Below are 230,686 nucleotides of genomic sequence, written 5' to 3'. Positions count from 1 at the left end.
GAAAAATGCAATTTACATGAAAGAAGACTTTAGTGATGAAGATGGCATGCGTGCTGCAGAACTTGAAGGTGAGTTCGCTGAGCTAAACGGTTGGGAAGCTGAGTCAGAAGCTGCAATCCTTCTAAAAGGGTTAGGTATTGGTGAAGATATTCATGATAAAAAGATGTCTGAATTAACAGGGGCAGAGAAAGTAAAAGTATTACTTGCTCAAGCTTTATTCGGTCAACCTGACATTCTATTACTAGATGAGCCTACCAACCATTTGGACTTAAAAGCGATTCAATGGTTAGAAAACTTCTTAATGAACTTTGAAAATACAGTTATCGTTGTATCCCATGACCGTCACTTCTTAAATAAAGTATGTACGCACATGGCTGACCTTGATTTCGGTAAAATTCAATTATACGTTGGTAACTATGACTTCTGGTATGAATCAAGCCAATTAGCATTAAAACTAACGCAAGATTCTAACAAGAAAAAAGAAGAAAAAGTAAAAGAGTTACAAAACTTTATTGCACGCTTTAGCTCAAATGCATCTAAAGCGAAACAGGCAACTTCTCGTAAAAAATTGTTAGATAAAATTACATTAGATGATATTAGACCATCATCACGTCGTTATCCGTTCGTTGGTTTCACACCAGAACGTGAAGTAGGAAATGACCTATTAACAGTTGAAGGTATTTCGAAAACGATTGATGGCGAAAAAATATTAGATAATGTGAACTTCACTTTAAATAAAGGTGATAAAGTTGCATTTATCGGACGTAACGATATCGCGATGACAACATTATTTAAAATTCTTATGGGTGAAATGGAGCCAGATAGCGGTTCATTCAAATGGGGTGTAACAACATCTCAAGCTCATTTCCCAAGAGATAACTCTGAGTACTTCGAGAACAGTGATTACACTTTAATTGATTGGTTACGTCAGTTCTCTCCACAAGATGAGTCAGAAAGTTTCTTACGTGGTTTCTTAGGCCGTATGCTATTCTCTGGTGAAGAAGTAAAGAAAAATGTTTCTGTTTTATCTGGAGGAGAAAAAGTTCGTTGTATGTTATCTAAAATGATGTTAAGCGGTGCAAACGTATTAACACTTGATGATCCGACGAACCATTTAGACCTTGAGTCTATTACAGCATTAAACAACGGTTTAATCACATTTAAAGGAACATTACTATTCACTTCTCATGACCATCAGTTCGTACAAACAATTGCAAACCGTATTATCGAAGTAACGCCAAACGGTGTAGTTGATAAGGTAGCAACGTATGATGAGTTCTTAGAAAGTCAAGAACTTCAAAAACAAGTTGATGCAATGTACAAAGGTCAATAATAATTGATTAAAACCCTCGCTTTCTATTATGAGAGCGGGGGTTTTTTTAAGTAAACAAATATTCGTTTTAATATAAAGTGGGGGGAGGATTAAAATGGATAATTATTCAAAAATAACATTAGCGATGGTAAGAAATTTTTGAAGCGTGGATAAACCCTGAAATGATGAAGAAATGGTTTTTTACATTGGAAGGGACGGATAAAGTAACGGGAAATACTCCTGAAGGATGGCTCTGAGCATGGTTGGAATGTAATATTCATGGGACTGAAAGAATTGGTTAAAAGAAGAGGGAATAGCTACAAAGGATGATAAACGGTAGTCGAAAAAGTGTAGTTTGAGCAAATTGCCCAAACTACACTTTTTATTTTATGAAATTGGGTAGTTTACATGAATGTACCAAAATTGGAGATAGGTTAGTTTGCAAATGAGGAAATAAAGGATTATAGTTTGTGGAGTCATAATTAGTGGATGGGCCTTGGGAGAAAACAGGAAATGTTACAAATGTATTTTGTTAAATAGAAACCAAGGTCAAAATGTTTAAAAAGAAATAGTTGAATAAATAAAAGCTACAAATTATAATTACTAATATTCTTCATATAGTTAAACAAATAAAATCTATTTGAAGAAGAGAAATTGAATAGAGAGACAGACTTATATAAAATAAGCCTTGGATGATCAAAAGAGGTGGAGAGATGCAACAATTTTTATTGAAGAGTAAACGAGTATTAAGTAATCATTTTGGATTTTTCGTATTTGCTGTTATTTTACTTTGGTTAAAAACATATGCCGCATATGTGACAGAATTTAATTTAGGGATATCGAACACAATCCAAAAGTTCTTACTGTTTTTCAACCCGTTAAGCTCAGCAGTTCTGTTTTTAGGGCTCGCATTATTCGCAAAAGGGAAACGAGCTTACATTTGGTTAATTATTATTAATTTGCTAATGTCTATACTTTTATACGCAAACGTAGTATATTATCGCTTTTTCAGCGACTTTATTACGTTCCCGACATTAACACAAACGAATAACTTTGGAGATTTAGGTGGTAGTATTTTTGCATTGCTACACTTATATGATCCACTATATTTCTTAGATACAATCATTTTAATTGTTTTAGTAGCAACGAAATTTGTAAATCCTAAACCAATTCGTGTTGCGAAGCATAAATTATCTCTAGTATTTGTAGCAGGTATTTTATTCTTTAGCGTTAACTTAGGTCTGGCAGAATCTGACCGTCCTGAGTTATTAACTAGAACATTTGACCGCAATTATATCGTGAAATATTTAGGGGCGTACAACTTTACGATTTATGATGGTATTCAAAGTGCGAAAGCATCAACAGAACGAGCATTAGCGGATGGAGATAATATGACAGAAGTTAGAAACTATCTTACATCAACTTATGCAAGTCCAAATCCTGAGTATTTCGGTAAAGGAAAAGGAATGAACGTAATTTATATTCATTTAGAGTCATTCCAAAACTTTTTAATTGATTATAAATTAAATGGGCAAGAAGTTACACCGTTCTTAAACTCATTTACAAAAGATGCGAATACGTTATACTTTGATAACTTCTTCCATCAAACAGGACAGGGGAAAACATCTGATGCGGAGTTCATGTTAGAGAACTCAATGTTTGGATTACCACAAGGATCTGTTTTTACAAATAAAGCTCATAACACGTATCAATCAGCACCAGCTATTTTAGGTCAACAAGGATACACATCAGCAGTGTTCCACGGTAACTATAAAACGTTCTGGAACCGTGATGATATTTATAAATCATTTGGTTTTAATAAATTCTTTGATGCGTCATACTACGATATGAATGAAAAAGATGTAGTAAACTATGGCTTAAAAGATAAACCGTTCTTTAATGAATCAATTCCGTTATTACAAACGTTGAAACAACCGTTCTATACGAAGTTCATTACGTTATCGAACCATTTCCCTTATCCGATTGATAAAGCGGAAGCAACGATTGAACCAGCTAAAACAGGTGATTCATCAGTAGATACGTACTTCCAAACAGCACGCTATTTAGATGAATCTGTAAAAGGATTCATTGATTACTTGAAACAATCTGGTTTATACGATAACTCAATTATCGTTATGTACGGTGATCATTACGGTATTTCAGATAATCATAGTGCAGCAATGTCTCAAATAATGGGTAAAGAAATGAACGCATTTGAAAATGCTCAATTACAACGTGTACCATTAATCATTCGCGTACCAGGAATGGAAGGCGGCGTACAACATCAATACGGCGGAGAAATTGACGTTCTTCCAACGTTATTACACTTACTAGGTACAGATACGAAAAATTATGTCCAATTCGGATCAGATTTATTATCACCAGAGCATAAACAAGTCGTTCCGTTCCGTAACGGTAACTACGTAAGCCCAACAGTTACTGCACTTAACGGCAAATACTATGATACAGCGACTGGGAAACCTGTAGAATTTACAGATGAAATAAAACAAAATGAGCAAATGGTTCAAAAATCACTAAAATACTCCGACCAAGTTGTTAACGGTGACTTATTACGATTCTACACACCAGAAGGATTTACACCAGTAGAACCTTCTAAATATAACTATAACAATCGTGATAAAGATAAAACGAAGGTGAAGACGACTGAAGACGGGGAAACGAAATAAATAATAAAAAATCCTACTCGTATAGAAAACGAGTAGGATTTTTTGTTTTAAGATTTACTTTCGGATTTTTGGAGTGCTACTTTTTTAGGCATAAAACATGCAATAATCAAAGCTACAAAGGATAAGACTAACATAAATACGTACGCATCACTTGAGCTGAAGATAGAAGCTAATTTCGTTACTTGCATAGCTGATATGCTTCCGTTCTCACTAGATAACTGTGAAGTATGTGAAGTGGATTGAATTGTATACACAGTAATAATGACTGCTGTTCCTATAGCACCTGCTAATTGACGTACGGTATTATTCACTGCGGAACCATGTGAACCCAGTTCTCTTGGTAAAGCGTTTAAACCTGCTGTATTTAAAGGCATCGAAATGAAACTTAGTCCAATGCGTAGAATAATGGTACGAACCATTAAATACATATAAGTGGTGGATTCGGTCAAATCAATTACACCCCACATCGATATAATGATACATATTAAACCTATAATAAAGAGTGGTTTTGCCCCATATTTATCAAACATTTTACCCGTGATAGGTGATAAGAATGCATTAATTACAGCTCCAGGTAATAGAAGTAAACCTGATTCAAAAGCAGTAAAACCTCGTCCGTTTTGCAAGTAAATCGGTAAAAGAATTAAATCAGCATACATAATCATCGTAATGAGTATGTTAATGACTGATGTAAGAGTGAAAATTTTATACTTAAATACGGATAAATTTAATAGTGGATCGCTAGACTTTATTTGACGTAAACAGAATAGAGTTGTAACAATTATTCCGATGATAATTGTAGTAATAACAATTGGATGATCCCATCCTTTACTTCCTGCACTACTAAATCCGAATATAATACAACCAAAGCCAATCGTTGATAAAATGACACTTACGATATCTAATTTTGCTTTTGTTGTCTCAGCAACATTCATTAAATATTTTAGCGCGAGAATAATAACGATTAATACAAATGGAGCGAATCCAATAAATAACCATCTCCATGATACATATTCAATAATAAAGCCAGATAATGTTGGAGCGATGGCTGGCGCAAAAATTATGGCAAAACCGATGGTTCCCATAATACTGCCACGTTTTTCACTAGGGTATAAATATAAAATAACTGTCATCATTAGTGGCATAATAATTCCTGCTCCAACTGCTTGAATCATTCTTCCTGTTAACAAAATGCCAAAATTCATGGCGCATGCACAAAGAACAGTCCCGATAAACAAAGAGAGCATCGAGCTAATAAACAGCTGCCTTGTTGTAAATCGTTTCATTAAAAATGCAGTAATTGGCACTAGAACGCCATTTATGAGCATAAAGCCTGTTGATAGCCATTGTACGGTTGCAGCTGTAACATCAAATACTTCCATTAAATTACTCATCGCTACATTTAATAGCGTCTGATTTAATGTTGATAAAAAACAACCGGAAATGAGCACAATTAATATAATTTTTTTATTTCTTTCTGATATTTCCTTTTGCATTGGTAAACTCCTTCATTGTCGTCTTGATTTATCGACATTGTGTCGATAAAATTAATGGTAACAAAATAAATTTTCTTTGACCATGAACAGTTTTGTTGAAAATGTTCACTACTCGACATAGAAGGTATGCACTGTCGAGTAAGTAAAGAGAAAATCTATAAAGGAGTTTCAAAATGTCTACACCTAAAAAAGAAGATCCTCGTACAGTTCGTTCAAGAGAAATGTTTAAAAATGCTGTTTTTTCTCTCCTATGTGAGAATCCTAGTATTTCAAGTTTAACGGTTCAGAAAGTCGCAACAAAAGCAGGATTAAACCGAACAACCTTTTACTTACATTATCAAGATATTCAAGATTTACTAGACCAAATCACGAATGAGATTTCAAATGAACTTTCAAATAAAATAGCTGATTTAATACATGCAAAAGATTTATCAGAAAAACAAAAGCTAACACAATTACTTGATTATTTATATATCCATCGAAATTATTTATTTATATTATTTAAAATGAATCAATTTGAGGAGCAACTATTTTTATTTTTAAAAGAGTTAATAGAAACGAGAAGAGAGAATACGAAAAAGGATCTGCCTGATGATTATGTTGCGGTTGATATTAAAACAGCTTCATTGGTAGGTATTATCATGTGGTGGATAAGGAATGGACTTCACTTTAGTTCAGATTATATCGCAAATCAAATTTATTTCATGTACAGAGGGTAATGAGTTAAAAATATTTTATGTATCGATACATTGTATTATTAAGTGCGACACCTAAAGAAAAAAGCCCATATCGCTTCGTATAAAGTAGAAGTTATCACATCACTTACTTCATACAGAAAACTGCCCATGAAGGGTTTCAGGAAGAACTGTCGCACTTAGATTGACAAATTGTCTTTAAAATAAAAAATCGTATTGTATAATTTCATATGCCGCATGTATATAGTAAAATTTTTAAATGAAAGTACAATCATTGCACTGTGCATAAACAAGAATTTGGACTTAATTTTAGAAGAGATACAAGATAAGATATTAATAGAAAGCGATTTCAAACTCTAATTTTGCAAAATTAGTATCTATACTTGCAATTCTATTTAAGAACAAGTATAGAAAGGGTGTATATCATATATGATATTAGATAATCGAAGTATAAGTATTTTACAGCAAATTATTCAAGCGGATAGCTATGTTTCTGTATCTCAATTAATGGAAGTCATACAAGTTTCAAAGCGAACAATTTATTATGATATGAAGAAAATAGAAGATTGGTTAGTTGCAGAGGATTTAAATTCATATGAATATATTCGCCCTTTAGGCTACTGTTTTGATAATGAAACGAAGCAAAGAGTGATAAAAAAGTTAAATGGATTTACAACAAGCCAATATGAATATTCTCCACATGAACGAAAAATATTGCTGGTTCTTTATATACTAACAATGGAGAAAAGGATTCTATTAGAAGACTTAATAGAACTTGTGCAAGTCAGTCGTAATACTGCTCTTGCTGACTTGAAAAAAATAAAAGCAGAGTTAGTGAAGTTTAAGCTCGCATTAAACTTTAATCGTAAACATGGCTACAATATTATAGGGAATGAACATGGAAAACGAAATATATTAATCTTAAATCTTTCACAAATAATTTCAAAGCATGGATGGGAATATTTAATATCGCATGTGAAATATATTACGAATGATAATAAAAATGTAAAAGGTAATAAAGATCACGAGGAACTTCTTATAATAAAAAATATTTTATCAAATTGTGAAGAGCTTTTAGGGGTCCAGTACACAGATGAGGTACTTGAAAGTTTAAGCGTTTACATGTATTTATTCCGCAATCGTATTGTAAATGGAAAATGTGTTGAGATGGAAGATGCTGAAAAGGATGTACTAAGAGAAACAAAACAATTTGAAGCAGCAAAATATATTGCAAAACAGTTTGAAAGAGTATTTTTCGTGGATTTTCCAATAGATGAAATTTATTATATTACGACTCATTTGTTAGGAGCAAAAGTAAATGCTCAACAAAAAGACTTTGAAAAAAGTGAGATTGATGGAATACATTCAATGGTCGGATATATGATAAAGGATTTTCAACATTATGCTTGTGTTATATTTCAAGATTTTAAAGGACTTGCTTCAGACCTATATCTGCATATGAAACCGGCATATTATCGTGTAAAGTACGGGATTGAAATAGAAAATCCATTACTTTATACAATCCAGCAAAATTATGAAGAAGTATATACTCTTACAAAAAAAGTAATTCATCATTTTGAAGAATATGTTGGAAAAATAGTTTCAGATGATGAAATGGCATATATTACTATGCACTTTGGTGCTTGGATGAGGAAAGAGGGAATCGTTCCCAGCCCAAGAAAAACCGCGCTACTTGTTTGTCCAAATGGTATTGGTACATCACGTATGTTGCAGTACCAATTAGAGCAAGTGTTTTCAAGTGTAGATATTTTAAAAGCCATTTCAAAGCGGGAATATGAATCAAATACATTTGATGTAGATTGTATTATTACTACAACTGAACTGGAGAAGGGGAAAATTCCTATCTTTATGGTAAATCCAATTTTGACCGATTCCGAAAAAGCATCGTTATTACGAAAAATCAATGTAGCTTTATATGGCGAAGATCAAAATGATTCAGTTGATATGATGATGGGTATTATCCAAAAATACACAGACATTTTAGATGAAAAATCTTTAAAAAATGAATTGAGAGAGTTTATGAGTGGTCCGGTACATATTGATAAGGAGGAGAAATATAAGCCTATGTTAAACGAGCTATTAACTAGAGAATTTATAGAGCTTGAGAATCACGTTGAGACGTGGGAGGAAGCAATTCGTGTTGCGTCGGAACCTTTATTACAAAGTGGACATATTTCTGAAGAATATATTTCTGAAATGATTGCGAATGTAAAGAAGTTAGGCCCGTATATTGTAATTGCACCTAAAATCGCTATACCTCATGCTCGTCCAGAAGCAGGTGTCAAAAAATTAGGGATGAGTTTATTACAACTAAAAGAGGGTGTGTTATTTTCAGAAAAACAAGAGCATGCTGTAAATTTAATTATTGTATTAGCAGCTATAGATAACGAGACACATTTGAAGGCATTGGCACAATTAAGTGAGATGTTATCTGAACCAACGAACATAGAAATGTTAATGCATTCAAATTCAAAAGATAAAATGCTAGAAATGATAGCTAAATATTCTAATTAAAGGGGAGATTGAAATGAAAAAAGTATTAGTTGTATGTGGAAATGGATTAGGAAGTAGTTTTATTATAGAAATGAATGTAAAGAAAATATTAACTGAACTTGGTATGCAAGCTGAAGTTTCTCATACGGATTTAGCATCAAGTAAATCAGAACAAGCAGATCTATATTTAGGTGCGAAAGATATCATTTGCAACCTTGAAGATGGTACTCGCACAGTTGCTGGATTAACAAACATTCTAGATTTAAATGAAATTAAAGAAGCATTACAAAAACACCTGATGTAGAAACGGTGAAAGGGGAGTAGTGCTATGTTTGATTTAATAATGAAAGATATTTTGGGACAGCCTGCAATATTAGTTGGATTGTTTGCTATGTGTGGTTTACTATTGCAAAAAAAGAATTTTGCAGATACAGTTTCAGGAACATTAAAAACAATTATGGGCTTCGTCGTTTTAGGAGGCGGAGCCACTATATTAATAGGGGCTTTAGATGTTTTTGGTAAAATATTTGATAAAGCATTTCATATTAAAGGGATTATTCCAAATAACGAAGCTGTTGTTGCGATAGCACAGCAAACTTTAGGAACAGAAACGGCATTAATTATGGTATTTGGGATGATTGCTAATTTACTAATTGCACGATTTACAAGATTTAAATATGTATTTTTAACTGGTCATCATACCTTATTCATGGCATGTTTAATTTCAGCTGTATTTTCAACTACAGGGATGAAAGGCGCTTCACTAGTTATTAGTGGGTCTATTATTTTAGGATTACTTATGGTCATTTTTCCAGCTCTACTTCAACCGTATGTTAGAAAAATTACGGGAATGGATGATATCGCAATTGGCCATTTCGGTTCAGTTGGGTATTTAGCAGCAGGATTTGTTGGTAGTAAATTTGGAAATAAGGAAAAATCTACAGAACAAATTAAAGTACCGAAGTCATTAGGGTTTTTACGTGATACATCAGTTTCTATGTCATTAACAATGGCTGTGTTATTCTTTATTGTTGCACCATTTGCTGGGAAAAACTTTATCGAAACAGAATTAAGTAACGGACAAAATTATCTCGTGTATTCATTCATGCAAGCAATTACATTCGCTGCGGGTGTATATATTATTCTAGCTGGTGTCCGTATGTTGATTGCAGAAATTGTCCCTGCATTTAAAGGGATAGCAGATAAACTTGTACCAAATGCCAAACCAGCATTAGATTGTCCAACAATCTTCCCATTCGCGCCAAATGCGGTTATTATTGGCTTTTTAACAAGTTTTATTGCTGGATTACTATCTATGTTTATTCTTCCGTTTATCGGATTAAGTGTAATAGTGCCAGGATTAATCCCTCATTTCTTCACAGGGGCAACAGCTGCTGTATTTGGAAATGCAACTGGAGGAAGACGAGGAGCAATACTTGGAGCTTTTGTAAATGGATTATTAATCTCATTCCTACCAGCTATATTACTACCTATATTAGGTGGATTAGGATTTGAAAATACAACATTCGGTGATTCCGACTTTGCTGTTGTTGGTATTTTAATTAGTGAAATTGCGAAATTGCTAGGGAATGTTTTCTAAATAATAGAGCATAAAAAGACTTGAATTCTAATTATGAATTCAAGTCTTTTTATTTAAATATTAAAGTGTAAGAAAGTGAGGGAATTTGAATAAAAGAAATAGGGATTGGTTTGAAAAAAATGTGTTATGATTGTTTGTAAAATCTTTTGATTTTCCTTGAGGATCAATATTGAAACAGAAAAGTATATTTTCAAAATAGGGTAAAATAAAAGGAGTCTATGCATGAATTTTCAAAATGAAAAAATATCATTACATTTAGAGGTTGTAAATTACCAATATGCAGATGCAAAAGACGAGTGTGATAGAAATTGGTTAAGAGTAAAAGCGAAACTATCAGAAGAAAATAAAGTTTTTGAAACGATGGATCCTTTTTTACAAACATACGATTTACAGTACATGATAAAATGGTTTGAATCTTTACCAAACCCTAAATATAACGAACTAGATTTCATAGAACCAAATTTAGCGTTTGAATTTATGGGGGGAAAAGCAGGGGAGTTTAACATTGTTATTCGCTTATCGCTGGAACTTAACCCCACATGGTGTAAGGAAGAAGAATACGAATTTTCTATCGGTATAACTCAAGAGGATAGGGAGAATATTATTCGTTCTATTGAAGAGCAACAAAGGAAATTCCCAAAACGATAAAAAAAGACTTGATAACCTACAAGAGGGAATCAAGTCTTTTTATTACATACGATTATCATGCCAGAAGTTTAATGGGAAGTGTTCGTTCTCATTATAGGCTTCTAATTCATATCCTCTTTCTTTCAGCCCTTTAATAATACCAGGTACTGCTTTAACTGATTGTGGATGAATATCATGCATTAGAATAACTTCTGTTGGGTTTGTAGCACCATGTAGAACGTTTTCTACGATTTTAGCAGATGCAGCGTCTACTTGCATTTTGTTGTATTTCCAGTCTAATGAATCAATTGTCCAATCCCAAACTTTTAAACCATTTTCAACAACTTTGTTGCGAAGAGCTTCATTTAACCCTGGCATTGAGCCGTAAGATGGACGAGTTAATACTGGAGATTTTCCTAGAACGCCAGCGATTAAGCCTTGGTCTTCTTTCATTTCATCAACGTAATGACCTTCTGTGTAAAGTTTCTTGTAGTTATGAGTCATACTGTGCATCCCAACATAGTGGCCTTCAGCATCTTCACGTTTTACAAGATCAGGGAAAGCTTTTACGTTTGAACCAATTAGGAAGAATGTTGCTTTTGCATTTTCACTCTTTAACATATCTAAAAGCTCAGCTGTGTATTTTCCAGGACCATCGTCAAATGTTAAGTAAGCGACTTTTCTAACTTGCCCGTTATAGTGCTTTGGAGCTTCTTTCGGAGCAAGGGACGTTTGAATTTCACTTACAAGTTGAACAGATTTCGCTTCATCCTCTGTACTTGCTAGAGCGATATGTGTTGATCCGTAAGCAGCTTCGTATGTAAATAATACCCCAGCGCAAATCAACAGAGCCCTTTTCACTAAAGTTGTCATCCGAATTCCATTGTGCATAATTTTCCTACTCTCTATAAAAGTTCTACTCTACTATATTAGCAATTTTAGAGGGGGAAATGCAAAAAAACTTTTTTACAAGCGCAAAAAAGTTTGTTAAAAAGCATGTAAGATTTCACTGTTTTGCAGGTTTGAAAAAATGAAACAAGAATTAAATGAATGGAACTGCATGTAATAATGGTTCATTCACGTTTTTTGTTTTAGAAAGGGAGGAAAAGTATGAAAAAATTAGCTTGTTTACATGCTCATCATTCAAATATTGAATACATTGACCGAGCATTGCAATCTTTTGGAATCGAAATACTCCATTTTGTAGATCCCATCTTATCACGCATATTAAAAAAAGATTGCGATTTTGAAAAAGAACAAGCACGGAGTAATTTAAAAGATATTATAAAGTATATAGCCAAAAGTGATATAGATACACTTTTATTAACTTGTACAGATTATATTACGCTATTAGATGAGAATTTCAAAATAGACATACCTATATTGAAAATTGATGAGCCATTTTTTGAAATGATTTGTCATATTGAAGAGCCACAAACAATACTTTTTACAAATAATCGTACGGTTTCAGGAACGATGGAACGTTTAAAACAATACGCTCGGCAGAATAATAAATCCATACATGTAAAAGTAGAAGTGATAGAAGGGATATTTGAGTTAATTATGCAAGGTCGTAAAGAAGAGCATGATGCTAAATTAGAAAAGTATTTATATGAAATTATGAAAGATAGAAATGAAATGTTTTTAGTTGCACAATTATCTATGGTAGACGCTACTACAAGGGTAGAAAATATAATAGGAAGGAACATAATAAATCCGTTGAATGCGCTTGTGGAGTATTGTATACAGAGTGTGAATGAACAACCGTGTGAAAAATAAGGAAGAGGATGTTTTTTATTTTAAAGAACATCAATAAAATTTCACATACCGTATTTAAAAAATAAATATAGGAAAACCAAAAAATAATGTAGAATATATCGTACATACATATATGAAGTGAACATAAAACATAAAAGAGGTGGGCATATGTTACTTGAAGAAGTAATGCAGCAACTAGAAGAATATGGAACAGAACAAAACCGTAAAATCTTTAAAAATCATGGGGCAAAAGAGCCGTTATTTGGAGTTAGTTTTGCAAATTTAAAATTGTTGAAAAAGAGGATAAAAAAGGATCATGATTTAGCAATCTCATTATGGGAAACGAAAAATATGGATGCAATGACTTTAGCAACGATAATTTTAGATCCGAAGAAACTAACGTCAGAACAACTAAATAGATGGGTTCAGGATGTTGATTACTATTGTTTAATGGACGTTCTTATGACAGCTATATGTACGTCACCAATCGCGATAGAAAGAATGGAAGAATGGACGAAGTCTGATGATGAATGGATTGGAAGAGCAGGTTGGTCTTTATTAGCAAATATAGCGATTAAAAATAAAACGTTACATGATGAATTCTTCACTCCGTATCTAGAAGAAATTAAAGCAAATATACATAATGAAAAAAATAGAAAAAAAGAAGCGATGAATAGTGCTTTAATCGCGATAGGGATTCGAAATGAAGCTTTAGAGCAACAAGCAATTGAAATTGCACGTGAAATTGGAAAAGTAGAAGTTGATCATGGTGCAACGTCATGCAAAACACCAGACGCAGAACCGTATATAAAAAAAGCGAGAGAAAGAGCTGAAAAAAAGAAAGTGAAATAAGAAAAGGGGAACGGTTATGAAACCAATGGAAGCGGCACAAAGCATAATTACATCACAATTTTCGAATTGTGATGTTGCTTTACTAGGGGGAAGTGTTGCTAGAGGAGAGGCTACAAAAACATCTGACCTTGATATTGTAATATTTGACCAAAGTTTGTCATCTTGTTATAGAGAATCTTTCTATAGTAATGGCTGGCCTGTTGAAGTATTCGTACATAATTTTGAAACGTATAAAACCTTTTTTAAAAGTGATTGTAAGCGCGGGAGACCTTCATTACCTCAATTAGTTTCAGAAGGGATTGTGCTAAAAGGAAAAGATGAAATTGTAGAGATACTTAAAAGAGAAGCGAATGATTTATTAAATAAAGGACCAAAAAAATGGACAGAAGAAACGATGAAGCAGAAGCGTTATTTTATTACGGATACTTTGGATGACTTCATTGGTGCAACAAAGAGAGAAGAAGAATTGTTCATTGCCAATTTATTAGCTGATTTAGTACATGAATATGTTTTAAGAGTAAATGGTCAATGGCTTGGAAATTCAAAATGGTTTATTAGAGTGTTAAGAAGGTATGACGAGCAATATGCAGAACATTTTGTAGCGGCTTTTGATCATTTTTATAAAACAGAGGAGAAAAATGAATTAATTACTTTTGTAGAAAACACGCTAGATCAATACGGAGGAAGAATGTTCGAAGGATTTTCTATAGGGAAATGAAAAGGGGATAGCAAAGTGAATGTACCATTCGTTCAATTAAGAGAACTGACAATAGATGATGTAGAAGATCGATATCAATGGTCATTAGATACAGAAGTAACAAAGCATTTAGTTGTACCAGATCAATATCCACCGTTCACTCGTGAAGATACGAGAAGGTGGATTGAAGCATGCATAAGTCGAGGGAATGGTTATGAACAACGAGCTATCGTTACAAAGGAAGGTATACACATTGGATGGATAGACCTAAAAAACTTTGATAATACAAATAAAAATGCTGAACTAGGGGTTGCCATTGGAAATAAAGAATATTGGGGTAAAGGATATGGAATGGCAGCACTATACAGTATGTTACAAATTGGCTTTTCTGTATTCGAATTAGAAAAAATATGGCTACGAGTAGACGAAGATAATTTACAAGCTAGAAAGAGTTATGAAAAAGCAGGATTTGTTTGTGAAGGAATAATGAGAAATGATCGATTACGTCAAGGTAAGTTCATTCATCGCTATCGTTATAGTATGTTAAAAGAAGAATATCAATCTTTATTTAATAGCCTATAAAAATGTTATGTAAACTAAAAGGGGATGAGGAAAATGATTCGATTACTTACGAAAGAAGATGCGGAAAAATATTGGGACTTACGTTTACAAGCTTTACAAGTAAATCCAGAGGCATTTGTAACAACTTATGAAGAGGCGATTCGCCAGGAAAATCCTATTAAGCGAGTGGAAAGTAATTTAACAGCTACTACTAGTTGTACATTTGGTGCATTTAACGAAGAAAATCATTTAGTTGGAGTTGTCACTTTACTAACAGAAGAGAGAGAGGCGTATAAACATAAAGGTCATATCGTTGCGATGTATGTAGATGCACAAAACAGGCGGAACGGATTGGCACGTGAGTTAATAACAAATGCCATTCAAAGAGCGCGAGATATAAAACTAGAGCAATTGACATTAGGTGTTGTATCTACAAACGAACCAGCAAAAAAATTGTATGAATCAATGGGCTTTAAAACGTATGGAATTGAAAAAAGAGCTATAAAGGTGAATGGTGTGTATAGTGATGATGAAAATATGGTGTTGTTTCTTTAAAGGAAGGATATTATCATGAAAGATCTCCATTTAGAAAAAGATATGAACCCCAACGTGGCAATTTTGTATGCAACGGTTACTGATACATTTAAACGATTGCAAAGGTTAGTCGAAGGTATTGAAAAGAACGAACTATCCTATAAAGGGTCTGAAAATAATGAAAATAACATTGGACAGCTACTTCAGCATTTAGCAGTAGTCGATTTACACTGGGTGTACCGTTTAAAAGGAGAGGGAGTTCCGCCTGCACTTGAAAATAAATATGGACCAATGTTGAATGAAATGGGAAAATTGCCTAGTTTAAGAAAGTACAAATTACAAGAATTAATGCAAGATTATGAAGCTGTGCAACATATGTTTTATGAGGAATGTATGAAACTAACAGAAAATGATTTAACACGAGAAGTTTTTTATGAAAAGGGAGAAAATGCGACTATAAGGTGGGGAATATGGCATATAGCCGATCATAATCGGTACCATCAAGCTCATATTAGTCGATTACGAAAGTTATATAGAAGTAGACCGCATGTATGATTAAATTTTTGAATATTAATTATATTCATTTTGTTATATAGTAGAAAAAGAAACTATATAAGGGGTTTTATAATGAAAGCTATTGCAGTAGGGATATTGGCATCGTTTTTCTTTGCCTTTACCTTTGTGTTAAACCGGTCGATGGATTTAGGGGGCGGGAGTTGGATTTGGAGTGCATCACTACGGTATTACTTTATGGTTCCAATGCTACTACTTATTGTCATGTATAGAGGGAATTTAAAACAACTCTTGCAATATATGAAAAACAATCCGAAAGAGTGGTTGTTATGGAGTATTGTAGGGTTTGGTCTCTTTTATGCACCGCTTAGTTTCGCGGGTGCGTTTGGACCGGGGTGGCTTGTCGCTTCGACTTGGCAAATTACAATAGTTGCAGGGATTTTGTTAACACCATTTTTTGCGGTAGACCCATTACATAAAAAACTTCCAATGAAAGAATTAGTAATGTCAGGCATTATTTTATTCGGTGTTGTTCTTATGCAAGTAGAACACGCTTCTTCTTTAGGGATTCGTGAAACCATTTTATGTGTGGTTCCTGTACTCATTGCTGCGTTTGCATATCCACTTGGAAATAGAAAAATGATGCAAGTATGTAAGGGCGAATTAGATGTCTTCCAACGAGTTCTCGGTATGACATTAGCAAGTTTACCATTTTGGTTTTTACTATCTGGTTATGAAGTATCAACAGGCGGACTACCGTCAAGTAGTCAAGTTTTCCAATGTTTTATTGTAGCAGTTAGTTCAGGGTTAATCGCAACGGTATTATTCTTCTTTGCGACAGATCTTGTAAAAGATGATCCGCAAAAATTAGCAACAGTCGAGGCGACACAGTCTGGTGAAGTTTTATTTGCATTAGTAGGAGAGCTGCTCTGGTTATCGGCTCCAATTCCGTCTTCTTTATCGTGGGTTGGAATGAGTCTTGTAATTGTCGGAATGATACTTCATAGTTATGTAGCTGTAGTTGTGAAAAAAGAAGAGAAAATAACGGCATAAAAAGATTAGCTCTTTTTCAATAAAGAGCTAATCTTTTTTCATGAGAAAGGATGGAGATAGGATGTTACAACGTGTTGAGCATTTAGAAATAGATCCCATTAAAAAAGTATTAAAGCATGCGACCGGTCCGAGTGAAGCAAGCTTATTTAAAGCAGTTTCAATGTATAAAAATGATCAGGCAGTGCTATATAAATATGGGAATAAGGGTTGCATAGGTATAGTGCTAATTCATACAAATAGAGCGAGAATGTGTCACATAGCTGTTGATGAAAAATATCGTAATCAAGGAATTGCACTTCAAATGATTAAAGAAATAATTAGGGAATATGAGTTAACATATATTGAGGCTGAGACAGATACAGAGGCAGTCGGATTTTACAAGAAATGTAACTTTAAGATTGAAAGCTTGGGAGAGAAATATCTGGGGGTAGAGAGGTTTTATTGTTATTTAGAGAATGAATAAAATAAATAGCTCATCATTTGTGATGGGCTATTTCATATTAGTATAAATTAAGATTGCTAGATTGAAAGTTTTTGATTGTGTTCACCTTTCTATATTAATTTTAAATAAATACACCATAATTTAACTGTTTCCGATATGATAAAAACGACAGAGGTATAGTAATTGAAATGATTAAGTTAAAAATTAAGAAAAATATGATAATATATGTATGTATTAGTTTAAAGCAAAATGGGGGAACAATCGTGAAAATGAATGACATAGTGGCGAATACACAATTTCCAAATACAATCGAAACAATTACAAATGATTTAAAAGCATTAGGGATAGAAAAGGGAATGACAGTTATTGTACATTCTTCATTAAGTTCAATCGGTTGGATATCAGGCGGTGCAGTTGCCGTAGTAGAAGCGTTAATGAAAGTTGTTACAGAAGAAGGAACGATAATTATGCCGACGCAATCTTCGGATTTATCCGATCCAAAACATTGGTCAAGACCACCTGTACCAGAAGAATGGTGGCAAATTATTCGGGATAACGTCCCAGCATTTGATCCACGTATAACACCAACAAGGGCAATGGGAGAAGTAGTTGAATGTTTTCGTACATATCCGAATGTATTGCGCAGTAATCATCCACTCAGTAGTTTTGCAGCATGGGGGCAACACGCAGAAGAAATTACAGCGAATCATTCACTTTCCATAAGTTTTGGTGAAGAATCGCCATTACGAAAAATATACGATTTAGATGGATACATATTATTACTTGGTGTTGGTTATGACTCTAATACGTCTATACATTTATCTGAGGTACGTACAGGTGCACGCGAGTTAATAAAGGTAGGAGCACCTATTATAGAAGAAGGTGTAAGAGTATGGAAAGAATTCGTTGAAATGGATTACGATTCTGATACGTTTGTAGAAATCGGAGTTGAATATGAGCTTAAAGGAACAGTTACGCGTGGGAAGATAGGGAATGCGACGTGCCGTTTTATGAGGCAGCGTGATGCAGTTGACTTTGGAACAGAGTGGTTTCGTGCGAAAAATCAGTAAGGGATGGTTATTATGCAGGAGAAAAAAGTATTAATTACGAGCGGCGGCTGCCTAGAAAAATGGGATCAAGTACGTGGACATACAAATTTAGCAAAAGGTACGATTGGAAGAATTATTGCGGAAGAGCTAATGACAAAGGGCGCACATGTAATATATTTGCATGGCTATTTCGCTGAGAAGCCAATGGATGTAAATAACCAATTAGAATTGCACCCATTTGAGGGGATTATTGATTTACAAGATAAGATGAAAAGTATTATTACACATGAAAAAGTAGATGCAGTTATTATGGCTGCTGCTGGCTCAGATTGGGTTGTCGAAAAGATTTGTGATCAAGATGGAAATGTTCTTAATATGAACGGAAAGATTTCAAGTGACATCGCTCCAATTATTCATTTTCAAAAAGCGCCAAAAGTATTAAAACAAATAAAGAGTTGGGATCCAGAAACGATACTCGTTGGCTTTAAACTTGAAAGTGACGTAAATGAAGCAGAACTTATTGAAAGAGCAAGTAAAAGAATGGAAGATGCAAAAGCAAGTGTAATGGTAGCAAACTCACCGCATTCTTTATATTCTCGCGGTGCTGTGCATCACGTTATTGGACAAGACGGTAATGTGAAGTTATGTAATGGGAAAGATGAAACTGCAAAAGAAATTGTCAATATGTTAGAGCATTTATGTAATCGTATCACTGCGATGTAAATTTAAGCTTTTAGAAAGAGATGCAGTCGCATAGTATGTAATGGAGTTAATATTAAATTAGTGGGGGAACTTAGCCCTCACTAATTATTAAATTGAGTCAATGGAATAAATAGGCCATTAGCTGCTCGTAAATGTGTAATACATGATATATGCATAATGAACATTTTGTGAGGAGTGGATTGTATGGAACATTTATTAAAGCAAGCTATTAAACTTAGAAATGAAAAGAAATATGCGCAGTCTAGAGAGATACTTATAGGATTAACAAACTTTACGAGGGATGCAGAAGTACTATATCAATGTGCTTGGATACATGATGTAATGGGTCTTGAAACGGAGGCGGTTCCGTATTATGAACAGGCAATTGCGAACGGACTTGATGGTGAATCCCTTTGCGGTGCGTATATCGGTCTTGGCAGTACGTATCGTTGTATAGGGGAATATGATAAAGCGATTACTTTATTAGAAGCAGGGATAAAGAAGTTCCCGGAAAATGACGTGATGAAAGTGTTTTTATCATTAGCAAAATATAACGTAAACGAACATGAAGAAGCGATGAAATTACTGTTAGAGACAGTTGTGAAAGTAGATGAGATAAAAGAATTTGAACGTGCTATTTCATTTTATAAAGACCATTTAAATGAGGTTTTTGAATAGAGGAGAGAAGGAATGAATCCATCAATTTCAAGAAGGAAAAAAGGCATTTGGATTGGACTCGTATCTTTAATTATGTTATCAAACTATTTAGTGTATGCCCTGCCAATAGTGCCAGCTGCCCCGAAAGAAGTAGTCCTCGGTTCATTATTAGATTTTATGTTTGTAATTCCAGTCATCACATATTTCTTTATTATACGGAAAAGATATTCGTTAACGTATATGTTTCCTGTAGTTATAGCTGGATATGTATTCGCAAGATTTATAATTCCTAGTGATTATTTACAAGCTTTTTCATTTGTTTCGTATGTAATAGTTGCTGGAGAAATTGTGTTCGTATGTTTTGAACTGTTTCTTATATATAAAATTATAAGAGTACTTCCTAAAATAATAAAACGATATAAAGAATATAGAAGTGAGTATTCTTCATTTTCTTATGCGATTGATGCAGCGTTTGATGCTACTATGAAAAGAAGTAAGGCTGTAAGTATCATTCTTACTGAGTGTAAATTAATCTATTATGCATTTTTATCGTGGCGTGAAAAAGTACCAGATGGTGAATGCACATATTCCTATCACAAAAAGACCGGCGCTATAGGTGTTTATATTATGATTATTCACGCAACAGTAATTGAAAGTATCGGTTTTCACTATTTACTTCATCAATGGAATCCAGTAATAGCTTGGATTTTACTCATACTAAACGTATATGCGATGATTTATTTTTTAGCTGAAATACAAGCGATGCGTAAAAATCCAATTGTCGTAACAGAAGAACAAGTTATCATTCAAATTGGATTAGGAAAGAAAGTTGTATTGCCATTTACACAAATTGATAATATTGCATTCTACAAGGGGGAACCCCTAACAGCAAAAGAAGAAAAAGAGGTGCTGGATGCAACTGTTATGGAGTTCATAAAAGAACCTGCTACTTTTGAAATAACGCTAAAAGAGCCAGTGAAAGTGCAGTTGTTGTATGGATTTACTAAAACAGTAAGTCGTGTTCACTTAAATGTTGATGAGAAACGAAAATTTTATGATGCGGTTACTGAAAGGTTAAAACATATGAATGGTGGATAGTGAAAAACTCCTTCTAAATAAGAAGGAGTTTTATTGTGTAATTGTAGACTGTACACTTCTTTATCGCTATATAAACGGATATAATTAAGACTAGAAATAGCATAAGGGGAAACAAAAAAATGAATAAATTACGAACACCTAAAAGTGAAATTATAGAAAGAAAAATCCGATATGACTCGACAATAGTAGATCACAATTGCTTAATACTTGAAAAGAAATCGCAAAGTATCGTGTTATTTTATGAGGTTCAGTATTCATTTACGATGAATACAAATGATTCGAGTTTAACAATCCCAAAAGGAAGTTACACCATTGCATACTACTGGGAAAATCGTCCGTACAATTTATACATATGGAGAGATAAGAACGGAATGTATTTAGGCGCTTATTTTAATGTTGTAAAAAATACGCAAATAACAGACGAACTAGTGTCATTTGAAGACTTAATTATTGATATTATGGTAATGCCAAGTGGAGAATGTTTTATTTTAGATGAGGATGAGTTACCTGAGCCCTTAGAGAGTTTTGAAGGTGGCTATGTGGATGAAGCTCTTTATGTATTAAAGGAAATAATTCAAAAGTCGCTTCCTCAAATGATTGTAGAGACAGAAATGGTGCGGCTAAAATAAAGTTTAATCGATTTGAAAAGAGAATACGTGTTTAATGAAAATGAGTAGTCTCAAGTTATATGATCTAACTTTTTTGATAAATCTAAGGTTAGAAGCATATTTCTTGGGATTACTCTTTTTTTGTAGGAATTTTGTTGCTTAGTTTCTAAATTGATTTTTAAATTTATCAAATAAGATTGACTGAATCAAGTTCAGTCGTTTATGATTGAATCAGATTCAGTCGTGGAAAAACATAGTAGGAGATGACGTATGAAAAGAATATCAAAAGAACCCGATATAAGACGCCAAGAGTTAATGGATATTGGTTTTGAACTATATATGAAAAATGGTATGGGAGGATTTAGCATAAAAGATGTTGTTAGTCGGGCTGGTGTAGCAACAGGGTTGTTTTACTATTACTTTAAATCTAAAGAAGATTTTGTTGATGAGACTTTAAATAGCTTCATTGTGAAAAATATGGAGTTAATTGAAGAAATACTTATTTCAAATGAACGGTCTGTAATGCAGAAGATGAAAGATTCTCTAGATATATTTTGGACATTTATTGAAAAATTAGCACCCTATAAAAATGTGAGTTCGTTTCAGACGGAACAACATTTTCAACTGGAACAGAAATTATTCACACGAATTCAACCATTAATTCGACAAGTAATTGAAGAAGGAGTGAAAACGGGGATTTTTTATACTGACAACTCCTCATTAGCTTCTGGATTTATTTTATACGGTCTTAGCAGTATTGCTCATTCAGAAGTAAAGTTGAATCTAGATACGAAGCAAGAAATGGTTAATTTAGTATTAACTACACTACGATACGATCAAAAAGAAGGTGAATGTATATGAAGATTATTATCGATGGAAACAATATTTCGCAAGAGCAACTTACAAAATGGAAAAGAGAACGTATTAAAAAAGCATTAAATACATTAGGACATAAAGGGCCTGAAATAAATGATACAGACGTCATGATAAAAAAGCTAACGGAAGTAAAGTTGAAATATTCATATAATGAAATGTATGATAAACTGAAATCAAAACTTAGATTAAGTGGAATAGGTATGCGTATCTGTACTGTTTTATCTGGTGATAGACGAAAATTTTCAAAAACAAGCATCTATTTAGATGGGATTACAGCAGAAGAAGCTATAAATGGAATTGATAGTTTTATGCTTGAACAATCACGTGAAAATAATCAAGTGAATTTATCGGCTTGTCCTGATCACTATGTACTAAGCCCCTTTGGGGAAAATGAATTAGAGGTTATCGAAACTACAGGTAATTCTCCGTTCCCAGTTCAATTTTTCATTGTTTTTGGTGACGAAACGGGATTGAAAACACCTAGAGATAAGTCTTACCAATACCAATCAACAGGTGTTGCACGTATGAAAGATGGTACTATTATTGGTGGAGTTCGGCATCAATTTAAAGATATTGATACTGGGATAGAAGTAAGTCTAGTTGTTGAGTTCCCAGCACTTTGTCCTAATAGTCTTATTAAATCACATCAAATGCATTTAGCATGTGAGTTTTCTTATTGGTTACAGCGGATTAAGGACCATAAAAAATAGTAAGTGAAAAATACCTTTCAAATAAAGAAATATACAATTTTTATGAATATAAATCGAACTGTATTTCAAACAAACAGTAACGATGTTCAAACGAATCATATGTGTCTTTAAATAAAGACTAGTTAACTTATAGGAAATGTTTTTATAATATGTAGTTAATTCTATAACGTATCGCTGATTGGAAAAACCGAATCCATTCATTTATATGAATCAGTTCAAGGAGGGGGAAGAAGTGGCAGAACTGTTATTCCCTTTATTAAAAGACGAGAAGCAACAAGAAAATAAAATCGTTGGTGAAATGATAGCTGATGCATATGCTTTAAAAAAATAGTGAGAAATAAAAAACTCGCAAGTTTTTAAGCTTGCGGGTTTTCATCGTAAACAATTAATAAATATGATAAAATTAAGAGGTAACTTATGGTACGGTTGGTTGTTCAATTATCACTTCTCCAAAGTAGGAGGGGGGTGATAATTCGTGAGTGAAATTGCGTTGTTATTGCAAGGTGGACTGTTTCTCATTGCATTGTTAACGTTTATTGTCGTCTTAATTGACAAGCTCAAAAAATAACAACCCACCTATGCCTATAGAAAGTGGGTTGTTGTGTTTGTACGAAACAAATAGGATAAATGAACAATCCAATCTGCTAAGTTACGTGGACTAGTGTGTAGCCGCACACTAGTCTTTTTTATTTATATACAGGTTTTAATTGTTTTATGTGATTGTATTGTTCTTTTCACACTTATTATAACACAGTGTCTTTTCATGAAGAAAGGAGACCGTATGTTCCTATATGGATTAAATAGAACGTGTAGTTTCTTTAAATAGCCCATCCATATACTGTTTTAAACTTTCCACAAAAAATCCTTTTTTGTCTACATTATTTACGCCGACAATTGGTGATGGAAGATTGTATCTTTTTTCTGATAAATGAACAACAACATCAAAAATATCAAATAGGCGAATGAAGCAGAATAGACCGTCTTTATCACTAAGTAAAATAAAGTAATGGTTTTCGCTCGTTGTATTTAATGTATTCCATAAAGAGCTTTTGCTTAAGTCACGAACGATACTCTTTTCCTTTAATTCCATGAAATCGGCATTTAATAGAATGGTAGAAATATCAATCGCATCTGGATCGTCAAAGTAGCCATCAATTGTTTGTACAGCAAAAGTATAAGCCATTTTTAATACACTCATTTTATATTTACGGTTATCTAAAAGCAATTCACGTTGAATAGAACTAGCTACTTTTGTTACGCGCTCTTCTTTCCAAATTTCATTATGTAATGAAATATCGTGCTTTTTACATAGTTTCATAATTAATGCATTGGAATAAAGTATCTCATCACTTACTTCGACTACATCTGTCTCAGCGGCTGCTAGCTCCTCACCATGTTCATTCGTATAGAGAGGGGAATCGATTTGTTTTTTCATTTGCTCAATCTTATATTGACTTAATTTATGTCTAATTAAAGGACGATCAATATTTGTTGTCATATGTTCATGACATGAATCACAAATTGAATTTATGAAATAATATCCACATAATATCTCTGGAATGACATATTGTTCACTAAGTTCTTTCGTATCTTTTCTGCAAATGATGCATTGTGTCATATTTATCACCTTTACCTGCAAATTTGTCTGTAATCTCATTGTAGTGTATTTAATGGGATTTTGGAATATTGTAAAGGAAAATATTATGTGAAATCTAAGTTTAATTTGGTACAATGAAGAGAAGTGCTAGTTTAAAGGAGGACGTTTTTTTGAAATCGAAAGTGCACTTTTGGACATTAGAAGTGCTGATGGTTGTAGGAATTATATTTATTTGCACAAAAATATCGTTTCTATTTCAACCGATTGGTATCTTCATATCAACATTATTTTTCCCAATTTTAATCGCGTTATTTTTATACTTCATATTTAACCCATTGTTAGTCTTTTTGGAGAATAAAAAAGTACCTAGAGGTTTAGCGATTTTACTACTGTATCTTTTTATCATCACATTAACTGGAGTTGCTATTGGAGTAGTTGTTCCAACCATCTCACAACAGTTAATGGATTTAGTAAAAAATATGCCGACTTACATAAAAGAGGGAAAAGTATACATACAAGATCTATCCCATCATAGATTATTTGAATGGCTATCTACACAAAACTACGTTTCCATTGAGACAATTGAGAAAAATGCAATTGAATACTTAAAGGAAATACCAAACACACTTACGTCGAGTGCAACGGCTTTATTTGGTATTATCACGAACGTGGCGTTAGTTATCTTTACAGTACCGTTCATTTTATTTTATATGTTTAAAGATGGACATGCATTTCCAGGAAAAGCTGTTAGTGTATTACCAGAGTCTTACCGTGAAGAAGGACTTCGTATCATAAAGGAAACGAACGAAACATTATCTGCATATATTCAAGGTCAAGCGCTCGTTTGTATGTTTATTGGTGCCTTTACATTTACTGGTTATTTAATCATCGGTTTACCGTATGCTTTCGTTTTAGGAATTATCGCAGCATTTACAAATATAATTCCGAACTTAGGTCCATTTATCGGAGCAGCACCAGCTGTCATTATAGGTCTGTTCGTATCTCCGATGCAAGCTCTGTACGTAATTATTATAGTAACAATCGTACAACAGTTTGAAAGTAACATCATTTCACCGCGTATTATGAGTTCAAAATTAAATATCCATCCGTTGACAATTATCATCCTTATTTTAGGGGTAGGTAATTTCGCGGGAATTATCGGAATGATTTTAGCAGTACCAGCTTATGCGGTAACAAAAACAGTTGTTTCGAACTTAGTGAGATTGTTTAAGACGAAACGAAGTAAACGGAAATAGAATATGTTGAGAAAGATACACCGCTTAATAAAAAGGGGTGTATCTTTTATTTTTTAGTGTATGAAATACTTATTATTGTATATTTTTTACACATCAAATCAGGCGGTGAATTTTTGTTAAATGAACTATGTGGAATCCCTCTGAACTATCCAAATCATTTCTTTACACCGCGTTATTAACATCATAATCGACTCCTTTCATTTCTAATATAAGTTCAAACAATTATAGGTGAGTGTAGTACTTGCTTCTACGATCACGAATTTCATCTATAATCTTTTTATACTGTTCCTCTTGTTTTACTTCATTTGCAGATATAGTTTCTTTTTGAATCGTAATGGTTAAAAAGAAAAGGTGAAACTTCATACATGAATTCCTCCTTTCGAATAGGAATTACAGGTGACTACAATAATGACTTTGTCGTTCTTTTACGTTGTACATAGCCTGCTCAATTTGTCGGTCATGAAGCATATCAGACTCAGACAGTTTGTTTTTTTGAATGGTAATTGTTAAAAATAATACTCTGAATTTCATTGGATATTACCCCTTTATAATTTATTTAGTAAAGACGATTGTAATAAGAGGACTGACGCTCTTTCACATCATCCATAGTATTTTTAATTTGTTGTTCACGAGAAATTTCATCTTTTGAAAGTTTACGCTTTTGAATGGTAATCGTTAAAAAGAAAGCTTTAAATTTCATTAGGATATTACCCCTTTATAATTTATTTAGTAAAGACGATTGTAATAAGAGGACTGGCGCTCTTTCACATCATCCATAATGTTTTTTATTTGTTGTTCACGAGAAATTTCATCTTTTGAAAGTTTGTGTTTTTGAATGGTAATCGTTAAAAAGAAAGCCTTAAATTTCATTAGGAAATTACCCCTTTATAATTTATTTAGTAAAGGCGATTGTAATAAGAGGACTGACGCTCTTTTACTTCGTCCATAATAATTTTAATTTGTTGTTCACGTAAGATTTCAGCTTTTGAAGATTTACGTTTTTGAATGGTGATAGTTAAAAAGAAAGCTTTAAATTTCATTAGGATATTGCCCCTTTAAAAAAATTTTAATACATTTGTGTATAATACGAACTTTTAATGTCCGTTATTTTATCCATAGTTTGTTTTAATTGTTGTTTACGAAAGATTTCAGCTTCAGATAACGTTTTTTTCTGAAGTGCTGTCGTAAAAAAGAAAATATGAAAAGTCATGGACGAATTCCTCCTTTCGAAAAGGAATTACAGGTGATCGCAATAAAGCACTTGGCGCTCCTTAACATCATTCATAGCTTTTGTAATTTGCTCATTATGAAGAATTTCAGCTTTGGAAAGTGTATTTCTTTGAATCGTAATACTTAAAAACAATACGCTAATAGTCATCGAATGTTGCTCCTTTCTTTAAAAAATAATGTATGAGACTAAAAAATCGCACGAAAAAGCCACAGGAAGATATCGTTTTCCTATGGCTGGGCGTGAAAAAGCCACAGGAAAGTATACGACCTCCTGTGGCGAATTTATGAATTAATAGAAATAAAGTACGATTTTCAATTCTCCGTTAGGGTGGTCGAATTCATATTTAATTGTCCGAAAAACACAGGTGCAGTTAACGCTAAAGTTAAAGCATGTAATTGTAATTTCATCATTTCCTTCGACCTCCTTTTAGAATATTTTTCTTACGTTAGTAATTATATACAATTAATGGATAATTGTAAACGTAAAAAGTGAAAATTTTTAATTTTGATTAAAATGCGTATATTTAAAAGGGCTTTTTAAAGGATACATTGTATGGATTGGATAATAAATAGAACGTGGGGGTGTCTAATGAAGTATATGAATAGAATAGCAGGTGTTATGCTAACAATTTTATTAGTTGTTACTGCTTGTTCTAATGGGGAGCAAATAAAAGAAATATCACATATTGAACCTGGGGCTTTTAAAAAATATATGGGGACATACGTTGGAAATAATTCCGATGTGTTTGCGATTGTTACAAACTTACCTGGTGGTGAAACAGTTCAAAGTATAAATTTGAAAAATGAGAAGATCGCGGTGAAATACGGTGAGAAAAAGAACGGTAACTTAACAGAAGATATCATTGAGACGTATTGGTTTGACGAAAAGGATACGATGAAAAAGAACTTTCTCTTTAATGCTAGTTATCTTGCAGTTTTAGTACCGAATGCGAAAGGGTATGAGTTTCAGATTGAAAATCAAAGTTTTGCATTAAAAAGAGAAGAACTTTTACCCATACTGTATAAAGAATTTAATGATTTGCCAAAGGATGATCTTATATGGAATAAGGGAATCGTAATGAATTTCTTTTACGGTAATCAAGAAAAAATAGAAAAGCTAGTTAATAATAAAGATTTTCGAAAGCAATTTTTTAATGAACATCCTGTGCGGAAATCTAAGTGATATGGAGGAAGATGTGGTTATTTTATGATTGAAAATACGGACATTTTTTTAAGGGAGTCATTCAGTATTGAATGATTCTTTTTTTGATGAAAATTATGGAAAAAAATATAACGTTGTGCTATGGTTAATTACATAAGTAATGAACCTATGAACCTAAGGTGGTGAAATCGTGAAACCTACTCTAGAACAAAATAAGTTAATATACATACAAATTGCAGAAACAATTGAATCTGATATTTTAAAAGACATATTACTTGAAGAAGAACAAGCTCCGTCGACAAATCAATTTGCGAAGATGTTACAAATTAATCCGGCTACAGCTGCAAAAGGAGTAAATCTACTAGTAGATGAGGGGATTTTATATAAAAAGAGAGGGATCGGGATGTTTGTTACAAAGGGAGCAAAAGAAGTCGTACTAAAAAAAAGACAGCATGTTTTTATGACCGAGTATTTACCTAAAGTGTGGGAAGAAGCAAAAGTACTAGAAATATCAAAAGACGAATTGATGGACATGATACACAAAATTACGAAGGAGGGGAAAGAGGGATGATTGCACTTGAAACGAAAAACTTGTCTAAAAAATATAAAAAGAAATTAGCTGTTAACGAAGTAACTATTTCATTGGAAGAGCATAAAATATATGGTTTGCTTGGAAGAAACGGAGCGGGGAAAACGACATTATTAAACATACTTGCTGGTCAAATTATTTCAAGTAGTGGAAGTGTAGCTGTATTTGGTGAAATTGTTTTTGAAAATAGTAAAGCGATGCAAAATATTTGTTTCGTAAAGGTGAAAGAAAACATTAATTTAAGTAGTAAGGTAAAAGATGTTTTTTATTTGTGTAACATGTTTTATGAAAATTGGGATCAAGAATATGCTGAGGAACTTATTAAAAAATTTCAATTGAATGCAAAAGAAAAGTATTATGATTTATCCCATGGTATGCAAACAATTGTTGGTATTATTAAAGGTTTAGCTAGTAGAGCACCAATTACTATTTTTGATGAGCCGACTACCGGTTTAGATGCAGCACATCGAGAGTTGTTTTACGAATTACTATTGGAAGATTATAGTGAATATCCACGAACAATCATCTTATCAACACATTTAGTTGAGGAAGTGTCCCATGTTATAGAAAATGTAATCATATTAAAAGAAGGATCATTAGCTGTTCAATCCTCTGTGGAAGATTTTTTAGAAAAAGGACACATAATATCAGGACATAAAGATAAAGTGACAAATTTTTTAATGGGGAAAAATGTTGTAAAACAAGAGTTGTATGGGAATAAAGAGATTTCTGCGATATGGGGAGATCTTTCTGCTAGAGATTATGAGCTGATAGAAACTGAAGGGTTAGAAATAGACAGAGTAACACTGCAAAAACTATTTATTTATCTAACAGATAATGAGGTGAAATGAAAATGCTTTTAAAACAATTAAAGTTACATATGAAATTTCATTATAAGGCTATTCTTATCTTTTGGTGTGTGGCATTACTTATAAAATGGACAACAACTGCAACTGATATAAAGGGACTAAAGGTAGCATTTTTACATGATATCTTCAATAATTCATCTATTGCAATTGCAATATTTATTGTGGCAAGTGTTTTTCTTGTTCAAGATGACATATTTCGTACAGTTGTCTCATTTGGCGTTACTAGATTACAATTCTTTATTGGTTCAGTATGTTTTATCATATTACAATCAGTAATTTTTTCATTTCTTCAGGTTTTGCTTTTACAAGGTACATTTTATGAAACGAAACATATAAATTTAGGAGCACATACAATCGAACAATTCTTTGCACAGTTCGTGTTCTATCTTTTATTAGCTAGCTTATTTCAATTAACAACTATTTTTCAGAAAAGATTTAATTGGATAGGCTTTGCTTTTAGTGTGATTTTTTTCTTGGGGTTGACGAGTACAATTTATGGTAAGGTAGGTTTGAAAGAATTGGTATTTATTGATAGTAAATCGTTACTTGATATACCTAATTTTATATCAATTTCGATAGTGCTTATTTTAATATACTTTATAATTGGCGCTCTATTTATTCGTAAAGTTTCTTTTGAGGATACGATTTAAGCACAATTACTTGAAGAGAGAAGGAAGACTGTATGGGAGATACTTCTTCACTAATAACCGTCTTTTTATGCGTAGCACTGCTAATTTTTTGGCGCCGTTATCGTTCTATGTATAAGCCGATAAAGGGAACGGGAAAACGTATTTTGTGGCCATTACTATTTTTAACACCGGGCATTTTATTGTTTTTTGGTCCAGTACATCCAGCTATAGTACAAGTGACTATAGCAGCATCCATTGGGGTGATTTTCGCAATCCCACTTATATTTCTAACAAACTATGAGCGAAGAGAAGACAGAAACATTTATACGAAAAAAAGTGCTGCCTTTTTAATTACTTTTATCGGAATTGTTATTTTAAGATATGGTTCAAGACAATATATTGTTGACTTAGATCAGCAAACAATAGGTTTATTATTTTACGTAGTTGCAGTATCGTATATTATTCCGTGGAGAATTGCTTGTTATATAAAGTTTAGGAAAGTTTGGCGAGAAAATAATAACCATGCTATATGAAAACTTCTCAAATGAGAAGTTTTTTATTTTTATATGCAAGCAAAATAATTTGTTGAGGTTCACGCTACCATACAATATGATAAATATAAAAAAATTGAGGGGAAGTAGGGGATATAAAAGTGCGTACAATTCTACTGTTTTTACATAATATGCCCATAGATGAAATAGAGAGTATGAGAGAAAAGCATGATCCTTTATTTGAATTAATTTCTCCTCATATAACAATTGTATTCCCGTTTGAAAGTTCCATTTCAAATGATGAGCTGGAATTACATATTTTGAAAGTGGCGAAAGGGGTTCATCCGATTGAAATTGAGTTTGCTAACCGGATAAGTAGCAAGGGAGAGTATCTATTTTTGGAAGTTGAAAGAGGGAAAGAAAAAATAGAAGAATTGCACGATAGATTGTATACAGGTCCTTTACTACAATTTTTTAGAACGGATATTCCATACATACCACATGTAACAGTTGGGAGAAAAGATAGCGCGGAGTTAGCGGCTGAAATAGCGAAGGATATTCCTAGTTTTCATGAGAAGTTAAATTGTGTAATTGATAAAATTAGTGTGGAACGAATTGGTGAGAATGGAGAATCAATTATTGAATTTGAAGTACCATTGCAAAAAAGCTGACAAAGGTCAGCTTTTTTATTTCGAACTATGAAGTAAAGCACCAATTGCACCACTATAACCGCCGTCTTGTAAAAAGACTGGTATTTTGTTTTGATATTCTGTATAGCTACTAATAATATTTTGAAGATGTACGTTATTACATAGAGTAGAACCGATGTAAATGATATGGTCAATATTTTTTGCTTCGGCGAATTGAAGACTTAATGCTGTGACGACTTCACCGACAAGTCCTTGAACGGTAGCTAGTATATCTGAACTACTATAATTTGAGTCTGTAATGGTCGCTTTTCCGAAATTGCTAGCAGTTAAGTTATTATCAAGAGGGGAGAGAATCCCGCCATAAATATCTCCAACTGTAATATCTAGACTGTTTCTTGAACCAATTTTCGTAAGCGGAATCACGGCTTCAAAATGATCTATATTTGTTAATAGTTTTGAAAGACCCATAATAGTACCACCGCCAACTCCAGTTCCACCAGCGCGAACATATTGCTTGTCGTGAACATAGTGAATGGAAGTACCTGTACCGATATTTGTTAATACAAAGCTGTTTATAGCACGTTTTTCTTCTTTTAGTATGTATCGTACTCCTGCTAAAGTAGCTTCAAACTCGTTTAATTCTACTATTTTATATGAACTTGAAAGGAGTTGTTCTAACTGTGTAGCTTTACCACCTGTAATGCATAATTGTGTAATTGAATTATTATTATGAAGCCATTCTTTAATTCTTTCATGTTCATATGAATAAAATTTTTCAAAAACTAATTTGTTCATTTCGTTAAAGTAAGCAATTTTTGTTAATGTTCCCCCAGCATCAATACCAACAACATTCCGCATTTCCCTACCCCTTACTATGTAATCTGTTTAATCAGCTTGATATATTAATAGCTTTTCAATGGTAACGATTGATTGACCGTTTACAGAGGCAATTCCTTTCCCAAGAACAAAACCTCGTCTGTTACGTGTTAATTCATAATGTAAGTCAAGTTTATCACCGGGATACGCATTTTCATGAAATTCCACCCCATCTAAAGAGGAGAGGAAACCAAGTCCTTCAGATTCACCTGTACTTACAAAAGCACTAAGTTGAGCCAGTGCTTCTACAATTAGCATATGAGGCATATAGTTTTGATTTTCATTAATAAACCACTCGTTATTTGTGATCAGTTTGTATCCTGTAGCTGATTGAGATTCTTTAACGTTTGTAATTTTATCAATCATTAAAAATGGATAGCGATGGGGAAGAGTATCTTTAATATTCATATCGTACCTCCAGGAATAATAATACCCCTGCTAAAGTTAAGCAGGGGAGTTATTATTAATTCTTAACTAATTCTTCTATTTTTTCAATAGAGAAAATACCGCTATTTTTAATGTTTTCAACTGCTTCTTGTAATACTACTTTATCTTGAACAAGTGCAATACGTACAAAACCTTCGCCATGAGGACCAAATGCATGGCCTGGTGTGACAACGACATTTGCACGATCCATAAGTGCATAAGCGAACTCTAGCGAAGTCCATCCTTTCGGAATTTCAGCCCAAACGAACATACTTCCAGCTGGTTTATTGACATTCCAACCGAATTTGCGGAATCCGTCCACTAAAGTATCTCTACGTTCTTGGTAAATTCCACGGTTTTTTTCACAAAATGCAGCGCCGTGTCGTAATGCAGCGGATGCAGCTTTTTGAATTGGTAAAAACACACCGTAATCTGTATTAGACTTAAATTGCGTAAGCGCGCTGACAATTTCTTCGTTACCAATCATATAACCAATACGGCTACCAGCTAAACTATAACTTTTAGATAAAGAATTAATTTCAACGCCAACTTCTTTTGCACCAGGTACAGATAAGAAGCTAATTGGCTTTTGACCATCAAAATAAAATTCAGCATAAGCAAAATCATGGACAACGATAATATTATGTTTTTTCGCGAATGCGATTACATCTTTAAAGAAATCTTCATGTGCCATTGCTGGAACTGGATTTCCTGGGAAGTTCAAAATCATCATCTTTGCTTTATTGGCGATTTCTTCAGGGATAACTTCTAAGTTAGGTAAGAAATCATTTTCTTTTTTTAATGGCATGTAGTAAGATGTTGCACCGGCCATTTGAATTCCTGTTTCATAAGCTGTATATCCTGGATCAGGAACTAGTATTATATCTCCCGGATTTGCAAAAACCATAGGTAAATGAACGAGTCCGTCTTGTGAACCCATTAATAATAAAACTTCTTTTTCAGCATTTAATATAACGTTATGAATGTTGTTGTAATATTCAGTTACAGCTTCGTGAAATTCTTGAATACCAGATAATGTATATCCGTAACTTTCTTTTGCACTTGCTGTATGTACCATTTCTTCTCTCACAAAATCAGCAGGAGGCATATCAGGATTCCCGATACTTAAATCGATCATTTTATGACCTGCTGCAATTTTCTCTTTTTTATAGGCCCCTAATTCACTAAATATAGAAGATTGGAATGCTTTCATTCTAGTTGCTAAAGTGTAAGTCATCAAAACCCCTCCTAAAAACAGTGTTTTCTTTCTGTATTTTTAATTATTCTGAAAACACATGTTTACATTTTATCATTTTTTTATGAAAATTAAAACGATTGACAAATTTAGAGGGAGGATAATAAGGGGAAATATAAAAATAACGTAGAAAATATTTTCTACGTTATAAATGAAGATTAATTGTTTGTTTTTTTATATGTACATGTGTTTTCAGTTGTAAAAAAGTATACATTTAATTCATTATCGACAACTTTTAAAGATTGATCCGATGTAAACGAGTTACCATAATCAATACGATACACGTTAGAATTTTTAACAAACGATCCTTTAAATAAATCCTCTTTTTTATTTGTTGTTTGCATTTCCACTAAATTGTGAACAACCTTTTCTTTCTTTTCTTCTTTCACAACTGTTTCAAATTTATAATATACAGGGCATTCACCTTTTTTATTATCAATGACTTCCCAAGAGCCGTATATATCATTATTGCTACATCCACTAAGTAGAACGATTAATATAGGGAAAATAAATAGAAACTTTTTCATTGTGTACTCCTTTCTTATTCGTTTTTATAAACGTGCGAATACGATAGGAATATTGTAAAAAATAAAGTTTAAATTTTCATAAAGAATTTTTAAATTTCACATAAAAATTTGGAGAAAGGTGAGATTTTTAAAATGAAAAGGCATGAATCTAGTGTAATGCTAGATTCATGCCTAGTACTCTATCTTATGTTATGTTTTTTGAGGATAAATGAAGCGGAAAGAAGAATGACAATTCCATTTACAATATATACATTTAAAATAACGAAGACTAGGTTAGCTACTCCCAAACCACCTTTATCGAATATAGATGTGAGTGCTGTAGTAGTCAAAAAGATAATGGGAGTTAACAATAAAAATAGGAAACCTGCAACAATCCTTCTTTTAAAGTTATTTTGAGATAAGGAAATGGCTAAAAAATTAAGGACGCCAAACATGACCAATGAAAAAAGAAGGATAATTAATAATTGGATGCCATAAGACATTTCCACAGCTCCTTTTTGAAAAATCTATAATTTATTTTATTCGAAAGTAGTAGGGGATACTCCTTTAAATATTTGAACTACATAAAGAAAATAGATTTTAATCCTTGAAATTCAAAAAGAATGGACCCAGTAAAATACGGGATCCATTCTTAAGAAGTATTAGTTTTATATATTCGCAGATTGTGACGTTTGTTTTTTAAATTGTTTCTGCTTAGATAAGGAAATAAAAATAATCAACAACGAAATAACTCCGAAGATGAGAACCATATATTGTAACCCAATCGTATCTAAGAAGAAGCCAGTTCCAAGTAAGACAATTTGGAACATAACTCTTTCAAACATATTACGGAATGAGAAGAGACGTCCGTGATAGCTTTTTTCGACTTTCGTTTGGAAAATTGTCGACATAATAGGGAAGAAGCAGCCTACACTAAATCCAAACAAACCAAATGAGGCAAGTGCCATCCATTTAATATCGCTGAAGAACAACGAAAGGTGTGCAAAAGCGGTACAAATTGCGAAGAAGTATAGTAACTTTTCAGGTTTGAAATGATCAGATAAACGTTTAATAACGAAGGCACCTAACATAAATGCTACACCTTCAATTGTATATATGAATCCTTTAATCGTTGGGTCATGTTGCATTTCGCTAATGTTAATAACCATTAAATTGAATCCAGCTATAAATAATAGAGGGATAATACTTAATATAAGTGCTGTAAAAGCAATAGGAATTCCTTTTAAAATACGAAATACTTCCATAAAACTATTATCTTTAGCTGATTGTTTACTTGATGTAGCGGATTTTTTATCTTCAAATTGTAGGAAGAAAGTTGAGAGGAATAATAAAGCGTATGCTGCCATTGAGAAGGCATACATATACTGTAAACTCATTACAACTAAAAGAATGCCACCTAGTGAAGTACCTGCAATACGAGCGATTGTACCGATATTCATATGAACACCGTTCATTTGTAATAGCTCATGTTCATTAACGATGAGTGGAATTACAGATTGTAATGCAGGGAAATAAAATGCCGCGGAAATTTGAAGTGCAATCATAAATGCAATCATGAAAGCGATACTTTCATATTGAATAGCGAAAAACATGAAAATAACACTAATAACACGACCAAATCCAGCGTAAAGAAGAACTTTCTTTTTTTCATATTGATCAATGACACGCCCAGCCATTGGACCGACTAGAACACCAGCTAACAGTCCGATAAATAATATAACGGATTTCATAAAATCAGAAGGGACGTATTTTTGCATAAATTCAAGATTACCAAGAATACCAAGCCATAACCCTAGACCAGCAATAAACTCCCCAATTAATACGATCCAAACATTTTTATTACGCCACATAATTTAAACCTCTCAGTCTTTTAAAATTAACAACTCGTATATAAAACCTCCTAATTTATTCATTATTTTTTAACGCGCTTTTTTTAGAGTCAGAGTCTATATTACGTGTTTCATTAGTGAATTTCAATCTTTTTGATTTGTTGAAAATTTGATTAATTATATGATGAAATAAGTAATTCAAAATGTGAAAAACTCTTGATTAAATACAAATTGAAAATAAAGAAAAACATAGAGAAAATAAAAAAGTGAGAACGTAGTTACTACGTCTCACTTTTCTCAAATGCAACATCAAACAATAGATTCCTTTAGCAACACTTATGATCTTGTCCAATAGCTAAACCACTAAAAGATAGAGGGCCAACAACGTCTGCACTTGCAGCATTTGTTAGATTTTCCACAGTTAATGAATATTCGTGAGTCCCGCAGCTTACATCTTTATCAATAGCTTGAAATGTTTGAGCGTAGAATTGCTCTGAATCTGTAGATTCAATACCTACTTGCGTGTTGAAAATTTCAGTGTTGTCACGGAAAATTCTAAATAATATTTGTGATATATCAGTTATACCTTTAACTCCAACTGTAGCGATTAATTCTACCCGATTATTACGTGAATCGCTTCTTGAAATTTTTAATTTAATATTTGCTAGAATTGCTTTGTTTGGGGAATGAGGAATTACAAAAGTTGTTTCACCTGTTTTATTTATTGGTTGAGTAGCTTGGTAATCAATGATATGAGTCATGTTCGTCACCTCCTCATATACTAAAATATGAAAGGACATATACTATAAGATTTTAAGAGAATTGAGGAGTAATGTTGAATAAAGGGAGATAATATAAAAGCATCAAGAAAAAACCCAATTATGAGAGTCATTTTTTGATGCTTTTCATACTTTAGGCAGAATATTCTTCTTTACGTACTTCGAAGAATTCATTCCGGCGTAAGTAATTAAAAATTTTTTCCGAAACCTCTTCTTCATGAGACACTAAGAATCGTTGATCAAAAGCATAGAAAGATTGACCTTTAATTAGTTTTACGTAGTATATTTTACACGCCTCCTTTAAATTAGGATTTTTAAATACTTTATATTATGATGACCTATCTGGTTGTTAATAATACTTAAAGTTTCAAAGGGGAGAAGTATAAATTCAAAAAAACATTGAAATAGCTTACAAATCTGTAATGTTTTTGTCACCTTTGCCGATAGTTAAAATTAACCAGTATCTTCTATACTACAAATAGGTTCCATAAAACAAGGGGGTAGAAAGATGGAGGAAATAATTGGAGAAGTTGTAGCAGGGATTTGTGAATTTGTAGTTGAAGTTACGGTGGATGTTTTAGGAGATTTAGTTTCCGGAAATGATGAAGAGAAAGAAACATTATAAAATTTGTAAAAAGGTTTAAAGATAAACAATGTGTAAAAGCTGATTTCTAAAGGGAAGTCAGCTTTTATATTTTTTACATTATATTAATAATATCTAAATATTAACCTGTTACGATATTAATGAAATCAATAAAGGAGCTGACCGATATGAATATGCCGAATTCTAGATGTGATGTACCTGATTCTAATACGATTGTAGCGAATATAAATGAAAAAGAATATCACTTTATAGTTCGTATACATCCACTTGCAGGAAAGATGATAGCGCTATTTGAAAATGGGAAAGAATATGGCTTGCTTGATAAGGAAATCGCTAGTAGGGATAAATTTATTAGGTCAGAGCTTACTAAGTTGAAGCATTTCAACATAGATATTCTTTATGATAGTCCTGGGTGGATATGGATTGGCATGGACCAATATGGATTGCATGCAAGAGAGGCTACTAATAGCGAAGTAGAAGTTATTGTGAAGTTACAGGGGGATTAAACGTGTAAGAAGATCCTCAAATATAAGAGATACTTTGTGTGGGTGTGGGATAATTCCCCATAACCTTTTTTGTTTTGTGCTTAAAAATAAAAGAGTTAAATTTTTTTGATAGAAGGTCTCTAATACAAGAGACGAGACTAAAAGAGGATTTGAAATTATATAAAGAGAACTTATAAATTAAATATAATACTTTATAGAAAGAAGATGATAAAAATGAGTAAAGAAGAACTTGTGAAACAACAATTTGGTAGTAATGCAGAGAAGTATGTAAAAAGTAAAATTCATGCAAAAGGACTGGATTTACAATATGTAGTTAAGCAAGTTGAAACTCGTCATAATACTCGTCTTCTTGATATTGCTACTGGTGGTGGACATGTTGCTAATTTGTTAGCCCCAATGTTCAAAGAGGTAGTCGCTCTTGATTTAACAGAAAAAATGTTAGAAAAAGCAAAAGGTTTTATAGAAGGGAACGGACATGAAAATGTATCATTTGTAGCAGGACATGCAGAAAGGTTACCATTTGCTGATGAATCCTTTGATACAATTACATGCCGAATTGCAGCACATCACTTTGTTGATCCTTTGCAATTTATTTTTGAAGTAAATCGAACGTTAGAAGATAATGGGTTATTTATATTAATTGATAACGTTTCACCAGAAAATAATGAGTTTGATACATTTTATAACTTTATCGAAAAGAAGAGAGATCCAAGCCATGAACGAGCTTTGAAAAAAACAGAATGGATTACTTTATTAGAAAAACATGGTTTGCAAATGCAGTCATGTCATACTTTTGACAAGAAGTTCGATTTTGATTGGTGGTGCGATATGATGGATGTTCCTATGCAAAAACGTGTAAAGTTAACAGAGTGTATGATGAAAACATCAAATGAAATGCAAGAATTTTTCAAAATTCAATTTGAAAACAATAAAATAGAATCGTTTTATACTGAAATGGCACTGTTCGTATGTAAAAAAAGTTCAACATTAAAAAGATAAATTTCTTGCAGTCTTTCTGATGTACGATATACTTAGTACAGAGAAAATGAGAATTGAGGAATAGTAATAATGATTCGTGTACGTATTGAGGGAACTGAGGAAGAGATGCTTGAATTTTTAGAGAAAATGCCTGACATTCCTGGGTTTGAAAAAACACATATGAGAGAACCGAGAAAAGGGAATAATCCGAAATATGATTCAAGCAAAAGTATACTAGCATATTTATCTTATAAAAAGATTGAAGTCGCCAATAAATAGGCGGCTTTTTTAATTATCTCCGTTTCACCACCTTGTCTTTTTCGCATAATAATGATAGTAGATTATGCTGGAGAGGGGTGAGGAATGTTAATAAAAAAATAATCTTTTTCGGAGATTTTGGTATTGATGATGCAGTAACCTTAATTTATGCGAATAAAACATGCAAATTAGATATTATCGGTATCGTTGCAGAGTATGGAAATGTGTCAAGAGAAATTGTAACGGAAAATGTTTATTTTTTAGAAAGATACTATGCTACAAAAGTGAAGATTATTGAAGGTGCCAGTAGACCGATGACAGCTGAAGAACCTTTGTTTTTCCCTGAAATTCATGGGGATCACGGTTTAGGTCCAATTATTCCACCGAAAATGAGAATTTGTGACAGAGAAAATTTTTGTGAATTGATTAAATTAATTGAGCCTTGTCCAGAAGATATTATTATAGTCGCGACGGGACGATTAACAACACTTGCAACATTATTTTTATTGTACCCCAATTTAATGAATCGAGTATGTTCTTATTATATAATGGGCGGTGTTTTTCTATTTCCGGGAAACGTTACACCTGTATCAGAAGCTAATTTTTACGGTGATCCAATTGCCGCGAATATCGTTATGAAATATGCGCAGAATGCTACAATATATCCGTTAAATGTAACGCAGCGTGCTCTTATCACCCCTGAAATGGTCGATATTATTGATAAAGAAGGAACAGGGCAGGCGAAACTCATAAAGCCAATGATCGATTTTTATTACGAGAACTTTTACAAAAAAGAATATCCAGGTATTGCTGGGAGTCCGATTCACGATTTACTTCCGTTCATTTCATTTATAAATGATGATATTTTTGAATATAAAAAATCAGCAGTTTGGATTAGTACGACGAATGATGTAACGAGAGGTCAAAGTGTTGCCGATTTTAGAAAAATAGCTGAGCCAACGACGTTTGATAATCGTCCTATACAAAAAATTGCCGTTGAATTTAATTATCAAGCGTTTAAAGATGAATTTATGAGAACAATATTGAAGCCAGATTGTCCTTAAAAGGGTGAGCAGATTTGAATGATTTTCATAAGACGAATAACTTACGAAAAATGTAACATAACTAATGGTAAGCAATTGTTTCTGATTATAATTTTTATTGGTCAATTATAAAGGAGGAAATGATATGATTTGGTCTTTAATCGTTGGTGGTATATTAGGATGGTTTGCAAGTTTAATTACTGGGAAGGATGTACCTGGCGGTGTAATCGGTAATATTATTGCAGGTATTGTCGGTTCTTGGCTTGGTACAGCGTTACTTGGTAAATTCGGACCTGTTATAGACGGATATGCGATTGTTCCGGCTTTAATAGGCGCGATTGTTTTGATTTTCATCGTAAGCTTTATATTCCGTGCAATGCGGAAATGAATACAGGGGACTGTTTACATTTGTAAGCAGTCCCTTTGTATTATGTTGTCTAATCTGTTATGCTACTGTTATACAATCAGGAGGTGTCAGCATTGAAATCATTTACAGTAAATTTTCATCAAGAGGATAATGCAAAGGCAACAACAGTACATAAATTAAGTGAAGAGGACTTCGAGAAAGCAACAGAAAAAGGTACTCGTCATCTATTTGATTTAGATACAAACGTTGGTTTCTTCGTATTCTTTGATGCTGAAGATACAGAAGGAAACGAGCAATACTTAATGTTACAATATGAAGGAGATCATGAAGAACCAAGTGCTTGCTACGGATTTGATTTGAAATTGTTCTATCAATTTTTAGCACTATACTTAAATGATCTTGAATTCCAAGGTGAGACAAATGAAGAAGAGGAAGAAAATGGTCCAATTCATCATTTAGCGCACTTACTTTACCATATCGTTGAAGACGGTAAATCTATCGAAGTATAAAATACATAATTGAGGCTGTCCTTTAATAGGACAGCTTTTTTAATTATATAAATAGTTAATCTTAATGAATTTCTGATCATGACAAATGATTTGAATAAGATTCAGAAGGAACAAAACATTAAACCAGCAGAGAATGAGTATTCACTTTCTGCTGGTTTTTTTGCATTTAAAGGAGATTTTGTAGCAGTTTAATTCAAGTTACAAAAAGGATATAGCGAGTATGGAGAGAAGGTGTATACAAGGAGATGAATAAGATGATTAACAATACAATTCCAAGCTTTTTGAAGCTTTTGGAAAGCGATGATATAGGATTACATGACTTGGACAAATATTATGATATGTATCCAGAAGCATTTGAAGAGTATTTTAATTATCATTGTCCTAAGACGGAAGAACGTCTTTCTAGTGCAATTAAAAAATATCCTGAAAAACTAAAAGACATCCGTATTATTTCGGAAACTTTACCATCTATTATTCAAGAAATTAGTGAGGAGTATCACATTCAATTTGGTTTTAATATAGATTTGACTTTTCATCTATTTGTAGGTGGGTTTGGCTCCAATGCATTTGTAGAAAGAGATATTATTGGGGATATATTTCTTTCGGCAGAAAAATTATCTCCTGAAAGGGAGCATCTTCGTGTTATCGTTGCTCATGAAATTGGTCATATATATCATAATTTCGTATTGCAAGAGAGTGGAATGGATTGGACTAAAGCACAATGGACTGATGCAGCGGTTAGTTTATATCGTGAGGGAGTCGCGACATATTTATCGCAAAGAATAGCTAAAGGATTAAGTAAATCAGTCTATTATTCATATGATAATGATGGTGACGATTGGTTGTATTGCTATGAAGAACATAAAGATCATATTAAGAAACATTTTTTACAAGATTATGTTAAAGGGTGGACAGATGAAAAAGAGAAAGAATGGTTCCGTTTATCAGGAGGGACTTATTTCGGATGCAACCGACTCGGTTATTTTTTAGGAACATCGTATATGGAGTATATTGTGAATACTTTCGGGGAAAGCGAAGCACTTACTTTTTGGACTAAAAATAATTTAAAGAGTAGTGTAATGGAATGGTTACAAAAGTGAATATGTTGAAGAGGGAGGCTGAAAATGATGAAAGTATATATGAAAGTACTTATATTTTTTCTAACTTTAACGTGTGTAGCGGCTTTAACTGCATGTACTAACGCTGAGGAAAAGAAGCAAACTAATTCAACATCAGAAAATAGTACGGAAAAAAAGAGCGATACGTCAGAAAAGAGTAAAAAGAATGAAGAGACTGCTCCCAAAAAAGAGAAAGAACCTGTGGAAAAACCAAAAGGTCAAGAATCGGTAAAACCTTCAACGAAGTCTAATACGAAAAATACAGTGCTTAATCAAAAATCAATTAACCATGTAAAAGATTTATTTGAGCAAGCGAAAGAAGGTAAAGTACCTAACGTACCATATGCAGCGCATACAGGAGATATTGAAGAAATAGAGAAGGCATGGGGAAAGGCAGATAAGACTGAGCAAGCAGGAAACGGGATGTATGCAACTTTTACAAGTAAAAATGTAGCATTTGGCTTTAATAAAGGATCACAAGTCTTTGACGTACGCTCTTACCATTCAGAGCTCAAATCGATTACGTTACAAGAAATCGAAAAGGCTTTAGGAAAACCAGCGTCTGTTAAAGAAAATGGTAATGATAAAATTTATGTTTATAAAGTAAATGACCAGTTTGAATTGAAATTCGTAATTCCAAAATCGACTGGTAAAGTACATCATATTTCTGTGTTCTCACCGGAGGATAGTATTAATAAAATGGCAGGTTAAATGAAGAGCTGTTCCTATAGGGACAGCTCTTTTGTTTTGTTTCTTTCTAACGATTGAACAAAAAAAGCTTGAATGATACCACCGATTATTAATACGAAGGCACAAATATAAAATAGAGTACTACCGCTTAATTTACTTAATAACAATGCACCTACAAAAGGCCCACAAGTTCTTGAAATATCCCAATGTATACCGTATATAGAAAAATATAATCCGCGTCTATGACTTGGAGCGATTTGTGAAACGAATCGTAGTAAGTGATTCAAAGCTATACTTTGCCCAATTACTAAAAAGAGCAATGTGAAGAATAATGACCATATTGTTGTGGAATAACCGTAGCCAATCGCAGCTAACGTAAAGCAAGTATAGGAAATAACAATGATTTTAGGCATAGAAAACTGTTCAGACCATTTCACAAGGGAAATTTGGAGAATCACTTCCATGACAGCTTTACAAGTTGAGATAAACACGAGTACAAATAGAAAATTTGGGAATACACTTTCGGCGAATATACGATAATTTGATTCGGTTTGGGCGTAGAAAAAACTAATCGGTAGCGTAGAAACCATAAGTCCAAACACAGCGTAATGCTTTGAAATAAATTGTTTTGGCGAATATACTTCTTTAGTTTTATTAACGTTTTTCATGAGTGGAGCTGTTTCAGGAAGCTGCGTCCAAACGAGAATAGCATATAGCGTAAGGGCTACACCTTGCAAAATAAATAAATACTCAGGGTGACTAGTATAGAAAAAGGCGCCGATTAATGGGCCAATTACAGAGCCGATTGCTCCCGTAGTATGCAGAACAGCAAATATTTCTGCCTGTTGTTCTTCCTTCGTTAAGTCAGCGATTTGTGCTCGCTGTGCCGGAATATATAAAGAGCGTCCAATACCATTTACTACATACAATAAGGCGAAAAAGGCGAACGATTCAGCAAAAACGAATCCGCTTACGGCAAAAGCTTGTAAAAGTAATCCGAGTAACATTATTTTCTTTCGGCCGTATTTATCTGTTACACCCCCAGCGATTAATGTAAACACAATATCAGCGAGAGGCTGTAATCCGAAAAGAAGCATTGTAACGATGACATTACCATTTAACGCTTTATTAACGTGAACAATAAAAATGATAGCTAACATCGCTTCAGTCGTTCGGACTAACAATTCACCGAACAATCGAATGAGAATAGGCTTATTATAACGTTTTAAAAGATACTTCATTTTTATTTCCTCCTTTCTATATTGAAATGATAAGATGGAAGCCAGAAATGAAAAAGGGTAGAATGAAAGAGGAAGATTTTTCATCTTTTAGGGGGCGTTTTATGATTATTTTGGAGCAATATATGCACCTGTGGCTCCAGTATGGAAATGGGAGAGCAGAGGGAGAACAATTAGAAATAACAATACAAAATATATCTGAAACTTTATTTTGTACAGAGCGAAATAGTAAATTAATCATAAAAAAATTAGAAGAATTTAATTGGATTATGTGGTTTCCAGGCCGAGGGAGAGGAAATCGTTCAAAGTTGTTATTTCAAAAACATCCACTTTCTTTAATTTTAGAAAGAGGAAAAGAAATAACGAAACAAGGGGATGTAAAAAACGGGAGTGCATTTATTGAAAGGTATAGCTCATATTTTCCATCGCTTCAAACTCAATTTCAAACTTGGATAGATTCGATATTCGGGTATCAAGTCGAAAGGACATCTAAAGGGAGAAGAGATGTACTACGTTTGCAAGTCCAAATGAATCTAGATATTGCATTAGATCCTGTATACGCTACGATGCGTTCGGAATGTCATATGGTAAAACATATATACGACACGTTAGTGTATATAGACGGAAATACAAACAGTGTAGAGCCAAGACTTGCGTTTTATTGGGAATATGATGACCAGAAATATATATGGACCTTCTACTTACGAAAAGGTGTTCAGTTTCATAACAGGAAAGAATTTACTGCTTATGACGTTGTACATACATTTAAACGATTCTTGAAAGCGAAAAATAATCCGCATGCGTGGATGTTACAGCACGTTGAAAGTTTACATATTCTTGATGACTACATTGTGCAGATTCGTTTATCTACAGATAATAAGCTGTTTTTACATGCTTTAAGTACAGAACAGTGTTCTATTGTAAATGAAGATGGAGATGGAAGGTTAATCGGTACTGGACCGTTTCGATTATGTGAAAAGAATGAGGATGTATTCGTATTAGAAGCAAATGATTTATATTTTCGCGAGCGACCATTTCTCGATCGAATTGAATTATGGAATGTAGAGCACAGCGTAAATACGTGCGATATTTTAGCGAAAGCACACTATAACAATATAGAAAAGCATCATAAAGAACTAACTAGACTTGAGTCGAATGTAACATACATTACATTAAATACCGCAAAAGAAGGACCTATGCAAAACACGATGTTTCGGAAAGCTCTATATAAAATCATTCATAGCAATGCGCTTATCAAGGAATTGCAAGGAGCGCGCGGAGAAATAGCAGAAGAATTGGTTCTAACAAAGGGTGGCACTATACATATAAATGAGGAGATATATACGCTTATTAAAGAGAGCTCTTACCGTAATGAAACACTGCGACTATATACATTTACAGAACAAGATCATGTTGAAGACTCATATTGGATACAAAAAGAGTGTGCGAAGTATGGCGTCACTATTGAAGTGATTTTTCTTGAAACAAAAGAGTTATTGCAAACAAGTACGATACAAAAGGCTGATATAATACATGATAGTGCGACAATTAGTGAGCGTATTGAAGAAAGTTTACTATATATGTTTCTTACAAAAAACAGCTTTATTCATCAACATAGCAATATAAAATTTAACGAAGTATTGCAGTCTTATTTTATAGAGAATCAATTAGAGAAACGGATGACACTGTTACACGATATTGAAGACACATTGTTACGTCAAATTCATATTATTCCTTTATATCGTAACAAACAGCAAGTAAGTTCACACGAAAAAGTGCAAAATATAATGATCAATCCACAAGGTTGGATTGATTTTTATCAAATATGGTTTAAGGCTTGATATATAAAGGTTTTTATGCATTTTTGTAAGATGTGTAAGAACCTTTTTTGTATGGAAATGAAGTTTGTTTTGCACATTGTTACGCTACATGTTATAAAAGTTCATTTACAGCGTAACAGTGTTATGTTACATTGTTATTAGAAAGGAGTGATATACAGTTGATTACAAATTTAATTTCAAAAAAAGATTTATTAGAGTTAACTGGTATTTCATACGGACAGTTATATAGGTGGAAGAGAAAAAATTTAATACCGGAAGATTGGTTTGTACGGAAGTCAACGTTCACAGGTCAGGAAACATTTTTTCCGAAAGAAAAGATATTAGAGCGTATTGATAAAATTCAAACGATGAAAGAGGATCTATCGCTTGATGAATTGGCAAATATGTTTTCACCAAGCGTAACAGAGATTCTTTTAGCAAAGGAAGATCTCATTCGTAAAGAAATTACATCAGAACCTGTTTTACAATTTTTCATGGAGCAAACGAACAAAACGGAAGATTTTCAATTTGCAGAGATTCTTTATGTATACGTGTTAGAAGAACTTCTTCAATCAGGAGACGTTAGCTTAGAAGAAGGGAAAATGGTTTTACAAGTTTTACGTGAAAATTATGAAGCGATTAAACATAAAAATTGTGACTTAGTTATTATTCGGAAGTTAGGGATTTCTACATGCTTCTTAGTATCAAGCGTTGAGGATTTAATTTTTGAAAAGGGAACAAAGATTGTTTTACGTATAGCAATTATGAAATTTACCGAAGCATTAAAAACTAAACTGTTGTAGTGGAGGAGAAATAATGCGTACAGAAAATTTAATTATAAACGGATATGGTTCATCAAACGGTGGAGAGTTTCATAAAGTGCAACTAAATGGAAAAGGAACTGTTAATGGAAACGTTGAATGTGAGCAATTTGAATGTAATGGTTACGGTGCAGTTACTGGTGATTTGAAAAGTAGTAATGCAAGAATTAGCGGATCGGGTAAAGTTGATGGTACAGTTAGCACAGAAATGATGCGAATCGATGGGAAAGGGACAATTACACAAGATGTAAAGGCGACCACTTTAAAAATTGCAGGAAAAGGTACGATAGGTGGAAATGTCACCGGTGAAGAATTTAAAATCAATGGCCAAGCGACGATTGATGGTAATTGCGAGGTTGATGTTTTTTCTTCAGAGGGACAGTTTACGGTAGGTGGTTTATTAAGCGCAGATGAAATTAATATTAATATTCACGGTACATGTAGAGCGAAAGAAATTGGCGGTCAAACAATTAAAGTAAGACATAGATTGAGTACTTTTAGTAAACTTTTTAAAACAGTATTTGGCCTGCAGTTAGAGGCTGAATTGTTAGAAGGTGACAATATCGATATTGATTATGCTCACATAAAAACGGTAAGAGGAAACAATGTTACAGTAGGACCGAACTGTGAGATTGAACTCATTGAATATACCGGAGTTCTTACTGTTGATAAAAGCGCAAATGTAAAAGAAATTAGGCAGGTGTAAAGAAGGGAGCAATCGATATGGAAAATCAACATAGTCTTACTGTTAATGGATCAGGTAGCTCAGCAGGTGGGGATTATAACAAAGTAAAGATACGCGGCGAAGGAACAATTTCTAATCATATGAGTTGTAATGAATTTAAAACGTACGGCACGAGTGATGTACGTGGTAATATGAAAGTTAAAAATTATGTCGTGTATGGAGATAGTGGAGTACAAGGAAACGTAGATGCGGAATGTATAAAAGTATATGGCAATACACAAATGTATGGTGATGCTCATATAGAAAAAACAAAAGTAAGAGGTATGATTGAAGTTAAAGGAAAGTTTTCAGGTGATTTCGTAGATGTGAAAGGCGCTTTAAATGTGAAGGGAGATATAGAAGTAGAGGAATTATTACTAACTGGTGGTCTTGAAAGTGATGGTTTGCTTAATGCTGAAAATATTGAAATCTCACTTCGTTATGAAGGAAGTAAAGTAAGGGAAATCGGTGGCAAAAAGATTACAGTACGTAAAAAAGTGAGATTTAATCCTTTTACAAGTCATGCTGGAAACCTCCAAACATCAATTATTGAAGGAGATGATATTTATTTAGAGCATACAATTGCAGACGTAGTTAGAGGAAATCATGTTATAATTGGCCCTGGCTGTGAAATTAGTGTAGTAGAATATCATACTAGTTTTAACCTGAAAGGGAATTCAGTCGTAAAAGAACATAAACAAATATAAGTAGTATGAGGGAGAGCAAGGTTATGGTTGAGAAGAATAATAAACTCGGCTTCGTTGTTGCCGGTTTATTGCTAGGTATCTTAATGGCATCAATGGATAATACCATTGTCGTAACAGCGATGGGAACAATCGTTGGTGATCTAGGAGGTCTTGAAAACTTTGTATGGGTTGTTTCTGCCTATATGGTTGCAGAAATGGCAGGTATGCCGATTTTCGGTAAACTATCAGATATGTATGGTAGAAAGAGATTCTTTATTTTCGGTTTAATCGTCTTTATGATTGGTTCGGCACTTTGTGGTACTGCTGAAAATATTACACAGTTAGGTATTTATCGTGCCATTCAAGGTATTGGCGGCGGGGCACTAGTGCCGATCGCATTTACTATCGTTTTTGATATTTTCCCTCCAGAAAAGCGCGGGAAAATGGGTGGTTTATTCGGAGCAGTATTTGGTTTATCAAGTATTTTCGGGCCATTACTTGGCGCATATATTACGGATTATATTAGCTCGCACTGGGTGTTTTATATTAACTTACCACTTGGAATTTTAGCACTTATTTTTATTACATTATTTTATAAAGAGTCACGAGTTCATAGAGAACAAAAGATTGATTGGTTTGGCGCAATTACTTTAGTTGGTGCAGTAATTTGTTTAATGTTCGCCTTAGAATTAGGCGGACAAAAGTATGATTGGGATTCTAGCTTTATTTTAAGTTTATTTGCTGGGTTCGCTATTTTAGTAATTGCTTTTATTGTTATTGAACGAAAAGTAGAAGAACCAATCATTTCATTTGAGATGTTTAAACAACGTCTATTCGGAATGAGTACAATTATTGCCTTATGTTACGGGGCGGCATTTATGTCAGCAACTGTGTACATTCCGTTATTTATTCAAGGCGTATACGGTGGTACCGCAACAAACTCAGGATTATTGTTATTACCAATGATGTTAGGATCAGTAGTTACAGCGCAGTTAGGTGGATTTTTAACATCGAAACTTAGCTACCGAAACATTATGATTATTTCTGCTGTAATTATGCTAATCGGATTATTCTTATTAAGTACATTAACGCCAGAAACAAGTCGTATATTATTAACAATTTATATGGTTATTATCGGTTTTGGAGTTGGTTTCTCATTCTCTGTACTAAGTATGGCTGCTATTCATAACTTCGGTATGGAGCAACGCGGTTCTGCGACTTCAACGAGTAACTTCATTCGTTCATTAGGTATGACACTTGGTATTACAATCTTCGGAATGATTCAAAGAACTGGTTTCCAGGATCAATTAGAAGAATCGTTTAAAGGTATGAGCGGGGGAATGAATACAAACGCTTTAGGAGATTCAAGAGCTATTCTATCAGAATCGGCAAGATCTCAAATTCCGCCGCAAATATTAGATAAAATTATTGAAGCTCTCTCTAGTTCAATCGTTCAGACATTTATGTGGGCGTTAGTCCCCGCAAGTTTAGCGTTCGTATTCGTTTTCTTTATGGGAAATGAGCGCATGGTATATAAAAAAGAACAAAACAAGGTGAAAAGTGAAACATCAAAAGCATAAAGAAAAAGCTCCTTTCAATTTTGAAAGGAGCTTTTTCTTATGTACGGAGTCGAATTAGCCTTCGATAATTTCGTATTCTTCGTCTGCTAATAATAAAATTTGTGTTTTCTTACCTTTGTTTTGAACTTCGATTACATCATATGTACCTAAGTCTCTTAGCTTGCTTTGAGAAGCGTTAACCATAACTTCCATAGAATCAATTAAGATATCTTCTTCAACGTATGATTCAGGTAATGCCATATCTTCAGTATCTAATACACATGTATATAGATTTTGTAAGTTCTCAGCAGTTGGGTTTTGTTCCTCAACATCAATAATGTTTTTTACTGCTTCCATATTTTCTTCTTTTACTTGATATACTTTAATTTTAGTCATTGTTTTAATCTCCTTTATTACGTAATCTTAGAGGCTGCACCTCATTATAACGCTTTTTCATTGAAAGATGAAATTGTTATATGTATTTATAGTAAAAATTATGTGTTATTACTTATTATTGGTGTAATTTCCATATTGATGTTAGGCGTAACAAATTATATCCTTACGTTAAAATTATATTGTCCAAGCTTTTCATATATCCCGCTCATATTATGTGTATTAGATAAAAACATATAGGGAAGGGATTGAATGTAAGTGGATTGCGAGCCGAAACGAAATTGTCAATGTTGTCAAAATAGTATATGTGAATTTTTGAAAAGTTTAGATCCTTATTCTAGGATTGAGAGTATCACAATAGACGGAAACGAAATAGTTGTATCATATTTCATTTCATTTAATGAGATAAAAGGTATAGTTTCATTTGCACAAGAAGACAATGAGGTAATATTTGTAGATTGTTCAAGGATTGATGCGATTCGAATAGGAAAAGTGTGTAGTTGTAAAGCGAAAGTTAAATTTATTGAAGAGGATTTTAGTCTCCTTGGAAATGTTTGTCCACAGTGTTTAACGGAGGGAAGTACACTCTTTTTCGATTTTTATAATTCTGAATTGAATTTATCTCTACAAGCAAAAACAATTGATACGCCTAGATGTATTGAATTTACAGATGAACTTGGGAATGTAGTAAAGCAAATTACAATAGTAGGTGAAGCGATTGTTTCTAAAGATTTTGTTCAAGTGCCAGAACTACTAGATTTCCGATTGCTTTTATCGCATCCAGCTGGGGATCCTTTGAACTATGGATTGCTATTTATTAATTTCCCTGATGTTACTTTTATTATTATTTTAGTATCAAGCGGATACCTTTCCATTTCGAACTGTTTAAAAATAGAGAGTGGAACTGGCAATGCCGAAATAGAAGAAATGAAAAAAATGATAGTGGATGACAATAATACGTACAAGTCGATTATTAAGTTGACCAAAATATATAAAAATGGTGCGACGGAATCTTTTATTTCTAAGAAGGAGCTATAACGTACCTATTGATTAATCCTCTTAAAATATACGAGGCGGATTGTAGTAACGGAAGAAATCGCTTTGTTAGTATGGATGTTAGAAGTAAATAGGATGGCTAGTTGTACTAATAATTGCTATTTGTAATTTAAATATAGTGACGGAGGAACATACAATATTGGTAAAGCAATTAAGAAAAGGGCTATTAAAGCAGCCCTTTTCTTAATTATGTAAAATAGCTATTGGTAGTGTTTATTGAGTTTACATAGTTATTCAAAATTGATATCAAGTTTAATCAAGAATTAATTTATTTACTAAATTCTTTTTGAGCCCCCATATAGCTTCCAATGATATTTTGATAACTTGGAAGATGCTTAGCAAGTAAAGCTCCGAAACCTTCAACATCATTTCGCCAGTCACGCTGTAATTCTGCTGCAACGCTAAACCAGTTCATTAGTTGCACCCCTCCATGAGCCATACGCATAAGAGCGGCATCAGCAACTTGTTTACTAAAAGTTCCAGATGCATCCGTTACAACAAATACCTCATACCCTGCATTTATAGCTGATAGAGCTGGGAACGCAACACAAACATCAGTAACGACACCTGCGATAATTAACTGTTTTTTACCCGTTGCTTCAATAGCTTTTACAAATTCATCATTGTCCCACGCGTTAATTTGTCCAGGACGCGCTATTTTAGGCGCATTTGGAAATAGTTCGATTAATTGCTGCATGAGTGGACCATTAGGACCGTCTTCGAAGCTAGTTGTTAAAATAACAGGTAAATCAAAAAACTTAGCGGTATTCGCAAGAGCTAAAACATTATTCTTGAATTCATCAACACCATAGTCACGCACTAGACTGGAAATAAGACCTGTTTGATGATCCACTAGAAGAACCGCGGCATCACTTTTTGAAAGACGAGAATACAAATCAGACATTTTATAATCCCCCTTAATAAGCTTATTTACAAATCAATCTTACAGTTATTTATCTTGATTTGGTATACATGCAAAAATTTATCAACAAATAGTTTTCATTAGAATATTGGGATGTATGTATTTTTATATTGAGGAATTACAAATTTTTCGTTTTGGGAAACAATGTATTAATTGAGTGGATAGCTATGTGGTATGGTCCTAATGCTATCTATTATTTGTGAATAATAATGTTTTTACCTGTAAATAGAAAATGAGATATGAGGACTAAAATGAATCTGAAAATAGCAATTCTTGATTGGTAAATCATTTCAATGAAATTAGATGTTATAATAAAATTGAATTTACGTATAATTTATAATTATTTGACATTTTGGAGTTGAGTTTCATAGACATTTACTTAGATAATAAATAAGTGTGTATAAGAATACTAATAAAAGTTAACTCATGAAAATGTTGAGTCTAGTTGATTTTAAAGAAAGCGGGAATGTAAATGATATATGAGGCAAAAATACATACAAGAAAAAAATTAGTTTCTATGTTCGAGGATTTTAATAATGTTGTTCTACTTTCTTATTTACAAGGACATATGGGCAATGCCTGGGTGAACGATCTTGAAAACCCGACAGTAGCGCAAATTACGGTAGGGATTTTCACATTTTACGCTGGGGATCCAAATGCAAAAGAGACAGAAGAGTTATTACGTAACATCCCTGAAAGAATTTTAGTAATCGTAAATAGTGATCAATGGAAAAAGCGTTTAGAAACATTCCATGAAAGAAAAATAGATAAGTTTTTACGATATAAATTTAAAAGAAATGCAGAAGTGTTTAATCGCTCAAAATTACAATCTTTTATAACTGCACTTCCAAAAGGATATGAATTAAGAAAAATAGATGAGCATATCGCAAATAATCCAACATTACACAACGTTTCTGAAGATTTTACAAGTCAATTTCGATCAATAGATGATTATGTAAATCGAGGTATAGGTTATAGCATTTTGTATAATGGAGAAGTCGTATGCGGTGCATCATCATATAGTATTTATAATGATGGTATTGAAATTGAAGTTGCTACTGATCTTGATCATAGAAGAAAGGGATTGGCAACTGTAGTTTGTGCGACCTTAATATTGGATTGTTTAGAAAAGGGGAGGTATCCAAACTGGGACGCAGCGAATAGTACTTCTGTCAAATTAGCAGAAAAGCTAGGGTATGTTTTTGATAAGGCATATGATACTTATTTTGTAAATAATAAGTGAATGAACGGGAGCGTGTACGGATTGTACAACGTCATAAGACTAGTAAATTAACGTTTAGTAGTCTTATTTTTTATAATTGCAAACAAAAACTAAACTATCCAAAGATAAAAAGGTATTAAAAGAGATGTTAATAAATGAAATTAAGGGAAAAGAATGACGACAAGATTGGTTTCCTAAGAAGAGTTGATAAATTTTAGTGAAAAATTTGAGAATAAAACAATGATATTAATGATAAGGATGAAGGGATTCCTCAAGAATTTGGGTATAAAAACCGACTTTTTTTAGTCGGTTTTTATTTTTTTCAACAGTAGAGTGATACTAATATTGATTTTTCTTCTATTACTAGTGAATATAATTAACACATCAGTTCCTACTTCCACGATGAGGGTTCAGAAATTCTCTTTTTATATAGGTAGATAATCATAAAGGCTTAATATATTAAGTTATGTGTGCTTAACTAACAATAAATTTGCTATTTTTTTGTAAATGATGAAAGTAACTATTATACAAACCCACGCATTAATAGAAGAGATACATATACAGTATAGAGAGTTAAAAAACTCCAAAATATTGTATAAAGGAGATTATAAAATATGAGCGAACAATGCCCAATTAATGTACCATGTCAGGTAGATGGACAAACTCAAACGCCATTAAGTGATGCAGCTGCAACACCAATTCTTACTCCAGGAACACCGATTGTAAAAATACCAGTTGTATTAGCAGAAAGAACAATTCAAATTGTTGTAGAATCTGATATTTCATTAGATCCTCCAGCAACTGAGATTAAACGTGTGTTAAAAAATGTATTTTTAACACAATGTAAGTTAGTTCCTGTAGCATTTACTCCAGTACCAGGTACAAATTACCGCCGAGTTACAAGAGCAAAATTATTTGTACAAGGATATATTCGTAAAAATATTGAATATGCAAATGATGAGTGTAATGGAGTGCTATATGATCGTATTGCAAATGTTCCATTTTCTGGTTTTGCAGATTTAACAGCAGCTGATTTTCTATCACAAGCTGTAGTAGCTTCTTCCTCAGATACTACATCTCACTTTATTAATCCTAAAAATGGTGATTTACCACGTTTAGACAAATACTTCTTCGAAAATACAGTTTTTTATAATGAACAACCATATTGTGAATTAGTAAGCGCACAATTTTTCGAATTAGACTTTTCACCTTGTCCAACAGAATTAAACGAGCCATTTGGAACTCTTCGTGAAAAAATTGTACTAGATCTTACTTTAAAAGTTTTACAAGTACAACAAGTACAAGTATAAGACTAAAAAAGCATTGTCTTTAATAAAAAGACAATGTCTTTTTTATTATTATAAAACATATATAATGATGGAATGGTCGCGTACAAAAAGCATATTTTTATGAATTTCATCAGATGGGGGGATGGTGATGAATAAGCCATGGGTTGGTAAGGAAATATGGAACAAAGTTTACAAATGGAAAATGCTGAATGTTCAAGATGATTCGCGCGAAATAAGAGAAAAAAAGGAAAGTAAAGAAACAGAGTCAAAAAAAGAAGATAAAGCAATGGGAATAGAGAAAGAAAGTAAAGAAACAGAGTCAAAAAAAGAAGATAAAGCAATGGGAATAGAGAAAGAAAGTAAAGAAACAGAGTCAAAAAAAGAAGATAAAGCAATGGGGATAGAGAAAGAAAGTAAAGAAACAGAGTCAAAAAAAGAAGATAAAGTAATTGGAATAGAGAAAGAGAGTGAAAAAACTGGATTAACAAAAGAAAATAAAGCGATTGGATTAGAGGAAGAAGAGGTGAAAATTGAATCAGTAAAAGAATATGAAGAAAGAGAATTAGAGAAAGAAGAAATAGCAATTGAATCAAACAAAGAAAGTGAAGAGACTGAACCAGCAAAAGAAAATAAAGTGATTGGATTAGAGAAAGTAGAAGTAGCAAATGAATCAGAGAAAAAAAGTGAAGAAACTGAATCAAAGAGAGAAAGTATAGGTTTAGGATCAAAAATAGAGACTTCAGTGCATTCAATGGTAGTGAAAACGCCATTTTCTATTATTTCAGAAGTGTCTAGCTTTAAAGTATTTCCAAAAATAAATGTGAAAAATCAAGATGCATTTGTATTTCGAAATGAAAAAGATGCGGAGGGGCGTGAATTAGATTCTAAGTTATTAACTACAGTGCAACAGTATCATTCGGAGGCTTATTGTAAATTAGTTTCTTTAAATCTTCATGAAAAGAGAGTGCTTGTTGAATTATATAATCAAAAAGTTAAAGGGAATAATGAAGAGAATAAGGTAGAGACATCTTCATGGATTCCTATTCACAGCATAATATTAGAGAGTGAAAATGGGGGAGCAGTAAGTAATTATATAACAGCCAGACTACCAATAGAAATAGGAAGATATAAAGGTGAAATTAGTTTACGAGAAAAAGTGGTATTTACAGAAAAAGTGATAGGAATAAAAGAGGTGGAACAGGAGATTATTTTGACAAAAACCGAATTTTTAGTACCAAAAGTAAAAAAGAATGGACAAAATAAATTTACAGTTGAAAAAGGGAGCTTATTGGTAGAAGGATATATATATCAATGTATTGAATACATATCAGAACAAAGTACATTTCATGACAATGTGTATCAGTTAGTACAAAATATTGTATTGGAATTAATCATTCAAGTGATACAAGAACAGGAAGTACAAGTGCGAATTACATAAAAATGATTATATTCCCTTGATTAGCTCATTATTTTTATTCGTAGCGTATCAATGCGTAATCTTTTGTAAATCATTCAGTGCTATAGAATATCCTCCAAACGGTTTATCCTCAATGAATTCATTTTAATATTTATGAAGGATGATATTGTTGCTAGCTAGGATAGTTACTTAATTGTATGGATTTCTTCAGGTTTAAGTTTTAAAAAGGTGCTAACAAGTTTGTCAACGAACTTGCTAACACTTATTTAAAACGGACATAAAATTGGCGTAAATGTTGTTTGATTAATGAAGCTAATTAAATAACATAGATAATTACATCTTATAACCTAGGGTGTAATATAAAGTATATTCACTCCTTTTTTACAAAACTCACAATTTAAATAGTAAAACATGTTTATCGTAATTTTCCAAACACCAATTATATTTTTTTAGAATAATTGGGTGGACGTCTTCTTCTGTAGTATCGACTTCAGTATAGCCGTATTTTTTATAAAAGCTTTCTAGTTCTTCAAAAGGAAGACAATACACATTTTGTATTTGTAATTTTTTCGCAGTTTGTACTAAAAATGAAACGAGTTGCCCAGCTAATTGTAGACCTCTAAATTTAGGGAGAATAAAAATTCCACCCATTTCAATTGTATCTTCATCTATTTGGACTAAACGTCCAACACCCGCATACTCTTTGTTGTATGTAATGATCGCAACCTTATCTCGTGATAAATCACTCGGTACAAATCCGATTGATTCGTATTGATTATTAATCCATTCTATATCATTAGGTATAGCTAGTTGAATTCCCATTTTTAGGCCTCCATTTGAAATGTTTTAATATTTCTATTATATAAAGAACGATACGAGTTGTAATTCATAATTGGCACAATAAATTATGAAAATAGGAGAAAACGGTATCATTTTTAATAATAGTTCAAGTTTTGAAGAAGAGTGCATATAATATAAAGTCTTTTCCTTTCTTCATTTAAGTTTTACGTATATAATTTAAAAGTACTATTTTTATTTTATATTTTTTATATTTATAACAGAATAGAGGTTTAAAAATGGGTGTTAAAATCATTACGGATAGTGCGGCGGATTTACCGGTAGAATTGCTGCAAGCATATGATATTGATTTAATTCCACTCCGTGTATATGATGAAGCAGAAACAGAGTATTTAGATGGGGTTACATTAAAATCGGTTACATTACTGCAAAAAATGAGAGAAGGCGCAGTTTATAGAACGTCATTGCCTTCACTTGAAACTTTCCAAGAAAAATTTGTTTCTTATGCAAAAGAAGGTAATCCTTGTATATATTTAGCTTTCTCATCTGAACTGTCTGGTACATATCAATCGTCAGTTCTCATTAAAGAAGAAGTGAAAGAAACATACACTGATTTAGATTTAGAAATTATTGATACAAAATGTGCCTCACTCGGTCAAGGTATTGTCGTATTAGAAGCTGCAAAAATGGCAAAAGAGGGCGCATCAAAAGAAGAAATATTAAACCGTGTCGCTTTTCTAATGAACCATATGGAACATATCTTCACTGTAGCTGACTTGCAGTACCTAGTGAGAGGTGGGCGTTTAAGTAAAGTAGCTGGTTTTATTGGTGGTTTATTAAACATTAAGCCGATCTTAAATGTGGATGAAGGAAAACTTGTACCACTTGAAAAGGTACGAGGGAAAAAGAAAGTATTAAGCCGAATTGTTGATATTATGGAAGAGCGTGGGAAAGACCTTAAAGGTCAAACAATCGGTATGACTCACGGTGATGATTTAGAAACTGCCGAAGCATTAAAAGTATTAATTACTGAAAGATTCGGTTGTGAAGTATTTATCGTAAATACAATTGGAGCTGCAATCGGAGCGCATACAGGACCTGGTGCGTTAACATTGTTCTTCTTAAATGAAGTAGAGTAAAGGATTGATCTTTTGATCAATCCTTTTTTTATTCTAATATAATTGTTTTATGTTAATAAAAAAATATGTAATTATTTATTAGTTAGTAGCTTTCTTTTTAGTAGGTAAGAAGGTAGTTAGGAAACCGGTGAAGGCTAGCATGAAACCAAATGTTTCAGTATCATCAACTACTAAACCATTGTTCCACTGATAAAGGAAGGATGCTAGTATTAAAAGAGTTGCGGATCCTCCAGAATATCTTACTATTTTTCGTGTTGAATGGTTTTTAGGTTTTATAATCATATTTGTCATCCTTTCATATTTACTGAATAATTCGACAAACTAATTGTATGTAGGAACAAGCCATTATCTAAACTTAGATAAAAGGATGTAGTGAATTATTATTTGATCTCCAAAGGAACGTTTGTTCTGCATTATGTAGATTTATGGTATAATTTATTTGAATCTACTATTAGAATGGGGATTAGATGATGGGAGAAAATAAAATTATTAATGATTTTAAAGATTATTCAATGTGGATAACCACATTGAAAGGTATGAAAGAAGAATTGTGGACAGCGCCAATATCAGAGGGGAAATGGACTATTGGTGAGATTGTATCTCATATTATGAATTGGGATGACTATCTTTTACGTGAGACATTATCATCAGTGAGAGATGGACAGGGAATGGAGTTCCCTGACTTTGATACATATAATAAACAAGCCTCTAATTATGCAAAATCAGGTATATCTAAGATAAAACTTCTTGAAGAAGCACAAGCTAAAAGAGATTTACTTGTTCAAGAGCTTAACCGACTGTCTATTGGAAAGCTAAAGGAACATTTAACTGCCAATGGAGTATCATATTGTCCTCATACTGGAATGCCGTACTCTCTAATATATATTATTAAAGAATTCGTAGATCACGATAACCATCACAAAAGGCAGATTATTAATTTTTTAAATGAAAATCAAGTTGTTAACTGATAAAGAAAGATCCCGCGAATGATACTTGCGGGATCTTTAATTAATTATAATTTAACATTTATTTGTTTCAATAAAGTTTTCGGATCACCTTTTACATAATAAAAATGTGGATTATTCTCATCATCGTAAAGCATAATATAAGGTTTTTCATTAAGCGGGAGAAGAATAAGTACCTCATCAATTGTTGTATGTAACCATTGATTTGTAATAGAAACTGGTTTAGATAAAGGGATTTTTATCATGTGACCATCTTTTGGAACGACGTTTAAGTTTTTGAACGGGCCAGTAATGTATTTAGCATATTGAACAGCTTCTTTTTGAATAGCTGGATCTAAAGATTGTTTTTGAACGACCATTTCTTTTTTACAATCAAATACTTCAATTTGTTTATTTGTATTTGCGAACGCATTTGTTGATAATAAAAAGAAGAGAAGAGTAATGACTCCTATTTTTTTGAACATGAAATAACACCTCACACTTACTATACCCTCAAACGTTGTAAATATTTTTATGTCACATTGATGTAACAAAGAAGTTGTATGATAAAATTGATATTTGTTTATAAGTAATGGAGGAAATGTAATGAAAGTATTAATCGCGGATGATGAACAAGATATGCTGAAAATTTTAAAAGCATATTTTGAAAAAGAAGGCTTCGAAGTTTTATTAGCAAAAGATGGAGAGGAAGCACTTCAAATATTTTATGATGAGAAAATTGACTTAGCTATTTTAGACTGGATGATGCCGAAAAGTAGTGGTATTACTGTCTGTCAGGAAATAAAAAAGAATTCGAGTGTAAAAGTATTAATGCTTACTGCGAAAAGTGAAAGTGAAGATGAATTAGCAGCTCTTCAAAGCGGGGCAGATGAGTATGTGAAAAAACCATTTCACCCAGGAGTGCTAATTACGCGAGCGAAAAAGCTTGTACAGCATGAAGATGTTATTCAAGTTCAAGATTTAAAAATAGATTTCACCAAAAATAAAGTATATAAAAATGAGAAAGAATTAGACATTACAAAGACAGAATTACAATTAATAAAGTGCTTTTTAAATCACAAAGGCACGATTTTAACGAGGAAAAAGTTGTTAGATATCGTCTGGGGATTTGATTATTTTGGGGAAGAGCGAACGGTTGATACGCATGTAAGAAGATTACGTAAAAAAATAGGAGAAAATATTATAAAGACACATCGCGGTTTAGGATACAGTTTGGAGGAAGAGTGTGAATAAACTCGGTAAAAAGTTATTTTTCAGCATCTCTTTAACAGTCATCCTTATTTTTGCCATCTCTTTATTATTAATCAACTATTTTTTACCAAAATATAATGTGCACAAAACACGCGAAAGCTTAGAAGGCATTACAGCGCAAATCCAGTCAATACCGCGTAAAGAGCTGGATAATGCTATAAATCATATTGAAAATGAAGGTAATGTTACGATTGCGTATACATCAATAAATAGTTCAGAAGATGCTATTAATGAAGAATTACGCATGCAACTTACAAAAAAGAGAGTTGCATTGAATAAACTTTGGATTACAAAAGAAGAAATTACGAAAGTGAAGAACCTCGGACAATCGAATAAAATATATGATCAAGAAAAGATAAAATCTAGTTTTTTTGCGAAATACATTGCGAAAGATGATATGTTGATTTTAGTAGGAGTTTCTATCGCACATTCAAATGAAGTAATTAAAACGCTTAACTCATTTTATTTATACATTTTGGGATTCTCACTATTTCTTATTATCGTGCTCGTCTGGATTTTTTCAAAAACAATCACTACGCCACTGAATGAATTGAGTGATGTCGCAGAAGATATTTCACGTCTGAAATTTAAACGGACGAAAGTTAAAACGAATGATGAAATAGGTGATTTAGCAAATAGTATAAACATTATGAGTGATAAATTACATGAAGCACATCAAGATTTAACAGATCGAAATGACCACTTAAAACGATTTATGGGCGATGTAACTCATGAATTAAAAACACCAATCGCATTAGTAAAAGCATATTCTATGGGAATAAAAGACGGTTTAGATGATGGCACATATGTTGATACAATCATTAAACAAACAGATCAAATTTCAAATTTAATTGAAGAGTTATTGCGATTTTCTAAACTAGAAAGAGATATTTTACAAAAAGAAGAATTCCCTATTGAACCACTAGTACAAAGTATAATAGATAAGCATAAGATTGAACTAGAGTCGAAAGAAATCAAGTTGCAAGTGAACTATAGTGTTGGTGACACGATTGTTTATGCTGATTTAAATAAAATGAGAATGGTCTTTCAAAATTTAATTTCTAATGCGATAAAATATACAACGAATCAAAATATAAAAATCACATTAGAAGAGAAAAATGGCATTGTGTATTTTCAAATTCAAAATGGTATTGCTGCTGAGGGAATTAAAGAGATAGATAAAATTTGGGAGCCTTTTTACGTATTAGAATCTTCTCGCAGTAAAGAAAAATCAGGTACTGGATTAGGATTAGCGATTGTAAAAAGTATATTAGAAAGACATGGTTTTGAATACGGAGTTTCGGTAGAAGATGGAGAAATACAATTTTATATGTATATAGAAAGGAACTAATTGTTATTAGTTCCTTTTCTATTATCTTGAAAGATTCGAATGTTTTACAAATTTCTCAACTTTCCATAAGATATAAACTGAATTTTCTGCAATTTTAATGTATAGTAAAAGAAGGAATATATGGGGAGGGAAGGGCATGAGGAAAAAGAAATTAGCAATAACACTTTCAGCTATATTATCTTTAACAATTACTTCAGGAGTTTCTAGTATGACTGCACATGCAGAAAATAAAGAAGGGAGCTCTGTAAAAGGGAGTGATATTAAGTTAAATGGTCAAATTTCAGAAGCTTTAACTCCAAACACAAAAATTCAATTGGAAAATGGGATGACAAAACCAATCTATTCTCTTGATGAAGCAATTATTGAAAATTTATTTGTAGAGACAGAAGTCGATAGTGATAGAGATGGTAAGAAAGATCGAGTATCAATTAAAGTTATGCGTCCAAAGACAGAATCAAATGTAAAAGTTCCTGTTATATATGAAATGAGTCCATATCGATCTGGATTGAAAGATGTTCCTGTTTATAATGTTGATGAAGAATTGTATGCGTATGAAGGAAAACCGTATGCAGCGGTTAATCTTGGTTCATACGGCAATTATTATGTTCCAAGAGGATATGCAGTTATTTTAGGCGAAAGCATCGGAACTGGAAAATCAGATGGATGTCCGACAACCGGAGATGAACAAGAAATACTAGGGACGAAGTCTGTCATTGATTGGGTAAATGGGCGTGCAAAAGCATATACAGAGGATGGTAAGGAAGTAAATGCAAATTGGTCTTCGGGAAATGTAGGAATGACAGGAGTTTCTTATAATGGTACGTTACCGAATGCTGTCGCAACGACAGGAGTGGAAGGGTTAAAAACAATTATTCCAATCGCAGCGATTAGTAGCTGGTATGATTATTATCGTGCAAATGGGGCGGTTATTGCGCCAGGTGGATATCAGGGAGAAGATACAGATAATATGGCAGAAGCAGTACTAACAAGAAAGAACCCTGAAGTTTGCGGGCAAATCATTAAAGAACTAACAGCTGGACAAGATCGTAAAACAGGCGATTATAACGATTTTTGGGATAAACGTAACTATGTAAAAGATGTTAAGAATGTGAAGGCTAGTGTGTTTGTTGTTCACGGTTTAAATGATTGGAATGTAAAAACGAAGCAGTTCGCACAGTGGTGGGAAGCTCTTGGCAAAAATAATGTTCCTCGTAAAATGTGGTTACATCAAGGTGGACATGGCGGAACATCAAGTAATAACTGGCAACAAACCCAAAATAAATGGTTCGATTATTGGTTATATGGAATTGAAAATGGAATTATGGATGAACCGATGGTAGATGTACAACGTGAAAATAAATCGTGGCAAAAAATAAAAAATTGGCCAGATCCAGCAGCTGTACCATCAAAAGTCCGTATGTATTTAAGTAATAAAGCAGTCAATCTACCATTAAGTATGGGATCAGTAAACAATGTTTTCTCATTAGTAGATGATGCTAAAATAAAGTCAAATCAACTAGTAGAAAACCCTGAGTTAGAAATAGCGAATCGATTAGTATATACAATGCCTGTACTGCAAAAAGATATGCGAATAAGTGGTACGCCTAAAATTTCAATAACAGGAAATATTGATCGATCTGTTTCAAATTTAACAGCTTTACTTGTTGATTATGGCGGAGCGAGGCCTGAAATTGTAACGAGAGGTTGGATGGATCCGCAAAACTTAAATAGTATAGAAAATTCAACAGCGATTCAACCTGGTAAAGATTACACATTTACATGGGACATGCAGCCAGATGATTATGTATTTAAAGCAGGGCATCAAATGGGGGTCGTTTTAATCGCAAGTGACTACGATTATACAATTAGACCGAAAGCAGGAACGAAGCTAACGGTGAAATTGAGTGAAGTGACATTGCCGATTGTGAAATAAATAGTTTTTGATAAAGAGCTTACTATAGTAAGCTCTTTATTTATAATCAGAATTTTCAACTTTGATATGTTCAATCGCGAGGGAATATTATACAATGTAAATATATTACATGGAAAGTGAGTGATAAATTATGACAGTCAGCTCTTTCGAATTCTCATTAAAATTTGAGGTACGGAAAGATTAAGTAAATTAGAATCTTCCGTACACATAAAACGGAGGAGAAAATAAATGTTTAGTTTTTATAGTACACTTTGTACAGAACTATATGATTTTACAAAACCTGTCGGTTATTCTTTAAATGGTGATATTGAGTATTATCAAGAACGTTTAAATAATTGTGGGGGAAGAATTCTCGAAGCGGCAGTAGGATCAGGGCGTGTCATTATTCCACTTCTTGAAGTGGGATTTAAAGTTGATGGGATAGATTATTCAACTGAAATGCTAGATTCTTGCCGTAAGCGTTGTAAAGAGAGAGGCTTAAACCCTAATTTATACCAAGGAAGCTTACAACAATTTTCATTACCATATAAATATGAGGCGATAATAATTCCTACCGGATCCTTTTGTTTAATTGAAAATCGTGATGATTCTATAAACGCTTTGAAATGTTTTTATGAACATCTTAATCCAGGTGGGCGTTTAATTGTAGACCTTGGACTTCCGTATGATTGGAAGACGGGTGAGATTCATACATCGACTTTTTCCTTACCAAGCGGAGACGGGGTTACATTAGAAAATAAATCAATTGAAATAGATTGGCTTAACCAAGTAACTGTATCATATTTAAAATACGAAAAATGGAGTAAAGGAAAGTTAGTACAAACTGAACTACAACGTTTTGCAATGCGGTGGTATGGAATAGAAGAGTTTAAACTCCTTTTAGAAAGTATAGGTTTCACTGACATTACTTGCTCTGCTGACTATGTTTATGAAAAGCAACCGTCAAATGCAGAACAAATTATTACTTTTGAAGCTGTACGAAAGTAATAATATAGGAACTATTCATGAAAATAAGGCAATCGACACAACATCGACTGCCTTATTTTCAATTTTAGGATATGTTTTATTTCATTGTTTATAGAGAAAAATCGGAGGAAAACAAATGAAATTCATCTTAATATTTGGCCCGCAAGCAGTCGGGAAAATGACGGTCGGGCATGAGTTAGAAAAAATAACTGATTTAAAGCTATTTCATAATCATATGACGATTGATTTTGTTAGCTCGTTTTTTGATTACAGTACAAAGCGGAAGCACAACGGTTAGTAAGTTTGTTTCGTAATGAACTATTTGAAGAAGTGTCTAAAAGTGATTTATACGGAATGATTTTTACATATGTATGGGCATTTGATCTTCAATCGGATTGGGATTACATAAACCATGTAGTAAGTATTTTTGAATCAAAAGGCGCAGCAGTATATTTTGTAGAGCTCGAGGCAGAATTAGATGAAAGATTAGAGCGAAATAAAAGTCCACATAGACTAGAGCATAAACCGAAAAAAAGAGACATTGAATGGTCTGAAAAAAATTTAAAAGAAACGATGAAAAAACATAGATTAAATTCATTTCATGATGAAATTGAAAAAGAAGAGTACATAAAAATTAATAATACTCATTTGAGTGCTAAAGAAGTAGCTGTAATGATTAAGGAAAAATTCCGATTGTAAAATACTTAAATGCTGTTACGTTTTCATTGTCCAAGCATTCTCCTACTAACTACATATACTATTTATATTAAGGACGGTCACTAATTTATTGAGAAACCGTCATTTATATATAAATGACAACTTTGGAAGGAGGTAAGAAAAAATTGGAAAATGAACAGCCAGGAAGAATTGAAAATCAAGTGTATTCTAATCGAGTTGTAAGATCAGAATTTGATAAGCATTGGGAAACTTGTATTTCAAAAAGTGGTTATGTAATCTATGTAGCGACAAGTGATCATGCTGAAGTAATAGTACTTCTTTCAGATGGTTCAAGTAAATTGTTAATCTTCGAAAAAGGCGGAAAAGTAGTAGTGGGTGGTGGTGGAACAAGTCATTATAGCAAACCGCATATTGCAAGAAATATTTAATGTGAAAAATGTTAATCGAGAAGATGCTGGTAGCCTTATAACCTTTAATTTATATATAGAAATACAAATCATAAAGTAAGTTTTTTTAGATTCTGGCGTTTTTTGTAACAAAAATAAGATGAAAAAGATCTTTAACGTATAAAGGTCTTTTTTGTTTTATTATAGCAGGGATATACTGTATACATAAAAAAGTGTAGTGAAAAACAATCAGCCTTTCATGTACTATACATGAAAGGCTGATTGTTTTTATGTGTTGAAGGATTCTTTTAGAAGAATTGTAGTTTTTAGATTGATAGTTAAAACTGTAACAGCTTATGTATAATTAATATCATTTTGTCAAATGAATGTCACATAAAAGTCTTATAGTGTATATAGAAAGTGAAACATATACAAAGCAGGAGATGAAATGATGAAAAAGGCACTACAATATATATTCATATTATTTACGTTAGTTACTTTAAGTTATGTAATTTATATTAACTATGAAAAGCAGAAAGAGATTAAAAATAATAAACAAGTAATTAGTGAAGTTGCAAAGAGGTATGATATTCCAGATTGGATACCATTATCTATTGCTGATCATGAAACAAAATTTGATCGAAAAGCGATAGGGGATAACGGAACATCTTTCGGATTATTCCAATTACATCGTGGTGGATTAGCACCAGCGCAATTATCGGAAGAGAGTTTAGTGGATTCGCGTATAAATACAACGATAGCAATTTCAAGTATGGTCAAATCGTATGAACGTGGTGTGAAAAAAGGACTGCAGGATTGGGAGTTGCTTAAATATGTTGCTAATACATCAGGGTGGCCAGGAAACTTAGGGGGAGAATGGACAGATAATAATACGAAATATAATAAAGGGCTAGAACAATCATATCAATTATATAAAAAAGAGAAGTAGATATAAAAAGGCATTTTCAATTTGGGGAAATGTCTTTTTTATGTTATAGTATAAAAGTGTTTGGGTGTTATGTTATTTCGATATATCTTCAAATTTGTTGTGTAGTATTTTTATATTAAATAACTACTAAAATCATTTTTTTATATAAGGAGTAAGAAGTAGGGATATGAAAAATATAGATTTTATACTAGAAAGTGATGAAACATTAAAACCGTCAGAACGATTAGTACTATTGTTATTAGAGAAGCATAGAATGTTATATACGAACGATCTATTAGCTCTTTCAAATTTATCATATAAAACATTAACAGATTCACTAACAGCACTCGTTTTAAAGTCTTATGTTTTAAAGGATACAGGTAAGGGAAGAAGGCAGAATTGTTATAGATTAGTATGATAAGAGTACTGCTATAGATTCTTGCTATATATGTATTTTTCAAATGTAAGGATAAATTCCATTTTTATTTTCAAGTGATAAAAAACTATTAATTTAAGTAAATAGCCGGTTTTGAATATATAAAGAGTTCATGGCTGCTAAATATATAATTTCATTTCATTTTTATTAATGTTTATTAGTTGTAAGTGAAAATGATATTTTTTTAAACAAATATAAAAATGAAATTCAAAAACAATCTACTCATTAGAGTGGGTTGTTTTTTTATTAGGATAGCGAATTATAAAAATAATATTATTATGTAAACTTAATTATTTAGAAAGGAACATGTGATTATTAATGGAATTTATTAAGGGGTACTTAACATTTGTATACATGGAGGTTCATTATGGAACAAATCATATCAATATCACAAGCAGTCATAAGAGGGGAAAAAGAAAAGGTAGTAGAAATCATTAATACGGATCCAAGTGTTGTTAACTCATTTAGTGAAGATGGATGGACACCGCTTCACTTAGCTGCTTATTTTGGACAGAAAGAAATTGCAAGTTTCCTTTTAGAACAGGGAGCAGAAATACATATTAGAGCAAAAAACGAAAATGAAAATACACCTCTTCAAGCAGCAATTGCGAATAAGCAAAGCGAGCTTGTAGCTTTCTTAATTGAAAAGGGATCAGATGTGAATGCTGTGCAAAGTGGTGGCTGGACAGGACTTCATGAAGCGGCGTTATTAGGAAATGAAGAAATCATTATATTACTTCTTGAAAATGGTGCTAATAAAATGATTAAGAAAAATGATGGAAAAACCGCATATGATATTGCTTTAGAAAAAGGGTATGAATCCCTATTACATCATTTGCAAGAGGAAGTGAGCTTATGATTAGCCACTGGAATGTAGGGATTTTTCTTTTTAATGAAGTGGAAGTGTTAGATTTTGCGGGTCCATTTGAAGTTTTTTCCGTTACAGCAACAAGTGAAGGTCAACTATTTACAGTTCATACTGTTAGTCAAGATGGAGAAATGATTACAGCGAGAAATGGATTAAAGGTACAACCGGACTATAGTATCGAAAACTTGCCTCCAGTTGATATTTTAATTATTCCTGGTGGGTTAGGTGTTAGAGAAAACGAAATGAAAAATGAAATAATAACAAATTGGATCCGCGAGCAAATGAAAGAAGTAAAGTTAATGACTTCTGTTTGTACCGGTGCGCTTTTACTTGCGAAAGCTGGATTACTCGATGGCTTCAAAGCGACAACACATTGGGCAAGTATTGAAAGTTTTAGAAATGATTTTCCGAATGTGGAAGTATTAGAGAATGTAAAGTTTGTAGATGAGGGGCATATTATTACGTCTGGAGGAATTTCAGCTGGAATTAATATGTCATTTCACATTGTGAGAAATTTGTTGGGTGCTCGGGTTGCTGAAGAAACAGCGAAGAGGATGGAATATGATATAGATTTAAAGTATTAAAAGTAAAACAAGACCAGCAGTTGGATATTTCCAGCTGCTGGTCTTGTTTTATATTGACTGAATATGCGCTAATTCCTCATTTGTAAGAATCGGACGGATAGACGAGTCTGCATTTTCTTTCGCTTGTTTTTCTGTTTTTGCGCCAGGAATTGCGACCGATACCGCTGGATGAGTGAGGACATAACGAAGTGCAAGTTGCCCTAAGGTTTGATTTTCATTTGAGAGTAATCGTAGTTTCTCTACTTTTTGTAAATCTTCTTGAAACCACTTTTCTTTTGGCCATTCTTTGCGTAAATCTCCGTCAAGAAAAGTTGTTTTATTTGTAAATTTTCCAGTTAATATCCCCATTTTTAAAGGGCCGCGTATAACAGCTCCTAAATTGTTCTCCTGTAGGTAGGGCAGTATGTCGTTTTCCGGTTTTCGGTTTAATATGTTGTAATCAAGTTGCACAACATCAATTTCATTGTTTTTATTGAAGTGTTTTATATATTGTATGTCGTGAGTTGAAACACCAACAGCTCTTACTTTTCCGTCCCGTTTTAATATTTCAAATGCTCGTAAAAATGCTTCTGTTTCTTCTTGTTTATCCCACCAAATGTGACAGAAATAAACATCAATATAATCTGTTTCTAGGCGCAGTAAGCTAGTTTCAAATACTGCGATCACTTTTTCTGCAGTATTATAAACAGGCTCTCCACTTGGATCATAGTGATGCCCAATTAAACCGCCTTTCGTTGATAAAACGATATTATTACGGTGCTCTCTTATCGCTTGAGTTACTAACCTTTCACTATGTCCTAATCCGTATACATCAGCAGTATCAATAAAGTTTACGCCACATTCAATTGCTTTCTTCATAGCGGTTATAGATTGTTTGTCGTTAACAGGACCCCATTCATCGCCGCCAATCGCCCACGCTCCAAAGCCAATTTCAGAAACAGTAATTCCAGTTTTACCTAATGTACGGTAGTGCATCATTTTTCCTCCTTGTAAGCATGTTATAACATCGGTATGCAAAACTAGAATTTATATGTGTAAAAATGTTTTCTACAATTGGGGAAAAAGAATAACATAAACTACTATTTTATAGCAGCATAAATAAAAATTCTCATTTTAAATACAGAGATGTCGTCGAACGCTATCTCTAATTGGTTAATTTGTGAGATTTTTTTGTGAAGGAGGTTATTTTATAAGAATAGAATTTAAGTTAGTAAGAGATCGTGCCTATGGTAGTGAGAAAATATGGGTTAGGGGGATTTGAAAATGAGGAAACTCAAAAGAGTCAATGTTCCTAATATACCAGAGCAACTATCACAGCCTAACGACAAGCGAACTATAAATAAGAAGAAGTTAAGGCGTTTTATTTTCATGTTCATTTTTATTGCTGTGACTACTTTGTACGTTCAATATATTTTAACGAAACAACAAGAAGTAATTAATGGCAAAAAAAATACAATAACAAATCAAAAGAAACAATTAGTTTCTTTAAAGAAAGATCAAGGTTCTTTAAAGACTAACATTGAGAATTTAACCGATAATGAAGAAGAGATTTTAAAGTTTGCTAGAAAAGAGTATCAATTTTCTAAGTCAAACGAAACAATATTCGTATTGCCAAAGTGAAGTGGTGGAACAGTTAGCGATAGCTAACTGTTTTTTGATGTATGAGGGAAAAGTTGTTTGTAGTGTGAATGTCATGGTACAAGGAGAAATGACATATTGTAAAAATGAGAAGTTTGAGCCAATTTTAATTGTTTTAAGAGATTTTCATAATTATGGAATATATGTCAAAATAAATATTGTTAAAATTCTGTCAATTGTATATAATACAAGGTAAGTGGATACATTTTTTAATCAACGTTGAGTTAACAGCTTATACGTCTGTTAAGAAAACCGTTATCCTCGTATAAGAAAGGAAGATAGCTGTGTACGCTTCAAATACAATTTACGTCGTAGGGGATGCGAAAGCACCTCAAAATAATCCCATTACCGAAAAGTTCAAAAGTTATTTTGTAGCATTTGTACTTGAGAAGGATACAGGGGAAATTGTAGATGCAGATTGCTCAGCCACAATTGCATTAACATCTCAATTTGTTAAATATTTGTTTCTACATAAAAATATTAATGACCCAGCATTAGTAACAGAAATAAAAAATCGGTACTTCGGTTCGTGTCAAAAGGCGCTACTTGTAGCGCTAAAGGATGCACAGAAAAAATATAATCAGATCGCTGCTTTGTCTACCCATTCATAGACAAAATCCAGCCGTAAGAATCTTCTTATGGCTGGATTTTTTTGTTTCGCATTAACGGAAAAGCCACCCGGATATTAAAGTATCACTCTATAAACAATGAAAGGATGAACAAAATGAAAATTACCGATGTGAAGGTAAACCGCCGACATGTAAAGCTTCATACACCGTTTAAAACTGCGCTTCGCACTGTAACGGAAATCGAAAGTATAGATGTGTTTATTCATACAGATGAAGGGATTGTTGGAAAAGGAGCTGCTGCAGCAACACCGGTTATTACAGGTGATTTTGCCAACGGGATTGAGGAAGCAATATTAGGGCCAATTCGCTCCGTATTAGTTGATAAAGATGTGCTGCAATTTCAAACGTTATTGTTACACATTCAAATGAGCTGTATAGGAAATACAAGTGCGAAAGCGGCGGTAGATATGGCTTTATACGATGTATATTGTCGATTTCACAACATACCGTTATATGCATTGTTAGGTGGGAAGAAAGAGATTTATACTGATATTACAGTAAGTGTTGATGAGCCTTTATTAATGGCAAAAGAAGCGAAAAAGCATATCGAAAAGGGATTCCAAACATTAAAAATTAAGGTGGGTAAAGAGGCACATTTAGATTTAGAACGCATAGAGGCAATTCGAAATGTAGTACCAAAGAATACGACGTTACGTTTAGATGCAAATCAAGGATGGAAACCGAAAGAAGCGGTTTCTATTATTAGAGAAATGGAGAATAGAAATTTAAATATAGAATTTGTAGAACAACCAGTTCATGCGAAAGATTGGGAAGGATTAAAGTACGTGAAGGACAATGTACAAACGCCTATTATGGCAGATGAAAGTATGTTTTCGGCAAGAGACGCATTAAAGATTGTCCAAGGAGGATATGCAGACCTACTTAATATTAAATTAATGAAATGCGGCGGCATACGAGAAGCATGGAAAATTGCGGATATTGCGGAAGCAGCAGGTGTGAAATGTATGGTCGGAAGTATGATGGAATCTTCACTTTCAGTTAGCGCTGTTGCCCATTTAGCTGCGGCTCATCCGAATATTCATTACTTTGATCTTGATGCACCGTTATGGTTAGTAGAAGAGCCAGAAGGGATGACTTACACTGGTCCAAAGGTAAACCTGCATTCTATAGTGAATATACAATCTTAGAAGTAGTACCTAGTAAACTATCTTATAAGGGGGATATATATGAAAAAAGTAGGAACTGCATTTTTAACAACTTTATTTATATTTTCATCGTTTACTTCGGTGAATGCTGAAGAGAAGAAGGATAGTAAAGCATTTATAGATGTATCTGCTGCAACGTTATGGACTGCACCAGATTCATTACGACCAATTGATGCACCGAGTGCGACAAATCCAGTTGATTTATGGAAGTGGACGAAATCAATGACGCTAGATGAGAAGCTTTGGTTAACGAGTGCAAATAAATTAGAAACACAAGCGCTACTCGGTCAAGAAGTAACAGTAATTGATAAAAAAGGTGATTGGGTAAAAGTACTAGTGCACGGACAACCAACGCCGCGAAATGAAGAAGGGTATCCAGGGTGGATGCCTGAAAAACAATTAACGTATAATCAGGAATTTGCAGATAAAACAAACGAAGCTTTTGTATTAGTAACGAAACCGACAGCAATTGTATATATTAACCCTTCTGAAAAACATAAATCGCTAGAAGTCAGTTATAATACGCGTTTACCGCTATTAAGTGAAGATACGATCTCATACCGCGTATTGTTACCAAATGGTCAGAAGGCGTGGCTACGGAAAAATGATGGAACTGTTTACCATTCTCAAAATGATATTCCGACTCCAACCGCTGATGACTTAATAAACACCGGAAAAATGTTTTTAGGATTACCGTATATATGGGCTGGTACAAGTGGTTTTGGATTTGATTGCTCTGGATTTACACATACGATTTATAAATCACATGGCATTACAATACCGAGGGATTCTGGGCCACAATCAAAAGCAGGAATTGCGGTTGATAAAGAAAACCTACAAAAGGGCGATTTAATATTCTTTGCACATAATCAAGGAAAAGGTAGTGTTCATCACGTTGCCATGTATATTGGTGATGGAAATATGATTCACTCTCCAAAGGCTGAAAGATCGGTAGAAATTATACCGCTAAATACACCAGGATATATAGAAGAATACGCTGGTGCTCGTCGTTACTTACCTTAAAAAAGATAGGGGGGCTTTATATGAAAAAGGTTGTTCGCTACTCATTAGTTAGTACTCTACTTGTATCTTCATTTTTAGTAGGCTGTGCTAAAGAAAAAACAGCTACAAAGCCGAAAGATGAGAAGAAAGTATTACAACTACTAGAAACGGGTGAAATTCCATCATTAAATTCAGGGAAAGTAACAGATGCGGTATCATTTAACGTTTTGAATAACGTAATGGAAGGGTTATTCCGTTTATCGAAAAATGATGAAGTGATTCAAGCGGGAGCACAAAAATATGAAGTGAGTAAAGATGGTAAGACATATACATTCCACTTACGTGATGCGAAATGGTCTAACGGAGATCCAGTAACAGCTCATGATTACGTATATGCTTGGAAGCAACTTATAAATCCAGATACAGCCTCTCAATATGCATATATCGCGTACGATGTGAAAAATGCGGAGAAGATAAATAAGAAACAATTAGGCTTAGAAGAATTAGGTGTGAAAGCAAAGGATGATAAAACGTTCGTTGTAGAGCTGGAACATCCTGTACCGTATTTTACGAAACTACTCATTTTACCATCTTTCTATCCAATTAATGAAAAATATGCGAAGGAGCAAGGTGATAAATACGGGTTAGAGGCAAATAAAGCGATATATAATGGGCCGTTTACATTATCAGAGTGGAAGCACGAAGCGAGCTTTACAATGAAGAAAAACGATAAATATTGGGATAAAAAAGAAGTGAAGTTAGATGAAGTAAACTATCAAATTGTTAAAGAAATTTCAACTGCGGTAAATTTATATGAGACAGATAAAGTTGATAGAGCTGTCATTTCAACAGAATTCGTAGATAAATATAAAAATAATAAAGAGTTGAAACAATATACAGATCCGGTTATGTATTTCTTCCGTTTCAATGAAAATGTGCCGATTCTTAAAAATAAAAATGCACGTCTTGCGCTAAGTACAGTGTTTGATAAAAAGGGCTTGGCGACATCATTTTTAAATGACGGATCAGTTGCTGCGAATTATTACGTACCAAAAGGATTTTTAAAAGGACCAGATAAGAAAGATTTTAGAAGTACGGCAGGTGAGTTTAATAAGACGGATGTAAAACAAGCGAAAGAATATTGGGAAAAGGCGAAGCAAGAGACAGGCACAAATGAAGTGACGTTAGAACTATTAAACTATGACTTAGAGAACTTTAAAAAGGTAGGCGAATATATTAAAGAACAGCTTGAGAAAAACTTACCGGGGCTAAAAGTAAATGTGAAATTACAACCACATACGCAAAAATTAGCGTTAGAGAAGAAAAAAGAATACGAAATGTCGTTATCACGTTGGTTACCTGATTATCCAGATCCAATGACGTACTTAGAAGTTTTCCTTTCGGGAAGTACCGTAAATAATACAGGATATGCAAATCCAGAATATGATGCGTTAATTAAGAAGATTAAAACAGAATTAGGTAATGATGAAAAAGCTCGTTGGAAAGCACTGCAAGATGCGGAAAAAGTGCTCCTTGATGATGCGGTAATTGCACCAGTATTCCAGCGCGGTCTTTCTTACTTACAAAAACCATATGTGAAAGAATTATATGTACATCAATTCGGTCCAGCTACAAGTTTAAAATGGGCAGATGTACAAAAATAAAGTGATGGAGAAACAGACTTCACGTATGTGATAGTCTGTTTTTTCTTATAGATTCAAATGAATTATAGACATTTTATAAGTTTTTTCATAGCTTAAAAATAAAATTATTACATAAATTCCAGTGTGAAATTTATGTAGAATCTTGTATAATTAACATGTTTCTTTGGAAACATTTTCTTTCTCTATGAATGTATGAATTTGCAGAGAAAAGAGAGGAATACATACATGTATACAATAGATAAATAGAATGGGACATGTATAGAAAAAAGGAGAAAAATGATGACGTGTCATAAACAAGGGTTACAATTTATTAGCAATAGAAAGAGGAATAAACGATGAAGATGAAGCATGCTTTCGGACCAATTATTTTAGCCTGTGTACTCTTTTTCATTGTATTGCTTATTCCATCTAAGAGTTTAGTGTCACTAATAAGCGATAAAAAGATAGAAGATGCAGCAACCTCCTTACAAAAAGAGAAATTACAAAGTGTTTTCTTGCAACAGAAAATGTTAGAGAATTCGCAGTATTTACCGATGTATGGTTCATCAGAGTTTTTACGAATGGATGCATATCATCCATCTAACTATTTTAGAGTAAATCCAGCAGGTTTTACTCCATTTTTAATAGGGACTGGTGGTACGCAAAGCTTGGCTCATATATTAAATATGACGTCTACAATGGATGAATTAGAAGGTAAAAAGGTAGTCTTTGTTCTTTCACCACAATGGTTTACAAAAACCGGTGTATCACAAGGGGATTTTACAAATAATTTCTCCAAACAACAAGCCTATCACTTTATTTTTAATGACGAAATAAAGCCTGAAATGAAGAAAAAAATCGCGAAACGTTTACTAGATTATAAAGTTGTTCGTAAGGATGCGATATTAAGTAGTTCGCTAGAAAGTATTGTATATAACGATACAAAACATAACATAAAAGCTGGACTAGCTAAACCGCTAGCTTATATGTACCGGAACATTTTAGATCATCGAGATTTATTTAACTCTCTATTTAAGATCGAACCGATGAAAGAGGAAACAAATATGGGATTACGTTCGCTTTCTTGGGAAGATGCACGTAAACATGCGGAACAAGAAGGTAAAGTAGGATCCACAACAAATACATTCGGAATTGAAAATCCATATTATTATAAACATAATTTAAAGAAAAAATTAAAAGGTTTAAAAAACTTTAGAGCAAATGAATCGTATGATGATTCACCAGAATATGATGACTTACAAATTGTTTTAGATCTTTTCAAAGAAAAAAATGTAAAACCACTCTTTATTTCTGTGCCTGTAAACGGACCGTGGTATGATTACGCTGGTTTCCCAAAAGAACGTCGTGATGTGTATTACAATAAGGTTCGCGATCAAGTTGAGAAAGCAGGATACCCAGTAGTCGATTTTTCTAGCCATGAATATGATAAGTATTTCTTAAAAGATACGATTCATTTAGGCTGGAAAGGATGGATCTATTTTGATGAAGCAGTGCAGAAGTTTTACTCTGAAAAATAATGCATAAACAATAGAAACAGGAATGGCAATAAAGCCGTTTCTGTTTTTTAGTATAGAGGATTTTGGTGTGGGCAATTTGGAAAGGCGTGTATATCTTGAATTTGTCTAAAGTCATAATGTTTCATGGCGAACTGGGCTTGGTAAAGGTATTCGCAAACAAATAATTGATTATTTTGAACTCTGCATAAAACGCCGGATGTCCCTTGCCCATTAATGAGAGAAACACCAACAGGGCGTCCGATTAAGTATGGTACTTTTTGCTGCCAATGCATAGGGAATCAATCCTTTTTGAGTTACTATACGTATTTTATGGTGGAATTGTTGCTTATCCATGTAAATCTTAGACTGGAGGGTTTTAATGAAATGTCTAGAAATCATTAATATGAATGAATTATTAGTGTGGAAGAGGAGTGCATTATGGAGAAAGGAAGGATTCTGGAAGAAAAGTTAAATCTAATAGAATGGTGCCAAACATTGAATGGAATATCGGAGGATATATGGTTTCAACCATTTAAAAAAGGTTCATGGGCAATTGCGGATGTAATTTCACATTTTATTGTTTGGGATGAGTTTCTAATGAAGTATAGAATTTCATATTTTGTAAGCGGGAAATCTGTACATATCGTTCCAACAGATGTTGAGGAAATGAATAAGGGTGCAATAAAATATGCAAGGTCTGGTATTTCAAAGGAAGAACTAATAGATCAATTTAGCTTTACTCGTAAACAATTAGTAGACCAAATTGAGCGAATTCCTGCTCGGAATTTTAATAATGACTATCAATTTGGCACAAAAAAATTGAGGTTAAATAATTATTTTTCATCACTTATCGAGCATGACTTAAAGCATAAAAAAGAAATAATACAATTTCTAATACATGATCAAGCCGATAATAAAAACCGCTATAATTCTTAATGAATTTATAGCGGTTTTTATTATAATCTTAAGCAAGATTTTTACGTTTTTTTGTCCACTTTTTTATTACGAAATATAAAAGTATAAGTACAACGCCACCGATAGCGAACGATTTCACATACGGTCCAGCAATATCGTTAATATTCTCCCAATTTTCACCTAGTTTCTCACCTAAATAAATGAAAATGATAGACCAAGGGATGATCGCAAGTGCTGTTAATGTAGTGAAACGTAGTAATGGCATTTTTGTAATACCAGCAGGAATTGATATCGCATGACGAACGATAGGAATGAAACGTGCAGTGAAAATTACGCCAGTTCCGTAACGATTAAACCAATCTTCAGCAGCATCCATTTGTTTTTTATGTATGAAAATATACTTACCGTAACGTTCTAATACAGGGCGACCACCATATCGACCAATCCAGTAAACAAAGATTTGGGCAATAACCCCACCAATTGTACCGAATATAACTGCGCCTACAAATGAGATACTACCATTGAATACTAAGTATCCCGCATAAGCAAGGACAATCTCACTTGGAATAATTTCAATCATAAGTCCAAGCATTATGCCCCAATAACCTAATCCCTCAAAAAATGTTAATACTGAATGAATAAAACTACTTAACATTGTTGCACCTTCTAATTTATGAATTTTGAATATAAGCCCCTTTATTTAATAATGTAAAAGGTTCACTATATGTAGATTATACCTTATTTATATAGTGGATTGCCATTTCAATTCTTTTATGTCTCTCATAAGTATTATAGTAAAGGATATAAGCCCAGTTTTCATGAAGAGATAATGAAAAGATTATTAAAAATTTCTCATATATTAGTGAGAATAAAGGTGTCTACATAAAACTTTTTTAGTCTCCGAAAAAGTTCATGAAGGGCAATTTCGAATTTCATGTGAGCTTAATAGTACAAAAGATATATTGATATAAAAAAACAGGAGCAAATCTGCTCCTGTTTTTTAAGGTTTCACATCTAAATTTTGTAAAAATAATGTTGCTGTCACATATCGTTTCGCTAGCATTTGTACATAAGCGGTATGTACAGAAAGTGTGGCGATAATAATAGCGTTACGAATTGCTTCGCGTTGTTCGTTATTAATTTGATCGAACTTACTTGCTATTTTATCAGCTTTTTCTTTTACGATATTTTCGATCGTATGAACTGTATCTGTAGCATTTAGTTGTAAGCAATTCCCTTGATTCAGTTCTTCAAATAAAGAAGAATAAGCTACATATAAATGAAGAGGATTAATTAAATCATCACTTCGATCGGCCGGGTCATTTACGATGAGTCGTAATAGTTTGCGAATAGATTCAAAATCAAGCGCTGTTTTTAAATCTTCGACAATGAATAGTAATGCTGCTTGTTCGATTGAGTATTTTTTCCCTTTTTGAGGTGAGCCAATCATTTCTTTTATATCTCGTTTCACCCAGTTTTGCATAGCAGTTACAGAGAAACTCGTGTTTTCAATCTGATTGCCAAGCGCAACTATTTCATTTAAAGAAAAACCGACATCCGTATCGTCAATCTTAATCAATTTTTCAAAAATAGGTGAAAGTGCGGTTGTAATAAAAGCAGTAACGCTTTGTCCGCTTTCAATATCTTTTTTATGTGACTTTGCCCAAGCTTCTTGTAAAATGCCGAGAGGCTTCTTCGTATTCCATCCTCTTAGTGATAGAAGGAGCGTTGCCATTTCGTTTCGTGTGAGATGAAATGTTTCCATCTTTTCACCTCCAAAATTATAAAAAGTTCTTATGAACTTATAATATGTTTTGTTTCATTTAAAGTCAATTCCGTTTTGCTTAATTTTTCCTATGTCATGAAATTGTCGTAAGTAAATAATGCTTGCATATTTCGACAAAAGTTCATATAATAAGTTCATAAGAACTTTTAAAATGGTTTTAAAACAAATCTATCATTCTGAATTTACTAGAAAGATAGATTTCACATATATCTATATAAAAGGAGAATGGATATAATATGTTGAAAAAACTTGTAGCAGTAATGACAGCATTCATGGTTATCTTTGGGGCTAGTAGCTTTATGTTCGTAGATCATGCGGCAGCGAAAAGTTACAAATCTGGTAAAAAATCATATACACCAAGTTCAGGTCAAAAGTCAAAAGTTGATTTAAACAAAAAAGATTCTAATGTGAATTCACAAAAAACGACAACTGATTCAAAAACAAAAGCAACAAACACAGCGCCAAAAAGTAATAAAGGTGGCTTTATGAAAGGCCTATTACTAGGTGGTCTTGGTGGTTTACTAATGGGTAGCTTATTTGCAAATATGGGAGCACTTGGTTCTGTATTAGCGTTTATGGTAAATATGTTAGTAATGGCTGGTATCGTAATGTTAGCAGTTCGTGCATTTAAATACTTCAAAGATCAACGTAAGAAAAAGGCAGATGAAGTAGCATGGAAACAATAAAAATTTCTGAACAAGAACTTATAAATGCACTTTGCGTATATATCGCTGAAAAACGACAAGTTGGTCCAGAAGAAGTTTCAGTTGAACTAATGTATGATGATGACTACGGTTTCTCTGCAGAAGTAGAGGTAAATGGTCGCCAGCAAATTTTAATTCAAGCAAACTTAATCGAAGCACTACGCTTGTTGCTTGATCGAGAATACAACGTCAATTCATTTGCAGCAAGATTGCAAATTGAATTAGATGATGAAGAAGGCATCTACGCATTAGCGAAATTTAATAACTCGGACGAGTAGTGAAAAGAGCTGTTGAGAGTAATCTCAGCAGCTCTTTTTAGTATGTGCATATGTAGAAGAATAATCACGCCAAAGTTCATTCATCTTCCGTCTACCAACATCAATCATTGGATTAAATTGAATCGCTGCTTTTTGACGAACAGAGTGAACGTTTTGAATTGCTTGTTGTAATTGTTGGTCGACTACGTCAAGTTTCTCACTTGCATGTTTAGCGACAGATAGACCTGCAACTGTCCCTTGCACCATCGCGATTTTTCCGCTTTCAATGCCAGTAATATTTCCAGCTACAAATAAACCTGGAAGAGGGGTTTCCATTTCTTCTGAATGAAGTGGAACATGTCCGCCTAATTCTGGAATGTAATGGAAAGGGCATCCTGCTACAGCGGCAAGCTCAGCAAGCGGATATAAACCTCCGGCTATACAAACGAAGTCTGCCTCATAGATCTTTTCTGATCCGTTAATAATATTCCCTTTAGAGTCAATGTTAGCAACACGTACACCCTCTACTTGATCTGTACCGATAATTTCAAGTGCAGCTTTACGAAGATGAAGCGGCGTCCCGTTTATTTTCATGCCGCTATTTGGATAAAATGTTAATCCAGCTTTTCGAATCCAATCATATTTCATAAAACGGCTACCTATACGTAGGAAGGGAGATGGGGCGAGGTGAGCCGCATTTAAGAGCGATTTTAAAACTTCTTCTGGTTCACCGGCCTTTTGGCTTAACTCGCTTTTTTCAGGGATTACAATATGATCCACTGTGATGCCAGCTAATTGCAATTCGTTTAAAATGGCGAATGACAAAATATTAGCACCGATAATGATTCCTTTTTTACCAACTTGAACGCGGTGAACATTTGTCATAACTTGAGCTGCGCCAATTGACATAACCCCTGGAAGTGTCCAACCGGGTAGGGGAATAGAATACTCCGCAGCCCCAGTAGCAATTAGTACGAACGGTGCTTCTAACGTACCGATATTTGTATGCACGAACCAACAACTCTCATCTTTATCTAAATTATAGACGGAAACACCGCACCGAATATCGACTGAAAGAGATTTTGCTTCTTCGTGAAGACGTTTTGATTCTTCTATTCCGTTCCACCATTCCCCAGTAGGCTCTTGATGCAACTGTCCTAACAATCTCCCGCCCGGCTTCATAAATTCATCAATAACAAGTACGTTAAGTCCAAAACGTGCACAAGAGATGGAAGCTGATAATCCTGCTGGTCCTGCACCAATAATAATTACATCGATCATCGCTTTTTCACCATCTCTCTCACGATATTTGGATGCTGTTTTCCGCTGTCAACAACCATATCGTTTTCAACTACAGTTAAGCAAGCTCGTACATTCGTTTGATTGTTTACAGTCACGCGGCATTCAGAACAATGCCCGATATTACAATAAATACCTCGCGGAGTTCCGCTATCTTCATGTACTCTTAACGTTCTTATTCCGTTTGCAAGTAGAGCGGCCGCTATCGTTTCATGTCCATATGCTTCATATTGTTGACCATTAAATTGAAAATTGATACGCTGACTACTATTTAAACTACCTAAAATAGGGTGATGTGTAATTCTACTCATTGATTGTCACCTACCGCTCCAAAAGTAACTGCACGCACTGGCGGTTGATATTTTAATGGAATTTCATTTTGGGATATGTTAGGATTCGCATTTTCTACCATTCGTTCTATCGTCATTCTACATGTTCTACCGCCGCAAAAACCCATACCAGCACGTGTTCTTAGTTTTAGCTCACGAGCTGAGCAATTATATTCAGCAATTGTCGATTGAAGTTGTCCGTATGTAACTTCTTCACAACGACAAACAATTAAGTTCTCTTTATTCGTCATATGTATTCCTCCTCTAGTTCGGTTTACATAAATTATTATGCAAAAACTATGCCAATATAGAGGAGGAGAGGGGTTATTGTAACCCTAGTCTTTTTAAACGGTTATATAAAGTGGCCCTCGTTACCCCAAGTTGTTTCGCACATTCTAATTTATTACCATCTAAAATGCGTAAAGCTCTTTCAATTACCTTTTTCTCGTGCTCATCCATTTCTTCTTGTAAAGAAAGAATCGTATTATTATTGCTGATTAATAAGGAATGAGCCGTATGATTGTCTAAAGTATCATTTGTATGAAACGGTAAATATTCTTGTTTTATAATGCCGTCTGTCGCAAATACGACGAGTCTTTCAACTACGTTGCGGAGCTCGCGAATATTACCAGGCCAATTGTAATGAAGCAGTTCATGCATAATATTTGAAGGTAAGTCTCGAATAGGCCTGTTATAGTTTATTGAAAAATCGTTTAAAAAGGAGTACGTCAATTCGATAATATCCTCTCGTCTTTCGCGCAGCGGTGGAATAAGCAAGCTAACTACATTTAAGCGATAGTATAAATCTTCTCGGAAAGTTCCTTTTCTCATTTCTTCTTGTAAATCACGGTTTGTAGCAGCGATAATGCGGAAATCGATATGTATTTCTTTTTCTCCACCAACTCGGTAATACTTTCGTTCTTGCAGTACACGTAAAAGCTTCACTTGCATATCGAGCGGCATTTCACCTATTTCATCGAGGAACAAAGTACCGCCTTGTGCGAGCTCTATTTTACCTTTCTTACCTTTACTATTTGCACCAGAAAACGCCCCGCGCTCGTAACCAAATAATTCACTTTCAAATAACGCTTCTGGGATTGCGCCGCAGTTAATTGAAATGAAAGGGGCATTTGCTGTCTCACTTGCTTCATGAATTGCTTTCGCAAACACTTCTTTTCCAACTCCGCTTTCTCCGAGTATTAAAACCGTGGATTTCACTGAACAAACCTTTCTAGCTAATTGAATCGTTCTTTGTATAACAGGGCTTTTTCCATTCATCGCAAGGAAAGGATCGGATGTATCTTTATATTTTGCTACTTCTTGTTCTAAACGGTGCATTTCATGCGACATATTAAATAGTTTTTCATTTAATACGACTTGATTTGTAACATCCGTTTCTGAAACGACTGCTCCAATAATTTTATCGTTGCAATAAACTGGGTTTGAATTAATTAATACGAACAAATCTGGACGTGGCTGATGGAACTGAGCAATTATGCTTTTTCCGTCATGTAATGATTGCAGAATTTCTAAATCTTTATAATCAAAAAAACGGGTGATGGGTTGTCCGATAATTTCATTATGGTTCACTGAAAAAATCTTTTCAGCGCCATCTGTCCAAGTACGAACGCATTCTTTATCGTCGATGACTGTAACAGAAGAATCAGACGTTTGAATAACAGTGTTATAAAAAGCTAGTAGTTCATTGTAATACTTATAAAGAAAAGGAATCATTTGCTGAGCAGTTATACAGCATAAAGGCTCTTGATTTTCTTTAATGATGACAACGGCTAGTTCATGAGAAAATGCGTCGATTAAAGTAGTGAAAGAGTCAACTTCATAAATAACTGCGCAACTACATTCTTCAGTAGATGAAGGAAGGTAATAAAAATTTTCACCTTCCTGTTTCATGTGCTGAATGGTGCTTGTACGATCAATTGATAAAATTTTTATAAACTCTTTTATTGTTGGAAATGAAAATGTCATAGTGTCCTCCTGGTATGTATAAAAATTTAGACAGTGATAAAGAAATAATACACCTATTTACGATAAATTTAAAATATTTTTACAAATAAAAATTATTTCATATAAATAGTTCTGTATGTAGAGTTGGCACACCAATTGCATGAATAAAAAGTGAGAGATTTAGGAGAAAGGAGGAGTGCTATATATGAGGCACTGTGACGTTTTAATAATAGGTGGTGGAATTATAGGATGTTCTATCGCTTATTACACTTCAAAATACGGAAGAGGCGTAACGATCATTGAAAAAGGAGAATTTGTAAGTGGAACGTCTTCACGTTGTGACGGGAACATTTTGGCGATTGATAAAGACCCAGGGTTTGATAGTCAAATGTCGTTAGTAAGTCAAAATTTAGTAACTGAATTAAGTGAAGAATTGGAGCACTCATTTGAATATAGAGCGCCAGGAAGCATTCTCGTTTGTGAATCAGACGAAGAGATGGAGGCAGCGCAGCAATGGGTAAATCGTCAAAAAGAAGCTGGATTACCGTTTCGAATGCTTGATAGGCAAGATATAAAAGAAGAATCACCATTTTTTGCAGATGATTTATTGGGTGGTTTAGAATGTGCAACGGATTCAACTGTAAATCCATATCTTCTTGCTTTTTCACTTCTTGCAGAATCGAAGAAATTTGGTGCAAAAGCTTTTAATCATACAGAAGTAAAAGAAATGAAAAGAGATATAGATGGTTCCTTTATTGTAGAAACAACAAATGGGACGTTTACTGCGAAGCAAGTGGTGAACGCAGCCGGTGTGTGGGCTCCTAAAATCGGACAGATGTTAGATGTGAATATCCCAATTGAACCGAGAAAGGGACATATTATTGTAGCTTCAAGGCAACAACACGTAGGTTGCCGTAAAGTAATGGAATTTGGTTATTTAATTTCTAAATTTGGCGGAAAACGAAAAGTGGATGCTTTAACTGAAAAATACGGGGTGGCACTTGTATTTGAACCGACAGAAAGCCAAAATTTTTTAATTGGTAGTAGTAGAGAGTTTGTAGGCTTTCATACGAGGATTAACAATGAGGTTATTAAATGTATTGCGAATAGAGCAATTCGTTTTTATCCGAAAATGGCAGATATGATGGTGATTCGTTCATATGCTGGTTTACGCCCGTGGACAGAAGATCATTTGCCAATCATTTCAGGAGTGGAACATATTCCGAACTACTTTATAGCAGCAGGACATGAAGGTGATGGAATTAGTCTTGCAGCAGTAACCGGGAAAGTAATTGAAGAGTTATTAAATGACAAAGAAACAATCATTCCTATTGAACAACTTCGTTTGAGTCGTTTTACAGAAAGGGTGTTAAACGGATGAGGTCACAAAGAGTCTTTACGACGATTGATACACATACGGGCGGGAATCCAACGAGGACATTAATTAGCGGACTTCCTAAGTTAATTGGGGAGACGATGGCAGAGAAGATGTTACATATGAAAAAGGAGTATGACTGGATTCGTAAATTGTTAATGAATGAGCCACGTGGTCATGATGTAATGTCAGGAGCACTATTAACAGATCCGTGTCATCCTGAAGCTGATATAGGTGTTATATACATAGAGACAGGTGGATATTTGCCGATGTGTGGCCACGATACAATCGGTGTATGTACAGCTTTAGTTGAATCAGGTTTAATTCCAGTAATTGAACCGGTTACTTCTTTAAAGCTAGATACACCAGCTGGCTTAGTTGAAGTAGATATTTCTGTTCAAGATGGGAAAGCGAAAGAAGTCTCCTTCTGTAACATACCAGCTTTTTTACTGAAAAATATTTCTGTACACGTCGAAGAAATTGGAACTGTAGAGGCTGATATTGCGTATGGAGGGAATTTTTATGCCATTATCGATGCGAAGTCAGTAGGTTTAGAGTTAGTACCAGAAAACGCATCTACAATCATTGATAAGGCTATTCATATTAGAAATACAATTAATGAGAAGTTTGAAATCATTCATCCAGAGTATTCGTTTATAAGAGGATTAACACATGTTGAATTTTATACAGATCCTACTCATGAAAGTGCGCATGTGAAAAATACAGTTGTTGTTCCGCCAGGAGGAATTGATCGATCTCCATGCGGCACAGGAACATCAGCGAAGTTAGCTGTATTATATGCTCATAAAAAAATTGATATCGATGAAGAATTTGTTCATGAGAGTATTGTAGGTTCTTTATTTAAAGGGTGTGTTATGAATACAACATATGTAGAAAATATTGAAGCTGTAGTAACGAAAATTACGGGATCAGCTTGGCTTATGGGTATGCATAGATTTTTTTACAATGAAAAGGATCCACTTAAAGAAGGCTTTTTGCTAATTCCGCCGATGGAACATGAAACGGAGGATGTAAAATGAACATTCAAAAAATGTATACAGCAGTAGACGTACACGTAAATGGCGAGGCATTTCGTGTAATGAAAGACGTACCATGTAAATACTACTACAGTTTGGAGCAATTAAACGAACAATTTTCAGGTGAATTAGCAGAAGAAATGAAGCTTTTATTAAATGAACCACGTGGTTTTATCGGTTTAAATGGATGTATTGTCGTTCCTTCTATTCATAATGAAGTGGATGCAGCTGTATTGTTTTTTAATCATGAAGGATCCATTCCTCTTCATTACGGAGGCATTGTCGCAGTAATAACGATGTTACTAGAAAGCGGGTATTTAAAAAAGAGAGAGTCTAATCAATACAAAATCGAAACGCTATCTGGCATATTTTCAGTGAATGCATATGTAGAGAATGATGAAGTTGTATCTGTTTCGTTTGAAAGCAAACTATGTTATATGATTGAGAAAAATTTAAAGGTTGGTAATATAAGTTACTCTCTCATACAGGCAGATAAAGTATATGCAGTTGTAGAAAAGGATACGTATTCGCCAGAAATCAGTATTGAAAACATCTCTAAATTAAAAAAATGGGGTGAAGCTACACTTCAAGCTATACAAAAACAGTCATTAATAAAAAGACTTATTTTAGTAGATTCTATGCAAAAAGAAAAGAACCATATAAAGTCGATTACATTTCATGAAGATAACTTTATAGTACGTTCACCAGGTTTTGTTTCTACTATTGTGTCTTATGTTCATACATTATTTAAAAATGATTATATAGCGGATAAACCTTTTAGAAATGAAAGTATTTTTAATAGCTTTATAACAGTAGAAAAAGTGAAGAAAGAAGAACTCGGATACATTTTTCGATTTGAAAGTAGAGGGTTTATTACAGGTATGCAAACATTTATATTAGATCCTACTGATCCGTTTCCAACAGGTTTCTTATTAAAATAATATGTTAAAGGGAGAGATAAAGATGCAAAAAATTAAAGGGGCATTTCCAGTATTAATAACACCGATGGATGAATTTCAAGAGATTGATTGGAAAGGCGTAAAACAAAACGTAAACTACTTTATTGAGCAAAAGGTAGCTGGAATTATTATTAATGGAAGTACAGGGGAATTTGTTAGTTTATCAAAAGAAGAACGATTTAACATGGTAGAAACAGTATTAAAAGAAGTTGATGGCCGTATTCCTGTCATTGTTGGAACTGCTGCGGAGACGACGAAAGAAACGATTGAATATACGAAACATGCAGAAGCGCACGGAGCAGATTGTGCCTTAATTATAAACTCGTATTACTGTAAACCGAAAGAAGAGGAAATTTATTTTCATTTTAAAGAAATCTCAAACGCTGTAAATATACCAATTATGCTATACAATAATCCATTTACTTCTGGTGTTGATATGAGTACAGAGCTAATGCTCCGTATTGGAAAAGAATGTGAAAATGTTACACATATTAAAGAATCTAGCGGAGATATTCGTAAAGCAAGAGATTTAGTACGACAAGGAGAAGGTGCTTTTCAAGTATTCTGTGGATCTGAAGATTTAGTTATGGAATCTTATTTAGTAGGTGCAACGGGATGGGTTTCAGTAGCAGGAAATATCGTACCGGGACTTGTTACGAAAATGTATGAGCATTTCCAAAATGGTGAATTAGAAAAAGCCTGGGAAATAAACGATGCTATTTTACCTCTTTGCGAGTTTCTTGAAGGATCAGGAAAATATGTACAAATCGTTAAACGCTCAATGGAATTACACGGGCAAGCGGGGGGACCTTCTCGTTATCCAAGACTCGGATTAACTGAAGAAGAAGATCAAAAACTTCAAACGATTATTTCAAAAATTGCAGCTCATGCAGCTGTTTAAATAAGGAGGAGATCATATATGTTAACGACAAACATTGAGCTGAGACCAAAAGTGAAAGCGTTTTTAAATGAAGAAATTAAAATGTTTATTAATGGTGAATTTGTTCCTTCCATTAGCGGGAAGACATTTGAGACATACAATCCAGCAACAGAAGATGTTCTGGCTGTCGTATGTGAAGCGCAAGAAGAGGATATTGATGTCGCAGTAAAAGCAGCAAGATCTGCATTTGAATCAGGACCTTGGGCAGAAATGACTACCGCTGAAAGAGCGCACCTTATTTATAAATTAGCAGACTTAATTGAAGAGCATGGAGAAGAATTAGCGCAGTTAGAAGCTTTAGATAATGGGAAACCCTATCAAGTAGCACTGGATGATGATATTGCAGCGACTGTAGAAAATTATCGTTATTATGCGGGATGGGCTACGAAAATTATCGGGCAAACGATTCCGATTTCAAAAGATTATTTAAATTACACACGCCATGAACCTGTTGGCGTTGTAGGGCAAATTATTCCTTGGAATTTTCCGCTCGTTATGTCTTCTTGGAAAATGGGAGCTGCACTAGCAACAGGTTGTACAATCGTATTAAAACCAGCAGAGCAAACGCCTTTATCTTTACTATATACAGCGAAGCTTTTTAAAGAAGCTGGTTTTCCAAACGGTGTTGTAAACTTTGTACCAGGTTTCGGCCCTGCAGCAGGATCGGCAATTGTAAACCATCATGATATTGATAAAGTAGCTTTCACAGGTTCAACAGTTACAGGGAAATATATTATGCGTCAATCTGCAGAAACAATTAAACATGTAACGTTAGAACTTGGTGGTAAGTCACCAAACATCATTTTAGAAGACGCTGACTTAGAAGAAGCGATTAACGGTGCGTTCCAAGGCATTATGTATAATCATGGTCAAAATTGTAGCGCAGGATCTCGAGTTTTCGTTCATCGGAAACATTATGAAATAGTAGTAAATGAACTTGTGAAAATGGCAAATAACGTGAAGCTAGGGGCAGGTATGGAGGCGGAAACTGAAATGGGACCGCTCGTATCTAAAAAACAACAAGAGCGTGTGCTAAATTACATTGAACAAGGAAAATCTGAAGGTGCTACTGTTGCAGCTGGTGGTAAACGTGCATTTGAAAAAGGTTATTTTGTACAGCCAACAGTATTCACAAATGTTACAGACGATATGACAATCGTTAAGGAAGAAATTTTCGGACCAGTTGTCGTTGTACTCCCGTTCGATTCGACAGAAGAAGTAATTGAAAGAGCAAATCGCTCGTCTTACGGGCTTGCTGCGGGCGTATGGACACAAAATATTAAAACCGGACATCAAGTTGCCAATAAATTAAAGGCAGGAACAGTGTGGATTAATGATTATAACTTAGAAAATGCAGCTGCACCATTTGGTGGATATAAGCAATCTGGTATCGGACGTGAATTAGGTTCATACGCCCTTGATAACTATACAGAAGTGAAAAGTGTTTGGGTAAATATAAAGTAATAGAGAGTCTAACTGTTAATAAATAGAGGGATGAAATAATGAGAGATGCGGACAACTGGAAGGTTTAATAATAGTTGTCCGTTTTCTTATATATAAAATTGCTTTTTCAAAAGAATTATAAGGGGGATTTGGATGGAGCAGTTAGTAGAATGGTTAGTAGGGCAAGTTTGGAGTATTGGCTTAGTTGTTTTCGCATTAGGAGCAGGAGTGTATTTCACAATTGCAACTCGTTTTTTACAAATTCGCTATTTTAAGGAGATGATTAAACTATTATTTGAAGGGAAGAGCTCGGAGACTGGGATATCATCCTTTCAAGCATTTTGTTTGGCGTTATCAGGTAGGGTTGGAATTGGTAATATCGCAGGAGTAGCGACAGCTATCGCTTTCGGCGGACCTGGAGCTGTATTTTGGATGTGGGTGATGGCATTATTAGGAGCAGCTAGTGCATTTGTTGAATCAACATTAGCACAAGTATATAAAAGTAAAGTAGGCAATGAATACCGTGGTGGTACGCCATATTTCATTGAGAAAGGCTTGAAGATGAAATGGTTTGCGGTCATTGTAGCGGTCGTTGTAACACTATCATATGGCGTTTTATTACCAGGTATTCAATCGAGTAGTATCGCAGTTGGATTTGAAAATTCTAATGGTATTAGCAAATATATAACTGGTATATTGTTAGTCGTATTATTAGCAGCTATCATTTTTGGTGGCGTAAAGAGAATTGCGGGCGTTTCTCAAATGCTAGTTCCATTTATGGCAATTGGTTATGTAATTGTTACATGTATCGTATTAATTGCGAATGTAACGGAAATTCCAAGTATGTTTGCTTTAATTTTCTCAAGTGCTTTTGGTGTAAATGAAATGTTTGGCGGCATCGTCGGCGCAGCTATTGCATGGGGTGTAAAGCGTGCTGTATTTTCAAATGTTGCTGGTGTTGGAGAAGCAACGTATAGCTCTGCCGCTGCTGAAGTATCTCATCCTGCAAAACAAGGGCTAGTTCAAGCGTTTTCTGTATATATTGATACAATTGTAGTATGTACAGCGACAGCTCTTATGATATTAATAACAGGTATGTATAATGTAATACCTGAAGGGAAAAGCGCTATTGTAAAGAATATGGGAAATGTAGATGCAGGTCCAATCTATACACAACAAGCAGTTGAAACTGTTATGACAGGATTTGGTCCATTATTTATTTCAATCGCAATCTTCTTTTTTGCATTTACAACTTTACTCGCGTACTACTATATCGCTGAAACGACACTCACTTATTTAGATCGTGACCTCAAATATAGCTGGTTAAAACCAGTTTTGAAAATTGGGTTTTTAATTATGGTTTACATCGGTAGCGTAGAATCAGCTTCGCTATTATGGAACCTTGGAGATTTAGGAATCGGTAGTATGGCATGGTTAAACTTAATCGCGATTCTATTATTAAGTAAAACGGCATTAAAAGTGTTAAAAGACTATGAAACGCAGAAAAAAGAAGGGAAAGATCCAGTGTTTGATCCTAAAAATGTGGGAATTGAAGGTTTAACATTTTGGGAAGAAAGAAGTAAAGAGGTTGAAAGGAAAAATTCTAAAGAAAAAGTGTCAGTAGATAATGGGCTGAAACTGTAGATGTGCAAATTTAAAAGTAAAATAAACTGAAAATTCATTCTATTTTTTAAAGTGAATATTTGTATATGTCCTTTATTTTATCTCATACTAAAGTAAGTGTGAATAAAATGAATGGAGGATATACGATGGAAAATCAACAATATGGCTCTATAAATGATGTATTACTTGATTATAAAGAAGGTATAGGGAATTTTACGCAACAAATCCCTGAAATTGCAGAAACATATAACGCTTTTACACAAGCATGTTTTCAGGAGGGTACATTAACTAAAAGAGAAAAGCAGCTCATTGCATTAGGGATTAGTTTAGCAACACAAGACGAATATTGTACGATTTATCATACGAAGGGCTGTATTGACCAAGGATGTTCTGATAAAGAAATTTTAGAAGCTTGTGGTGTTTCAGCCGCGTTTGCTGGGGGAGCTGCAATGAGTCAGGCAGTAACCTTAGTACAAGAATGTCTGGTGGAATTGAAACATCAAAATCATTAAACAAGAAAAAGCCCTCCTTAAAATATTCTTTTAAGGGGGACTTTCTAGTTTAGTCTAATTTTTTTGAAAGAGTTTCAATTGTTTCATATAGTCGATAGCTTTTGTTTTATTACTCTGTTTAGAAACATAGTGTGCCTCGTTTAAATTTCTATAAAAACTATTAAATATTTCTTCAGAAAGTATGCCGTCAGAGATAGCTTTTTTTACTGCACAGTGTGGTTCATTTGTATGCGAACAATTAGAAAATTTACATTTCCGAGATATACCCGCAATATCTTCATATCCAAAATCAAAGTTACCTTTATGTTCTATCAAGTCAAATCCCATTTTAATATTCTATATTTTTATAAATCGATGTCTCTATATTAGGGAGAAGTGTGTATATGCTCTTACCAATTAAAGATTCTAATTCTTTCTTAATTGCATAGAATCCCTTCCAATGTAAAGAAGTATGAGCGGTTGTGCCATGACGTAAACCAACTGAAACCAATCTTTTTTCAAGAGTAGTAAAGCCTTCCGCATCAGCAAGTGCGTCACAAAGGGTAATCACCTTATTGTATAAGTCGTAGTCACTGTTTTCATTCAATATTTCAATTAATCGGCTTTCCATATAATCAGGAACAATGCTCCACTCTGCCGCGATATCTAAATGCTCATTTTTGCAAGGAAATGAATGCGTCACACATATAATGGCGTTTCCTGTATACCCTAAATCATTCATATACATATAACCATCATAGGAATGAATAACAGATTTAGTAAAACCTTTATATCTTCCTATGTCATGCAGGAGGGCAGCGTTGTATGCTATATCAGCATCTAGGTCGTACCCATTATTAATAAGTTCAACAACTATCTTTTCAGTTGCAAGGGCAACATTACGTGAATGATCGAACCACGGACCTGGGTTTTGTTCATATGCCCACTGGAGTAATTCTCTTGCATATGTCCTATCTAATATATATTTCATATAGGTATCCTTTCTTTAAAAAATCATATATTTAATAATTTCATCTTAGAATTTCATTATTCCTTCTTTAAAAGTTGTTACAATGAAACAAAAGGGGGAAAAGGAATGCGAAGTATAGTAATAGAAGAAATTAAACGACTTGATGAAGACATTGAAGAGCTTTCTGAACTGTTGAAAACTGTAGTAAATGATGGGGCGTCAATTGGTTTTTTACCTCCACTGGAACAAAAAGAAGCAACAAATTATTGGCAAACTGTATTAGCACCAGAAGTGATATTGTATGTTGCTAAAATAAACAATGAAGTGGCAGGGAGTATTCAATTACATTTAGTTACAAAGCCTAATGGGATACATAGAGCTGAAATTTGCAAGTTAATGACTCATCCGAATTATAGACGAAATGGTATTGGGCGTTTACTTATGCAAAAAGCAGAAGAACGGGCAAAGCGAGAAAACAGATCTCTTTTAGTATTAGATACTAGAGAAGGAGATTCTTCCAATAGATTGTACAAGTCATTAGGCTTTCAAGAATCCGGTAAAATACCGGGGTATGCAATTTCTCCGAATGGTGAGTTAGATGCAACGGTTATTTATTATAAAATGATTTAGTATTTTTATTTAAAAAGAAGGATATTTTCAAACCACAAAGTTGTTATTAGGTCTGAGTATTGATTTATAAAAAGATTGATAAACCCCTGTATAATAGGGGTTTTCTTTTCATTCATTAACTTTATATTGAATGTTCAATTTGAGGGCCAATTTGTATAAGGTTTTAATAGGTTTATAAGAGGTATTATTTAAATAGGAATTTTGAAGTCTTTTGGTGAATATTAAATGTTAATCTAAAAGATGGAGGTTGCTGTGATGTTGAAACTGTTTCAATATAACTGGCAAGTTCGTGATGATTGGTTTACATTGTGCGAAGACATGTCGGCTGAAGAACTGGTAAAGAAACGGGTCGGTGGGTTCGGCAGTATACTACATACCCTATTTCACATTGTAGATGTGGAATATATGTGGATCTTAGGTTTGCGAGGTGAACCAGTGCCTGAGGAGCCATTGTTTGAAGATTATGCTAGCTTGCAAAAAGTGAAAAATCTTTCGGATCAATACCACGAGAAAGTGAAGCCATTTGTGACCTCTTGGACAAATGAAATGGATTCTCGGAAACTTTCAGAAACTGATTTCAATGAAGAACCGATTAGCTCTAGAGACGCCCCAATCAGGCGCCGAGTCATTGAATGTACACACGGAGAGATAATACGTCATGTCATTGCCCATGAAATCCACCATATCGGCCAGTTATCTATATGGGCACGTGAGATAGGAAATGAGCCAGTTTCCGCAAATCTGAGAGGGAGAGGGCTATTTGATAACTAGACTACCTTTGCCAATTTCGTAATTTATTTATAAACGAATGGTTTAATTGAGTATATTTAAAGCGTGTTTAGATCAATCTTTTTCAAAACACACTTTTTCTTTGTATTATTTTATCTAGGTTTATAGAGTTAATGTAATCAAACTTTTTTCGAAGCTACACTGTGATATATAATTGTAAGTAATTATTAACTACTTTAACGCCGTTTGTATTTTCAGACGGTGTTATAAGTATTTAACAGTAAAACGACAAAATAAATAATAGATTTGATAACTGGTAATTAAAATGCGTGAAGAATTGATATTTTTGTAGCTAGAAGAATTTGAAAAAGTTTTTAGAGGGTTCTTTTAGTAATACTCTTCCACTTATAATGGATGTAGAGAAGATGACTAGGCAACTATAGTTATTTTCATTTCATTTTTGGGAAGGGGATGAAAGAATGAAAAAGACAAGTTTACAAAAGGTGAAGAAGGTTATATTAAGTGGCGGGATATTACTTACGGGGTTATTAACATTTGGATTTTCAGAAAAGGCTTCAGCTCATGGGTATGTAGAATCACCAGCGAGCCGATCTTATTTATGTAAGCAAGGGGTAAATGTAAATTGCGGTCCAGTTCAATATGAACCACAAAGTGTAGAAGGAATAGGGGGTTTTCCGCAATTAGGACCTTCTGATGGACAAATCGCAGGAGCTGGCCATTTTCCTGCTTTAGACGTTCAAGCAGTTGATAGGTGGAAGAAAGTTACGTTAAACGGCGGGATGAATACATTCAAGTGGAAACTAACCGCTCCTCATAGTACGAAAGAATGGAAATACTACATTACAAAGAAGGATTGGAATCCAAATATGCCTTTAACAAGGTCTAGTTTAGATTTAGTGCCGTTCTATGTAAAAAATGATGGCGGAGTTAGACCGGGGACAACAGTAACGCATGAAGCAAATGTACCAACTGACCGTAATGGCTACCATCTTATTTTAGCTGTTTGGGAGATTGCGGACACTGGAAATGCGTTTTATCAAGTTATTGATGTGAACCTTGTGAATAATGGTTTAAATTCCAATTTTGCTTTTAACAATGTAGTGCAAGTTCCTAAACTATTTTAAATTAAATATACATTTTGATCATCTAATTCATTTTAGATGATTTTTTTTATGAAAAATATAGAAGAAACTGCAATTATTTATAAAAAAATGTGTCTAAAATATTGTCATATTTGCTTCTTTAAGATATCCTTTTCATGAAGAGGTGGAAAACATGGAAAAAGTACTAGTTTTCGGGCATAAAAACCCAGATACAGATGCAATTTGTTCTGCGATTGCTTATGCAGAATTGAAAAAAGAATTAGGAATGAATGCTGAGCCTGTACGTTTAGGCGAAATCAGTGGTGAAACTCAATTTGCGTTAGACTCTTTTAAAGTAGAAGGACCGCGTTTTGTTGAGACAGTAGCAAACGAAGTGGACAACGTTATTTTAGTTGACCATAACGAGCGTCAACAAAGTGCTAACGATATCGAATCTGTTCGTGTGTTAGAAGTTATTGACCATCACCGTATTGCTAACTTTGAAACAAGCGATCCTATTTACTACCGTTGTGAGCCAGTTGGATGTACAGCTACAATCTTAAACAAAATGTACAAAGAAAATGGCGTTACAATTCGTAAAGAAGTTGCTGGTTTAATGTTATCTGCAATCATTTCAGATTCTTTACTATTCAAATCTCCAACTTGCACAGAACAAGACGTAGCAGCAGCTCGTGAATTAGCGGAAATCGCTGGTGTAGATGCAGATAGCTACGGCTTAGAAATGTTAAAAGCTGGTGCTGATTTAAGCGGAAAAACAATGGAGCAATTAATCTCTCTTGACGCTAAAGAATTCCAAATGGGTAACGCGAAAGTTGAAATCGCACAAGTAAACGCTGTTGATACAAACGACGTTCTTGTACACCAAGCAGAACTTGAAAAAGTTATCACTACAGTAGTAGAAGAAAAAGGTTTGGACCTATTCTTATTCGTTGTAACTGATATCTTAACTAACGATTCTGTTGGTCTTGCGATTGGTAAAGCAACAAACGTTGTTGAGAAAGCTTACAACGTAACATTACAAAACAACACAGCTACTTTAAAAGGTGTTGTATCTCGTAAAAAACAAATCGTTCCTGTATTAACAGAAACATTCCAAGCTTAATATTATTGAGTATGGATAAAAGAAAGGACAAGTAGTCATATTGGCTACTTGTCCTTTTTATTATAAAATTACAGAAGAGCCTATTGGATGGAAATAAAAAAGGATAGCAATAGCTATCCTTCTTATCATTTATTCATAAGATCGTTTCTTATTTATATAAAATGTGATAATAGCTGCAATAATGAAAATAGGTATTGCGTACGCTTGCCCAACAAAGAATTTCCAACCTACAGTATTATAGCCCTCAGATGCTGGAATGATAATCGCGATGATACAAACAATAATATAAGCTAATAATGCTGGGAGTATATTTTTCATAGTTGTTCACCTCCTTTTTATACTATATTTATATATTGTGCTATTGAATAGAGATTGGGAGATTAAGTGTACTTGATTTTACGAAATCTTTACAAATTCACTAAAGGATGAGGAGTCTGCATGCTGTATGAAAGTGACTTTAGTACGGTGTGTTTATGTAATAATACATATGCTTAATAGACTGTTCTGAAATAAATTAAACCAAATATAGGATATAATGTAATTTTATCTTTCGAGATAAGTATATAGTATTCTGTAAAAAAATGTACTGAAAAATTGATATTTCATAAGAAATATAGAATCGAGGTAAGAAATAACGATGAAAAGGTTATGCATAATTCCATGCGGAAAGAAGAAAATTTGGGATAAGTACTCAGATTACAGAGAGGCAGAGGCAAAAGATGTATATATTAGTCCATTCGGAAAAGCATGTCAGGCGTATGCAACTGAGTTTTTCGAGAATTGGGTTATATTATCAGCAAAGCATGGATTTTTAAGACCAAATGATATTGTAAAGGGAAATTATGATCTTGCATTTGATTCAAATAGTAATGAGATTATTAGCATAGATCAATTAAAACAACAGATGATTGATAAAGATTTACTTCAGTTTGATGAAATAGTATTACTTGCAGGGAAGAAGCATAAAAAAGTTGTGACGAAGCTATATCCAGAAGAAATCATTACATATCCATTAGAAGGGTGTAAAGGAATTGGGTATATGTTGCAGAGGTTGAATGGGGCAGTGGAAGCGCAGAAGGAAGTATAGGGATAAATTAGTAATATAGATTCAAATTATACCAAATTAATACATTTAAAATAGACTAGTAAACAAGCCTTTTTACGTTTTTAAACATAGAATATGATGAACGCTATTGAGGGGAGAGTCATATTCATGTGTAATAATTGTGGTTGTAGACGCAGAGATTGTAATAGATTTTGGGATGATTTAATGTTTGGAAGATGTAGACGCAGAGATTGTGATGATTGTGGTTGTAGACGTAAACGTGACTGTGATTGTGATGATTGCCGTCGCAATCGTAAACGTGACGACGATGATGATAAATGTCGTAAGTGGTAATATTTTAAAAAGAGTACTTCGAAGTAAGTACTCTTTTTGTGTATAAACCTTTTAAATTCCATCTTGAACAGATTTTTTTTCAATTTCCCATGAATCCTGTTTTATAATCTTTAAAGCTACATTAGTACCATTAGATTCCTTATAAAAGATATATCCGTGGTTTGATTTAACGTAAGTTAAAGGCTCGCCAATGCAATCTTTAGAACAAGATGTGTTGATAAGTTCAATTAAGGATAGTTCGCTAGGATCGGTTTTACTAGCATCTATAAGTGTATCAAGGTTTGTTTTACGAAAACCTTGTAAGTTTACATCGAAATTCTTTTCTATTTCTCCAGTAACGCTAGTATTCATTACTTCAACTGAATTTTTCTTTTCTAGAAGAAAACCATTTCCATAAAGGAATTTTGTATAACCAAGCCAGGCGATTAAAAATAGTATAAAAAACATACCAGTTGTTTTAAGTTTTCGAAGCCGTTTACTTACGATTGATTCTGAATATTTCATTCAGCCTAATCCTCCAATGTTTTTATTTTAAAGTATGCTTGGGTATATATATTTAGAAGGAGATGAAAGTTAGAGAGTTACTGATTCAAAAAAAGAAAGCATCTGAAGTTAGGTGCTTTCTTTTTGAATACTGTCCGCTATCTGTTAGTTACTTGTTTCATAAGCGGTCTTATTTCTTTAACAGGTGGTTTTTTATCATAGGCATCAACGTAAGAAAAGTAATAATTTAAGTTTCTAAGAAGTCCCTTTCCTATTTTTGTGCTTAAGAAGGGGAATACTTGTCCAGTATAATCATCGAGAGATTTACAATAGTATTTTTCATCTAAGTATATGCTGTATTTACATGTTAGTTCTACTAATGAGTTACCTTCATCATCAAATACTTCTTTAGAATCAATAATGTCTATTAATGCGAATTTTTCATTCAGATAAACTTTCTTCTTTTTCTCGTGCTTATTTGTGAGAATAAATACGAGACCAATTGCGTTAATCAAACTATTTCCTCCTATAAAAAACGGATATTAATAAAATATATCGATATACGTTAAATGTAAAGAGGAGTAGTGAAATATCATTGATAGAAAACTAAATAAGCCGATTTGTTTTTTCAAATCGGCTTATTTTTATTGAAATACTTGCGGAAATTGTTTTACGATTGCGTCTGTTATCATGTCGGCCATTTCTAATGCTTCTTTTTCAATTTTATCGTATAGTTTTACACTGGCATCATAATCTTTATTTAGGAAGGCAAGTGCTTCCGCTTTCGTTAACGCTAAATGCTCATAAAACATTTTTCTAAATTCTTCTTTTTCTATATGTGGATTGATACTAGTTAGAAACTCAACAATTTCGTCTCCATTAGCGTACCATTTCTTTTCTATAGCGGCCGCTTCGTTTTGATCACCAGCTTTTGCGGCTTTAACAAGATCAGCAGCGATTGTTAAGTGGTCTTTAATTAATGCACTATATTTTTTTACTGCATTTTCTCCGTAGAATGGTTCAAGTGATAGCCCCATGTGTGTTGCATTTTGTAGAAGACGTCCAACGGTAACGTTTACGTCGGGCAAGTTAAAGATGATGCCTATAATGGCTAATCGTGTCCAAGCAACGTGTTGTTCCCATAAAGAACGCATATATCCTTTTAGAAAGTTTTCGTTTTTACTAACTCGGTAATTTCGTACAAATGAATCGAAGTTTCCATTAGTGATATGATAAGGGGAGTAATACGATTGCCAATAAGTATACATAAATAGTTACACTCCTTTGAACATGTATATCTCACAATATGATAAACGTTATTTTTAAGTTACGTGTCCAAGAGATTTTTTGAGAGTTGGAAAAGGAGAAAGTTGAAGGGGAATAAAAAACACACTTATGATATATATGAATAAAAAGAATTTTAAAATAATAGAGGTCCTGCAAGGGAAATTGCAGGACCTCAAAAGGGTATTGCCGAGATGTCGGACTCGACTAAGTAATATTAACATAAAATTCTTTCAAAAAAACCTGGTAAATGTGTCCAAATGAGAAGGGTGCTTTTTAATAAAGTTAAAGGGATCTGCTTCCCGCGGCAGATCCCTTTAACTAGATAATGTTGATGAGCAAAAACTCATCTAGAGTACTTTTATAGTAACAAATGAAATTCACTTTGTGTATTGAGAAAAAATGAATTGCTTGTATGAATGTAGCGGATTTATATTTTGCTTTTTGGAATTATAATCATTTGTGGAGAGCGGAATAGGGTTCTAAAATGGAGAAAAGACTTTTCAGCCAGGCTACGATACATTGCAATATGTAAGTATAAAAAAAGACCTGCTAATTTAAGCAGGTCAACATAAGGGGTTTATCTAACAGATTATTATATATGGTAACAACTGTATTGTAGTAAGTCTATAAGTTATATGTTGAGAAAATTTGTTTGAATGATATATATTTGGCACATGTATTAACGTTTAAAAAGTTGAGAAAGGAAATTCATAAGCTTGCTATAAGAAAATAAGGGCTGATACTTATAAAATGATTCATATTTCCACGCATCATTATTAGAGAATTGGAGTTGTTTATTTGATGCTTTAGGTTTGTTGGAATTATTGTAACGACTCTTCATAATTTAACCTCCTCAAATTCATATGTATACGATTAGTAGTATTCTAGGAAGGTAAATTAAATGAATATTTATTTTGAAATTCTTTCTTCTTGTGTACTAGATTTGTTTTTTTATGTTGGAAAACGTAGGAAGCAAATAGAACTCAAATACTTATAAAATTCAAAGTGGCGAGAATCAGTTTGATGATATAATGGGAATAGATGAAAGATAAAGAAAAGCAGGTGACTCTTTTTTGTTTACAAAAGCACAAGAACTTTTAGCGTCTTATTTCGGTTATTCGTCATTCCGAAGAGGACAAGATGAAACAATTAAAAATGTATTAGATGGGAAAGATACAGTCTGTATTATGCCTACGGGTGGTGGTAAGTCAATTTGTTATCAAATTCCCGCATTAGTATTCGAAGGAACGACATTAGTTATTTCACCTTTGATTTCACTTATGAAAGACCAAGTAGATACATTAGTACAAAACGGTATTTCAGCGACTTATATTAATAGTTCTATTTCTATTACAGAAGCAAATCAACGAATTCAATTAGCGAAACAAGGCCATTATAAGTTACTTTATGTGGCGCCTGAGCGTCTTGATTCAATGGAATTTGTTGATCAACTTATCGATATGAAAATCCCGATGATTGCAATTGATGAGGCGCACTGTATTTCGCAGTGGGGACATGATTTCCGTCCTAGTTATTTACATATACATCGCATATTAGATTATCTTCCAGAAAAGCCGCTCGTATTAGCGTTAACTGCTACGGCAACACCACAAGTTCGTGAAGATATTTGCAACACGCTTGGAATTAATCAAGAAAACACGATTATGACAACGTTTGAGCGCGAGAACTTATCATTCTCTGTCATTAAAGGACAGGATCGTAATGCTTATTTAGCGGATTATATTCGTCAAAATCAGAAGGAATCTGGGATTATATATGCAGCTACAAGAAAAGTTGTCGATCAGTTATATGAAGATTTAGGGAAAGCAGGAGTTTCTGTATCGAAATATCATGCTGGTATGAGCGACCACGATCGAAATGAACAGCAAGAACTCTTTTTACGAGATGAAATAAGTGTTATGGTGGCAACATCTGCATTTGGAATGGGTATAGATAAATCGAATATACGTTACGTTATCCATTATCAACTTCCAAAAAATATGGAAAGTTACTATCAAGAAGCAGGACGTGCTGGTCGTGATGGATTAGATAGTGAATGTATTTTGTTATATTCTTCTCAAGATGTGCAAGTACAACGCTTTTTAATCGATCAATCAACTGGAGAATCACGTTTTTCAAATGAGCTTGAAAAACTCCAAAATATGACCGATTACTGTCATACAGAACAATGTTTACAATCATTTATTTTGCAATACTTCGGAGAAGAGCCGAAGGAAGATTGTGGTCGCTGCGGTAATTGTACGGACGACCGTGAAAGTATCGATGTGACGAGAGAATCCCAAATGGTACTATCTTGTATGATTAGGACGAACCAACGATTCGGAAAGCAAATGATTGCACAAGTATTAACTGGATCTAAAAATAAGAAAGTCATTGAATTTAATTTTCATACTTTGCCAACGTACGGTCTTTTATCAAACCGTAGTGTAAAAGAAGTCAGTGAGTTTATTGAGTTTTTAATTTCAGATGAGTTAATTGCAGTTGAACATGGTACGTATCCAACATTAAAAGTAACGGAAAAAGGAAAAGAAGTATTACTTGGTAAAGAGAATGTTTTACGCAAAGAACGAGTAGAAACGAGACAAATTGTTCAAGACCATCCTTTATTTGAAGTGCTTCGTGAAGTGCGTAAAGAAATTGCACAAGGAGAAGGTGTACCACCGTTCGTTATTTTCTCTGACCAAACGTTAAAAGATATGTGTGCGAAAATGCCACAAAGTGACTCCGAACTCCTAACTGTAAAAGGAATCGGAGAACACAAACTTGTGAAGTACGGGTCTCACTTCTTACAAGCAGTTCAGCACTTTATTGAGGATAACCCAAACTATGCGGAAACAATTAAGACTGAAGTTGTTTCAGAGAGTAAAAAATCAGGAAAAGCGTCAGCGAATTCTCATTTAGAAACGTATGAAATGTATAAACAAGGCATTGATCTAGATGAAATTGCTAAAGAACGTAGCTTATCAAGACAAACAATTGAAAATCATTTAATTCGCTGCTTTGAAGATGGAATGGAAGTAGACTGGAACAGTTTTGTTCCTGCAGAATATGAATCACTGATTGAAACTGCCGTGCAAAATGCAGAGGGTGGTCTGAAATCGATTAAGGACCAACTTCCAAATGAAGTGAGTTACTTTATGATTCGTGCTTATTTACAAATTAGAAAGTAGAGACATATAAAGGGGATAGGGATTTATGCATCACGTTTTCGTGTATGGCACGTTAAGAAAAGAGCAAACGAATGCTCATTTTATGCAAGGTGCAATATGCATCGCAGACGAAGCATGGACGTATGGTAAATTATTTGATACATACGAAGGGTACCCTGCGATGATTTGTTCAAATGAGGACAAAGTATACGGAGAAGTTTATGAAGTAAATGATGATGTTCTGCAAAAGTTAGATGAACTTGAAGAATACACAGGTAATACAGAGAGTGATTTATATGACCGAATCACCGAAACGATTTATTTAGGTGATAGAGAAATACGTGCATTTGTGTATATTGCTCAAGATAAAGAGATGCTAAAGAAAGTCATCATTTCTGGTGATTGGGTGGAGTATCAACAAGGAAAATAAAAGCAGCTATAGAGCAGATAGTGGAATCGACCATTATCTGCTTTTTATATTGGTAATTTCAAAATTCTTATTATTTTGATAAATCATAAATATAGAGAAATAAAAATGGTTTTTTTCATGGGTGTCAGAAATTTAGTTTCTCACCTGTAGCAGAAAAATCTAGTGCAGGAGGAGAATAATAATGAACGAATTAAATGTGAAGGAATTTTACCAAAAACAATTCGAACTGTCGAATTACGATATCAATACAGAAAGCTGGTTAGAGCAGGTTGCTAAAGAAGTTCAAGAACAAGTTGGTCATCCATTTCAAGCGATGTTAGAACTAGGAGCAGGAAATGGTAGATTTGCAAGGGCGATGTCTAGGTTACAAGTGAAAATGACTACGGTTGAACTTGTACCAGAGTTAGTTATGTTTGCAAAAGAACATTCTACTAATAATATAGATATTCATTGCGCTGATTTTTATAAAATTAACTTTGAAGAAAAGTTTGATGTTGTTAGTTATTTAGACGGATTTGGTGTAGGAACAGATGATGAGCAATTGATTCTATTAAAACGGATTAAAAATTGGATGAAGGATGATGGATGTGCACTTATTGATATTTATCAACCATTGTATTGGAAAAAAGTAAGTGGACAAGAAATGTCCTTAAGTGTAGCTATGCGAAAATACGAATATGATAGTATAAATGAAAGAATGTTAGATCATTGGTGGGACCCTAATTATCCAAATGATGTAGTAACACAGTCTTTACGATGTTATACGGTAGATGAGATTAGCAATCTATGTGCTGAAGCTGGTTTAAGTATTATGGGATTCTTCCCTGGGGGAGCATATGATTTTGAAAAACGAAAATATAAAGAATTGGCAACATTAAATGAATGTTTGGCATATCGAATTAAATTAAAAAAGAGTAGGGATTAATCTCTACTCTTTTTTAATTTAGAAAATTCTTACTAAAACTATTGACTTTATGAATGGATTTTTAATACAATTATATTTCGACTGAAAAAATTGGAACGGACAGGAGGGAATCATCAAATGAACAACATTTTTGACGAAGAGTTACAAAAAATGAAAGATACTTTAAGTACGATGGATGATCAATTAGAACAGCTTGAAAAAATCCCGGTTTATTATGGAGAAGATTTTAAAGAGCAAATTCTTGAAAGTATGAGGGAGTCTAATAGACAAAGCTTACGTATTGGTGTACATGAGCCGTATTTTGGAAGATTAGACTTTCAGGAGGATGGCAAGGAAGACGTAATGCCGATTTACATCGGTAAAGTAGGTGTTTCAGATAAAGATACGATGAAACCAATTGTAATTGATTGGCGTGCACCTGTCGCAAGTATGTTTTATTCATTTACCGGTGGTGAAGAATTAGCATTTTATCATTCACCAGACGGATTAGTAGAAGGCGATGTTTATTTAAAACGAAACATTTCGATTCGAAAGAGAGAACTAGAACGTGTTGTTGATACATATGTGAAAGGAAATGAAGATGTCTCACATGCTGATGATTTTCTTCTATATCGATTAGGCGAGAATAAAGATAATAAATTGAAAGATATCGTTTCGACTATACAATCGGAACAAAATGATATTATTCGTGCGGAAAGAAACTTACCATTATTAATTCAAGGGGTTGCAGGGAGCGGAAAAACAACGATCGCTTTACATCGCCTTGCTTTTTTAATTTATGAATATCGTGAACAACTTGAAGCGGAGAGAATGATCGTATTCGCTCCAAACAGTTTGTTTTTAGACTATATTTCGAGTGTACTTCCTGAGTTAGGGGTAGGAAATATTAGTCAAACAACGTTTCCAGATTGGGCATTACGTACGTTAGATGGTTCGGTGAAACTAAAGCAGACAGAAGAAAAATTGAAAGAAGCTTTTTCAATTAATCGCGATGAAAAAAAGGTTATGCTCGGAAAATTAAAAGGCAGGCTGGAATTTAAGTCGTTTATTGAAGAAAGAATGATTCAATTTGAAAAAGAATTAGTACCGACAAAAGATTTTGAGGCATGGGATAAAGCAGTTATTCCAGTGGAAGACGTTAAAAAATGGATACAAGTTGAATATAAACATTATCCATTAAAGAAAAGAAGAGAACGTTTAGTCGGCCGAATGAAGCGCTGGATTGAAATTGAACTTAAAAAGTTTGGAGAAACAAACGAGAAAAAGTTACTAAAAAAAGAAGCGACAAAGAGATTGAACACATATATGAATTTTTGGCCGAAAATGAGCCCGCTTTCACTATATAATTCAATGATAAAGAGTAAAGAAATACTCGAAGTATTACCTGAAGAACTTGTTCAAGAAACAGAAAAGAATTGTCGTAAAAAAGAAGTGTATGTAGAAGACTTACCAGCTTTAATTTACATACAACATCGCATAACAGGAATTGAAATTGGACAAAAGTTCCATCACGTCGTTATTGATGAAGCGCAAGATTTCTCGCCATTCCAAGTATATGTATTAAAAGAAATTACACTAGGTAATTCTTTCACCATATTAGGTGATTTATCTCAAGCGATTTATGATTATCAAGGAATTGAAGACTGGGGTGCTTTTAAGGAAGTATTCCAAGAAACAGGTTATTATGAACTGACGAGAAGTTATCGTTCTACAAAAGAAATTATTGAATTCGCGAATGAAATAATTAAAAATGCAGAGATTCCAGTGGGACTCGCAACTCCAGTTTTCCGTAGCGGTGAAGACGTGAAAGTAATTCCGGCAGAGGACCAATTTACTGAAGTTTTAAAGACATTACAGCATTTGCAAACTGAAGATGTGAAAACAATCGCGGTAATTGGAAGAACAGACGATGAATGCCGTGATATATATGAGAAGTTAACAAATGCAGAGTTGACTGTTAATGTCATTGAAGCAGATCAAAGCAAATATGAAGGTGGTATTTCGGTAGTACCTGTATATTTGGCGAAAGGTTTAGAATTTGATGCCGTACTTCTAATCGACGTTGATGAGGAACATTACAAAAATACAAAACATGATGCGAAATTATTGTATGTCGGATGTACGAGATCGCTTCATGATTTATGGATTTTCCATAGTGGGGAAGCGTCGCCATTAATTAAGGGATTAAAATAAATAAAAAAGAGGATTTTCTAGTAATAAACAGAAAAACCTCTTTTTTTCTATATAAAGATATAGGAGGAATGGATATGATTACAAAAGTAATAACAAAAAGAAATTGGGAAATCGCAAAAACAACTAGAGAGATTAATGAAGCCTCACTTAAAGAAGAGGGGTTCATTCATTGTTCATTATTAGACCAAGCTTTAAAAGTTGCGGAAACACATTTCAGTCATGAAGAAGATGTATTATTACTTACAATTGATCCATCCCTAGTAAAAGCAGAAATAAAATATGAACTTGCTTCTAACGGTCAAGAATACCCGCATGTATATGGAGTAATCAATTTTGAGGCAATTGTAGGTGTTGCACCATTTCTTAAAGAAAAGGGAGATTTTTTATTACCAGAGGGACAAAGTTAAGAGTGTTATAGGTATTTAAGTTAGCTAGAAAAGCGCAAATTATATAGTTTGTGCTTTTTATTGTATATATTTTTTGAAAAATTATTGTTTTTGTCACACTAATACTGTACGATACATAGTATAAAACACATACTGTATGACATATAGTAATGGAAATGAGGTGGGTGAATGGATACTTTATTAAATTCATTAATTACTGAGCTAAGGAGAGGGACATTGACATTAGCGGTTTTAAGTCAACTAAGAACGCCGCAATATGGATATTCGCTTGTCCAATTATTGGAGCAATCAGGAATCATGATAGATCAAAGTACTTTATATCCACTACTTCGCCGATTAGAAAAGCAGGAGCTAGTGACGAGTAGTTGGGATAAAACGGAGAGTAGACCTCGTAAGTACTATGTTTTAAGTGAATATGGATTAAATATATTTTTGCAGTTGAAAAAGGAATGGATAAAGGATTCAAAAGAACTTTATAACTTATTAAAGGAGGAGGAAGAGAATGAGTTTGATTGATATGTACGTCCAAGAAGTTGCGAAGAGATTACCTGAAAAAAATCGTGAAGATATTACGCTTGAGCTACGGTCGACAATAGAGGATATGTTACCTGATGAATACAATGAGGAAGATGTAAAGAGTGTCCTTGAAAAATTGGGGAGCCCAGTTTCATTGGCTAATGGGTATTTGGATAGACCGATGCATTTAATTGGACCACGCTATTTTGATGTATATACGACGCTATTAAAAATGATTATACCAATTGCAGCTGTTATCGCACTCATTGCAATGATTGCAGAAAATTTTATAGGCTATACTGGTGATCAAGCAGTATTAAATGTTATTTTACAATTGATAGGTAAAGGCATTGGGGAAATTGTCGAAGTAGGCCTCCATGTATTTTTCTGGTTGACACTTGTATTTGCTATTTTAGAAAGAACAGATAAAGACAAAGGTACCCAACCGTTGACGACAAGTTTAAAAAAATGGACTCCTGATGATTTGAAAAATATCTCGTATGTTCCAAAGAAAAAGTCAATCTCAAAGTTTGAAGTTTTTGGAGGTTTGATGTGGACGGCAATATGGGCTACATTTTATTTTTATGCAAATCACCTTGTTGGTGTATATGAAGGTACTGAAAATGGCCTGAAATTTGTAGTGCCAACGTTTAATCAAGATGTTTTACTTCAATACTGGCCAATCGTTGTGGTTATGATCGTTTTCGAAGTAGCTATATCTCTTTATAAGTTAGTACAGGGACAATGGACGACAAGATTGGCAATTGGAAATACAATTCTTCAAATAACCGGAACAATAGTATTCATTATAATTGTAGTAAATCCTCATTTATTTAACGAAGGATTCATTACGTATGTGGCAAATGTGTTTACTATTTCTCTAGAGGAATTTAAAACGTGGTTAATCGGTGGAGGTATTCTCATTTACATTTTATCTGCTGCATTAAATATATTTGATGGTTTCCGAAAAGCTAGTGTTCGTATGTGGAAATAAAACGGAAATTTCGGTAAAATAAAATTATTAAAAAGATAGCGAAAGAAGATTAACATTATGAAAGGAAGAAAACGATGATCAGGGAAGCAACTAAAAGAGATGTAGCATATATTTTAGATATTTATAATGATGCAATACTTTATACAACAGCTGTATATGCGTATAAACCTGTAACCCTTGAAAATAGAATAGATTGGTATGAACAAAAAAAGGCTGATGGCTATCCAATTTTCGTATACGAACTAGATAATAAAGTAGTAGGATTTGCGACATTCGGCCCATTTAGAGCGTGGCCTGCCTACAAATATTCAATTGAACATTCTGTGTATGTTGATAAGGAATATAGAAAAAATGGTATTGGGTCCTCTTTGATGGAAGAATTAATCACATTTGCAAAAGAAAGAGAATATATGACCTTAATTGCTGGAATTGATGCGGAAAATGAGAAAAGTATTGCCTTGCATCAAAATTATGGATTTGTTCATGCAGGAACAATAAAAAAAGCCGGTTATAAGTTCAATCGATGGCTAAATTTAGCTTTTTATCAATTGGAGCTTAATGGTCCTAAAAATCCTACTGAAGAATAGCTGTATCTATTACTTTAAAAATAATTTTAAAAAGAAATTGTATATATTTCAAAAGGTAGTATGAAGAAATCTCATGCTATCTTTTTCTTATTGTATTCATGATTATCATTTAACAAAAAAGGATTCTTATATTCTATATCGAATTTTGAGAAGATGATAAAACGATATAAGAAGAGGGATGAATATGCAGGCTGTCATTAAAAAAATAAAAGAAATACAAATTGGTCAAGTTGGAATACTTGTTTATTCAACAAAGAATGGAAATATAGTTGCTACCCATAACAATGAGCTATACGTTCCTTTAGCATCAGCAGCAAAAGTGGCAATTGGATTTACAGTAGCAAAGATGGTAAAGGACAAACAAATTAATTGGAATGATACACTTCATCACATTAAGTATAATCCAAATGAGGATAGTGTGCAGTTATATCCTCATTTACAAGGAAGAACTACATTAACACTTAGTAAAGCGGTTGAAGTAATGATAGCTTGCCACGACAGTTATATTGCTCACTCGGTTGTAATGCACTGCGGAGGATGGGAAACCGTCAGAGAAAATGTTTTATCGTACTTTTCAAAGATTCATATACAGGAAAACCCTAGAGATGAGCAAAATGTCGGAGAGTTAAATCAAGTTCTTTCACTTTTAGTACATATTTTTCAAGGATATAAATCAGAACCAGAATTATGGGAACCCATTATTAATGGAATGGTAAGGCAACAAGGTGATTATGAAGGGATACCGTATTATCATTTAGCTCATATGACAGGTGGTTTATCCACTGCTATAATAAATATTGGTATAATAGGAATGTTTCATGAATTTCCGTTTCTTTATGTAATTGGGGGAAGAGATTTACCTAATCGATTTGATAATAAAGAGGTTGATGAAACAATTCTAGAAGCTTTGAAGTGCTTATATAAAGAATATAAGATAACAAGTCAAACAAACGTTGTAACCGATAATTGAATAAAAACGTTATTTTAATAGCAGGGAGGGGAATAGTGCACCTAAAGGCGTATACCGTTTACAAAAGTGAATCGCTCATATGTATCGGGACTATAAAGGAATGCGCTCAGCATATGGGAGTGTCTGGTGATTTCTAACATAAAAAGAGAGCACAAAGGCTCTCCTTAATGGTTTTGTGATTCGCCAGCAAAACGAAAAGATTCAAGTACTTCAATACATTAGAAATTTTGTGAACATGAAGTACAAGGTCCACCAGTCGGCTGAAATACAACATTGTCAACAAAAGCTGTTGCGCCTTCTCCCCCTGTAGCAGTATTTTGGAAAGAAATACATGCTGTAGTTACAGTAGCAGGTATACACACAACAAGAATATAATGTTGGAAAAGAGATTGTGGTTGATTCATAACTGGTACAATATGTGGAATGTTTAATGGACCAAGAGTTACAGGGGCAGGAGGACATGCTTGCCCAAGTTCTGGGAAAGATACTGAAGCTATAAGAAATGCACCATCCCTTACATCTGCAGCAAAAGAAAACGTATAACAACAACCTGCGTCAACATCAACTGTTTGATTAATACTTCCACCTGGATTAATTGATGCAGCTAAGAGACTAAATGAACCATTTGACAGAAACCGGCCACTATGAACGTTTGGAAACCCTACTTCTGAAACGGAACCTGCTTGATTCCAACCTGGAACTGGATCTCCTACTACTGCCGGCTCGTCAAATCCAGGGTTGTCAAGAATATTATTACATGGACAACATCCTACTGCTGTTGGACCCGTTGGACCCGTTGGACCAGTTACGCCTGTTGGACCTGTTGGGCCCGTTGGACCTGTTGGACCCGTTGGACCAATTTCAGGTGGAGGTAAAGGGGGACCGAAACATTCGCACGGAATATGAAAATTTTTTTTAAATTTACTCATTTTTACACCATCCTTATCATTTACCCACTTACACTCTATAGTTTATGAATCAGCTAACACGCAAGTATAAGGAAAAAGCCTTTAAAAATAAAAATAAGCATAAGCCCTTATGACACAAATATAAACCCATTCTATAATATATAAGGAACATGGCTTTACTCCAAACAGCACTTATTTTTTGGCCATCTATTTTATTATTAATTGCTAGTTTTGCCGTTATAAGTTATGTGAGAACAGGCTATGTCTCTGTACCAGGCATAATTGGTTTTTCATGCTTTGTTACATATGCTGGATTTATATTCATCAGTATATTAAAGAGAAGAAGTAAAAATTAAATGTAGCTTACTAAGTTGAAAGGAGGAAATATATGAAAAGCATAGAGAACGGTACTCGCACTGAAGGTGAATACATTAAAAATAAAGTAATTCAATATAATATGTCTATCTTAACAGATGAAGTAAAACAGCCCATGGAACAAGTAAGTTTTGTAGTGAAAGATGAGGAAGGAAAAATCTTTGGCGGGGTAACAGGAACGATGTATTTTTATCATCTTCATATAGATTTTTTATGGGTTGATGAATCTGTTCGTCATGATGGTTATGGTAGTCAATTGTTACATAAAATAGAAGGAATTGCGATGGAAAAAGGATGTAGACTTATTTTACTAGATTCATTTAGTTTCCAAGCACCAGATTTTTATAAAAAGCACGGATACCGAGAATATGGTGTTGTTGAAGATCATCCTAAAGGGCATAGTCAACACTTTTTAGAAAAGAGATTATAATAATATTATGTATACTGGTTGAGGGGAGAAAAAATGTACACGTATAGATTACAACATGAACAACCAATCTGTGTAGAAAAAATAAAGAAACTTTACGATTCTGTAGGTTGGTGGCCAGAAAGAAAAGAAGTCGATATTCAAAAAATGTTAAAGAATAGTATAGCTATTGGAGTATGGGAAGAAAACGAATTAATTGGATTTGCTAGAGTTGTTACTGACGGTGTTTTTCGGGCGTATATTGAAGATGTTGTCGTACATGAGAGTGTAAGAAATAAAGGTATTGGTGAGAAGATGCTTACAATGTTACTTCGAGAGATATTTCATATTGATATTGTAAGTCTATTTTGCGGCGAGAAACTAATAAAGTTTTATGGTGAACAGCAATTTAAAGCGACGAAGCAAATTGTGATGCATCGTAATCAAATAGTGAAAGAATAAGAGGTGCCAATTAGAATGAATGCAACAAGAGCGTATTGTTTATCGAAAAGAAAAGCGACAGAGGATTCTCCAGATGGCTGGAGTGCAACATGTATGAGGCTCAATAATAAAATATTTGCGATAGTGAACCATGAAGAAGGGGAAAAAGCTGCGATTACATTAAAATGTGATCCAGAACTCTCTTTACGAATAAGAGAAGATTACCCAGAAACAATAATTCCTGGATATCATATGAATAAAAAGCATTGGAATACAGTGTACATACATAAGGATGTGGGGCAAGAACAAATTAATAAAATGATAGATTGGTCGTATGATTTAGTATTACAATCATTTTCAAAGAAAAAGCAGCAAGAGTTATTGGATTAAATACAAAGTGAAGTCGACTATAAATAGCTAGTAAAATGATTATATTTTACTAGCTATTTGCAGTTTTACATTATATATTAGGGGATTTTGAAATGAATACGAAACGAAATAGATTACTATATGCGGTGTTTACTATAGTTGTTATTATTTTAGGTCTTAGTTCAAGAAAGTTTGCTTTTGCGTTACCAGATTTATTAAATGATTACTTAGGTGATGCTTTATGGGCATTAATGATTTTCGTTGGATTCGGATTTTTGTTTCCTAAAATAGAAACGAAGAAATTAGCTTTTATTAGTTTAATATTTTGCTACGGGATTGAAATTAGCCAATTGTACCATGCGGAATGGATTGATAGCATTCGCGCAACGACTTTAGGTGGACTCGTATTAGGTTACGGATTTTTATGGAGTGATTTAGTGGCTTACACAATTGGTGTTGGAGTAGGAATGCTTGGTGAGTTTATGCTACGGAAGAAATAAAAGATGTAAAAAGGGGTATTTATGAAAAAAATAATATTAATAGGTTCTGGTGGTTCAGGAAAATCTACATTAGCAAAACAGTTAGGGAATAAATTAAATATTAAGGTGCATCATCTTGATGCACTATTTTGGAAACCAAATTGGGAGGGTGTACCGAAAGAGGAGCAAAGAACGGTTCAAAATGAATTAGTTAAAGGGGAAAAGTGGATTATTGATGGGAATTATGGCGGGACAATGGACATAAGAATTAACGCAGCTGATACAATTATCTTTCTTGATATTCATAGAACAATTTGTGTTTATCGTGCTTTTAAAAGAATTGTGCAATATCGGAATAAAACAAGACCGGATATGGGGGCTGGATGTGAAGAAAGATTTGACTTGCAATTTTTCAAATGGATATGGGAATATCCTAAGTCGAAAAGACCTGCAATTTTAAAAAGAATCGATCAATTCAATAAGGATAAAAGAATTATTATTTTAAAAACACCAAATGAGGTTCAACGATTCATAAAGGAAGTGCAGTAAGTATAAATTGGTGCATTAAAAACATTAAATTATGTTCCATTTTGAATGGAGGAATAATATTGAATGAAATAATTCGCTTGATTGATTCTTATATGGTAAAAATCCCAGCAGGGGAGATAGTTTTAAGAGACGATCGAATTAAAAGAGAATGGAAGGCCCAAATTAAGCCGTTTCTTCTTGCGCAATATACTGTAACGATGGAATTATATTATACTGTTATAAATGAATCATCAAATTCTTTTTTAGGCAATCATAAACCCGTTGTTAATACTTCTTGGAATGATGTGATTATATTTTGTAATTTACTTTCAAAAAAAGCGGGATTAAAAGAATATTATTCTATTAGTGATGGCGGTCAAAAGGTTAGTTGTAATGTAGAGTCCAACGGCTACCGATTACCTTCTGAGGGAGAGTGGCAATATGCATGTAAAGCAGGGACTACTGGGTATACATATGGAGAACTTGATAAGATAGCTTGGTATAATAAAAACTCGGATGGGAAAATTCATGAGGTCGGTAAAAAAGAACCGAATGCATGGGGAGTATATGATATGTTAGGGAATGTTTGGGAATGGTGTTATGATTTGTATGATGAAAAGGTATATGGATCGTACCGAATTTTCCGAGGCGGTAGCTGGGCTGAAGAAGCGAGAGGGTGCGGTGCTACTTGTCGCCGTCGTAGTCATCCTACATTTCATATAGATGATCTCGGTTTTAGGCTTGCTAGGTCAATTTAGCAGGAAAATGATACATATAACTCCGTAAAGAGTATGGAAAGTATCCATACTCTTTACAACATAGAAATTTTAAAATTTAAGGAGTGTTTTGAATGGCACGTGTTTTATTCATTAACGCTGGATCAGAAGGACATATAAATCCAACATTACATGTTGTAGAAGAACTGATTTCTCGCGGTGAAGAGGTAGTTTATTTTTCAATAGAGGCTTTCAGGGAGCGTATTGAGAAGACAGGTGCTACTGTACGAACGATTGATGATGAAAAATTTATAAAAGCATTTCTTTCCGGTGGTCGAAATTATTTACAGGAAAGAATAAACGGCCTTCTACATACAGCTGATATTGTAATACCTAGTGTTCTAGAACAAATTGAAGGTGAACATTTTGATTATATTATTCATGATTCGATGTTTGGCTGTGGTCGCTTAATTGCCCAACTTCTTAATCTTCCAGCCATAAATTCATGCACATCTTTTGCACAAGATGAAAAATCATTTAAACAAATGTTAGACCATCTTTCTAAAAATATCCCACTGGAAGTTCAGGATAGAATACATAATGATTTTGAAAACTTAACTAATGGAATTACAGAAAAATATGGTGTTAATATAAACTCACCGTATGAAGTTTTCTGTAATCCAGCTTCACTTACTATTGTGTATACAATTAAGGAGTTCCAACCTTTTGGGGATACATTTAATGAAACATTCAAATTTGTGGGTCCATCTATCTCTACACAAGTGAAAAATGAAGGTTTTGATTACACTTCAATTGAAGAAAAAAGCCTGATTTACATTTCATTAGGTACTGTTTTTAATGAAGCGCTTGATTTTTATAAACTTTGTATGAAGGCGTTCGAGAATAGTAAGCATACACTTGTTATGTCTATTGGCAACAAAACGGAAATAAGTGATTTAGGTAATATCCCTAAAAACTTCATTGTGAAAAACTATGTACCACAAACTGAACTTCTCAAATATACGAAACTATTTATTACACACGGCGGTATGAACAGTACGCATGAAGGGATATATAACGGTGTTCCACTCGTTGTAATTCCGCAAAGTGCAGATCAGCCAGTAATCGCAAGGCAAGTTGAGAATCTCGGAGCAGGGGTTACATTACAAATGCAAGGATTAACGGAGAGTCAACTACGTGAGAGTGTAGATCTAGTATTAAATAACTCTTCATTCAAAGAAACTGTTTTGAATATGAAGGAGTCTTTCCGAAAATCAGGTGGGTATAAGCAAGCTGTTGATGAAATTTTTAAATTTACAGGCTGTTATTAAAACTATACATGTGAAAGGGTGTCTATATTAAATGATATAGACACTTTTATGTTATATGAAGCGAGGAATTGATGAAATGGAAAGAATGAAAATACTAGATGTAAATTTTGCTGATATGACAGCTACACCATTTTTTCAAGTGGAGGCGAAAAATAGAATTAGATTCGATATAGAATTATTTGAGAGTAATTTGAGAGGATTAAGAGGGATTTTGACTGAACTTTTTAAAAGTCCTGATACGATTGATGTTTCATTTATTTCCGGTTACATAACATATGGTAAAAGTAAGAGAATAAATGAGAAAACAAAAATTGGAAGGTTCATGAAGATTAAGAATTGGACAGAAACGAAAGTAGACGTTGATGATCTTGAAAGTACAATCATATTTACTACGATTAAAGGTGTACATGAAGATGAAGTATATAAGTATTGCAAGTATGTCGTTAATGGTGGTCAGCAAGCGTATATTTCTTTTTATAACGATACTTATTTATTGTATATAAGTACAGACGTTATTGACATTGTTTCACCAGATACAAGTTTAATAGAAAAGTTAAAACTTCAATACAGTGAAGAATATGATAAGTTTTATGAAACTATATTGACGGATTCGGAAATGTTTACAAGTGATAAGTAATTTCAAAGTATTGATAGAAAGATATATGGAAAATGGAGATGGCACGTTGTTTTAAAATAATGTGATCTCACATTGCCATGCGTTTTAAGTTAACGATGAAGGGTTTCAAGACGACTTGGTGCAATTCATCCATATATATACCTAAAATTTTTCATTACAAGTACTACAATTTCTATTGCCCACTTTTACTTTATAAATTTAGGATGTAGTTTTACGTGTTAGTAGTAATTTCACTGTTTCTGCACAACTTCTGCACACATTTAGGTGATTTCTATGTCATGATATATTCCATAAGTGAAATATTTCACAAGAAATGAAATGTTTCTTTACGACGGTGTATGCATATTTACGCATACACGAAATAAGATTGACTCTTGTTATTCTTTTACATCAAAGCCCACATTACACTACGAAGTATAACAAGAAGGGGACAGGAACATGAATAATCGATTTTTAAAACAACTACAAAACTTGAAAATGAACAAAAAAAGTATAGGAGCTGTTGCATTAACAGCTGGAATTATCAGCACGACACTTATTCCTCAAAATGCATACGCGCACGGCTTTGTTGAAAAGCCTGGTAGCCGTTCCGCTTTATGTAGTCCAACTTATGGTGCTCTAAATGTAAACTGCGGAAGTGTTATGTATGAACCACAAAGTTTAGAAGCTCCAAAAGGATTCCCACAAGGTGGCCCAGTTGATGGGCAAATCGCTTCTGCAGGTGGAAAATTTGGCGGTATTTTAGATCAACAAACAGCAAATCGTTGGTTTAAAAATACAATCACTGGTGGGGAAAATACATTTACTTGGAAGTATACAGCACCTCACTTAACAAGCAAATGGCACTACTATATTACAAAAAAAGGATGGAATCCAAATAAAGCACTAACAAGAGCAGACTTTGAGCCAATTGGCACTGTACAACATGATGGTTCTGCAGCTTCAAATAATTTAACTCATAAAATCAATGTACCTACTGACCGTAGTGGATATCATGTGATTTTAGCTGTATGGGATGTAGCTGATACAGCAAATGCGTTCTATAATGTAATTGATGTAAATCTCATCAATAATGTGAAACCAGACACAGAAGCGCCAAGTATTCCAAATGGAATTCAGGCGCAAAAAGTAACAGCGAATAGTATAGAACTAACATGGAACGTTTCTACGGATAATGTAGGAGTAAAAGGGTACCAAATCTTCCGTAACGGAGAGATGATTGACACAGTACCAGGCACTTATTTTATTGATAAGAAATTACAACCAAGCACAGAATACACTTATACTGTAAAAGCAATTGACGCAGCTGGCAATGTATCGAAAGAAAGTACAGCGCTTACAGTGAAAACAACAGTTGAAGCTCCTGATACAGAAGCACCAACACAACCAAAAGGATTACATAGCATGGGAACAACAGCGTCAAGTGTGGATCTAATGTGGAGCCCATCTGATGATAACGTTGGAGTAGACTATTACGATATTTATAGAGAAATAGAAGGAACAATGAAAAAAATTGCAACATCCAATACGACTTCTTATATGGATAAAAATTTACTCGCTAATACTACTTATAAATATGCAGTGAAAGCAGTGGATGTAGTTGGAAATGAATCCGTACAAAGTGATACGTTCACAATTACTACAAAAACTGAAAGCGCTTCATATGAAGCGTGGGATGCAAAGAAAGCATATAAAAAGGAAGATAGAGTTTTATACGAGGGAAAAGTGTATGAAGCAGTCCAGAATTATGAAGGACATGGGGATCCAAACTGGATTTTTGCTTTATCCTTATGGAAAACAGTGTAAGCTTTACCTCAAAATGAAATGAAAGATGATGGGCTTTGATGCAAAAAAAGGAAGTTTGAGAGTTAACTTTTCTGCTTATAAAAAAGACGACGTATTCAGCGTCGTCTTTTTGTATTAATCTAGAATATTCATCAAAGAGACTTTCAAACGAATAAGCTACAGAAAGGTTACTATACGAATACATAATGTAGAATCATATAGTAACCTTTCTATTATGATAACACTTTCGTCATAAGAATATGTGGAATTCCATCTTCCATAAATACGTCGGAAGAAGTTTGATAGCCTAATTTTTCATAAAACCCTTCAGCTTGTGTTTGACCGTGTAGTTTAACTTTGTTTGCTTCTTTGTTACGAGCAATCTCTTCTAACTTTTGAATGATTACTTTGCCTAATCCGTATTTGCGATAGTCTTTTAAAATACAAATTCTTTCTAGTTTACCCATTCCGTCAACGAATCGTATACGGCCAGTTCCTACAGGAAGTTCATTATAATAAACTAATATATGTTTGCATGCCTCGCCAATTTGGTCATATGTATCGAATTCATCTTCAAGAGGGACACCTTGTTCTTTTACAAAGACTTCTTTTCGAATGTGAAAGGCAGTTTCTAAATCTGTAAGTTCTGTTATGAGTTTGGATTGCAAATTGTTCAGCCCTTTCTAGTGTGATATGAATGTGTTTTCATAGTATATCATACTGTAATGCTATAAAAGAAAAAACTGACTTGCAAAAGTCAGCCTTTAAAATGCTTAATATTCTTTTATACCGTTTTTTGTTCCGATGATCGCTTTGCTCGTCATATTGATAAATAATCCTGTTTCAACTACACCGGTAATCATCTTTAACTCTGTATGTGTATCATTTGGATTCAATATTTTGTTTGGAAAAATACAATCAATAATTAAATTGCCGTTATCAGTTATAAATGGTCCGCCATCTTTCATACGTAAACGCGTTTCGCATCCTAAAGATTGAATTCTTTTTTCAGTTTGCTTCCAAGAGAAGGGGATAATTTCAATAGGAAGTGGAAAGGTACCTAAATGTGAAACGAGTTTGGATTCATCTGCAATAATAATAAGTTCTTTAGAGGAGGTGGCAACAATCTTTTCGCGAAGTAATGCACCACCGCCACCTTTTATTAATTGTAAATCATTATTGATTTCATCTGCTCCATCAATTGTGAGATCAAGTATATCAATTTCATTTAAAGAGATTAGCGGAATAGATAATTGTTTTGCTAATACTTCAGTTTCTTTTGATGTCGGTGCAGCTTGAATAGATAACCCTTCTTGTACACGGTGACCTAACTTTTGTATCGTCCAATATACGGTTGAACCCGTACCAAGTCCAATCGTCATACCATCTCTTACAAAGCCAGCAGCATATTCGCCTGCAAGCTGTTTTAAATTCATCATTTTACTCCGCTGGGCGTGGTCCAGCATCTAAACCGGAATTTTCAACTGTAAGTATAGGGCGAACGGTAATATCTTTATGTACACGCATTTGGCACGATAATCGTAAGTGGTCTTCAATTCCTTTTTCCGTAATAGCTTGTTTTTCATCATTTGTCGCCTCACAAAAATCACCTGCAATGACTTCAACTCTACAAGTTGTACATCTTGCTTTGCCACCGCAACGATGAAGAATGTGTACACCGTTATCTTCAAGTGCTAATACTAATTTCGTTCCTTCTTTAATATCGAAAGTTCCGGTACCTTCAACTGTTAATTTTGGCAAATTGATTCCTCCTCATGTAAAATGCTATATAACATATTTATGACCCGTATTCATGAACATAAACATAAAATTAATTATAAGCCCCGTAACTTTTTTATTTGTTCAATCGTTTATTAAGTAAGCGCTGAAAAGGAGTGGTTATTTTGTGCACAAAAGTAACTCAGGTTTTAAAGGATCATATCGATATGAATCATTCAAATATAAATTTTTTAATTACACATTATGCAGAGGTAAAAAGATACTGTACGTTTTTGACGAAAAACAAATGGGATGGGGAAGACCTTGCCCAAGAAGCAATTTGCAAAGTTCTTCAAAAGTATAGTGAGAAGGAAATTTGTATAACGCTTCTGTATAAAATTGCTCGAAATCAATGGTTAGATCAAATGAAATCAAAATCCGTTCAAGAAAAGTTAGAACAGCAAAATACATTTGAAGAACCACATGGAAAAATTGCAGATTTGCATGAAATGGTAGGGAAAGTATTGTCTTCGTTAAATGTGCAACAATCCGTAATTTTATTATTGAAGGATGTTTTTCAGTATAGTATCGCGGATATTGCAAAAATATGCTCTGTATCAGAAGGCGCAGTGAAAGCATCTTTATTTAGGAGTAGAAATAGGCTGAAAACTGTAAATGAAGAAGGCATTGAAATAGTGGAGTACACGGATGATGTTGAAATCGTTGTAACTTCTATTCGAGAAGAAAGACCTGAATTGTTGACGAAACTTCTCCCAACAATAGATTTCACTAAGTTACCATCAATACAACCAGTGTTATTCTTCAGTATGAAACAATCTTCTTCTTACAGTTGTATGCTTAATGCGGCATAAAACAGATGGAGGGATTTATAATGAGTGTAATTCCTTACGTAATAGAACAAACGAAATTAGGAGAACGCTCCTATGATATATATTCAAGATTATTAAAAGACCGAATTATTATGATTGGTTCAGAAATTAACGATCAAGTTGCAAGCAGTGTAGTAGCACAATTATTGTTTTTAGAAGCGGAAGATGCAGAAAAAGATATATTCCTGTATATCAATAGTCCGGGTGGTTCAACGACAGCGGGATTTGCAATATTAGATACGATGAACCTTATTAAACCAGATGTGCAAACACTTTGTATGGGCTTTGCGGCATCATTTGGTGCGCTTTTACTATTAGCTGGCGCAAAAGGAAAAAGATTTGCGCTCCCTAACAGTGAAATCATGATTCATCAACCGCTCGGCGGTGTAAAAGGGCAAGCAACGGAGATTGAAATTACAGCAAAAAGAATATTAAAGTTAAAACATGATATTAACAAAATTATATCTGATCGAACAGGGCAACCAGTAGAAAAGGTAGCTCATGATACAGAAAGAGATTATTTTATGACGGCAGTAGAAGCGAAGGAATATGGAATTGTTGATGCAGTTATTGAGAAAAAATAACGTAAAACAGGCTAGAGAATATACTAAATTCTCTAGCCTGTTTTTGTCATTCTTTATTCTTTTATCCATTCATCAACTAAAGCTTGATTCTTTTTTATCCATTTTCGAGCAGCTTCTTCTGGATCTTTCGTTTTATTTAACATGACCATTAACGTACCAAGTTGTTCATCGTTCATTTTCCATTGATCAAAGTATTTCACAATATCCGGATGATCTTTTTCGAAACCTTTACGAACGGAGTAATAAATGTCATCTTTTTCACCATATACTTTCTTAGGGTCTTTTAAATATTTTAAGTCAAATTCTGAAAAGCCCCAATGAGGATTCCAAAGCGTAACAGCGATTGGTTTCTTTTTCGTATATGCCTTCTTTAGTTCGCTCATCATCGCAGCTTCTGAAGATTGGACAAGTTTTAGTTTTATATCATATTCCTTCATTGCTTTATTCGTTAAATTCATTAGGCTACTACCAGGTTCAATCCCAACAATTTTATTATCTAGCTCATCTTTATGTGCATTTAAATCTTCAATACTGTTAACGTTTTTCACATAAGAAGGGACGACTAAACCAAGCCCAGTACCTTCATACCATTTTGATTTTAAGACGAAGTCATCTTTGTAACGGGCATTTAATGGTTTATCCGTAACAGGAAGCCATACTTCTAGATTCGCATCAACATCACCACGTGCGACGCCAGTCCATATCGCAGCTTTTTCTAAATACATGAGTTCAACTTTATAGCCTTTTTCTTCTAATAAAACTTTCCACATATTTGCGGTTGCGATATTTTCTTTCCAACTTGTTACACCAAGTTTAATTTTTCCTTTCGAATTTGCATTTGTTGCATTACAAGAAGTGAAAATCATACTAATAAATAGTAACAGACTTATAATCCATATTTTTTTTCGCATTCAAAACCTCCTGTGAAGCTTTTGCTTTTTATAAATTAATCTATAAGTGAACCTTCTTATTATGAACGGAAACAAGAATTTTTAAAGAAATCTTATATATGTCATTTTTATGTAATATTTCTCTGTAAAATCGCAACACTATGTAAATAGATGGGTAGAAAAGGAGTAGTGACATGGATAATACAAAGGTACGTGTTGAAAATGTAACAAAAGTCTTTGGGAAACATCCGCAACGGGCGCTTACCTTATTAAAAGAAGGAAAAAGCAAATCGGAAATTTTAAAGGAGACAGGAATGAACGTTGGTGTGAAAAAGGCAACGTTTGAAGTATACACTGGAGAAATTTTCGTTATTATGGGTTTGTCTGGTAGTGGGAAATCTACATTGGTTCGAATGCTAAATCAATTAATTAAACCGACAGCGGGGCATATATACATAGATGGTGAAGACATCGCAACGATGGGAAAAGAAGAATTGCGAAGAGTAAGAAGGACGAAAATGAGTATGGTTTTTCAGAAGTTTGCTTTATTTCCACATCGTACGGTAATACAAAACGTTGCGTACGGGTTAGAAATTCAAGGAGTTCCAGTAGAGGAACGAGAAAATAAGGCGTTAGAATCGCTACAGTTAGTAGGACTCGATCATCATAAAGATAATTACCCTAGTCAACTTAGTGGTGGTATGCAGCAGCGTGTTGGAATTGCAAGGGCACTAACGAATAATCCAGATGTATTACTAATGGACGAGTCATTTAGTGCATTAGATCCACTAATTCGAAAAGAAATGCAAGATGAATTGTTAGAGTTACAAGATAAAATGGAAAAAACAATTATTTTTATTACACATGATTTAGATGAAGCTCTTCGAATTGGTGATCGTATCGCATTAATGAAAGATGGAGAAATTGTCCAAATTGGAACACCGGAAGAAATTATGATGAGCCCTGCAAATGAATTTGTAGAGAAATTCGTTGCGGATGTGAATTTAGGAAAAGTAATTACGGCAGAATCTATTTTAAAAAGACCAGAAACGTTATTAATCGATCGTGGGCCGCGTGTAGCTTTGCAAATTATGAGAAATGCAGGTGTTTCTACGGTATATGTTGTGAACAAAAAGTATGAGTTTTTAGGTATTTTAACAGCGGATGATGCAAGTAAAGCAATGAAAAAACAATGGCCAATTGCTGATTTATTACTTAACGATATTCCACACGTTTATCTAGATACATTACTGGAAGAAACGTATGCAAAAATGGCGGAGATGAAATATCCATTACCCGTAATTGATGAAAAGAAAAGGTTGAGAGGAATTATTAAACGTGAAAGTGTCATTCAAGCTCTTGCAGGTAACATTGAGGAAGAGGTGAAAGACGATGAATAATATTCCGCGCATTCCATTAGGCGAATGGGTCGATTCATTTGTTGCAAGTTTATATGAGCACTTTGAAGGCTTGTTCCGAGGATTCTCCTATATTATCGGTGGATTTGTTGATTTACTCACTAATTTTTTAACAATAATACCAGCCATAGTGATGATTATCATCTTATGTTTCCTCATTTGGTACACAACGAGGAAATTATCTTTAGTCATTTTTACGCTCATCGGATTATTATTTATTTTAAATATTAACTACTGGGCACAAACGATGCAAACATTAGCGCTCGTACTTACGTCAGTTATTATTTCAATTATTATCGGAATTCCCATTGGCATTTTAGCATCTCAAAATGAACGTTTCTCAAAATTTTTAAAGCCGACATTAGATTTTATGCAAACAATGCCGGCATTCGTCTATCTCATTCCCGCGATAACATTTTTTGGAGTAGGCGTCGTACCAGGCATTATTGCTTCCGTTATTTTTGCTATGCCACCGACAATCAGATTTACAGACTTAGGAATTAGACAAGTTCCAGAAGATTTAATTGAAGCTGCGAATGCATTTGGCTCTACCGCATCACAAAAATTATTTAAAGTACAATTACCGCTCGCAACCGGAACGATCATGGCTGGCGTGAATCAAAGTATTATGCTTTCGTTATCAATGGTTGTAACAGCTTCACTTGTAGGAGCGCCAGGACTTGGCGTCGATGTATATCGCTCTGTAACACAAGTAAATATCGGAATGGGATTTGAAGCTGGACTAGCTATCGTCGTGATTGCGATTATATTAGACCGAATTACGCAAGGGTTTTATACAAAAAGAAAATAATTCAAAAAACACACTTTATACTACAAAGTGTGTTTTTTGAATTCGAATTACATCCGAACAATAACAGAGCCTCCAGCTGGTGCACAAACTTGGTTTTGCTGTTGTTCCATTGATTTTATTAATTGATTATTTTCTTCGATTAATGAGATTAATTTAGCTAATTGGCTTTCAAGGCTTGCGATGCGCTGCATCATGTATTGCGAATCATAATGCAGTGTATTCCTTACTGGATGGGGGGAGTAAGCATATTGTTGATTTATATTTGGATTCCAATGAGGATACATTTGAATCGTTCCTCCTTCAATAAATTACTGATCTTTCTTATAGTAAATGCCTATGTATATGTAATGGTGACTTAAAAATTCTTTCAAACGAAGAGGATTATGTAGGGGGAATGGAAAAGTAATAAAGTACATTTTCTGGAAATTCCCAAGCGGAATAGCAAATATATTAGGAGACAGCAACGTTCATGTAAATGGATATTATATGGGGAGAAATTATGAGAGGAGATGCTATTTTGGCTAATAATAAAAAAAGAAATGATGCTATGACAATTGGTGTCGCTATAGGTGTTGTAATCGGTGTAATTCCTGGTGTATTTACTGATAATATAGCAATCGGAATAGCGATTGGGATTGCAGTTGGAATGGGGATTACGCTTTTGAAGAAATAATGAGTTGTAAATTATTTTAATGTGAAAATTCTTGTTTTAAGAGATTGAATTTTCGGAATATAAAACCTGTTTTCCCTTTTTTTATGATATTATATATGCAAAGGATGGTGATGGATATGCCAATAAACAATCAAGCAGAACAAAACTGCTTCATTTGTGAAAAACATAAAGGGAACATTACAGTTTCAGGTGGAGCTATTTACGAAGATGAACTCATTTACGTTGGACATGTCCATTGGGATGCAGAAGAAACATATCTTGGTTATGTAATGATTGATATAAAGAGACATGTACCTGGTCTCGCTGAATTAACTGAAGATGAGGCAAAGGCATTCGGACTGATAACAAGTAGAGTAAGTAAAGCGCTTAAAGAAAGCAAAGGTGCAGAACATATTTACAGTTTCGTTTCAGGTAATGGTGTACCACATTTGCATATGCACATTATTCCACGTTATCCAAATACACCAAAAGAGTTTTGGTCACCGACTGAAGTAGCAAATTGGACTGGTGCACCACATGGAGATTCAGAGAAAATTAAAAAACTATGCGAAAGAATACGAAAGTATATGGTAAATGAGTATGCATACAACAAATAATACACAATATTCATGGGTTGGAAGTAGGGAAATGTGTTTAGACGAAGTTTCAGTAAAGCAATATGGTGATATCGTACTTGGTAGATACGGCGGGAATATAAGTGCCGGAGCAAAAAAGAATGAAGACGGTGCATTAGTTTTGTCGAATGGTGATTGGGAATTCGCCGTTATATTAGACGGGCATAATAGTGCAGAAAGTGTTGAATTAGTAGTAAATACAATCCAAAAAGAATATGAAAATATAGAAGTGATTATGAAAGAATCAATTGAAACCGTATTTCGATCTGTTGAAAATTATATACTTACGATATTTCAATCCCGCTCATTTAAAAGAAAAGTGCGAAAGGGTAAAAGGTGAAACTGCTTGCTTAATATGCGTAAGAAAAGAAAATTACATATGGTGGCTTTCCATAGGTGATTGCTTAGTTTATGTATTTCATGATGAATTACATAAATTAGGACAATATACATTGAATCAACGCCACTTTTACGAATGGATTGGAAATGTAAACACATTTGATTTACCCGTTCCTTGCTATTCATCAGGAATTCGTGAATTACGTACTGGAAAGAATCGAATTGTAATGGTGACAGATGGGGGTATTAGAATGCGGGGAACGCCGTTATGAAACTCCATTAAATCTTTATAATGATATGAATGGAAATAATGTAGAGCTTAAAGAACATGTTCACAATGTTTTAGAACACGTTCATCATCAATTAGGACGAGATAGTGCGACCATTATTAGTTGGGACCTAGAAAACAAAACAAATGCTACGTATCCGAGTGATCAGCCGGAGAAAATTAAAGTAAAAAAATAAAAAGGAGAGGGTTTTCTGTCCGTTACAAAAATATCCTTATTAATTTTATGGGTGCTATCTTTATTGGTTTTTGAAAGAATAGCGAGAAGACAGTTAAATATACCGAAACAAAAAGGATGGAATAACCAATATGTGAATGATACACATAAGTGGGGAAATAGAATTATCATTTCCTCTTATATAGTTGTTATTGCTATAAGCACTTTTCTTCCAAATCGTATATATATGGGCTATGTACCTCTTTTATTTTTTATTACGTTATATGGATTTCAATCATATATGGAGTGGAAATATGATAAGGAATCGCGGGAGTTTTTGATTTCATTATTAGGAGTTGTAGCATTAATAATAACAGGGTTCATACTAAAATGATTATTGATGGTACAAATAATGAGATAACACATAATAAGAAACCATTCATCTATACATGAATGGTTTCTTATTATGTGTACGAAGTTCGGTCTTCGCAATTTAATCATTTATTTTAGCCAATATGGATTTAATGAAATTTGTTTTATCCTCTGCATATTTATGCTTATCATTAGGGTTAGCTGTTGAAAGTTGAATCTTTAACTGTTCATACTGCATACGAGAAGTTTTATTGTCTATTAAGTAATCTCTGAATTTTAATTGTTCTATTAAATATGGATTCCCTTGTTCATACATATGAATTTGATGAGTTCTTGGCTCACCTTTATTGAAATAATACCTTTCGGGTAATACATCTTTTCTATATTTATAATTTAATTGTTCTAGGTTCGTAATACATTTTAGACCACTTTTGGAATCTCTTAATTCCATCGTAATATCAATAATAGGTTTTGCGCTTAAATGCGGGATGGAAGTACTTCCAATATGGTGTATCGCTAAAATATATTTTCCAATGTGTTCCTCAATTAATTGTTTTTCTTTTGAAAACTCAAATTCCCACTCTTCGGACCACGGAACTAAAAACACTTTACCATAGGGTAAACCTAGCATTTAATTAGCACCTCCTTACATATTTTTTCAATAAAGTTACTTACATCTTCTTAAAACTCCTCAATACAAGAAACTCCCACAATCTCCAAGGAAGAACCTTCTTCGCAAAGATCATAAATTTTACACCTTTCCCAATTGGGTATCGTAATGTAGTACGCCTTGCTTCAGCAATTTCTACGATTTTATTTGCAACATCCATCGGATTACCAAGTGTATCGTTGCCATTGTTTATGTGCTTTTGTATTTTATCCATATATTCTTTGTAAGGAGAGGTTGTATCAGATTGGTTTTCAGCTAATTGTTTACCAACTTCCCATATGTTCGTGTTATAAGAACCAGGTTCAAGTAAGGCAACGTCTATTCCGAAAGGCTTTACTTCTAAGCGAAGGGATTCACTCCAGCCTTCTAATGCATATTTTGAAGAAACGTAAGGAGATAGACCAGGGAATCCTACTTTCCCGCTAATACTGCTTATATTAATGATTTTTCCGCTTTTCTGCTTTCTCATATATGGTAAGACAAGTTGCGTGATGGATATAGCTCCAAAAAGATTTGTTTCAAATTGTTTACGGTAGTCCTCCACTGGGATTTCTTCGATAAAGCCCCCATTTGCATATCCTGCATTATTTATGAGAATGTCTATTCTGTTTATTTCGTTTAAAAATAATTGGAAGTTATGTATAGAACCTTGATCTGTTACATCTAATTGTTGAACTTTTATATTTTGTTGTAAGTCGAGTTTAGTAGCTTGAGATATTAAGTCTATTTGTTTCTCAAGATTGCGCATTGTAGCAATGACAAAATAGTCTTTTTTTGCAAGTTCAAGTGTCGTTAAAAGTCCGAATCCACTTGATGCTCCTGTAATAATCGCGATTTTTTTATTCATTGTTCGCTCGCTTTCTTTTTCTTTTATCATAACGAGTTATAAAGAGAAAATCTATTTATTGTATAAAGATATTTGATATAATTGAAAATAATTATCAATTAAATTTTGGTTTTTACATAAAAGGAGTGTGGGTTTCATGGAGACTAACGGTTTTCATGATATTTTTCATAAATATTTTTATGGTTTACAAGTTGTAGAGGAAAGACATATGAATGTTCCAAAAACAATAGGTATGGGTGAAATACGAAGATGGACTTCATTTTCAGGTATGGAAATTGTGTTATCAAATTATCAATTTCATAATAACCATCGCATCCAGTTTGCATCTGATGCAGCAATGGTGGAGCTTAATTTTTGTTTACAAGGGTTCGGAGGAGTGCAAGTTGGTCATTCTTCGTATGAATTAATGACTGGAAATAGCTATTTATATTTTATGAATGATTTTGATGTAGTATTTGAATATGAAAAAGAAACGCCTCTATATTCATTAGCGATTGGGATTCCTGTACAATTGTTTAATCATTTCATGATGAATAATGCTATTGAAAAAAGTCTTGATTTTCATTCTATATTAGGAAATCAATCTTTTAAAAAGTTTCAAAATCCAATTGATTCTATAACATCTAATCTTATTAAGAGAATGATAGAGCATCCCCAAAAGGATCGTATTAGTCAACTAGAATTAGAAAGTAAAGCGCTCGAATTGCTTTCTATACATTTGGGGAGAGTGTTGCTTAATGATTGTGACGCAAATAAAAGGAGTCAATTATCAAAACAGGATTTGAATAAAATAAAACAGGCTGAAGAAATTTTACTTCAACGAATGGAATCACCCCCATCATTATTAGAATTAGCTAAAATAGTAGAGTTAAATGATTATAAATTAAAAATTGGGTTTAAAGAATTATTTGGGATGTCCACATTTGCATATTTACGAGAAAAGCGTATGGAGCATGCGATAGATTTACTGCGTTCGGGAAATAGTAATGTGACCGAAACGGCATTTGCAGTTGGATACAATAATGTCAGTCATTTTTCAGAGTTATTTCGTAAAAAGTATGGAATGAATCCATCAGAATTTTTACGTATTTATTAACGTAAAACAGGAATAATCCGCTATACCGTAAATTCCTCCGTCATTTGGTAGTTGCTTTTTGTAATGGTCATTATAATTACAAACAACATCCAATTGGAAATAACTTTTTATGGAGGAATTTAAATGAAAGAACGGAATGAAAGTCATTTTTGGATATTTGTATTAACAGGAATGTTTCTTATTATAACAACGACGGGTTTTGCACGTATGGCATATGGAATTATATTGCCGTTTATGCAAGAAGGACTCCATTTATCTACAGCTCAAGCAGGTATGTTAGGAACCATACTCTTTTTAGGGTATTTATTAACAGTCGGAACATCTGGAATACTTACTATCCGTTTTGGAGCAAAATCAGTTTTATTAATAGGGAGTTGGCTCGTCGTTATAAGTTTAATAGGATTAGCATTTGTCTCCTCATTTTGGATAGCCTCTATTTGTATGTTATGTGCTGGAGCTGGTAGTGCCCTTGTATATACACCACTCATGTCAATAACAGTAGGATGGTTTCCAGAAAAAAGAGGAACTGCAATGGGGCTATTATTAAGCGGTGCTGGCATAGGCATGCTATTTAGTGGAATAATTGTTCCTTATATAGTACGTGCATTTCCAGAGTATAGTTGGCGTGGTTCATGGCTTTTGTTTGGAGTTATTACATGTATTGTTGTATTCGTTGCCTCAATTGTTTTGAAAAATCCAGAAGTTACTGAAGATGAGGGGGAAAGGAATAATAAGTCGTTTTTATGGAAAACGAAAGAGCTATACATCATTGCATGGATGTATTTTATTGTGGGCGTTGTTTATTTAATTCCAAATTTATATCAAACTAGTTTTATGATTAATAATGGTATTGCGGCATCAATTTCGGGAACTGTTTATGCGATTGCAGGAATGTTTTCAATCGTAGGAGCTCCTGTCTGGGGATTGATTTCGGATCGGGTTGGTATAAAGAAGACGTTATGTATTGCACTTTTATTAGCTGTAATAGGTGATATGATTCCAATTATATTTGGACATACCATTGGCTTTATCATGTCGGCAATTATTTGGGGTTCCAGCCTCGGAGGTATCCTTTTATTAATTCAAGTTGCTGCTTCAAAGCAAGTATCTCCGAAATATGTCTCAATGGCAATTAGTTTTATATCCGTTTTCTATGCAGTTGGTCAAATGATTGGACCAGGACTTGCAGGATGGATTATCGGGGAAAGTGGATATACAACAGCTTATGGATTAGGTGCTTTTGGTTTCTTTATGTGCATATGTTTGGGATTAAGGCTAAAAAGAGGGGATCTGGCAAACTCAGCGTATATAGAGAAGTGAGTATTGTCTTGAAATGAATCTTTTTAATGGGGGGAAGCAAAGTGTTCCATGTTAAAGACGTATTAGCAGATCAGTTATTAGCAAATGCGAATGATCCCAGTTGGTATATTCCATTTTCAGATGCAGTTAAGGATTTATCTGAGAGAGAAGCTTTCTGGAAACCGAATGAAGAGTGTAATAGTATAGCTGAAATTGTACAACATTTACTGTATTGGAATACGACGTGGCAAACTAGGTACAAAGAATCAAATGTTAATGCTGTGCCCGCTATTGGTGATAATAACAAAAGTTTTATGCTATCAGATAATCAAACATTTGAAGAGTTAAGAGAAAAACTATTAGAGAAACTGTTACAATGGCAAAGTCTCATAAATGAAGACAAGGTTGAAAGTGATGTAATTGGATTTCCTGTATCTGCGAAGTGGTGGGAAGTATTAGCTAATGTAACGACTCATAACGCGTATCACATTGGTCAAATTATTTACATTCGGAAATTACAGAAGAGTTTTGATAATGAATAAGATAATAATTCTCAAATTAGGTGAACAAAAGTGGACAAAACGAGACAGATGTCTCATTTTGTCCACTTTTTTATTATGAAAGAAAAGAGAAAACCTATTAAATCAGGGATTAGAATTTGGCACAGTACTTGCAATATAAAAGATGAACAAGAAAATAGGAGGGCTGGACATGTTAAAAACAACTGAAAGTAAAGGGAATGAAATTACGAAAGAACAAGCTCGTTGGATGTATGAAAAAATGTTAGAGATTCGTAAGTTTGAAGACAAGGTGCATGAATTATTCGCGCAAGGCGTTCTGCCAGGTTTCGTTCATTTATACGCTGGTGAAGAAGCAGTAGCAGTTGGTGTATGTGCCCACTTAACAGATAGTGACAGTATTACAAGTACGCATAGAGGTCACGGCCATTGTATCGCAAAAGGTTGTGATTTAAATGGCATGATGGCCGAACTTTTTGGGAAAGCGACAGGGTTATGTAAAGGTAAAGGTGGTTCAATGCATATTGCCGATTTAGATAAAGGAATGCTTGGTGCAAATGGGATTGTAGGCGGAGGTTTTCCACTTGCTTGCGGTTCAGCATTAACAGCTAAATATAAAGGAACGAAAGATGTAAGTGTTTGCTTCTTCGGTGACGGAGCAAATAATGAAGGAACATTCCATGAAGGGGTTAATTTAGCAGCGATTTGGAAGTTACCAGTTATTTTTATCGCAGAAAATAACGGTTACGGTGAAGCAACAACATTTGAATATGCTTCTAGTTGTAACTCTATTGCTGATCGTGCAAAAGCATATAACATTCCGGGTGTTCAAGTAGATGGAAAAGATCTATTAGCAGTATATAAAGCGGCGGAAGAGGCTGTTGAGCGTGCACGTAATGGCGGTGGCCCAACTTTAATTGAATGCATGACATATCGTAATTACGGTCATTTTGAAGGAGAAGCACAAACGTATAAAACAGCGGAAGAAAAAGAAGAACATTTAAATGAAAAAGATGCGATTGTGCATTTCCGCAAGCATTTAATTCATGAAGCTTTATTAACGGAATCCGAACTTGTGGATATGGAAAAAGCAGTAGATGAAGCAGTACAAAAATCAATTGAATTTAGTGAAAACAGTCCATATCCAGAGGATGAAGAATTATTAAAAGATGTATACGTTTCTTACAAATAAGAGGAGGGTGAAAAATAATGACTAGAACAGTAAGTATGTCAACTGCAATTAATGAAGCGATGAAAATATCAATGCGTCGTGATGAAAACGTAATTTTAATCGGAGAAGATGTTGCAGGCGGTGCACAAGTGGATCACTTGCAAGATGATGAAGCATGGGGCGGTGTACTCGGTGTTACGAAAGGACTTGTACAAGAATTTGGTCGAAATCGTATTTTAGATACTCCAATTTCAGAAGCGGGTTATATGGGAGCGGCGATGGCAGCTGCTGCAACAGGTTTACGTCCGATAGCTGAATTAATGTTTAATGATTTTATCGGTAGTTGTCTTGATCAAGTATTAAACCAAGGTGCAAAGTTCCGCTATATGTTCGGTGGAAAAGCGAAAGTGCCAGTTACAGTACGTACGATGCACGGTGCTGGATTTAGCGCAGCGGCACAGCATTCACAAAGTTTATATGCGTTATTTACGAGCATTCCAGGTATAAAAGTTGTCGTTCCTTCCACTCCTTATGACGCAAAAGGCTTATTATTAGCGGCAATTGAAGATGACGATCCAGTAATCTTCTTTGAAGATAAAACACTTTACAATATGAAAGGCGAAGTACCAGAAGGGCACTATACAATTCCTTTAGGAAAAGCAGATATTAAACGTGAAGGTTCTGATGTAACAATCGTTGCAATTGGAAAACAAGTTCATACAGCACTTGCAGCTGCAAAGCAATTATCGGAAAAAGGACTCGAAGTAGAAGTAATCGATCCACGTTCTTTATCACCGCTGGATGAAGATACGATTTTAGCATCTGTTGAAAAAACGAATCGCCTGATTGTTATTGACGAAGCAAATCCAAGATGTAGTATCGCAACAGATATTGCGGCAATTGTAGCGGATAAAGGATTCGATTTGTTAGATGCACCTATTAAACGAATTACAGCACCACATACACCAGTTCCGTTTTCGCCACCACTTGAAAAGTTATATTTACCAACGCCGGAGAAAGTAATTGAAACTGTATCAGAAATGATCGGAGACCAATCTTTATTACATGTGTAATGAAACGATGAGAAGGGAGAGAGAAACATGGCTGTAGAAGTTGTAATGCCGAAGTTAGGTATGGCGATGAAAGAAGGTATTATTACGAGCTGGAATATTAAAGCAGGTGATAATGTAGAAAAAGGTGAACTAATTGCTAGTATTAACTCGGAAAAAATCGAAACTGAAATAGAAGCACCAGCTGATGGAACTGTTCTTGATATAGCTGTAAGTGAAGATGAGGGAGTGCCGCCGGGTACTGTAATTTGCTACATCGGTAAACCGGACGAAAAAGTAGAAGTTCATGAAAACATACATGTTGTAGAAGAAAAAGCATCTAATCCAGAACCTAAAAAGGTACAACATCCAGAACCATATGCGATAGATGTGACGAAGCAAAGAGTTAAAATATCTCCAGTAGCAAAGAAAATTGCAAAAACTGAAAATCTCGATATTAGATCATTAATTGGTACAGGACCTGGCGGAAGAATTACAAAGGTAGATGTATTAAAGGCGCTTGAAGAAAGAGTAGCAATTCCAGAAGTACTTGAACAAGAAGAAAGTAAAGTCATTCCTATTACTGGTATGCGAAAAGCAATTGCGAACCGTATGCATGCAAGCTTACAAAATAGTGCGCAATTAACATTAACGATGAAAGTAGATGTTACAGATTTAGTTGCTTTACATAAAGAAATAGCGGAAGTTGTACAAAAACGATACGATAACAAACTAACTATTACTGATTTCGTTTCTCGTGCTGTTGTATTAGCGCTAAGAGAGCATAAAGAAATGAACAGCGCGTATATAAATGATGTCATTCATCAATTTGAACATGTTCATTTAGGTATGGCGGTCGCGTTAGAAAAAGGATTAGTCGTTCCAGCTATTCGCTTTGCTAATAATCTATCTTTAGTAGAGTTATCTAAAGAGATTAAAAATGTGGCACAAAAGGCACGAGCAGGCAGTTTAAGTAGTGATGATATGCAAGGGACAACATTTACAATTAGTAATTTAGGTAGCTTCGGTATTGAATATTTTACGCCAGTATTAAATACACCTGAAACTGGTATTTTAGGTGTAGGTGCAATTGAACATGTTCCTGTATATAAAGGGAAAAAATTAAGAAAAGGAAGTATGTTACCTTTAAGTTTAACATTCGATCATCGTGTACTAGACGGTGCACCAGCAGCTGCATTTTTACGCACAATTAAACGTTATTTAGAAGAACCTGTAACAATTCTTTTATAAAGAGAAGGTGAGAAAATGAGTAATTTAGTTGTTATTGGGGGCGGACCTGCTGGTTATGTAGCGGCAATTACCGCGGCTCAAAATGGAAAAGATGTCACTCTTATTGATGAAGCTGATCTTGGCGGGACTTGTTTAAATGTCGGTTGTATGCCTACGAAATCATTGTTAGAAAGTGCGGAAGTATACGATATTGTTAATCATGCGAATCGTTTTGGAGTATTAGTAGATAAGCAGAATATATCAATTGATTGGAAACAAATACAGACGAGAAAATCACAAATTGTTACGCAACTCGTACAAGGTATACAATATTTAATGAAGAAAAATAAAATAAAAGTTATACAAGGTAAAGCGAAATTTGAAACGGATCACCGTGTGCGAGTTACACATGGTGATAAAGAAGATGTAGTAGTTGGAGACCAGTTTATTATAGCGGCAGGATCAGAACCAACTGAATTACCTTTTGCTCCATTTGATGGGAAGTGGATTTTAAATAGTAGTCATGCAATGTCCCTAGAAAATATACCAAAATCATTATTAATCGTTGGTGGTGGTGTAATAGGTTGCGAGTTTGCAAGCATTTATAGTCGTCTTGGAACAAAAGTTACGATTGTTGAAATGGCATCGCAATTATTACCTGGTGAAGATGAAGATATCGCACAAATTTTAAGGGAGAAACTAGAAAATGATGGCGTAAAAATATTTACAGGAGCGGCTTTAAAAGGATTAAATAATTATAAGAAGCAGGCTTCATTTGAATATGAAGGAAGTATCCAAGAAGCCAACCCGGAATCCATTCTCGTTTCTGTAGGTCGAAAACCACGTGTACAAGAATTAGCTTTAGAAAAAGCAGGCATTCAATTTTCAAATAAAGGAATTTCTGTGAATGAACATATGCAAACAAATAGATCACATATTTACGCAGCGGGTGATGTGATTGGTGGAATACAGCTTGCTCACGTTGCCTTCCATGAAGGAACGACAGCGGCATTACACGCGAGCGGAGAAGATGTGAAAGTAAACTATCATGCTGTACCTCGCTGTATTTATACAGCTCCAGAAATTGCTAGTGTCGGTTTAACAGAAAAAGGAGCAAGAGAGCAATACGGTGACATCCTCATCGGAGAATTCGCATTTACAGCGAACGGAAAAGCGCTTATTATTGGAGAACAAACGGGGAAAGTAAAAGTTATTGTGGAACCTAAATATCAAGAAATTGTAGGGATTTCTATTATCGGTCCTCGTGCAACCGAACTAATCGGACAAGGAACGGTGATGATTCATACAGAAGTAACCGCTGATATAATGAGAGATTATATTGCAGCACATCCAACTTTATCTGAAGCGATTCATGAGGCATTATTGCAGGCAGTAGGACATGCTGTACATGCTTGAAGGTAAAAAGACCAGTCTAATAGGACTGGTCTTTTTAGTAAATAATATTTAAGTAGCAATATGTATAAAAAGATACTAGAAAAATCACTATACTCTCATGTTTTTTTAATCGATGAGAGTATAGTGATTTTGAAACTTCTTCACTTATTTAATTGAAATGCGCTGTTACTATTTGATTTCAATTGCTGAAGTTATGTCGTTCCAATCCGCTGCTAAATTAGCAGTTTGACCATACCAATCAGAGTGTCTAAAGGAGACACCTTTTCCATATCCTTGAGTTGAAGAATGTTCCCATAGCGTTGTTGAATAACTTGCAGAAGGTGAAGCTGTACTTACAGAAGAAATTCTGTCGTTCCAGCTAGAAGGTAGGTTTTTAAAGCCACTGCTCCAATAAATATACTGTCCACCTTTATTTTGATGCTCATAAAAATCGGTACTACCAGCACCACTACCTAAAGGGTTAATTTGATTTTTAAGTACCTTTTTATCCTTTTCAATAAAAGCATTCAATGTTTCTCTGCTAGTAAAGCCATAAGCTAACCAATCTCCATTTTCATTTTGCTTAGGTAGTACCATAGTAATTTGGATGTCTTTTTTTGATTGATCGCTTAATTTTGTAAATGAATTAACATTCTTTTCATCAACTTTTAAATAGTCAAATGATTTAATTGTATTATCTTTTTCTGCAGCACTTACTACTCCTAATCCTCCAGTTAATGCAAAACCTGCTACTAATGTCCCTGCTACTAATTTCTTCAACATATAACCATCCCTTTTTGTTTAGATTTTTGTACAGGTAAAACTTGTACATGTAAAATGTATTCCAATTTCGCATTTTTGTAAATATTCTGAAGTTTTAGAAAAAATAGGCGGAATATTTACAGTTTTGCATTTATTCTTTAGAAAAAATAGCTATTGGAATGATATAATAAATAGATATATTGCTTTTGTTGGATGTTAAAATGTTTTAGGAGAGATATCATTGAAATATTTTACAAGAGATTGGTATAAAGAAATGCAACTTTCAGGATTTGTACATTTCATAGAATCAATAGAAAAATGTAAAGAAATAGATCCCGATTATTTACAAAGTTTGAAAGATGAAGTAGAAGAAAGGAAAGAAGATTTATTAAATTATCTTCCTGAAACGCTACATTCATACTTTTATAACAACACTATTGATTCAGAATATCCCCCTAATGAATTAAAGAAACTTTTGTTAGAGTGGACAGCAGATTATGAAAAAAAGAATGACACAATTAGATCAATCATACTTAGAATATTTTAATTCCATTAAGAAAAAACTTCCGTCAAACGTTGTTCAATTACATGAATTCTCACTGCATGATAGTGTGATTAAAGTAGTAAAGTGTAAGTCAGAATATACTTTGTCTATCGTATTAGATTGCACTGGTACTTTTAGGGATTTCAATAAACTTCAAGTTTCTTTTACAGGAGTGACCAAATGTTCTATACCTGAAAATTTTGAAGGTGCTTGGTGGCTATACCATGAAATAGAGCTTACTGAAGACGGTTTCGAACTGGGTGTTTTATTTGACTGTCCATTTAGAGAAGTGACGATTTGTGCAACGAATTTATTACTTGAAAAGAAATAATATCATGCCTTTAAATTACAAATGTTTGACATGATGAAAAAATGAAGATATTGTAGATACATGAAGTCTGCAATAGGAGCCGTATTATGAAATATTCTAAAGCTACAAATTACGCTCTTCACACAATGCTTTTTCTGGCAGAGGCTACGCCAAATAAGTTAGTTAGTGTTCATCAGTTAGCGGAAATGCAGAAAGTTTCACCAACATACTTGTCTAAAATACTAACTAAATTGACGAAGGAAGGCATGATTCATTCATCATCAGGACCTAAAGGTGGTTATTCACTTAGCAGTAATTGGGAAGATATCTCTTTTTTAGATATTATACATGCTATTGAAGGAAAAACATCATTGTTTGAATGCTGTTTACATCAGGAACCTGGATGTTTAATTAATGAAGTAATGCTTGCGGCAGAGGAAAAAATGGAAGAAGAGTTACGAAATCAAAAAATCGTAGATCTTGCGAAAAAAATAAATGTGGATTTTTAATCCGCTTTTATTTTTAAATTAATTAAGGATAAAAAGACTCTTTAATATCTATAATTATAGTTAAATGAGTTAAGCTTATTCATGGAGGATGTTTATTTATGAAATGTATTGACTGTGCAGTAATAGGTGCAGGTCCAGCAGGGCTTAATGCAGGTTTAGTTTTAGGGAGAGCTCGTAAACAAATAGCGTTATTTGATAATAAAACGAATAGGAATCGTGTAACGCAAAAGTCTCATGGATTTATTACACGTGACGGGATTAAACCAGAAGAGTTTAAGGAATTAGGGTTAAATGATTTGAAGAAGTATCCATCGATTCATTATTATGAAAAAACAGTTTTAACGATAACGAAGCAATCGACTGGTTTATTTGAGATTATGACATTAGATCATAAAAAATATTTGGCGGAAAGAGTTTTATTAGCAACAGGTATACAGGAAGAATTTCCATCCATCCCTAAAGTACGGGAATTCTATGGAAAAAGTTTATTTAGTTGTCCGTATTGTGATGGATGGGAATTAAAAGACCAACCTCTTATTATTATTTCTGAAAACGAAGATTATACGTTGCATATGACAAAATTAGTTTATAACTGGTCTACGGATTTAGTAATCGCAACAAATGGTAATGAGTTAAGTAAGCATTTCATGGATGAACTGTGTAATAAAAATATAAGAGTTATTACAGAGCCTATTCGTTCACTACAAGGTGATGAGGGTTATTTAAAGCGAGTAGAGTTTCATTCAGGTTTGCACATTGAAAGAGCCGGTGGATTTATAGTACCTACTTTTTTTAGGCCAAATCAATTTTTAGAACAACTTGGTTGTGAACTGCAAAGTAATGAAACTTTTGTAATAGATGATTTTGGTCGTACTTCAGAAAAAAATATTTACGTAGCAGGAGAAACAACGACTCAAGGTCCATCGTCGTTAATTATTGCTGCATCACAGGGAAATAAAGCGGCGATTGCTATTAATAGTGATATTACAGATGAGCGGTTCTAACTAGCATTTAGAAGGAGGAGAAGAAGATGAATAACATGTGGGATGATCGATTTAAATCGGATGAATATTATTATGGGGAAGAACCTAATACGTTTATTCAAGAACAAGCATTTCGTTTAGCAAATTATAATAAAGTAATAGCTTTCGCAGAGGGAGAAGGTAGAAATGCTGTTTTTCTAGCAAGAAAAGGCCACGAAGTGACTGCTATTGACTACTCTGAGAGTGGATTAGAAAAAACAAAAAAGTTAGCCGAGAAGTATGACGTAAACGTGCATACAAAAAAGGTAGATTTATTAACTGATAGTTTGCCAGATAATGAATTCGATGCGGCAATTATGGTATTTGGACATTTTCATGCTGACAATCAAAAAATGGTATTGAATAAAATGATTTATACGATTAGGCCTGGTGGATTAATAATGTTTGAAGTTTATTCGAAAAAACAATTAAATTATGGTACTGGTGGGCCAAAAGATATTGATATGCTGTATGATCCAATTGATATTCTTACTTGGTGTGAAGGGCATGAGGTTATTCATTTCTTTAATGGAGAACAAGAGCGAATTGAAGGGAAAGGACATACTGGCTTAGCTCATGTTATTCAAGTTGTTATTAGAAAATCAATATAAATGTTATTGGAAGTTGAATACTTGAATGTAAAAAGACCAGTCATTTAAGACTGGTCTTTTTATTTAGATACTAGATTATCAAGCTTCCAATATGTATTTGTTAATGGAGCAACTTTACTATCAATATACAAATACATGTTATTTAAGTCTTTAGGAGAAGTTTTCATTTCAAATACAACGTCAGTAGTTAAAGAGAATTCGTGTGGAACATTTTTATAGTGCTCGTCACCTATCGGATGAGCTTCACCTTCATATTTCTGACCAGTTTTTTCATCTTGTATGAAATATTTTATTTCCGAAAGATCAATAGTTTGTCCATCGTCTCGAACATTATTAATCATAACACGAGTTGTTAGGCGCCACTCTTTGTCTATTTTTTCAAATTTTGCATTTTCAACTGTTGCTCTATAGTATTCATTTTTAACAATTTCCCCATAATGCATTGCGTTTTTTTCAAAAGTGCTTTTTTCTTTTTTGGGTGTAGAATTACCGTTACATCCTGCCATGATTCCTGTAAATATTAATGCTGTACAAGTTACTTTAATTATAGATTTCATAGTAATCCCTTTCTGTATTAAAAAGTAAAACATAGGAATAATTTTACATCAATAGGAAGGTAAATGGAAGTATGTTTGTGGAATATGCAAATATACATTTATTTCGTTTTCAAGTTAATGGGATAGAAATAGGGAGAAAAACTGTATAAAGCTGAATAAATAAGAATTGAAAATATTGTAATACAGAAAAAGCATGCATATAATTAAAATAAAGATTAAATTTCTGAATCTTCAATAATGGTGGTGATAACATGTTCACTGAAGAGCGTAGAGAGAAAATTTTAGAGTTACTTAAGAGAGATGGAAGAGTAATCGCAAAGGATCTTGCGGAAAGTTTTGATATGTCTATTGATTCTATAAGAAGAGATTTGTCTATTATGGAGAAGGATGGTTTATTAAAAAGAACGCACGGAGGTGCAGTTGAACTTACGCGAGTGAGAAACTTAGCTGCCGAACCATCGAAACGTTATCGTGATAGTTCAATAGATGAAGATGCGATTGCGAAAGTTGCTGTATCCTACATACAAGAAGGAGGTTCCGTTTTTATTGGAGGGGCTTCCATTCATTATGCCATGTTAAAGTATTTACCTGAAACATCATTTACAGTTATTACGAATGCTTTAGAAATTGCTAGTAAGTTACGGGAATATAAGAACATTGATACGTACTTAATTGGTGGAAAAGTGAAACCATCAGGAAATATGACAGATACACTTGCCTCTGAATTGATAAGTAGATTCTCTATTGATCTTTATTTCTCTACAGGTGGCGGTATTTCATTGAATGGTATAAGTACTGCGACACCGGAAGTTGCTTATTTTGGAAAAACAGTAAGTAAAATTGCTAGAAGAAATATTTGTTTAGCTCCTCATACTAAACTTGGAATAGACTGCTTTATAAAAGGAGAGTCACTAATAGAAATTGACCTTATAATAACAGATGAAGGGGCTAGTAAAGAAACGATTCAACAATTTGAGAAACAAGGTAAAGAAATTGTAATAGCGTCAATAGACCTCATTTAAAAGGAGTTTGAAATGATTATAAAAGGACAAGAGTTTCATACGAATGGATTAACTTATACAGTTCGTTCTGCAGTTCAAACGGATGCTGAGCAGTTATCGGAAATTAGAGTTCAGATCGATGGAGAAACTGAGAATATGGATAGAGAAGCTGGAGAGGGATTTATAGATAAGATAGGGTTTCAAAAAATAATAAAAACAGATAGTGAAGAGATGAAGAATCTCTTTTTAGTTGCAGAAGTGCACAATCAAATCGTTGGATTTTCAAGATGCGAAGGATCAAAGTTGAAGAGATTAGCCCATAAAGTAGAATTTGGTGTTTGTATTTTAAGAGAGTTTTGGGGATATGGAATGGGTAAGAGTCTATTGCAACAATCTATTCAGTGGGCTGATGAAAATGAAGTGAAAAAGATATCATTGCAAGTGTTAGAGAAAAATGAAAAAGCCATCCAACTTTATAAAAAATTAGGTTTGGAGGTAGAAGGTATTCTAAAAAATGATAAAAAACTGTCGGATGGTAAGTATTATAATACGGTAGTAATGGGAAGGTTTACTGATACTTTTCATAAAAGAGGTGAAGAAGTATGTTTTACAGAAGGAAATACTATGTAGTAAAAAATGAATTCATAGAAATATTTAATGATCATTTCAATGATACTAATTTACCTAATCAAATAAAATATGGTTCTCGTTTAATAGGACGCTGGATGAAAGATAATAATGATGGTACGACTGAAGTATTTGCAATATGGGAATATGATAGTTATGAACAGTATAAAGAAATTGAATCAAAAATTAGAAGCGACAAGATACATGTTAAAAGAATACATGATTGGTATGAAAAACATGGCGGGAAAGAATATGTTTTACAGGAGTACATATTAGAGTTAAAAAATGAAGAGTTAGTATGTACTGTAAAGTGATAGAGAGGTGAGGAATAATGGGAATTAAAACAAAATTATATTTTAGTTTAGCATCCACCATTTTATTTGCAATAGCGGTGATAGTTTTCTTTATAAACGGCAATCCACAAAAGTGGTTTTGGTTAAGTATTTTCTTTGCGTCCATTATACAAAATATAGTTCTACTAAAAAAGAATAAAGAAGGTCATTAAGATATTCAAATTATTAACATATTTGTGTCATCTTTCTAGTTGTATTGAAAACGCTTTTATTCAGTTTTATAATAAAAGTATGTTTTATAAATCTCCAAAACAATTAATAGGGGAGATGATACAATGTTAGCTTCACCGTTTTACTTACATACATGGAAAAAGTTTGTTGATGAAGGAGTCCTTGATTCGAACCGTATAAACGAAAGAATTTCAGAGTCATGGCATCGATGTAAACAAGCAAATGTGAATCCTCATATGAATAAAGGTCAGAAAATTTTGTCTTCTGATATTTTTCAGGATCAAAAGAAAAAGAGTGAAATCTTCCTTGATATAGCAATACCTCAAATACAAAATATGAGAAAAACCATTGATGAACTGCAAATGATGGCATTATTAATTGATCCAGATGGTTATGTTCTATCATTAAGTGGAAATCAGCAAACGTTGAAACGAGCGAAACATATTAATTTTATTGAAGGTGTGAAATGGACGGAAGCAGCTGTTGGTACAAATGCGATAGGAACAGCGTTACAGATTGAAGAGGCTATTATGATAAGTGGTACAGAGCATTATTCTGTCGCATCTCATAGCTGGAGCTGTGCGGCCTCTCCGATTCATAATGATGATGGGAAATTAATTGGTGTTCTAGATTTCTCCTGTCCAATTGAGTTTTCACATCCATATATGCTCGGAATGGTAACTTCGATCGCGCATGCGATTGAACGTGAATGTAGTATTCGAGTACATCAAAATGAACTGCATTTAATCCATCGTTTTTTAGATGTAATTGACAGTGATGAACAAGTTGTTATTTGTAACCATCGTGATGTTATCGTTTCTGCGAGCAAGAGGGTTCGTGAACGAGTATGTAATTGGTCACGAATGAAACTTGAAGATTTAATGCACAATGGATTGAAACCTAAATTAGAGGTACCGGTATATAGTAATGATAGAATGATTGGGAAATGTATTTACTTAAAGGAAAATAAACAAGAAAATTTATTTTCTACTTACCCGTTTATAAACGGAATTACTTTCCCTGGAGTTATTGGGACAAGCAGCGTATTTCAACATACTTTAGAAGAAATTAAGCTTGTTTCACCAACTGACGCTAGTGTATATGTTTGTGGAGAAACAGGTGTAGGGAAAGAATATGTAGCGAGAGCGATTCATGAAAATAGTCCAAGAAAAAATGGTCCTTTTATAGCTGTTAACTGCGGTTCATTACCGAAAGAATTAATGGAAAGTGAATTATTCGGTTATGCTGAAGGTGCGTTTACAGGTGCGCGACGCCAAGGATATAAAGGGAAATTCGGACAAGCAGATGGAGGAACAATATTTTTAGATGAAATTGGTGAAGTACCGCCAGAGATGCAAGTGGCATTATTGCGTGTTTTGCAAGAACGAACAGTAACCCCAATTGGTAGTTCAAAAGAGGTACCAGTAAATATTCGTATTATTACTGCGACACATAAAGATTTACTACGATTAGTAGAAGAAGGGAAATTCCGTCAAGATTTATATTATCGTTTACATGTTTATCCGCTATATGTTCCGTCCTTAATAGAAAGAAAAGAGGATATTCCGTACTTCATACAACATTTTTGTGAACGAAAGGATTGGAATGTTGTATTTCCAAAGAGTATTTGTAATCAATTTCCACAGCATACATGGCCCGGAAATATTCGAGAATTATTAAATGTATTAGAACGCATATACATTTTGTCGCAAGGACGGGAAATATGCGAAAAACAAATCTCTTTTTTATTACAAACAATGATTGGAAATCAACATCAACTTGAAATGCAAGCAGAAAATAAAACGGAGCATACATTAAATTTCCGTGAAAAAATACAGCGTGATAGCATGATTGAAGCGCTAGAAAAGACGAACGGAAATGTTTCATTAGCTGCAAAACTATTAGATGTGCCACGCAGTACATTTTATAAACGTATGCAAAAATTTAGGCTATAAAAGTAGATTTTTGTAATCTACTTTTTCTTTATGGGCTCACGTTCTGTCGGAATGTGCGCTTGCCAGGGAAATAATAGAATAATTAGAAAGAAGATTTCCTGAAGGGGGTTAGCATGTGAAGTATATTGAAATTGGAATCGGGAATAGGTGGTTCATTCGAACGGAAACCGAAAATAAAGATGGAACTGAATTCGAGGAACGAGGAATTATTAAACCAATTTATTTTGAGTCTTTATATGTACGGATTTGGTTTCGGAAAACGTGTTTTATTTTTGATACGAAAGAGGGCTTTAAGAAAGTAAGAAAAAGTAGAGCTGAGTATAAGTTTATTGTTGGAATGGTGAGTAGGTTAAAACAATAGAATCAAATAGGGGGTGTTTTTATGATTAGAATTATCACATTCATACTCGCTTTTATTATAATGGGCTATTCTATTTACAGTTGGAATGATGATTCGAAGCAAAGTATGCTCATTTTACAATTACTTTTAGGTTTTATGCTTGCCGGTATGGGGATACACAACGTTAAGAAGGATGAAAAAGAGAATAAGAATATGGGGCTTTTGCTATTACTTACATCACTTTTTTGTATTATTGTATCGTTAATAAAATATTTTAAATAAACCGTTACTAAGCATATTGAGTAACGGTTTTTTGAGGTTATAATGTGCTATTTATATAACCCCGTCGTATACATTACCGTTAAAGTATGTACAATTTCTTCTAATTCTAGTTCTTTATCATTTTGCACGATTGTCCAAAGAAACGTTTCATTCATAGAGAACCAGCCGCATGCGACAATCTCTTTATTTAACTCAGTTCGTACTAATTCATTTTCCTGGGAATGGGTGATGTCTTGTATAATCCGTGTTACAAAGCGTTCGCGAATCTCATCCCATTTTTGACGTATTTCTTTTGAGGTTCTTATTGCTTCTTCAACAACTTGTAATATAGCTCTTTCTTCTTGTGCTAACTGTAAAAAAGCGCGCACTTGATTCTGAATCATATCTAGTGCTTCGGCCTTTGTTTGAGGGGAAAAAGAGCGATCAGCAATATCATAAAAGCGATTCATAACATCTTCCATCAAAACGACGAGGAGAGCATCTTTGTTTTTAAAATATACATATGCTGTTCCATAACCAGTTTCTGCATGTTTAATAATTTGCGTGATTGTAGTTTTTTGAAATCCGTTTTTTATAAACATAGTATAACCGGAATGTAATAGTTTCTTTTTTGTTTCTAAGGAGCGGTGTTTTCTTGTTGAAAGAGTAGAATTTTTCAAGGAATCACCTCTTTATACTGAAATATCTGAAAATATAATTGTATTGTAAAAGAAGTTCGTATATAAAGTCAACTGACATAATATCATTGACGTTATATCAATTTAAGTGATATATTTCAATTAGTTAGAATAAAAAGAAAATTAAAAGAAGGTGACACCATGTATAAAGAACCATTTCAACCAACTTATGAGTATGCGCTTGAATGTGATAAACATGATGAACTGAAAGATTTTCAATCTGAATTTTATAAAAAAGAAGGAACAATATATTTAGATGGTAACTCTTTAGGGTTGCTTTCAAAAAGAGCAGAGAAATCGTTACTTACCTTGCTAGATTCATGGAAAGAGTTTGGGATTGATGGATGGACTGAAGGTGAGCATCCATGGTTTTTCCTTTCGGAGAAATTGGGTGAATTGACAGCACCTCTTATTGGATCTTTACCGGAAGAAACGATTGTAACCGGTTCCACGACTGCGAATATACATCAAGTTATTGCGACGTTTTATGAGCCGAAAGGAATACGAACAAAAATTCTTGCGGATGAATTAACTTTTCCGTCAGATATTTATGCACTTCAGAGTCAAATTCGTTTAAAAGGCTTAGATCCAGATGAACATTTAGTACGAGTGAAAAGCCGAGATGGAAGAACACTTTCTGAAGATGATATTATTCATGCGATGACCGATGATATCGCTTTAATATTATTGCCTTCTGTACTATATAGAAGTGGACAAATTCTTGATATGAAGCGATTAACAGCTGAAGCTCATAAACGTGGTATTCATATCGGTTTTGATTTATGTCATTCAATCGGCTCCATTCCGCATCATTTTAAAGAGTGGGATGTAGATTTCGCTGTATGGTGTAATTATAAATATTTAAATGCAGGTCCTGGTGGTGTTGCAGGCCTTTATGTAAATAATAAACACTTTAATAGACTCCCAGGATTATCTGGTTGGTTTAGTTCTAGAAAAGATAAGCAATTTGATATGGAGCATTCATTAACTGCGGCTGACCATGCTGGAGCTTATCAAATAGGGACACCTCACGTATTAAGTACTGCACCATTAATCGGTTCTCTTGAAATTTTTAAAGAAGCTGGTATTGAAAAGTTACGTGAAAAATCATTACATATTACGGGATATATGCTTGATTTAATTGAACATGAATTAAAAGGCTTTGAATTTACAATTGGAAATCCATTAGAGGATGAAAAACGAGGCGGGCATATTTATTTAGAACATGCTGAGGCGGCGCGTATTTGTAAAGCGTTAAAAGCAAATGGGGTTATTCCAGACTTTAGAGCTCCAAATGGAGTTAGACTTGCGCCTGTTGCTTTATACAATACGTATAAGGAAGTATGGAACTCTGTACAAATTTTAAAGAAAATTATGAAAAATGAAGAATATAAAAACTTTGAAAATAAGCGAGAGGTTGTGGCGTAAGCATGAAAACATCGCAGTGGATTGATATTTCACAACCGCTAAATAATGATATCGCGACATGGCCAGGGGATACACCGTTCTCGTATGAAGTTTCATGGTCAAAAGAAAACAGTGGTTCAGTAAATGTCGGAAAGTTAACGATGAGTATCCATACAGGTACTCATATTGATGCACCTTTTCATTTTGATAATGACGGTAAGAAGGTGTTGGATTTAGATATTCAAGTTTATGTTGGCCCAGCGCGAATCATTGACGTTTCTAATCTTGAAAGCATCGGGAAAAAGGAATTAGAAAACTTTCATTTAGAAGGTGTAGAACGATTGTTATTACGTACATCTTCACATGGTAAAGCAAATGAATTCCCAGATGTAATCCCGCATTTACGCGCAGATATTGCAGCCTTTCTTTCTGAAAAGGGAATTCGTTTAATCGGAGTGGACGTACCATCTGTTGATCCTTTAGATGATAAAGAACTAGCAGCACATCATCAATTATTTAAACATGGAATTCACATTTTAGAAAATGTCGTACTCGATCACGTAGTAGACGGCGATTACGAACTTATTGCATTACCACTTGCATTAACAGATGCGGATGGGAGTCCAGTTCGAGCTGTTATTAGACCAATATAAGTAGAAATGAACACAAAGGGGCGTTTGGCTAATATGAAAGAAAATGAAAAGGTAATTATGGAAAAAGGGATTCATACGGACTTTAAGGAGAATATGACGTATGGAGAGTATTTACAGCTAGATAGCTTATTATCTAGTCAACAAAGATTATCAGATCATCATGATGAAATGTTATTTATCGTTATCCACCAAGCGAGTGAGCTTTGGATGAAACTAATTTTACATGAATTGAATGCTGCAATTGAATCTATTAAACAAGATAAATTACCACCAGCTTTTAAAATGTTAGCACGTGTATCAAAAATTCAGTCGCAAATTATTCAATCTTGGGATATTCTTGCGACATTAACACCATCAGAATATATTGAGTTTCGTGATTCACTTGGTCAGGCTTCAGGTTTTCAATCGTATCAATATCGAATGATTGAATATGCACTTGGTTATAAAACACCACATGCATTAAAGATTTATGAAAAGGACCCAGAATTACATGCTCGTCTTCATAAAGCACTTCATACACCAAGTTTGTATGATGTGGCGATACAAGCGCTTGTTAAAGAAGGATTCCCAATTCATAAAGATGTGTTAAATCGTGATATTACGCAGCCTTACGAAGAGGATGCAACTGTAGAAGCGGCTTGGATAGAAGTATATGCGGACGTGCAGAAATATTGGGATTTATATCAGCTTGCAGAGAAATTAATCGATATTGAAGACTGGCTACAACAATGGCGTTTCCGTCATATGAAAACGGTAGAACGAATTATTGGTCATAAAATGGGAACAGGTGGCTCTTCTGGCGTATCTTATTTAAAGCGAGTGCTTGATCAATGCTTCTTCCCAGAGCTTTGGAACGTTCGAACGAAATTATAAAAATAAACTTGTCAGCTATTAAATGCTGGCAAGTTTATTTTTTGTTTTAATAACAAATATGATTTAATAGAGAGAACGAAATGAATAACAAATATTACATAACCATTTAGATGGAGGAAGATTTCTTGAATTTCGAGCAATTACAAAATAAATTTGAAAAGAAAAAGGTTAATACATTTCTTGTTTATCAAAAGGGGGAATTAACGACTGAGTACTATAAAACGATAGACTGTGCAAATGACTTATTTAAAATTAATTCGATTACAAAAAGTATCGTATCTATATTAATTGGTATCGCAATTGATAAAGGATTTATAAATAATATACATATACCAATCACAACATGGATTCCCAATGTGCCGGAGGAAAAGAGGGAATTAACGCTGTATCATTTATTAACGATGACAACAGGAGAAAATTGGAAAGAGTTCGGAAATGGGGTTGTTTTCCCGAATGATTTTGTGGAATCAGACAATTGGGTGCAATACATTTTAGAAAAACCGTTCATTGAAGAAATAGGTACGAAAATGAATTATAATTCAGGTTCTTCTCATTTACTTAGTTACATCATTCAAGAAGCAACTGGAATGTCGACGGAGCAGTTCGCGAAAAAGTATTTATTTGAGCCGTTAAACATTACGGAGTATGAGTGGCAACAAGACCCGCAAGGTATATATGTTGGCGGATTCGGTATGAAAATGAAATCTATAGATTTATTAAAGTTAGGAAAAGTATGTTTGAACAATGGATATTGGAAGGGAAATGATATTGTATCATCGAAATGGTTAGAAGAATCAGGTGAGGCTCTATTTGAAACGTATGAACATGTCGGAGCATATGGATATCACTGGTGGGTATTAAATAATGAAAGATTTCACATACCGTATTGTATGTATTTTGCTATGGGATACGGAGGGCAATACATTATTATCATTCCGCAGTTAGAGCTCGTAGCTGTAATTAGTAGCCACATGCCAAAACGTGGCCTCGTACCATTAAAGTTATTTATAGAGCATATAAAAGAGAATTCCAATCATAAATAAGTAGAGAAATGAGGTGTTTTATGAGAAGTGCAAAAATGATAGCGATTTATAGACTGTTATTAAGTCTTCTAGCGTTTAGTGCACTTATTACTCAATTTGTTACAAGGGCACAAGTGAAACCGTTCAATCCAGTTAACTTTTTTAGTTTCTTCACAATTGAAAGTAATATTTTAGTTGCGGTAATTCTACTATTTAGTAGTTTGGGGACAGCCCTATTTGGACGTTCCGAGCAATTTGGAGTTCTTCGCGGTGCAGCTACAGTATACATACTGACAACAGGACTTATTTATTTTTTGTTATTAAGGGGATTAGAAGAGTCACTTCAAACAGCGATACCATGGGTAAATACTGTACTTCATTACATCATGCCATTAGCGATGATTTTAGATTGGGTTATAAATCCACCTACGAAGACCATTACATGGAAACAGGCTGCGAGTTGGCTTGTTTTCCCGCTTTTATATGTTGTCTATAGCTTAATACGCGGGCCATTCGTGAATTGGTACCCATATCCGTTTTTAGATCCGAGAATAGGTGGATATGGGAGAGTATTTTTATATAGTATAGGGATATCTGTTGTTATTGGAGCTATTTGCGGATTAGTAAAAATGTTAGGTAATCGATCTTTGCATATAAAAAATAATCCTCCTTATTAAGGAAGAAGTACATAAAGAAACCTCTGTCTGTATGTAAAGACGGAGGTTTTTTTGTTTTACCGACTTGTCTTCTGAAAGGACATCTTTAAAAATTCCTCTGTTTTCGTATCAAACTCTACATCCACAAAAACACCATACTCTTTTCCACCCTCACGTAGCCATAATTTAAACTTTTCAACTGTTATTTGAACAGTTTTTGGTTGTCTACCTATATGAAGGTAATCGATAATCTCAGCTTTCGGATATTGTTCTTTCGTTTTTTCAACGGCTAGTTTACCCCATTTTGCATATGGCGGCTGTGCGTGAACAATAGATGGGTCGGTATATATATTTGAACATGTTGTTATTAAAAAAAATATAAATGCTGTACGTACGAAGAATCGCTTCATAATAAGCTCCTTTTATTCTTTTTGTATATTGTTTACATATTTCTTCAAGCATATAAGTTTGGATTTTTTTGTCTTCTTTACATAAAAGCGAGGGTTTTACAAAACATAACCATGAAATCATTTCCGTAATTAAGGAGGGAAATACATGCGTCAAAAAGCTGTTTTTAAAATAGCGATTTTGCTTGTCTTTATCGGGCTATCTTTAATGGTAAGTAGTATACAGACCAAAAATGTGGAAGCCTTCTCTAATCAAGTGATTCAAAGAGGGGCATCTGGAGAAGATGTCATTGAACTGCAAACTCGTTTGAAATATAACGGATTTTATACGGGGAAAGTTGATGGTGTTTTCGGATGGGGTACATATTGGGCACTTCGAAACTTTCAGCAAAAATTCGGATTGCCAGTTGATGGTTTAGCGGGTGCTAAAACGAAGCAAATGCTTGTAAAGGCAACGAAGTATGATAAGTCGACCGCTAATAAAGATACTACAACTAATAAAGGGAACAGTGGTGGAGGTAAACAGGAAAATAAGCCGCCAAAAAGTACAGGGACAAATGTTCCAAACGGTTATTCTCAAAATGACATTCAGTTAATGGCAAACGCTGTATACGGAGAATCCCGTGGTGAGCCGTATTTAGGACAAGTTGCAGTAGCTGCGGTTATTTTAAACCGTGTCACAAGTGCATCATTTCCAAATACTGTTTCAGGAGTAATCTTTGAGCCGAGAGCATTTACAGCAGTAGCAGATGGACAAATATATTTAACGCCAAATGAAAATGCGAAAAAAGCCGTATTAGATGCGATCAACGGATGGGACCCAACTGGGAATGCATTATATTATTTCAACCCAGATACTGCGACAAGTAAATGGATTTGGACTCGTCCACAAATTAAAAAAATTGGTAAGCATATTTTCTGTAAATAGAGCGGAGGTGGAAACATGTTACGAGGTATTATCATCGTATTGTTAACAGTAGGTGTAGTCGGAACAGGGTATTGGGGCTATAAAGAGCATCAAGAGAAAAATGCAGTATTAATTCGAGCGGAAAATAGTTATCAGCGTGCGTTTCATGATTTAGCATATGAAGTTGATTTATTACACGATAAAATTGGAACAACACTGGCGATGAATTCACGTTCCTCATTATCGCCAGCTTTAGTAGATGTATGGCGTTTAACGTCAGAGGCTCGTTCTGATGTAGGACAATTACCTTTAACATTAATGCCATTTAATAAAACGGAAGAGTTCCTTGCGAATATCGGTGATTTTAGTTATCGTGCAGCGGTTCGTGATTTAGAAAAAGAACCGTTAAATGATCAAGAATATAAAACGTTACAAGGTTTATATTCAAATGCAGCAAATATACAAGATGAACTGAGAAAAGTGCAGCATCTTGTATTGAAAAATAATCTTCGCTGGATGGATGTAGAAATGGCTCTTGCGTCAAACCAAGATCCAGCAGATAACACAATTATCGATGGATTAAAGACGGTAGAAAAGAATGTAACATCATACTCGTCCACAAACTTTGGACCGACTTTTACAAGTGCACAAAAGAATAAAAAAGGCGGATTTGAAGCAAAAGGAAAGGCGATTTCGAAAGCGGAAGCGGAAAAAATCGCGAAATCATTTTTAAATTTAAAAGGGAATGAAAAAGTAGAAGTTGAGAAAAGTGGAAAAGGTGCAAAAGAATCATTCTACAGTGTGAAAATTCAAGATCCAGCAACGAACAATGAGTATTATATGGATATTACCGGAAAAGGTGGATATCCAATTTGGGTAATGAACAACCGAGAAATTAAAGAGCAAAAAATCAGTTTAAATGATGCAGGAAGTAAAGGATTAACATTTTTAAAGGATCACAAGTTTACAAATATGGAGCTGTTTGATAGTTCTCAATATGATAATATCGGTGTGTTTACGTACGTTGTAAATGAAAATGGAGTGCGTATTTATCCAGAAGCAATCCAAATGAAAATTGCCTTAGATGATGGGTCGATTGTTGGTTTTTCCGCAAAGGAATATTTAGCATCACATCAAAAACGAACGATTCCGAGTGCGAAGCTAACCGCTGCTGAGGCGAGAAAGAAAATTAACCCCGATGTAAAAGTTATGGAAGAACGTAAAGCTGTAGTAGTAAATGACTTGCATAATGAAGTACTTTGTTATGAATATATTGGTACTTTAGGGAAAGATACGTACCAAATTTTCATTAACGCAAATAGCGGTGCAGAAGAAAAAGTGAAGAAGATGCAAGCTGTTGAGAAAATTTATGATTAAACATCAATGATAAAGTGGTGAAAATAATGAAAATCATTATATATATGTTAATGCTTTGTTTCGTTATTACTGGATGTAGCATTGGAAAAAAAGACAATCCTAATGAAAAGCCAGAACAAAAAAATGTCTCGATGAAAAATGTTACGTATACAAATAAATCAAATAAGCCAAATGAAAAAGCAGCTGATCATCTGGCATCTTTAGCTGCAAGTATACCTGGTGTAAACGATGCGACAGCAGTAGTAGTTGGGAAGTATGCTGTTGTAGGTATTGATGTGAAAGCAAAACTTGATCGAACTCGCGTTGAGTCAATTAAGTATTCTGTTGCAGAGAGTTTGAAGAATGACCCAAACGGTGCAAATGCAGTCGTTGTAGCAGATGTTGATACGTATGAAAGACTAAAACAAATAGGCAAGCAAATTAAAAAAGGTAAAACTGGTGAAGGCATACTTGATGAATTAGCAGCAATTGTTGGCCGAGTAATGCCGCAAGTTCCAAATGATATGATTGAAAATAGAGAAACGAATCCGATTAAAGATAATGATAAACAATTACCAAAAGATGAAGAACAAGAACTACGAAAAGAACAAGAAGATCAGTCAAATAACCATTTGAAAAAATAGTGAAAATCCCGTACTAAATTGTACGGGGTTTTTCTTCAAGATTAAATATTCAGTTTATTTTTAAGGGAATATATGGTTTAATAATGAGGGGAGGGACAGCCGTTATGATGAAAAAAAGCGCACTCATATTAGGTAGTTTATGCATAGGTTTTAGTATGACAGCGTGTGACCAGAAGAAAGAAGTGAAGAAGAAAACAGCTATGTCTTCTACTATAACGGAAAATAAAAAGCAAGAGACCATTAATATAAATCATTTCTCAAATATTAATGAAGGAATGACTTATTTAGAAGTGAAAGATTTAATCGGTTTTGAAGGGGATTTACTCATAGAAGAAGGGGAAGAACATTCTACACGAATTAAGCAAATTTTTGCTTGGAAAGGAAACGATCCAAAATCATTTGCTAAAATAACATTTTTGGATGGAAAAGTGCATTCTAAAACACAGCAAGGTTTAAGTTAATAACTTGAAGGAATGGGAGAGTTAAGCATGAACATACATACAGGAGAAATACAATTAGTGCCGTATAAGGAGCAATATAAAGAGATAATACAATCATTTACTTTACCAAGTGAACAAGTTCAATTTACGGCGAATCCAGGTGAATTACTGGAGAAAGCGAAAAATGATCGAACGAAAAATGTAGTTGTTATTTTAGACTATAACGGAGTACCTGTCGGTGTATTTATATTACAAACAGGTGATAGGGTACAGGAGTTTACAGAAAATAAGGATGCCATACTTTTAACTTCTTTTTCCATTAATCACAATAAACAAAATAAGGGATATGCTAAAAAATCATTGGCGTTATTACAAGACTTTGTAAAATATTATTATCCAGTAAAAAATGAAGTGATTCTTGCTGTAAATGAAAAAAACATTCCGGCACAAAAGTTATATGAGAAAGTTGGATTTCAAGATAAAGGGTTTAGAAGAATGGGACCAATTGGACAACAATTCATATTACATTTACCTATAACGAGATAATGAGATAACAAAGCTTACTCTTGAAAAAAATCATGTAGTAAGTTTTTTAATTTGAGATATTTTCCGTACATGATATGTTAGATGTATTAAAGTAAGTATTCGAGAAGCATGAAGGTGCAAAACAATTCGATTGTTAAGCATTTAAATACGTGAGGGGTAATCATATGACAATTTATATTGCACTACTACGGGGAATTAATGTAGGTGGACATAAGGTAATCAAAATGGTAGATTTGAAAATAATGTTTGAATCCATAGGGTTAAAAAGAGTGAAAACATATATTCAAAGTGGAAATGTAGTGTTTGAGTCAGAAGAAGAGATAAGTTTTTTAAAGGAACGAATTGAATGTGAAATTACGAACGTTTTTGATTTCAATGTTCCAGTTATGTTACGAGCAAATGATGAATTTATTAATATTATTAAAAAGTGTCCTTACGAGACCCATTCGTTATTAGAAGGAGAAAGTGTACATGTGGCCTTTTTAGCTAATCCACTTTCTGAAGAAGACAGTAAGCGGTTACTTATGTACAAAAGTGACATAGAAGATTGCCATATCGAAGGAAGAGTAGTGTATTTATTTTTCAAAAAAAGCATTCGTAATTCTAAACTAATGAACCAGTTTCAAAAATTACATACGCCAGCTACAGTAAGGAACTGGCGGACTGTGAATAAGCTGAAAGCAATAGCAGAAGGTATTTAAACATAAAAAAGTGGTTTTCTGCATTTAGAAAACCACTTTTTTTATTTATATTGTTTGGCGACAATGAGTTCAACAATAGGGAAAATAAGAAAGGAAGAACAGAGTGCAATAAAGAGTGGAAGGTTTTTTACACCATCCAAATTGGAACCCATAGAAAATCCTTCCGAGCAGAGTAATATAAGGAACATAACACCTACAAGCACAAAATACGCGATTTTAAAGCTTTTATATGTAATTTGTTGTCCCATCTCATCTTGACTTTCTTTCGATACTCCGTTTGGATCTCCCCATGTAATATGATTAATTAAATTACTAAGTATTAAAGAAGCAGCGAAAATAGTCCCACCCAAAATTGAACCTTCAGTTATGTATTTGTATGTGCCATGTACAAGTATAGCGATTAAAGATAAAGTTATGATTACAAAAATAATTTTTTTAGTATTCAATATATAATTGCACCTCCACTTTTGTAAAAAACTCTTTACATCCATAGTATAAAATTGGAAAAGTTTTATGTCAAACATTTTTTACATATGAAGTGAATGTTTATGATATTTTGTTTAAAGGATGAAGAAAAAATTACATTACATTTGAATGTAAAAGAATGGGCTCGCATATATTTGGAAGGGATGTCAGATTAATTTAGGGGGTAGTTATGTCTATTCTTTTAAAAGCTGGTGCAGATGCAGGAAATAATGGTTTGAAGTTAATGGTGAAAGGGCAGGAACCTATTTTTATTCCGAGTATTTATTCCTTATATATAGGTGAGTCTACGGGGTTGTTAGATGAGGGTGAAGTTTCATCGTCAGAATTAGAGAATCACATTGATGTGACCATTAGTTCTCCATCGCTAATGTTAAATAATGTACGATACATCGTTGGAGAAAAAGTGATTCAAGATCAATTAAAAGGTACTGAAGTGGAGAAAAAATCAAATAAATCTACTGATGAGTTAATGGTCATTACAATCCTTTCAGGTTTAGCGATAAGTGCTATGCGTCAAAGCCCTACTTCAAGTCATATTAATATTCGTTATGATTTATCTGTTGCTCTTCCAATGCAACTTATTACACAGGAAATTGCTGCTGAAAATGCGAAACGGTATATGGGTAATCACAAGGTCATATTCCATTATCCAAATGGACGCGATGTTACGATTAATGTTTCTATTGAGTTTTGTAAATGTCTACCTGAAGGCGCTTCTGGGACGTGGGGGATTGTATATGATGAGGAAGGAAATGTTGTGAAACATAAAATAGAATGTGAACAAAATCAAGTTTCAGAAATTGATTTTGTAGATAAAACTTTATTGTCTTTTGATATTGGCGCGGGGACAACGGAAGAAGTTGTTTCATTAGGGGTAAATTTCCGTCCGCAATTAAGTAAAGGATTATCGTACGGTGTAAAAGAAACGTTACTACAAATTATTACGAGATGGAATCGGAAATATCCTACGAAAACAATTGATAGCATTACAGAATTTAACCAAATTTATTTAAATGAAAAGCACCCAAGAAATGCATTGTTAGTTGAGGAATCGCAGCCAGCATTTTTAGGTTTAGCAGCACGTGTCGCAACGGATATTATTAACAAAATTGATGATATGAAAGACGATCCATATGTATTTATTTATGGTGGGGGCGCAGTTATTATTAAAAATAGCTTAAAAATGATTTTGAAACAAAAAGGACGCTTGAAAAATGTGATCTTTGTAGATAACCCGTTATTCACCAATGCTCGTGGGTTATTAGTATATACATGCTCGCCAAAATATAGAGAGCATAAGCAAAAAGAGTTAGGGTTTACAAACTTAACGATAAGTTAGTTGGTGGAAGTATGCGATCTAGGCGATATAAACGTGGTGATCGAGTGAAAATTAACATTAATAAATCAGTATCGCCTGAAATGATTGCTTGGCTTAATAAACAATCTAATCCAACTAATTTCTTTTTCTTTGCGGCCCAGCAATTATTTAAACAAGTAGGAGATATTGATGTATCAAAAACCTTGCCAAGTAGCCATGTTTTTTCTTTATATATAGAACCATCATCTCTATTAAAAGTTGAAATGAATCCATTTAAACACGTACCACTAGAAAATAGTAAATCCACCGAAAATGTAAAAAAAAAATCGTGGGAATCTGTTGACCAGTTAGATTGTCCATTTTTTTAAGCATAGAAAAATATAGGTAGAGCCCATCACTATACATACGAATGCAGTGATGGGTTTTTGATATTGTATCGTAATCTTTATAAAGTGAAACTATAATCAGTGGGGGTTTTGTTCATCCCCCACTGATTATTAGTTGAACCAATCGGGCGTTTACTGCCCACAAATAGCGGGATAAATAGAAGGGGCAAAACAATTTGTGCCCCTTCTAATAGTTGTTCTTATCTTATACAGGATATATGTTCTGAAACTGCTTTAATAATTTTATCCCAGTCATCGGGATGAATCTCGTGCCCTGTACCTTCAAGGGATAATAGCTTTGAGTTCGGAATTTCATCAATAAGTGCGAGTCCATGTTCAAGTGGAAGAGCTGTATCGTCCGTACCATGAATTACTAAAGTAGGTACTAGTAACGACTTTAGTATACCTTCATAAGAATCATCACCTGTAAGGAGGGCGTGATTAAACATACTTAATAGATTGTTAGCACGTTCTATTTCTTGCTTTACTTGTTTTAAAGTTCTTGCTTCATCAAATATACGCTTTGATCCACAGAGTAGACGTGATCCTGTAATTAAATATTTCGCTATAACATCTTTATTTGTCCAATCTAAATTTGCACCATTAGCATGATGTGTCAAAATTCTTTCATCCATTGGAGGCAAATCACGAGTATTGTTATCAGATCCAATAACGCTTGTTGCTAGTAATGTTAAGGTCAAAATTCTTTCTGGGTGTTTTACTGCAGCAATTTGAGCAATCATACCTCCTAATGACATGCCAAAAAGGTGTGCCTTGTCAATATGATACGCATCGAGTACTCCGATTGCATCTTCAGCCATATCTGCTACAGTGTAATTGGAAGTCCCAGGCTCATATGTAACAGAACGCCCAACATCACGGTTATCATAGCGAATGACAAACCTTCCTGTGCTAGCCAACCTTTCACAAAATTCTTCATCCCAATAAACCATTGAACACGTAGCTCCCATAATTAATAATATTGCTGGGTTATTAGGATTTCCAAAGCTTTCTGTACATATATCAATACCGTTTACTTTGAAAACTTGTTCACTCATAGCACACTCTCCGTTTCATTTAAAGGTCATTAATAAATAAAGAGAAATATAACTTTGGGTGTTTCTTAGGCGTAAATTAGATTGTATTTAAGTGAAATAAATGTTTTTTGCACTCATGATGCTTAATTAGTAGAGTAGCATAAATATCACCTCCTAACATATTTATTGTCATCCAAGGCGGAAAATTTTGAAAAATAATTGTTTGTTATTACAATAAACAACAAGGAGGAGAGGAAATGAAAGCAATTGTTATTAATCAATATGGTAGTGTTGAAGCATTACAAGAAAGACAAGTTCCTAAACCAGTTGTTAAATGTAATGAAGTATTAATACGTATACACGCAACATCTGTCAATCCTGTTGATTGGAAAATAAGAAAGGGAGACTTACAAGAAAAGTTGCGATTTTCATTTCCAATTACATTAGGATTAGATGTTGCTGGAATAGTTGAAGAAGTTGGAGAAGATGTGAATCATTTTAAAATAGGAGATAAAGTGTTTACGAAACCTGAAAATACAGGGAAAGGTTCTTATTCTGAATACATTACAGTGAAATCAAATTTAGTAGCGCAAATGCCTAATAATCTTAATTTTGAAGAAGCAGCATCTATACCTCTTGCAGGACTAACAGCTTGGCAAAGTCTTGTTGATTACGCACAAATAAAAGAAAATGATCGAGTATTAATTCATGCTGGAGCGGGCGGAGTAGGGAGTTTTGCAATTCAAATCGCAAAATCATTTGGTGCCTTTGTCGCAACAACTGCAAGTAGTAAAAATGAAGAGTTTTTAAAGTCTTTAGGTGCTGACCTTGTTATTGATTATAAAAAAGATAAATTTGAAGAGCTACTATCAGATTATGACATTGTGTTAGATACAATCGGTGGAGAAGTACAAGAAAAAAGTTTTCAAATTATTAAATCTGGTGGTGTTCTAATTTCTATCGTTCATGAACCATTTCATGAAGTAAAGGGCATAAAATCAGGGTTCTTATGGTTAAAACCAAGTGGAAAGCAATTAGAAGAATTAACTAGTTTGATCCAAGATGGAAAGATAAAACCGATTATTAGTAAGGTTGTTCCGTTTAGTGAACAAGGAGTTAGAGAATCTCATATTTTGAGTGAAAGTCAGCATACTAGAGGGAAAATTGTAATTACGATGGAATGATGTTTACATAAATACACGAGTGGTGACTATAAAAAATAAAAATTGTCACCACTCATATAAACTATAATTTTTGCATGACAAAAGTAATTGCATTCGTATTTAATTGAATGTGTGTACCGTTTCGTACAATATCATACGCTAAATTTTTTATTTCAACTTTTACTTCTTGCCATTCGGTATAAACGCCTTTTAGTGTACGTATCATTTCTTCCGTAGAAAGGTTAATTTCAATTAAAGCATCTAATTCTTGATTCGTTTCCAAGTCAATTTCTTGAATGTTAGAGTTAACTATTAAACAATTGATACCATCACTCTTTGTCCCATTTTTCATAGTGTGAAGCACTTTTTTAAAATCGTCTATTGATCTAACATGTTCTAAACTTGATACTGCAACGATGTAGTCATAAGTATTAGGAGCAATATAGTAGTCTTCAATTGCTGATTGTTCCGTTTTTATGTATTCAAATACACCATATTCTTTGCTATAAACTTGTAACTTCATTAAAGCCGAATCAAGTAGATCAACACAAGTAACAGTGCCGCCACTATTCATGATTTTTTGTGCAATCGGAATACTGTTTCTACCGACACCAGAGCCAAGGTCAAGTATTTGTAGGTCTTTCTGTCCTTCAAAATAGTTCAGCATGCCCATAACTGTTTTAACAGGTTTATACAGCCAAGATCCTGCTTCGAATAATTTGTATTGTTCATAGCAAAGATCGTGATACTTTTTCTCTTCTTGTCTTATGTAATCGATTCTGTTCATAGTGTTTCAGCTCCAATAGTTTCATGGCGAAATGAATAGGTTGGACAACCTTTAACATTCATTTGAATTCGAAATATACCACCAGCATGTGGGTACTGTTTTAATTCCGCATCAGTCATTCTTGTTCTGGCTGTTGTGATATATAAATCGGTCAAATTAGGTCCTCCAAATGTACACGACGTTACATATAAAGCAGGAATCGGAATACTTAAAATCTGTTCTCCAGTCAAGGGATTCCATCTAGTAATCTTCGAGCCTCCCCAATGTGCAATCCATAAACAACCTTCTACATCAATTGTCATACCATCGGGTAGACCTTCATTTTCAGGGAAGATGATAACATCTGTTGGATTGCTAATTACACCAGTATGTATATCATAATGAAAACGGACTACTTTTTTTGTAGGTGTATCAATAAAATAAAGGTATGTATCGTCAGGAGACCATGCTATGCCGTTTGATGTATTTACATGTGATACCTTTTTCTCTACTTGGAGATTATTATTTAAAGAATACAAGGAACCGGCGCCACTTATACCATATAAGTCAGTAGTGCCTGCCCAAAAGCGGCCAGCCGGATCGCATTTCCCGTCATTAAAACGATTTTCTATTAAATGTGGTTCAGGATCATAAATATGTGTAAGCTCTTCTGTATTTAGATTAAAAGAATAAAACCCTTTTTCTAGAGCTAAAAGTACTAAATCATCTAGATATGGAACGACACAGCCGATTTGCTGATTGAGGGCAATCACTCGGTTTGAATTATTAGCGGGGGTATAAATGCATAGTTTTTTCTCCATAATATCAACCCAGTATAAAAGCTGCTTTTTTTCATTCCAACATGGTCCTTCAGCTAAACTTGCTTTAGCATCTAAAACTAATTCTATATTACTGAACAAGATGTTCACCTCGCTTTATAAGATATTTATATAATTCGATAAGAATAGAGGTAAACCTTTTGTGAGAGATTATTAAGATTTGCAATGTCGAAAACAGACCTTTTCAAGTTATTAAAAAAATGTATAAACACTGTGAGGAAAATGCATATGCTGTTTTATGAGATTGTTTGCTTTTCGTGTAAAAATATATTCCGAGTATACGAAGGAAGTGAAAAATATAAGCGATTTAAAGAGAAACCGAAAGGGACATATTGTTGTGATGAGTGTAGCCACAGAATTCAATTAGAAGCGATAAAATGTTTTTTTAGGTAGTTTTATATTTTTGTTCGGAAAAATTTTACAATATATACGTTATAAATTATCATATGTAAAAACTAATATTCAAAATGGCATTGAAGAGAAGAGTAGTTAAGAAAGAATACGTACAGAGAGCTCTGGTAGCTGAGAAAGAGCGGTATACATCTTAATGAAAAAAGACTTAGAGCTGCGCAAGGAACTAATTCATTTAGGGATGGTGCGACGGGTTCTCCCGTTATAGAGATAGGGTCTAAGCATGTTTTGCCGTACCTGAAGAGGTTAATATGGTGACGTATTAACAAACTGAGGTGGTACCGCGAAGCTAATAACTCTCGTCCTCAAGATGAATAATCTTGGGGGTGGGGGTTTTTTTGTTGTATAAAACTGAAAATGTGAAAACAAAAATACAATTGAGGTGAGTGGCATATGCATTGGGCGTATGAAGTAGCACATGAATTAATTAGAAAACATCCAAACAAAGAAACTTTTGTTTGTGCAGCTGGAATTAGTCCATCTGGTTCTGTTCATATTGGGAACTTCCGTGAAATAGTAACGACTTATTTCGTTGTAAGGGCTCTGCAAGATTTAGGGAAAAAGACTCGTTTTATCTTTTCATGGGATGATTATGACAGGCTTAGAAAAGTCCCTAAAAATATTGATCCTTCTTTTGCAAAATATATTGGTATGCCATACTGTAATATTCCAGATCCGTATGGGTGTCATAACTCGTACGCAGAGCATTTTGAAAAAGAGTTTGAGGAATCGCTTCAAGCATTTGGAATTGAAGTAGAATTTATTTATCAACATATTGAATATAGAAGCGGAAGGTATAACGAAAATATATTAGAGTCTTTGTATAAAAGAAAAGAAATATATGATATTTTAATGGGGTTTAAAACAGGAATACACAGAGAAGAAGATAGAGAAAACTTTTATCCCGTTACGTTATATTGTGAGAGCTGCGGGAAAGATACAACAACTATTACACAATTTAATGGAGTATTAAAAACAGTTCGGTATGACTGTGAATGTGGAAATCAAAATAAATTATCCGTATTAAATACAAGTCAAATGAAACTGAATTGGAAAATCGATTGGCCGATGAGATGGATGATAGAGGATGTTATTTTCGAACCGGGCGGAAGAGATCATTCATCGGAAACTGGTAGTTATAATGTATCAAAAGAAATTGCAAGGAAAATATTTAATTGTGAAGCCCCTCAATACGTTGCTTATGATTTCATTGGAATTAAAGGGCATCATGAAAAAATGTCCAGTTCTTCAGGGAATAGTATTACACCTAGCGACTTATTAAAAGTGTATGTACCAGAAGTAATTCTTTTTATGTTTGCAAAATATAAGCCTGATGCAGCTTTTCACATTGGGCTTGATGAAGATGTAATTCGCAATTATACAGAGTATGAGAGATTGAAGGATAGTTATGAAAATAAAACACTCAAAAATGAAGATTTATTTGATGCAATTAAACTTTCTAGACTAGATAGCCTATTTAAAGAATATCCAAAGTTTAATCAAGTAGCAGGAACTTTACCGTTATTAAATTTTGATTCATCTATTTTACAAGATATATTAGAGAAAATAGATAGGAGCTATGCATTACCTGAAATGATAGCGATAAGTAATCGTGCTGAGTATTGGATAAGAAACTTTCAATCTAAAAAATTAATTGCGGTAAATAAAGAGAAAAATACGGAGTTTTATAACACATTAGATGAACGGCAGAAAAAATGGCTAGTAGAAGTTTGTAAAATAATTCGTTCTAATAACGATCATTCTAAACTAATGGAGCAATTGTATACGATTTGTCATCATGAAAATAAAAAAATAATGAAAGAAAATCAAAAACAATTATTTACCATTTTATATAGGCTCATTATGAATCAATCAAGTGGTCCACGTATACCGTTATTAATACATGTGGTAGGCGCCAGAAAATTCGTCACATTATTAGATTTCTAAAATATAGTTAAAAGCAACGCAAGTACTCAATAGAATAAGTACTTGCGTTGCTTAATTTTTACTATCTTGAATACATTTTCGGACATTCATCACCACTAGGTTCATAAAAACAGTGACTTTTAAATTGCCCTGCAAACGGCTGATTATACCATTCGGGTGGACAAGCTCCAACTGGACGAAAATACCAAAGAGCCCATCGTGCTGGCCAGCGCCATTCACCTTGTAAAACTTTTCTTGCGATTTCTTTTTCTGATTCACGGGCACGTTGATAAAAGTAACCGTATTGAACTGCTTCGAATCCGCCAGGGCTTTGATATACTGCATCACGCACAGATCGAAGCTCTTTAAAATCTAAACAATCACAAAACACACGATTTACGACAACGCAGCCTACAAGTTGTTCACCTTGTCGTCCTTCGCCCTCAGCTTCAGCACGGATTAAACGTGCTAGTAAATCAACGTCACTTTCGTTGTATGGAATAAGGGGCATAGTGATACCACCTTTCTTTACCTGTTATAGTAAAGAGTGTATGTTTCAAAATGAGCTAAGTGCATTTTTCTTGAAAATAACTACTAATTTTAAAAAGGAGCTTATACAGATAAAAGCTAACTATTATATAGAAGATAAAAACGAAAAAGGAGAGGTACTATGCATCGTGTTCATAAAGAACATATCATTTACGCAATGTCACCAGAAAATAATCCATGTATTGAAGTAGAAATTGGGAGCCGTCTTGTATTTGAAACATATGATTGCTTTGAAAATCAAATTGATTCTGAAGATGTTGTGTTTCAAGAGTTAGATTGGAATCGAATTAATCCAGCGACTGGACCTGTATATATTAAAGGCGCAGAACCTGGCGATATCTTAGTCGTAATGATTGAAAAAATTAAAATTGCAGGGCAAGGCGTTTTAACGACAGGTGCGAACCTTGGTGTAATGGGTGATAAGTTAAATGAGAATATAGTAAAAATTGTCCCAATACATAATGGACATGTTTCATTTTCAAAAGAACTGCAAATTCCGATTAATCCAATGATTGGTGTGATTGGTACTGCACCGAAAGAAGAGAGTATTTCATGTGGTACACCGCATGATCACGGCGGGAATATGGATTGTAAAGAGATAAAAGAAGGGACAACGTTATTATTACCTGTAAATGTTCCTGGTGCTCTTTTAGCATTAGGTGATTTACACGCTGCGATGGGTGATGGTGAAATTGGTGTTAGTGGAGTAGAGGTTGCTGGTGAGGTAACTGTAACTGTTCAAATTATAAAAGAAAAGAAATGGCCACTACCAATGGCGATCCAAAAAGAAAAAATAATGACAATTGCTTCAGAGAAATTGTTAGATAATGCAGCGAATCGTGCTGTACATAATATGGTGACATTTTTACATGAAGAATTAGAAATGTCTAAAGCTGATGCAACTCTTTTATTATCAGCAGCAGGTAATTTAAAAATTTGCCAAGTTGTGGATCCACTAAAAACGGCGCGGATGGAACTAGGAAGGGAATATGTGGAGAAGTTAGGATTTTCTCTAAATGCATTTCATATTAAATAAGAAAAATAGAAAAAGGATACTTTTGTATAAAAGTATCCTTTTTCTATTTTACGGATTTTGTGAAAAGAGGTAGTATTTATTTATATAAGTATATTTGAGATTGTGGATCAAAAAGGAGTTCAGAGATGGTTAAAATTATGATTGTTGAAGATGATATGAAAATTGCGGAGTTATTATCAACATATGTTGCGAAATACGGTTACCAAGGAATTATTGTAACGAATTTTCAAAATGTGTTAGACATATTTTTAGAAGAACAACCGGAGTTAGTTTTATTAGATATTAATTTACCAAGTTTTGATGGTTACTATTGGTGTCGTCAAATTCGCGGGGTTTCCACATGTCCGATTTTATTTATTTCGGCCCGTGAAGGTACGATGGATCAAGTTATGGCGTTAGAAAATGGTGGCGATGATTTTATTCCGAAGCCGTTTCATTATGAAGTTGTAATGGCGAAAATTCGTAGTCATTTAAGACGTGCTTATGGAGACTATGCACCGAAACTAGAAGAACGAATGATTGAGCAACAAGGTCTTAGTTTATATCCCGAAAGACTTGTATTAAAACTTAGGAACCAAGAGATTGATATAACGAGAAACGAAGCCATTTTATTAGAGATGTTAATGAAAAACTATCCGCGTGTTGTGAGTAGGGAAGTATTATTAAATAAATTATGGGATAGTGAATCTTATGTTGATGATAATACATTAAGTGTAAATACAACACGTGTGCGTAAAAAGTTAAAAACGTTACAAATTGAAGGAGCAATTGAAACAATTCGTAGTGTTGGATATAGATTACATATTACTTGGGATAATGGTATGGAAAAATGATAAGGTTATTTATACGTGATCATATACCACTTATTTGTTTTACTGCGATCCAACTACTAGCCATATTCTTAGTTTATTGGTTTGATGGGCATAATCATATTTCAACGGCATTATATGCAATGTTTTTAGGTGCTTTTTTTATGGTAAGTTATTTAGTATTTCGTTATTTTACACATCGTTCTTTTTATGAACGTTTAGCAAATCCGTTGCAATCTTTGGATGAATCTGTTCAAAAATCTGATTTTGCAGTTTTATCTACTGCTCTCCAAGATTTGCTCGAAGTACAATATCGACATTATCAAAATCAGCTCCAGTTACAAGAGAGGAAAAATAATGATCATTTAACCTTTATGAATCAGTGGATTCATCAAATGAAAACACCTTTATCTGTAATAGAATTAATTACACAAGATGAAGTGGATTCACGTTTTGAAAGTATTAATGAGGAAACAGATAGGTTAAAAAAGGGGTTAGAGATGGCACTGTATGTCGCACGTTTAGAAGCATTTACACAAGATTTTTATGTAGAAAGAGTACAACTACATAAAATAGTGAATGATTCCGTGCATGAACATAAACGCTTTTTTATTCGGAATTTTGTATACCCAGAGCTTGAAATTGATAAGAGTATTACTGTAGAAAGTGATGCGAAGTGGTTACAATTTTTAATTGGACAAATAATATCGAATGCGATTAAATATTCATCAGGTAGTAGAGAAAAGATTAAAGTGAAAGCATGTAAGGAAGGTAATACAGTTGTACTTGAAATTACCGATAGTGGCGTAGGGATACCGAAGCAAGATTTACCAAGAGTATTTAAACCTTTCTTTACTGGAGAAAATGGTAGAGATTTTAAAGAATCAACAGGAATGGGGCTATATCTTGTATATGAAATTACAAAACAATTGGGACATAGTGTAGAGATCCATTCAGAAGTTGGTAAAGGTACCGTTGTACGAATTAAATTTTGTAATATGTAAAAAGTGATTCAGGCTAAAGAACTTTTGAGATAAGTTTTTTAGCCTTGTTTTGTACCCTTGATAAAATTAGGGAATGAAATAATATATACCTAAGAGAAGCAAAACGGACCTGATAAGAATAAATGAAATACTAGATACATAAACACTTTTTAATAATAAAATAGATTGTAACTGATAGGGGGGATTGAAATGGATATTCGGAAAATGAGGTATTTCATAACGGTGGCAGAAGAATTAAACTTTAGTCGTGCAGCAGAACGCCTTATGATGGCACAACCTCCTTTAAGCCAAGAAATTCGTAAATTAGAAGAAGAATTAGGGGTCCAACTTTTTCATCGAACAAAAAGAATTGTTGAACTTACCGATGCTGGAAAAATATTTTTAGAAGGTGCGCGACAAACGTTACTTCAAGTAGATAGAACCATTAAAGAAACACAGCTCGCGGATGAAGGGAAGATCGGGCATTTAATCATTGGTTTTGTCGATTCTACAGAAACAGTTATAGACATATTAAAAACATTTCGAGAACGATTTCCTAAAATACAGCTTATATTACGCGAGATGACAACAGACCAGCAAATAAAAGCGCTCTATGAAAAACAAATTCACATTGGATTTATTCGTTCTAAGCAGAATAATGAAATATTAGTTTCCGAAGTTTGTTCTGAGGAATGTTTAAAATTAGTTTTGCATGAAGAGCATCCTTTAGTTTCGTTACGTAACATTTCAATCAAATCATTAGTAGATGAACCATTTATTTTATTTCCTCGTCATTTCGGTACTAACTTTTATGATTTAATTATTAGTTACTTTTGGGAACATGGAGTAAGTTTAAATATTGTTCAAGAGGCGATCCAAATGCAAACGATTGTGAATTTAGTTGCTACAGGAATGGGGATTTCTGTCGTTCCATCATCGGTGGAAAGTTATAAAAAATCGTGTGTCATGTATAAAGACATTCAAGAAAATACACCGAAAATAAATTTATATGTTGGATGGAGACAAGATGAAAAGTCTGTCGTGTTAGAGAACTTCTTAACAGTTGTTAGAGAGGTTTATGCGACTTCACAATTTGAATTTGAAAAGTAAAAGCCCATCTTGATAGGATGGGCAGTGGAAATTTGGAAAGGGAAACTTCTATTTTTATTTTAAAGTCACTGATGATTCAACCTGTTTTACTCGGATCGTACTCAACGAAACCTTTTAGTACGCTATCAATTTGATCCATAATTTCAGGTTGCAATTTAACACTAGAAGCAATTACGTTTTCTCTTATTTGCTCCGGGTTTGAAGCGCCAATAATTGCAGAGGAAACAGCTGGATTTTGTAGTACCCAAGCAACTGCGAGTTGTGGTAGGGTAAGATTAGTTTCTTGCGCGATGGGATTGAGTTTCTGAATTGCAGTGAGTACATCATCACTCATCCAACGTTGCACGAGTTTGTGGAAAAATGGTTTACCAGCATCTGAATTAGCACGTGATTGAGTCGGCAAGGGTTTACCAGGTTGATATTTTCCTGAGAGAATACCTTGTGCAAGGGGAGACCAAACAACTTGACCAAGCCCCTCACGTTGACATGTTGGTATTACATCAGTTTCAATAACACGCCACAACATCGAATATTGAGGTTGGCTAGCGATAAGTGGAATGTTCAATTCTCGTGCAAGTGCTGCACCGCGGGTAATTTGTTCTGATGTCCATTCACTTACGCCTAAGTAAAGGACTTTACCTTGTCTTACAAGATCAGCAAAAGCTAACATCGTTTCCTCAAGGGGAGTTGTTGAGTCAAATCTATGTGCATAATAGACATCAATGTAGTCTGTCTGCAACCGCTGTAACGATGCATTGCAATTTTCTATAATATGTTTTCTCGATAATCCACGATCATTTTTTCCAGGTCCGGTCGGATGGCATACTTTTGTACATAGTTCTATGCTTTCTCGTCGTATACCTTTCAAAGACCGGCCAAGTACTTCCTCGGCTATCGTGTCCGAATAAACATCAGCAGTATCGAACGTTGTAATTCCGACATCCAGTGCGGCTTTCACACAATCATTTGCAATATCTTCATTTACTTTCCCGCCATGGTTTATCCAGTTCCCATATGCAATCTTACTTACTGTTAATCCACTGTTTCCTAGTTTGCTAAATTCCATTGTAGAATCCCTCCTTAAAAATGATAACTTTATTATAAGAACTGAAATGTAGTATGTATAATATATAATTAATCATAAATTTATATAAAAATTATATAAGAGGGAGTACTTAGAAGTTTATTACTAGGGAAATCTAAAGAAATTAGTACAACAAATGTAATTTATGCTTGTTCAATATGAAGTTAAGAAATGATAAATAGACCTAGAAGACAGTAATCTTTATGACAGCACATATAATTGCATTTACTCATACCATACTAGTATGGTACAATATAGTTACTTATGACGGAAAGGATTGATGGGTGGACGATGATTAACTAATCTTATTTTTAAATGTTGAAATTAAATAAATTTCAATTTCTAAAAAATAGGATTAGTCTGCCCAATTTCCATACAACGGTATTGCTATTTATGTTGTACAATAGCTTATTTGGGTATAAATATTTTAATGACTAATCCTGCCAAATTTATTTGGGAGGATTTTTTTATTCTCCCTTAATGAAAGGGATCGGTATTATGAAAGAACTTTTAAAATTAAATGATGTTTATGTTGAAATAAAGGAAAATACTTTGTTAGAGAAAATGAATGTGACAGTTAAACAAGGAGATGTTATCGGATTAATTGGTAAAAACGGTGCCGGTAAATCAACGTTACTTCAATTAATAAATGGGAAGATTGAGCCATCAAAAGGGATTGTTGAATGGCAGCAAATGAATATGACAACGGCATATGTTGAACAAGAAATAGAATCTTTTATTAGTAATGATATGATTGCAAAAGAAGCAGAACTTCTTGCGAAATGGGGCGTGCCAACGAACGATTTTCTTACTTTAAGTGGTGGTGAAAAGCTGAAAGTTCGACTAGCAAAAGGATTTGCCGAAAATCCTAATTTATTAATATTAGACGAACCGACAAATCATTTAGATGAGATGAGTACGGAATTTCTCATTAAGCAAATAAAAAATATGAAGGGTACAGTTATCGTTGTATCGCATGATCGATACTTTTTAGATGTTGTCGCAACTAGAATATGGTCAATTGAGGATAAGAAATTAATTGACCATATCGGTAATTATACGAGTTATATGAAAGCACGTGAGCATAAAAGAATGACGCAGCAACGTGAATATGAAAAACAACAAAAAAAGATAGAACAAGTAGAAACACATATAAAAGAATTAAGTTCATGGTCACAAAAGGCACACGCACAGTCTACAAAACAAGAAGGAGTTAAAGAGTTTTATCGTGTAAAAGCGAAGCGAATGGATGCGCAAGTGAAGTCAAAACGAAAACGTCTCGAAAAAGAGCTGGAGAAAACGAAAGTAGAACGTCTGAAAGAAGAGTATTCAGTGGAGTTCTCTATTCAAGCGAATAAAAAAGTAGGAAAACGCTTTTTAGAAGTAAAGAAATTAAAAAAAGACTTTCATGGAAAGACATTATTTGAAAACGTTAATTTTACAATCCAGCACGGTGAGAAGGTTGCGATTGTTGGACCAAACGGTAGCGGGAAAACAACATTACTGAAGATGATTATGGGAACGGAAACTGTACAAGGAGAAGTATGGATTTCACCATCTGCAAACATCGGTTATTTAACACAAGAAGTATTTGATTTACCACTGGATAAAACACCAGAAGATTTATTTTTTAAAGAGACATTTGAAGAAAGAGGAAAAGTCCAAAATTTAATGAAACATTTAGGATTCCAAGCTTCTCAATGGAAAGAGCCGATTGAGCATATGAGTATGGGGGAACGAGTAAAATGCAAGTTAATGGCTTATATTTTAGATGAAAAAGATGTACTTATTTTAGATGAACCGACGAATCACCTTGACCTCCCTTCACGTGAACAGCTTGAAAATACATTAGCTGAGTATAATGGAACACTCGTTATAGTTTCTCACGATCGATATTTTCTAGAGAAAACAACTAACACGAAACTCGTGTTTTCAAATAATACGATACAAAAGCAGCTAGAGGAACCTATTAAAACAAGAGATGATATTGAAGAGCTACGTTTAACGTTAGAAACAGAGCGACAAGAAGTATTAGGTAAATTAAGTTTCTTAACTTCTAACGATAAAGAATATAAAGAACTTGATGCACGTTTTATAGAACTTACGAAGCAGATTAAGGCGCTTTAATATAATTAAGGGGGATTAACATGGGAGAAGAGAGTTCGACTAATTTATTTAGAATAGACTGTGGAGATATATACTTGCAAGAGTTTACTATCAAAGATGCGGAGAGTATTTATAAAATATCGAATCAACCGGAAATAGAACAGTTTTTACCAGACTGGAAATCAACGAAAGAACAAAGGATTGACTGGGTTATTAATGATGAAATACCAGCAAATAAAGCATTTCTTAATGCAGTGAAAAATACATGTAACATAGATGATCATATATTAAAGCTAGGAATATTTAATAAAGATACAAATGAATTTATTGGATGGTGCTGCACAAGCATTAAAGAAGAACTCCCTTCACCAAATAGAGAAATAATGTATGCTATTTCAAGCGAGTATCAAAGCGATGGTTACGCTACGAAAGCGACTAAAGGGTTAATTGATTATTTGTTTAAAAATACAAATGTAGATGTCCTCAACGCAATTGCTTTAATTAACAACGTACCATCAAATAAAGTTATTGAAAAATGTGGATTTACTTATTTGAGCCAACAGACGATAGAAAACCAACTATATAATCATTATTTATTAAGCAAATCAGAGTGGATAAAAAATATTGCTCTTTAAAAGGAGTTATAATGGAATGAAATGATTTTAAAAAAGCTTAGAGCTAAAGCTCTAAGCTTTTTTATGTACTATTTACTTTTGGATTATACTTATGAATTATAAGTTATTATTCATCGTTTTGAAGTTCTATAGTTATTCTTTATAATATATTTTATGTTGCTAATAAAGAATACAAGGAATACAGCAACTTTTAATGATGATAATCGTTTCTTAAACCCACTTTTATTTATATATTTAATAGGCTTACAAGGTGTCCTGGCAACCAGAAATAAGTAGCATTGTATTTTATGCTACTATATAGATATTATAAGATGAATAATCGTTAATTATAGTTTGAAAACAGTTTTGTTATCAGTTTTTTTAGAAATCTTACAAGCGTGTAAGATAAATGAAAGATGAATCAATATGTGCTATAAGACAATTCATTTACACTATATTGTGAGAAGTGCAAATGAAGGGAGAATATAAATGGAAATTCTACATGCAAAAAGTATTAGTAAAGTATATAAAGGGAAAGTACCTTTTAAAGCATTGGTAGATATTGATTTATCAATTCAAGAAGGTGAATTTATAGGGATTATGGGGCCATCAGGGAGCGGGAAAACAACGTTATTAAATATGGTATCTACTATCGACTCTCCAACATCGGGAGAAATATTAATAAATGGTACAAATCCTTTCCAGTTGACATCAGATAATTTGGCTTTATTCCGTAGGAAACAATTAGGATTTGTTTTTCAATCATTTAATTTACTTAGCACACTTACAGTAAAGGAAAATATCGTATTGCCGATGACATTAGATGGTGTTTCTGTACAAGAAATGAACAAACGAGTTGTAGAAATTGCAGAGAAATTAAATATTACAGATATATTGAGTAAAAGAACTTTTGAAATTTCAGGGGGGCAAGCTCAAAGAACAGCAATTGCTCGTGCAATTGTTCATAAGCCGCAATTATTACTTGCAGATGAACCAACAGGGAATTTAGACTCTAAATCTTCAAATGATGTAATGGAGATGCTAGATACTTTGAATAAAGAAGAAAAAGCTACGATGATGTTAGTTACACATGATCCGTATGCAGCGAGTTTTTGCAGCAGAGTCATATTTATTAAAGATGGTCAACTATATAACGAAATTTATTGTGGTGAAAGTAGGCAAGCATTTTATCAAAAGATTATGGATGTCCTTTCTTTGTTAGGAGGGAAAAGGCATGACTTTTCGTCAGTTCGCATTTAATAATATTTTTCGTAATAAGCGTACATATGCAGCTCATTTTTTAAGTAGTGCATTTTCTATTATGATTTTCTTTACGTATGCTCTTTTATTATTTCATCCTGATTTACAAGGTGAGTTGAAATCGACAAGTGCAACAATAAGTGCATTTGGTACATTGGGATTTTCAGTTTCGCAAGGCTTGATTTTTGTATTTTCATTTTTCTTCATTCTATATTCAGTTAGTTCATTTTTAAAAACGCGTAAGAAAGAATTTGGGATATTAATGATGCAAGGTATGTCAATGAGACAGCTTAAGAAATTATTATTAATTGAAAATATGTTGATTGGACTTGGCTCAATTTGTATAGGAATTCTAATTGGACTCGTATTTTCTAAACTAGTTTTATTGATAAGCGCAAGTGTATTAATGATTAGTAATGGTTTGCCTTTTTATATACCAGTGCAGGCCGTATTATTAACAGTCATCACATTTCTTTTATTATTTTTAATTGTTTCGCTCGTTACATTTAAAATGATAAAAGTAACAGAACTTGTGGAACTTATACAAGCAGAGGAAAAGCCAAAGCCAGAACCGAAAGCATCAATTTTATTATCGCTACTTTCTTTAATTAGTATAGGGTATGGATATTTTTCAGTATTTCGCTTTATCCCAAGTACTAATTTTATTACGCTTGGAATAGGGGTGCTCCTAGTAATTATAGGAACGTACTTTTTATATACACAGTGTAGCGTTTATATATTGCACCTTGCGAAAAGGAGAGAATCTTTCTTTTTAAAGAGAACAAATATATTAACATTTTCTGAATTAATTTACCGTATGAAAGATAATGCAACGATGTTTTTTATAGTATCTATTGTTTCAGCAGTTGCATTTACAGCGATTGGTACAACAGCTGCAATTGGAAATAGGGATTTGGTAAGGATGACAAATCCCTATACATTTTTGTATGGAAGTTTTGAAAACGACAAAGTATTAAATAAAAATCTTTCTATTATAAAAAAACACCTTTCTGATGCTAATATTCCGTATCGAATGGCTTCATCTTCATATATATACACGGAAAATGGTGTAGATGTAATGAAGTTAAGTGAATATAACGATCTTGCTAAAGCACTAGGCTATCAACAAGAAACAATCGAAAAAGAAGATGAAATTTTATTAATTCCTGGAGTCGTATCACAAAAACAAGAATTTAAAAATGGCGAGTATAAAAAGAATATAGAAGTCATTCAAGGAGATTGGACAAAGACATTTCATGTGAAAAAAGCCGTAGAAAATTTAGTTTTACCACATGATTCTAGAACTATTTATATCGCTGTTAAAGATCAGGTATATGATGGAATACCTCTTACTAGTGACCCAGTTAATAAAGACATTCAATATCGTACTTACGGATTTGTTGTAGACGATTGGATGAAAACGAAGGGAATTTCAAACGAATTAATTAGTAGATTTGAGAAAGATACTAGAGTAGGTAATTTTCAATTTCGGGCTTTAACTATAGATTTGTTAAGTGCAAAGCAAACGAATGGATTATTACTTATGGCAAGTGTTTTAGTCGGAATCGTCTTCTTCACATTCGCTGCTAGTTTTATTTATTTCCGATTATATACTGATTTGGATCGCGATCAACAGCAATATAAAATGATTTCGAAAATGGGATTAAGTAAACGAGAATTAAAAAAAATTGTAACGAGACAGTTATTATTAATGTTCTTCTTACCGATTGTTGTTGCAGTGATTCATACTGTAGTCGCTTATACGGCATTACAGCAATTAGTCGATTTTTCTATAATTAATAGCTCTATCGTTATTTTAATTTCATTTATATGTATACAAGTATTATATTTCTTTATAACCCGTTGGCGTTACCTGCAAAAGCTTTATAAGGTTATGGAGCAATAGAGTTTATTAGCTTGTAAGACTACATTAAAGTATTTGGAAAAAATGAACTGTATGATGAAAGGAAACGCGATGAAAAGAACTTTAACTATTTTTATGTTAACGATACTACTATTAATAAGTTTTAGTGCATGTTCTAAAAAGGAGAATCCATTTCCTGCAAACGGTTTATTAATCATTGGAAATGAAAATAAAATTTCACCAATTATTAATCGTTATCAAGAAATTACGAAAGAAAATGAAGTGTTTTCTGTGAAAACAGGTACTTATGGAAACGGACAGGTATTAATTTTAAATGAGTCTACAGCACAAGCATTGATTAAAGCTAAAGTTTTCCGTAAACGAGATAATGGCTCCAATTTTATGCCTGTAAATACGTTACCGAAATTCCCAAAAGAGGGTTCTCTACTGTTTGCACAAGAAGACGAAAAGACTTTGAAAAGTATTAAATTAGAAGGAAAAGAGGTCCCTGTCATATACAATAGTGACGCTTGGATAGGTAACAAGCGTAATTATCCAACGCAATGGTATGTGATTGTATCCAAAAATAATATATATAAGGAAATAAAAGCAAATGAAACAAAAATGCATCTTCTTCAATTAAAAAAATCTTTAGGTGACGAAAAACCTAAAATGTCGACAGATAATACATTGGTTAATGAAAATGTAAAAGTAAGAAAGCTAATTAAAGATTTTGAGGGAGAAGTATCAGTTCAGTTTTTAACGATTGAAGAAAAATCTTAAAAAAGAGTTCAAGGTTGATAAAGTTTCTATCAACCTTGAACTCTTTTTAGTTATAGACCATTCAGATAACATAGTTTACATGACTTCATTTAATCGAGTCTCGCTCGTTTCTTCAATCGCATTTGAATGTTGAACCGAACCATTTTGAGATTCCTTTTCTTTACGAAATTTCTGTAACATTTCTAAAATCATCCATAAAGGTACACCTTTGTCTTTTAGCATTTTCCATAAGTCTAATTCGCTAAATTTATGATCCGCTTGTTTCATTTCTTGTTCAGATGTACGAATATCAAATTTGATTAGATCATTAGATTTCTTATCTTCATGCTTAGTAGAAGAGATAGTATTATGCTCAAGATTAGATGGGGTTATTTTAGAAGGTTGAGCTAATGTATGAATGTTTAATCCGACTTGCATGCTTTTTTCCTCCTTTTCAAGCAATGAAATTAGTTTTCTTATGATTTTTAAATCCATTTAACATGAGGAAACTATATTTAATTATAAATTCAAATAATCAGATTTACAAGTTGTGTTATGAAAAGTAAATGCTTACTAGAATTAATATTTATCAACATTTGTATATGTTTTCTATATATACAACGTATATAAAATACTTTACATTATGTTTAAGTTGCAAACTAATTTTGTGTTTTTTTTCAAAGATAAATGTAAACGTTTTATTGAGGGGGAGAAAGTATGGGGAAATTATTTTTAAAAGTATGTTTTTTCGCATTAGTGACTGTTTGTTCATTCGCAGCGAAAACAACTTACGCTGAAGAGAGACAACAAAATAATTATCCTATCATTTTAGTGAATGGATTTGCTGGATGGGGTAGAGAGGAAATGCTAGGGGTAAAATATTGGGGTGGTGTTCATGATATACAAGAAGATTTAAAAAGAAATGGTTATACAGTACATACTGCAGCTGTTGGACCAGTTTCTAGTAACTGGGATCGTGCATGTGAATTATATGCGCAAATTAACGGTGGAATAGTAGACTACGGTGCGGCACATGCTGAGAAACATGGACATAATCGTTTTGGTAGAACTTATAGTGGATTTGCACCGAATTGGAGTGAAACAAATAAAGTTCATTTAGTTGGGCATAGCATGGGTGGACAAACGACAAGAACATTAGTGCAGTTATTAAAAGAAGGAAGTTATGAAGAAAAAGATTATGTGAAAAATCATCCGAACACAAAGATATCACCACTATTTGAAGGTGGCAAATCGTATGTTCATAGTGTTACAACTTTAGCAACTCCTCATAACGGTACAACACTTGCGGACGGAAGTCTTCTGTTGCCGTTCGTTAAAGATTTACTCATTACAGCTGCAAGTTTAGGTGGAAACAATAATTTATCATTATATGATTTTAAATTGGATCAATGGGGTATAAAAAAGAATGCCGGAGAGTCCTTTTTCCAATATACTGATCGTATTTTAAATAGTTCAATTTGGGAAAATACAAAAGATATAAGTCAATGGGATTTAAGTACTGATGGAGCAAAGGAGTTAAATAATTGGGTAAAGACGCAATCGGATGTATATTACTTATCTTATAGTGGACATGCATCGCAAGCAGCACCAATAACAGGTTTACATTTACCTCATATAACGATGAATAAAGTGTTAATGGGTAATGCATTTTTCTTAGGTTCCTATGCAAGATATGAAGAGAATCGAACATTAATAGATACTTCTTGGTGGCAAAATGACGGTGTAGTAAATACAAATTCTATGATTGCGCCTTCGTCTAATATTGCTGCAAATGATAATGAGTCTTTACAGGTTGGAAAATGGAATCATATCGAAACGAAAGCAAATTGGGACCATCTTGATATGGTAGGATTAAGCGTTTCAGACACGTTAGGTTTTTCTAATATTCAAGAGTTTTATAAAACAATTGCAGAAAAATTATCACGCTTACCGAAATAGATAATAATAAAGCGCTCTCGATGGAATTCGAGGGCGCTTTATATTATATTGAAAGAGGGATTTGGTAGAAAAATATGGGGGGATATTATGAAAATTCAAGTGGTATTATCAGGGTATGGGACAGTTGGTAAAGAATTTATTAAATTATTAAACGAAAAATATTTATATATAAATAAAACATATGGAATTGAGTTAGTTGTTAGTGGAGTGATAGGAAGAAATATTGCAATACATAACGGGAAAGGTTTGCAGATTAATGATTTATTGACGTATGGTGATGGTTCTGCTGCAATTGAAAAATATATCGAACATTATCCAGAGGAACGCGGAACGATTAATATAAATGGTACTGTATTGGTTGAATCAACTGCTACAAATCTTAAAAATGGAAATCCAGGGAAACAGTATATGAAACAAGCTATTGAAAATCAAATGGATATAGTAGCTATTTCAAAAGGTGCACTTGTTACAGCTTGGAGTGAACTGAATACGGCAGCACGTATTTCAGGCTCACGCATTCGATATAGCGGTGCAACTGCCGCGGCGTTACCGACATTAGACATTGGACAACTAAGTTTAGCAGGTTGCCATATTGAAAAAATAGAAGGAATATTGAACGGGACAACAAATTATATTCTTACAAAGATGCATGAAGAATATAAGACGTTTGAAGAAGCATTGCAAGAAGCACAAAATAAAGGAATTGCGGAGACTAACCCGTTATTAGATATAAGCGGGATGGATAGCGCTTGTAAATTATTACTTTTGACGAATAGTTTAATGGGAAACGATTATTCACTCAAAGATATAAAAATAAACGGAATAGAGCACGTTACAACGCAACAAATTCAAAATGCAAAGGAACAAAATAAATCAATTAAATTAATTGCATCAGCATATAAAGATGATAATGGAAAAGTAAACCTTAGTGTACAACCTTGTAATTTAGAGAAAGAACATCCGTTAGCAAATATAAATGGCACGGAAAAAGGAATTACGTTCTTTACAGATACAATGGGACAAGTCACTACAATTGGTGGAGCTTCTAATCCACGCGGAGCTGCAGCTGCTGCTTTAAAAGATGTAATCAATTTATATCGAAATGATTTATAGGCTTTATAACCGTACCGCTATTAATAAAAAATACATATGTAGTGGACCTTTTGAGAATGAAATAAATATGCAAAAATAATTGCAGGGGGTAAGAAATTGTTTAAAGATTTTAAAGTTGTAAAAGATCGTCCCGTTTATATTCAATTAAAGGATTATTTAAAAAAGATGATTATGAAAGGGCATTTGTTGGGGGACCAAAAAATCCCATCAACAAGGGAACTAAGTGAATTATTATCAGTGAGCAGAAATACAGTACTCTCTGCATATGCGGATTTAGAACAAGAAGGACTCATTTATGCAGTTAAAGGAAAAGGAAATTTCGTTGCGAAGGTGGATATAAGTAACACCTCGTCTGTTGAAATAGATTGGAAAAATAAACTTAATACAGTTACCACATTAGCGGATGAATTAGACTTAATGAAGCATGGAGTTCGCTGGGAAAAAGGAATGATTGTTTTTAATAGTATAGCCCCGGACGAAAAGCTATTTGATGTTGAAAATTTCAAAAGAGCTTTTCTTACTCGTATGTCCATTGAAGGGGATATCGTATTGAACTACGGATATGCAAAAGGTTATAGACCGTTAATGAATTATTTACTTCATTACATGGAAATGAAAGGTGTAGATATTTCGAACAAAGATATTCTAATTACAAATGGATTTACAGAAGGATTAGATATTGTGTTATCTTCTTTATCGAAGAAATCAGGGCGTGTTATTTGTGAGAACCCAACTCACCATGCTGCATTGAAGCTTTTTCGTTTACATGGACTTGAAGTTCATGGAATTAATATGAATGATGATGGTATTGATACGAATGAAGTAGAAAAAAGTTTGCGTGAAAAGGATTTTGATTTCGCGTATTTAATCCCTTCTTATCATAATCCAACTGGTATTGTTACGAGTTCGGAGAAAAGAACGGAATTGATGAGGTTATTTTCAAAATACAAGATCCCTATTATAGAGGATGGGTTTAATGAAGAATTACGTTATTCGGGTTCACATTTATCGCCATTATTAACTTTTGCAGGGGCTGGTAATAATGTGATTTATATTAGTAGCTTTTCAAAGGTACTTTTCCCTGGTTTACGTGTAGGTTGGATCATTGCAGATAAAGAACTGATACATTATTTAGAAAGTGTTAAAAGAGCCAGAACCATTCACACATCTACGTTAGATCAAGCTGTTCTGTTTCAATATTTACATGAAGGATATTTTGAAAAATATTTAAAAAAAGCAAGATCTGTTTATAAGAAAAAATATGAGTTAGCTGTTGGGGCGTGTAATCAGTACATTCCGTTTAAAAGAATGACTGGAGACGGTGGACTTCATTTGTTTATAGAGTTGGAAGAAAAAATTCAAGCCCGCACACTTTTACAAAAGTGTTATGAGAAAGGAGTTACGTTTTCTCCTGGAGATGTTTTTTACTCTGATGGAGGAGGAGCGAACACATTCCGATTAGGATTTTCACGTTTGAAAGAACAGGAAATTGTTAGCGGGATTCAAATAATTGGTGAAACTTTAAAAAATGAAACTTGGAGTTGAGAAAATGAGAATTGGCGTTATTATGGGAGGAGTATCCTCTGAAAAACAAGTATCAATTATGACTGGGAATGAAATGATTGCACATTTAGATAAGAGTAAATATGAAATCGTTCCAATTACGTTAAATGAAAAAATGGATTTAATTGAAAAAGCGAAAGACATTGATTTTGCATTGCTAGCATTACACGGAAAGTACGGAGAAGATGGTACAGTTCAAGGGACGCTAGAGAGTTTAGGTATTCCTTATAGCGGTAGCAATATGTTATCTAGCGGTATATGTATGGACAAAAATATTTCGAAAAAGATTTTGCGTTATGAAGGAGTAGAAACACCAGATTGGATTGAACTTACAAAAATGGAGGATCTAAAGCTTGAGGAGTTAGATAAATTAGGATTTCCGTTAGTGGTAAAACCAAACTCTGGCGGCTCAAGTGTTGGAGTTAAGATTGTCTATGATAAAAATGAATTAATCTCTATGCTGGAAACTGTATTCGAATGGGATTCTGAAGTAGTAATTGAGAAGTATATAAAAGGTGACGAGATTACATGTTCAATTTTTGATGGGCAACAGTTACCTATCATTTCGATTCGACATGCTGCTGTGTTCTTTGACTACAATGCAAAATATGATGATACTAGTACAGTTGAAGAAGTTATCGAACTTCCAGCTGAAATAAAGGAACGTGTAAATAAAGCGTCACTGGCTTGTTATAAAGCATTAAAATGTAGTGTTTATGCAAGGGTTGATATGATGGTGAAGGAAGGAATTCCATATGTAATGGAAGTTAATACATTACCAGGGATGACACAATCAAGTTTACTGCCAAAAAGTGCGGAAGCAGCGGGAATTAATTATAGCAAACTATTAGATATGATAATTGAAACTTCATTAAAAGTAAGGAAAGAAGAAGGTTTTTAAGGTAGTTATATAATTAATTCTTTTGACAGTTCCACGAATTATGCTATGATAATTACAATACGACAACTAAATATTTGTCCACTAGGGGGGCCTTTTATAGGCTGAGATCAGATGAAATTTTGAGACTCTTAGTACCTGATCTGGTTAATGCCAGCGTAGGGAAGTGGGAAAGACGTTGCTATTTAACGAATAAATACTGTCAATTTCACTTTCTTTACGCCTGTAAAGAAAGTTTTTTTATTTTACAGCTTTAATAATCGTGGATAAATACGTATATTTTTTACATTATTTGGAGGTAATTAAATGACTTTTTCACAATCATTACGTAAAGAAGTAGATTCAATTTGGGAAGCAAGTTTTAACCATCCTTTTGTAAAAAAACTAGGCGAAGGAACATTAGATTTAGCTAGTTTTCGATATTATGTGCTTCAAGATTCTTATTATTTGAGTCATTTTGCTAGAGTACAAACGTTAGGTGCTGCAAAGGCTCTTGAATTAGAAACGACAGCTCGTATGGCACACCATGCACAAAATACGTATGAAGCTGAGTTATCATTACATGAGAATTTCGCAAAGAAATTAGGGATTACAAAAGAAGAAAAAGATAATTTTATTCCTGCGCCAACTGCATATGCATATACATCTCATATGTATCGTGCAGCTTATGAAGGGCATTTAGGAGATATTATTGCGGCTATTTTACCTTGTTATTGGTTATATTATGAAATCGGTGAACGATTAAAAGAATGTCAACCAGAAGAGCCAATTTATCAAGAATGGATTTCTGCATATGGATCCGATTGGTTCCGTACTCTAGTAGAAGAGCAAATCACACGATTAGATACGATCGCTGAAAAAGTAACAGAGGCAGACCGTAATCGTATGAGACAACATTTTATTTTTAGTAGTCAATATGAATATTCATTTTGGGAAATGGCATATACATTAGAAAAATGGCCGGTGAATGAAGAAGTTAAAGGTGTTATTTAATTAAGAGTGTATAAAGGGTATCGCTATATAAAGAGGCGATACCTTTTATTATATTTAGTTTCTGTAATTTTTTTGTAAATCATAGATAAAAAATATAATAATTCATTATAATGATTTTATAATATAAAGTCCCATAAGGAGGTAGTTATATGTTAATAGTTACTTTATATTAATTTGATTTTAATAATGTTTTATTTGTATAACCAAATGTAATTTAGCTATTTCCTTTAATGTGCTTGGTTAAAAATTGATTCGTTAATGCTTAAAAAATTGGTATCTTTTCTAGTATTACTCATGATCAACATAAATTAAGAGAGGAAGTATTAATAATATGGAAAAATTACAGTTATTAGCATTTAAAAATATAGTAGAACCCCTCTATAATGAGAAAGTATCGTATATTTATTTTCCTATTGAATGGCTTGAGATTGTAGAGATACATTATAGAACATTTTTATTAACGAGCAAATTAAAACTTGTAAATGAAAGATTGTATGAAATGTTTTCTGATATATTATTCATTCAGCATAATCCATATATATTAAAGGAAGATACGCCCTGGATTGTAGCAAAAGAACCAATGAAACAAGAACAGTTAGACTATATTTTCCAAAGCTGGTATGAGGTTATTCATGATTGGAAACCTAATAAATTAATAGATCCACCACATTTAGAATGGCAGTATGATTTAATTAGTAATTTACCAGCATTACATGATAAAAAAACGTTTTCTAAATGGGTACCAGCTCTAATTACTCATATTTTTTGCGAACAGCCTTTACGTATGGAAAATAAAAATGAGGAAGAAATATATTTTTCACCACTGCGATCACAACATGTTTCTGAAGCGATGTCTGAGCCAATTAAAGATGAAGAAACACATGATTATTTCTCTTATGTATATCGGTTTGAATACGTAACTCGTGGAGGTGAGAATATTCCGCTATTAAAAGTATCTGTAGGGATTAGGAGGTTTTATCAACAATATAATCATAAAGATATCCCTATACTTTTAGGGCGAAAGCGGAGCCAAATACTGATTTCAACTCCTGAATTTGAATCAAATAATAAAAAGCAAAGATTTGTAAAGTTAAAAGTACAACAAGCTGTAAAAGGAATAAAGTGGATTAAACGTTTTAGAAATTTAAAAGATGATTATAGGATAGGGGGAGAAGTTAAATTAGAGAACATTCTCCAATGTCCGAAAGAGTATATTAGAGGAACAAAGATAAGAGTGCTTCTTCCATATAACGAAAATATATATAAAGTTCAAGGAACAAAAATAAAATTTGGTATAAAAGTAAGAGAAAAAGAGGAACTTTTTAATGAATTCCAACGAATATGCCCATATTTCACGTTACTTCCAGAATGTGAAAATGTATTAACTAATAATGAGAATGAGTTATTACCTTTATTTGCCCCAAAGGGATTAGACTCAATTACGTTAGAAGTATGGTCAGATGATATAGTAATAGAGATAGAACAAGCGTTATTAGATAGCAAAATAGTTTTAGCTCAAAACGGAGATTCCTCCTATGTATTAAATGCAGACAATCCGGTGTTGTTAAAAATAGTAAGATATAACATTAGGAAATTGTTACAAAATCCATATAGAATGCAATATAGCCATAAAAACAAAAAGAAACTAGTAGACGATGTCGTAAAAGCTGTACATGCTACGGCAGGTGAGCAAAATGAAATGAAATTAGCATTAATTGCAATAAAAAATTGTGATGGTCGCGAAAAAATTAATCCAAAGCAAATTATTCGGGAAGGATTCGCTCAAACGGAACGTATTTCAGCATTTATTAATTTATTTATCGGACAAAGTGTATCTAAAAAAGAAATTATTAATGCCATTCTTAGTTTGTTAGAACAAAAGGGGTTCTTAAAGTGTAGTTGGAATAAGATAAAATTACCGGGGATAATTGTAAATTTATCAATTGAGAAAATGTCTAAATATGATTTCTTACCTATTTTTTCAAAAATAAATGGGAGAGAAATATTATATAAATTATATGGTCAAGAAGAATGGGGCACAATTGATCATACTTTATTAAATATAGGTAATAATAAAGTGTTTTTACCACAACCATCAAAAAGGAATGATATAGGAGTCAGTTTTAAACAATTTATGTCAGAAACATTAGTTGAAATTTCACAAGATGCACATAAACAAAATAAAGAAGTTTATTTTATTGTAGATGCCAATATGAGGAAATATTGGATAGAGGAATTGCAAAATAAAAGCGTTAATATTGGGGTTTCACCTGAAATAATCTCAAATTTAAAAGAGGATATAAACATAATTAGAATTAATACTAACTCAGATGTACCGAACTATATTGTTAGAGACCAAGAACATGTTATGAATGAAACGAGATTATTTGTAGATCAAATGGGAATTTACTATAGCACGGCTGCATACGAATTAGATTGTAATGAGATAGTACAGCAGTACATACTCGAAGTTATCCCGCTTGGTGTAAAATCTGAAGAGAGAGAAGAAATCGCCAAAATGATACATTACATGTGCTGTAAATCAACCTTGCTCTCAGAACAAAATACTCATAATACGTATGTAATGCATATGGTTAAATTAATTAAAAATTATACTACCGATATTGATTCAAGGGAGTTTAAAGAATTCAATGACGAATTAGATGAAGATGTAATAATTTTAGAAAAAGAAGATACATTGATATTAATATAAATAATAGTGTACAAATCCTGCTAGTAATAATGAGCAGGATTTGTCATTTTTTCATGTAAATAAGGCTATCCTTTGTCATGTATCTTTTCTTTTACGTATTTACTTTATTTACATACAGGATTAAGATGTTTTTTAGAAATACAAAAACTACATCATATGGAAAAGCGATTTTTATTAATTGAAAAGAAAATTTGAAAGGAATGGGGAATTGTGAAGAAATTAGATGTATTATTAATGCTACTGAGCGGCCTCTTTCCAATTGCAGGAATGTTAAAGCAAATCCCTCTTGAACAATCTTTATTTATTGGAGGACTTTTATTTTTTACTAGTTTCGGTAGTTACTTTGCGAAAAAGATATATTCACGTATATGTAGCTGGATAGCGTATGCACCATTTATAACATTACTGTTAGTCATTTGGAATCAGGATATTTCAATAAGTTCAATAATAGCGAACGCGAAAATCGCCGCTTGCATTGCGTTAATTCCGTGTTTATTCCGGTTTCGTACATACGGGCTTACTTTGGGCTTATTCTCATTATGGACCGCCTTACTATGGGATATAAAAGAAGTACAGTCGTTAGTCATACTTGAGCGTATGACTAGTTTAATGACAAGCCATTACTTATATATTCTCCTTTTAGTTGGAGGACTTATATTAGGTGGATTACTTGCGATGTTATTACATCGAAAAGAAAAAGATAATAAAGTTGAAAATACAAATATATTTAAACAAAAAAAGAAACGCAACAAACCAACATTTAAAATTCGTATTCCTAGATTACCAAAGTTTAAGATAAAATTATTAAAGTTTGGTGGGAAATCTTCTAAACGAAAAACACCAGAAACAATTTATGAGCGTAATTATGATGAACCGGCTCAATCAAATCAAATGATAGAGCAAGAACCGCAATATAAAGTAGAAGCTATCCAAGGACAAACAAGGATGGAACGTCGAAGAAATAGGCATAATGCATAGTAAAATTAGTTAACCCCTTAATGATTTATCGTAGAATTGATAAATCATTAAGGGGTTTTATATATTCCTCTGTGTGCTTTTTTATCTCTCACATGTTTATTAGCAATTATCCAGTGAAATATATAAACTACTAGTAGTTACATAATACATTTTAGTAATGAGAAGAAATTAATACTTAACAAATCTTTATGTATGGCGGTTTCTGGGTAATCAGAAACTGCCTATTTTATATGGTTGCAAACATCGACTATTTGGAAAATCCCTTTGTTTTATTTGATGGAGATATAGTACCGCATATTGGTCATTCTTATTTAGGGCTATTTATTTCGATGAAGAGGATAGAGTGATTCGAAGCAGTCAAAAAAGAGCGTATGAAATATAAATAAAAAAGGACAAGCAGTCGTACCTACTGTCCATTAAAGGAGAAAAACATTTTGGTTTAGAACTACGAATAAACAGAAAATCTGCTTGTAATTATTGTTAACCTAAGTGTATTTATCTATACAATAAAAAAGGGATAAGTAAAATATACTTATCCCAAGAAAGGAAATTCAAAACACCAAAATGGCTCGTATTGGTCTACAGGTTCAAAACTAGTATATGTAAAATATAAAATCTCATACACAAAGCAGACAGCAATTTTAGTTGTCTGCCAGTTAGTCGAATGAGTTAGTCAATTGTGATAATTTGCTTTCCCATTACAAGAAGAGTGAAGTTGATAGTTCAAACAGCTTGTAGGTAGTGTTTACGATGTTTTTAAAAATATACAGAGAAAGCAGATAAGTGAAGAACCTATCTGCTTCGCTGTAACAAAAGAAAGAAGTACCAGCCGTGGATACAGCGGCTTGAAAATAGTATGTATTGTTTTTTTGAAAAGTATTCAAGGAGTGAAGTCTGGTGGAATATATTCTATATGGTGTATATGAAATCACTCAGTTAATCAGTGAAGCAAAGGGGAAAAAAATAATGAATATCACACAATTACGTGGAATATAAAAGAGGCTAACTAATCGAAAGCACTAAATATGGCGATCAAGGTAGCCTTGTAGATGAATGATATGAGACTAATAAAAGAATAACGAACTCAAGTCACATACGAAATTGACGATATCATCGAGCGAAAAGATAGACGTTGTTATTACAGTCATTCAGCTAATGAATAAAGCGTGCCCAACTGGTGAAGAGTTACACCAGTTGGATAGATCCCTTGATATACAACCGAAAAAAAGAGGTGGACAAGAAAAAATACCGATTTGGGAAGATAAAGAAGAAGTGGACAAGTGAAGGGAAACGGTATGAGAGAAATTAAATAGGATGAAGAAAATGCCTGAAACCGTTGACGTGAAAGTTATGTCGGATGATGAGTTTCTAAAGAAATATAAGGGCACATTTAAAAAGGAAAGACACCAATTCAAAAACTACTATAAAGATTGCAAGCAGAAACATAACGGTTTGTTATAGAAATTTCATTTTGGTCAGATAGATTTTTGTTTGGAGTTTTAAGACTGTTGCATTTTTTTTATTTTTTTTGTTCCCAAAACACAACTAATAATTGCAAGTAATGCACTTGAGGAGATGAAATTTACGGTCCAATAAATTCCTGTTCCAGTAATTAAGTCGATAATTACAAATTTTTTAATTGCCGAACTTTTTATTGTATGAAAAACAAATTGATTGTTATTGTTATCCAATGTTGTCACGTCCCTTATCTTTTTTAAAACATATGACAAGGTATGCTTGTTCTAGTCATTTAATCTCAAGAGAATGATAAAGAACCATAAAAAGAACAGCTAGCAAAAGCTAGCTGTTTCATAAATCAAAAACAAAAAATCAGATTGGTTTTGAAAAATGATTGAGACGAATTATTTAAAATGTTGTAGAGAATTTAGTAAGTCATTATGGATACGTAATAAGATTTGGATATCTTCTTCAGACAGTTGTTCTAGTGCTAGTTCCATTGCTTTATAAGAAGTAGAGTTTTCAATGGATCTCTTAGATATTTCTTGTCCTTTTGTTGTTACTTTTAATTGTATTTCTCTACGATCTTCATGTGATTGTTTTCGCTCAATTAATTCTAAATTAACTAACTCATCTACATTTACACTCATTGTGCTTTTAGGAACTGAAAGGCGTTCTGAGATATCTTTAAGAGTAGTATTAGGAGTTGCATAAATTGAATTTAAGATGCCCATTTGTTGAACTGTTAATCCTAACGTAGAAGCGTTTTGATGAGTAAACTTTATAATTTCTTTGTTTATTTTTACAAATGAATGGACAATTTCACTGGCTTGTTTGATACCTTGTTTATGTAGACTCAAAGTAATAACTTCCTTTCATTTTAAAATAATTCAAAATAAAATTGTAGGGAAAGTCAATAAACGATATTGATAAAAAACCTAATAAAAAATTCATTTTGTAGAAATAAAAAAAGGTGATGAACGTCGCATCACCTTTTGATAAAGCAGAGCACTTTCAAAAATAAAGTATTCAAAATTAAAACAGAAGTTATCATAAATTTCTTTAATCTTTGACTTGAAACTTATCTTTAATATTAATAAATAATAAAAATAATATTATGGCAGATATTAAATTAGACAAGTAGAAATCTTGGTGGAACAGTAGTTCAAAGATGACATCGAAAGTGTATAATAAAGCAACAGCAGGTAATATGCAAATGAACATAAATCTCCAATTTTTTAAATAATGTTTGTAATAAGTATGTACTTTCTCCATAGATATTGCTCCTATAATTTTTATTTTCTATATAAATATACATTTAAATAAAAGAATTTACAAAGCGTTTTAAAAATAAATAAAAAATATCGTGAAAGTGATGTGTAATAGAAGAAGTGTACTGAAATGTTAACATCTATACGAAATAAACATAAATTAACGCTAATATATCACTGTACTAATATGAAATTATAATTAGATATAATCTATAAAAAACTTTAAAACACCGTTACTAAAATGATACACTATAATCTACGTTATTTTAGTAATGAATAGAGGGATTTACATGATAGATAAAATCAAAAATGTTGTAGAGGATATGTACGAAGATGAAGCAAAACATTTACTGCAAAGCATTCTTATACAATTAGATTTATTAGAAGAGAACTATAGTGAAGATACGATTAAACACTTGATAAGTATACCTAAGCAACTAACGAGTAATACATCTTATAAAAAGAATGTAAAAGAAAGTACACACATTCATATCGCTTTTGATGATTCAACAACTGGGTGTTTAAAATATATGTTAAGTCAAGAAGAACTATTTGAGGAGAGTGTTGTTGCATTCTCTGAATTCTTTTCAATTGGACCGATTAATCAATTACATACGAATAAAGGGCAACTCGCAAGACAGCAATGGTTATTAAACAACTTAACTTCTTATGATAGTTATTTTGAAGAAGAATATTTACCAAAATTTATGGAAACTTTAGAAGAGCTACATTCTATTCCTAATGAAACACCGATTACCATTTGGAAGGCAGATAACGCACATGAACATGTAGGCCTTTGTTTTGTAATGGCGCAATTAAAAGGCAAGAAAAATATTCGAATCATTAATACATCTGAAATGAGTAGAGAAATATTAAACCAAGAGTATGATATACGTGGAACGGGAGAATTATCGCCCGAAAGTTTAGCTACTTTCCAAAATAGTTTTGCAGAATCACCGTTTTTAACTAAAAAAAGTAGAGTGAATCTTGAACACGAGTGGGATAGTTTATCGAATAGCATGGAATTTTTAAGAGTTTGGAAAGACAATGAAGTGCATTCTGTACAAGAAGAATATTTTGACCAATTCATTATTGAGTGTGCGAAAAAAGTAGGTGCTGATAAAGACTTCCTTAAAGCTCCGAGAGTAATTGGTGAAGCACTTGGCCTTGTAGAGCAATTAGTTGGGGATACTTTCTTAGAGTATCGCTTGAAAGTATTAATTAAACAAGAGGTATTTGAATTTGAAGGTTTATTAGAGGAAATGCGTTTTTATAGTGTGAAGTTGAAAAAATAATAATATATTCCGTTTATAAAAAAGCTCGTATTTTTGAAAAAAAGATACGAGCTTTATTTTTTTAGTTTAATTTGGGCTATACATAAGCTTCCGATAGGTGTCATATCACATATGAATGTTAAAGGTAATGAATGAAAAGAAGGTGATTTGTTAATATGTATAACGAACAAAATTATCCATATGATCAAACGATGTATTATAATCCACAACAATACGGATATGAACCTGATATCGAAGTTAGAGAGGTTGAACTAGAAGATTATAGACCAGATGATGCGGAAGATGCTCCAACGTCACCACCACCGTCACAAGCTCCGTCTTTACCATCCACATTTGCTTCTCCAGCACAAGCAGGGAATATGAAATCATGGATGTGTAACTGTCTAGGAAGATGGGGCTATTTACGTTTGCATCGTCCTGGACCTTTCGGAAGAGACTTATGGTTTTTTCCGACAGAAGTAAGAAGAAGTGGGGTATCCGGCTACACTTGGCAAGCTGGTCGCCGCCGTAAAGTAAGTTATCGATATCAACAAATTAGTAATTTTATGTGCTTTGCATAATGGGAAGTGAGAGGGTAGAATGATTTTACTCTCTCACTTTTTTATTTTTCAATATTAGAAGTAAGATTTTAATTGAAAATTTACAATTTTTCAGTTCTTATTGAAGTATAATTCAAATATTGGGTTGATTTTTAAAAATAATTGAGAGTGAGGGAATGTAATGTCAATTAAAAATAAGGTTGGCCGAAAAATAGAAGATGGCATTAATTTAGCTTCTGCTCAGTTTAAAGAAGATGCATATGAAATTTATAAAGAGTCACGAAAAATGCAACCTATATTATTTGTAAATGAAGTTGAAATCGGTAAAGAATGGCTCATTACAAGATATGAAGATGCTCTGCCACTTTTAAAAGATAATCGTTTAAAAAAAGATATGGCAAATGTGTTTTCTCAAGATACAAAGAACATGTATCTTTCTGTTGACAATAGTGATCATTTAACAACGCACATGTTAAATTCAGATCCACCTAATCACAGTCGTTTACGATCTTTAGTTCAAAAAGCTTTTACACCAAAGATGATTTCACAATTAGACGGAAGAATTCAGAGAGTAGCGGATGATTTAATAAATGAGATAGAGCGAAAAGGTACATTAAATCTTGTGGATGATTATTCATTCCCATTACCGATTATTGTAATAAGTGAGATGCTTGGAATTCCAAAAGAGGATCAAGCGAAATTTAGAATTTGGTCTCATGCTGTCATTGCATCGCCAGAAACACCTGAAGAAATAAAAGAAACCGAAAAACAACTATCTGAGTTTATTACATATCTCCAATATATAGTTGATGTAAAACGAAAAAATCCAAAAGAAGATTTGGTTAGTGCGCTAATACTTGCAGAAAATGAAGGGCATAAACTTAGTGCTCGAGAGCTATATTCAATGATCATGTTATTAATTGTAGCAGGACATGAGACGACAGTGAATTTAATAACAAATACGGTATTAGCACTTCTTGAAAATCCGAAGCAATTACAGTTATTAAAAGAGAATCCGGAATTAATTGATTCAGCTATTGAGGAAGGATTGCGTTATTATTCTCCAGTTGAGGTGACAACTGCAAGATGGGCGGCTGAGCCGTTTCAAATTCATGACCAAACAATCCAAAAAGGAGATATGGTTATTATCGCATTAGCTTCAGCAAACCGTGATGAAACAGTATTTGAAAACCCAGAAGTATTTGATATTACACGAGAAAATAACCGTCATATTGCCTTTGGGCATGGTAGCCATTTCTGCTTAGGCGCTCCACTTGCTAGGTTGGAAGCAAAGATTGCTATTACTACTTTGTTTAAACGGATGCCATCGTTACAAATAAAAGGTGAGCGTGAAAAAATTAATTGGCAAGGTAATTATTTAATGCGTTCTTTAGAGGAATTACCATTGTCTTTTTAGAATAGTTATATTGAGACATGCATACATGACAAATGATTAACATAGAGTATGTATGTGTTATTTAAATTCGAAACGGAAGGGTGAAAACATCCCAATGATCAACTAATTCTATTTGTAAGAGATCTTCGTTAAAAAACGAAATATTCTTCTGAATAGGATTAGTATGTGCATGTATAGAAAAGGGATGTGTTTCGCACTGCGAATATATAGTCTTTTCATATGATTTGTGCTGCCTCCTGTTCAGAACACGAAATAGGAGGATTTTTTATGTCGACGACTGCAGAAACGAAACAAAATCATGGGGTATCACAAGTATTAAAAAATCGATTTGTGCAAGGGATTCTAGCATCAGCATTATTTTTACAAGTTGGTATTTGGGTTCGTAACTTTGCGATATTACTTTATGTTATGGAAATGACGAAAGGTGATGCTTTTGCTATTTCGATGATTTCGGTTGCTGAATTTGCTCCCATTTTTATTTTCTCATTCATTGGTGGAACTTTTGCTGATAGGTGGAAGCCAAAGAAGACAATGATATGGTGTGAGACGTTAAGTTCTATTTCCGTATTCGCTGTATTAATTACTCTTATGTTTGGAACGTGGAAAATCGTGTTTTTTGTGACGCTTATTTCTGCAATCCTTTCGCAGTTTTCTCAACCATCTGGTATGAAGTTGTTTAAACAGCATTTATCAACGGAACAAATTCAATTAGCGATGTCTATATATCAAACAATATTTGCGATTTTTATGGTGTTAGGACCGATTCTTGGAACATTTATTTTTCATAGTTTTGGAATTTATATTTCAATCATCATAACAGGTATCGCTTTTTTACTTGCAGCAGCTGTGTTGTTATTTCTTCCGAAAGATCTTGAGAATGATAATAAGAAGAAAGAAATTACGCTGTTACAGGAAATGCTGGATGGTATTAAATATGTAAAAAAGAAAAAAGCATTAACTTTGCTAGGGTTTTGTTTTATGGCAGCTGGACTAGGTATAGGTTTAATTCAGCCACTAGGCATTTTTATTGTGACTGAGCAGTTAGGGTTATCAAAAGAGAGTTTACAATGGTTACTAACAGTAAATGGTGCGGGAATGATTGTTGGCGGGGCTTTAGCGATGGTATTTGCGAAAAACGTTGCTCCCCAAAAGATGTTAATTGTAGGGATGCTCGGTCAGGCAATTGGAATTGGGATTATAGGCTACTCCACAAATTTATGGGTGACACTTACGGCACAACTTTTTAGTGGTTTAGCTCTTCCATGTATCCAAATTGGTATTAATACGCTCATTATTCAAAATAGCGATACCGATTTTATTGGTCGCGTGAACGGCATTTTAAGTCCACTATTCACCGGTTCAATGGTAGTAACGATGAGTATAGCTGGTTCCTTAAAGGAGATGTTTTCATTAGGTACGATGTACGAGGGGACGGCTCTACTATTTATAATTGGATTATTGTTTATTTTACCTATATACAATTTAAAGCCAGTAATAGCAGTAGAAAGTGAAATGAATGGTAAAGGAAGTGCTGTGCAACATGAATCCTAATCCAAATGTTAAATATCCTATTGAAGGAAATCAAAACGTTCATTTTATAAAAAATACAATAACGAAATCTAATATATTTGTTGGTGACTATTCTTATTATGATGCGAAAGATGGAGAAACATTTGAAGATCGAGTATTACATCATTATGAATTTCTTGGAGATCATCTTACTATTGGAAAGTTTTGTTGTATTGCAAATGGAGTTACCTTTATTATGAACGGAGCGAATCACCGGATGGATGGATTTTCGGCATATCCATTTAATATATTTGGAAATGGGTGGGAGAAATATACACCTAGTTTGTCTGATTTACCTTACAAAGGTGATACAGTTATAGGAAATGACGTTTGGATTGGTATGGATACAACTATTATGCCCGGAATAAAAATAGGGGATGGTGCAATCATTGCAGCTAAATCTGTTGTGACTAGAGACGTCGCACCATATACAATTGTTGGCGGAAACCCTGCAAATAAAATAAAGGAACGATTTACAAATACAATAGTAGAAGAGTTATTGCAAATTCAATGGTGGCATTTTGACATTGAAAAAATAACAGAAAATATAGATGGTATTGTACAAGGAGACATTGAACCATTAAGAAAACTAAAAAGGGAATAAAAAATGCATGTCAAAGAGTATCATACCTCCGAATTTTGTTAATGATAATAGAACAAGGAGGTGTGATACTATGGCACAAGACGTTTTATGTGAAGTAAACAACTGTAAATTTTGGGCTAACGGCAATAAATGTAGTGCAGATGCGATTTATGTAGTAAGTCATAAAGGTAAACATGCATCTACAACTGAAGAAACAGATTGCAAAACTTTTGATCCAGAAGTATAAATTTTTGAAGGGTAGCCAAATCGTGGTTGCCCTTTTATTAATTATAGTATTGATAATAAATCTCATTTTCATTCATTGTTTTTAACTTTTCTTTTTATTTTTTCATATTTTCTTCATAAGTGATGCAATCCAGAGCAATTCATGTTCAATACGTGATTTACTAAATTCAATGACTTCTGTAATAAAAGATGAGCTAACATGTAAAGATTGAATAGCAGTAAGCTGTTTATGTAGTACGTCTTGGCGTATTGTTAAAATTTCTTTTCTAGCTTCGTAATCAAGTTTTTCAAATAGCGCGATACGCACAAGGAATTCAGCGTTATTTGTCGCAATCTTTTCGGGAAACTCTCTTAACATTTCATAAAAAATTTCTTCTCCTGTTTCAGTTATGTCGTACATATTTCGATTCGGCTTTCCGACTTGTTTATGTATTTGTTTAATTATAGCCCCCATATTTTCGAAGCGCCGAAGAGCGGGATACAGTGTATTATGGGGTTCAGCCGAGATACGTGTAAAAACGGGTCATAAGATGTAATATATTTCCATTATTGGTTTTTTAGTTAAAAATATCTACCTCATGATTAACAAAAAGCTGATTACCTATGCGCTATAAATGAACTGCCCCCAATTGTTAAACAAAACCTAGCAATTGGGGGCAGTTCATAGTTATCATTTGACTCTTCTAGTGACCTTCTCAAGTAAAGCACCCTTTGGTTGAATAAGATTTATTTATTCATTCCCATCAATCGCTTAATTGTTCTTATTTGTCCACGATGATTAATTTCGTCTTCCATAACGTGAAACCACAAGTAGTAATTATTATAAGGCACACCATTATCCCACTTGTTTTCCTCGAATAACCAGCTATCTTGTTTTGATTTCAGATATGTTAGTGTATTTTCTCTAACTTGTGATAATTCATTCAAATAATAATCTAAAGATTGCTTTTTTATTCCTTCCCTTGCTTTGTCTCCAAGTTCTAAAGAAATTCGCCACTTTAGATATTCACTTTCAGTTAAATCTCTTTTTTCAAACGAGATAACTTGATGAACAAACTCCATCGCTGCAATATGTGATAAGAGAGAACCAATAGTGTTTGAACTACCGTTTGGTAAGAAATCTAAATCACTTTGGTTTAAATTGGAGATTTCGCTCAATGTAACATCTCTTGTATGTTCAAGCATTGTTACAAGCTCTCCAATCTTATTTGAATAGTTTTCTTTTGAAATTATTCTATAATCTATCATATATATCCCTCCAATTCATGCTAAGCATAAGTTTACCAATAAAATAAAAAAAACAAAGTCTGAAAATTCATGTAAAATAATGATATAATTTAATTGAATATAAAGAAAAAGGAAACCTGTTTTTATCAGTGTTACCTTATCCAAGACTAAATTTTACCCATACATCATTTTTTTGATGTAGCTCTTGAAGATAAAAACTATTTAATTTTCAAGGAACAGTTATTAACTTAAAACTTATTATACGAGGAGGGTGTATCATGAAAAAAATATGCTTTGTATTAATTGTCGACGCTGGTATAAATTATGGTTCAATATTTTCTCTACCATTTTTAAGGAATCAGGATGATTTGAAGGGATATTTTTCTAAGTATTATGATGTTTCAATTAATTATATTAGGGATAAAAACTCAGTTGACTATTTGGTAGTTCCCAAACCGTGTCCACCTTTTGATAATGAAAATAATCTTCCAATAATTGAAGTACCAGCAATCTTATTTATGGAAAAGGATTTTGAAAAAATAAAGACTTATATAGACAATTATTTTTCTAATAACTCATAAAGAAAATAAAAGTACAGTAAAAAGAAGTCCGATAAAAAACGAGTGGCGTAGAATATTTCTATTAATCATTCGTTTTTTATTATATTTACATATCAGTCTATCGCAAATGAACTTGTACAAAATATCGGAAAATATAGTGAGGTTAATATCGTTGAAGAGTTTGCTGCACCTTTACCTGTTACCGTCATATCCGATTTATTAGGAGTGCCAACAACGGATCGTAAAAAGATTAAAGAATGGTCTGATATTTTATTTATGCCATATAGTAAAGAAAAATTTAACGATTTGGATGTAGAAAAAGGAATTGCGTTAAATGAATTTAAAACGTACCTGCTTCCAATTGTTCAAGAGAAAAGATATCATTTAACCGACGATATTATTTCAGATTTAATACGAGCTGAATATGAAGGTGAAAGATTAACCGATGAAGAAATAGTTACTTTTTCTTTAGGTTTATTAGCGGCAGGTAATGAAACAACTACAAATTTAATTATTAACAGCTTTTATTGCTTTTTAGTAGATTCACCTGGAATATATAAAGAGTTAAGAAAAGAACCTACGTTAATTTCAAAAGCGATTGAGGAAGTTTTACGCTATCGCTTTCCCATAACATTAGCTAGGAGGATTACAGCGGACACAAATATATTTGGACCTTTTATGAAAAAGGATCAAATGATTGTTACGTGGGTTAGTGCAGCAAATTCAGATGAGAAAAAGTTCTTACAAGCTTCTAAATTTAATTTACACAGAATAGGAAATGAAAAGCATTTAACCTTTGGTAAAGGTCCTCATTTTTGCTTAGGGGCGCCACTTGCACGTTTAGAAGCTGAGATTGCATTAACTACCTTTATAAATGCCTTTGAAAAAATAGAGTTTTCTCCATCGTTCAATTTAGAAAAATGTATATTAGAAAATGAACAAACATTAAAATACTTACCTATTCTTTTGAAAACTAGGTAAAACGTTCAGCAAGGTACAAAATTACTGTACCTTGTTTTTTTATTTCTCAATTGTAAATTTTTAGTGGTCTATTTAGTATGGAAGTGTGTGAAAGAAGAGTGGAGGAGGATGCTTATGTTAACGTGTAATGGAAGTAAAACGTTTCAAACATTTATTAAAGCTGTAACGGATTTAATTGATAGTAATTTATTAGAAGATCAAATTGTTTGTGCGATTGAAAAATTACTAGAAGAACTTTTAGAAAAAAAAACATGGCTTCCGCTAGAAAAACAGAAGGCGAATTCGGCTCAATATGCACGACACTTGTTATATGAAGATCCTTTAAAGCGATTTGAAGTATTAGCTCTTGTATGGAAAGATGGACAATCTACACCTTTACATGATCATGATGGTACATGGGGAGTAGAAGGCGTTTTTTCAGGAAGGATAATGGTGCAGAACTTTATACAAACTAAGCAGCTTGAAAATTCACTTGTTTATTTAACCCATACAGGAAATCTTTATTTGGGAGAAGGAGAAACAGATAAAGTCATTCCACCAGCTGATTGTCATATTCTTAAAATAGCTGAATGCGAAAGCGTTGTCACGATTCATATTTACGGAAAACGTTTAGAAAAGTTTGAAGTATATTTCCCAACTGAAGAAAAGAATGTGTATATGTGTGAGACAAAATATATTAGTTATAGTTCATAGTTTAAAATCAAAAGCTTTTCTTTAAAGAGAAAAGCTTTTGATTTTATTTTTAACTATTTCTTGACCTGAAACGCTTTTCATAAATTATAAATAAGAAGTACTTAACGAGCTCAATATGAAAACGATACCTTTTCGTTAAATAAATCTCGTGTATTTATAGAAAGTGGTGAAGAAATAATGAAATTAATAGCAATTGACTTAGATGGAACCCTTCTTTCCGGTAATAAAATGATAAGTAAAGAAAATGCAGAAGCAATTCGAAAGTGTCAGGAAGCAGGCCATGTTGTAGCTATTTGTACAGGGCGTTCTATCGTTGATATTGAACGATTATTGTTAGAAGTTAATTTAGAGTGTCCAATTATTGCGGAAAATGGTGCCCTTATTTATAAAGATAAGAAAATGATGAAGAGATATCCAATTCAAAATATGCAGGCACTTGAGATTGTAGAATATCTTGAAGAGAATGGCTTGTATTATCAGCTTTATACTAATAAAGGTGTGTATGTACCTGATTATGGCGTAGAGAGTGTACGAAATGAAATCGAGTATGTAAAGAATTCAAAAGAAAATTTCAACTTGAAAGAGTTAGAAACGATTGCTGCATTATACCTTGAGCATACAGCATTTCATAGTACAGAAAGTTGTAAACCAATTGTAGAAATGGATATACATGTGCATAAACTTTTACCGTTTTCTTATGACATAGAGAAATTAAAAAAATTAAAAGAAACATTTCTGCATAATACGGATTTAGCTATTACATCTTCCTATTGGCATAATTTAGAGATTAATCATCGAGATGCTCAAAAAGGAAATGGATTATATACTTTAGCAGAACATCTTAATATTCCAGTTGAAAACACTGTAGCAATAGGCGATGGCTTAAACGATGTTTCTATGATGGAGAAAGCAAATATATCAATTGCAATGGGAAATGCAGTTGAAGAAATAAAAGTGATGTGTCAATACGAAACGTTAACAAATGAAGAACATGGTGTCGCACATGCTTTATATAAATATGTAATGTAATAAAAAAAGAAAAAAAGAATCCAAATAGATTCTTTTTTTCTTTTTATTAGGGGTAAGGTATTCTATGAGATTCATAGAAGCCTTATTACAACTCATTGTATAGAATATATTGGAATAAATGTTTATATTTTTCATGAAAGTTGTGAAACTTTTGTGAATTTTACGGTTATTGTATTTTTATACTGCTACTAGCAGCGCGTAACAATCCCATATTATTTTCTGTTTTTAATTGAAAAATAGAATTTGTTTGAATAATTATTCGACAGCTATATACCTAGGGGCACTTTCTTCGTATAATGAAGAAGTATGAATTTTTAATTTGTATAAATTTTACATATCGAGGTGAAAAAGGAATGAATGCGCGGCTAATGGAACTTATTGATGTGAGTACAATAGAAACCATGGCAGAACAATTTTATAAATTAACCAACATATCACATCAACTTCTTGATGCTGAAAACGAATGTATATTTTCATTTGGAATTAATGAAATGAAAGTATGTAAACTTCCCAAAATCGAAATCCCCCTTTTCTTATACAATCAATATTTAGGATCTTTTGTTGTATGGTCCAAACGAAGCGAAATTTTCAATTGCCAAAAATATTTTGAAATGCTTTCTAACCTCATTATAGCTGGGGTGAAAAAAGCAGTTCAAAGTAAAAATACATCGTTACTTTCTCGAAAAGAGGAAGAACTACATACGATCTTACAAAACATGCCTGTTATGGTTGATGCGCTTGACTATAATGGAGATTTTGTTTTGTGGAATCGAGAATGCGAGATTGTAACAGGTTATACTGCTGAAGAAATAATTGGGAATCCAAACGCTCTTCAATTGCTGTATCCTGACCATAATTATCGCCATCAAATACAAAATAAATTTTTGACTCGTGGAAAAAATTTTAGAGATTGGGAAATGAGTTTAACATGTAAAAATGGTGAAATTAAAACGATAATGTGGTCCAATATATCTGAGCAGTTTCCTGTAACAGGATTTAGTTACTGGGCTGTTGGGGTAGATATTACACATTTAAAAACGATAGAAGGGCAATTAAAACAACAAACCTCTGAATTAGAATTAATTTTTAAAGCTTTACCAGATTTATGTTTTTTAACAGAAGACGATGGGACAATTATAGATTATAAAGCAGGATCTCCTACAAAATTTTACGTACCCGCAGAAGCTTTTATGGGAAAAAAGTTTTACGAAATATTACCGTCTCCAGTAGCACAGCAATTTCAAGAAGCAATTCGCCAATTGAAAGAAGAAGGAAAGAATGTAATTGTAGAATATCCTCTAACAATTAATGGAAGTATCGATTTCTTTGAAGCTAGATGTTTACCATTATTACAAGATAAAATTATGATCATTGTCCGCGATATTACAGAGCGGAAAAAGGCAGAAGAATTGCTAAATAAATCAGATACACTTGCGGCAATTGGTCAATTAGCAGCCGGTGTAGCTCATGAAGTGAGAAACCCATTAACGGTAATTAAAGGATTTATACAGTTATTCCAAATTAATAAAGAAGATCAAGAAAAATATTTTGACCTTATGCTTTCCGAAATAGAAAGAATAGAAGCAATCCTCCAAGAGTTTTTGTCGATTGCTAAAACTGATGAAATAAATACAGAAAAGAAAAATATTTATCAAATTTTTAAAAATGTCGTATCATTAATTAATACAAAAGCAATCATGACAAATATTCAAGTTGAACTATTTACAGATTCCAAAGAGATAATCATTGAATGCTCAGAAAATCAATTGAAACAAGTATTTATTAATATTTTGCAAAATTCAATTGAGGCAATGCTAAATGGGGGGGGAATTTCAATCCATATAAAAGAAATACATAAAAATGGTGTCGTTATTAGTGTAATAGATGAAGGAATAGGAATACCTGAAGAAAGAATTAAAAGATTAGGTGAACCTTTTTATAGTACGAAAGAAAAAGGTACCGGTATTGGATTGATGTTAAGTTATAAAATTATTGAAAGTCATCAAGGAACAATAAGTATAATGAGTGAGGTTGGTGTCGGGACAACTGTAACGATGTACTTGCCGAAAATTCAGAGTAAACAATCTCTATCAAATTGTGATGATAGATGTATTTCAATACGTTCTAATATTAATTCCTAAAATACCTAATACCCAATAACAAAGCTAAGCTTTTGTTATTGGGTATTTTTATATTTAATTTAGTAAACTTTACTTTTTCTTTATATTTGTTTTAATTTCTATTAAGTTTTAAACGTTATATTAATATACGTACAAAGTAATGTGTGGAAATTGTACATTACTTTTAATATAGAGAGCTAAAAAATATTTAAAATGTTGTAAGGAGGAGATTATGACAAGGTGAAAAAGAAAGAGAAAAAGAGTGGTAGAGCACTACCTATACGGTTAAATATTTTATTCTTTTGCGTATTTTTATTATTTTCTGGAATTATAATCCAGTTAGGTAAAGTACAAATTTTCGATGGAGAAACATATAAGAATGAAGTAGAAAAAAGAGAGAATGCAACTGTTAGTCTTACAGTACCACGCGGCAAAATTTATGACCGTGAAGGGAATCCAGTAGTGGACAATAAGTCTTTACGTACGATTACATATACAAAGGTGAAAGGTGTAAAATCGGAAGAAATGCTAAAAACTGCAAGACAACTTGCAGAAATAATTGAAATGCCGCAAGAAGATATAGATAAGTTAACCGAGACGGATAAGAAAGATTTTTGGATGCAGTTAAATCCAAAACTTACTCAAGATTTAGTATCTAAAAAGGAAATAGATAAGTTTAGAGAAAAGGATATTAACGGAAAAGAGTTAGACAGAAAAATAGAAGAGTTAAAAAGAAAGCGAGTTACAGAAAAAAATCTTCAAGAATTAACAGCAAAAGACATAGAAGTGTTAGCTATTAAAAGTAAAATGACTTCAGGTTATCAAATGGCACCTCAAATTATTAAAAAAGATGTTAGTGAAAAGGAATATACTGTGATTAGTGAAAATTTAGCAAATCTCCCAGGTGTAGACGCATCAGTTGATTGGGAAAGGCTCTATGTAAATGATGGCTTATTCCGTTCAGTTCTTGGAAATGTTTCGAATGCTGATGAAGGATTACCACGTGAACGATTAGATTATTATTTAGTGCGTGAGTATAGCCGGAATGATCGTGTTGGGAAAAGTTACATCGAACAGCAATACGAAGATGTACTTCATGGTACGAAAAAAGAAGTAAGAAGTATTGCTGATAAACAAGGTGATACAATTAGAACAGAAACAGTTTCTGAAGGGAAAAGCGGCAAGAATTTAACGTTAACAATTGATATGGAATTACAGAAAAAAGTAGAAGAGAGCATAGAAAAAATATTAAAGGCCTATAAAGGTTCAGAATCGATGTTGGACCGTGCTTTTGTTGTAATGATGAATCCGAAAAACGGCCAAGTATTATCGATGGCTGGGAAAAGACTTGTAGAAAAAGACGGAAAAATGGAAGTAGAAGATTACGCTTTAGGTACGCTGACAAGTTCATATGAGCTTGGATCAACTGTTAAAGGTGCTACAGTATTAACCGGATTTGAAACAAAAGCTATAACACCGGGAACACATTTTTATGATGCACCTATGAAGTTTAAAGGAACTAAGGAGAAAAAGTCATGGAAAGATTTTGGAGATATAGATGACCTAAGAGCTTTACAAGTTTCCTCTAACGTTTATATGTTTAACACAGCATTAAAAATTGCTGGTGTGGATTATGTAAAGAACAGTTCACTAGATATTAAACAAGAATACTTTGATAAGATGAGATATTATTTCAGACAATTTGGTTTAGGTGTTCCAACAGGCATTGATTTACCGAATGAAACAGCGGGGCAAATTGGGAGAAAAGATAATCAGCCAGGTTTCTTATTAGACTTTTCCATTGGCCAGTATGATACGTATACACCACTTCAGCTTGCACAATATATTTCAACTATTGCAAATGGCGGGTATCGTATGAAACCACAAATTCTTCAAGAAATTAGAGAACAAACCGTTCAAAAAGATGAGGTCGGTAAAGTAGTACAATCAATAGAACCCGTTGTTTTAAATAGAATTGATATGAAAGAAGAATATATCAATCAAGTAAAAGAAGGCTTTAAGAAAGTATTCCAAGAAGGGGATGGAACGGGAGTAAAGGCGTTCAAAAAAGCACCCTATAAACCAGCTGGAAAAACAGGAACTGCACAGACTGTATACGGTGGAGAAAGTGATATTGGGAGAAATGAGAAAGGCGATCGTAGAGAATGCTATAATTTAACATTAGCAGGATATGCGCCATATGACGATCCAGAAGTAGCATTTTCTGTTGTTGTGCCATGGGTTATAAATGATAAATCAGGTATTAACTCTGATATTGGAAAAGATGTTTTAGATGCTTATTTTGATTTGAAAAATAAGCGATTAACTGGCGAAGCACCAAAAATAGATGACTCTAAAGAGAATTAAAATATACGAAACGTCTCTAGCAATTATATGAACTAGAGACGTTTTTTACATACGAATAGATTAGAAATGAGGTATCTATGAAGCAATTGATTCTAAAAGATTGGAGAAAAATATGTAGCTATATTTTAATTATAATAGGAATTATTTTTATTAATAAGTTATTTTTATTTTGTATGGTAGAAGGAATTTCGATGCAACCTACTTTGAATGAGAATAATCGCATACTAGTTAATAGGGCTAGCATCTATTTTTCTTCTTTTCATCATGGTGATGTTGTAATAATAAAAAAAGAAGACTCGCCTACATACTACGTGAAACGAATTATTGGATTACCAGGGAATAACATACAATTAAGAGACGATGAGGTATATATTAACGGTAAAAAGCGTGATGAGTCGTATATACAGTTAGATATGTCACAAGTATCAAATCGTTTTTCAAACTGTAGAGAAATGAAAGTTCCCACGCATAAATTATTTGTGTTAGGTGATAATCGAAATCATAGTAAAGATAGTAGGAATACGCTTGGACTAATTGATGAGTCAAATATAATAGGTAAAGTGAAAATGGTATATTATCCATTTGATCAAATAAAATGGATAAAATAATTCTATTAGATTTGCACGTTTTATAAAATAAATCATATATTGATAGCATAGGACAAGCAGAAAAGCTTATCCTAACCTCACAGAACACTCCTTATCACAGTTAGGCATCTACATTTTATGTAGATGCCTTTTTCAATGTCTGATAATTATTTATCAACCTAAAGTAGTAAGTATATTGGGACTATTAAGGGAAGGTTGCTTGTAATAATAACAGTACGATTAATAAGAAGATTGAATTGTAAGGAGTGAGAAATAAGTGATGAATATTTTAATAGTTAATTTCCCTGCAGAGGGACATGTAAATCCTACATTAAGTTTAGTAAAGGCCTTTACTGAAAGAGGTGATAACGTACACTATATTACAACGGAAAGCTTTAAGGAAAGGCTTGAAGTTTTGGGAGCCATTGTACATACTCATCCGGATTTATTAAAGGAGATTTCTATTGATAATGAAACTTCATATGGATTAAAATCTTTCTTTCATGTACATGTTCAAACTTCTTTATACATATTAGAAATTACGAAACGATTATGTAAAAGCATTAATTTTGATTTCGTAGTTTATGATATATTTGGTGCTGGAGAGTTAGTAAAGGAATATTTACAAGTTCCAGGCATAGTTTCCTCTCCTATATTTTTAATTCCACCAGTATTATTGGAAACCTTGCCTTTTCATCCAAATGCAGAAATACAATTCCAACCCGATGAACTCTCTGAAAAGTTACTGTATCAAATGGAACATGAATTTGGAGTAAAGCCCAAAAATAATCTTCAATTTATGCATAATAAGGGAGATATTAGTCTCGTGTATACAAGTCGTTATTTTCAACCTAATAGCGATTCGTTCGGAGAAAACAATGTTTTTATTGGACCGAGTATTATAAAGCGCAAAACAAATGTAAAGTTTCCACTTGAATTGCTTTCAAAAAAGAAAGTTATTTATATTTCAATGGGAACACTTCTCGAAGGGCTCGAACCATTTTTTAATACTTGTATTGATGCTTTTTCAAATTTCGAAGGGATTGTAGTAATGGCGATTGGTGATAGAAATGATATTTCAAAAATTAAGCAAGCGCCAGACAACTTTATTATAACCCCTTACGTACCTCAATCAGAAATATTAAGTGAAGCAGATGTTTTTATTACACATGGTGGAATGAATAGTGTGCACGATGCAATCCATTATAATGTCCCATTTGTGATAATACCGCATGATAAAGATCAACCTATGATAGCGCAAAGATTAACTGAGCTTGAGGCAGCACATAGATTATTGAAAGAGCATGTTAATGTGCAAACTTTAAAAAAGGCGGTAACAGACGTTCTTTCAAATGAAAAGTATAAACATGGCATTCGAAAACTGAATGAAAGTTTTTTAGAGTGTGGTGGTTCCAAAAGAGCCATTGCAGTTATTGATGCTCTTTTAAATAAATAGTTCGGATAATATAAAAGCATAGAGGCTCTACCTGTATGCTTTTATATTATTATCCAGCAAATTGTACAGCAGTATTCGCATGTAAATAAGCAGTATCAAAAACAGGAACAGATAGATCATTTTGGGAAATGAGCAAAGGAATTTCCGTACAGCCAAGTAGAATTCCTTCAGCCCCATTATTAATTAATGAATTGGTAATTTGTATTAGTTTTTCTTTTGATGTTTCTGAAATAATTCCTCTACTTAATTCATTTAATATGACGTGATGGATAAAAGTTCTTTCTTCGTCATTTGGGATAATTGTCTCAATGTTATATTTTGCTAGTCGTGATGTATAAAAATCTTCTTCCATTGTTTGTTTCGTTCCTAATAATCCGATCCGTTTTATATTCTGTTCTACCATTTCTTTAGCACTTACATCACCGATATGAAGAAGTGGGATTGATATTGCTTGTTCTACTTCCTCAGCAAATAGATGTACAGTATTAGAACACATTAGTAAACATTCAGCTCCAGAGTGTTCTACTTTTTTTGCTACTGCGACTAATTCATTTTTCACTTCTTCATATTGATGATTTTGTAATAATGTAGTTACTTCACCAAAGTCCATACTATATAAAACAAGCTTCGCATTTTGATCATATTGAGAGAGAGTTAGTGTATTAATATGTTTATAATATAACGATGTTGATTCCCAACTTAGTCCGCCAATTAAGCCAATTACTTTCATCATGCATTCCTCCCGTAACAATTTTGAATTTATTATTTCATAATTCCGATAAGAATACAATGATTTAGTTGAACTATTTATCGAAAAATAAAAATAGTAAGAAAAGTATTGAAATTATTTATTGTTAGTGCCATAATACAGATTACAAATACATACTTATCCAGAGAGGTAGAGGGAACGGCCCTATGAAACCTCAGCAACCCCTATGTAATTACATAGGAAGGTGCTAATTCCGCAGAGGACACTATGTGTCTTTTGAAAGATAAGGGGATTCTTGTACGTGAAAGAAAATGACCTCTTATTAAAGAGGTCATTTTTTGTTGTATAGAAAGGAAGTGTCGATGCATAATTCATTTTCAAAATAAATATAGAGTATTAAAAGTTGAATAATACGAGAGGGGAATTGTAATGAATAAATTAACGACAAAGCTAGTAGTAGCTATTGGAATTGGAGCAGCTTTATACGGGGTATTAGGGCTTTGGGGATTTTCTATCGCACCGAATACATTTATTAAACCCGCATTGGCTATTTTAACAGTTTTTGGAGCGTTATTTGGCCCGGTAGCAGGGCTTTTAATAGGACTCATCGGTCATACCGTTACAGATACGATCGCTGGTTGGGGTATTTGGTGGGGATGGGTTATTAGTTCAGGTATTATTGGTTTTGCAATGGGACTCATACAAAAAAGATTTGGTTTTAGTGTAAAACATGGAACGTATAATAACCGTGATATTTCTTATTTTGCAATTGCAGGGTTAATTGGTATTGTCATAGCTATTATATTTGCTGGAGCATTCGATATTATTGTGATGGGAGAACCGTTTGACAAAATAGTTATACAAGTACTAGGCGCAACAATCGCAGACGTTATCGTATTTTTAGTTCTTGGCTTACCAATCACGATCGGCTTAGCGAAATCAAATAAGAAACATACACATTTAAAAATTGAAAAGTAGGGATGAATACATGCAACCAATTATTTCTTTTGAACAATTTACCTTTCAATATAGGCATGCTACGCAGCCTACTTTGAAAGATATTACATTTCAAATATATCCTGGGGAAAAGGTACTTATCGCTGGACGAAGTGGTTCAGGTAAGTCAACATTAGCTCATTGTATAAATGGGCTAATCCCATTTTCTTACGAAGGGATAAGTACCGGTAACATTTTAATAGCTGGAAAGGATCCGAGAAAAGGTAGTGTTTTTGAACAGAGTAAACACGTAGGGACAATATTACAAGATCAAGATGCACAATTTATAGGCCTTACTGTCGAAGAGGATGTAGCATTTGCATTAGAAAACGATTGTGTAAATCAAATAGAAATGAGAAAGATTGTTACGGATTCTTTAAAAAAGGTAAGCATGCAGGACTTTCATACACAAAGTCCGCATGAATTATCAGGAGGTCAAAAACAGACAGTCTCTCTTGCAGGTCTGCTAACGACGAATGCAGATATATTATTATTTGATGAACCGTTAGCTAATTTGGATCCTGCATGTAGTTTGAATACAATAGAACTCATTAAAAATATACATGAGAAATATAATAAAACAATTGTAATTATTGAACATCGAATAGAAGAAATTTTAAACCTTGATTTAGATAAAATTATTTTAATAGATGAGGGAGAAGTTATTGCCGTTGGTTCACCGGATAGTATTTTAAATTCTGATATATTACCAAATATCGGACTAAGAGAACCTATTTATATAGAGGCGCTAAAGAAATTAAATTTTGATAGTAATAATGTTAAGGTATTTCCAATTGAAAATCTTCGTAATGCAGGCGTTCATAGCCTATTAAAGAACTGGATGCATAAGCAAGTTTCATCAAAAAACAAATATATTAAAAAAGTTTTATGCAAGATAGAAAATTTATCATTTACGTACAATAACAAACATACAGCCTTAGAAGATATCAACCTTTCAATAGGAGAGGGAGAAATAATAGCCTTATTGGGTCATAATGGAGCAGGGAAATCGACATTAGCTCATACTCTTATAGGAATAAATAAAACAAAGAATGGGAGAATAACATTCGATGGAGAAAATATAAATTGTTGGTCTATTCGTAAACGCGGGGAAGTTATTTCTTACGTTATGCAAAACCCAAATCAAATGATTACACAGCCTACTGTTTTAGAAGAGGTTTCATATTCATTACAATTAAAAAAGGTTTCTAAAGATGAGATTGAGACAAGAGTCGAAAAAGCTTTAAGAATTTGTGGATTATATCCATTTCGTAACTGGCCAATTCAGGCATTAAGCTATGGACAAAAAAAGAGGCTTACTATTGCATCTGTACTTATAACAAACCCAAAACTTATTGTATTAGATGAGCCGACAGCTGGACAAGATTATTACCATTACAAACAGTTTATGTCGTTTATTAGAAAACTGGCTGAAAGGGGCATATCCTTTATTATTATCACACACGATATGAATCTTGCTTTAGAATATGCAGATCGAGCGGTAGTTCTGCATGAAGGGAAAATTATTGCGGACAATACTGTATCTGCTGTTTTAGGGGATCAAGGAACGTTACAAAGAGCTAATCTACGGGAGATTTCATTAATAAAACTAGCTAAATTAAGCGGAATTCCAACTCCAGAAACATTTGTGAAACTTTATATTGAAGCTAATAGGAGGGAGGAATATGCATAATACGTATTTTTATCGTATGGATGGTGCAATTAAATTATCTTTATTTATATTTTGTATGACACTTACTTTTTTATTTTTTGATTTTCGTATATTGCTAATTTTATTTATTGTTGGATGTATCGGCCTTTTAATTGCAAAAATTCAATTGCGTAAAATTATAGTTATTTTCAGCGTTATATTTACATTTAGTTTATTAAATTCCGTTATGATTCTTTTCATTACGCCCACCCATGGATCGGAATTAACGGGATCGTATACCTCTTTTTTTTATATAGGTTATGCAACAATTACATATGAAACTTTATTTTATGCAGCTACACTTTCATTGAAATATTTTACGTTATTACCATTTACACTTCTTTTTATTTATACAACTCATCCAAGTGAATTTGTGAGCAGCTTAAATAAATTTGCTGTTCCTTATAAAATTACATATGCAATAAATATTGCACTACGTTATATACCAAGCATTCAATCTGAATATATAATCATTAGACACGCACAGGAAGCAAGAGGCGTACCTTTTGAAAAAGGAGAAGCGAGCTTGTGGATTCGTATGAAAAACCGTGTTTTAATTTTTTGGCCACTTATTATTCATTCATTAGAAAGGATTGATACTGTTTCAAATGCAATGGATTTAAGAGGTTTTGGAAAAAAGGATAAACGAACGTGGTACTATGCAAAAGACGCACAAAAGGAGGATTACATCACACTTTTTGTTGGTATTATCATTTTGATTATTGCAGTTTACTTAAAGCTGAATGTATTCCAAAGTTTCTGGTACCCATTTTAAAGCACTCTCAATAGAGTGCTTTTACTAATTTTTATGAAGACATGCTCAAAAAAAGGAGATACACATACTGTATAATACGAACCAGTTAAAATGATCAACTACCTATTAGTTTTCAAACCAAAAGGAGGAGAAAATATGAGTTTCGGTGGTTCTTGTGGTTTTGGTGGAGGTTTCGCTTTATTAGTTGTGTTATTTATTTTATTAATTATTGTTGGATGTAGCTGTTGGAGCTAAGGGTACTAATTTCTAATTAGTCTCTTCTAAATGTAAACTAAAAAAACATAGCAGATACTTTTTGTATCGAAATAAAAAAGGAGCCATTATGCTCCTTTTTTATTTATTATGCAACGTGCTCTCATTATTATATTTTGGGAATGTAATAGTTAAAGTAGTTCCTTTATTAACGATACTTCGGATTTTTAAACTGCCTCGCATCGTTTCAATAATTTTAACAGCAACCATCGTTCCTAAACCCGTACCTTTCGTTTTTGTACTAAAATATGGTTCGCCAAATCGATTAATTTGCTCTTGCGACATTCCAATTCCACTATCTTGAATCCGTATTATAACTTTATTATTACTAACAGATGCAGAAATAATAAGATCACCGCCACATGGCATTGCTTCTATACTGTTTTTTATTAAATTTAAAAAACATTGATGGAAGTGCTGTGTATTACCAATAATTGTTCCCTCTGAGAACTCTTTTGTAATATTAATATTATTCATGTTACAAAAAGGTAACATCATATTAATAACTCGATTTAACTCGTGCTCCACTGAAATATGATCTAGTTTTTCTGAAGCCGGTTTGGCAAAAGTTAAGTAATCATCAATAATTGCTTGTGCACGATTTAACTCTTCAAGAATATGTTCAATATACTCATCTTTGGATTGTTGAGTTATATTGGGTGTTTTTAAAAGTTGTGTAAATCCTTTTACAACAGTCAATGGATTCCTTACTTCATGTGAAATACTTGCAGCGAGTTGGCTGACAATCTCCATTTTTTCGACTTTTATTAATTTTGATCGCATAAATATTGCATCTTTTAAAACCTCATTAAAATAGACCATAAATAATATTAAAATAGTTGGTAATAGAATGAAATAAATAATGTACAAATTATTCACTTCAAAATCTGATAGAGTTAAAACAATTACTGTTGTAAATATTGCAAGGAAAAAAGTTAAAAACATAGATGAAGTTACTTTTATTTTCCTATTGTATGTATTAAATTTTGATGATGCGAATGCTGTAATTATTAACATCGTTCCATAAACAATGATTGTTAACAGGCTAAAACCATAAAACATAAAACGTATTATTAATAAAATCATGAGTAATGCAATACCGACTGGAAATCCACCATAAAGTGTACCAATTAAAAAGGGGATTTGTCTTAAATCGTGAATATAATTTTCATCCATATAGATGGGATACCGCATACATAAAATTAGTGGGATACTCGTACAAAGAATGATAAGTAGTTTCTTATATTTCTTCCCGAAGTACCCACTATCATAAATAAAATAAAAAACAAATATACTGCTTAAAATATAAAGAAGATTATTTAAAACATTTTGATTAATGTAAACAAAGTTCATAATACATGCCCCGTTATCCTGAATTTCAATCCCATATGTATTATACATTATAAAAGTACAAGTTTTACATGTACTTTTACAATGTATGTAGTTTTTATAGATTTTCAGTGTTATAGGCTTTTAACCATGCATTATTAAACTCTTCCATTGACGCATAGCGCTCACTACGATTTTCATTTACAGCACGGTATGCTACTTCATATAAGCCTTCACTAGCTTCCCATTTCATAAAGGAACGATCTTGCCCGCCACCTAGTAGTGCAAAAGCTATAGCCCCCATATTAAATACGTTTGTTTGTCCGTCTATTATAGAGTTAAGTTGAAACTCTTCAGGTGACATAAAACGAGATGACCCCCACATTCGTCCCATCTTATTTACATACGGCTTTTTACTGTATAAATCAATATCACAAATTTTTGTTTCATTAGTTTTAAAATTGTACAAAATACTACCGTCATAAAAATCAATAGCTACATAGTATTTGTGTTCAACGTAAGTATGGAAATTAAAAATAGAATTTAATGAAATCAGTCTGTCTTTAACGGATAATTTCTTATATTTATAAAATGGTGAGTTAGGATCATTGTATTTTGCTGGGGGTGGGAAACTCCAGTGCGAGTGAAGACATTCACCGTCAAACCAATCGAAAATTAAAACATATCCATGCTGTACAGGGTAGTGATCAATTAAATTTATAAGAGAAACGTGTTTTAATTCATTGTATATAGTAACTGAGCTTTTTAATCTTTGTATAGCTTCATTTGTAGAAGCATTATATGCGAGTGTTTGTGCCCCTGCATATTTTATAAAGTTCTTTTTCCCATTCTTTTCAACACCAAAACTTATATTACCGGAATCTTGTTGGTCAAAAACCGCAAATACTGTACCTAGTTTTGTAAGCCAATCAAAATTATGAAGTTTTTTTAGTTGGAATGTTATAGTATCTAACTGAATTTTAACTGGAATATCTTTCATAATTCACCTCAAATTTAATATAATTAAGTTGTCCATTACAGTATTCGACATATTTTGTGAAATCCCTATATTTATAAACTTAAATTTTGTAAATATAATAATATACAGTTATAAGGAGGAAAGCAAATGGATGGAAAAATCATAATTAAACCGTACCAACAATATTGGCATACAGAGTTTTTAAATGAAAAAAATAAAATTGTGCCGTTACTCCATGAAGAAATTATTGCTATTGAACATATCGGAAGCACAGCCGTAGAAGGGTTAGGGGCTAAACCTCTTATTGATATGATGATCGGCGTAACAAATTTACAAATTACCGAAAATTGGAGGGAAGCCCTAGAAGAAATTGGCTATGAATATGTTCCTAAAAAAACACCTAATTGGCGTTTTTTTAGAAAAGGTAAATGGAGAGCTGGTACCCACCATTTACATGTTTATATTTATAATAGCGAAGAATGGAGGAACAACCTTTTATTTCGAGACTTTCTAATAAATCATGAGTGGGCACGTGAAGAATATAGAAAATTAAAAGAGATGCTTGCTGCTACCTATCCTTTTGATCGTGTTTCATATACAAATGCAAAAGCACCGTTTATTCAAAATATATTAACATTGGCCAAAAAGAGTATTAACAAAGTATAAGTAGTATCAATTAAAGTCCTTCCTACAAAAAAAGTGTGGGGAGGATTTTGTTTTTTCATCATAATGATTTTTATTATTTTCCAGTTGTTACAATCAGATTATTTTATTTATTTCGATATTTTTAGTACATTAAAATTATTAAGGGGGATTATTAATGAAAGCTATTGTACATCAACATAAAAAAGGATTAGAAGGTTTAGAATATAAATTATCACCTGAGATAACTCCTAACATTGGAGAGGTTAAAGTGAAATTAAAAGCAGCAGGTTTAAATCATCGTGATTTATTTATAATGAATAATAGAAAAGAAATGGAACTACCATTAGTTTTAGGGTCAGATGGTGCAGGTATTGTTATAGAACTAGGAGAAGGAGTTTCAAATATTTCACTACATACCGAGGTTATTATTAACCCTAGTATTGGATGGAATAATACTCATGAAATACCAGAGTTACCTGAAGTACTAGGTGGACCAGCAGATGGAACATTTGCTGAATATGTTATTGTACCAGCAGAAAATGTAGTGGAAAAGCCATCATATCTTACGTGGGAAGAATCTGGCGTTTTATCTTTATCGGCATTAACTGCATATAGAGCGCTTTTTACAAAAGGTAGATTAAAACCTGAAGAACATGTCCTAATTCCGGGAATCGGCGGTGGTGTAGCTACTTATGCTATGTTATTTGCTAAAGCAATTGGAGCAAAGGTGAGTGTTACTTCAAGGATAGAGGACAAAAGAAAGGCTGCTGAAAAATATGGAGCAGACTTTTCTTTTAATAGTTCTGGTAATTGGGACGAGTGCCTACATGGAGAAAAAGTGGATTTAATTATAGATAGTATAGGTCCGGCGACTTTCTTAAAATATTTTGATATATTAAAACCAAATGGAAGAATCGTTAACTTTGGTGCAAGTTCAGGAGATAAAATCGAATTACCGTTACGAGCATTATTTTATAATCAAATTGATATTATGGGAACATCAATGGGAAGCCGTGAAGAATTTAATGAGATGGTTCATTTTATAGAGAAATATAATATTAAACCAATTATTGATAAAGTATATCCATTAGAAGAAGCAATCCAAGCTTTAAATCGAATGCAGCAAGGAGAACAATTCGGTAATATTGCCCTTCGTATGGAATAAGAATATGATTTCGTAACTAATATATTTAAATGAATATGTTATGTATTATATCCATGCATAGAGTGTTCACCATACTATTTAAAATGGTTTACAACCTTTATACATATTTAGCTCGTGTAAATAGTTACGCCATTGTCAAATGAATAGTAGCAAAATGAGAATTAGATGAGAAAAGTTTAAGCCCATTTTCATATTGATGTTGTATACTGTGTAAATCAAGAACACTTGTATCTTTATTTAAAGTACAATGAGTAATAATAAGGAGAGAGTAATATGAATTACACAGTATTTCAATGGATTAATAACTTTGCTGAATCATCCAAGCTATTAGATACGCTAATGATCGCTATTACAAATAGTGCTGCATATGTAGCTATACTATTTATGCTTATCCTATGGTTCAATAATGGAAAGAAAGAGAATGCAATTAGAAAACAATATACAGTGTTATATACGACACTTTCAGTTAGTATTGCATTATTAGTAAATGTTCTTATACATGCGGTATATTACCATCCGCGTCCTTTTATAACACATCATGTAAATCAATTAGTACCGCATGCAGCAGATTCATCATTTGTAAGTGATCATTCTGTACTCGTATTTTCGATTGCTTTCGTATTTATTCTAAGAGGAGAAAAACTTAAATATATCGCGTTAATATGGGCAATATTAGTCGGTGTATCACGCATGTACGTAGGCGTTCATTATCCTCTAGATATACTGGGTGCTGCGTTCTTAACATTTATTACAAGTGGATTAGTGATGCAAAGCGCACGTATATTTGAACCGTTAGCAAAATTTATTTTCAAAATGTATGCACTAGTAGCAAAACGAGTTCCTTTTTTAGCGAAATATAACCATATAGCTTAATAAAAAGAACCTACAAAAAGTAGGTTCTTTTTATTTGAAAATTCTTAAATTTCACTTACCGTATTTTATGTTAAAAAACATAGAATTAATAAAAAACAAATAGCAACAGAACTGGTTTTCTTATTGTTATAGAGGAATTAGTAAAAAAACTTCGAAAAATATAGTATCTACTATATTAAAGAACATATTTAGTAGCGCATCTTCGCATTAATGCATTGTAAAGGAAAGGAGATTAGTATGCATAAACTTCAAACGAATAAAGGCGCTCGATATATGATGATTGCTTTTATTGTTTTGTTTCTTACTATGCTTTTACGTATGTTTTATATTCAAGCGGTAGGAGTCGTGCATAATGTTAATGTAAAGGATCTTGCGAAGGAACAACAAAACAAAAATGGAGTTTTAGAGGCAAATCGCGGGACAATTTATGATCAAAACGGTAAAGTATTAGTCCAAGACTCAACGACATATCGCATCGTTGTAAACCTAAAAGGAAAAGATAAATTAAAAGATAAAGAAGATACCGCACAACGTTTAGCAGATGCGCTTGAAGTTGATAAAGAGGAGATCATGAAAAATTTTCACGAAGGACGTACGCAAGTTGAAATTGGTAAAATTGGACGTAACTTATCTAGAGAAGCGAAGGAAGAGATTAATAATTTGAAAATACCAGGTGTATCTTTCACAACAGAAAAAGCCAGAGTATACCCAAATGAAGATTTCGCCTCGTATATACTTGGTTTTGCAAGACCAGACGATAAAGGTAATGCGGTGGGGAAGTTTGGGCTTGAAGAAAGTTTGGATAAATATTTGCGCTCTACAAATGGTAATGTTTCATATGTAGGTTCAAGAAAAGGAATCCCACTTACAAATGATATAGGAAAAGTAGAACCTGCTAAAAATGGAAATAACGTATATCTTACGCTTGATAAACAAATTAATAGTTTTTTAGAAGACGCGATGAATAAAGCGGCGCAACACTATGATCCTTCTATGTTAGTAGGTATTATTGCGGATCCAAAAACAGGTAAGATTTTAGCAATGTCTAGTAAGCCTAGTTATAATCCTAACAAAGGAGACATTGAATATTTTTTAAACGATCCAATTGCGAATGCATTCGAACCAGGGTCTACAATGAAAGTTTTTACATTAGCTGCTGCAATTAATGAAGGTGTATATAACGGGAAAGAATATTTCCAATCAGGAAAATATGCAGTTGGTTCAGCAGAGATTAAAGATCATAATGGCGGCTATGGATGGGGTTCAATTACATTTGATGAAGGGTTTGAACGGTCATCGAACGTTGCTTTTTCTATTTTAGAAGATCAGTTACTGAAACCAAATAAATTCAAGCAATATATGAATTTATTTGGTTTCAATCAAAAAACAGGGATAGATTTGCCTGGAGAAAGTAAAAATACATTATTGTTAAATACTCAAATTCAACAAGTTACTACATCTTTCGGCCAAGGCTCAACTGTAACTCCTATTCAAATAGTACAAGCGGCCACAGCTATAGCAAATGACGGGAAAATGATGCAACCTTATATTGTTGATAAGGTTGTAAATCCAACAAATAAACAAGTTATTATGGAAAATCAACCTAAAGAAATAGGGAATCCGATTAAAAAAGAAACCGCAGATAAGGTAAGGAACTTAATGGAGCGTGTTATAACATCATCTAAAGGAACGGGAACGATGTATAAAATTGATGGTTATCCGATTGGTGGTAAAACAGGGACAGCGCAAATTCCGAATCCTGAAAATGGACGATATATGGAAGGGAAAGATAATTATATTTTTTCATTCTTAGGAATGGCTCCAATTGATGATCCGCAATTAGTCGTATATTTAGCCATTAAGCAACCTAAATTAAAGGGGAATGAATACGGTGCTCAGCCTCTTGCTGAAATTTTTAAACCAGTTATGAAAAATAGTCTAGAATATTTAAAAGTGAAACCATATACAGAAAAGAAAATGGCAGATGCAACAAAGCAATCTGAAATAAAAGTACAAAATTATGTAAATCAAACAATGGATACTGTAAAAAATATTGCAGAAAAAGAGAAACTTCAGCCGGTATTATTAGGAGAAGGAAAGATAATAAAACAATATCCACAGACTGGCGAGGTAATGAGTGAAGGAGATCGCATATTTCTAGTAGGAAGTAATGTGAAAATGCCTAACCTAAAAGGTTGGTCAATGCGTGATGTTATGTATTTCTCTAAGTTGTTGAAATTAGATTTAAAAACAACAGGTACAGGGTATGTAACGAGTCAAAGCATTGAAAAGGGAGAATATATACAAGAAGGTGATACTTTAAAACTAGATTTGGAACCGCCTCTAGAACCATTAGCAGAAGCGAGTACAAATTAATATCGAATTTTGTAAGAGTCTATAGTATAATAGGCTCTTTTTTTTTAGAGTTACAAGCAATTTCACGCACCGTATTTTTTAATAAATAAAAAATCAAGTTACAAAATTATAAAGGATGCTCACTTTCAAAAAAACTGATTATTCTTTTTAATTATTTACAATATAAAACCTATGTGATAATATGGAAAAAACCAAATGCAGTGAAGAGAAGAGTAAATAAAATGAATTTTTCACAGAGAGCTCTATTTAGCTGAAAAGGAGCAAAAATTCTTTATTGAACCAAGCCTCTGAGCAGCACATCGGAACCTTTTAAAAGTGGATGGTGTGACGGGAGCTCCCGTTATAGAGATAAGGTATAAGCATGAAAATAGTGCAGTACCTGATAAGGTTAATATGGCGACATATTAACAAACTAGGGTGGCACCGCGATGATAAATCTCGTCCCTAAGACTAAAAGTCTTGGGGACGAGATTTTTTTATTGTTTTAAAACAATTTAGAAAGCGGGTGCCTAAAGTGAAAAAATTACTTGAAGATTGGAAATATCCTTTATTACTATTGTCCGGAGTTGGTATTGCGAATTTAGGTGCATGGATTTATTTAATCGCACTGAATGTACTTGTCTATAATATGGGTGGCTCAGCCTTAGCTGTCGCTACTTTATATGTGATAAAACCATTAGCCACTTTATTTACAAACGCTTGGTCAGGAAGTATGATAGATCGTTTAAATAAACGAAAGTTAATGATTCACCTCGATATATATCGAGCAGTATTTATCGCTATTTTACCCTTGGTTCCATCCCTTTGGATTGTCTATCTCTTAGTATTTTTTATAAGCATGGCCAGTGCGATTTATGAACCAACTGCTATGACATATATGACGAAATTAATTCCAGTAGAGCAAAGACAACGTTTCAACTCACTACGTAGTTTAATAGGATCTGGTGCATTTTTAATTGGTCCAGCAGTAGCGGGGATATTATTAATAACTGGTACACCAGAGTTTGCTATATATATGAATGCTATAGCATTTCTGTTATCAGGGTTAATTACATTACTTTTACCTGATCTTGATAAAAAATACGATTCTAATACATCAAGTGATAAGTTATCTCTAACTGTACTAAAAAAAGATTGGAACATAGTTTTAAATTTCAGCAAAAAATCTGTGTATATAGGATGTGTTTATTTCCTATTCCAAGGAATGATGGTTTTAGCTACCGCTATAGATTCACTTGAACTATCATTTGCGAAAGAAGTTTTATTGTTAACAGATAGTGAGTATGGCTTCCTAGTTAGTATCGCTGGAGCGGGTTTTATTTTAGGAGCCATAACAAATACAATTTTATCAAAAAAATTAGCACCTTCATTTCTAATTGGGATAGGATCATTATTCATTGCAATCGGATATTTGATTTATGCTTTTTCAAGTGAGTTTTTAATAGCTGCTATCGGATTCTTTGTTTTATCTTTCTCTATGGCATATGCAAATACGGGATTTTACACATTTTATCAAAATAACGTTCCGGTTCATATGATGGGACGAATCGGGAGTATATACGGGCTCGTTATAGCTGTTTTTACAATTTTTATAACGATTCTGTTCGGCGTTGCAACTCAATTCACTTCTATACAACTTGTAGTCATTGTAGGAGTATTGGTAATGCTACTTATTACTATCATATTGTGCGTGTTTACTTTATTACCATCGCGGTCTAAGGTATATTCCGCTGAATCAATAAATTCGAAATAGTTCCCTTGGTTTTTATTTGAAAATTAGGGGGTTGAATAAGAGGTTTCTTTCCCCTATATATGGAAAAATAATAAGAGGAAAGAACAATATCGATAAACAAGGGTGGTTATTATGATAAAAACAAAAGATCAAATAGAGAAAATTGTAAAAGAAATACATCGGAATATAGATTTTTCTGGGGTAGTCTTAATAAAAAAAGATGATGATATTATTTATGAAAATTCATTTGGATATGCTAACCGAAGTGAATGTATAAACAATACACTACAAACAAGATTTGGAATTGCCTCAGGATGCAAATTATTTACTGCTATCAGTATCTGTCAACTTGTTGAAAGAGGTGTAATTACTTTTCATACAAAGTTAAAAGATTGTCTACATATTAAATTCCCAAACTTTAATGAAGATATTACAGTACATCAACTTTTAACGCATAGTTCGGGTATTCCAGATTATTTTGATGAAAGTATCATGGATAACTTTGAAGACCTTTGGAAACAAACTCCTATGTATCTATTAAAAAGTTTAAAAGACTTTTTACCATTATTCCAAAACAGTAATATGATGTTTACACCAGGAAGTAAGTTTTACTATAATAATGCAGGTTTTATTATACTTGGATTAATTATAGAACAGCAGACAGGACTTGAATTTACGGAATATATAGAAAGAAACATATTTGTTCCAGTTGGTATGAATGATTCAGGCTATTTCTCTTTAGATAATTTACCAAAACATACTGCTCTCGGATATATAAAGGATGTAAATAGTCAAAAATGGAGAACAAATGCATACTCTATACCCATAAAAGGAGGTTCTGATGGCGGTGCTTACATTACTGCACCAGATATGGTGAAATTTTGGGAAGCTCTATTTAACAACGAAATATTAAGCCACGAATATACGAAGTTACTTTTAACTCCTCATATTTTGGTGAATAATAGCCAGTCTTACGGCTATGGAATATGGATTGAGAAAAGACAAGAAAATATTTTTAAATATCATGTAATGGGATATGATCCAGGCGTGAGTTTTCGCTCGGCCGTATACCCGGAATTAGGAATTACATTAGTTATTCCATCAAATAAAGGGGCAGGACCTGAAAAACTAATGGTGGAAATAGAAGGAGCTTTTTAATTACATGGATATAAAAATTAGAGCATATAAAAAAGAAGACGAAATAGGCTAGGTACGTTGCCGTGTGTTATCTTTTTTAGATACAGCATATTATGACAATGTACTTAGAGGGAAAGAAAAATATGAAAATCCCGCAATTGAACTAGTTGCTATACATGAAGAACAAGTAGTAGGAGACGTACGAGTAAAAAGTACGTCTTTTTACTTTTATAAATAATGCTTAAGGCTGATGGGAAATCACATTCCATATTATACAAATTAAAGTAGCTATCGTATTTCAAACAGAGACGAATATAATTTTCAAAGGTAAACAAGTATATAGGAGGACTCTAAATGGATATTCTATTTGTTATTCTACTTGTTATTCTTATAATTGTATTAATTCAAGGTAAGGAATACAAAGTGAATATTAATCGTATTTGGCTCATTCCGGCTTTGCTGTGCTTTGTAACAATCCAGTCCATTATTCATATGGGAAAATTAAATATATTGCACGTACTAGTATTCGTTGCAATGCTTGGAATGGGATTGGGTCTAGGAGTTATTAGGGGAAAAGCTTTAACATTTCGATTAGATAGTGAAACAGGTCATGTATTACGAAAAGGAAATTGGTTAAGTACAATTATTCTCCTTGTTATTTTAGGTGCAAAGGTTTTGATTAAGCAAAGTATGTTTCCTGGCAGTACTCACCACACATTAATGGTTGTAACAAATGCCTTTTTATGTATCACATTAGGTACCGTAATTAGTAGACGCTATTATATTTGGAAAAAATATAATGAATTAACACAAAAAGCGTAAATACATTCGTCCCTTGTTTAACAACGTTGTGAACGGTAATACTAAATAATATTGAACTTTTACAACAAGGGATGATAATATGATATTCATTTACACAGATTTCGGTGGAACGCATACAACCTCGCTAGCTGCAGCTTATCATTTGAATAAATTACCAACGGATCGGAAGTTAACGAAAGAAGAAATTTTAAATGTAGAGTACTTTAATAAACTGAAAACAGAAGATATGGGGAAAATTATTTTTCATGGACAAGATGAATATGGGAATCCAGTATATACAATTGGATGCGGGGCATCAAAGGTCGTTGTACCTGCCATGAAGCATTTAGGAGAGATTCTGCAAAAACATTATCAAAACAATGATAAGATTATTTTTTCTAATACATCACCAACAGTTCCATTGCCAATGACTTTAGGCGGTTTGTTTTCTAGAAGATTTCATATTGATTTTATTGGTGTACCGTTACTCGTATGGGGAGCAAAAATTTGCTGTGATAACATCCAGCGGCTTGTCAGTTATACGAAAGAAGCGGGGCGAATGACGAATGATTATGTTGTTATTTTAGATAACGAAACATTTAAGTAATGTAATGTTAAAAGAAGGCCGGAAAATTTTGTGGTTTTCTTTTTTTTTGATAAATAGACAAAAAACATTCACATTTATTATACATCTACTATAGCCAAAATAATAAAGTCCTGTTACTATTACAGGGGATATTCTCTTTTCGTAAGATAAATATATAGAAAAGTCAGAAAAGAGGAACAGAATAAGGGAGGAACAACATGAAGCGTGTTGCTTGGTTTACTGATAGTACAACTGCGAGTTTTACAACAGATGGTGATAACTTTGTTATCCCAATTGAAGTTATTATTGATGGAGTGTCTTATAAGGATTGTGAAGAAGGAGTTCATAAACGTCTTTATGAAGCGTTAAATGATGGAAGAACCGTTACTACTTCGCAACCTAACATAGGGGAAATGGTAGAATTATTTACTAAATGCAAAGAAGAATATGAAGAAGGCTTTGCAGTTGCTATTAGCGGAAAAGTAAGTGGGACCTATCAAAATATGAAGTTAGCTGCTGATATGGCAGGTTTCCCTTTAACTGTATTAGATAGTGAAACGACAAGTTATCCAATGGATGAACTTCTGAGAAAAGCTAAAACGTTATACAATGATGGTATGACTTTACAAGATATACATAAAACATTAGTAGATGAAAAAAGAAGGCCTTTTTATGTATTTCCAAAAAGCTTAAAAGGTTTATATGCAAGTGGTCGAGTAAAGGGAGTTCAATTTTTACTTGGAAGTTTATTAAGTGTCAACTTAATCTTAGAAGTAAAAGGCGGAGAACTTTTACTTGAAAAGAAAGTGCGTAAAATCCAAAAATGTAGAGAATACATTAAAAATGAGCTTGAAAAAGAATTACCAAAAGTACTTCATATGTTCTATGCTAACGATAAAGATGGAGCTGAAGAATGGATTTCAGATATTAAACAAGCATTCCCTGAAATGGATTTCAAGCTTTATCCATTGCCAATTTCATTTGCTGTACATGCAGGTGAAGGTACAATAGCAATTAGTTATTAAGAGGAAAACCCGTGAATAATTCGCGGGTTTTTTATTTTTTTCTACAACAAATATGAAGTATCCATTGAATCTACCCCATACTAGATAATTATGTATAGATAAAAGGATTTCCTACTATTAGAAAAGAAGTATTTATAAACAAATACTAAAATGGTAGTGATATTATGAAAATCGGTAAATTTGGAGAAAAAAATAATTTAAGTATAGATGCGATTAGACATTATATGGATCTCGGGCTAATTATCCCCGAAAAGAAGGGTGGCCATTATTTTTTTGATGAGTATTGTCAAAAAGATGTAGAGCTTATATTAGAGTACAAATGGCTAGGATTTAGTTTGAATGAAATTAAAGAACTTTTTCTTTATAAAAGTTTAGCAAAATCTATAAATTATGAAAAAGATACTTTTTACCAATCTTTATTTAAATTGAAATATGAAAAGGTGGAACATGAAATAAAAAATTTAAAGGAAAGAAGAGATAAATTAAAGGCAGCGTTAAATGATTTATCTATAACAACTCAGATTTCTAATTCAATTTTAGGGATAGATTTAAGGGTACTTAATTTTCTTACATGTTTTAAGTGTAGCGGGAATTTAATTCTTCAAGATGGAATTATTAATAGCAATCAAATTACGGAGGGGAAATTAACTTGTAATTGCGGCGAAGAGTATGTTATTAATTCAGGGATTTTAACAGCAGGTAAATCGTTTGAAACGTCTGACAGGGCTTCTTTTGAAGATCCTATTTCAAATTATATCCATGAAACTGATTCTTCTTATTTGGAGAATATACATAGAGTAGGAGAATGGGCGAAAAAGAAACTAAAACAACTAGATTTAAATGACAAGGTAATACTTGATATAGGATCAGGTCTTGGATTCTTTTTACGAAATATTTATGAAGAGCTGCCAGAGGATTGCTTATATATTGCTGTTGATCGAGATTTGAATAAACTTCTATTTTTAAAAGATGTAATTGAAAGAAGAAATTCCAAAAGAAACATTCTTTTTATTTGCGCTGATTTTTTAAGTATACCTATTCAGAATCATTCTGTTGATATTGTAATTGATCAGTCTGGTACAAGTAATTACAGTTTTGAGCATGAAAATTTTTTATTACATGAATTAAATTCCCTTTTAAAACCTGATTGTTATTTATTAAGTTCATTTATTTTATTTAAAAATTTCAGCATAAATAGCCAAATTACAACTAGATTTCGAGATAATTTTACGTCTTCAAAAGTGAAGAGAGAAATCCAAAAGCTACAGTTTAATTCCATAGATGAAAGAACTTCAGAATATATAGAACGAGGAGGAAAATACGAGGATTTCTTTGTTCAAGGAGAAGAAATTTATACATATTCATTTTTCGGAAAAAGATGGGGTTAACCCCATCTTTTTTAATTTTTCTTTTAAAAGTTTTTAATACTAGCATATTGATATTGGGTTGACCCGAGAACTTACACTATACGTAATACAAAGTTAAGTGGGAGGGAAAAGTTATGGAGCGTTTACGAATACATTTACAAAATGAAAAAAGCAATCAAGAACTAAGAAATATTTGTCTCTATGTAATTGGGAAAACAGTATCAATATTTGGTAGCTCTATTTATAGTTTTGCATTAGGATTATATGTTTTACAAATAACCGGATCAGCATTAAATTTCGCAATTACACTCATTTTAGGAACGATTCCAATGATTGTTATGAATCCATTTGCCGGCGTAATCGCAGATAAGGTTGATAAAAAGAAGCTGGTTATTTGTATGGATCTACTAAATGGATGCTTATTAATTGCTGTTTATATAGTAAGCATCAATTATGGATTAAACTTATTCATCATTTATGCTACTACCTTTCTTATGTCGGTATTTACAACATTCTTCGGAATAGGATTAGAAGCCGCAAAACCAAATATCGTCTCTAAAGAGAAGCTAATGAGTATTAACTCTATAAGTAAAATTATCGATTCTGTATCTTTGATTCTCGGTCCTATGTTAGGTGGCATCATTTTTGCTGTATTAGATATAAAAACTTTTATAATTATAAATGGTATTTCATTTATTCTTTCGGGCATATCCATATTGTTTATTCACTTTAAATTGTTCGAGTACAACATAAAAGATGGATGTTCAAAAAGAGAAATTAATTTTATTAAAGATATAAAAGAGGCGTTTTCTTACTTAATTGAAAGGGAAAGCTTAAAAAATACGTTTCGTATTTTAACTGTACTTAATTTCTTCCTAGGTTTTGCTGTAATCGTCCCATTACCATACATAATAAACACAGTTCTCAATCTTAGTTCGAAGCAATTTGGCATGATTCATGGGACTTTTCCAGTAGGAATGATAGTTGGTGCAATATTAGTAAAAAAGATAACTGATCGTTTTTCTTATTCCTATCTTTTAAAAAAATCAAGTTTTATGTTGGCAATTTTTATGATAATTTCAGGGATTCCAATTTCATTCAAAAGTATTGAAGTAGATAATTTTGTATACGTTACTACGTATTGCATTATTATGTTCTTTTTAGGGCTAATGATAGCACTAATTGATATTCCTTTAACTTATTTCATGCAAAAAGAGATTCCCGATGAATATAGGGGAAGAGTGCTCAGTATTGGATTAAGTATAGGTAAAATGATGCAGCCAATAGCACTAGCATTATCGGGTCTATTATTAAATTATATTCCAGCCTACATGCTTCCAATTGCAGGAGGGATAGTATTTCTTATTTTAAATAAAGCTTACTCAAATAAGTTGAATTTAGAAATTCATTCAAAAGATTATAGTGTTTTGCGTAGCTAAGTGATATTGTTAAATGTTTAAAAAGCACAGGAACATCATCCTGTGCTTTTCTATCGTAATTCAGCTGTCTTTCTAATGACAATCTTATCAATATCATCTTCTTCTTCACCAATAAATAACCCGCGCTCTTTTAAATATGTTTCAAAGTATAAATCTGCTTCTGCACGTTCATCATATGGCTTTACAGATAGAACGAAACCTAATTTATTTTGCTCCTCTAAATGAGAAGTGGAGATGTAAGCCGGTACATTGTGGCGTAAAAAGAGCTCTTTAACAGGAATGATCATATCTTTCATTAACTTCGTTAACATACCCATTTCAAACTCAAAATTAAAGCGATCTATACTAGATAAATCCGCGAATACTACACCAATAAAACCTGTATTAAATACTTCTTGATATTCTACTTCTTCGTTACCGTAAAAATTCTTTTCGATTAAATAATTTATAAAGTAAGCAACGCCATCACTTTGTTCAAACGGTTTTGTTGAAAGAACAAAGCCGATTTTCTTTTGTTTATGTAAATACACACATGACATGTGTGCGGATATATTATGTTCTTTAAATAATGCACTCGTTGCCCCAGATAGACCATCTAGTACGTGATGAACAATTTGAAGTTTTTTACGAGCGAAATAATAGGATTTCTTTTGTAACTCCAATGTATCAATAAAGACAGAGCCGATAAAGCCTGTATTTGAAATAATAGGTGTTTGCTTTTTTCTTCCTCTGCGCTTTGCTTGAGTCATTGTTGAAATCATCCCTTCATGTACAAATAAATTAAAAGAACGTTTGTTCGTATATTTATATTTTACTATTAAAACGCACTAAAGTAAAGGGTTTTTGACGAAAAAACAATAAAAAAGACACCTATAAAAGGTGCCTTAAACGTTGCAGGGAAGAGGTTTCATCCCATTATTTATATTAAGATACAGATACAATCTCTTCTGTATCTTCTACATCTAAATGACAGTCCATAGTACGAACATCTTGATCTTCATGACTTCCGAAATAAATAGTAATTTTCATATGTATCGCTCCTTTATTCTAGGAATACCTAAAATAATTACTAGTAATGTTAATATTTATTATATACCACTTTTTTCATTCCGACAACGTTATATCATTTTTAATTCTTTTAGGGCGCAAAGAGTGATTTATAGAGATATTTTTATAGAAATAGGTACATTTCTTATATGATATATTTAATACTGAAGGATTCGAATACGAATTTTTATGAAAGGAGCAAAATGAATGAATTATAAACAGTTACTAATAGACAATTTTACATATAAAACCTCATATATTGCGCGGCAGGTAAATGGAATGGATGTAAAAGAAACGAAGGATTACATTACTGTCGACTGCGGATTACCTGCAGATACATTTAATATTATCACACTACTAAATAGTAATGTAACGGAAGGAATCGAGAAATTATATAAGGAGGTAGAATACTATAATCAAAAGAAATTTCCAATGAGTGTTTGGTTTTGGGATGATAAGCAAGAACAGACTATAAAAAGCGAATTAATCAAACTTGGTTTAAAAGAAGCTGAAAAGAATATCGCGATGGTAGCAGAATTAAAAACAATTCATCCAAGAATAAACATGCCAGTAGGTTTTACGATACAAAAAGCATCTTCTTCAGGACAAATCAAAAAGTTTGGAGAAACGTTAGCTAATCTATTTGGTACATCAGAGGAAGGTAAAAATGTACAAGCATACTATAATCAAATTTCTTCTTTAAGTTTATGGAATAGCGATAACATGAAACTATACTTAGGTCTTTATAAAGGTGAGGTAGTATCTGTTGGCTCTTTAGTATGTACGAAAGATAGTGTCGGTATTTATGATATAGCGACTAAAGAAGAAATGAGAGGACAAGGATTCGGCTCTACTATGTTTAATTTCTTGCTGCAAGAAGCTGAACAACTAAAAAATACGTATTGCGTATTACAAGCTTCACCTGATGGAATAAATATTTATAAAAAATCCGGCTTTCAAGTTGTAGGACAAATGACTGTTTTTGAAAATCGGCATTTATTTGAGTAAATCATCCAAGTCAAATTGTTTTAAATATAGGAGTTAACATACCGTTATGAAAAAAACAACTATAATTACAATCATTTGTTTCTTCATAGTAATAAGCATCTTTGTTTTTCAACAAGTAAATGAACATAATTATATAAAAGCTACTAATCAATCAAATCATATAAAAAACATTGCGCATAGAGGTGCTTCTGCATATGCACCAGAACATACAATAGTTGCTTATACATTAGGACAACAATTAAAAGGTGACTATATAGAAATAGATCTCCAAATGACAAAAGATGGACATTTAATAGCTATGCATGATGAAACATTAAACCGTACAACAAACGGTGCGGGCTTAGTAAAAGAGCATACATTAGAAGAAATAAAGAAACTAAATGCAGGATCTTTTTTCAATAAAAAGCATTCTAATTTAGCAAAGAAAGAATTTGAAGATGCTACAGTTCCAACAATAGAAGAAATTATTGAAACGTTTGGACATAATGCTAACTATTATATCGAAACAAAATCGCCAGATAAATATCCTGGAATGGAAGAAAAACTATTAGAAATTATTAATCATTACCAAATAAATGATAAAGTTATTATTCAATCATTTAGTGAAGAAAGTCTGCGAAAGATTCATAATTTAAATGCCAATATACCGCTAGTACAATTATTATCACATAAAAAAGCAGTTCAATTAACAGAATCAGAAATAGAAAAGTATAAAACATACTGCATAGGTCTTGGTATGAATTACAAATATATTGATGCAACCTACGTAAAAAAAATAAAGAATTATGGATTAGAAGTTCATCCATTTACAGTAGATAATGAAAAAGATATGAAAAAGTTACTAGTATGGGGTGTAGACGGCATGTTTACTAATTATCCGGATCGTTTACATTCAATATTGGATTTGAAAAATCATAAATAAATAGAATTACCCGATAGGAAATGATGTACGGCTGTTTTCCTGATGGCAACATAATTGAATACATTGAGCCGAAGTTTAAATAACTATGCAAAAGAGAAAACAAAAAGAATCCAATAAAAATATTGGATTCTTTTTATTTAGTTCTATGCACCCATCGTGAAACAATAGGATAATGAAATTCTTTATTTTGTAATTCATATAAAATCCCTTTAAGTGGTCCTAAAATTACGGCGGCTAAAAGTATTATATATAGTGGAATTGTTCCAAAAATAACAAATAAGGAATTTGTACTCAAGTCAATGTGTAATAAGGAAAGCATGATCGTACGGATTACTACGAAGTTCCAAAGAAATACAGCGAGCCATACTCCAAATTGGAAAAGGGCTGATTCTAGATTCATCTCTTTTATACTTTGTGATTTGAAAACGAAATAAAGTATGAGCGGTATAAAGAAAAGTGTATTACCAAAGAGGAAAAAGGCCAAGAAAGATAATAAAGTAATTGCATGTATCACTAGTTTAATGTTTTTATCTTGTGATAGTATCATTAAAATCCTCCTATATTTAATTTAGATGGTAAAAAACAATATAACCCATTATATCATAGGAAACATGAAATCTAAATAATCATACTATTCTCTGTATTGAGCATAATTTTTCATAAGATTACTCAGAAAGTAATCAAAATGCAACTAATTTTCCCTCTGTTTTTTATATTTTTTTGATACACTGGCTACGAGAGGAATGCCAATTAAGGTAGGTAAAAACCAAAACCATATAGGCGGCAGTAAATTAATAATTGGAATATGAATTCCGACGTTTACTAAAAGTGCGGTTACGGCACCGATATAGGAGCCTAACATACCTCTAATATGGTGATGAACCCAATTTTTCCAACGCTTTTTTCCTGCAAGATAGCCATAAATCGCAAATGAATAAGAGAAAATTGCTACATAAAATAAATATGCGATTTTATCCCAGTTTATAATGGACAATATAATTGCAGTAAGAGTTATTACAACGTAAGATGCATGATATATTTCTCCCCATTCTGTATGTTTCCCTTTCTTTTTTTGAGCAAGCATCGCTACAATTCCCGTAATTAAACATATGGTTCCAAATAATATGTGAATGGTCAAAAGGATATTGAAAATGCTCATATTAATTTCTCCTTTTTATTCTTATAGTATTGCAGTATAGGAGAAAAGTTGAATAATATTGTTAGTTCGACTTAATATATTGAAATAAGAGTATCCGCTAAAGATTGACGGTGATTCTTATGAAGAACTCATTTTATTAGGAAACGAAATGCGATTGTGGTAAATAAGATATAACAAAAATCCTCTTTACATTAAAGAGGATTTTTGTTATTCCATCAACCCACGGATCAATTCACTTAATATATAAATTCCTCGATTGATTTCTTCAGGGGAAGCATATCCATACGATAAACGTATATATTGATCTGATTCTTCTTCATAAATACGTCCTGGATTTAAAAGAATGCCCTTCGATAATGCTTCTGAAAATAGTTTTTTCATCGAAATGTTAGGCACTACCCTTAGCCATATAAAAAATCCACCTCTAGGAATATCCCATGTAGTAATGTCAGCACAGTACATATTTAATGCTTGTATCATTATTTGTCTTCGTTCTTTTAGATGAATCCTTACATTGGCTACGTGCTCCTCATAAAAACCTCTACTCAACCATTCTGCAGCAACTCTTTGAGATAAAGAACTTGACCCATAGTCAGTTTGCATTTTTATGTCTGATAATCTCTCAATAACAGGCTCTGGTCCGATAATCCAACCAATCCTAAGTCCTGGGCTAAGTGTTTTAGATAGACTACCGATATATAAAACATGTCCATATTTATCCATCGACTTTAAAGGAGGGGGCGGTAGTTCATCCATCCATAACTCACGGTAAATATCATCTTCAATGATAGGCAATTGTTCTTTTTCGCATATTCTTAGTATTTCTTTTCGTCGATTCTTGGACATTAATACACCCGTCGGATTTTGAAAACAAGGAATCGAATATAAAATATTTTTCTTTTGACTATAATTAATTCTTCTTAACAAATCATTAGGGATAATTCCATGTTGATCCATCTGTATTCCAGAAAGGTGAATATTAGCCGATTGAAATACGTGAAGAGAATATAAGTAAGAAGGTCGTTCAAGTAAAACAGTTGACTCTCTATGTAAAAGACCGATTGATATTAATTGTAATGCCTGTAATGCACCAGAGACTATTAATATAGAGCTTGGTGATGTATTTATTCCAAATGATTTTACATAATTACTTATTGCTTCACGTAAAGGGAGATATCCTTTTTGTTCTTCATATCCGAAATAATCTAGTTCCTCACATACGTTACGCATAATGAATTGCATAGTTTCTAACGGGAAAAGATGAGGTGCAAGTTCTCCTTTACTAAGATGAATCAATTTTTTATTTGCTTCTGCTTCATTTATTTCTCGTACCATTAACTTGCTTGGTTTATGAATACCAGCCTTTACATATTCACTCCAATCGGGCGGGGGATTGGTGGCTAATAATGACCATGTATTATTCGTTACAATTGTTCCTGACCCGATTTTCCCTTGAATTAAGCCATCTGCCATAAGTTCTTCTAGTGCAATTATTACAGTACTACGATTTACATGAAATAATTTCGCTAACTGCCGCTGGCTAGGAACCTTACTTCCAATTGGCCATTCTCCGTATTCAATTTTTTCTTTCATATAGTCTATTATCTGCCGATATTTAGGCAGTTTTTTATCAGTAGACATATTAAAAACTCCCTCATTCATTTTAAAAATGCAAAGTGGTTGGTTTTTTCGAGGATTAACTGGTTGAAGACATTGTATCAACTATTAAATATGATGAAAAGAAATAATTGGTAATTAGAAAATGGCTGGTTTATTGGAGAGGGAGAGAATATATGCATAATAAAAAATGGGATTTTCGTATTGTATGTGCTCACGCTTTTACGATTCTT

At 33.3% G+C, this 230,686-nt stretch carries 257 protein-coding genes, 7 pseudogenes, 2 riboswitches and 2 other annotated features (2 of these 268 cut by a window edge); of the genes and pseudogenes, 195 read left to right on the top strand and 69 right to left on the bottom strand.

Going from position 1 to position 230,686, the window contains the following annotated elements; genetic code table 11:
• The 3 genes and pseudogenes from LCF45_RS14330 to LCF45_RS14325 all read left to right on the top strand — a co-directional run.
• On the top strand, positions 1–1,333 hold the 3' portion of the coding sequence (locus LCF45_RS14330) for an ABC-F family ATP-binding cassette domain-containing protein (protein ID WP_002032778.1). The gene continues 293 nt to the left of window position 1, outside the view; only the last 1,333 of its 1,626 coding nucleotides appear in the window; its start codon lies off the left edge, out of view; it ends in the stop codon at positions 1,331–1,333.
• A gap of 161 nt (positions 1,334–1,494) precedes the next feature.
• Positions 1,495–1,557 (top strand): annotated as a pseudogene (locus tag LCF45_RS27160) (ATPase); the annotation flags it as partial.
• Positions 1,558–2,025: 468 nt separating this feature from the next.
• Positions 2,026–3,999, top strand: coding sequence for a lipoteichoic acid synthase (locus LCF45_RS14325; RefSeq protein WP_078206849.1), 1,974 nt, complete (start codon positions 2,026–2,028; stop codon positions 3,997–3,999).
• 47 nt (positions 4,000–4,046) lie between these two features.
• Here LCF45_RS14325 and LCF45_RS14320 read toward each other — a convergent pair whose 3' ends face one another.
• Positions 4,047–5,495: a DHA2 family efflux MFS transporter permease subunit gene (locus LCF45_RS14320; protein ID WP_078206848.1), complete on the bottom strand. Its 1,449-nt coding sequence runs from the start codon at positions 5,493–5,495 to the stop codon at positions 4,047–4,049.
• Positions 5,496–5,668: 173 nt separating this feature from the next.
• Between LCF45_RS14320 and LCF45_RS14315 the strand changes: the two genes are divergently transcribed.
• The 5 genes from LCF45_RS14315 to LCF45_RS14295 all read left to right on the top strand — a co-directional run bounded on the left by LCF45_RS14315 (position 5,669) and on the right by LCF45_RS14295 (position 10,952).
• Positions 5,669–6,214 (top strand): TetR/AcrR family transcriptional regulator, encoded by a 546-nt coding sequence (locus tag LCF45_RS14315; RefSeq protein ID WP_002127851.1) that lies wholly within the window; start codon positions 5,669–5,671, stop codon positions 6,212–6,214.
• A 405-nt stretch (positions 6,215–6,619) separates the two neighbouring features.
• Positions 6,620–8,725: a BglG family transcription antiterminator gene (locus LCF45_RS14310; RefSeq protein WP_263892831.1), complete on the top strand. Its 2,106-nt coding sequence runs from the start codon at positions 6,620–6,622 to the stop codon at positions 8,723–8,725.
• A 13-nt stretch (positions 8,726–8,738) separates the two neighbouring features.
• A complete protein-coding gene (locus LCF45_RS14305; protein ID WP_000757313.1) occupies positions 8,739–9,008 on the top strand; it encodes a PTS sugar transporter subunit IIB in 270 nt (89 codons plus the stop codon).
• Between the two features lie 24 nt (positions 9,009–9,032).
• Positions 9,033–10,304: a PTS ascorbate transporter subunit IIC gene (locus LCF45_RS14300; protein ID WP_000459912.1), complete on the top strand. Its 1,272-nt coding sequence runs from the start codon at positions 9,033–9,035 to the stop codon at positions 10,302–10,304.
• Between the two features lie 222 nt (positions 10,305–10,526).
• A complete protein-coding gene (locus LCF45_RS14295; RefSeq protein ID WP_002127848.1) occupies positions 10,527–10,952 on the top strand; it encodes a WapI family immunity protein in 426 nt (141 codons plus the stop codon).
• A gap of 42 nt (positions 10,953–10,994) precedes the next feature.
• Here LCF45_RS14295 and LCF45_RS14290 read toward each other — a convergent pair whose 3' ends face one another.
• Positions 10,995–11,822, bottom strand: a complete 828-nt coding sequence (locus LCF45_RS14290; RefSeq protein WP_002127847.1) for a peptidoglycan-N-acetylglucosamine deacetylase — start codon at positions 11,820–11,822, stop codon at positions 10,995–10,997.
• Positions 11,823–12,041: 219 nt separating this feature from the next.
• Here LCF45_RS14290 and LCF45_RS14285 point away from each other — a divergent pair, with 219 nt between their 5' ends.
• From LCF45_RS14285 to LCF45_RS14205, 17 genes and pseudogenes are all read left to right on the top strand, one after another.
• Positions 12,042–12,710, top strand: a complete 669-nt coding sequence (locus LCF45_RS14285; protein ID WP_087962630.1) for a hypothetical protein — start codon at positions 12,042–12,044, stop codon at positions 12,708–12,710.
• Positions 12,711–12,857: 147 nt separating this feature from the next.
• Entirely contained in the window at positions 12,858–13,541 is a 684-nt protein-coding gene (locus tag LCF45_RS14280) for a DNA alkylation repair protein (protein ID WP_263892830.1), read from the top strand.
• Positions 13,542–13,557: 16 nt separating this feature from the next.
• The gene (locus LCF45_RS14275) at positions 13,558–14,259 is read left to right on the top strand and encodes a nucleotidyltransferase domain-containing protein (protein ID WP_263892829.1); all 702 of its coding nucleotides are present in this window, start codon (positions 13,558–13,560) and stop codon (positions 14,257–14,259) included.
• A 15-nt stretch (positions 14,260–14,274) separates the two neighbouring features.
• Positions 14,275–14,820, top strand: coding sequence for a GNAT family N-acetyltransferase (locus LCF45_RS14270; RefSeq protein ID WP_263892828.1), 546 nt, complete (start codon positions 14,275–14,277; stop codon positions 14,818–14,820).
• Positions 14,821–14,853: 33 nt separating this feature from the next.
• Positions 14,854–15,354 carry a GNAT family N-acetyltransferase gene (locus LCF45_RS14265; RefSeq protein ID WP_002032747.1) on the top strand — a complete coding sequence of 167 codons (501 nt, stop codon included), beginning with the start codon at positions 14,854–14,856 and terminating at the stop codon, positions 15,352–15,354.
• 15 nt (positions 15,355–15,369) lie between these two features.
• Complete coding sequence (locus LCF45_RS14260; protein ID WP_002127841.1) at positions 15,370–15,888, top strand: DinB family protein; 519 nt, start codon at positions 15,370–15,372, stop codon at positions 15,886–15,888.
• A 72-nt stretch (positions 15,889–15,960) separates the two neighbouring features.
• The gene (locus LCF45_RS14255; protein WP_002013410.1) at positions 15,961–16,899 is read left to right on the top strand and encodes a DMT family transporter; all 939 of its coding nucleotides are present in this window, start codon (positions 15,961–15,963) and stop codon (positions 16,897–16,899) included.
• Positions 16,900–16,960: 61 nt separating this feature from the next.
• The gene (locus LCF45_RS14250) at positions 16,961–17,362 is read left to right on the top strand and encodes a GNAT family N-acetyltransferase (protein ID WP_088291014.1); all 402 of its coding nucleotides are present in this window, start codon (positions 16,961–16,963) and stop codon (positions 17,360–17,362) included.
• A 248-nt stretch (positions 17,363–17,610) separates the two neighbouring features.
• Entirely contained in the window at positions 17,611–18,411 is an 801-nt protein-coding gene (locus tag LCF45_RS14245) for an AAC(3) family N-acetyltransferase (RefSeq protein WP_125930143.1), read from the top strand.
• A gap of 12 nt (positions 18,412–18,423) precedes the next feature.
• Complete coding sequence (locus LCF45_RS14240) at positions 18,424–19,113, top strand: phosphopantothenoylcysteine decarboxylase domain-containing protein (protein ID WP_002127835.1); 690 nt, start codon at positions 18,424–18,426, stop codon at positions 19,111–19,113.
• A gap of 183 nt (positions 19,114–19,296) precedes the next feature.
• Positions 19,297–19,770: a tetratricopeptide repeat protein gene (locus LCF45_RS14235; RefSeq protein WP_002013416.1), complete on the top strand. Its 474-nt coding sequence runs from the start codon at positions 19,297–19,299 to the stop codon at positions 19,768–19,770.
• A gap of 12 nt (positions 19,771–19,782) precedes the next feature.
• Positions 19,783–20,847, top strand: coding sequence for a hypothetical protein (locus LCF45_RS14230; protein WP_263892827.1), 1,065 nt, complete (start codon positions 19,783–19,785; stop codon positions 20,845–20,847).
• Between the two features lie 119 nt (positions 20,848–20,966).
• Entirely contained in the window at positions 20,967–21,476 is a 510-nt protein-coding gene (locus LCF45_RS14225; protein WP_001038143.1) for a ribonuclease FAU-1 family protein, read from the top strand.
• A 249-nt stretch (positions 21,477–21,725) separates the two neighbouring features.
• A complete protein-coding gene (locus LCF45_RS14220; RefSeq protein ID WP_002127831.1) occupies positions 21,726–22,316 on the top strand; it encodes a TetR/AcrR family transcriptional regulator in 591 nt (196 codons plus the stop codon).
• Positions 22,313–23,041: a hypothetical protein gene (locus LCF45_RS14215; RefSeq protein ID WP_002127829.1), complete on the top strand. Its 729-nt coding sequence runs from the start codon at positions 22,313–22,315 to the stop codon at positions 23,039–23,041. Before LCF45_RS14220 ends, LCF45_RS14215 begins: the two co-directional genes overlap by 4 nt.
• A 217-nt stretch (positions 23,042–23,258) precedes the next feature.
• Positions 23,259–23,372: pseudogene (locus LCF45_RS14210) on the top strand (alkanesulfonate monooxygenase); the annotation flags it as partial.
• A 144-nt stretch (positions 23,373–23,516) separates the two neighbouring features.
• The gene (locus tag LCF45_RS14205) at positions 23,517–23,609 is read left to right on the top strand and encodes a putative holin-like toxin (RefSeq protein ID WP_001289318.1); all 93 of its coding nucleotides are present in this window, start codon (positions 23,517–23,519) and stop codon (positions 23,607–23,609) included.
• A gap of 228 nt (positions 23,610–23,837) precedes the next feature.
• Here the strand turns inward: LCF45_RS14205 and LCF45_RS14200 are convergent, their stop codons facing one another.
• On the bottom strand, positions 23,838–24,659 hold the full coding sequence (locus tag LCF45_RS14200; RefSeq protein ID WP_000189680.1) for an HNH endonuclease: 822 nt from the start codon (positions 24,657–24,659) through the stop codon (positions 23,838–23,840).
• Positions 24,660–24,808: 149 nt separating this feature from the next.
• Between LCF45_RS14200 and LCF45_RS14195 the strand changes: the two genes are divergently transcribed.
• Positions 24,809–25,894 carry an AI-2E family transporter gene (locus tag LCF45_RS14195; RefSeq protein WP_000837889.1) on the top strand — a complete coding sequence of 362 codons (1,086 nt, stop codon included), beginning with the start codon at positions 24,809–24,811 and terminating at the stop codon, positions 25,892–25,894.
• Positions 25,895–26,116: 222 nt separating this feature from the next.
• Here LCF45_RS14195 and LCF45_RS14190 read toward each other — a convergent pair whose 3' ends face one another.
• The 7 genes from LCF45_RS14190 to LCF45_RS14160 are packed head-to-tail and all read right to left on the bottom strand — an operon-like array spanning position 26,117 to position 27,272.
• Positions 26,117–26,257 (bottom strand): YrzI family small protein, encoded by a 141-nt coding sequence (locus LCF45_RS14190; RefSeq protein ID WP_002065956.1) that lies wholly within the window; start codon positions 26,255–26,257, stop codon positions 26,117–26,119.
• Positions 26,258–26,284: 27 nt separating this feature from the next.
• Positions 26,285–26,425, bottom strand: coding sequence for a YrzI family small protein (locus LCF45_RS14185; RefSeq protein WP_000672237.1), 141 nt, complete (start codon positions 26,423–26,425; stop codon positions 26,285–26,287).
• Positions 26,426–26,450: 25 nt separating this feature from the next.
• Entirely contained in the window at positions 26,451–26,594 is a 144-nt protein-coding gene (locus tag LCF45_RS14180) for a YrzI family small protein (RefSeq protein WP_088291637.1), read from the bottom strand.
• A gap of 26 nt (positions 26,595–26,620) precedes the next feature.
• Positions 26,621–26,764: a YrzI family small protein gene (locus LCF45_RS14175; RefSeq protein ID WP_000668953.1), complete on the bottom strand. Its 144-nt coding sequence runs from the start codon at positions 26,762–26,764 to the stop codon at positions 26,621–26,623.
• A 26-nt stretch (positions 26,765–26,790) separates the two neighbouring features.
• On the bottom strand, positions 26,791–26,934 hold the full coding sequence (locus tag LCF45_RS14170) for a YrzI family small protein (protein WP_000668987.1): 144 nt from the start codon (positions 26,932–26,934) through the stop codon (positions 26,791–26,793).
• Positions 26,935–26,960: 26 nt separating this feature from the next.
• A complete protein-coding gene (locus LCF45_RS14165; protein WP_000142704.1) occupies positions 26,961–27,104 on the bottom strand; it encodes a YrzI family small protein in 144 nt (47 codons plus the stop codon).
• Between the two features lie 27 nt (positions 27,105–27,131).
• Positions 27,132–27,272, bottom strand: a complete 141-nt coding sequence (locus LCF45_RS14160; protein ID WP_000156202.1) for a YrzI family small protein — start codon at positions 27,270–27,272, stop codon at positions 27,132–27,134.
• A gap of 441 nt (positions 27,273–27,713) precedes the next feature.
• Between LCF45_RS14160 and LCF45_RS14155 the strand changes: the two genes are divergently transcribed.
• The 6 genes from LCF45_RS14155 to LCF45_RS14130 all read left to right on the top strand — a co-directional run bounded on the left by LCF45_RS14155 (position 27,714) and on the right by LCF45_RS14130 (position 31,535).
• The gene (locus tag LCF45_RS14155; RefSeq protein ID WP_088291638.1) at positions 27,714–28,307 is read left to right on the top strand and encodes a DUF4825 domain-containing protein; all 594 of its coding nucleotides are present in this window, start codon (positions 27,714–27,716) and stop codon (positions 28,305–28,307) included.
• A gap of 169 nt (positions 28,308–28,476) precedes the next feature.
• Complete coding sequence (locus tag LCF45_RS14150; RefSeq protein WP_263892826.1) at positions 28,477–28,857, top strand: GntR family transcriptional regulator; 381 nt, start codon at positions 28,477–28,479, stop codon at positions 28,855–28,857.
• On the top strand, positions 28,854–29,726 hold the full coding sequence (locus LCF45_RS14145; protein WP_263892825.1) for an ABC transporter ATP-binding protein: 873 nt from the start codon (positions 28,854–28,856) through the stop codon (positions 29,724–29,726). The genes LCF45_RS14150 and LCF45_RS14145 overlap by 4 nt, the downstream gene beginning before the upstream one ends.
• Complete coding sequence (locus LCF45_RS14140) at positions 29,723–30,394, top strand: DUF4052 family protein (protein ID WP_043331534.1); 672 nt, start codon at positions 29,723–29,725, stop codon at positions 30,392–30,394. Before LCF45_RS14145 ends, LCF45_RS14140 begins: the two co-directional genes overlap by 4 nt.
• Before the next feature lie 32 nt (positions 30,395–30,426).
• Entirely contained in the window at positions 30,427–30,906 is a 480-nt protein-coding gene (locus tag LCF45_RS14135) for a CcdC family protein (RefSeq protein WP_078176538.1), read from the top strand.
• Between the two features lie 119 nt (positions 30,907–31,025).
• Entirely contained in the window at positions 31,026–31,535 is a 510-nt protein-coding gene (locus LCF45_RS14130) for a 2'-5' RNA ligase family protein (RefSeq protein WP_078176539.1), read from the top strand.
• 15 nt (positions 31,536–31,550) lie between these two features.
• Here the strand turns inward: LCF45_RS14130 and coaW are convergent, their stop codons facing one another.
• The 8 genes from coaW to LCF45_RS14090 form a co-directional block, all read right to left on the bottom strand.
• On the bottom strand, positions 31,551–32,372 hold the full coding sequence (gene coaW, locus LCF45_RS14125; protein WP_078203357.1) for a type II pantothenate kinase: 822 nt from the start codon (positions 32,370–32,372) through the stop codon (positions 31,551–31,553).
• A gap of 27 nt (positions 32,373–32,399) precedes the next feature.
• Positions 32,400–32,798: a 3-hydroxyacyl-ACP dehydratase FabZ family protein gene (locus LCF45_RS14120; protein WP_002127819.1), complete on the bottom strand. Its 399-nt coding sequence runs from the start codon at positions 32,796–32,798 to the stop codon at positions 32,400–32,402.
• Positions 32,799–32,853: 55 nt separating this feature from the next.
• A complete protein-coding gene (locus tag LCF45_RS14115) occupies positions 32,854–34,053 on the bottom strand; it encodes an LL-diaminopimelate aminotransferase (protein WP_263892823.1) in 1,200 nt (399 codons plus the stop codon).
• Between the two features lie 176 nt (positions 34,054–34,229).
• Positions 34,230–34,598, bottom strand: coding sequence for a hypothetical protein (locus LCF45_RS14110; RefSeq protein WP_002127817.1), 369 nt, complete (start codon positions 34,596–34,598; stop codon positions 34,230–34,232).
• 179 nt (positions 34,599–34,777) lie between these two features.
• A complete protein-coding gene (locus tag LCF45_RS14105) occupies positions 34,778–35,080 on the bottom strand; it encodes a hypothetical protein (protein ID WP_000120186.1) in 303 nt (100 codons plus the stop codon).
• Between the two features lie 165 nt (positions 35,081–35,245).
• A complete protein-coding gene (locus tag LCF45_RS14100) occupies positions 35,246–36,448 on the bottom strand; it encodes an MFS transporter (RefSeq protein ID WP_002032512.1) in 1,203 nt (400 codons plus the stop codon).
• A 305-nt stretch (positions 36,449–36,753) separates the two neighbouring features.
• Positions 36,754–37,188 carry an exosporium protein ExsC gene (gene exsC / locus LCF45_RS14095; protein WP_002127816.1) on the bottom strand — a complete coding sequence of 145 codons (435 nt, stop codon included), beginning with the start codon at positions 37,186–37,188 and terminating at the stop codon, positions 36,754–36,756.
• 151 nt (positions 37,189–37,339) lie between these two features.
• Complete coding sequence (locus tag LCF45_RS14090) at positions 37,340–37,492, bottom strand: YqbF domain-containing protein (RefSeq protein ID WP_078179002.1); 153 nt, start codon at positions 37,490–37,492, stop codon at positions 37,340–37,342.
• Positions 37,493–37,977: 485 nt separating this feature from the next.
• On the opposite strand from LCF45_RS14090, the gene LCF45_RS14085 reads away from it, so the two are divergent.
• The 8 genes from LCF45_RS14085 to LCF45_RS14050 all read left to right on the top strand — a co-directional run bounded on the left by LCF45_RS14085 (position 37,978) and on the right by LCF45_RS14050 (position 43,300).
• Positions 37,978–38,316 (top strand): hypothetical protein, encoded by a 339-nt coding sequence (locus LCF45_RS14085; protein ID WP_002127815.1) that lies wholly within the window; start codon positions 37,978–37,980, stop codon positions 38,314–38,316.
• A 213-nt stretch (positions 38,317–38,529) separates the two neighbouring features.
• Positions 38,530–39,315 (top strand): class I SAM-dependent methyltransferase, encoded by a 786-nt coding sequence (locus tag LCF45_RS14080; protein WP_061674108.1) that lies wholly within the window; start codon positions 38,530–38,532, stop codon positions 39,313–39,315.
• Positions 39,316–39,384: 69 nt separating this feature from the next.
• On the top strand, positions 39,385–39,573 hold the full coding sequence (locus LCF45_RS14075; protein ID WP_002065918.1) for a DUF3970 family protein: 189 nt from the start codon (positions 39,385–39,387) through the stop codon (positions 39,571–39,573).
• Positions 39,574–39,650: 77 nt separating this feature from the next.
• The gene (locus LCF45_RS14070) at positions 39,651–40,616 is read left to right on the top strand and encodes a nucleoside hydrolase (RefSeq protein ID WP_263892822.1); all 966 of its coding nucleotides are present in this window, start codon (positions 39,651–39,653) and stop codon (positions 40,614–40,616) included.
• A gap of 124 nt (positions 40,617–40,740) precedes the next feature.
• On the top strand, positions 40,741–40,983 hold the full coding sequence (locus LCF45_RS14065) for a GlsB/YeaQ/YmgE family stress response membrane protein (RefSeq protein WP_263892821.1): 243 nt from the start codon (positions 40,741–40,743) through the stop codon (positions 40,981–40,983).
• A gap of 92 nt (positions 40,984–41,075) precedes the next feature.
• Positions 41,076–41,471, top strand: a complete 396-nt coding sequence (locus LCF45_RS14060) for a hypothetical protein (RefSeq protein ID WP_002084959.1) — start codon at positions 41,076–41,078, stop codon at positions 41,469–41,471.
• Positions 41,472–41,725: 254 nt separating this feature from the next.
• Positions 41,726–42,571, top strand: a complete 846-nt coding sequence (locus LCF45_RS14055; protein WP_002165597.1) for a DUF5700 domain-containing putative Zn-dependent protease — start codon at positions 41,726–41,728, stop codon at positions 42,569–42,571.
• A 24-nt stretch (positions 42,572–42,595) separates the two neighbouring features.
• On the top strand, positions 42,596–43,300 hold the full coding sequence (locus LCF45_RS14050; RefSeq protein WP_113710005.1) for a YjgB family protein: 705 nt from the start codon (positions 42,596–42,598) through the stop codon (positions 43,298–43,300).
• 14 nt (positions 43,301–43,314) lie between these two features.
• Here LCF45_RS14050 and LCF45_RS14045 read toward each other — a convergent pair whose 3' ends face one another.
• Positions 43,315–44,520 (bottom strand): MDR family MFS transporter, encoded by a 1,206-nt coding sequence (locus LCF45_RS14045; RefSeq protein ID WP_263892820.1) that lies wholly within the window; start codon positions 44,518–44,520, stop codon positions 43,315–43,317.
• Between the two features lie 62 nt (positions 44,521–44,582).
• Between LCF45_RS14045 and LCF45_RS14040 the strand changes: the two genes are divergently transcribed.
• The 5 genes from LCF45_RS14040 (at position 44,583) to LCF45_RS14020 (ending at position 50,148) form a co-directional block, all read left to right on the top strand.
• Positions 44,583–46,358 (top strand): SgrR family transcriptional regulator, encoded by a 1,776-nt coding sequence (locus LCF45_RS14040; protein ID WP_263894887.1) that lies wholly within the window; start codon positions 44,583–44,585, stop codon positions 46,356–46,358.
• A 158-nt stretch (positions 46,359–46,516) separates the two neighbouring features.
• Entirely contained in the window at positions 46,517–47,140 is a 624-nt protein-coding gene (locus LCF45_RS14035) for a YhbD family protein (protein WP_088291641.1), read from the top strand.
• 13 nt (positions 47,141–47,153) lie between these two features.
• A complete protein-coding gene (locus LCF45_RS14030) occupies positions 47,154–47,864 on the top strand; it encodes a polymer-forming cytoskeletal protein (RefSeq protein WP_263892819.1) in 711 nt (236 codons plus the stop codon).
• Between the two features lie 17 nt (positions 47,865–47,881).
• A complete protein-coding gene (locus LCF45_RS14025) occupies positions 47,882–48,589 on the top strand; it encodes a hypothetical protein (protein WP_002127803.1) in 708 nt (235 codons plus the stop codon).
• Between the two features lie 23 nt (positions 48,590–48,612).
• A complete protein-coding gene (locus LCF45_RS14020) occupies positions 48,613–50,148 on the top strand; it encodes an MDR family MFS transporter (protein ID WP_263892818.1) in 1,536 nt (511 codons plus the stop codon).
• Positions 50,149–50,202: 54 nt separating this feature from the next.
• Here the strand turns inward: LCF45_RS14020 and LCF45_RS14015 are convergent, their stop codons facing one another.
• The gene (locus LCF45_RS14015; protein ID WP_002032538.1) at positions 50,203–50,523 is read right to left on the bottom strand and encodes a hypothetical protein; all 321 of its coding nucleotides are present in this window, start codon (positions 50,521–50,523) and stop codon (positions 50,203–50,205) included.
• A 255-nt stretch (positions 50,524–50,778) separates the two neighbouring features.
• Here LCF45_RS14015 and LCF45_RS14010 point away from each other — a divergent pair, with 255 nt between their 5' ends.
• Entirely contained in the window at positions 50,779–51,558 is a 780-nt protein-coding gene (locus LCF45_RS14010) for a BC_2878 family exosporium-associated protein (protein ID WP_002127800.1), read from the top strand.
• Positions 51,559–51,844: 286 nt separating this feature from the next.
• Here the strand turns inward: LCF45_RS14010 and ycaC are convergent, their stop codons facing one another.
• Positions 51,845–52,480, bottom strand: coding sequence for an isochorismate family cysteine hydrolase YcaC (gene ycaC, locus LCF45_RS14005; protein WP_002013351.1), 636 nt, complete (start codon positions 52,478–52,480; stop codon positions 51,845–51,847).
• Between the two features lie 490 nt (positions 52,481–52,970).
• Here ycaC and LCF45_RS14000 point away from each other — a divergent pair, with 490 nt between their 5' ends.
• The 3 genes from LCF45_RS14000 (at position 52,971) to LCF45_RS13990 (ending at position 56,447) form a co-directional block, all read left to right on the top strand.
• On the top strand, positions 52,971–53,741 hold the full coding sequence (locus LCF45_RS14000; protein ID WP_002013350.1) for a GNAT family N-acetyltransferase: 771 nt from the start codon (positions 52,971–52,973) through the stop codon (positions 53,739–53,741).
• A 593-nt stretch (positions 53,742–54,334) separates the two neighbouring features.
• The gene (locus LCF45_RS13995) at positions 54,335–55,030 is read left to right on the top strand and encodes a CsxC family protein (RefSeq protein WP_002013348.1); all 696 of its coding nucleotides are present in this window, start codon (positions 54,335–54,337) and stop codon (positions 55,028–55,030) included.
• A 127-nt stretch (positions 55,031–55,157) separates the two neighbouring features.
• The gene (locus LCF45_RS13990) at positions 55,158–56,447 is read left to right on the top strand and encodes a BC_2427 family protein (protein WP_263892817.1); all 1,290 of its coding nucleotides are present in this window, start codon (positions 55,158–55,160) and stop codon (positions 56,445–56,447) included.
• A gap of 369 nt (positions 56,448–56,816) precedes the next feature.
• On the opposite strand, the gene LCF45_RS13985 is transcribed toward LCF45_RS13990, so the two are convergent.
• Positions 56,817–57,248, bottom strand: coding sequence for a GNAT family N-acetyltransferase (locus tag LCF45_RS13985; RefSeq protein WP_263892816.1), 432 nt, complete (start codon positions 57,246–57,248; stop codon positions 56,817–56,819).
• A 254-nt stretch (positions 57,249–57,502) separates the two neighbouring features.
• Here LCF45_RS13985 and LCF45_RS13980 point away from each other — a divergent pair, with 254 nt between their 5' ends.
• Positions 57,503–58,363, top strand: a complete 861-nt coding sequence (locus LCF45_RS13980; protein ID WP_263892814.1) for a DegV family protein — start codon at positions 57,503–57,505, stop codon at positions 58,361–58,363.
• A 78-nt stretch (positions 58,364–58,441) separates the two neighbouring features.
• Here the strand turns inward: LCF45_RS13980 and LCF45_RS13975 are convergent, their stop codons facing one another.
• Entirely contained in the window at positions 58,442–58,645 is a 204-nt protein-coding gene (locus LCF45_RS13975; RefSeq protein ID WP_263892813.1) for a hypothetical protein, read from the bottom strand.
• Between the two features lie 188 nt (positions 58,646–58,833).
• Here LCF45_RS13975 and LCF45_RS13970 point away from each other — a divergent pair, with 188 nt between their 5' ends.
• Entirely contained in the window at positions 58,834–59,331 is a 498-nt protein-coding gene (locus LCF45_RS13970) for a DinB family protein (RefSeq protein ID WP_016091565.1), read from the top strand.
• A 44-nt stretch (positions 59,332–59,375) separates the two neighbouring features.
• Here LCF45_RS13970 and LCF45_RS13965 read toward each other — a convergent pair whose 3' ends face one another.
• Positions 59,376–59,792, bottom strand: coding sequence for a hypothetical protein (locus LCF45_RS13965; protein WP_263892812.1), 417 nt, complete (start codon positions 59,790–59,792; stop codon positions 59,376–59,378).
• 121 nt (positions 59,793–59,913) lie between these two features.
• On the opposite strand from LCF45_RS13965, the gene LCF45_RS13960 reads away from it, so the two are divergent.
• The 10 genes and pseudogenes from LCF45_RS13960 to LCF45_RS13915 all read left to right on the top strand — a co-directional run bounded on the left by LCF45_RS13960 (position 59,914) and on the right by LCF45_RS13915 (position 68,709).
• Positions 59,914–60,561: a response regulator transcription factor gene (locus tag LCF45_RS13960; protein WP_000865958.1), complete on the top strand. Its 648-nt coding sequence runs from the start codon at positions 59,914–59,916 to the stop codon at positions 60,559–60,561.
• On the top strand, positions 60,554–61,930 hold the full coding sequence (locus tag LCF45_RS13955; RefSeq protein WP_263892811.1) for a sensor histidine kinase: 1,377 nt from the start codon (positions 60,554–60,556) through the stop codon (positions 61,928–61,930). The genes LCF45_RS13960 and LCF45_RS13955 overlap by 8 nt, the downstream gene beginning before the upstream one ends.
• A gap of 136 nt (positions 61,931–62,066) precedes the next feature.
• Positions 62,067–63,863: a Xaa-Pro dipeptidyl-peptidase gene (locus LCF45_RS13950; protein WP_002127788.1), complete on the top strand. Its 1,797-nt coding sequence runs from the start codon at positions 62,067–62,069 to the stop codon at positions 63,861–63,863.
• Positions 63,864–64,091: 228 nt separating this feature from the next.
• On the top strand, positions 64,092–64,850 hold the full coding sequence (locus tag LCF45_RS13945; protein WP_263892810.1) for a class I SAM-dependent methyltransferase: 759 nt from the start codon (positions 64,092–64,094) through the stop codon (positions 64,848–64,850).
• Between the two features lie 115 nt (positions 64,851–64,965).
• Positions 64,966–65,528: pseudogene (locus tag LCF45_RS13940) on the top strand (AAA family ATPase).
• Between the two features lie 143 nt (positions 65,529–65,671).
• Positions 65,672–65,935 (top strand): hypothetical protein, encoded by a 264-nt coding sequence (locus LCF45_RS13935; protein ID WP_002127785.1) that lies wholly within the window; start codon positions 65,672–65,674, stop codon positions 65,933–65,935.
• A 406-nt stretch (positions 65,936–66,341) separates the two neighbouring features.
• The gene (locus LCF45_RS13930) at positions 66,342–66,842 is read left to right on the top strand and encodes an invasion protein (protein WP_002012946.1); all 501 of its coding nucleotides are present in this window, start codon (positions 66,342–66,344) and stop codon (positions 66,840–66,842) included.
• A 166-nt stretch (positions 66,843–67,008) separates the two neighbouring features.
• A complete protein-coding gene (locus LCF45_RS13925; protein WP_000789035.1) occupies positions 67,009–67,239 on the top strand; it encodes a hypothetical protein in 231 nt (76 codons plus the stop codon).
• A 385-nt stretch (positions 67,240–67,624) separates the two neighbouring features.
• Positions 67,625–68,116, top strand: coding sequence for an ankyrin repeat domain-containing protein (locus tag LCF45_RS13920; RefSeq protein ID WP_002127784.1), 492 nt, complete (start codon positions 67,625–67,627; stop codon positions 68,114–68,116).
• Complete coding sequence (locus tag LCF45_RS13915; RefSeq protein WP_002168209.1) at positions 68,113–68,709, top strand: DJ-1/PfpI family protein; 597 nt, start codon at positions 68,113–68,115, stop codon at positions 68,707–68,709. Before LCF45_RS13920 ends, LCF45_RS13915 begins: the two co-directional genes overlap by 4 nt.
• Positions 68,710–68,757: 48 nt before the next feature.
• Here the strand turns inward: LCF45_RS13915 and LCF45_RS13910 are convergent, their stop codons facing one another.
• Positions 68,758–69,684, bottom strand: coding sequence for an aldo/keto reductase (locus LCF45_RS13910; protein ID WP_263892809.1), 927 nt, complete (start codon positions 69,682–69,684; stop codon positions 68,758–68,760).
• 288 nt (positions 69,685–69,972) lie between these two features.
• Between LCF45_RS13910 and LCF45_RS13905 the strand changes: the two genes are divergently transcribed.
• From LCF45_RS13905 to dltD, 7 genes are all read left to right on the top strand, one after another.
• Complete coding sequence (locus tag LCF45_RS13905; protein WP_078177163.1) at positions 69,973–70,329, top strand: FtsB family cell division protein; 357 nt, start codon at positions 69,973–69,975, stop codon at positions 70,327–70,329.
• Positions 70,268–70,543: a hypothetical protein gene (locus LCF45_RS13900; RefSeq protein WP_002127780.1), complete on the top strand. Its 276-nt coding sequence runs from the start codon at positions 70,268–70,270 to the stop codon at positions 70,541–70,543. Before LCF45_RS13905 ends, LCF45_RS13900 begins: the two co-directional genes overlap by 62 nt.
• 88 nt (positions 70,544–70,631) lie before the next feature.
• A complete protein-coding gene (locus LCF45_RS13895; protein ID WP_002127779.1) occupies positions 70,632–70,958 on the top strand; it encodes a DUF3870 domain-containing protein in 327 nt (108 codons plus the stop codon).
• Positions 70,959–71,062: 104 nt separating this feature from the next.
• Positions 71,063–72,124, top strand: a complete 1,062-nt coding sequence (locus tag LCF45_RS13890; protein WP_176126856.1) for a dipeptide epimerase — start codon at positions 71,063–71,065, stop codon at positions 72,122–72,124.
• 39 nt (positions 72,125–72,163) lie between these two features.
• On the top strand, positions 72,164–73,165 hold the full coding sequence (locus LCF45_RS13885) for a C40 family peptidase (RefSeq protein WP_002185644.1): 1,002 nt from the start codon (positions 72,164–72,166) through the stop codon (positions 73,163–73,165).
• A gap of 20 nt (positions 73,166–73,185) precedes the next feature.
• Positions 73,186–74,808, top strand: a complete 1,623-nt coding sequence (locus LCF45_RS13880) for a peptide ABC transporter substrate-binding protein (RefSeq protein WP_002127776.1) — start codon at positions 73,186–73,188, stop codon at positions 74,806–74,808.
• A gap of 335 nt (positions 74,809–75,143) precedes the next feature.
• On the top strand, positions 75,144–76,325 hold the full coding sequence (gene dltD, locus LCF45_RS13875; protein ID WP_002127775.1) for a D-alanyl-lipoteichoic acid biosynthesis protein DltD: 1,182 nt from the start codon (positions 75,144–75,146) through the stop codon (positions 76,323–76,325).
• 47 nt (positions 76,326–76,372) lie between these two features.
• Here dltD and LCF45_RS13870 read toward each other — a convergent pair whose 3' ends face one another.
• Positions 76,373–76,597 carry a hypothetical protein gene (locus tag LCF45_RS13870; RefSeq protein ID WP_078207036.1) on the bottom strand — a complete coding sequence of 75 codons (225 nt, stop codon included), beginning with the start codon at positions 76,595–76,597 and terminating at the stop codon, positions 76,373–76,375.
• Between the two features lie 145 nt (positions 76,598–76,742).
• On the opposite strand from LCF45_RS13870, the gene LCF45_RS13865 reads away from it, so the two are divergent.
• Complete coding sequence (locus LCF45_RS13865) at positions 76,743–77,240, top strand: DinB family protein (RefSeq protein WP_002165617.1); 498 nt, start codon at positions 76,743–76,745, stop codon at positions 77,238–77,240.
• Between the two features lie 28 nt (positions 77,241–77,268).
• Here the strand turns inward: LCF45_RS13865 and LCF45_RS13860 are convergent, their stop codons facing one another.
• Together LCF45_RS13860 and LCF45_RS13855 are read right to left on the bottom strand one after the other, a co-directional pair.
• Complete coding sequence (locus tag LCF45_RS13860; RefSeq protein ID WP_002032601.1) at positions 77,269–77,874, bottom strand: undecaprenyl phosphate transporter UptA; 606 nt, start codon at positions 77,872–77,874, stop codon at positions 77,269–77,271.
• Positions 77,875–78,219: 345 nt separating this feature from the next.
• Positions 78,220–78,984 carry a DUF1836 domain-containing protein gene (locus LCF45_RS13855; RefSeq protein ID WP_002085036.1) on the bottom strand — a complete coding sequence of 255 codons (765 nt, stop codon included), beginning with the start codon at positions 78,982–78,984 and terminating at the stop codon, positions 78,220–78,222.
• A 257-nt stretch (positions 78,985–79,241) separates the two neighbouring features.
• On the opposite strand from LCF45_RS13855, the gene LCF45_RS13850 reads away from it, so the two are divergent.
• Together LCF45_RS13850 and LCF45_RS13845 are read left to right on the top strand one after the other, a co-directional pair.
• Positions 79,242–79,691: a hypothetical protein gene (locus LCF45_RS13850; RefSeq protein ID WP_002032604.1), complete on the top strand. Its 450-nt coding sequence runs from the start codon at positions 79,242–79,244 to the stop codon at positions 79,689–79,691.
• Positions 79,679–79,987, top strand: a complete 309-nt coding sequence (locus LCF45_RS13845; RefSeq protein ID WP_263892808.1) for a YxcD family protein — start codon at positions 79,679–79,681, stop codon at positions 79,985–79,987. Before LCF45_RS13850 ends, LCF45_RS13845 begins: the two co-directional genes overlap by 13 nt.
• Before the next feature lie 24 nt (positions 79,988–80,011).
• Here LCF45_RS13845 and LCF45_RS13840 read toward each other — a convergent pair whose 3' ends face one another.
• The 4 genes from LCF45_RS13840 to LCF45_RS13825 all read right to left on the bottom strand — a co-directional run bounded on the left by LCF45_RS13840 (position 80,012) and on the right by LCF45_RS13825 (position 83,580).
• Positions 80,012–81,247, bottom strand: a complete 1,236-nt coding sequence (locus LCF45_RS13840) for an NAD(P)/FAD-dependent oxidoreductase (RefSeq protein ID WP_002127769.1) — start codon at positions 81,245–81,247, stop codon at positions 80,012–80,014.
• Positions 81,244–81,576, bottom strand: a complete 333-nt coding sequence (locus LCF45_RS13835) for a (2Fe-2S)-binding protein (RefSeq protein ID WP_002127768.1) — start codon at positions 81,574–81,576, stop codon at positions 81,244–81,246. The genes LCF45_RS13840 and LCF45_RS13835 overlap by 4 nt, the downstream gene beginning before the upstream one ends.
• Positions 81,573–81,845, bottom strand: coding sequence for a (2Fe-2S)-binding protein (locus LCF45_RS13830; RefSeq protein ID WP_002012972.1), 273 nt, complete (start codon positions 81,843–81,845; stop codon positions 81,573–81,575). Before LCF45_RS13830 ends, LCF45_RS13835 begins: the two co-directional genes overlap by 4 nt.
• 73 nt (positions 81,846–81,918) lie before the next feature.
• Complete coding sequence (locus LCF45_RS13825) at positions 81,919–83,580, bottom strand: sigma-54 interaction domain-containing protein (protein WP_002127767.1); 1,662 nt, start codon at positions 83,578–83,580, stop codon at positions 81,919–81,921.
• A gap of 184 nt (positions 83,581–83,764) precedes the next feature.
• On the opposite strand from LCF45_RS13825, the gene LCF45_RS13820 reads away from it, so the two are divergent.
• From LCF45_RS13820 to LCF45_RS13790, 7 genes are all read left to right on the top strand, one after another.
• Positions 83,765–84,940 (top strand): NAD(P)/FAD-dependent oxidoreductase, encoded by a 1,176-nt coding sequence (locus tag LCF45_RS13820; protein ID WP_063226213.1) that lies wholly within the window; start codon positions 83,765–83,767, stop codon positions 84,938–84,940.
• Positions 84,937–85,974 (top strand): proline racemase family protein, encoded by a 1,038-nt coding sequence (locus LCF45_RS13815; RefSeq protein ID WP_001257535.1) that lies wholly within the window; start codon positions 84,937–84,939, stop codon positions 85,972–85,974. Before LCF45_RS13820 ends, LCF45_RS13815 begins: the two co-directional genes overlap by 4 nt.
• Positions 85,971–86,912, top strand: a complete 942-nt coding sequence (locus LCF45_RS13810) for a proline racemase family protein (protein WP_002127764.1) — start codon at positions 85,971–85,973, stop codon at positions 86,910–86,912. Before LCF45_RS13815 ends, LCF45_RS13810 begins: the two co-directional genes overlap by 4 nt.
• Positions 86,913–86,934: 22 nt before the next feature.
• On the top strand, positions 86,935–87,831 hold the full coding sequence (gene dapA, locus LCF45_RS13805; protein WP_078177170.1) for a 4-hydroxy-tetrahydrodipicolinate synthase: 897 nt from the start codon (positions 86,935–86,937) through the stop codon (positions 87,829–87,831).
• 18 nt (positions 87,832–87,849) lie between these two features.
• The gene (locus tag LCF45_RS13800; protein WP_263892807.1) at positions 87,850–89,334 is read left to right on the top strand and encodes an aldehyde dehydrogenase family protein; all 1,485 of its coding nucleotides are present in this window, start codon (positions 87,850–87,852) and stop codon (positions 89,332–89,334) included.
• A gap of 132 nt (positions 89,335–89,466) precedes the next feature.
• On the top strand, positions 89,467–90,957 hold the full coding sequence (locus LCF45_RS13795) for an alanine/glycine:cation symporter family protein (protein ID WP_002185654.1): 1,491 nt from the start codon (positions 89,467–89,469) through the stop codon (positions 90,955–90,957).
• A gap of 125 nt (positions 90,958–91,082) precedes the next feature.
• Entirely contained in the window at positions 91,083–91,448 is a 366-nt protein-coding gene (locus tag LCF45_RS13790; RefSeq protein WP_002168216.1) for a carboxymuconolactone decarboxylase family protein, read from the top strand.
• Positions 91,449–91,502: 54 nt separating this feature from the next.
• Here the strand turns inward: LCF45_RS13790 and LCF45_RS13785 are convergent, their stop codons facing one another.
• Both LCF45_RS13785 and LCF45_RS13780 read right to left on the bottom strand, forming a co-directional pair.
• The gene (locus LCF45_RS13785; protein WP_033713265.1) at positions 91,503–91,775 is read right to left on the bottom strand and encodes a P-loop NTPase family protein; all 273 of its coding nucleotides are present in this window, start codon (positions 91,773–91,775) and stop codon (positions 91,503–91,505) included.
• Position 91,776: 1 nt separating this feature from the next.
• Positions 91,777–92,418: an HD domain-containing protein gene (locus LCF45_RS13780; RefSeq protein ID WP_263892806.1), complete on the bottom strand. Its 642-nt coding sequence runs from the start codon at positions 92,416–92,418 to the stop codon at positions 91,777–91,779.
• A 105-nt stretch (positions 92,419–92,523) separates the two neighbouring features.
• Here LCF45_RS13780 and LCF45_RS13775 point away from each other — a divergent pair, with 105 nt between their 5' ends.
• From LCF45_RS13775 to ppaC, 4 genes are all read left to right on the top strand, one after another.
• Positions 92,524–93,027, top strand: a complete 504-nt coding sequence (locus LCF45_RS13775; RefSeq protein WP_048516846.1) for a GNAT family N-acetyltransferase — start codon at positions 92,524–92,526, stop codon at positions 93,025–93,027.
• Positions 93,028–93,282: 255 nt separating this feature from the next.
• Positions 93,283–93,798, top strand: a complete 516-nt coding sequence (locus LCF45_RS13770; RefSeq protein ID WP_263892805.1) for a DinB family protein — start codon at positions 93,283–93,285, stop codon at positions 93,796–93,798.
• Positions 93,799–94,235: 437 nt separating this feature from the next.
• Positions 94,236–94,901, top strand: a complete 666-nt coding sequence (locus LCF45_RS13765; protein WP_002127752.1) for a lytic polysaccharide monooxygenase — start codon at positions 94,236–94,238, stop codon at positions 94,899–94,901.
• 151 nt (positions 94,902–95,052) lie between these two features.
• A complete protein-coding gene (gene ppaC, locus LCF45_RS13760; RefSeq protein ID WP_002032629.1) occupies positions 95,053–95,982 on the top strand; it encodes a manganese-dependent inorganic pyrophosphatase in 930 nt (309 codons plus the stop codon).
• A gap of 129 nt (positions 95,983–96,111) precedes the next feature.
• On the opposite strand, the gene LCF45_RS13755 is transcribed toward ppaC, so the two are convergent.
• Complete coding sequence (locus LCF45_RS13755; protein WP_002012993.1) at positions 96,112–96,300, bottom strand: DUF4017 family protein; 189 nt, start codon at positions 96,298–96,300, stop codon at positions 96,112–96,114.
• Positions 96,301–96,619: 319 nt separating this feature from the next.
• On the opposite strand from LCF45_RS13755, the gene LCF45_RS13750 reads away from it, so the two are divergent.
• Both LCF45_RS13750 and LCF45_RS13745 read left to right on the top strand, forming a co-directional pair.
• Positions 96,620–97,069 (top strand): DUF6884 domain-containing protein, encoded by a 450-nt coding sequence (locus LCF45_RS13750; RefSeq protein ID WP_002127751.1) that lies wholly within the window; start codon positions 96,620–96,622, stop codon positions 97,067–97,069.
• Positions 97,070–97,195: 126 nt separating this feature from the next.
• Positions 97,196–97,381 carry a hypothetical protein gene (locus LCF45_RS13745; RefSeq protein ID WP_002085081.1) on the top strand — a complete coding sequence of 62 codons (186 nt, stop codon included), beginning with the start codon at positions 97,196–97,198 and terminating at the stop codon, positions 97,379–97,381.
• 51 nt (positions 97,382–97,432) lie between these two features.
• On the opposite strand, the gene LCF45_RS13740 is transcribed toward LCF45_RS13745, so the two are convergent.
• From LCF45_RS13740 to LCF45_RS13730, 3 genes are all read right to left on the bottom strand, one after another.
• Positions 97,433–97,885 carry a hypothetical protein gene (locus tag LCF45_RS13740; RefSeq protein WP_002012998.1) on the bottom strand — a complete coding sequence of 151 codons (453 nt, stop codon included), beginning with the start codon at positions 97,883–97,885 and terminating at the stop codon, positions 97,433–97,435.
• 137 nt (positions 97,886–98,022) lie between these two features.
• A complete protein-coding gene (locus LCF45_RS13735) occupies positions 98,023–98,379 on the bottom strand; it encodes a hypothetical protein (protein WP_002012999.1) in 357 nt (118 codons plus the stop codon).
• A gap of 129 nt (positions 98,380–98,508) precedes the next feature.
• Positions 98,509–99,132: a hypothetical protein gene (locus tag LCF45_RS13730; RefSeq protein ID WP_002127750.1), complete on the bottom strand. Its 624-nt coding sequence runs from the start codon at positions 99,130–99,132 to the stop codon at positions 98,509–98,511.
• Positions 99,133–100,224: 1,092 nt separating this feature from the next.
• Between LCF45_RS13730 and recQ the strand changes: the two genes are divergently transcribed.
• The 9 genes from recQ to LCF45_RS13685 all read left to right on the top strand — a co-directional run bounded on the left by recQ (position 100,225) and on the right by LCF45_RS13685 (position 109,343).
• Complete coding sequence (recQ, locus tag LCF45_RS13725; protein WP_002013002.1) at positions 100,225–102,342, top strand: DNA helicase RecQ; 2,118 nt, start codon at positions 100,225–100,227, stop codon at positions 102,340–102,342.
• 25 nt (positions 102,343–102,367) lie between these two features.
• Positions 102,368–102,751 (top strand): gamma-glutamylcyclotransferase family protein, encoded by a 384-nt coding sequence (locus LCF45_RS13720; RefSeq protein WP_002127749.1) that lies wholly within the window; start codon positions 102,368–102,370, stop codon positions 102,749–102,751.
• A 181-nt stretch (positions 102,752–102,932) separates the two neighbouring features.
• Positions 102,933–103,676 (top strand): class I SAM-dependent methyltransferase, encoded by a 744-nt coding sequence (locus LCF45_RS13715; protein WP_002127748.1) that lies wholly within the window; start codon positions 102,933–102,935, stop codon positions 103,674–103,676.
• 117 nt (positions 103,677–103,793) lie between these two features.
• Entirely contained in the window at positions 103,794–105,869 is a 2,076-nt protein-coding gene (locus LCF45_RS13710) for a HelD family protein (RefSeq protein WP_078203338.1), read from the top strand.
• Between the two features lie 74 nt (positions 105,870–105,943).
• Positions 105,944–106,276: a DUF952 domain-containing protein gene (locus LCF45_RS13705; RefSeq protein ID WP_002127746.1), complete on the top strand. Its 333-nt coding sequence runs from the start codon at positions 105,944–105,946 to the stop codon at positions 106,274–106,276.
• A gap of 168 nt (positions 106,277–106,444) precedes the next feature.
• Positions 106,445–106,792 (top strand): PadR family transcriptional regulator, encoded by a 348-nt coding sequence (locus LCF45_RS13700; protein WP_078203337.1) that lies wholly within the window; start codon positions 106,445–106,447, stop codon positions 106,790–106,792.
• Positions 106,779–107,786, top strand: coding sequence for an HAAS signaling domain-containing protein (locus LCF45_RS13695; RefSeq protein WP_078206746.1), 1,008 nt, complete (start codon positions 106,779–106,781; stop codon positions 107,784–107,786). The genes LCF45_RS13700 and LCF45_RS13695 overlap by 14 nt, the downstream gene beginning before the upstream one ends.
• A gap of 74 nt (positions 107,787–107,860) precedes the next feature.
• The gene (locus LCF45_RS13690) at positions 107,861–108,373 is read left to right on the top strand and encodes a GNAT family N-acetyltransferase (RefSeq protein WP_002168223.1); all 513 of its coding nucleotides are present in this window, start codon (positions 107,861–107,863) and stop codon (positions 108,371–108,373) included.
• 184 nt (positions 108,374–108,557) lie between these two features.
• On the top strand, positions 108,558–109,343 hold the full coding sequence (locus LCF45_RS13685) for a serine hydrolase (protein WP_078206747.1): 786 nt from the start codon (positions 108,558–108,560) through the stop codon (positions 109,341–109,343).
• A gap of 218 nt (positions 109,344–109,561) precedes the next feature.
• Here the strand turns inward: LCF45_RS13685 and LCF45_RS13680 are convergent, their stop codons facing one another.
• Complete coding sequence (locus LCF45_RS13680; RefSeq protein ID WP_263892804.1) at positions 109,562–110,272, bottom strand: collagen-like protein; 711 nt, start codon at positions 110,270–110,272, stop codon at positions 109,562–109,564.
• A gap of 149 nt (positions 110,273–110,421) precedes the next feature.
• Between LCF45_RS13680 and LCF45_RS13675 the strand changes: the two genes are divergently transcribed.
• From LCF45_RS13675 to LCF45_RS13630, 10 genes are all read left to right on the top strand, one after another.
• On the top strand, positions 110,422–110,607 hold the full coding sequence (locus tag LCF45_RS13675) for a hypothetical protein (RefSeq protein ID WP_082180371.1): 186 nt from the start codon (positions 110,422–110,424) through the stop codon (positions 110,605–110,607).
• A gap of 32 nt (positions 110,608–110,639) precedes the next feature.
• Positions 110,640–111,056: a GNAT family N-acetyltransferase gene (locus tag LCF45_RS13670; RefSeq protein WP_002032649.1), complete on the top strand. Its 417-nt coding sequence runs from the start codon at positions 110,640–110,642 to the stop codon at positions 111,054–111,056.
• A 33-nt stretch (positions 111,057–111,089) separates the two neighbouring features.
• Positions 111,090–111,494, top strand: a complete 405-nt coding sequence (locus LCF45_RS13665) for a GNAT family N-acetyltransferase (protein ID WP_263892803.1) — start codon at positions 111,090–111,092, stop codon at positions 111,492–111,494.
• A 15-nt stretch (positions 111,495–111,509) separates the two neighbouring features.
• Positions 111,510–111,863 (top strand): MmcQ/YjbR family DNA-binding protein, encoded by a 354-nt coding sequence (locus LCF45_RS13660; protein WP_000994618.1) that lies wholly within the window; start codon positions 111,510–111,512, stop codon positions 111,861–111,863.
• Positions 111,864–111,955: 92 nt separating this feature from the next.
• The gene (locus tag LCF45_RS13655; RefSeq protein WP_088291552.1) at positions 111,956–112,342 is read left to right on the top strand and encodes a ribosomal maturation YjgA family protein; all 387 of its coding nucleotides are present in this window, start codon (positions 111,956–111,958) and stop codon (positions 112,340–112,342) included.
• A 21-nt stretch (positions 112,343–112,363) separates the two neighbouring features.
• Positions 112,364–112,870, top strand: coding sequence for a DNA topology modulation protein (locus LCF45_RS13650; RefSeq protein WP_002013022.1), 507 nt, complete (start codon positions 112,364–112,366; stop codon positions 112,868–112,870).
• Between the two features lie 59 nt (positions 112,871–112,929).
• The gene (locus LCF45_RS13645) at positions 112,930–113,607 is read left to right on the top strand and encodes a formylglycine-generating enzyme family protein (RefSeq protein WP_002127738.1); all 678 of its coding nucleotides are present in this window, start codon (positions 112,930–112,932) and stop codon (positions 113,605–113,607) included.
• 92 nt (positions 113,608–113,699) lie between these two features.
• Complete coding sequence (locus LCF45_RS13640; protein ID WP_263892802.1) at positions 113,700–114,896, top strand: macrolide family glycosyltransferase; 1,197 nt, start codon at positions 113,700–113,702, stop codon at positions 114,894–114,896.
• Between the two features lie 76 nt (positions 114,897–114,972).
• The gene (locus LCF45_RS13635; protein WP_002127734.1) at positions 114,973–115,533 is read left to right on the top strand and encodes a hypothetical protein; all 561 of its coding nucleotides are present in this window, start codon (positions 114,973–114,975) and stop codon (positions 115,531–115,533) included.
• Positions 115,534–115,971: 438 nt separating this feature from the next.
• Positions 115,972–117,339: a lytic polysaccharide monooxygenase gene (locus LCF45_RS13630; protein WP_078206751.1), complete on the top strand. Its 1,368-nt coding sequence runs from the start codon at positions 115,972–115,974 to the stop codon at positions 117,337–117,339.
• 212 nt (positions 117,340–117,551) lie between these two features.
• On the opposite strand, the gene LCF45_RS13625 is transcribed toward LCF45_RS13630, so the two are convergent.
• The 3 genes from LCF45_RS13625 to LCF45_RS13615 all read right to left on the bottom strand — a co-directional run bounded on the left by LCF45_RS13625 (position 117,552) and on the right by LCF45_RS13615 (position 119,079).
• The gene (locus LCF45_RS13625) at positions 117,552–117,986 is read right to left on the bottom strand and encodes a GNAT family N-acetyltransferase (protein WP_002189834.1); all 435 of its coding nucleotides are present in this window, start codon (positions 117,984–117,986) and stop codon (positions 117,552–117,554) included.
• Positions 117,987–118,091: 105 nt separating this feature from the next.
• A complete protein-coding gene (gene rpiA, locus LCF45_RS13620) occupies positions 118,092–118,754 on the bottom strand; it encodes a ribose 5-phosphate isomerase A (RefSeq protein WP_002136714.1) in 663 nt (220 codons plus the stop codon).
• Between the two features lie 4 nt (positions 118,755–118,758).
• Complete coding sequence (locus tag LCF45_RS13615) at positions 118,759–119,079, bottom strand: 2Fe-2S iron-sulfur cluster-binding protein (RefSeq protein WP_001125405.1); 321 nt, start codon at positions 119,077–119,079, stop codon at positions 118,759–118,761.
• A 143-nt stretch (positions 119,080–119,222) separates the two neighbouring features.
• On the opposite strand from LCF45_RS13615, the gene LCF45_RS13610 reads away from it, so the two are divergent.
• Positions 119,223–119,909: an RNA polymerase subunit sigma-70 gene (locus LCF45_RS13610; protein WP_002127730.1), complete on the top strand. Its 687-nt coding sequence runs from the start codon at positions 119,223–119,225 to the stop codon at positions 119,907–119,909.
• Positions 119,910–119,929: 20 nt separating this feature from the next.
• On the top strand, positions 119,930–120,511 hold the full coding sequence (gene clpP / locus LCF45_RS13605; RefSeq protein WP_002136712.1) for an ATP-dependent Clp endopeptidase proteolytic subunit ClpP: 582 nt from the start codon (positions 119,930–119,932) through the stop codon (positions 120,509–120,511).
• 53 nt (positions 120,512–120,564) lie between these two features.
• On the opposite strand, the gene LCF45_RS13600 is transcribed toward clpP, so the two are convergent.
• Positions 120,565–121,422 (bottom strand): glycine betaine ABC transporter substrate-binding protein, encoded by an 858-nt coding sequence (locus tag LCF45_RS13600; RefSeq protein ID WP_002085124.1) that lies wholly within the window; start codon positions 121,420–121,422, stop codon positions 120,565–120,567.
• A gap of 173 nt (positions 121,423–121,595) precedes the next feature.
• Here LCF45_RS13600 and LCF45_RS13595 point away from each other — a divergent pair, with 173 nt between their 5' ends.
• Both LCF45_RS13595 and LCF45_RS13590 read left to right on the top strand, forming a co-directional pair.
• Positions 121,596–122,801, top strand: coding sequence for a quaternary amine ABC transporter ATP-binding protein (locus LCF45_RS13595; RefSeq protein ID WP_002013036.1), 1,206 nt, complete (start codon positions 121,596–121,598; stop codon positions 122,799–122,801).
• Positions 122,794–123,630: an ABC transporter permease gene (locus tag LCF45_RS13590; RefSeq protein ID WP_002127727.1), complete on the top strand. Its 837-nt coding sequence runs from the start codon at positions 122,794–122,796 to the stop codon at positions 123,628–123,630. The genes LCF45_RS13595 and LCF45_RS13590 overlap by 8 nt, the downstream gene beginning before the upstream one ends.
• Before the next feature lie 47 nt (positions 123,631–123,677).
• Here the strand turns inward: LCF45_RS13590 and LCF45_RS13585 are convergent, their stop codons facing one another.
• Positions 123,678–123,914, bottom strand: a complete 237-nt coding sequence (locus LCF45_RS13585) for a hypothetical protein (RefSeq protein WP_002085127.1) — start codon at positions 123,912–123,914, stop codon at positions 123,678–123,680.
• Between the two features lie 215 nt (positions 123,915–124,129).
• Here LCF45_RS13585 and LCF45_RS13580 point away from each other — a divergent pair, with 215 nt between their 5' ends.
• The 4 genes and pseudogenes from LCF45_RS13580 to LCF45_RS13565 all read left to right on the top strand — a co-directional run bounded on the left by LCF45_RS13580 (position 124,130) and on the right by LCF45_RS13565 (position 126,093).
• The gene (locus tag LCF45_RS13580) at positions 124,130–124,303 is read left to right on the top strand and encodes a glycine zipper domain-containing protein (RefSeq protein WP_002127725.1); all 174 of its coding nucleotides are present in this window, start codon (positions 124,130–124,132) and stop codon (positions 124,301–124,303) included.
• A 104-nt stretch (positions 124,304–124,407) separates the two neighbouring features.
• Positions 124,408–124,899 carry an HIT family protein gene (locus LCF45_RS13575; RefSeq protein ID WP_078178696.1) on the top strand — a complete coding sequence of 164 codons (492 nt, stop codon included), beginning with the start codon at positions 124,408–124,410 and terminating at the stop codon, positions 124,897–124,899.
• Positions 124,883–125,721: pseudogene (locus tag LCF45_RS13570) on the top strand (PP2C family serine/threonine-protein phosphatase). The gene LCF45_RS13575 and the pseudogene LCF45_RS13570 overlap by 17 nt, the downstream one beginning before the upstream one ends.
• Before the next feature lie 63 nt (positions 125,722–125,784).
• On the top strand, positions 125,785–126,093 hold the full coding sequence (locus LCF45_RS13565; protein ID WP_003189862.1) for a DUF4181 domain-containing protein: 309 nt from the start codon (positions 125,785–125,787) through the stop codon (positions 126,091–126,093).
• A 99-nt stretch (positions 126,094–126,192) separates the two neighbouring features.
• On the opposite strand, the gene LCF45_RS13560 is transcribed toward LCF45_RS13565, so the two are convergent.
• A complete protein-coding gene (locus tag LCF45_RS13560) occupies positions 126,193–126,702 on the bottom strand; it encodes a GrpB family protein (protein ID WP_263892801.1) in 510 nt (169 codons plus the stop codon).
• Between the two features lie 40 nt (positions 126,703–126,742).
• The gene (locus LCF45_RS13555; protein WP_002127720.1) at positions 126,743–127,588 is read right to left on the bottom strand and encodes an oxidoreductase; all 846 of its coding nucleotides are present in this window, start codon (positions 127,586–127,588) and stop codon (positions 126,743–126,745) included.
• 136 nt (positions 127,589–127,724) lie between these two features.
• Between LCF45_RS13555 and LCF45_RS13550 the strand changes: the two genes are divergently transcribed.
• The 7 genes from LCF45_RS13550 (at position 127,725) to lpdA (ending at position 135,367) form a co-directional block, all read left to right on the top strand.
• Entirely contained in the window at positions 127,725–128,684 is a 960-nt protein-coding gene (locus tag LCF45_RS13550; protein ID WP_002065832.1) for a helix-turn-helix domain-containing protein, read from the top strand.
• 123 nt (positions 128,685–128,807) lie between these two features.
• The gene (locus LCF45_RS13545) at positions 128,808–130,004 is read left to right on the top strand and encodes an MFS transporter (RefSeq protein ID WP_002013052.1); all 1,197 of its coding nucleotides are present in this window, start codon (positions 128,808–128,810) and stop codon (positions 130,002–130,004) included.
• 41 nt (positions 130,005–130,045) lie between these two features.
• Positions 130,046–130,525 carry a DinB family protein gene (locus LCF45_RS13540; protein ID WP_002085139.1) on the top strand — a complete coding sequence of 160 codons (480 nt, stop codon included), beginning with the start codon at positions 130,046–130,048 and terminating at the stop codon, positions 130,523–130,525.
• Positions 130,526–130,694: 169 nt separating this feature from the next.
• The gene (acoA, locus tag LCF45_RS13535; protein ID WP_002127717.1) at positions 130,695–131,693 is read left to right on the top strand and encodes an acetoin:2,6-dichlorophenolindophenol oxidoreductase subunit alpha; all 999 of its coding nucleotides are present in this window, start codon (positions 130,695–130,697) and stop codon (positions 131,691–131,693) included.
• Between the two features lie 17 nt (positions 131,694–131,710).
• Positions 131,711–132,745: an acetoin:2,6-dichlorophenolindophenol oxidoreductase subunit beta gene (gene acoB, locus LCF45_RS13530; protein WP_002127716.1), complete on the top strand. Its 1,035-nt coding sequence runs from the start codon at positions 131,711–131,713 to the stop codon at positions 132,743–132,745.
• A 27-nt stretch (positions 132,746–132,772) separates the two neighbouring features.
• Positions 132,773–133,972 (top strand): dihydrolipoamide acetyltransferase family protein, encoded by a 1,200-nt coding sequence (locus LCF45_RS13525; RefSeq protein WP_002127715.1) that lies wholly within the window; start codon positions 132,773–132,775, stop codon positions 133,970–133,972.
• Positions 133,973–133,987: 15 nt separating this feature from the next.
• Positions 133,988–135,367: a dihydrolipoyl dehydrogenase gene (gene lpdA, locus LCF45_RS13520; RefSeq protein ID WP_002127713.1), complete on the top strand. Its 1,380-nt coding sequence runs from the start codon at positions 133,988–133,990 to the stop codon at positions 135,365–135,367.
• A 168-nt stretch (positions 135,368–135,535) separates the two neighbouring features.
• On the opposite strand, the gene LCF45_RS13515 is transcribed toward lpdA, so the two are convergent.
• Complete coding sequence (locus LCF45_RS13515) at positions 135,536–136,129, bottom strand: hypothetical protein (RefSeq protein ID WP_002013060.1); 594 nt, start codon at positions 136,127–136,129, stop codon at positions 135,536–135,538.
• 220 nt (positions 136,130–136,349) lie between these two features.
• Between LCF45_RS13515 and LCF45_RS13510 the strand changes: the two are divergent.
• The 4 genes and pseudogenes from LCF45_RS13510 (at position 136,350) to LCF45_RS13495 (ending at position 139,104) form a co-directional block, all read left to right on the top strand.
• A pseudogene (locus LCF45_RS13510) lies at positions 136,350–136,983 on the top strand (DUF4085 family protein).
• Between the two features lie 86 nt (positions 136,984–137,069).
• Positions 137,070–137,471: an Rrf2 family transcriptional regulator gene (locus LCF45_RS13505; protein WP_002127709.1), complete on the top strand. Its 402-nt coding sequence runs from the start codon at positions 137,070–137,072 to the stop codon at positions 137,469–137,471.
• A 98-nt stretch (positions 137,472–137,569) separates the two neighbouring features.
• On the top strand, positions 137,570–138,475 hold the full coding sequence (locus LCF45_RS13500; protein WP_263892800.1) for an NAD(P)/FAD-dependent oxidoreductase: 906 nt from the start codon (positions 137,570–137,572) through the stop codon (positions 138,473–138,475).
• 26 nt (positions 138,476–138,501) lie between these two features.
• Complete coding sequence (locus LCF45_RS13495; protein ID WP_001062014.1) at positions 138,502–139,104, top strand: class I SAM-dependent methyltransferase; 603 nt, start codon at positions 138,502–138,504, stop codon at positions 139,102–139,104.
• A gap of 59 nt (positions 139,105–139,163) precedes the next feature.
• Here LCF45_RS13495 and LCF45_RS13490 read toward each other — a convergent pair whose 3' ends face one another.
• Positions 139,164–139,661, bottom strand: a complete 498-nt coding sequence (locus tag LCF45_RS13490; protein ID WP_000835754.1) for a hypothetical protein — start codon at positions 139,659–139,661, stop codon at positions 139,164–139,166.
• 251 nt (positions 139,662–139,912) lie between these two features.
• On the opposite strand from LCF45_RS13490, the gene LCF45_RS13485 reads away from it, so the two are divergent.
• The 6 genes from LCF45_RS13485 to LCF45_RS13460 all read left to right on the top strand — a co-directional run bounded on the left by LCF45_RS13485 (position 139,913) and on the right by LCF45_RS13460 (position 144,390).
• Positions 139,913–140,683 (top strand): DeoR/GlpR family DNA-binding transcription regulator, encoded by a 771-nt coding sequence (locus tag LCF45_RS13485; protein WP_002127707.1) that lies wholly within the window; start codon positions 139,913–139,915, stop codon positions 140,681–140,683.
• 12 nt (positions 140,684–140,695) lie between these two features.
• Positions 140,696–141,292, top strand: a complete 597-nt coding sequence (locus LCF45_RS13480) for a GNAT family N-acetyltransferase (protein WP_002013071.1) — start codon at positions 140,696–140,698, stop codon at positions 141,290–141,292.
• The gene (locus tag LCF45_RS13475) at positions 141,265–141,603 is read left to right on the top strand and encodes an NIPSNAP family protein (protein ID WP_002127705.1); all 339 of its coding nucleotides are present in this window, start codon (positions 141,265–141,267) and stop codon (positions 141,601–141,603) included. Before LCF45_RS13480 ends, LCF45_RS13475 begins: the two co-directional genes overlap by 28 nt.
• Positions 141,604–141,917: 314 nt before the next feature.
• Positions 141,918–143,768, top strand: coding sequence for a sigma-54-dependent Fis family transcriptional regulator (locus LCF45_RS13470; protein ID WP_078203325.1), 1,851 nt, complete (start codon positions 141,918–141,920; stop codon positions 143,766–143,768).
• A 115-nt stretch (positions 143,769–143,883) separates the two neighbouring features.
• Positions 143,884–144,129, top strand: a complete 246-nt coding sequence (locus tag LCF45_RS13465; protein ID WP_000873838.1) for a DUF3977 family protein — start codon at positions 143,884–143,886, stop codon at positions 144,127–144,129.
• A gap of 21 nt (positions 144,130–144,150) precedes the next feature.
• The gene (locus LCF45_RS13460) at positions 144,151–144,390 is read left to right on the top strand and encodes a DUF3953 domain-containing protein (protein ID WP_002165667.1); all 240 of its coding nucleotides are present in this window, start codon (positions 144,151–144,153) and stop codon (positions 144,388–144,390) included.
• Between the two features lie 47 nt (positions 144,391–144,437).
• Here LCF45_RS13460 and LCF45_RS13455 read toward each other — a convergent pair whose 3' ends face one another.
• Positions 144,438–145,049 (bottom strand): TetR/AcrR family transcriptional regulator, encoded by a 612-nt coding sequence (locus tag LCF45_RS13455; RefSeq protein WP_016127093.1) that lies wholly within the window; start codon positions 145,047–145,049, stop codon positions 144,438–144,440.
• Positions 145,050–145,208: 159 nt separating this feature from the next.
• On the opposite strand from LCF45_RS13455, the gene kynU reads away from it, so the two are divergent.
• The 5 genes from kynU to LCF45_RS13430 all read left to right on the top strand — a co-directional run bounded on the left by kynU (position 145,209) and on the right by LCF45_RS13430 (position 149,699).
• A complete protein-coding gene (gene kynU, locus LCF45_RS13450) occupies positions 145,209–146,495 on the top strand; it encodes a kynureninase (RefSeq protein WP_263892799.1) in 1,287 nt (428 codons plus the stop codon).
• A 2-nt stretch (positions 146,496–146,497) separates the two neighbouring features.
• Positions 146,498–147,127, top strand: coding sequence for an arylformamidase (gene kynB, locus LCF45_RS13445; protein WP_002065849.1), 630 nt, complete (start codon positions 146,498–146,500; stop codon positions 147,125–147,127).
• Between the two features lie 33 nt (positions 147,128–147,160).
• Positions 147,161–148,000: a tryptophan 2,3-dioxygenase gene (gene kynA / locus LCF45_RS13440; protein WP_002127699.1), complete on the top strand. Its 840-nt coding sequence runs from the start codon at positions 147,161–147,163 to the stop codon at positions 147,998–148,000.
• 125 nt (positions 148,001–148,125) lie between these two features.
• Entirely contained in the window at positions 148,126–149,043 is a 918-nt protein-coding gene (locus tag LCF45_RS13435) for a serine hydrolase domain-containing protein (RefSeq protein WP_002127697.1), read from the top strand.
• A 20-nt stretch (positions 149,044–149,063) separates the two neighbouring features.
• Positions 149,064–149,699: a Pr6Pr family membrane protein gene (locus LCF45_RS13430; protein ID WP_002127696.1), complete on the top strand. Its 636-nt coding sequence runs from the start codon at positions 149,064–149,066 to the stop codon at positions 149,697–149,699.
• A 56-nt stretch (positions 149,700–149,755) separates the two neighbouring features.
• Here LCF45_RS13430 and LCF45_RS13425 read toward each other — a convergent pair whose 3' ends face one another.
• Entirely contained in the window at positions 149,756–150,088 is a 333-nt protein-coding gene (locus LCF45_RS13425; protein WP_002032720.1) for a DUF3889 domain-containing protein, read from the bottom strand.
• Between the two features lie 145 nt (positions 150,089–150,233).
• Here LCF45_RS13425 and sleB point away from each other — a divergent pair, with 145 nt between their 5' ends.
• The 6 genes from sleB to LCF45_RS13395 all read left to right on the top strand — a co-directional run bounded on the left by sleB (position 150,234) and on the right by LCF45_RS13395 (position 154,679).
• Positions 150,234–151,013, top strand: coding sequence for a spore cortex-lytic enzyme (sleB, locus tag LCF45_RS13420; protein ID WP_002032721.1), 780 nt, complete (start codon positions 150,234–150,236; stop codon positions 151,011–151,013).
• Between the two features lie 15 nt (positions 151,014–151,028).
• Positions 151,029–152,369, top strand: coding sequence for a germination protein YpeB (gene ypeB, locus LCF45_RS13415; RefSeq protein ID WP_002168242.1), 1,341 nt, complete (start codon positions 151,029–151,031; stop codon positions 152,367–152,369).
• Positions 152,370–152,395: 26 nt separating this feature from the next.
• Positions 152,396–152,992 carry a YhcN/YlaJ family sporulation lipoprotein gene (locus LCF45_RS13410; protein ID WP_002085166.1) on the top strand — a complete coding sequence of 199 codons (597 nt, stop codon included), beginning with the start codon at positions 152,396–152,398 and terminating at the stop codon, positions 152,990–152,992.
• A 104-nt stretch (positions 152,993–153,096) separates the two neighbouring features.
• The gene (locus LCF45_RS13405) at positions 153,097–153,453 is read left to right on the top strand and encodes a hypothetical protein (protein ID WP_002127693.1); all 357 of its coding nucleotides are present in this window, start codon (positions 153,097–153,099) and stop codon (positions 153,451–153,453) included.
• Between the two features lie 27 nt (positions 153,454–153,480).
• The gene (locus LCF45_RS13400; RefSeq protein ID WP_002013093.1) at positions 153,481–153,978 is read left to right on the top strand and encodes a GNAT family N-acetyltransferase; all 498 of its coding nucleotides are present in this window, start codon (positions 153,481–153,483) and stop codon (positions 153,976–153,978) included.
• Between the two features lie 164 nt (positions 153,979–154,142).
• The gene (locus tag LCF45_RS13395; RefSeq protein ID WP_078203324.1) at positions 154,143–154,679 is read left to right on the top strand and encodes a DUF1697 domain-containing protein; all 537 of its coding nucleotides are present in this window, start codon (positions 154,143–154,145) and stop codon (positions 154,677–154,679) included.
• Between the two features lie 41 nt (positions 154,680–154,720).
• Here LCF45_RS13395 and LCF45_RS13390 read toward each other — a convergent pair whose 3' ends face one another.
• Entirely contained in the window at positions 154,721–155,125 is a 405-nt protein-coding gene (locus tag LCF45_RS13390; protein WP_002127690.1) for a hypothetical protein, read from the bottom strand.
• Between the two features lie 209 nt (positions 155,126–155,334).
• Between LCF45_RS13390 and LCF45_RS13385 the strand changes: the two genes are divergently transcribed.
• Together LCF45_RS13385 and LCF45_RS13380 are read left to right on the top strand one after the other, a co-directional pair.
• The gene (locus tag LCF45_RS13385; protein ID WP_002013097.1) at positions 155,335–156,504 is read left to right on the top strand and encodes a ParM/StbA family protein; all 1,170 of its coding nucleotides are present in this window, start codon (positions 155,335–155,337) and stop codon (positions 156,502–156,504) included.
• 11 nt (positions 156,505–156,515) lie between these two features.
• A complete protein-coding gene (locus tag LCF45_RS13380) occupies positions 156,516–156,851 on the top strand; it encodes a hypothetical protein (RefSeq protein WP_002085171.1) in 336 nt (111 codons plus the stop codon).
• A gap of 218 nt (positions 156,852–157,069) precedes the next feature.
• On the opposite strand, the gene LCF45_RS13375 is transcribed toward LCF45_RS13380, so the two are convergent.
• Positions 157,070–157,927: a BCA family alpha/beta fold macrolide esterase gene (locus LCF45_RS13375; RefSeq protein WP_002127689.1), complete on the bottom strand. Its 858-nt coding sequence runs from the start codon at positions 157,925–157,927 to the stop codon at positions 157,070–157,072.
• A 236-nt stretch (positions 157,928–158,163) separates the two neighbouring features.
• Between LCF45_RS13375 and LCF45_RS13370 the strand changes: the two genes are divergently transcribed.
• A complete protein-coding gene (locus LCF45_RS13370; protein WP_263892798.1) occupies positions 158,164–159,090 on the top strand; it encodes an NADP-dependent oxidoreductase in 927 nt (308 codons plus the stop codon).
• A 61-nt stretch (positions 159,091–159,151) separates the two neighbouring features.
• Here the strand turns inward: LCF45_RS13370 and LCF45_RS13365 are convergent, their stop codons facing one another.
• Both LCF45_RS13365 and LCF45_RS13360 read right to left on the bottom strand, forming a co-directional pair.
• On the bottom strand, positions 159,152–159,856 hold the full coding sequence (locus tag LCF45_RS13365) for a class I SAM-dependent methyltransferase (protein WP_263892797.1): 705 nt from the start codon (positions 159,854–159,856) through the stop codon (positions 159,152–159,154).
• Positions 159,853–160,755: an SMP-30/gluconolactonase/LRE family protein gene (locus LCF45_RS13360; RefSeq protein ID WP_263892796.1), complete on the bottom strand. Its 903-nt coding sequence runs from the start codon at positions 160,753–160,755 to the stop codon at positions 159,853–159,855. Before LCF45_RS13360 ends, LCF45_RS13365 begins: the two co-directional genes overlap by 4 nt.
• A 141-nt stretch (positions 160,756–160,896) precedes the next feature.
• On the opposite strand from LCF45_RS13360, the gene LCF45_RS13355 reads away from it, so the two are divergent.
• The gene (locus LCF45_RS13355; protein ID WP_078203372.1) at positions 160,897–161,067 is read left to right on the top strand and encodes a DUF2197 domain-containing protein; all 171 of its coding nucleotides are present in this window, start codon (positions 160,897–160,899) and stop codon (positions 161,065–161,067) included.
• Between the two features lie 71 nt (positions 161,068–161,138).
• Positions 161,139–161,395 (top strand) — a binding site (T-box leader).
• Positions 161,396–161,478: 83 nt separating this feature from the next.
• On the top strand, positions 161,479–163,032 hold the full coding sequence (lysS, locus tag LCF45_RS13350; protein WP_263892795.1) for a lysine--tRNA ligase: 1,554 nt from the start codon (positions 161,479–161,481) through the stop codon (positions 163,030–163,032).
• A gap of 61 nt (positions 163,033–163,093) precedes the next feature.
• Here the strand turns inward: lysS and LCF45_RS13345 are convergent, their stop codons facing one another.
• Positions 163,094–163,522, bottom strand: coding sequence for a cell wall hydrolase (locus LCF45_RS13345; RefSeq protein ID WP_078203319.1), 429 nt, complete (start codon positions 163,520–163,522; stop codon positions 163,094–163,096).
• 159 nt (positions 163,523–163,681) lie between these two features.
• On the opposite strand from LCF45_RS13345, the gene LCF45_RS13340 reads away from it, so the two are divergent.
• From LCF45_RS13340 to LCF45_RS13325, 4 genes are all read left to right on the top strand, one after another.
• Positions 163,682–164,596 (top strand): acetamidase/formamidase family protein, encoded by a 915-nt coding sequence (locus LCF45_RS13340; RefSeq protein ID WP_263892794.1) that lies wholly within the window; start codon positions 163,682–163,684, stop codon positions 164,594–164,596.
• A 125-nt stretch (positions 164,597–164,721) separates the two neighbouring features.
• A complete protein-coding gene (locus tag LCF45_RS13335) occupies positions 164,722–165,429 on the top strand; it encodes a response regulator transcription factor (protein WP_078206756.1) in 708 nt (235 codons plus the stop codon).
• On the top strand, positions 165,426–166,409 hold the full coding sequence (locus LCF45_RS13330) for a sensor histidine kinase (RefSeq protein WP_078206757.1): 984 nt from the start codon (positions 165,426–165,428) through the stop codon (positions 166,407–166,409). Before LCF45_RS13335 ends, LCF45_RS13330 begins: the two co-directional genes overlap by 4 nt.
• 189 nt (positions 166,410–166,598) lie before the next feature.
• Entirely contained in the window at positions 166,599–167,498 is a 900-nt protein-coding gene (locus LCF45_RS13325; protein WP_078206758.1) for a LysR substrate-binding domain-containing protein, read from the top strand.
• Between the two features lie 76 nt (positions 167,499–167,574).
• Here the strand turns inward: LCF45_RS13325 and LCF45_RS13320 are convergent, their stop codons facing one another.
• Positions 167,575–168,564, bottom strand: a complete 990-nt coding sequence (locus tag LCF45_RS13320) for an aldo/keto reductase family protein (protein WP_002168252.1) — start codon at positions 168,562–168,564, stop codon at positions 167,575–167,577.
• Positions 168,565–169,080: 516 nt separating this feature from the next.
• Here LCF45_RS13320 and abc-f point away from each other — a divergent pair.
• The 5 genes from abc-f (at position 169,081) to LCF45_RS13295 (ending at position 175,209) form a co-directional block, all read left to right on the top strand.
• On the top strand, positions 169,081–170,709 hold the full coding sequence (gene abc-f, locus LCF45_RS13315; protein WP_087996279.1) for a ribosomal protection-like ABC-F family protein: 1,629 nt from the start codon (positions 169,081–169,083) through the stop codon (positions 170,707–170,709).
• A 20-nt stretch (positions 170,710–170,729) separates the two neighbouring features.
• Positions 170,730–171,323, top strand: a complete 594-nt coding sequence (locus LCF45_RS13310; RefSeq protein ID WP_078206759.1) for a GNAT family N-acetyltransferase — start codon at positions 170,730–170,732, stop codon at positions 171,321–171,323.
• A gap of 468 nt (positions 171,324–171,791) precedes the next feature.
• Positions 171,792–172,562 (top strand): ABC transporter ATP-binding protein, encoded by a 771-nt coding sequence (locus tag LCF45_RS13305; protein ID WP_002127673.1) that lies wholly within the window; start codon positions 171,792–171,794, stop codon positions 172,560–172,562.
• Entirely contained in the window at positions 172,537–174,468 is a 1,932-nt protein-coding gene (locus LCF45_RS13300; RefSeq protein ID WP_002168255.1) for an ABC transporter permease, read from the top strand. Before LCF45_RS13305 ends, LCF45_RS13300 begins: the two co-directional genes overlap by 26 nt.
• Before the next feature lie 69 nt (positions 174,469–174,537).
• Positions 174,538–175,209: a lipoprotein BA_5634 family protein gene (locus tag LCF45_RS13295; RefSeq protein WP_002127671.1), complete on the top strand. Its 672-nt coding sequence runs from the start codon at positions 174,538–174,540 to the stop codon at positions 175,207–175,209.
• 75 nt (positions 175,210–175,284) lie between these two features.
• On the opposite strand, the gene LCF45_RS13290 is transcribed toward LCF45_RS13295, so the two are convergent.
• Positions 175,285–175,626 carry a DUF3914 domain-containing protein gene (locus LCF45_RS13290; protein WP_002127670.1) on the bottom strand — a complete coding sequence of 114 codons (342 nt, stop codon included), beginning with the start codon at positions 175,624–175,626 and terminating at the stop codon, positions 175,285–175,287.
• 279 nt (positions 175,627–175,905) lie between these two features.
• Here LCF45_RS13290 and LCF45_RS13285 point away from each other — a divergent pair, with 279 nt between their 5' ends.
• The 9 genes from LCF45_RS13285 to LCF45_RS13245 all read left to right on the top strand — a co-directional run bounded on the left by LCF45_RS13285 (position 175,906) and on the right by LCF45_RS13245 (position 186,866).
• Entirely contained in the window at positions 175,906–177,147 is a 1,242-nt protein-coding gene (locus LCF45_RS13285) for an esterase/lipase family protein (RefSeq protein WP_263894881.1), read from the top strand.
• An 87-nt stretch (positions 177,148–177,234) separates the two neighbouring features.
• Positions 177,235–178,260, top strand: coding sequence for a homoserine dehydrogenase (locus tag LCF45_RS13280; protein WP_263894880.1), 1,026 nt, complete (start codon positions 177,235–177,237; stop codon positions 178,258–178,260).
• Positions 178,261–178,356: 96 nt separating this feature from the next.
• On the top strand, positions 178,357–179,805 hold the full coding sequence (locus LCF45_RS13275) for a MocR-like pyridoxine biosynthesis transcription factor PdxR (protein ID WP_002185703.1): 1,449 nt from the start codon (positions 178,357–178,359) through the stop codon (positions 179,803–179,805).
• 4 nt (positions 179,806–179,809) lie between these two features.
• On the top strand, positions 179,810–180,724 hold the full coding sequence (gene ddlB, locus LCF45_RS13270) for a D-alanine--D-alanine ligase (RefSeq protein WP_002013134.1): 915 nt from the start codon (positions 179,810–179,812) through the stop codon (positions 180,722–180,724).
• Positions 180,725–180,797: 73 nt separating this feature from the next.
• Positions 180,798–180,903: riboswitch (TPP riboswitch) on the top strand.
• A 124-nt stretch (positions 180,904–181,027) separates the two neighbouring features.
• The gene (gene tenA / locus LCF45_RS13265; RefSeq protein ID WP_002032475.1) at positions 181,028–181,714 is read left to right on the top strand and encodes a thiaminase II; all 687 of its coding nucleotides are present in this window, start codon (positions 181,028–181,030) and stop codon (positions 181,712–181,714) included.
• A gap of 331 nt (positions 181,715–182,045) precedes the next feature.
• A complete protein-coding gene (locus LCF45_RS13260) occupies positions 182,046–184,427 on the top strand; it encodes a pPIWI_RE module domain-containing protein (protein WP_002127661.1) in 2,382 nt (793 codons plus the stop codon).
• 210 nt (positions 184,428–184,637) lie between these two features.
• Positions 184,638–185,405, top strand: coding sequence for a DUF3959 family protein (locus tag LCF45_RS13255; RefSeq protein WP_002013140.1), 768 nt, complete (start codon positions 184,638–184,640; stop codon positions 185,403–185,405).
• 1,101 nt (positions 185,406–186,506) lie between these two features.
• Positions 186,507–186,689, top strand: a complete 183-nt coding sequence (locus LCF45_RS13250) for a hypothetical protein (RefSeq protein WP_033708104.1) — start codon at positions 186,507–186,509, stop codon at positions 186,687–186,689.
• A 39-nt stretch (positions 186,690–186,728) separates the two neighbouring features.
• Positions 186,729–186,866: a hypothetical protein gene (locus tag LCF45_RS13245; protein ID WP_002127659.1), complete on the top strand. Its 138-nt coding sequence runs from the start codon at positions 186,729–186,731 to the stop codon at positions 186,864–186,866.
• 38 nt (positions 186,867–186,904) lie between these two features.
• On the opposite strand, the gene LCF45_RS13240 is transcribed toward LCF45_RS13245, so the two are convergent.
• The 3 genes from LCF45_RS13240 to LCF45_RS13230 form a co-directional block, all read right to left on the bottom strand.
• A complete protein-coding gene (locus LCF45_RS13240; protein WP_000369808.1) occupies positions 186,905–187,096 on the bottom strand; it encodes a hypothetical protein in 192 nt (63 codons plus the stop codon).
• 171 nt (positions 187,097–187,267) lie between these two features.
• Complete coding sequence (locus LCF45_RS13235; protein WP_078203305.1) at positions 187,268–187,723, bottom strand: MarR family winged helix-turn-helix transcriptional regulator; 456 nt, start codon at positions 187,721–187,723, stop codon at positions 187,268–187,270.
• A gap of 202 nt (positions 187,724–187,925) precedes the next feature.
• Positions 187,926–188,138: a hypothetical protein gene (locus tag LCF45_RS13230; protein WP_002127657.1), complete on the bottom strand. Its 213-nt coding sequence runs from the start codon at positions 188,136–188,138 to the stop codon at positions 187,926–187,928.
• 286 nt (positions 188,139–188,424) lie between these two features.
• Here LCF45_RS13230 and LCF45_RS13225 point away from each other — a divergent pair, with 286 nt between their 5' ends.
• The 6 genes from LCF45_RS13225 to LCF45_RS13200 all read left to right on the top strand — a co-directional run bounded on the left by LCF45_RS13225 (position 188,425) and on the right by LCF45_RS13200 (position 193,784).
• Positions 188,425–189,429, top strand: coding sequence for a DUF1835 domain-containing protein (locus LCF45_RS13225; RefSeq protein ID WP_002013147.1), 1,005 nt, complete (start codon positions 188,425–188,427; stop codon positions 189,427–189,429).
• 155 nt (positions 189,430–189,584) lie between these two features.
• The gene (locus tag LCF45_RS13220) at positions 189,585–189,989 is read left to right on the top strand and encodes a hypothetical protein (protein WP_002127656.1); all 405 of its coding nucleotides are present in this window, start codon (positions 189,585–189,587) and stop codon (positions 189,987–189,989) included.
• Between the two features lie 160 nt (positions 189,990–190,149).
• On the top strand, positions 190,150–191,385 hold the full coding sequence (locus LCF45_RS13215; RefSeq protein WP_002168262.1) for a cytochrome P450 family protein: 1,236 nt from the start codon (positions 190,150–190,152) through the stop codon (positions 191,383–191,385).
• Positions 191,386–191,652: 267 nt separating this feature from the next.
• The gene (locus tag LCF45_RS13210) at positions 191,653–192,936 is read left to right on the top strand and encodes an MFS transporter (protein ID WP_263894879.1); all 1,284 of its coding nucleotides are present in this window, start codon (positions 191,653–191,655) and stop codon (positions 192,934–192,936) included.
• Complete coding sequence (locus LCF45_RS13205) at positions 192,926–193,558, top strand: Vat family streptogramin A O-acetyltransferase (protein WP_078203303.1); 633 nt, start codon at positions 192,926–192,928, stop codon at positions 193,556–193,558. The genes LCF45_RS13210 and LCF45_RS13205 overlap by 11 nt, the downstream gene beginning before the upstream one ends.
• A 70-nt stretch (positions 193,559–193,628) precedes the next feature.
• Positions 193,629–193,784, top strand: a complete 156-nt coding sequence (locus tag LCF45_RS13200; protein ID WP_000046089.1) for a DUF1540 domain-containing protein — start codon at positions 193,629–193,631, stop codon at positions 193,782–193,784.
• A gap of 102 nt (positions 193,785–193,886) precedes the next feature.
• On the opposite strand, the gene LCF45_RS13195 is transcribed toward LCF45_RS13200, so the two are convergent.
• Entirely contained in the window at positions 193,887–194,291 is a 405-nt protein-coding gene (locus LCF45_RS13195; protein ID WP_078204536.1) for a PadR family transcriptional regulator, read from the bottom strand.
• A gap of 218 nt (positions 194,292–194,509) precedes the next feature.
• On the bottom strand, positions 194,510–195,031 hold the full coding sequence (locus LCF45_RS13190) for a DinB family protein (RefSeq protein WP_002168266.1): 522 nt from the start codon (positions 195,029–195,031) through the stop codon (positions 194,510–194,512).
• 257 nt (positions 195,032–195,288) lie between these two features.
• On the opposite strand from LCF45_RS13190, the gene LCF45_RS13185 reads away from it, so the two are divergent.
• The 8 genes and pseudogenes from LCF45_RS13185 to LCF45_RS13150 all read left to right on the top strand — a co-directional run bounded on the left by LCF45_RS13185 (position 195,289) and on the right by LCF45_RS13150 (position 204,803).
• A complete protein-coding gene (locus LCF45_RS13185; protein ID WP_000717620.1) occupies positions 195,289–195,591 on the top strand; it encodes a hypothetical protein in 303 nt (100 codons plus the stop codon).
• Positions 195,592–195,684: 93 nt separating this feature from the next.
• Positions 195,685–196,551: pseudogene (locus tag LCF45_RS13180) on the top strand (cytochrome P450); the annotation flags it as partial.
• Positions 196,552–196,665: 114 nt separating this feature from the next.
• Entirely contained in the window at positions 196,666–197,244 is a 579-nt protein-coding gene (locus LCF45_RS13175; protein ID WP_002127647.1) for a cysteine dioxygenase family protein, read from the top strand.
• Positions 197,245–197,421: 177 nt separating this feature from the next.
• Positions 197,422–198,273 (top strand): Cof-type HAD-IIB family hydrolase, encoded by an 852-nt coding sequence (locus LCF45_RS13170; protein WP_002127646.1) that lies wholly within the window; start codon positions 197,422–197,424, stop codon positions 198,271–198,273.
• A 353-nt stretch (positions 198,274–198,626) separates the two neighbouring features.
• Positions 198,627–200,414 (top strand): PAS domain-containing sensor histidine kinase, encoded by a 1,788-nt coding sequence (locus LCF45_RS13165; RefSeq protein ID WP_002127645.1) that lies wholly within the window; start codon positions 198,627–198,629, stop codon positions 200,412–200,414.
• A 219-nt stretch (positions 200,415–200,633) separates the two neighbouring features.
• Positions 200,634–202,760, top strand: coding sequence for a peptidoglycan D,D-transpeptidase FtsI family protein (locus LCF45_RS13160; protein WP_078203301.1), 2,127 nt, complete (start codon positions 200,634–200,636; stop codon positions 202,758–202,760).
• 77 nt (positions 202,761–202,837) lie between these two features.
• Positions 202,838–203,368 carry a signal peptidase I gene (gene lepB, locus LCF45_RS13155; RefSeq protein WP_016120300.1) on the top strand — a complete coding sequence of 177 codons (531 nt, stop codon included), beginning with the start codon at positions 202,838–202,840 and terminating at the stop codon, positions 203,366–203,368.
• Between the two features lie 256 nt (positions 203,369–203,624).
• Positions 203,625–204,803: a macrolide family glycosyltransferase gene (locus LCF45_RS13150; protein WP_002168270.1), complete on the top strand. Its 1,179-nt coding sequence runs from the start codon at positions 203,625–203,627 to the stop codon at positions 204,801–204,803.
• 49 nt (positions 204,804–204,852) lie between these two features.
• On the opposite strand, the gene LCF45_RS13145 is transcribed toward LCF45_RS13150, so the two are convergent.
• On the bottom strand, positions 204,853–205,536 hold the full coding sequence (locus LCF45_RS13145; protein WP_002127641.1) for an aspartate/glutamate racemase family protein: 684 nt from the start codon (positions 205,534–205,536) through the stop codon (positions 204,853–204,855).
• A 150-nt stretch (positions 205,537–205,686) separates the two neighbouring features.
• Positions 205,687–205,802, top strand: a riboswitch (SAM riboswitch).
• Positions 205,803–205,941: 139 nt separating this feature from the next.
• On the opposite strand from LCF45_RS13145, the gene LCF45_RS13140 reads away from it, so the two are divergent.
• The 4 genes from LCF45_RS13140 to LCF45_RS13125 all read left to right on the top strand — a co-directional run bounded on the left by LCF45_RS13140 (position 205,942) and on the right by LCF45_RS13125 (position 209,228).
• Positions 205,942–206,490, top strand: coding sequence for an ECF-type riboflavin transporter substrate-binding protein (locus LCF45_RS13140; RefSeq protein WP_002168272.1), 549 nt, complete (start codon positions 205,942–205,944; stop codon positions 206,488–206,490).
• Positions 206,491–206,500: 10 nt separating this feature from the next.
• Complete coding sequence (locus LCF45_RS13135) at positions 206,501–208,201, top strand: ABC transporter ATP-binding protein (RefSeq protein ID WP_002168273.1); 1,701 nt, start codon at positions 206,501–206,503, stop codon at positions 208,199–208,201.
• On the top strand, positions 208,194–208,994 hold the full coding sequence (locus tag LCF45_RS13130; RefSeq protein ID WP_002127638.1) for an energy-coupling factor transporter transmembrane component T family protein: 801 nt from the start codon (positions 208,194–208,196) through the stop codon (positions 208,992–208,994). Before LCF45_RS13135 ends, LCF45_RS13130 begins: the two co-directional genes overlap by 8 nt.
• Positions 208,995–209,129: 135 nt before the next feature.
• Positions 209,130–209,228, top strand: a complete 99-nt coding sequence (locus LCF45_RS13125; RefSeq protein ID WP_000007808.1) for a YjcZ family sporulation protein — start codon at positions 209,130–209,132, stop codon at positions 209,226–209,228.
• A 99-nt stretch (positions 209,229–209,327) separates the two neighbouring features.
• Here the strand turns inward: LCF45_RS13125 and LCF45_RS13120 are convergent, their stop codons facing one another.
• Both LCF45_RS13120 and LCF45_RS13115 read right to left on the bottom strand, forming a co-directional pair.
• Positions 209,328–210,647 (bottom strand): sensor histidine kinase, encoded by a 1,320-nt coding sequence (locus tag LCF45_RS13120; protein WP_002127637.1) that lies wholly within the window; start codon positions 210,645–210,647, stop codon positions 209,328–209,330.
• 46 nt (positions 210,648–210,693) lie between these two features.
• The gene (locus tag LCF45_RS13115) at positions 210,694–211,575 is read right to left on the bottom strand and encodes a protein kinase family protein (RefSeq protein WP_002127636.1); all 882 of its coding nucleotides are present in this window, start codon (positions 211,573–211,575) and stop codon (positions 210,694–210,696) included.
• Positions 211,576–211,701: 126 nt separating this feature from the next.
• Here LCF45_RS13115 and LCF45_RS13110 point away from each other — a divergent pair, with 126 nt between their 5' ends.
• From LCF45_RS13110 to LCF45_RS13055, 12 genes and pseudogenes are all read left to right on the top strand, one after another.
• Positions 211,702–212,220, top strand: coding sequence for a GrpB family protein (locus LCF45_RS13110; RefSeq protein WP_002127634.1), 519 nt, complete (start codon positions 211,702–211,704; stop codon positions 212,218–212,220).
• Between the two features lie 154 nt (positions 212,221–212,374).
• On the top strand, positions 212,375–213,364 hold the full coding sequence (locus LCF45_RS13105) for a zinc-binding dehydrogenase (protein ID WP_263894878.1): 990 nt from the start codon (positions 212,375–212,377) through the stop codon (positions 213,362–213,364).
• Between the two features lie 273 nt (positions 213,365–213,637).
• Positions 213,638–214,237, top strand: a complete 600-nt coding sequence (locus LCF45_RS13100) for an undecaprenyl-diphosphatase (RefSeq protein ID WP_078207079.1) — start codon at positions 213,638–213,640, stop codon at positions 214,235–214,237.
• 237 nt (positions 214,238–214,474) lie between these two features.
• A complete protein-coding gene (locus LCF45_RS13095; protein WP_002127630.1) occupies positions 214,475–216,613 on the top strand; it encodes a penicillin-binding protein in 2,139 nt (712 codons plus the stop codon).
• A 191-nt stretch (positions 216,614–216,804) separates the two neighbouring features.
• Positions 216,805–217,062, top strand: a binding site (T-box leader).
• A gap of 65 nt (positions 217,063–217,127) precedes the next feature.
• Positions 217,128–218,366, top strand: a complete 1,239-nt coding sequence (locus LCF45_RS13090; RefSeq protein WP_016120295.1) for an MFS transporter — start codon at positions 217,128–217,130, stop codon at positions 218,364–218,366.
• 111 nt (positions 218,367–218,477) lie between these two features.
• Positions 218,478–219,503: a serine hydrolase domain-containing protein gene (locus LCF45_RS13085; RefSeq protein ID WP_002013186.1), complete on the top strand. Its 1,026-nt coding sequence runs from the start codon at positions 218,478–218,480 to the stop codon at positions 219,501–219,503.
• Between the two features lie 64 nt (positions 219,504–219,567).
• Positions 219,568–219,693, top strand: a pseudogene (locus LCF45_RS13080) (GNAT family acetyltransferase); the annotation flags it as partial.
• Positions 219,694–219,836: 143 nt separating this feature from the next.
• Positions 219,837–220,304, top strand: a complete 468-nt coding sequence (locus LCF45_RS13075) for a DUF1453 family protein (RefSeq protein WP_078207005.1) — start codon at positions 219,837–219,839, stop codon at positions 220,302–220,304.
• Positions 220,305–220,383: 79 nt separating this feature from the next.
• Positions 220,384–220,890, top strand: a complete 507-nt coding sequence (locus LCF45_RS13070; RefSeq protein WP_002110178.1) for a DUF3189 family protein — start codon at positions 220,384–220,386, stop codon at positions 220,888–220,890.
• 197 nt (positions 220,891–221,087) lie between these two features.
• Entirely contained in the window at positions 221,088–221,894 is an 807-nt protein-coding gene (locus LCF45_RS13065) for a DegV family protein (protein WP_002127627.1), read from the top strand.
• 164 nt (positions 221,895–222,058) lie between these two features.
• A complete protein-coding gene (locus tag LCF45_RS13060; protein WP_002168281.1) occupies positions 222,059–223,282 on the top strand; it encodes a methyltransferase domain-containing protein in 1,224 nt (407 codons plus the stop codon).
• A gap of 113 nt (positions 223,283–223,395) precedes the next feature.
• Positions 223,396–224,700: an MFS transporter gene (locus LCF45_RS13055; RefSeq protein ID WP_078207006.1), complete on the top strand. Its 1,305-nt coding sequence runs from the start codon at positions 223,396–223,398 to the stop codon at positions 224,698–224,700.
• A gap of 50 nt (positions 224,701–224,750) precedes the next feature.
• Here the strand turns inward: LCF45_RS13055 and LCF45_RS13050 are convergent, their stop codons facing one another.
• Complete coding sequence (locus LCF45_RS13050; protein ID WP_002168283.1) at positions 224,751–225,449, bottom strand: hypothetical protein; 699 nt, start codon at positions 225,447–225,449, stop codon at positions 224,751–224,753.
• Positions 225,450–225,954: 505 nt separating this feature from the next.
• Between LCF45_RS13050 and LCF45_RS13045 the strand changes: the two genes are divergently transcribed.
• The gene (locus tag LCF45_RS13045) at positions 225,955–226,755 is read left to right on the top strand and encodes a GNAT family N-acetyltransferase (RefSeq protein WP_002127623.1); all 801 of its coding nucleotides are present in this window, start codon (positions 225,955–225,957) and stop codon (positions 226,753–226,755) included.
• Positions 226,756–226,801: 46 nt separating this feature from the next.
• Entirely contained in the window at positions 226,802–227,677 is an 876-nt protein-coding gene (locus tag LCF45_RS13040) for a glycerophosphodiester phosphodiesterase (protein ID WP_003189570.1), read from the top strand.
• Positions 227,678–227,810: 133 nt separating this feature from the next.
• Here the strand turns inward: LCF45_RS13040 and LCF45_RS13035 are convergent, their stop codons facing one another.
• The 3 genes from LCF45_RS13035 to LCF45_RS13025 all read right to left on the bottom strand — a co-directional run bounded on the left by LCF45_RS13035 (position 227,811) and on the right by LCF45_RS13025 (position 230,477).
• The gene (locus LCF45_RS13035; protein ID WP_002141962.1) at positions 227,811–228,224 is read right to left on the bottom strand and encodes a magnetosome magnetite crystal formation protein family; all 414 of its coding nucleotides are present in this window, start codon (positions 228,222–228,224) and stop codon (positions 227,811–227,813) included.
• Positions 228,225–228,368: 144 nt separating this feature from the next.
• Positions 228,369–228,836: a hypothetical protein gene (locus LCF45_RS13030; RefSeq protein WP_016120287.1), complete on the bottom strand. Its 468-nt coding sequence runs from the start codon at positions 228,834–228,836 to the stop codon at positions 228,369–228,371.
• Positions 228,837–229,043: 207 nt separating this feature from the next.
• Positions 229,044–230,477 (bottom strand): MocR-like pyridoxine biosynthesis transcription factor PdxR, encoded by a 1,434-nt coding sequence (locus tag LCF45_RS13025; RefSeq protein WP_078203293.1) that lies wholly within the window; start codon positions 230,475–230,477, stop codon positions 229,044–229,046.
• Positions 230,478–230,629: 152 nt separating this feature from the next.
• Between LCF45_RS13025 and LCF45_RS13020 the strand changes: the two genes are divergently transcribed.
• On the top strand, positions 230,630–230,686 hold the beginning of the coding sequence (locus tag LCF45_RS13020; RefSeq protein WP_263894877.1) for a DMT family transporter. Its footprint extends 855 nt past the window's final position; 57 of the gene's 912 nt are visible here — the first part of the coding sequence; it begins with the start codon at positions 230,630–230,632; its stop codon lies beyond the right edge, outside the window.

The organism is Bacillus sp. 41-22, assembly GCF_025809295.1.
Classification (GTDB): Bacteria; Bacillota; Bacilli; order Bacillales; family Bacillaceae_G; genus Bacillus_A; species Bacillus_A mycoides.
The sequence above is the reverse complement of the archived record's forward strand: the minus strand, read 5'-3'. Positions and strand labels throughout refer to the sequence as shown.

Excerpts from the sequence above, each read along its gene's own strand:
- LCF45_RS13025 (WP_078203293.1), bottom strand. The coding sequence starts at position 230,477 with ATGTCTACTGATAAAAAACTGCCTAAATATCGGCAGATAATAGACTAT.
- coaW (WP_078203357.1), bottom strand. The coding sequence starts at position 32,372 with ATGCGGAATGTTGTTGGTATTGATGCTGGGGGAACATTAACAAAAATT.
- LCF45_RS14320 (WP_078206848.1), bottom strand. The coding sequence starts at position 5,495 with ATGCAAAAGGAAATATCAGAAAGAAATAAAAAAATTATATTAATTGTG.
- LCF45_RS13330 (WP_078206757.1), top strand. The coding sequence starts at position 165,426 with ATGATAAGGTTATTTATACGTGATCATATACCACTTATTTGTTTTACT.
- LCF45_RS13175 (WP_002127647.1), top strand. The coding sequence starts at position 196,666 with ATGTTAACGTGTAATGGAAGTAAAACGTTTCAAACATTTATTAAAGCT.
- LCF45_RS13220 (WP_002127656.1), top strand. The coding sequence starts at position 189,585 with ATGTATAACGAACAAAATTATCCATATGATCAAACGATGTATTATAAT.
- LCF45_RS13660 (WP_000994618.1), top strand. The coding sequence starts at position 111,510 with ATGAATGCAACAAGAGCGTATTGTTTATCGAAAAGAAAAGCGACAGAG.
- LCF45_RS14200 (WP_000189680.1), bottom strand. The coding sequence starts at position 24,659 with ATGACACAATGCATCATTTGCAGAAAAGATACGAAAGAACTTAGTGAA.
- LCF45_RS13060 (WP_002168281.1), top strand. The coding sequence starts at position 222,059 with ATGAAAATCGGTAAATTTGGAGAAAAAAATAATTTAAGTATAGATGCG.
- LCF45_RS14250 (WP_088291014.1), top strand. The coding sequence starts at position 16,961 with ATGTTACAACGTGTTGAGCATTTAGAAATAGATCCCATTAAAAAAGTA.
- LCF45_RS13820 (WP_063226213.1), top strand. The coding sequence starts at position 83,765 with ATGAGGCACTGTGACGTTTTAATAATAGGTGGTGGAATTATAGGATGT.
- LCF45_RS13290 (WP_002127670.1), bottom strand. The coding sequence starts at position 175,626 with ATGCAAGTCGGATTAAACATTCATACATTAGCTCAACCTTCTAAAATA.
- LCF45_RS13810 (WP_002127764.1), top strand. The coding sequence starts at position 85,971 with ATGAACATTCAAAAAATGTATACAGCAGTAGACGTACACGTAAATGGC.
- LCF45_RS13740 (WP_002012998.1), bottom strand. The coding sequence starts at position 97,885 with ATGAAATATTCAGAATCAATCGTAAGTAAACGGCTTCGAAAACTTAAA.
- LCF45_RS13695 (WP_078206746.1), top strand. The coding sequence starts at position 106,779 with ATGAGTTTGATTGATATGTACGTCCAAGAAGTTGCGAAGAGATTACCT.
- LCF45_RS13980 (WP_263892814.1), top strand. The coding sequence starts at position 57,503 with ATGGGTGTTAAAATCATTACGGATAGTGCGGCGGATTTACCGGTAGAA.
- LCF45_RS13085 (WP_002013186.1), top strand. The coding sequence starts at position 218,478 with ATGATAAAAACAAAAGATCAAATAGAGAAAATTGTAAAAGAAATACAT.
- LCF45_RS14105 (WP_000120186.1), bottom strand. The coding sequence starts at position 35,080 with ATGTCTTATGGCATCCAATTATTAATTATCCTTCTTTTTTCATTGGTC.
- LCF45_RS13815 (WP_001257535.1), top strand. The coding sequence starts at position 84,937 with ATGAGGTCACAAAGAGTCTTTACGACGATTGATACACATACGGGCGGG.
- LCF45_RS14140 (WP_043331534.1), top strand. The coding sequence starts at position 29,723 with ATGAAAATGCTTTTAAAACAATTAAAGTTACATATGAAATTTCATTAT.
- LCF45_RS13910 (WP_263892809.1), bottom strand. The coding sequence starts at position 69,684 with ATGCACTACCGTACATTAGGTAAAACTGGAATTACTGTTTCTGAAATT.
- LCF45_RS13130 (WP_002127638.1), top strand. The coding sequence starts at position 208,194 with ATGCATAATACGTATTTTTATCGTATGGATGGTGCAATTAAATTATCT.
- LCF45_RS13885 (WP_002185644.1), top strand. The coding sequence starts at position 72,164 with ATGAAAAAAGTAGGAACTGCATTTTTAACAACTTTATTTATATTTTCA.
- LCF45_RS14215 (WP_002127829.1), top strand. The coding sequence starts at position 22,313 with ATGAAGATTATTATCGATGGAAACAATATTTCGCAAGAGCAACTTACA.
- LCF45_RS14170 (WP_000668987.1), bottom strand. The coding sequence starts at position 26,934 with ATGAAATTTAAAGCTTTCTTTTTAACTATCACCATTCAAAAACGTAAA.
- LCF45_RS13890 (WP_176126856.1), top strand. The coding sequence starts at position 71,063 with ATGAACAAAATGAAAATTACCGATGTGAAGGTAAACCGCCGACATGTA.
- LCF45_RS13070 (WP_002110178.1), top strand. The coding sequence starts at position 220,384 with ATGATATTCATTTACACAGATTTCGGTGGAACGCATACAACCTCGCTA.
- tenA (WP_002032475.1), top strand. The coding sequence starts at position 181,028 with ATGACTTTTTCACAATCATTACGTAAAGAAGTAGATTCAATTTGGGAA.
- LCF45_RS14325 (WP_078206849.1), top strand. The coding sequence starts at position 2,026 with ATGCAACAATTTTTATTGAAGAGTAAACGAGTATTAAGTAATCATTTT.
- LCF45_RS13370 (WP_263892798.1), top strand. The coding sequence starts at position 158,164 with ATGAAAGCAATTGTTATTAATCAATATGGTAGTGTTGAAGCATTACAA.
- LCF45_RS13710 (WP_078203338.1), top strand. The coding sequence starts at position 103,794 with ATGAACAACATTTTTGACGAAGAGTTACAAAAAATGAAAGATACTTTA.
- ypeB (WP_002168242.1), top strand. The coding sequence starts at position 151,029 with ATGTTACGAGGTATTATCATCGTATTGTTAACAGTAGGTGTAGTCGGA.
- LCF45_RS13755 (WP_002012993.1), bottom strand. The coding sequence starts at position 96,300 with ATGAAAAATATACTCCCAGCATTATTAGCTTATATTATTGTTTGTATC.
- LCF45_RS13200 (WP_000046089.1), top strand. The coding sequence starts at position 193,629 with ATGGCACAAGACGTTTTATGTGAAGTAAACAACTGTAAATTTTGGGCT.
- LCF45_RS13050 (WP_002168283.1), bottom strand. The coding sequence starts at position 225,449 with ATGACTCAAGCAAAGCGCAGAGGAAGAAAAAAGCAAACACCTATTATT.
- LCF45_RS13765 (WP_002127752.1), top strand. The coding sequence starts at position 94,236 with ATGAAAAAGACAAGTTTACAAAAGGTGAAGAAGGTTATATTAAGTGGC.
- LCF45_RS13245 (WP_002127659.1), top strand. The coding sequence starts at position 186,729 with ATGCCTGAAACCGTTGACGTGAAAGTTATGTCGGATGATGAGTTTCTA.
- LCF45_RS14160 (WP_000156202.1), bottom strand. The coding sequence starts at position 27,272 with ATGACTATTAGCGTATTGTTTTTAAGTATTACGATTCAAAGAAATACA.
- LCF45_RS14025 (WP_002127803.1), top strand. The coding sequence starts at position 47,882 with ATGGAAAATCAACATAGTCTTACTGTTAATGGATCAGGTAGCTCAGCA.
- LCF45_RS13305 (WP_002127673.1), top strand. The coding sequence starts at position 171,792 with ATGGAAATTCTACATGCAAAAAGTATTAGTAAAGTATATAAAGGGAAA.
- LCF45_RS14220 (WP_002127831.1), top strand. The coding sequence starts at position 21,726 with ATGAAAAGAATATCAAAAGAACCCGATATAAGACGCCAAGAGTTAATG.
- LCF45_RS13430 (WP_002127696.1), top strand. The coding sequence starts at position 149,064 with ATGAGAAGTGCAAAAATGATAGCGATTTATAGACTGTTATTAAGTCTT.
- LCF45_RS13215 (WP_002168262.1), top strand. The coding sequence starts at position 190,150 with ATGTCAATTAAAAATAAGGTTGGCCGAAAAATAGAAGATGGCATTAAT.
- LCF45_RS13920 (WP_002127784.1), top strand. The coding sequence starts at position 67,625 with ATGGAACAAATCATATCAATATCACAAGCAGTCATAAGAGGGGAAAAA.
- LCF45_RS13795 (WP_002185654.1), top strand. The coding sequence starts at position 89,467 with ATGGAGCAGTTAGTAGAATGGTTAGTAGGGCAAGTTTGGAGTATTGGC.
- LCF45_RS13345 (WP_078203319.1), bottom strand. The coding sequence starts at position 163,522 with ATGCCCCTTATTCCATACAACGAAAGTGACGTTGATTTACTAGCACGT.
- LCF45_RS13575 (WP_078178696.1), top strand. The coding sequence starts at position 124,408 with ATGGTGATGGATATGCCAATAAACAATCAAGCAGAACAAAACTGCTTC.
- abc-f (WP_087996279.1), top strand. The coding sequence starts at position 169,081 with ATGAAAGAACTTTTAAAATTAAATGATGTTTATGTTGAAATAAAGGAA.
- LCF45_RS14050 (WP_113710005.1), top strand. The coding sequence starts at position 42,596 with ATGATGAAAGTATATATGAAAGTACTTATATTTTTTCTAACTTTAACG.
- LCF45_RS13750 (WP_002127751.1), top strand. The coding sequence starts at position 96,620 with ATGAAAAGGTTATGCATAATTCCATGCGGAAAGAAGAAAATTTGGGAT.
- LCF45_RS13870 (WP_078207036.1), bottom strand. The coding sequence starts at position 76,597 with ATGCATTGGCAGCAAAAAGTACCATACTTAATCGGACGCCCTGTTGGT.
- LCF45_RS13355 (WP_078203372.1), top strand. The coding sequence starts at position 160,897 with ATGCATATGCTGTTTTATGAGATTGTTTGCTTTTCGTGTAAAAATATA.
- LCF45_RS13410 (WP_002085166.1), top strand. The coding sequence starts at position 152,396 with ATGAAAATCATTATATATATGTTAATGCTTTGTTTCGTTATTACTGGA.
- LCF45_RS13590 (WP_002127727.1), top strand. The coding sequence starts at position 122,794 with ATGAATAATATTCCGCGCATTCCATTAGGCGAATGGGTCGATTCATTT.
- LCF45_RS13460 (WP_002165667.1), top strand. The coding sequence starts at position 144,151 with ATGATTAGAATTATCACATTCATACTCGCTTTTATTATAATGGGCTAT.
- LCF45_RS13120 (WP_002127637.1), bottom strand. The coding sequence starts at position 210,647 with ATGTATAATACATATGGGATTGAAATTCAGGATAACGGGGCATGTATT.
- LCF45_RS14190 (WP_002065956.1), bottom strand. The coding sequence starts at position 26,257 with ATGAAGTTTCACCTTTTCTTTTTAACCATTACGATTCAAAAAGAAACT.
- LCF45_RS13845 (WP_263892808.1), top strand. The coding sequence starts at position 79,679 with ATGGAAACAATAAAAATTTCTGAACAAGAACTTATAAATGCACTTTGC.
- LCF45_RS14185 (WP_000672237.1), bottom strand. The coding sequence starts at position 26,425 with ATGAAATTCAGAGTATTATTTTTAACAATTACCATTCAAAAAAACAAA.
- LCF45_RS13635 (WP_002127734.1), top strand. The coding sequence starts at position 114,973 with ATGGAAAGAATGAAAATACTAGATGTAAATTTTGCTGATATGACAGCT.
- LCF45_RS13915 (WP_002168209.1), top strand. The coding sequence starts at position 68,113 with ATGATTAGCCACTGGAATGTAGGGATTTTTCTTTTTAATGAAGTGGAA.
- LCF45_RS13395 (WP_078203324.1), top strand. The coding sequence starts at position 154,143 with ATGACAATTTATATTGCACTACTACGGGGAATTAATGTAGGTGGACAT.
- LCF45_RS14310 (WP_263892831.1), top strand. The coding sequence starts at position 6,620 with ATGATATTAGATAATCGAAGTATAAGTATTTTACAGCAAATTATTCAA.
- lysS (WP_263892795.1), top strand. The coding sequence starts at position 161,479 with ATGCATTGGGCGTATGAAGTAGCACATGAATTAATTAGAAAACATCCA.
- LCF45_RS14040 (WP_263894887.1), top strand. The coding sequence starts at position 44,583 with ATGAAAGAGGAAGATTTTTCATCTTTTAGGGGGCGTTTTATGATTATT.
- LCF45_RS13525 (WP_002127715.1), top strand. The coding sequence starts at position 132,773 with ATGGCTGTAGAAGTTGTAATGCCGAAGTTAGGTATGGCGATGAAAGAA.
- LCF45_RS13325 (WP_078206758.1), top strand. The coding sequence starts at position 166,599 with ATGGATATTCGGAAAATGAGGTATTTCATAACGGTGGCAGAAGAATTA.
- lpdA (WP_002127713.1), top strand. The coding sequence starts at position 133,988 with ATGAGTAATTTAGTTGTTATTGGGGGCGGACCTGCTGGTTATGTAGCG.
- LCF45_RS14275 (WP_263892829.1), top strand. The coding sequence starts at position 13,558 with ATGAAACCAATGGAAGCGGCACAAAGCATAATTACATCACAATTTTCG.
- LCF45_RS13780 (WP_263892806.1), bottom strand. The coding sequence starts at position 92,418 with ATGAAATATATATTAGATAGGACATATGCAAGAGAATTACTCCAGTGG.
- LCF45_RS13190 (WP_002168266.1), bottom strand. The coding sequence starts at position 195,031 with ATGATAGATTATAGAATAATTTCAAAAGAAAACTATTCAAATAAGATT.
- LCF45_RS13630 (WP_078206751.1), top strand. The coding sequence starts at position 115,972 with ATGAATAATCGATTTTTAAAACAACTACAAAACTTGAAAATGAACAAA.
- LCF45_RS13655 (WP_088291552.1), top strand. The coding sequence starts at position 111,956 with ATGAATACGAAACGAAATAGATTACTATATGCGGTGTTTACTATAGTT.
- LCF45_RS13105 (WP_263894878.1), top strand. The coding sequence starts at position 212,375 with ATGAAAGCTATTGTACATCAACATAAAAAAGGATTAGAAGGTTTAGAA.
- LCF45_RS13860 (WP_002032601.1), bottom strand. The coding sequence starts at position 77,874 with ATGTTAAGTAGTTTTATTCATTCAGTATTAACATTTTTTGAGGGATTA.
- LCF45_RS13595 (WP_002013036.1), top strand. The coding sequence starts at position 121,596 with ATGGATAATACAAAGGTACGTGTTGAAAATGTAACAAAAGTCTTTGGG.
- LCF45_RS13135 (WP_002168273.1), top strand. The coding sequence starts at position 206,501 with ATGCAACCAATTATTTCTTTTGAACAATTTACCTTTCAATATAGGCAT.
- LCF45_RS13700 (WP_078203337.1), top strand. The coding sequence starts at position 106,445 with ATGGATACTTTATTAAATTCATTAATTACTGAGCTAAGGAGAGGGACA.
- LCF45_RS14235 (WP_002013416.1), top strand. The coding sequence starts at position 19,297 with ATGGAACATTTATTAAAGCAAGCTATTAAACTTAGAAATGAAAAGAAA.
- rpiA (WP_002136714.1), bottom strand. The coding sequence starts at position 118,754 with ATGAATTTAAAACAGCTTGCAGGCGAATATGCTGCTGGCTTTGTAAGA.
- LCF45_RS13110 (WP_002127634.1), top strand. The coding sequence starts at position 211,702 with ATGGATGGAAAAATCATAATTAAACCGTACCAACAATATTGGCATACA.
- LCF45_RS14255 (WP_002013410.1), top strand. The coding sequence starts at position 15,961 with ATGAAAGCTATTGCAGTAGGGATATTGGCATCGTTTTTCTTTGCCTTT.
- LCF45_RS13210 (WP_263894879.1), top strand. The coding sequence starts at position 191,653 with ATGTCGACGACTGCAGAAACGAAACAAAATCATGGGGTATCACAAGTA.
- LCF45_RS14075 (WP_002065918.1), top strand. The coding sequence starts at position 39,385 with ATGATTCGTGTACGTATTGAGGGAACTGAGGAAGAGATGCTTGAATTT.
- LCF45_RS13100 (WP_078207079.1), top strand. The coding sequence starts at position 213,638 with ATGAATTACACAGTATTTCAATGGATTAATAACTTTGCTGAATCATCC.
- LCF45_RS14285 (WP_087962630.1), top strand. The coding sequence starts at position 12,042 with ATGAAAAAATTAGCTTGTTTACATGCTCATCATTCAAATATTGAATAC.
- LCF45_RS13470 (WP_078203325.1), top strand. The coding sequence starts at position 141,918 with ATGTTAGCTTCACCGTTTTACTTACATACATGGAAAAAGTTTGTTGAT.
- LCF45_RS14015 (WP_002032538.1), bottom strand. The coding sequence starts at position 50,523 with ATGACTAAAATTAAAGTATATCAAGTAAAAGAAGAAAATATGGAAGCA.
- LCF45_RS14280 (WP_263892830.1), top strand. The coding sequence starts at position 12,858 with ATGTTACTTGAAGAAGTAATGCAGCAACTAGAAGAATATGGAACAGAA.
- LCF45_RS13730 (WP_002127750.1), bottom strand. The coding sequence starts at position 99,132 with ATGTATACTTATTGGCAATCGTATTACTCCCCTTATCATATCACTAAT.
- LCF45_RS13320 (WP_002168252.1), bottom strand. The coding sequence starts at position 168,564 with ATGGAATTTAGCAAACTAGGAAACAGTGGATTAACAGTAAGTAAGATT.
- LCF45_RS14230 (WP_263892827.1), top strand. The coding sequence starts at position 19,783 with ATGAATCCATCAATTTCAAGAAGGAAAAAAGGCATTTGGATTGGACTC.
- LCF45_RS13840 (WP_002127769.1), bottom strand. The coding sequence starts at position 81,247 with ATGATCGATGTAATTATTATTGGTGCAGGACCAGCAGGATTATCAGCT.
- LCF45_RS13925 (WP_000789035.1), top strand. The coding sequence starts at position 67,009 with ATGAAAAATATAGATTTTATACTAGAAAGTGATGAAACATTAAAACCG.
- LCF45_RS13365 (WP_263892797.1), bottom strand. The coding sequence starts at position 159,856 with ATGAACAGAATCGATTACATAAGACAAGAAGAGAAAAAGTATCACGAT.
- LCF45_RS13830 (WP_002012972.1), bottom strand. The coding sequence starts at position 81,845 with ATGACGAATAAAGAGAACTTAATTGTTTGTCGTTGTGAAGAAGTTACA.
- LCF45_RS13680 (WP_263892804.1), bottom strand. The coding sequence starts at position 110,272 with ATGAGTAAATTTAAAAAAAATTTTCATATTCCGTGCGAATGTTTCGGT.
- LCF45_RS14175 (WP_000668953.1), bottom strand. The coding sequence starts at position 26,764 with ATGAAATTTAAGGCTTTCTTTTTAACGATTACCATTCAAAAACACAAA.
- LCF45_RS13300 (WP_002168255.1), top strand. The coding sequence starts at position 172,537 with ATGACTTTTCGTCAGTTCGCATTTAATAATATTTTTCGTAATAAGCGT.
- LCF45_RS13385 (WP_002013097.1), top strand. The coding sequence starts at position 155,335 with ATGTCTATTCTTTTAAAAGCTGGTGCAGATGCAGGAAATAATGGTTTG.
- LCF45_RS13690 (WP_002168223.1), top strand. The coding sequence starts at position 107,861 with ATGATCAGGGAAGCAACTAAAAGAGATGTAGCATATATTTTAGATATT.
- LCF45_RS13170 (WP_002127646.1), top strand. The coding sequence starts at position 197,422 with ATGAAATTAATAGCAATTGACTTAGATGGAACCCTTCTTTCCGGTAAT.
- LCF45_RS13475 (WP_002127705.1), top strand. The coding sequence starts at position 141,265 with ATGTTTTACAGAAGGAAATACTATGTAGTAAAAAATGAATTCATAGAA.
- LCF45_RS13380 (WP_002085171.1), top strand. The coding sequence starts at position 156,516 with ATGCGATCTAGGCGATATAAACGTGGTGATCGAGTGAAAATTAACATT.
- LCF45_RS13115 (WP_002127636.1), bottom strand. The coding sequence starts at position 211,575 with ATGAAAGATATTCCAGTTAAAATTCAGTTAGATACTATAACATTCCAA.
- LCF45_RS13555 (WP_002127720.1), bottom strand. The coding sequence starts at position 127,588 with ATGAATAAAAAAATCGCGATTATTACAGGAGCATCAAGTGGATTCGGA.
- LCF45_RS13400 (WP_002013093.1), top strand. The coding sequence starts at position 153,481 with ATGAACATACATACAGGAGAAATACAATTAGTGCCGTATAAGGAGCAA.
- LCF45_RS13405 (WP_002127693.1), top strand. The coding sequence starts at position 153,097 with ATGATGAAAAAAAGCGCACTCATATTAGGTAGTTTATGCATAGGTTTT.
- LCF45_RS14110 (WP_002127817.1), bottom strand. The coding sequence starts at position 34,598 with ATGAAAAAGTTTCTATTTATTTTCCCTATATTAATCGTTCTACTTAGT.
- LCF45_RS13225 (WP_002013147.1), top strand. The coding sequence starts at position 188,425 with ATGATAGATAAAATCAAAAATGTTGTAGAGGATATGTACGAAGATGAA.
- LCF45_RS13045 (WP_002127623.1), top strand. The coding sequence starts at position 225,955 with ATGAATTATAAACAGTTACTAATAGACAATTTTACATATAAAACCTCA.
- LCF45_RS13095 (WP_002127630.1), top strand. The coding sequence starts at position 214,475 with ATGCATAAACTTCAAACGAATAAAGGCGCTCGATATATGATGATTGCT.
- ppaC (WP_002032629.1), top strand. The coding sequence starts at position 95,053 with ATGGAAAAAGTACTAGTTTTCGGGCATAAAAACCCAGATACAGATGCA.
- LCF45_RS13850 (WP_002032604.1), top strand. The coding sequence starts at position 79,242 with ATGTTGAAAAAACTTGTAGCAGTAATGACAGCATTCATGGTTATCTTT.
- LCF45_RS13125 (WP_000007808.1), top strand. The coding sequence starts at position 209,130 with ATGAGTTTCGGTGGTTCTTGTGGTTTTGGTGGAGGTTTCGCTTTATTA.
- LCF45_RS14145 (WP_263892825.1), top strand. The coding sequence starts at position 28,854 with ATGATTGCACTTGAAACGAAAAACTTGTCTAAAAAATATAAAAAGAAA.
- LCF45_RS14045 (WP_263892820.1), bottom strand. The coding sequence starts at position 44,520 with ATGAAGTATCTTTTAAAACGTTATAATAAGCCTATTCTCATTCGATTG.
- kynA (WP_002127699.1), top strand. The coding sequence starts at position 147,161 with ATGAAAGAAAATGAAAAGGTAATTATGGAAAAAGGGATTCATACGGAC.
- LCF45_RS13835 (WP_002127768.1), bottom strand. The coding sequence starts at position 81,576 with ATGAGTAGAATTACACATCACCCTATTTTAGGTAGTTTAAATAGTAGT.
- LCF45_RS14100 (WP_002032512.1), bottom strand. The coding sequence starts at position 36,448 with ATGTGGCGTAATAAAAATGTTTGGATCGTATTAATTGGGGAGTTTATT.
- LCF45_RS13485 (WP_002127707.1), top strand. The coding sequence starts at position 139,913 with ATGTTCACTGAAGAGCGTAGAGAGAAAATTTTAGAGTTACTTAAGAGA.
- LCF45_RS13905 (WP_078177163.1), top strand. The coding sequence starts at position 69,973 with ATGAGGAAACTCAAAAGAGTCAATGTTCCTAATATACCAGAGCAACTA.
- LCF45_RS13280 (WP_263894880.1), top strand. The coding sequence starts at position 177,235 with ATGAAAATTCAAGTGGTATTATCAGGGTATGGGACAGTTGGTAAAGAA.
- LCF45_RS14240 (WP_002127835.1), top strand. The coding sequence starts at position 18,424 with ATGCAGGAGAAAAAAGTATTAATTACGAGCGGCGGCTGCCTAGAAAAA.
- LCF45_RS13285 (WP_263894881.1), top strand. The coding sequence starts at position 175,906 with ATGGGGAAATTATTTTTAAAAGTATGTTTTTTCGCATTAGTGACTGTT.
- LCF45_RS13685 (WP_078206747.1), top strand. The coding sequence starts at position 108,558 with ATGCAGGCTGTCATTAAAAAAATAAAAGAAATACAAATTGGTCAAGTT.
- exsC (WP_002127816.1), bottom strand. The coding sequence starts at position 37,188 with ATGACTCATATCATTGATTACCAAGCTACTCAACCAATAAATAAAACA.
- LCF45_RS13720 (WP_002127749.1), top strand. The coding sequence starts at position 102,368 with ATGCATCACGTTTTCGTGTATGGCACGTTAAGAAAAGAGCAAACGAAT.
- LCF45_RS13490 (WP_000835754.1), bottom strand. The coding sequence starts at position 139,661 with ATGAAATCTATAATTAAAGTAACTTGTACAGCATTAATATTTACAGGA.
- LCF45_RS14115 (WP_263892823.1), bottom strand. The coding sequence starts at position 34,053 with ATGACTTACACTTTAGCAACTAGAATGAAAGCATTCCAATCTTCTATA.
- LCF45_RS13790 (WP_002168216.1), top strand. The coding sequence starts at position 91,083 with ATGGAAAATCAACAATATGGCTCTATAAATGATGTATTACTTGATTAT.
- LCF45_RS13785 (WP_033713265.1), bottom strand. The coding sequence starts at position 91,775 with ATGGGATTTGACTTGATAGAACATAAAGGTAACTTTGATTTTGGATAT.
- LCF45_RS13990 (WP_263892817.1), top strand. The coding sequence starts at position 55,158 with ATGAATAAGCCATGGGTTGGTAAGGAAATATGGAACAAAGTTTACAAA.
- LCF45_RS13855 (WP_002085036.1), bottom strand. The coding sequence starts at position 78,984 with ATGGAAACATTTCATCTCACACGAAACGAAATGGCAACGCTCCTTCTA.
- LCF45_RS13165 (WP_002127645.1), top strand. The coding sequence starts at position 198,627 with ATGAATGCGCGGCTAATGGAACTTATTGATGTGAGTACAATAGAAACC.
- LCF45_RS14305 (WP_000757313.1), top strand. The coding sequence starts at position 8,739 with ATGAAAAAAGTATTAGTTGTATGTGGAAATGGATTAGGAAGTAGTTTT.
- LCF45_RS13545 (WP_002013052.1), top strand. The coding sequence starts at position 128,808 with ATGAAAGAACGGAATGAAAGTCATTTTTGGATATTTGTATTAACAGGA.
- LCF45_RS13825 (WP_002127767.1), bottom strand. The coding sequence starts at position 83,580 with ATGACATTTTCATTTCCAACAATAAAAGAGTTTATAAAAATTTTATCA.
- LCF45_RS14315 (WP_002127851.1), top strand. The coding sequence starts at position 5,669 with ATGTCTACACCTAAAAAAGAAGATCCTCGTACAGTTCGTTCAAGAGAA.
- LCF45_RS14260 (WP_002127841.1), top strand. The coding sequence starts at position 15,370 with ATGAAAGATCTCCATTTAGAAAAAGATATGAACCCCAACGTGGCAATT.
- LCF45_RS14300 (WP_000459912.1), top strand. The coding sequence starts at position 9,033 with ATGTTTGATTTAATAATGAAAGATATTTTGGGACAGCCTGCAATATTA.
- LCF45_RS13030 (WP_016120287.1), bottom strand. The coding sequence starts at position 228,836 with ATGAGCATTTTCAATATCCTTTTGACCATTCACATATTATTTGGAACC.
- LCF45_RS13035 (WP_002141962.1), bottom strand. The coding sequence starts at position 228,224 with ATGATACTATCACAAGATAAAAACATTAAACTAGTGATACATGCAATT.
- LCF45_RS13185 (WP_000717620.1), top strand. The coding sequence starts at position 195,289 with ATGAAAAAAATATGCTTTGTATTAATTGTCGACGCTGGTATAAATTAT.
- LCF45_RS13975 (WP_263892813.1), bottom strand. The coding sequence starts at position 58,645 with ATGATTATAAAACCTAAAAACCATTCAACACGAAAAATAGTAAGATAT.
- LCF45_RS13040 (WP_003189570.1), top strand. The coding sequence starts at position 226,802 with ATGAAAAAAACAACTATAATTACAATCATTTGTTTCTTCATAGTAATA.
- acoA (WP_002127717.1), top strand. The coding sequence starts at position 130,695 with ATGTTAAAAACAACTGAAAGTAAAGGGAATGAAATTACGAAAGAACAA.
- LCF45_RS14295 (WP_002127848.1), top strand. The coding sequence starts at position 10,527 with ATGAATTTTCAAAATGAAAAAATATCATTACATTTAGAGGTTGTAAAT.
- LCF45_RS13640 (WP_263892802.1), top strand. The coding sequence starts at position 113,700 with ATGGCACGTGTTTTATTCATTAACGCTGGATCAGAAGGACATATAAAT.
- LCF45_RS13960 (WP_000865958.1), top strand. The coding sequence starts at position 59,914 with ATGAAAGTATTAATCGCGGATGATGAACAAGATATGCTGAAAATTTTA.
- LCF45_RS13665 (WP_263892803.1), top strand. The coding sequence starts at position 111,090 with ATGTACACGTATAGATTACAACATGAACAACCAATCTGTGTAGAAAAA.
- acoB (WP_002127716.1), top strand. The coding sequence starts at position 131,711 with ATGACTAGAACAGTAAGTATGTCAACTGCAATTAATGAAGCGATGAAA.
- LCF45_RS13770 (WP_263892805.1), top strand. The coding sequence starts at position 93,283 with ATGTTGAAACTGTTTCAATATAACTGGCAAGTTCGTGATGATTGGTTT.
- LCF45_RS14225 (WP_001038143.1), top strand. The coding sequence starts at position 20,967 with ATGAATAAATTACGAACACCTAAAAGTGAAATTATAGAAAGAAAAATC.
- LCF45_RS14085 (WP_002127815.1), top strand. The coding sequence starts at position 37,978 with ATGAATATGCCGAATTCTAGATGTGATGTACCTGATTCTAATACGATT.
- LCF45_RS13945 (WP_263892810.1), top strand. The coding sequence starts at position 64,092 with ATGTTTAGTTTTTATAGTACACTTTGTACAGAACTATATGATTTTACA.
- LCF45_RS14290 (WP_002127847.1), bottom strand. The coding sequence starts at position 11,822 with ATGCACAATGGAATTCGGATGACAACTTTAGTGAAAAGGGCTCTGTTG.
- LCF45_RS13965 (WP_263892812.1), bottom strand. The coding sequence starts at position 59,792 with ATGTTCAAAAAAATAGGAGTCATTACTCTTCTCTTCTTTTTATTATCA.
- LCF45_RS13550 (WP_002065832.1), top strand. The coding sequence starts at position 127,725 with ATGGAGACTAACGGTTTTCATGATATTTTTCATAAATATTTTTATGGT.
- LCF45_RS13800 (WP_263892807.1), top strand. The coding sequence starts at position 87,850 with ATGTTAACGACAAACATTGAGCTGAGACCAAAAGTGAAAGCGTTTTTA.
- sleB (WP_002032721.1), top strand. The coding sequence starts at position 150,234 with ATGCGTCAAAAAGCTGTTTTTAAAATAGCGATTTTGCTTGTCTTTATC.
- LCF45_RS13340 (WP_263892794.1), top strand. The coding sequence starts at position 163,682 with ATGCATCGTGTTCATAAAGAACATATCATTTACGCAATGTCACCAGAA.
- kynB (WP_002065849.1), top strand. The coding sequence starts at position 146,498 with ATGAAAACATCGCAGTGGATTGATATTTCACAACCGCTAAATAATGAT.
- LCF45_RS14000 (WP_002013350.1), top strand. The coding sequence starts at position 52,971 with ATGATATATGAGGCAAAAATACATACAAGAAAAAAATTAGTTTCTATG.
- LCF45_RS13065 (WP_002127627.1), top strand. The coding sequence starts at position 221,088 with ATGAAGCGTGTTGCTTGGTTTACTGATAGTACAACTGCGAGTTTTACA.
- LCF45_RS14165 (WP_000142704.1), bottom strand. The coding sequence starts at position 27,104 with ATGACTTTTCATATTTTCTTTTTTACGACAGCACTTCAGAAAAAAACG.
- LCF45_RS13600 (WP_002085124.1), bottom strand. The coding sequence starts at position 121,422 with ATGCGAAAAAAAATATGGATTATAAGTCTGTTACTATTTATTAGTATG.
- LCF45_RS14155 (WP_088291638.1), top strand. The coding sequence starts at position 27,714 with ATGAAGTATATGAATAGAATAGCAGGTGTTATGCTAACAATTTTATTA.
- LCF45_RS13880 (WP_002127776.1), top strand. The coding sequence starts at position 73,186 with ATGAAAAAGGTTGTTCGCTACTCATTAGTTAGTACTCTACTTGTATCT.
- kynU (WP_263892799.1), top strand. The coding sequence starts at position 145,209 with ATGTATAAAGAACCATTTCAACCAACTTATGAGTATGCGCTTGAATGT.
- LCF45_RS13715 (WP_002127748.1), top strand. The coding sequence starts at position 102,933 with ATGAACGAATTAAATGTGAAGGAATTTTACCAAAAACAATTCGAACTG.
- LCF45_RS13585 (WP_002085127.1), bottom strand. The coding sequence starts at position 123,914 with ATGTATCCTCATTGGAATCCAAATATAAATCAACAATATGCTTACTCC.
- clpP (WP_002136712.1), top strand. The coding sequence starts at position 119,930 with ATGAGTGTAATTCCTTACGTAATAGAACAAACGAAATTAGGAGAACGC.
- lepB (WP_016120300.1), top strand. The coding sequence starts at position 202,838 with ATGAAGCAATTGATTCTAAAAGATTGGAGAAAAATATGTAGCTATATT.
- LCF45_RS13775 (WP_048516846.1), top strand. The coding sequence starts at position 92,524 with ATGCGAAGTATAGTAATAGAAGAAATTAAACGACTTGATGAAGACATT.
- LCF45_RS13950 (WP_002127788.1), top strand. The coding sequence starts at position 62,067 with ATGAGGAAAAAGAAATTAGCAATAACACTTTCAGCTATATTATCTTTA.
- LCF45_RS13670 (WP_002032649.1), top strand. The coding sequence starts at position 110,640 with ATGAAAAGCATAGAGAACGGTACTCGCACTGAAGGTGAATACATTAAA.
- LCF45_RS13295 (WP_002127671.1), top strand. The coding sequence starts at position 174,538 with ATGAAAAGAACTTTAACTATTTTTATGTTAACGATACTACTATTAATA.
- LCF45_RS13480 (WP_002013071.1), top strand. The coding sequence starts at position 140,696 with ATGATTATAAAAGGACAAGAGTTTCATACGAATGGATTAACTTATACA.
- dapA (WP_078177170.1), top strand. The coding sequence starts at position 86,935 with ATGCAAAAAATTAAAGGGGCATTTCCAGTATTAATAACACCGATGGAT.
- ycaC (WP_002013351.1), bottom strand. The coding sequence starts at position 52,480 with ATGTCTGATTTGTATTCTCGTCTTTCAAAAAGTGATGCCGCGGTTCTT.
- LCF45_RS14020 (WP_263892818.1), top strand. The coding sequence starts at position 48,613 with ATGGTTGAGAAGAATAATAAACTCGGCTTCGTTGTTGCCGGTTTATTG.
- LCF45_RS14135 (WP_078176538.1), top strand. The coding sequence starts at position 30,427 with ATGGGAGATACTTCTTCACTAATAACCGTCTTTTTATGCGTAGCACTG.
- LCF45_RS13495 (WP_001062014.1), top strand. The coding sequence starts at position 138,502 with ATGAATAACATGTGGGATGATCGATTTAAATCGGATGAATATTATTAT.
- LCF45_RS14055 (WP_002165597.1), top strand. The coding sequence starts at position 41,726 with ATGATTAACAATACAATTCCAAGCTTTTTGAAGCTTTTGGAAAGCGAT.
- LCF45_RS13995 (WP_002013348.1), top strand. The coding sequence starts at position 54,335 with ATGAGCGAACAATGCCCAATTAATGTACCATGTCAGGTAGATGGACAA.
- LCF45_RS14265 (WP_002032747.1), top strand. The coding sequence starts at position 14,854 with ATGATTCGATTACTTACGAAAGAAGATGCGGAAAAATATTGGGACTTA.
- dltD (WP_002127775.1), top strand. The coding sequence starts at position 75,144 with ATGAAGATGAAGCATGCTTTCGGACCAATTATTTTAGCCTGTGTACTC.
- LCF45_RS14065 (WP_263892821.1), top strand. The coding sequence starts at position 40,741 with ATGATTTGGTCTTTAATCGTTGGTGGTATATTAGGATGGTTTGCAAGT.
- LCF45_RS13310 (WP_078206759.1), top strand. The coding sequence starts at position 170,730 with ATGGGAGAAGAGAGTTCGACTAATTTATTTAGAATAGACTGTGGAGAT.
- LCF45_RS13705 (WP_002127746.1), top strand. The coding sequence starts at position 105,944 with ATGATTACAAAAGTAATAACAAAAAGAAATTGGGAAATCGCAAAAACA.
- LCF45_RS13505 (WP_002127709.1), top strand. The coding sequence starts at position 137,070 with ATGAAATATTCTAAAGCTACAAATTACGCTCTTCACACAATGCTTTTT.
- LCF45_RS13375 (WP_002127689.1), bottom strand. The coding sequence starts at position 157,927 with ATGAGTGAACAAGTTTTCAAAGTAAACGGTATTGATATATGTACAGAA.
- LCF45_RS14030 (WP_263892819.1), top strand. The coding sequence starts at position 47,154 with ATGCGTACAGAAAATTTAATTATAAACGGATATGGTTCATCAAACGGT.
- LCF45_RS13230 (WP_002127657.1), bottom strand. The coding sequence starts at position 188,138 with ATGGAGAAAGTACATACTTATTACAAACATTATTTAAAAAATTGGAGA.
- LCF45_RS13930 (WP_002012946.1), top strand. The coding sequence starts at position 66,342 with ATGATGAAAAAGGCACTACAATATATATTCATATTATTTACGTTAGTT.
- LCF45_RS14245 (WP_125930143.1), top strand. The coding sequence starts at position 17,611 with ATGAATGACATAGTGGCGAATACACAATTTCCAAATACAATCGAAACA.
- LCF45_RS13560 (WP_263892801.1), bottom strand. The coding sequence starts at position 126,702 with ATGCTAGGTTTACCCTATGGTAAAGTGTTTTTAGTTCCGTGGTCCGAA.
- LCF45_RS13650 (WP_002013022.1), top strand. The coding sequence starts at position 112,364 with ATGAAAAAAATAATATTAATAGGTTCTGGTGGTTCAGGAAAATCTACA.
- LCF45_RS14080 (WP_061674108.1), top strand. The coding sequence starts at position 38,530 with ATGAGTAAAGAAGAACTTGTGAAACAACAATTTGGTAGTAATGCAGAG.
- LCF45_RS13145 (WP_002127641.1), bottom strand. The coding sequence starts at position 205,536 with ATGATGAAAGTAATTGGCTTAATTGGCGGACTAAGTTGGGAATCAACA.
- LCF45_RS13425 (WP_002032720.1), bottom strand. The coding sequence starts at position 150,088 with ATGAAGCGATTCTTCGTACGTACAGCATTTATATTTTTTTTAATAACA.
- LCF45_RS13205 (WP_078203303.1), top strand. The coding sequence starts at position 192,926 with ATGAATCCTAATCCAAATGTTAAATATCCTATTGAAGGAAATCAAAAC.
- LCF45_RS13335 (WP_078206756.1), top strand. The coding sequence starts at position 164,722 with ATGGTTAAAATTATGATTGTTGAAGATGATATGAAAATTGCGGAGTTA.
- LCF45_RS14180 (WP_088291637.1), bottom strand. The coding sequence starts at position 26,594 with ATGAAATTTAAAGCTTTCTTTTTAACGATTACCATTCAAAAGCGTAAA.
- LCF45_RS13500 (WP_263892800.1), top strand. The coding sequence starts at position 137,570 with ATGAAATGTATTGACTGTGCAGTAATAGGTGCAGGTCCAGCAGGGCTT.
- LCF45_RS13075 (WP_078207005.1), top strand. The coding sequence starts at position 219,837 with ATGGATATTCTATTTGTTATTCTACTTGTTATTCTTATAATTGTATTA.
- LCF45_RS13970 (WP_016091565.1), top strand. The coding sequence starts at position 58,834 with ATGGGAGAAAATAAAATTATTAATGATTTTAAAGATTATTCAATGTGG.
- LCF45_RS14120 (WP_002127819.1), bottom strand. The coding sequence starts at position 32,798 with ATGAATATTAAAGATACTCTTCCCCATCGCTATCCATTTTTAATGATT.
- LCF45_RS13580 (WP_002127725.1), top strand. The coding sequence starts at position 124,130 with ATGAGAGGAGATGCTATTTTGGCTAATAATAAAAAAAGAAATGATGCT.
- LCF45_RS13865 (WP_002165617.1), top strand. The coding sequence starts at position 76,743 with ATGGAGAAAGGAAGGATTCTGGAAGAAAAGTTAAATCTAATAGAATGG.
- LCF45_RS13260 (WP_002127661.1), top strand. The coding sequence starts at position 182,046 with ATGGAAAAATTACAGTTATTAGCATTTAAAAATATAGTAGAACCCCTC.
- LCF45_RS13985 (WP_263892816.1), bottom strand. The coding sequence starts at position 57,248 with ATGGGAATTCAACTAGCTATACCTAATGATATAGAATGGATTAATAAT.
- LCF45_RS13055 (WP_078207006.1), top strand. The coding sequence starts at position 223,396 with ATGGAGCGTTTACGAATACATTTACAAAATGAAAAAAGCAATCAAGAA.
- LCF45_RS13675 (WP_082180371.1), top strand. The coding sequence starts at position 110,422 with ATGGCTTTACTCCAAACAGCACTTATTTTTTGGCCATCTATTTTATTA.
- LCF45_RS13140 (WP_002168272.1), top strand. The coding sequence starts at position 205,942 with ATGAATAAATTAACGACAAAGCTAGTAGTAGCTATTGGAATTGGAGCA.
- ddlB (WP_002013134.1), top strand. The coding sequence starts at position 179,810 with ATGAGAATTGGCGTTATTATGGGAGGAGTATCCTCTGAAAAACAAGTA.
- LCF45_RS13745 (WP_002085081.1), top strand. The coding sequence starts at position 97,196 with ATGTGTAATAATTGTGGTTGTAGACGCAGAGATTGTAATAGATTTTGG.
- LCF45_RS13515 (WP_002013060.1), bottom strand. The coding sequence starts at position 136,129 with ATGTTGAAGAAATTAGTAGCAGGGACATTAGTAGCAGGTTTTGCATTA.